Below are 222,307 nucleotides of genomic sequence, written 5' to 3'. Positions count from 1 at the left end.
AGCTGGCGGAGGAAGGCGAGCGGGTCGTGTTCAAGCGCCTGCGGGTCGTCGCCGGCACCGAAGGCCCGCAGACGGCCGAGATCGACCTGATCATCGGCGGGGAAGACAAGTTCGCCATCGCCCGCGGCAACGGCCCGGTCGACGCGGTCTTTAACGCGATCAAGGAACTCATCCCGCATGCCGGCCGTCTGGACCTCTACCAGGTTCACGCCGTAACCGGCGGAACGGATGCGCAGGCGACCGTGTCGGTGCGCCTCAACGATGCCGACGGCTTCATGGCGACGGGCCGGGCCTCCGACCCCGACACGCTGGTCGCCAGCGCCAAGGCGTACCTGCACGCGGTCAACAAGCTCGAAATCCGCAAGTCCAAGAGCAAGGCGGCCTGATCACTCCCTGTGCGGACAGGTGCCGGCGTTTGCGCGCCGGCGCCGTTCGCGCGCGCTGAACTCCATCGCGGGCGCCTTCCATGGAACTCTGGATACCGGTCACGATCGCCGCGGCTTTCCTGCAGAATCTGCGCAGCATGCTGCAGAAATCTCTCAAGGGGCGGCTCAGCACATGGGGCGCGACGGCGACACGGTTCATTTATGCCGCGCCGTTTGCGGTGCTCCTGTTCACAGGCATTGCAGCTGACAGGGGAGGGGTGCCGGCGGCGCCCGCGGAATTCTTCCTCTATGGCATGGCGGGCGGCCTTGCGCAGATCCTTGCGACCGCACTTCTGATCAGCCTGTTTTCCCGCACCAATTTCGCGGTCGCCACCGCCTTCACCAGGACCGAGCCCCTGCAGACGGCCGTTTTCGGGTTTGTCCTGCTGGGCGAGCATGTGTCGGCGGGCGCCGTCGCCGGCATCCTCGTCAGCCTGGTTGGCGTGATCCTGATTTCCGTGCCCGGACTGAATGTCCGGTCGCTCAGGCAGATGAATGTCAGCGTGTGGCGGGGCGTGGTTTCGGGTGGCCTGTTCGGCCTGTCGGCGATTGCCTATCGCTCGGCCTCGCTGTCGCTGCCGGGCGAGGATGTCCTCTTGCGGTCGAGCGCGACGCTGGCCTTCGTCACCGTGTTCCAGGCTGTGGCGATGCTCGCCTGGCTGACGGTGAAGGAGCGGGGCGAGGCGACGCGCGTCCTTGTCGCGTGGAAAGTTGCCATCTGGGTCGGGATCGCCGGCGTGCTCGGATCATTCGGCTGGTTCACGGCCTTCACGCTGGAGCGGGCCGCCTATGTGCGGGCCCTCGGCCAGGTCGAGGTGATCTTCACACTGATGGCAGCGATCCTGTTCTTCCGTGAGCGGCTGAACCTGCGGGAGATCGCCGGGGCGGTGCTGATCGCGGCCGGGGTCGTCGGCCTCCTCGTCCTGCGCTGACGCCGGGCATCGGGACGTCGGAAAAAAATCCCGACGAATCCGTGTGTTACAAAAAATTGGGCGACCTTTCTCAGAAAAGTAGAATTTCCCGGGAACGAAACTGCCGGTTCGCGTATAAGGCGAATAGATGCAAGGCAGGAACGGCCATGACTGCGGCGACGAACCAGAATTATGAACTTCGCAGCGATTCCCGTGTCGAGACGGAATTTTGCGCCTGGTTTATGCCCGGCGACAGCTCGATGGCGCAGAAGGTGAAGGTGCTGGACCTGTCGCAGGGCGGCGCGCGGCTGCAGTTCGAGAACTGGCCCGATCGCTCAAAGAAGTTCGATATCGTCCTGTCGCTTCCGGAGGGGCTCAACTCGTCCCGCATCGCCTGTGAGCGCCGCTGGATGATGAACAATGTCGTCGGCGCGAAATTCCTGAGCCCTCTGCCGTTTGACGTGCTGAGCCGGATCGTCGCCTTCTGCGATGGCACCAAGAATTGCGCGGGGCCGGCGCCGGACCCGTCCTGAGGTCACAAGGCAGCTCGTCCTTGCCGGCTGACCGCGACCTGCGGCTCAGCGCTCGATCCGCAGCCCGGCAGACTCGATGGATGTGCCCGAACCCGATCCGCCGGCATCGACGCCTGGTTCAAGTTCCCAGTTCACATTGTTCAGGATCAGTGAGTTGAACACCATGCTGATGGCGTTTGATGTGAGCTGCGCGCCGGAGTTCCAGGTCGTGCCGCGGCTGGGCAGCCAGATCAGGCCCTTGGTCTTGAAGCCCTTGCTGTCGTCGAGCACGAACTGCGAATTTGAAAGGCCCTTCTTCTCGAAGAAGATGAGATCCTTGTAGGTGCCGCTCGTCGGCGGATCGACGTTGAAATCGACGGCCGAGTTGAACTGGATCTTCGACGTGTCGGCATAGTAGAAGCTGACGCCCGTACCGCGCCACTTGCCGCCATTCACGTTCCAGCCGCCATTCTTGATGATGTAGAGGCCGGGATTGAATGTGATGGTGTTCGTGGAATTGGTGTTGAAGTTCACCCAGCCGCAATAGGTGCCCGGGTTCAGGGTCGTCGAGCCGCTGATATTGATGTTGCTGTAAGTGCAGGTGTTGGAGGTGGGCTGGGGGATGGTTGCGCCAAAGGGCTCCGGCTCGGCCGCGCAGCCGGTCTCCAACTGGTCGATCGGGCCGTAATTGTTCAGCACACTGTTGCTGGCAACGCAGATCGTGTCCGTGTCAAGCGTGATGCCGGAGTTGAAGACCGCGGCGTTCGAGGCCGTGGACGCCACATTGATCTTGCAGCCCGCTGCGACAATGTCGGCGCCGTTGTTGAGCAGCAGCGCCTGGCTCTTGTTCGAGGAGGTCAGCCAGATACACCCCTGTGATGCATCGCCCTTCGCGGCCGACACCTGGGATGACACCGTCACGGTGACCGATGGCCGGCCTATCAGGCCCTGAAAGGTCGTGGGCACGGTCGCGCTGGCCTGCCCATTATAGAGGATGCGCGTGCCGCTGTCGTCGTACGAGACGTTGACGGTCGGTCTGACGCTGTCGAGATCGTAGGTGTTGGTTTCGAAATAATCATCCGCACGCGCAGAAAAGCCGGGAAGGTCGCCGGGCGCAGCGGAGAGGAGGGTGAAGTCGAGTGCGTCCTGGAGGTCGCGCTTGCGGTTTTCGATCATCGACATGTCGAAGGCCATGCCGACGACGACGATAATCGGGAGGATCGCCAGACCTGTGGTGAGGGCGATATTGGCGCTGGTGTCGCGCTTCAGGCGGCCAATGAGGGAAAGCACCGGCGGGAGACTCCAATCTGGCTGGCGCTGCCGGACAATACGGTGCGCCCATCGCCATTCATGAGCTTTATACCGCTAACATATTTTGATGCGGTGTAGCCGATATTTGAAATTTCACGGAATTTCTGCGGCTCAGCCTTTGCGCTTCAGCTCGGCTTCGCGGATCTGCGCGATCAGCTGTTCCAGCCGTTCCGGAACCGGCTCGGTCAGCATGGATTCATAGGCTTTCTGCAATGCCTGGCTCAGCGCCAGCGACGTTCCGTCCCGATGGATACCGGGCAGGCCATCCGGCGTCTGATCATCGCCGGGCATGTCGTCGTCGTGTGCCATGATGCCTTTTTTCAGATTCCGCATGATCCGGTTCGGACACATGAGGCGCATCGGGACAATCTGATCTGATGCAGCGGCAACAACAATTATCCGGCCTTTCCCCTCGAGGCGAACGCATTTCTGTCGGGGACCAGTCCTGATTCGGATGGTCCGGGACAAGCGAATTTATGTGGGGTTCCGCTAACAATTCCCTACCGGTGCGTAAAGCTGGCAACGCACCGGGGAAGTATATCGATTGAAGTCAGACCGGATCAGGCGGAGAGCCGGAACCCGTCCATGGCAAATCGGGCAGTGTTCGTGCTGGCCTTGCAATCGGCCCGGCTGTCGAATGCGGCAACCAGGGAAGCGCGCCCGCGGGACGCGCGGCTCTTGATGGTGCCAGCCGGCACGCCGCAGACTTCGGCGGCTTCATCATAGGTAAAGCCGAGGCCAAGCACCAGCGAGACCGCATCGCGCAGGTCTTCCGGCAGCTCGCGGAGAAGGCCCAGCATCAGGCGTGCATCGGCGCGCGTGCCGTGAGATTCGTCTGTGTTCAGTTCGCGGTCGCAGATCGCGTCGGTCAGATCCATGCGCCGCCAGTTGCGCCGGGCGCCGCGCAGGAATTCATTGCGCAGGATACGGAACAGCCAGGGCCGGATCGGCCGCGACGTGTCGAAGGTGTGGAGATTCTCGAGGGCGCGCAGGAACGTGTCCTGAACCAGGTCGTCAGCGCAGCTGATATTGCCGCACAGGCCGCGGGCATAGGCACGCAGGGCCGGCAGGTTGGTTTCGAGCAGGCTGGCGAGGTCAGCGCCCGAAACCGGGGAAATTGGGGCCGTCATGATCTGGCCGCTCCATCTTGCAGGCGTGTCTGCGCTTCGTCCTGCTGCGCAACCGCCTTTGTTATCGTTGAAAATTCACCTTGTAGGAGAATTGCATACAGAGCGTTAACGGCGCCGGGGAGCTATTCAATTTTTTTGGAAGCCGGTTTCACCCCTGCCAAAATACCGTTCCTTGAAATTTCACGCATTCCTTCAACCGTAATTCCACCCGCTTGTGTCAAAACGGCGCGTAACGATGTGGGACGTCGCTGTCCCGCATTGCTCCAGTTTCAAGCGCCAGGGCGGGCGAGAAGATCCCCCGGCACAGCATGGGTGATAGATTTAATGGCCAAGACCGTTCTGGTGATTGACGACGATCCGACACAGCGCCGCCTGTTGCAGGCCGCCGTGGAAAAGGCCGGCTTTGCCTGCCGCACCGCGCCGGATGGCGAAGCGGGCCTCGCGCTCGCCGCCGATCCGAAGGATGGGATCGATGTGGTGCTGCTGGACCTCACGATGCCGGGCCTGTCCGGCATGGAGACGCTGGAGCGCCTTGCTGCGAAGCGTCCGGACCTGCCGGTGATCATGCTGACGGCAACCAGTGGCATCGACACGATCGTGCAATCCATGCGCGGCGGCGCGGTCGACTTCATCGTCAAGCCTGCCAATCCGGAGCGCGTGGTCGTCTCCATACGGAATGCCCTCAAGATGCAATCGCTGAGCGGCGAAGTGAAGCGCCTCGCCCGCAAGGCCGAAGGTGGTATGAGCTTTGACGACATGATCGCCTCGGCCGCGCCGATGCGCCAGGTCGTGCGCCTTGCCGAGCGCGGCGCCGTGTCTGACATCCCGGTCCTGATCCTCGGCGAGAGTGGTGTGGGTAAGGAAGTTGTTGCCCGTTGTATCCAGGGTGCCTCGGCCCGCGCCGGCAAGCCGTTCGTCACCGTGAACTGCGGTGCTATTCCGGAAAACCTCGTCGAGTCGATCCTGTTCGGCCATGAGAAGGGCGCCTTCACCGGCGCCGTGACGAAATCGCTCGGCAAGTTTGTCGAGGCCGATGGCGGCACGCTGTTCCTCGACGAAGTCGGCGAACTGCCGCTCGACGCACAGGTCAAACTGCTCCGTGCCCTGCAGGAAGGGGAGGTGGATGCCGTCGGCTCCCGCCGTCCGACCAAGGTGGATGTACGGATCATCTCCGCAACCAACCGCGACCTTGCCCAGCAAGTTGCCGAAGGCACGTTCCGCGAAGACCTGTTCTATCGCCTCAACGTGTTCCCGATCGACATGCCGAGCCTGCGCGAACGCCGCGAGGACATTCCGGCCCTGGTCGACCATTTCATCGGCCGCTTCAATGCAAGCGAAGGCACGAAGATCACCGCCGTCGCCGACGACACGATGAAGATGCTGTATGCCTTCGACTGGCCAGGCAACGTGCGCCAGCTGGAGAATGCGGTCTTCCGCGCCGTTGTCCTGTGTGAAGGCGACACGCTGCAGCCGCAGGATTTCCCGCAGATTTCCGGCCAGATGCCGGACCTCGACGCCCTGCCGTCCGCGCCGCGCATCGCGGCCCCGGCCGCTGCGTCGGCCGCCAATGACACGGCCCCGGTCTCCGCCGACGTGCCGGTGGCGATCAAGGATGCCGATGGCGAGTTGCGGGCGCTGCAGGATATCGAACGCGACATCCTTCAGTATGCGATTGAATTCTATAGCGGCCATATGAGCGAAGTATCCCGCCGTCTCGGCATCGGCCGCTCGACGCTGTATCGCAAGGTGCGGGAATACGATCTCGAAACCGGCGAGCGCGAAGCGAGCTGATCGCCGACACGTTTCTGGGGGGGAACGGGAAGGCCTCCCGGTGCGCGAGCGCCGGGGGGCCTTTTGGTTTCAGCCGGGCGCCGGCAGGGCGTAGGACATGGTGACGTCGCAGCGCTGGTAGCGGTGGCCATGGCGGGCCATGATGTCCGGGTCGTGCCGGAAGCCCACTTTTTCATAGAGGTGGATGGCGGCCTTGCATTTCGTATTCGTCAGCAGGAAGAGTTCCGTCATCTTCATGCGGCGGGCACGTTGCAGGATCTTCTTCATCAGGAAGTTCCCGGCATTCAGGCCCCGGGCGGCTTTCATGACGCCCATCTTGGTGAGTTCATAGCTGCCCCCGCCCATCGGCATCAGGGCGCAGGTGCCGACGATGCCGCGGGTTTCGTGTTCGACGAAGAGGATGATGCCGCCCTTGTCGATGATGCGGCGGCGGGGATTCTCGATGATGTCCACGTCTTCGGGTTCGAGGCGGAACATGTCTTCCACCCATTCGCGGCTGATCCGGTCGAAGTGCGGGGCGAGCGCGTCGGTGAACTCGACGATGCGGAGACGGGCGGCATCCGAGGCGTCTTCAATCCGCTGGTGAAGCGGGCGCTCATCGAGGCGCCCTTCGACCATGGCGACAAGGCCGAGCAGGTCGCCGTCCGGACTGGCGCAGAGCGCTTCAGCCGCCGCGCGCACATCCGGCCAGAAATGCGCGCGCATGTCGGCGACCAGGGCCTCGCCGGCCGGCGTGAAATAGATCTCGCGGTGGCGATTGTCGCCTTCGATGGTCCGTGTGCCGGTCAGTCCCATTTTCTGCAGGGCATTATGGATGCGCGTGATGGCGGGCTGGCTGACGCCCACGGCCGTCGCCGCTGCGCCGACGGCCATCGGCCCATTGGCGGCAAGGGCGGCGATCAACGGGAAATGCGTCGTCTGGATCGGATAGGCACGCGTGTCGAATGCCGCGACCGCATCGGCCTGTAGCCGGTCGGCGAGCCGCTTCAGCCGGCTGGCGAGGCCCAGATAGCCGACATCACTCAGAACGTCCTCACGCATTGGGGCCTCATATATAACGCACTATATAACGCGTTATGTAAATTATGGCGGACGGGGGGACAAGCGGAAATCCAGCACCAAGGCGGACCAGTACTCAGGCATAAAAGCTAAAGTTTTTACTTGACTGTTTCGTGCGAGCAAATAATAAAGCAAAAACTTTAGTAATGGAGGATTTCGCGATGGCCGCCCACACACTTGCACCCCGGACCGTCACGCATGGCAGCTTTTCGATCGACCGGGTGTTCCGGTCCTCGCCCGCCAGAGTGTTCGATGCCTTTTCGGATCCCGCAAAGAAGCGCCGCTGGTTTGCCGAAGGGCCGGGCTTCCATCTCGACTCTTTCGACATGGATTTCCGGGTCGGCGGGGAAGAGAAATCCCGCTTCCGATTTGTTGGCGAAAAGCCGATCGAGGAGGGCACGCCCTGCCATAACGACACGGTCTATATGGACATCATTCCCGGGAAGCGGATCGTGATTGCCTATTCCATGAGCTTCGGCGGCGCGCCGTTTTCCGCCTCACTGGCGACCATGGAATTCCTGCCGGAAGGGGAGGGCACGCGGCTGGTCTTCACCGAACAGGCGGCCTTTTTCGAAGGCGGGGACGGGGTTGAAATGCGCGAGCAGGGCACGCGGGAATTGCTGGGCCAGCTGGCCGCCGAACTCGGCGAATAGAAGGGTAGCCCCATGCAGGCGCAACAGGCGATGCCGGATGTCGATCTGGTCTTCCACGCGCTGGGGGATCCGACCCGGCGCGCCATTCTTGAGCGGCTGAGCCGGAGACCGGCGACGGTGTCCGACCTCGCCGTGCCGTTCGACATGTCGCTGGCGGCCATCGGCCAGCATGTTCAGGTGCTGGAACGCAGCCGGCTCGTCCGTACAGAGAAGGTGGGCCGCACGAGGACCTGCCAGATCGATCCGGAAGGCCTGTCGCTGGCCCGCCAGTGGATCGAGGAGCGCAAGCGGGTGTGGGAAGACCGGTTCGACCGGCTGGCGGAGTTCCTGGACGAGGACGACCCGGAATAGGCGGTCAGGCCGCGTCCGGGCTCGGCCGTTTGAGCGCCATTACCGCAAGGCCGGCCGCCGCGGCCAGCACCATCATCCAGTAGATCCGCGCCTGTGCTTCCACGCCGCCCGGCGAGAGCGCGTCATAGGCAAGGCCCGCAAGGAAACTCGACAAAGCGAGGATCGGGCCGAAGACCAGCGCGCCGTTGACGGCATAGGCGAGCGGCAGGCGCTCGTCCGGCAGGGCGGCCTGCAGGAAGCGCATCGTGCCGAGATGGGTGAGTGCGAAGGACGCGGCGTGCAGCGGCTGGAAGAGGGCGATGGCGGCCAGTGGCAGGGCGAAGCCGGCTGCCGTCCAGCGAATGATCGCACCGACGCCGCCGAGCCAGAGCAGGGTGACCGGACCGACGCGGCCGAGCAGGCGGGCCGAGAAGACCAGCAGTATGATTTCTGCCACGACGCCGATGGCCCAGAGCGCGCCGATGCCGGAGCCGGATATGCCCTGTGATACCCAGATCACGGAGGAAAATGAGTAGTAGGCGCCATGACTTGCCTGGATGAGGGCGGCGGCGAGGATGAAGGCAAAGACGGACGGGATGCGGTAAAGTGAGAAGCCTTCGCGGAACGTGCTGAGCACCGTGCGTTTCGGCAGCACCTGACGCGCGCCTTGCCTCGTGAACAGCGGCGCGAGCGTCGCAAGCGCGGCGGACACTGCGAGAAAACCCAGCGCACCATCCGGCCCGTATGCGGACAGGATGGCGCCGCCGGCAAGGTTCGCAGTGACGAACGCGGCGGAGGCGAGGGCCCGGCCCTGGCCATAGTCCGGGCGGGTGGCGCGCGTGCCATAGACCAGCACCGCTTCGAAAAGGGGGCCGGCCACATTCGCGGCGCTGTAGATCGTGACGCAGACGAGGAAGGCGGCGGCGTGCGGCAGCTGAGGGAAGAGGAGGGCATAGCCCGCAAGGCAGACCGCCATCACGCCCGCAAGCGTGGCGCGAAGGCCATGGCTTTGCGCGCGGCCAGCGGCGAGTGGCCCGGCGACGATGCGGATCAGCGCGGCCAGCGTGCCCGCGCCGGCAATCTCCGCGCCGGACATGCCGCCGACCTTATCCATCCAGACCGGCAGGTAGGGCAGGTTCGCGCCGACCACGAGGTTGACGGCCCCTGCCGCGATAGAGGCGCGCCAGGAATCGTTCAGGCCCATGCGTCAGGCCTGCAGCGGAAGGACGGGCCGGACAGCATCTGCGGGAATCCGTGGACTCAATCTGGGGAACGATTCCGCCTTACTCCGGATGCGGGGCGCCGGGTAGAGGGATTTTCCGGTTCTGGAAGATCAGTGTGGCGCGGTGGCGAGCTGGGCTTTCACGACTTCCGCGATCTTGCGGGCGTCGGCCTCGCGGGGGCTGCCGGCGCGCCAGGCCATGCCGATCTGGCGGCCGATGACGGGGCGCACGAATTCGCGCACCGCGACATCGCTGCCGACGAACAGGCCGTGGTCGACGGCCAGCTTCGGCAGCAGCGACACGCCGAGGCCGCCGGCAACCATGTTGACCAGCGTGCCGAGCGATGTGGCGGCGACCTGGTCCTTGCCGTCGCCCGTCCGCATGCGGCAGATCGACAGGGCATGGTCGCGCAGGCAGTGGCCGTCTTCCAGCAGCAGGAGGTCTTCGTCCTTCAGGTCTTCCGGCGCGAGCCCGTTCTTCTTTGCCAGCGGGTGGGCCGGTGGGGCGGCGAACAGGAATTCATCGTCATAGAGGGCCAGCGTCTCGATGCCCGGCGCATCCCAGGGCAGGGCGATAAGGGCCGCGTCCAGCGTGCGTGAGCGCAACTGGTCGATCAGGCGCCCTGTCCTGTCTTCGTGCAGGTAGAGTTTCAGCTCCGGATAGGTCGCGTGCAGCGCACGCACCGTCTGGGGCAGCACGAAGGGCGCGATCGTCGGGATGGCGCCAAGATGGAACGGACCGGTCAGCAGGGCGCCGGCGCTCTGCACTGTCTGGACCAAGGCGTGGGCATCGTTCAGCAGGGCGCTCGCGCGCTGCATCGCGAGTTCGCCGGCATGGGTGAGCCGGGCGCCGCGGGCTTCACGTTCGGCCAGTTTGATGCCGAGCAGGTCTTCGAGTTCCTTGATCCCGGCCGACAGGGTCGGCTGGGTGACGTGGCAGGCCTCGGCCGCCCGCGAGAACGAGCCGGTCTCGCCAAGGGCGACAAGGAATTGCAGCTGGCGGAGCGTCGGCAAGATCATAGGATTTATCTATATCTTTTGCTCCAATTATCAATTTTCCTTTTGGTCGCAGGCGTGGGATTCAAGGATTGTCAGCGGCAAAACCGGCCGCTGCAGAATCTGCGGAACCCTTCCGGGGTGTTGCGGATAGTACAGTAGAGCCGCCGGGCTGAGGGCACCTCCTCCCCACCCATCAGGGTGCCCTGGCCAAGCGGCACGAATTGGCCCGGCAGGCCGAAGATTGCGTCTCTCCCCCACAGCAGACGCAAGGCACCGTCCCCTTATGAGCCAGACGCCTGCCGGGTCACCTTCGTGCGAAGGGGCCTTTTGCTTCAGCCTTCGCCAAGTGTTCGTGAAGGACTCCGCCAGACGAATCGCAGGACTCGCCGGGGCGCAGAAAGTGAGGCTGCGCGATGTCTGGACACGTACTGTTAAAAGACAGTCATCTTCCACGAGTCTGTGGATGAATTTGTGGCACATCCCAGCAAACTGATTCAAAACAGAAAAATCAGGCCATCCCATGCTGGCCCAGCAGTGTGTTCCGGTTTGTTCCCTGCCTGTCCATAAGATGTTCCTGTATGGGCCTGTTGTGGATATTTCGATTCCCGCAAGCGGCCCATTGAGGCCCATGCTCTCCCATGATAATCCACGTTAATACATGGTTTACCCATGCGGGGTTTAGGCAAGAAGAACGGGCTGGCGGGTGTTTGTTTCCACCTATGAGAGCGCTATTGACGCAAAAGGGCGGGTGTCCATCCCTGCGCCCTTCCGCGCGGCGTTGGGTGGCGGTACGCGCATCTTCCTGTGGCCGGCCCTGGACGGCTCCGGCTGCCTTGAAGGCGGCGGCGAAGCGCTCATGGCCCTTTACCGCGCCATGCTGACCCGGCTCCCCCCGCAGTCGAAGGTTCGCAAGGCGCTCGTCACCCGCATCATCGCCGGCGCTGCCGATCTCAAGATGGACGATACCGGCCGTATCAAGCTGCCCGAGGAGCTGTGCAAGGCCGCGGGCCTGACCGACCGGATCACCTTTGCCGGCAATATGGACAGTTTCCAGATCTGGAATCCGGAACGCCATGCCACGTTCAATGCCGAAATGGAAAAGACCGCGGCCGAGCCTGAAACGCTCGATGCGCTGGGCGAGGCCTATGGGGAAGTGCTGCGCCAGCAGGAGCGCGGCGTCATGGCACCGCTGAAACTGGTCGAGGGAGGGGAGGGCTGATGCCGACGAAACCCCTGATCTCTCCGGGCCCGGCGGGCCACAAGCCGGTGATGCTCGACGAGGTGCTCCAATACCTCGCCCCGAAGGAGGGCGACATCATTGTCGACGGTACCTTCGGCGGCGGGGGCTATACCCGGGCGATCCTGACGGATGCGAAGTGTTCGGTCTTCGCCATCGACCGCGATCTCGACGCCATCGTCCGCGCCGAGGAACTGGCCGCCCAGACCAACCGGCTGACGCCGCTGCTTGGCCGGTTCGGCGAGATGGACGAACTGCTGGAAGCAGCGGGATGCCCCAAGGTCGACGGCGTCGTGCTGGATATCGGCGTGTCCTCCTTCCAGATCGACGAGGGCCATCGCGGCTTTTCCTTTGCCAAGGACGGCCCGCTGGACATGCGCATGGGCGCGGCCGGGCCGACCGCGGCGGATGTCGTCAACCAGATGGATGAGGGCGACCTCGCCAATGTCATCTTCCGCCTCGGCGAGGAAAAGCAGGCTCGCCGCATCGCCCGCCAGATCGTGCAGCGCCGCAAGGAACGGCCCTTCCGCACCACGCTGGACCTTGCCGATACGGTCGAGGCGGCGGTCGGCGGACGCAAGGGATCGCGCATCCACCCGGCGACGCTGACCTTCCAGGCCATCCGCATGTATGTGAACGACGAGCTGGGCGAGCTCGCCCGGGCGCTGGAGGCGGCAGAGAAACTGCTGCGGCCCGGCGGCCGTCTCGTCCTCGTCACCTTCCACTCGCTGGAAGACCGGATCGTGAAGCAATGGCTGCGCGACCGGGCCGGGCGCAATACCGGCGGATCGCGCCACTTGCCGATGATGGGCAAGGGCGCCGATCCGACGTTTGAACTGACACCGCAGAAGGCGGTCCTTCCACAGGATAAGGAAGTGGAAGGTAATCCGCGTGCACGCTCTGCGAAGTTGCGGGCGGCCGTCCGGACGGACGCCCCCGCACGGACCGGAGAGGCGGACGACGGCATGAACCTGCCGCCCCTCTCGAAACTGGAGGAGGCATCATGAGCCGCCGCGCATTCATCCTGGGACTCGTCATTGTCGGGCTGCTGGTTTTCAGCCTGTACCGCGCCAAATACGGCGCCAAGGACACCGCCGCCGAACTGATGTCGGTGGAGGCGCAGATCGAGGACGCCAAACGCGAGAAGGCGACGCTCGAAACCGAGCTGTCGCACATGAGCCGGCGCGAATGGATCGAGGAATATGCCCGCAACGAGCTGGGCATGGCCCCGCCGCAGCCCGAGCAGATGGCGAACGAGCACGATCTCGACGCGCTGGTCGGCGTGCCGGTCGATCCGGTTGCGGAAGATGTGCAGGACGTTTCCCAGAAGGGGGCGCCTGAATGACGGAAGCCTCGCGCAACCGGACCCGTCTGGTCGGCCTCGGCCTCAGCGCGCTGTTCGTCGTGCTGGCGGGCAAGGCGGGCTATCTCGCCCTGTCGCCGGAACGGGCGGTGGCGCACCGGTTTGCGGGCGACGCGAGCCAGCATGTGCGCGCCGACATTGTCGACCGCAATGGCGAGCTGCTCGCGACCTCGGTTACCGTCTATTCCCTGGTCGCCAATCCGAAACAGATCTGGGATCCACGCGAAATCGCGACCCGCATTGCCGGCGTGCTGCCGGACATCGACGTGGCGGAGCTGACGGCGCGCCTGTCGGACCAGAACCGGGAATTCGTCTGGGTGAAGCGCAGCCTGACGCCGCGCCAGCGCGAAGCCGTGTTCAATCTCGGCCTGGAAGGCCTGCGCTTCGAGGAAGAGCAGTCGCGGTCTTATCCGCGCGGCACGCTGGCAGGCCATGTGCTTGGCTTCACGAATGTCGACGGCAAGGGCGCGGGCGGCATCGAGTACAGCCTGAACGACCGGCTGGAAAACGGCGGCGAGCCGCTGCGCCTGACCATCGACAATGGCGTCCAGTCGGCGGTCGAGGCGGAGCTTGCCTCTTCGGCTGCGGCGGACGGGTTCAATGGCGCGGCCGTGATCCTCGTCGAAGCCCGCACCGGCGAAGTGCGGGCGCTGGCCAGCTGGCCGCCCTTCGATCCGAACCGGTCTTCCGAAACGCCGATGGACGACCCCTCGCGCCTCAACCGGGCGACGGGCGCCGTATACGAACTGGGCTCTGTGTTCAAGCCGCTGACCGTCGCCGCTGCGCTGGAAGCCGGCGCGATCGCGCCGGGCGACGTGTTCAATGTCCACGATCCGATCGAGCTGCGCGGCTATAGCATTTCCGACCTCCATTCGATCGGCCTGACGGCCGACGTCACGAAGATCATCACGGAAAGCTCGAACATCGGCACCGTGCACATTAATGAGAAGCTGGGCCCCCGGCGGCAGAAGGCATTTCTGGAGCTGGCCGGCCTGATGGATCGGGCGCCGGTGGAGCTTGCCGGCAGCGCCGCGCCGATCCTGCCCGAGCGCTTCGACGACCTGACCTCCGCCACCGCCTCCTATGGCCATGGCATCGCCGTCAGCCCGATGGCCTTCGCATCGGCCTTTGCCGCCTTCGCCAATGGCGGCGAGCGCGTGCCGCCGACGCTGATCTTCGACGAGACCCGCAAGCCGCAGCCGGTCCGGCTGATGTCGGCGCTGACGGCAAACATGGTCAATGCCATGATGCGCGAGGCGGTGCTGCGCGGGACGGGCCGCAATGCCGAGGTCGCCGGCTATCGCGTCGCGGGCAAGACCGGCACCGCCGAGAAGCCCGTTCCGGGCGGCTATGACGACGGCGCCAACATCTCCAGTTTCGCGGCGATTTTTCCCTATGACAGCCCGCAATATGCCTTGATTGTGACACTGGATGATCCGAAAGCCGGGGAGGGAGGCTCGGTCGCTTCCCAGAATGCGGCACCGACCGCAGGTCGTATCATAGAACGTGTTGCGCCGCTGCTCGGCCTCGCCCCACGCTTTGAGGATTTCCGCCCTGCCGGCGACCGGTACCGCTCACCATCGGATGAGAGGACATCGCTGTGACCCATACGCTCAACGACCTGTTTCCCGGCTGCGAAAACGGCGACACGGTCATCACCGGCATGACGGCCGACAGCCGCAAGGTAAAGCCGGGCTATCTGTTCGCGGCCCTCAAGGGCACGGTGACGGATGGCGGCAAGTTCGTTGCCGATGCCATCGAAAAGGGCGCCGCCGCGATCCTCTCCGATGCGAGCGTCACGGATGTCGGGATACCGCATGTTGTCGCCGAGGAGCCGCGCAGGGCGCTCGCGCTCGCCGCCAAGCATTTCTATGATTCCCAGCCGGCAACCGTCGTGGCCGTGACCGGCACCAATGGCAAATCCTCGACCGTCGATTTCTGTCGTCAGATCTGGGCGCGGGCAGGCCTCACTTCCGCGTCCATGGGCACGCTCGGCGCCATCGGGCCGAAGGGCAAGATCGATGTGGGCCATACGACGCCGGACCCGGTGACCATCCATGAGACGCTGGCGGAACTCGCCGCCCAGGGCGTCACGCATTGCGCGATGGAGGCCTCCAGCCATGGCCTCGAACAGCACCGCCTTGACGGTGTCGACCTCTCGGCCGTCGCCTTCCTGAACTTCACGCAGGACCATCTCGATTACCACTCGACGATGGAGGACTACCTCGCCGCCAAGCTCCGCCTGTTCCGCGATCTCGGCTATCAGGGCATGCCGGCTATCGTCAATGCCGACAGCGACCAGCGCGACGATTTCGAAGCCGCCGCCCTCGGCAAGCAGATGCCGATTGTCTCCTTCGGCTGGCGCGGCGAAGACCTGTGGATCGACGAGATCATGCCGCGTGCGACCGGGCAGGTGCTGAACCTCTACTGGCGCGACGTCGAACAGAAGCCGATCGAGCTGCCGCTGATCGGCGAGTTCCAGGCCCTGAATGCGCTGGCCGCCGCCGCGATCTGCCTGTCGCTGGGCATGGAGTTCCCGGCCGTGGCCGAGGGGCTTGCCCATCTCCAGCCGGTCAAGGGCCGGATGGAATTCATCGGCAAGTCGGCCGAGGGTGGCGCGGTGTTCGTCGACTATGCTCACACGCCGGACGGGCTCGACGTGCTGCTGCGCGCTGTGCGTCCGCACACGGCCGGGCGGCTGAAAGTCATCTTTGGCTGCGGCGGCGACCGCGATGCGCGCAAGCGCCCGATCATGGGCGAGATCGCCGCGCGCCAGGCCGACGACATCATCGTCACCGACGATAATCCGCGCACGGAAGACGCTGCATCCATCCGCAAGCAGGTGCTGGCCGGTTGCCCCGGCGCGCGCGAGATCGGCGATCGCGGCGAAGCGATCCGCACGGTCATCGCGGAGCTGAAAAAGGGCGACACGCTGGTCATCGCCGGCAAGGGCCACGAGACCGGCCAGATCATCGGCAAGGAGGTGCATCCCTTCTCCGACCAGGACGCTGCGCTGGCGGCACTGGAGGGGACGCCCGCATGACCCGCCCGCTGTGGACCTCCGACGACATGGAACTCGCCACCGGCGGGACCGCGACGGCGCCGTTCACGGTGACGGGCACGGTGTCCATCGACACGCGCACGCTGGAAGAGGGCGACCTGTTCGTCGCCCTGAAGGATGTGCGCGACGGGCATGACTTTGCCGAGGCGGCGTTCAAGGCCGGCGCGGCCGGGGCGCTCGTCTCCCGCAAGGTGGGCGACGGGCCGCAACTGGTCGTCGAGGATGTGCTGACGGCGCTGGAACAGCTGGGCATCGCCGCCCGCGCCCGCTGCGGGGCCCATCGGACCGCGATCACCGGCTCTGTCGGCAAGACCAGCGTCAAGGAAATGCTGGCGCGGATCTATCGCGCCCTCGGCCCGGCGCACTGGAGCCAGAAGAGCTTTAACAATCACTGGGGCGTGCCGCTGACGCTGGCGCGGATGCCGGAAGACACCGAACGCGCGGTGTTCGAGATCGGCATGTCGACCCCGGGCGAAATCGCCCCGCGCAGCCACATGGTCCGCCCGCATACGGGCATCATCACGCGCATCGCCGGCGCGCACCTTGAAGGCCTCGGCAGCCTCGAAGCGGTGGCGCGGGAAAAGGCCGACATCTTTGCCGGGCTGGAAGCGGGCGGCACCTTCATCCTGCCGGCCGATGACGATTTCTTCGACCTCCTGGCCGACCGGGCACGGGCCTATTGCCCGACCGGCAATCTTGAATCCTTCGGCCGCTCGCCCGAGGCAACGGCCCGCATCGTCGGCTATGAGACCGACGGCATGGTCAGCCGCATCCAGGTGGATGTGGTCGGCAAGCCGGTGCTGGTGGTCATCAAGGCAGTCGGCGAACACTGGGCGCAGAACGTCGCGGCCGCATTGCTCGCGGCGAGCCTGTCGGGTGCGTCGGTCGAGGACTGTGCCGAGGCGCTGAACGGCTATGCCCCGCCGCCGGGCCGCGGCACCAGCGAGACGCTGGCCCTGCCGGGCGGCGGCGAATTCACCCTGATCGACGACGCCTACAATGCCAATCCTGCCAGCATGCGCGCGGCGCTCGCCGCCCTGAAACAGCGCGGCTCCGGGCGCCGTCTCGTCGCCCTCGGCGAGATGCTGGAGATCGGCGATACGTCGGATGCGGAACATTCCGGGCTGGCTGTGCCTGTCGTAGAGTCAGGGGCCGCCGGGGCCTTCCTTGCGGGTGACAAAATGACTCACCTCGCCGAGGCGCTGCCGCCCGAGTTCCAGAAAGTCTGGGCCCCGAGAGCAGATGGCCTGTTCGAAGCGGTGGAAAACGCATTGCGCGATGGTGACGTGCTCTTGATCAAAGGCTCGAATGCCTCCGGGATGGGAAAACTCGCTGACCGGCTGCGCCAATGGAGCGCGCCGGCAAATATGGGCAAGATGGTTCGCAGTGCAGAAGGCGCTGCAGGGGTTGGCTGATGCTGTACGAATGGCTTGCCGCGGATCGCGGCATCTTCAATCTTCTGAACTACATTACCTTCCGCACCGGTGCGGCGGTCGTCACGGCATTTCTCGTGACAGTGTTGTTCGGAGATCACATCATTAATTTGCTCCGTGCCCGTCAGGGCAAGGGCCAGCCGATCCGCGACCTGTCGCTGGAGCAGCAGCTGCAAAAGCGCGGCACGCCTACGATGGGCGGCTTCCTCATCTGGCTGGGCCTGCTGGCCGGTGTGCTGCTCTGGGGTGACCTGAAGAATCCTTACATCTGGGTCACGCTGTTCGTGACGCTCTCCTATGCGCTGCTCGGCTTCTTCGACGATTACGCAAAAGTCACGAAGCAGACCGATGCGGGCGTGTCGGCCGGCATCCGCCTGTTTGCCGGCTTCGGCATCGCGGCGCTCGCCTGTGCCTTCATCATGGGCCTGCACGGCGCGCACACGCCGGCCGGTCATGCCGAATGGGGCGCGCTGAACCCGCTGGCCGAACAGATCGCCGCGCTGGCGCCGCGCACAAGCGTCACACCGGCGGACCCGGCCTTCTCGGGTGGCGTCGCAGTTCCGTTCGTGAACGACTATTTCTTCCCGCTCGGCATGTTCTTCATCCTGTTCGGCATGATCGTCGTCGTCGGCAGCGCCAATGCGGTGAACTTCACTGACGGGCTCGACGGCCTTGCCATCGTGCCGATGACCTTTGCCGCCGCTGCCTACGGCCTCATCGCCTACCTCACCGGCAACTTCGTCTTCGCAGATTATCTCGGCATCCAGTTCGCGCCGGGGGCAGGGGAGCTGACCGTGCTGCTGGGCGCCATGATCGGCGCGGGCATGGGCTTCCTCTGGTACAATGCCTACCCGGCCAAGGTGTTCATGGGCGACACCGGCTCGCTCGGCCTTGGCGGCATGCTGGGTGTGGTGGCTGTTTCCACCAAGCATGAGTTTGCGCTGGTCGTCATCGGCGGCCTGTTCGTGATCGAAGCCCTGTCGGTGATCCTGCAGGTCAGCTGGTTCAAGCTGACCCGCAAGCTGACCGGCGAGGGCAAGCGCATCTTCCTGATGGCGCCGCTGCACCATCACTTCCAGAAGCAGAACTGGCCGGAAACCCGCGTCGTGGTCCGCTTCTGGATCCTCTCCGTCCTGTTCGCCCTTGCGGGCCTTGCCACCCTGAAGCTGAGGTGATGTGAGGCCATGATCCCGATTACGGAATACGCAGGAAGGGATGTTGCGGTGTTCGGCCTCGGCCGCACCGGCCTTTCCGCTGCCCGGGCCCTGAAGGCCGGCGCGCGCGTGTCCATGCCTGGGATGACAATGAGGAAACCCGGAAAAAGGCCGAGGCCGCGGGGCTGACGCTTTCCGACATCAACAAGCGCGACTGGCAGACCTTTGCCGCGCTGGTCCTGTCGCCGGGCATTCCGTACAAATTCCCGCAGCCGCACCGCATCGTGCGCATGGCCGAGATGACCGGTGTGCCGGTCGTCGGCGACATGGAACTCTTCGCGCGCGCCGTGCAGGCGCTGCCGGAGCGCGGCCGTCCGAAGATCGTCGGCATCACCGGCACCAATGGCAAGTCGACGACGACCGCCCTGATCGGCCACATCCTGAAGCAGGCCGGGCGTGATGCGCGCATCGGCGGCAATATCGGCACCGGCGTGCTGGACCTTGCTGCGCTGCACGCCAATGCGATCTTCGTGCTTGAGCTGTCCTCCTACCAGCTCGACCTCGTGAAGAGCCTGCACTGCGATGTCGCCGTGCTGCTGAACATGAGCCCGGACCATCTCGACCGGCATGGCGGCATGGACGGCTACCAGGCCGCCAAGATGCGGATCTTCCTGAACCAGACGGAGAAGGACACCGCGGTCATCGGGTTCGACGATGTCATTACGCAGTCCATCGCCATCGGCCTCTCGGCGCGGGGCCCTGCGCGGGTGATGCAGGTTTCGTCCAGCTACACGCTCGGTCGCGGTGTCAGCTCTGCCGACGGCAAGCTGTATGACAGCCTGTCCGGCAATGCCACGCTGGTCGGCAAGCTGGCGGACTGCGTCGCGCTGCCGGGCAAGCACAACCACCAGAACGCCGCTGCCGCCTATGCGGCCTGTCGTGCCCTCGGCCTCGAACCGCAGGTTATCATGGAGGGGCTGCGCACCTTCCCTGGCCTCGCGCACCGCATGGAACGGGTCGGCGAAATCGACGGCGTGCGGTTCGTGAACGATTCCAAGGCGACCAATGCGCAGGCGGCCGAACAGGCGCTGAAATCCTACGACAACATCTACTGGATCGCGGGCGGCGTGCCGAAAGCCGAAGGCATCGTGCCGCTGGCGCCCTACTTCCCGCGCATCACCAAGGCCTACCTGATCGGCGATGCCGAAGAGGCCTTCGCCGCCACCCTCAAGGGCAAGGTCGCCAGCCAGACCTGCGGCACGCTGGACAAGGCCGTCGAGGCGGCGTTCCGCGATGCAAGAAATTCCGGAAGCGACAATCCGGTCATCCTTCTTTCACCAGCCTGTGCGAGCTTTGACCAGTTCCGCGATTTTGAGCACCGGGGCGATGCGTTCCGGTCGATCGTGGAGGCGATGATGCCCACAGAGCTGAGGGAAATGGCTTGAGCTACACTGCCACAGCGCCACTTCTTGCCAGGTCGGATACATCCTGGTTCATGGAATGGCGGCGAACGGTGGATTGGGGCCTGCTTGGCGGGGCCTTCTTCCTGATCGCCATCGGTCTTCTGATGTCGCTTGCTGCCGGCCCTTCGGCGGCGATGCGCTATGGCTACGACAATCCCTATTTCTTCCCCATGCGCCAGACCCTGTTTGCCGGGGCGGCTGTTGTGCTGATGCTGGGCGCCAGCATGCTGGACAAGACCTGGGCCCGGCGCGTCGCCGCCTTTGTCATGGTGCTGAGCCTTGCGCTGATGGTCTACATCCTTGTCGGCGGCGGGCATGAGGCAAAGGGCGCGCAACGCTGGATCCGGATTGCAGGCTTTTCCCTGCAGCCGAGCGAGGCGGTTAAGCCCGCCGTGATCGTCATGTCCGGCTGGCTGCTGGCGCAGCGCGAAGACTATCCGAACCGGATCTGGGAAGCGGTCGCCTTCATCTTCTACGCCGTGACGGTCGGCCTGATGCTGCTGCAGCCGGATGTCGGCCAGTCCTTCCTGCTGACGGTGGCCTTTGTCGTCACCTTCTTCGTCAGCGGCCTGCCGTGGAGATGGGCCGCGGCCTTTGCTGGCGGCGGCACGGCGCTTGCGGGCCTGCTCTATGCGCTGCTGCCGCATGTGCGCGCGCGCATCAACGGCTTCGTCGCGATGCAGGAAGGCGACCATTCGCAGATCGACCGCGCCGCGGAAGCCATCGCGCGCGGCGGCCTGTTCGGCACCGGGCCGGGTGAGGGGCTCGTCAAGGCGCGCCTGCCCGATGCGCATACGGATTTCATTTTCGCGGTGATGGCGGAGGAGTTCGGCCTGATCGCCGCGATCATGCTGCTGGCCGCGTTCGCGCTGCTGGTGCTGAGGGGGTTCCGTGCGGCGGCACATGTCCACGATGGCTACGCCAGGGCTGCAAGCGCCGGACTCTTCACGCTTTTTGGTCTTCAGGCGGCCATAAACCTGGCTGTTAATCTGGCCCTGATCCCGCCCAAGGGGATGACCCTGCCATTTGTGTCCTATGGCGGTTCGTCCATGCTGGGCACGGGATTGACACTGGGCCTCGCACTGGCACTTGTGCGCGGGCAAGGCACGCGCACAAGGGGCCGGTATGGCTGAAGGCACAACAGGCAAGCTCGTCATCATCGCAGCCGGGGGGACCGGCGGGCACATGTTCCCGGCCCGGGCCTTTGCCGATGAAATGATCTCGCGCGGCTGGACGGTCGGCCTGATGTCCGACAAGCGCGGCCTGCCCTATGCCAGCGATTTCCCGAGCAGCTGGAAGCATGAGGTCAATGCGGCCTCTCCGACTTTCCGCAAGCCATGGACGCTGCCGGGTGCCTTCCTGAAGATCCAGGCCGGCATCGGCGAGGCGCGCAAGATGATGCAGCGCACCCGGCCGGCCCTGGTGGCGGGCTTTGGCGGCTATCCGGCCTACCCGGCGCTGGCGGCTGCGCGCCGGCTGAAAGTGCCGATCATCATCCATGAGCAGAACTCGGTCCTTGGCCGGGTCAATCGCAGCATGGCGAAACATGCGAAATTCGTCGCCTCAGGTTTTGACCGGCTGGACCGCCTGCCGGCGGGGTGCGACCACCGGCCGGTGGGCAATCCTGTGCGCGCGCCCATCCTTGCCATGCGCGATCTCGACTATCCGTCAACAGACGGACCGCTCAATATCCTCGTCACCGGCGGCAGCCAGGGCTCCATGCTGATCGGCGACATGGTGCCGCTGGCGATTGCGAACCACCTGCCGGCGTCGCTGCGGGCGCGGCTGAAAGTCGTCATGCAGGTGCGCACCAACCAGGTCGACAAGGTGCAGGCGATCTATCGCAATGCCAATGTCGAAGCAGAAGTGTCGACCTTCTTTTCCGACATGCCGAAGCGGCTCGCCGAAGCGCATCTCGTCATCGCGCGCAGCGGGGCAGGGACGGTCAGCGAGATTGCCGCCGTCGGCCGCCCGTCCATCCTCATTCCGCTGGCCATCGCCATGGACGACCACCAGGCCGCGAATGCCGAGGCGCTGACGGATGTGGGTGCCGCCGACATGATCCTCGAAGCAAACCTTTATCCGAACCTTCTGGGCGAGCTGATCGCGGCGCGCCTCAACGATGCGCCGGGCCTGCGCCTGCGGGCGGCGGCCGCCAAGGCCTCGGCGCGGATAAACGCAGCCCGCGACCTTGCAGACCTCGCCGAAGCGGCGATGAATTAGATTTCCAGATTTCCGGAGCGATCCCCCATGACTGCCCCCACACCTTTCGATCTTGGCCCGGCCCATATTGTCGGCATTGGCGGCATCGGCATGTCCGGCATCGCCGATGTGATGCTGACCATGGGCTATGATGTTCAGGGGTCTGACATCCGGGATTCCGACAATCTCGAACGCCTGCGCCAGCGCGGCGTCAAAGTGTTCATCGGCCACAAGCCGGATAACGTCAAAGGTGCCGGGACGGTGATCATTTCCTCAGCCATCAAGGGCGACAATCCGGAGGTTGCCGCCGCCCGCGCTGCCGGCATCCCGGTTGTCCGCCGTGCCAACATGCTGGCTGAGATCACGCGCCTCAAATACACGGTCTGCGTTGCCGGGACGCATGGCAAGACGACGACGACCTCCATGGTCGCGGCGCTGCTTGACGGGGCCGGGATCGACCCGACCGTCATCAATGGCGGCATCATCCATGCCTATGGCTCGAACTACAAGGCGGGCGAGAGCGACTGGATGGTGGTGGAAAGCGACGAGAGCGACGGCACCTTCGCCAAGCTCCACCCGACCTGCGCCATCGTCACCAATATCGACCCCGAGCACATGGACCATTACGGCACCATGGAGAAACTGCGCGAGGCGTTCGACACCTTCGTCGAGAACCTGCCCTTCTATGGCTTTGCGGTTCTGTGCACGGACCATCCGGAAGTGCAGGCGCTGGCCGCCCGCGTGACGGACCGGCGCCGCATCACCTATGGTTTCAACCGCCAGGCCGATGTGCGGGCGGTGAACCTCAGGACCGATCTCAATGGCGCACATTATGGCGTGGCCCTGCGCCGGCCGGGCTCGGCCCAGCCGCGCATGATCGAAGACCTGACCCTGCCCATGGCGGGCGAGCACAATGTGCAGAACTCGCTGGCCGCCATTGCGGTGGCGCTGGAACTCGGCGCGACCGACGATCAGATCCGCTCGTCGCTCGCTGGGTTCGGCGGGGTCAAGCGCCGCTTCACGCCGGTCGGTGAATGGCTGCCGGAACAGGGCAAGCCGCCGGTGCGCATCATCGACGATTACGGCCACCACCCGGTGGAGATCGCCGCCGTGCTGAAGGCCGCCCGCGCCATGCAGGGGCAGGAACAGCTGATCGCCGTCTGCCAGCCGCACCGCTACACGCGCCTGCGCGACCTCTTCGAGGAATTCTCCCGCTGTTTCGACCAGGCTGACGAGGTCATCATCGCGCCGGTCTATGAGGCGGGCGAAACGCCAATCGAAGGCATAAATAACGAGGCTCTGGTCAATTCTATCCGCCGCCACGGTCACCGTTCGGTCATGGCACTGGACACGCTGGAGACGCTTCCGGCTGCAATCCGGGCGCGAATCCGGCCCGGCGGAATGGTCGTCTGCCTCGGCGCCGGCGACATCACGAAATATGCTGCGGACCTCGCCGGGAAACTCGCCTCCGGCGCATGACCCCGCGGCAGGCGCCGCAGCTTCTGCCTTCCCCTCCGGCCCGAGTTGGCGCAGGTTGCCCGAAAGGCATCCGGCAGAGATGCCGCATGCCTCAGGGAGTAATGCGCGTATGAGTGACACTCAGGTCGTCGGACCCGCCGTCGCGGCACCAGAATCCAGTGTTCACGCCGAGGGTGGCCCGTTCGGGATCAAGGGGCTCGCCTGGGCCATTTTCGAAGGCGCGCGCAACCCCTATTACAATCTCATCGTCATCTACATTTTCGCGCCCTATTTCGCCAAGGAACTGGCCGGGGGCGGGGGGAACGGGCTCAGCCTGTCCGGGCTGACCATCACGGTCGCCGGCATCGCCACCGCGCTGACGGCGCCCTTCCTGGGCGTGATCGCGGACAAGGCCGGGCGCCGCAAGCCGCCCATCGCCTTCTTCATGGCCCTGATGGTGATGTGTTCCCTCAGCCTGTGGTGGGCGCGGCCGGAAGGGCCGCTGACCATGTGGCCGACCATGCTGGTCCTGGCGGTCGCCTATTGCTGCTACGGTTATTCCGAAGTGCTGCACAATGCGATGCTGCCGAGCGCCGGGCGCCCGAGCGCGCTGCCCTACATCTCCGGCCTGGGCCTTTCGATGGGCAACATTCTGAGCGTCGGGATCCTGATTTTCTTTCTGTTCGGCCTGCTGCTGCCGGGATCAGGCTTCCCGCTCGCGCCGGAGCACCAGATCATTCCGCTGGACCGCGCCTCGCATGAGCCCGAACGGTTCTCCGGCCCGTTCGTCGCGGTCTGGATGTCGGTTCTGTTGATCCCGTTTTTCCTGTTCATGCCGGATGGCGTGAAGGGCGGGCTGTCTTGGAAGCAGGCCGCAGCTGACGTGTTCCGGGGAGAAGACCGCCATGAAGGCAAGGCGCAGAGCTTCGCCGAGCGGGTGCGCGTTCTCAAGGGATACCTGAAGGGCCTGTTTCGTGAGCATCCGCAGACCATGCGGTTTCTCATCGCCCGCACGATCTATGCCGATGCGATGTCGGCCCTGCTGACACTCGGTGCCGTGTTCGCCGGCACCTTCCTTGGCTGGAGCGGGGTGGAGATCCTTTTCTTCGGGATCACCGGCGTTTTGTTCGGGGCAGTCGGCGGATTTGTCGGCGGGTTCCTCGACCGGCTTCTTGGCCCGAAACTGGCGCTGTGCTGGGAGGTTGGCATACTGGTCGCGCTGCTGTTTGCCCAGCTGTCGATCACGCCCGATGCGCTGCTCTTCGGGCTCATCCCCGCCGCAACCCCTGTGTGGGACAGCCCGTTCTTCGACACCCTGTCGGACATCACCTATTTCCTGTTCATCATACCCATGGCGATCGTGGTCGTGGCGTCCATATCGTCCAGCCGGTACATGCTGGTGCACATCGCGCCGCGTGAGCGGATCGGGGAATTCTTCGGGCTTTATGCCATCGCCGGCACGGTGACGGTGTGGATGGGGCCGGGGGTTGTCAGCCTGCTGACCTGGATGACGGGCAACCAGCGCATAGGCATGAGCGGTATCGGCGTCATGTTCCTGATCGGCCTGATCATCCTGTGGCGTGTGCACGCGCCCAAGCGTGAGCACGCGGCTTGACCGGACATGAAAAAAGGCCGGCATCCTGAGGACACCGGCCTTTCCGAAATGCTCCTGGGAGGGAGAGAGGGGAATCAGCTCGTCGGGCCGAAGGGCGTGTCGCCATCGTCTGCCGTCGAGACGCGCGTAATCTTGTCCACACGGCGCGGGCGCAGGTAGAACTTATCGCTGATCGTCTTGGACGTCTGGATCACATAGCCGAACGAGCTGTCATAATCGTACTCGACCTCGGCCATCACGATCGAGCCGGGGGAGGGGATGATCCCCGCCGGCACAACGACCGTGGCGCCGGGCGTATAGGCATCCATGTTGTAGGCATCCGACCAGTCGACCTTGGGATTGCCGTCGCCATCGTCGACGATGCTGGTGATGCGCATGCGGGCATCCCCCGCATTGTAGGGCTGCATCATCACTTCGGCCGCCTGGAACATCTCGCCCATGTCATTGTCGGTGACAGTCGCGAGACGCGCGGTCAGGTCGCCGAGGCTGGCGGAGGTCGAGGTGACGCGGCGGTCGACGCGCATCAGCAGGCTGAGCTCGACGGCACCAAGATAAATCAGGATGAGGACCGGGGCGATCAGCGCGAATTCAAGCGCCGACACACCGTCTTCATTATAGCGGATGCCGCGGACACCGCGCCATTTCAGGCGGGGATTGAGGCGGGACAGGATCGAACGGCGGGCCATCGTATCAGTCTCCGAAAGGTTCGTTGCGGAAAACGGCATTGGCCTGGATCAGGTGCTTGGAGCCGTTCATGTTGGCGAGCGGGGCCGACATGATCGGGGTCAGCAGCGTCCATTCGTAGAAGACGCGCACCGCGACAACGTCATTGGCGCCGCCCGGATCGAAGCCGAAGCCGGCATCGTCGAAATTGCCATCGCCATCCAGCGGCAAATCGGACGAGGCCGAGCCGAAACCGGACAGCTTGCGCACGTCGATGTGGAGGTTGCTGCCGCAGTCCAGGAGGCCGAAAAGCTCGGAACAGATGGCATCGCGGAAATCCGATTCCGAGAAGCCGGCTTCCTGTGCCTGGCCGGTGCGGATTTCGCGGGAGGCCTCGGAAATCGAATGTTCGAGCACAGTCGACATAATGAACAGGAGGCAAACCTCCAGCAGGCCGAACACGATGAAGAAGAATGGAATGGCGATCAGTGCGAATTCCACCGCAACTGCGCCGCGACGCTCCTCCGCCCAGGCGAGAAACTTCTGGCGCAGGCGCGGAACAAGAATGCCCGGAGCATTTGAAAACATGCCGATCCCCTTCCGAGACAGGTTCAGCATTCCAAATAGCAGGCTTGGGTTGGTACCCCGTTTAGCCGACCTGTAAAATTTGATCGATCTGGCAGGGCCGCGGTAAACAACAAGGGCGCCAGTCTGAAACGGGCGCCCCTGAGCATTGTGTATAAGGAATCGTGCGCCGGGCTATTCGCCTTCGGTCAGCGACTGGGTGTCGCGCTGCTGTTTCATCAGCGAGTCGAAATATTCCATGTCGTCGCCATTGCTGAGGACGGAGCGGCAGTTCGGTGCACAGTCATAGGTAAAGTTCGAACCCGAACGGTTCACCGTGACGAGGTTGCTGGAATTCACCGTAACAACAACGTCGCTGGAATAGATCTGGTTCCCGGCCCGGTCGAACACCATGAGGTTGGTCGTGCCGAACGTCTTGCCGGTGACAAAGATAAGGTGATCGTTATGAACGGCGACATCGGCGATGTTCCGGTTACCGAGGACGACGCTGGCGGCGGCGCCCTTGAGCTTCACCGGAACGGTCTTGTTGGCTTCGACCGTAAGAGGGCCGGCCATAGCGGGCAGGACCGCAGACAGGCCCATCAGGGCAAGTGCGCAGGTGCGGGCAGAAAATTTCATGGCCGAAAACTCCGGTTCGGATTTTCCTCAATGTCGTCGAAGAAGGTTGAGCGAGTCCTAATCTCTTACAGGCTGGCGTGACTTCTGTATCAGGAGGGACAGGATCTTCGGAAACCCCCGTGAAATGGGCGTTTGAGCGGGTAAACAAATTGCTGATTCCGCTTCATGGATTTTCTGATTCGATAAACCGGGTGTGAAGGGTACTCGTGTAGTGTGCATCGTGTTCCGGCAGATAAAGAGACCGGGGCGCGAACAAATGCATGATGGGAGTTTCCAATGTTTGCACGTTTCCTGAAAGACGAGTCGGGCGCTACGGCTATCGAATACGGCCTGATCGCTGCTCTGATCGCAGTTGCTATCATCGGCGGTGTGACCGCTGTTGGTAACGCAACGAACGCGAAGTTCAACTACGTTGCTGGTAAGCTCGCCTAATCGAGCTTAGTCAGTAGACTTCGGAAGGCCGCCGGAATGGTTCCGGCGGCCTTTTTGATTCTGCGCAGCGCCGCAATTGCCGCGGCGATCAGGTTTCCTTAGGGATTGTCGGTCAGGGTCGGTCCGGATTTGTTGTTCCGGGATCGTACAATGATTTTGACCTTGCTCGGCGTCGTGTTCCTAGCGCTCTGCGTCTTCGCAGCCCTTCACGATATACATAGCCTGAAGATTCCGAACTGGCTGAACCTGACCCTTGCGGGCCTGTTTATCCCCGCTGCGGTCGTTTCCGGCCTGCCGCTGGAAGTTCTCGGTGGACACCTTCTGGTCGGACTTGCCGCATTCCTCGTCGCCTTCGGCCTGTTTGCCTTCAATATTTTCGGGGGAGGGGACGCCAAGATGATCCCGGCGGTCATGCTCTGGGTCGGCCCGGCCGCCTGGGTCGAGTTCGTGATGGGCATGGCGATTTCCGGCGGTATCCTTGCACTGATTGTCCTTATGGTGCGCAAGACCGTGCCTGCGGTCATGGTGCCGGGCGCCATCCGGGCGCCGTTTGAGGAGAAGGCGGGTGTTCCTTACGGCGTTGCGATCACCGCCGGCGTCTTTATCGCCGGTCCGGTGTCTCCAATTCTTTCCCAAGTCTTAAGAACATTCGGCATTTTCGGTTAACGTTGCTTTAGGCGAGCTGTGGGAATCTCCGCGCTGGATGGGAACAGCTCACGGCGATTTCCTGTATCTGCGTATCGTTTCTGAGGGGAGCAATCTTCCATGTCACCCATGCGACTCATCATTCTGCTCGGCGCCGCGGCTGCGGCGATTGCAGCGGCGTTCCTCGTGCGGGGCATCTCGAAGCCCCAGACGGTAACGCAGACCGTCGTCGAGTCGCAGACCGTTGTGGAGACACAGGAAGTCTCCGAAACGCATGTCCTCGTTGCCAAGCGCGATCTTGTCGTTGGCGACTTGCTCTCACCCGATGATTTCAAATGGTCGCCCTGGCCGGAAAAGAGCATCGTGCCGGGCTATCGCACCGAAGAAGACAGCCCGCAGGCCATTGACGAGCTGTCCGGCAGTGTCGTGAGGATCCAGATCTACGAAGACGAGCCGATCCTCCCGCAGAAGCTCGTCATGAAGGGCGAGACCGGCTTCATGGCCGCTCTGCTGAAGCCTGGCATGCGCGCCATCTCCGTCGAGATCTCCACGGAATCCGCATCCGGTGGCTTCATCCTTCCGGATGACCGGGTGGACGTCATCCTGACCTATGACGTTCAGGTGCAGACATCGGAATCGATCATGGAGCGTCCCGTCACCGAGACGATCCTGCAGAATGTCCGTGTGCTGGCCATCGACCAGGTGTTCGCCCAGGGCGAAAGCGGCTCGCCGTCACAGATCGGCAATACCGCGACGCTGGAAGTCAATCCGTCCGAGGCAGAACTGATCGCGCATGCCCAGCGCCTCGGCACACTTTCGCTTTCGCTGCGTCCCTGGGCCGACGCGCTTGACACCGGTTCGCGCGGTGCGCGCACGGATCTTCTGGTCGGCGGCAATGGCGGCGGCAACGGGGTCACCGTATTCCGCAACGGCCAGGCATCGGCCGGTATTGGGGGTAGCTGAGACATGAAACCCATCCTGACCGCACGAACGGCTGCCGTTCTCGCACTGTCAGCCCTGATTGGTCCGGCGGCCTTCGCCGGACCCAATGACATGGGGACGCGGATCACCGCACCAGGTGACGCCGACTATAGCCGGCACGTGACGCTCGGCCTCAACAAGTCGATGGTGGTCGAACTTGATACGGCCGCTGCCGATGTCGTGATCACCAATCCCGAAATCGCCGATGCCGTCGTGCAGACCTCGAAGCGGATCATTTTCCGCGGCGTGAATTATGGCCAGACCAATGCGTTCGTGTTCGACAAGGACGGCAACCAGTTGCTGAACCTCGAAATCGGCGTCGAAATGGACATGGCGAGCCTGCAGCAGCTGATTTCGCGCCATGTTCCGAATGCACGCGTGAAGATTGAAGGCCTCAACGGCAATGTTGTGGTCACAGGCACGGTCGACAGCCTCGCAGAGTCGGATGCGGTCCAGCGCCTCGTCGCAGCCTATATGGGCGCCGGCGAAGACATGCAGATCGTCAACATGATCAACATCGCTGCCAAAGACCAGGTGATGCTGGAAGTTCGCATCGTCGAGATGCAGCGCAACGCGATCAAGCAGCTGGGCATCAAGCTGACCGGCCAGCCGAGCTTCGGCGATCTCGGCAATCTCGTCGAGCGCCAGCTGTTCGCAGGCAATCCGCCACTGGCCCAGGATATCCTCACCCGGGAACCTGGTCTGCCGTTTGATATTTCCGGCGGATTTGAAGTTGCCAACGGCTTTCCGATCCAGGGGCGCACCCTGGGCGGCCTCGGCGCGAGCATGGGGTACACCAACTATGTCGGCACCGACCTGCAGTCCTCTGTCGGCTTCACGCTGAACGCTCTGGAGCGCATCGGTATCGTGCGCACGCTGGCAGAGCCGAACATTGTTGCCATGTCGGGCGAAAGCGCGAAGTTCCTCGCCGGTGGCGAGTTTCCTGTCCCGGTCGGGCAGGACCAGAACGGCCGTATAACGGTCGAGTTCAAGCCTTACGGTGTCGGCCTCGGCTTCACCCCGGTCGTGCTCTCGGAAGGGCGGATCTCGCTGAAAGTGTCTACCGAGGTTTCCGAGCTGACCTCTCAGGGCGCCTTTCAGGGCCAGGCTCGCACCGGCGTCGACAGCGAAGGCAACATCATCTCCATCGAAGGTATCACGCTGCCGGCATTGACCGTGCGTCGCGCTGAATCCGTGATCGAACTGCCTTCCGGCGGCTCGATGATGATGGCGGGTCTCATCCAGTCGAAGTCGCGTCAGAACATCGACCAGATCCCGGGCCTTAAGAAGTTGCCGATCCTCGGCGCGCTGTTCCAGTCCCGCGATTTCGTCGAGGAAGAGACCGAACTGGTCGTCATCGTGACGCCTTACCTGGTCGATCCGACCCAGAAGAACCAGCTTCGCACGCCCGCTGACGGCTATGCCAACGCATCGGATGCGAAGACCATCTTCTTCGGCAAACTGAATGAACAATACGGCCGTGACGGCGAACCCGTCGATGCTGCCGAGTATCGCGCCCCTGTGGGCTTCATCGAGGAATAGGGGACCAGAAGGTGACCAAGATTCTGAAACCTGCTGCATCGTTGCTTGCCGCCGGCCTCGGCCTGACCGTTCTTTCGGGCTGCAGCAGTGTCGCGCCGACATCGGTTCCGAAGAGCTATCTTGAGGGCACGGTCCTTGACCGGCACCCGATCCGTGTACAGAAGCGGACCGAATTCCTTGAGGTTGGCATCCATCCCGAGGCAAGCGAACTCAGCAATGCCGACAGATCCCGTATCGCGGGGTTCGTCGCGGCCTATCGCGACCATGGCCACGGGCCGCTGATCATGTCCCTGCCGGCATCGTCATCGAACCCGCAGCTCGCGGTCGAAGCCGTCGCTGAGGCGCGCGCGATCGCCTATGAAAACGGTGTGCAGTATGACGAGATCGCCGGAGGCAACCACGGCGCGCGCTCCGGCAAGTCCGAACCGATGATCCTGGCATTCCAGACTTATGATGCCATTGCACCTGACTGTGCATCGCAGGCGACCGTCGACTTCTCCGACATGAGTTCGAACAATGAACTGCCGACGCTGGGCTGCGCTGTCCGCGCGAACCAGGCGGCAATGATTGCGGATGCGGCAGACCTCCTCGGGACGCGTCCGCTGGAAGAAGGGGATGCGGTGCGCCGCGGCGTGATCCTGCAGAAATTCCGTGAAGGTGAATCCACCGGGTCGTCGCGGTCGGCTGAAGAGTCCGGCGCGATTTCCGAAGCGGTGAAAGAGTAGAGTTGAACGAAGAGGGACAAGCGAGCGATGTCTAAAGAGAATGCTCTTTTTGAAGACGATCTTGAGTCTGACTTCGAAGATGTCTTTGCTGACGATCCGCTGATGGAGAGCCTGACGCCGAAATCGGCAGTCGAGCAGGATCCGTTCGCGCCGGCGACAGAAACCGAGGTCATGGTGGATCTCGACGTGCCCCAGCGCGCGGTCGAATACGAACAGCCGATCTTCACCATGCCTGAGTCCGGGGGCGGCGACGCCATCCTGCCGGCGATTTCGATCAAGCTGTTCTATGAGCGCGAGGAAACGCGGCTTCTCATGGAAGTCTGCGCGAAGGATCGCCGCATGGGCCGCGCCACGATCGACATGGTGCCGGGCGGTATTCCGGCCGCAATCGATTTCATGCGCCAGAACCCGACGCCGAACCTTCTCCTGATCGAATCGACGGCCCGTTCCGCGCAGATGCTGAACGAAATCGACATGCTGGCCGAGTATTGCGACGAGAACGTCAAGGTCATGGTGGTTGGTGCGGTCAACGACATCATGCTGTACCGCCAGCTGGTGGCGCGGGGCGTGAGCGAATATATCGTGCCGCCGTTCCAGCCGGTTCAGGTGATGCGGTCCATCTCCGCACTTTTCGTCGATCCGGATGCTCCTTTTGTTGGCAAGCAGATTGCGATTGTCGGCGCCAAGGGCGGGGTAGGGGCCTCGACCATCGCGCACAACCTCGCCTGGGCGCTCGCCGAGAATGTGAAGGTCTCGACCACGCTGGTCGACCTCGATCTGTCCTTCGGTACGACGGCGCTCGACTTCAACCAGGAGCCGTCCCAGACCGTCGCGGATGCGCTGCTGCAGCCGGAGCGCGCGGATGACGCGGTGATCGAGCGGCTGCTGGCAAAGGCAACCGACCGCCTGTCGCTGTTCACGGCCCCGGCAACGATCAACCAGATCATGGACATTCCGGACGAGTCCTATGCGACCGTGATCGAGGGTGTGCGTCGCAACGTGCCGTACCTCGTGCTGGACATGCCGCATGTGTGGAGCCGCTGGGTGCAGCGCACACTGATCGCTTCGGATGAAGTGATCATCGTTTGCCAGCCGGACCTCGCTTCGCTGCGCAACGGCAAGAACTTCATCGACCAGCTGAAATCGGCGCGCCCGAACGACAATCCGCCGCGCCTGATCATCAACATGACGGGTGTGCCGAAGCGTCCGGAAATTCCGGTCAAGGATTTCGGCGCGGCAATCGGCCTTGAGCCGGAAATCGTCCTTCCGTTCGAACCCGAACTGTTCGGTACGGCAGCCAATAACGGGCAGATGATTTCGGAAACCGATGCGGCGGCAAAGTCGTCGCAGGCGATTGATCACCTGGCCTCGACCCTTACGGGCCGGGCGGTCGCCATTCAGCAGAAATCCCTGCTGAAGAAAATTCTCGGCAAGTAGGACACAGGGCGCGAGCGAGTAGATGGCATTCGGAAAAAGGTCTCCTTCGGCAGCCCCAGCAGCCCCGGCGCCCGCAGCAGCGGCTGCGGCTCCGGTCGCTCAGCCGCGTCCGCAGGCCCAGCGCCCGACGATGCCCGAACCTGTCGCTGTCAAAGGCGCGCCCAAACCCGCGCCGAAGCCGGACCCCAAGCCACAGGCCGTTGCCAAGCCGGAGCCAATCCGCCAGATCAATCAGCAGTCTGAGCAGTATTACCAGACCAAGACGACGATCTTCAACGCGCTGATCGACACGATCGACCTGTCGCAGCTCGCCCAGCTCGATTCGGAAAGCGCCCGCGAAGAGATCCGCGACATTGTCGTGGAAATCATCAGCATCAAAAATGTCGTGATGTCGATTTCCGAGCAGGAACAGCTGCTCGACGATATCTGTAACGACGTTCTGGGTTATGGCCCGCTGGAGCCCCTGCTTGCCCGCGACGACATCGCCGACATCATGGTGAACGGCGCGGACACAACCTATATCGAAGTCAATGGCAAGATCGAGCGGACCAATATCCGCTTCCGCGACAATGCCCAGCTCATGAACATCTGTCAGCGGATCGTGAGCCAGGTCGGCCGCCGGGTCGACGAAAGCTCGCCGATCTGTGACGCACGCCTCCTGGACGGCTCCCGTGTGAACGTCATCGCGCCGCCGCTGGCGATCGACGGGCCGACGCTGACCATTCGTAAGTTCAAGAAGGACAAGCTGAAGCTTCAGGATCTGGTAAATTTCGGCTCGATCAGCGAGCCGGGCGCCGAACTCCTGCGTATCATCGGCCGGTCCCGCTGCAACGTCCTGATCTCCGGGGGTACGGGTTCGGGCAAGACGACGCTGCTCAACTGTCTCACCGGCTTTATCGATCCCGGCGAGCGCGTCATCACCTGCGAAGACTCCGCCGAACTCCAGCTGCAGCAGCCGCACGTCGTGCGTCTCGAAACGCGCCCGCCGAACATCGAAGGCTCGGGCGAAGTGACGATGCGCGAACTGGTCAAGAACTGTCTGCGTATGCGTCCGGAACGGATCATTGTCGGCGAGGTTCGCGGACCGGAAGCTTTCGACCTTCTGCAGGCCATGAACACCGGTCACGATGGCTCGATGGGTACGCTGCACGCCAACAGCCCGCGCGAAGCGCTCTCGCGTGTCGAATCCATGATCACCATGGGCGGCTTTTCCCTGCCGGCAAAAACCATCCGTGAAATGATTGTCGGTTCGATCGATGTCGTGGTCCAGGCGTCCCGCCTCCGCGACGGTTCGCGCCGCATCATGAACGTGACCGAAGTTTTGGGCCTGGAAGGCGATACGATCGTGCTTCAGGACGTTCTGAAGTACGAAATCGAAGGTGAAGATGCGAACGGCAAGGTTGTCGGCACGCATCGCGGCACCGGTGTCGGCCGCCCCCGCTTCTGGGAACGCGCCTCCTATTACAACTTGGAGCGCGAGCTTGCCGCCGCGCTCGACGCCCTGGGAGCTTGAGGCATGGGCGCAGACCTGACCACATTCCTGATTGCAGGCCTTGCATTCCTCGCCGTCGTCGGCGTCGGTTTCGCGCTGGCCGGCGGGGAAGGGGAGGCAGCCAAGAAGCGCGCGCGCGCGATTGGTGCCGGCGCGACTCTGTCGGGCAAAGGCCGCAATGCCAAGGTCATGGACGACGCCGCCAAGCGCCGGGCGAAGACCCAGGAAATGCTGGATTCGCTGCGCAAGCAGGGCAAGGAACGCAAGAAGATCGACTCGGCGCAGACGATCAAGGCGAAACTCACCCAGGCCGGGATGAACGTGCCGGTGTCGACCTTCTGGATTTTTTCGCTGATTCTCGGCGTCGTGATTGGCGCGGTCGTTTTCATGTCGGGGGCGGACGGCCTTGTTGTTGCCGGTATGTCGCTCAAGAGCCGCCCGCTGCTGGTACTCGGCGCGTTTGCGGCAGGCGCTTTCGGCCTTCCGCGCTTCCTGCTGAATTCGCGCATCAAGGGCCGGCACAAGAAGATGCTGAACCAGTTTGCCGACGGCCTCGACATCATCGTGCGCGGTGTGAAATCCGGTCTGTCGCTGAACGAATGTATCCGCATCATTTCCAAGGAAAGCCCGGAGCCGCTGCGGTCGGAATTCGCGACGCTGGCGGACAACCTCTCCATGGGTGCAGGCACAGAGCGTTCGCTGAACAGCTTTTACAAGCGGATCCCGCTGCAGGAAGTCAACTTCTTCGTCATCGTGCTGCTGATCCAGTCCAAGGCAGGCGGCAACCTTTCCGAAGCGCTTGGAAACCTGTCGAGCGTCATCCGCTCACGGAAAATGATGCGTGAAAAGATCAAGGCGATGTCGTCGGAGGCCAAGGCCTCGGCAGGCATCATCGGCTCGCTGCCCTTCGTGGTCGGCCTCCTCGTCTTCCTGTCGACGCCCGGCTACATCATGGAACTCTTCATCACGGAGACGGGGCATGTCTGTCTGGCCTCAGGGGCGCTGCTGATGACAACCGGCATCCTGACGATGCGCAAAATGATCAATTTCGACATGTAGGTGCGGTGAGATGTACGAGATCCTTCTTGCCCTGACCAAGCCCGACACGCTGGCCTCGCTTATGGTGGCGCTGGCTGTTTTCGGCACGGCCGTGACCGTGTTCATGCCCTATCTTCAGGGCGACAAGCTGGAAACGCGCCTCAAAGCCGTTTCGACCCAGCGTGAAAAACTGCGCAAGCAGAGCCGCGCGGCGCTCGAAGCCAAGGCGCCGGGCCTGCGCCGCAAGGACGATTCTGCCATCGGCGAGATCAGCTCAAAGCTGAATCTGCAGAAGATGCTGGAAGACCCGAACGTTCAGCAGAACATGGCCAAAGCCGGCCTGCGCGGTCCCGGCCCGGTTTCTGCGTTCTATTTCGCACGCATGACGATGCCTTTCGCCGGGATCTTTCTGACCTTCATCTATGTGTTCTTGATCAACGATCACGGCATGAACACGATGATGAAGTACGGCTCGCTGCTGTTCGGGGCTGCGGCCGGCTTTTATGCGCCAAACATCTATGTCTCGAACCTTGCCGCCAAGCGGCAGAAGTCGATCATGCGGGCCTTCCCCGACGCGCTCGACATGCTGCTGATCTGCGTCGAATCCGGCATGTCGATCGAACTCGGCTTCCATAAGGTCAGCCAGGAAGTCGGTTCTGCGTCGCCGGAACTCGCCGAGGAATTCGGCCTGACGGTTGCCGAACTCGCTTACCTGCCAGACCGCCGGATGGCCTATGAGAACCTTGCCAAGCGGACGGGCCATGAAGGCGTCAAGGCAGTCTGTATGGCCCTCGGCCAGGCCGAGAAATACGGTACGCCGCTGGGCTATGCGCTGCGCGTGATGGCCAAGGAAAACCGCGACATGCGGATGGCCGAGGCCGAGAAGAAGGCAGCCGCTCTGCCGGCCAAGCTGACGGTGCCGATGATCCTGTTCTTCCTGCCCGTGTTGTTCCTGGTTGTGCTCGGCCCGGCTTATATCAAGTACCAGCGGATGCAGCAGAAGAACGAGTCCGCGCCGGACATCAAGGAAGGCCAGGAAGAGGGCCGCCGTGCGGATCTCGACCTCCTCATCCCCGTCGAGATCATCGACCGCCGTAACGCCTGATCGTCCGGACTCCGCCGGCATGTAATACGGTGGGTTCCGCCCGGGCGGCGGTCAGGCTAGACCGGCCCGCATGACACAGACCCTTTCCGATACTGCACGCGCCCTGCTCGGTGAGCTCGGCATTCCTGCAACCGCGCTTGGAGGCGGCGATTTGCCGGTTTGCACGCCGCTCACCGGCGAGGTGATCGCGCAGGTTCACACGTCCAGTGCAGCGGATGTCGACCGTACCCTGCAGGAGGCCAGCGACGCCTTCCGCGCCTGGCGCAGCGTGCCAGCGCCGCGACGCGGCGAACTCGTGCGCCTGTTCGGCGAGGAGCTGCGGACCAGCAAGTCGGCGCTCGCCGGGCTCGTCACGCTGGAGGCCGGCAAGATTCCCTCCGAAGGGGAGGGCGAAGTGCAGGAGATGATCGACATCTGCGACTTCGCCGTCGGACTGTCGCGCCAGCTGCACGGCCTGACGATCATGTCGGAACGCCCCGGCCATCGGATGATGGAGACGTGGCATCCGGCAGGGGTGGTTGGCGTGATTTCGGCCTTCAACTTTCCCGTCGCGGTCTGGTCTTGGAATGCCGCGCTGGCGCTGGTGTGCGGCGATCCGGTGGTGTGGAAACCGTCGGAGAAGACGCCGCTGACGGCGCTCGCGACCATGGCCATCTTTCGCCGCGCGCTGGCCCGCTTCGGCGATGCGCCGGACGGGCTCGCCGCCTGCCTCATCGGGGGGGCGGATGTGGGCGAAGCGCTGGCGCGCGATCCGCGTGTGGCGGTCGCGTCCGCAACAGGATCCACCCGAATGGGACGTGCAGTCGGCCCGGTTGTGGCGGCGCGCTTCGGCAAGTCGATCCTGGAACTCGGTGGCAACAATGCCGCGATTGTCTGTCCGTCGGCGGATCTCGACCTCGCGGTGCGCGCCATTGCGTTTTCCGCCATGGGCACGGCAGGACAGCGCTGCACCACGCTGCGGCGCCTGTTCGTGCATGAAAGCCTGTGGGACACGCTGATGCCCCGGCTGGAGGCTGTGTGGCAGTCTGTGAAAGTGGGCAATCCGCTGGACGGCGCTGTCCTGGTCGGACCCCTGATTGATTGCCGTGCGCATGAGGCAATGGAAGCGGCGATCCATGAGGCCGGCACGCTGGCGGCAGAGGTTATCGGGGGCGAACGCGTCGACACCGGCGCCCCGGACGCCTTCTATGTCCGCCCGGCCATCGTGAAGATGCCGGCGCAGGAAGGCCCGATGCTGCGCGAGACATTCGCGCCCATCCTGTATGCGCTGCGCTACACGACGCTTGAAGAGGCGATTGCCCTCAACAATGCCGCCAGCGCGGGCCTGTCTTCCTCGATCTTCACCACCGACCTGCGCGAGGCAGAAACATTCCTGTCAGCCACCGGCAGCGATTGCGGCATCGCCAATGTGAACATCGGCACGTCCGGCGCAGAAATCGGCGGGGCGTTTGGCGGGGAGAAGGAGACCGGCGGCGGGCGGGAATCCGGCTCCGATGCCTGGAAGGCCTATATGCGCCGGGCAACGAACACGGTGAATTATTCCCGCGACCTGCCGCTGGCCCAGGGCGTCAGCTTCGATCTTTAAGGATCAGGTGCCGGACCGGCGCAGGCGCAGGCCCGTTCCCGCGTCGACGTCCTGGGCCGTTTCGGCGTCAGCGATCGGCATGGGCTCATCCTCGACCGGCGTGCTGGCCGACGGGACCGGCTTTTCTTCCGGGGTGGGAAGGGCGGCCTGGGCGGGTGCGGAAGGATCGCGGCCGATCTCGGATGAGGCGGCCAGCGCGTCCCAGCTGCGCACGGGATGAATCATCTCCTGCAGCAGTTCGATGTTCTGCTCGATCACCTTTTCCGGGGCATAGGCGCCGGACAGGGATTTCATTTCGTCGAAGCGGCCCTGCAGGCCGAGCACGAGGGCGAGGTTCTCGCGTATGCGGATGTCGGTCGGGGCGATCGTGCTGGCCTTGCGCAGCTTTTCCTCCGCGCCGGTCAGGTCACCGGCAAGCGCCAGCGACAGGCCGAAATTGGCGAGCGTCGAGGCACGTTCCGGTTCGATGGTCAGGGCCTTGGCATACGCATTCTGCGCCGCGACCGAATTGTCGAGCTTGTCGAGCGCCGTGCCGAGTGCGGCCCATGCCTCGGCGCTGCCGGGATCGATCACCGTGGCCTGTTCGAAGGCGCGCGCGGCGCCCATCGGGTTGCCATGCGCGGCCAGCGCACGGCCAAGCGTCATCAGGACGCGCGGTTCGTGGGGGTGGACAACCAGAACCTGCGACAGCACTTCGATCGCGCGGTCGTTCGAGCCGATATTGCGCAACGCTTCGGCGAAGGTGAGGGCATTTTCCAGATTTTCCGGATCTTTGGCATGTTCCTTGGCCCAGAAATTCGCGCGGGTCAGCGGGTCGGCATTGTTCGCGGCGTCGATCTCTTCCTGGCTGGCCGGCTTCATGGCGTCTTCCACGGCCCGGGCCAGTTCGGCGTTGGCCTCTGCCTGTGGATCTGGCGTGCTGGCGCAGCCGGGAACGAGGGTCGCTGCAATAGCCAGTGCTGCCAGTGACGTTTTGGCTCTGGACATGGGGGCGCTCCGCGTTTGAATCAGGCCAGTTCCGGTGAGTCTGGACCGCAGTGCGTCAAGGATCAGTTAACGCCTGTGCCGGCTCCATTAACTTTTGCCGCCAAGAGGCTGATTTCATGCACAAGAGTTTCACCGCCCGCGCAGATGCGCCAGTCCAAGTCTGGCTTTACACATCGCAGGCGTTCAAGGCGCTGAAGGTCGATCCTTTCCCGAAGGCGCGGGCCCTGGCAGAGGCGCAGGACTTCACCGGCGCGGCAGGGCAGGTGCTGCTTGCCCATGGCGAGGACGGCGCGCTGGCGAACGTGTTGTTCGGCCTTGGCAAGGGAGATGATGCGCTGGCAGTCGCCGCACTCTCGGCGAAACTGCCTGCAGGCGCCTACAAGGTCGTCGAGGAAGGGGGCCTTTCGCCGGCCTCTGTCGCTGCCGGATGGGCCGATGGCGCCTATCGGTTCGACCGCTACCTCAAGGACAAGGCAAAGCCGCCAAAGCTCGTAATTCCAGGAGGCAAGGCAGGAGAGGCGCTGTCCCGCGAGGCGGACGCCATCGCCCTGCTCCGCGACCTGGTCAACACACCGGCTGGCGATCTCACGCCGGCGGCCGTTCATGCCGTGATATCGGACCTCGCGGAGGAATTCGGCGCCACTGTCAGCGTTGTGGTTGGCGACGATCTCATCGACCAGAACTACCCGATGATCCACGCCGTCGGCCGGGCGGCGAAGGCAAAGCCGCGCTTCGTCGAGCTGGAATGGGGCAATCCCAAGCATCCGAAACTGGCGTTGGTCGGCAAGGGTGTGACCTTCGATTCCGGCGGGCTGGACATCAAGCCTTCAAGCGGCATGCGGATCATGAAGAAGGACATGGGCGGCTCGGCGCACGTTATCGCCCTGTCGCGCCTTGTGATGGCATCCGGTCTGCCGGTGCATCTGAAGCTGTATGTACCGACAGTGGAAAACGCGATCAGCGGGGATTCCTTCCGGCCGGGAGACATTCTGTCGTCGCGCAAAGGCCTTACGGTGGAAATCGACAATACCGATGCAGAAGGCCGGCTGATCCTGGCCGACGCGCTGGCGCGGGCGTGCGAGTTCGAGCCGGATCTGCTGCTGGACTTTGCCACGCTGACCGGCGCGGCCCGGGTCGCGCTGGGCGCTGATCTGGCGCCCGTCTATTCCGATGACGAACAATTGGCGGCGGATGTGCTGGCAGGCGCAGCAGCGTCGGGCGACCCGGTCTGGCGCATGCCGCTCTGGGATCCGTACCTCTCCGAGCTGAAAAGCCCGATCGCGGACCTTGTCAACTCCGGCAGCGCGTTTGCCGGCTCGATCACGGCGGCGGTGTTCCTGAAACAGTTTGTTGATGCGAAAAGCTGGGCCCATTTCGATGTCTGGGCCTGGCGGAAGGGCAAGTATGGCCGGCCGGAAGGCGCCGCCGCCTGTGGCCTGCGCGCTGTCTGGCACATGCTCCAGGCGCGCTATGGCTGAGGCCTAGTTGCCGCTGATGCGCTCCAGCGGGCCGCCAGATTCGGCCTCGATGCGCTGGGCTTCGCGGACCTGACCGCGCAGGACCAGAACGTCGATGTTCTCCGGGTCGGCGGCCATCGCCGCGGTGACGTCGGCCATGGCCTTGTCGGGCTCGCCCTTGGCGAGCCAGGCCTGGCCACGCAGCTGGTAGGCATCGCCCATGTCCGGCATGCGGGAGAGGGCGTCGTCGAGATCGGCAATCGCCTTGTCGTAGTTGGCGAGCAGGAAATGGGCACTCGCCCGGTCGACCAGAAGTTCCGGCGCGTCGGGGGCTATTTTCAGGGCGCCGTCGAACGCTGCCAGAGCGTCATCTGCTGCACCGGCTTCGATGAAGGCGTTGCCGGCCTGCGAGAGATAGGCCGCGCGCTGTTCCAGCGTGCCGCCATCTGCGGCGTTTGCGAGGCTGACGAGGCGGCTTGCGCCTTCCTCGATATGGCCGAGGGCAATCAGGGCGAGGGCCGTGCACTGGCGTGCACCCGGCCGGTTGCCTTCGAAGGTCCAGGCGAGGCCGTCCTCATAGGCTTCCTCCGGCTCCGACTCGATGCGGGAGACGCAGGCGTCGAGGCGATCCTGTTCGGCCGCAGCGAGCTTTTCTCCGGCGCTCTGCAGCAGGACGAGCGAGACGGCGGCAGCGATAATGGGCATGGATCGGGGGCTCCGGAACCTGTAACGGGACCAATTGATAGATGAGAGCGGTCGCAGGCAAATGACAGTTCAGCCATCTCTGCTTTTTGTGGCGGGCCTTGGCTACAGCGCGCTGCAGCTGGCGCGGGCCTGGCCGGGGCCTGTGGCCGGAACGGTGCGCAGCGCGGCGAAGGCCGGAGCGCTGCGGGCCGAGGGCATCGACGCGCACGTGTGGGACGGCAAGGCACCGCTGGAGCTGCCGGAGGTGGGGACAGTGCTGGTCACTATCCCCCCAAATGAGGCCGGTTGCCCCGTCTTTTCCGCGACCGAAGTGTTGCCGCCGGGGGTGACAGCGGTGACTTACCTGTCGACGACGGGTGTCTATGGAGACCTCAAAGGTGGCTGGGCATTCGAGGACTCTGCCCTGGCGCCGGCCTCGGGCCGGGCGAGGGCGCGGGTGCTGGCCGAGACGCAGTGGCGGGAGCGGGCCGGCGGCCGGCTCAGCATCGTGCGCCTGCCGGGCATTTACGGGCCGGGCCGTTCGCCCTTCGACCGGCTGAGGGACGGCACGGCGCAGCGTGTGGTGAAGCCGGGACAGGTCTTCTCCCGCGTGCATGTGGAAGATATTGCGAGTGGCCTCGGCGCCCTGATGCACCGGCCGGGCGCATCAGGCGTGTTCCATCTGTGTGATGATGAACCGGCCCCGCCGCAGGATGTGACGGCCTATGCCGCCACGCTGCTCGGCCTCGATCCGCCGCCGGAAGTGGCGATCGGGGAGGCAGGCCTCAGCCCGATGGCGGCGAGCTTCTACGCCGAGTGCAAGCGCGTCTCCAATGCCCGCGCCAAGGCGGCGCTGGGCTGGCGGCCGAAGTACCGGACGTATCGGGAGGGCCTGACCGCAATCCTGGCCGCCGAGCGGGCGGCAGGGACCTGACGGATCAGCCGTGAACCTCCCGGCTGTCGTCCGGGGCCCCGGCACGGTCCGTCAGGCCATAATCGCGCACCACTTCAACCACGCGCAGGCGATAATCGCGGAACAGGCCCGCCCGGCCCCGCGCCTGCGCATTGCGGTGGGGGCCGAGATTGCGCCAGGCCCGCACGGCGGCCTCATCGCGCCAGAAGGACAGCGAGAGGTATTTCCCCGGCGTGGAGAGGCTTTCAAACCGCTCGATCGACACAAAGCCATCGATACCGTCCAGCAAGGGCCGAAGGGCAGCGGCCGTCTCGAAATAGGCGTCCGCCTTGCCGGGCAGGGGCTCAAGCTCGAACAGGACGGCGATCATGGCTGCACCAGTGCCGCATGCGGCGCCGAGGCGAGCTTCAGGAAGATCCGGTCCTCGCGATGAATGAACCGCTCGGCCCGCGCGAATTCATAATTCTCGCGGCCGATAGGGTCTGCGGCGAGTCGCTGCTTGTAGGCTTCATAGGCGGCCAGCGAGGGCAGGGTGTAGACGCCATAGGCCGTGGTGGCCGAGCCTTCGTGCGGGGCGAAATAGCCGATCAGGTCTGCGCCGCAGCGTGGAATGGCCTGGCCCCACTGGCGGGCATAATGTTCGAAGGCGTCTTTGCGGAACGGGTCTATCTCGTAGCGGATGAAGCAGGTGATCATGGGGGCTCCTTTCATTTGCCTGCCTGATAGCCGATTGTGCGGCGTGAATGGTTCGGTTACTGTCGAACCATGAAAGACGGCCCCGACATTTCCCGCATTGCCGCCCTGATCGGAGACCCGGCCCGCAGCAACATGCTGCTGAGCCTGATGGACGGGCGCGCCCTGACGGCGAGCGAACTGGCCGAGGCCGGCGGCATCACCAAGCAGACGGCGAGTTCGCATCTTTCCCGCCTGACGGAAGGCGGGCTGCTGGCGCGGGAGGTTCAGGGCCGGCATCATTATTACCGGCTGCGCGACGGCGATGTGGCCCACGCCATCGAGGCCCTGCTGCATGTGGCCGAACGCGGCCCGGGCAAGCGCACGCGGACGGGGCCGGCCGATCCGGCGCTGCGCAAGGCGCGCGTCTGTTATGACCATCTGGCCGGCGAACTGGGCGTGCACCTGTTCGACACGATGAAGCAGGGCGGCTGCCTGTCGGAGATGGACGGGCAGGTCGCGCTGACGCCGGCGGGCTGGGCCTTTCTGGAACAGGCGGGGGTCCGGGCGGACGGGCTGGCGAAATCGCGCCGGCCCATGTGCCGGGCGTGCCTGGACTGGAGCATGCGGCGCCATCACCTGGCCGGTCGGGCGGGCGCGGCCATCCTGACACGGATCATCGACCTCGGCTGGGCCCGCCGGCGCCCCGGCACGCGCATCATCGCCTTCACGAAGCCGGGAGAGGCGGCGTTTGAGGGCTGGCTGCGCGTTGCGCCGCGCGCCACTCCATGAGGCCGGCAAGGCACATGGCGAGGAAAATGGCGTAGAGGCCGGACGTGAGCCACAGGCCCTTCACCGCATAGAGCGGGATGTAGATCAGGTCCGCCGCGATCCACAGCCACCAGTTGGCGATCCATTTGCGCGACAGCATGAACTGCGCGACGAGGCTGAGCGCCGTGGTGATCGCGTCCCATCCGGCCACGGTGGAGCCGGTGAACCGGTGGAGGCCGTACTGGATGGCGAGGGCGATGACGACCACGGCGGCAAGGCAGGCGGCGAGCTGCGGCGCGGTGGGGTTATGCACCTTGAGGGCCGTATGGTCCTCCGCCCCGTAGAGCCAGGAATACCAGCCATAGAGCGCAAGGCCCGTATACACCACCTGCAGCCCGGCATCGGCATAAAGGCCCGAGCCGATGAACAGTACAAAGAAGAACGCGTAGTTCGCGATGCCGACCGGGAAGTTTCAGATATTCCGCTTCACGACGAGCCAGACGCAGACGGCGCCGGTGACGAAGCCTGCGATTTCAGTCCAGTCCACGTCGGCGCCCTCCTTGCCCTATCAAAACACTCCCATCTTCAGCCCCGCCCCCAGTGCGGCGCCCAACTCCCGGCATTTCTCAAGCTCTGCTTCCGGAATGGTCTTTTCCGCGAGGATGTCCTCCGGGGTCTGAGCGTCTGTGTTGACGATCAGGGGTGGCTGGACTTCGCGGAGGCGCCAGCCGGTGGCGATGCGGGCGGCCTGGCGGGCGGCGCCGGTGCCGTCGCTGCCGGCTGAGATCATCAGGGCGTAGGGGCGTCCCTCGATCCGTCCGAGGACGGGATAATAGCAGCGGTCGAAAAATTCCTTCATCTCGCCGGAGAGGGCGGCGAGGTTTTCCGGGCCGGCGAAAAGATAGCCCGAGGCGGCGAGCAGATCGTCCGGCGTCGCCTCGGCGGCGCGTTTGAGAACGGTCTCGGTTTCCGCCTGCGCGGCGTCGAAGGCGGCCTCGGCCATCTGTCGCGTGCCGCCGGTGCGGGAATGATAAACGATCAATAATTTGGTCATGGCGGCCGCCATGTTAGACTGCCAGCCATAAAAAGAAATCTGCCGGCACCGCAGGGGCGGTGGCGCAGTCAAATGGAGGAATTCCCATGTCGACGCCAACCCCAGTCGAGATCGAGCTTGATGGCAAGACCTATGCCGGCACCTGGAGCGCGGACGGACACCTGCTGACCACGCGCTATCGCGACCGCGCGCTGACGGACGAAGTGCGCACGACCGCGCCGGCCATCGCCGCGCGCAGCATGCTGCAACGCCTTGTGCGGCTGGCGCATGAGCAGCACGAACAGGCCGGCGGCTAGGCGGCGCTGGCCGCCAGTTCGGCGCAGGTCGCCAGCAGGCGGTCGATGTCCTGATCGCGGGAGAGGCGATGGTCGCCATCCTTGATGAGGGTGAAGACGAGGTCTTTCGTGCTCATCGCGTCGACAAGGCGGAAGGCGTGGGCCCATGGCACGTCCGGATCCTCCGCGCCCTGAAGGATGCGGACGGGGCATTCAAGGTCGATCGGGGCGTCGAGCAGCTGCCAGCTGCGCCCATCCTCGATCAGGGCGCGTGTGATGGGGTAGGGGTCGCCATAGTCGGAGGGGCGGAGAGTCTTACCGGTGGAAAGTATCTCTTCCTGCTGGCGGGGCGTGAATTCCGGCCACATGAGTTTTTCGGTGAAGTCCGGCGCGGGCGCAATCAGCACCATGCCGGCGATCCGCTCGCGCCGGGCGAGGCCGGCGAGCAGGGCCATCCAGCCGCCCATGCTGGAGCCGACCAGCACGAGCGGGCCGTCAGTCAGCGCGTCGATGGCGTCCAGCGCGTCCTGCCGCCATTCGGAAATCGTGCCGTCCTCGAAGGCGCCGGAAGAGTCGCCATGGCCGGAATAGTCGAAGGCGAGGAAGCCGTGGCCTTCCTCCTTCGCCCAGGATTCGAGGCGCAGCACCTTGGTGCCGGAAATGTCGGACTTGAAGCCGCACAGCCAGACAAAGGTCAGGTCGGACCGCGACGGAGCGAAGCGGCGATGGGCAAGGCGCCTTCCGCCGGGAGATGTGAAATGCTCGGTTGTCATTCCCTTTCCGTTCCGTCATCTGTTTCCCCTGTCAAGCGAGCGGGTGGCGAAGCGCCTTGGAACCTTTCCCTGATCTGAGCGGGCACACGATCCTGCAGGTCGCCCCGGAACTGTCTGCGGGCGGGGTCGAGCGCACGGTGCTGGAAGTCACCGAGGCGATCGTCGAGGCCGGCGGCCGGGCGCTGCTGGCCAGCAAGGGGGGGCGGCTGGAGGCGGAGTTCAAGCGCCTCGGCGGCGAGCTGTTCCGCATGGATGCGAAATCCAAGAACCCGCTGGTGCTCAAGGCCAATGAAGGCAAGCTGAAGCGGATCATTGCGGACGAACGCGTGAGCCTTGTCCATGCCCGGTCCCGTGCGCCGGCCTGGAGCGCCTGGGCGGCGGCGAAAGCGGCAGGCATTCCCTTTGTCACGACCTATCACGGCGCCTATTCGGGCACGACGGGCCTGAAACTGAAATACAATTCGGTGATGGTGAAGGGCGATCTCGTGATCGCCAATTCGCAGTGGATCGCCGACCATGTGCACAAGGTCCATGGTGTTCCGTGGGACCGGATCGTGACGATCCCGCGCGGCGTGGACCTCAAAGTCTTCGATCCGGTGATGATCCAGCCCTCCCGCATCGACAAGGTGAAGGAACGCTGGGGCCTGAAGAGCGATCCCCGGCTGGTCCTGCTGCTGCCGGGCCGGCTGACCGAATGGAAAGGGCAGCTGGTGGCGGTCGAGGCGATGGGCTTGCTGGCGCCCGAGGAGCGGGCCGGGCTGGTTCTGGTGCTGATGGGCGATGCGCAGGGGCGCGATGCCTACCAGACGAAGATCGAGGATGCGGTCGTCGCGGGGCATCTCGACGGCCAGGTCATCATCGCCCCGCACGAGGCCGATATGCCGGCGGCATTCCTCGCCTCGGAAATCGTGCTGGCGCCGTCATCCCGCCCGGAAGCGTTCGGCCGGGTCGCGGCCGAAGCCTCGGCCATGGGGCGGCCGGTGATCGTGACCGATCATGGCGGGGGCCGCGAAACCGTGATCGAGGGCGTCACCGGAACCCGGGTCGAGCCGGGCGATCCGCAGGCGCTGGCCGGGGCGATCCGGGCCCTCATGACCATCGGGCAGAGCGCCCGGGCGGGGATGGGCAAGGCCGGGCAGGCGCATGTGCGTGAGCATTTCTCCAAGCGGGGGCTTCAGGCCGCGACGCTCGGCGTCTATAAGCGCCTGATCGCTTAGGGGTTCTGAAGAGGTAGGCATGGCGAAACCCGCAAAGCTGGCGAGCCCGGTTAATCCCGGCGCCAGCGCGAAGGAAGTTCTTGTCATCAAGCTGAGCGCGCTCGGCGACTTCGTGCTGGCGCTCGGAGCGATGAAAGCCGTGCGCGAGTTCCATCCGTCCGCCCGTATCACCCTGCTGACGACGCCGCCCTTCGAAGACTTTGCCAGCCATTGCCCGTATTTCGACCGGGTCGAGACCGATGGCCGCCCGGCGACCATGAAGGCGACGACGGCGCTGCTCTCGCGCCTGCGCAAGGCGAATTACGACATCGTCTACGATTTCCAGACCAGCGGCCGCACGAAAAACTACTTCACGGCGCTCAGCAAGACGGGGAAGGGGCCGCTCTGGTCCGGCCATCATGAGAAGGCGGCCTTCTTCCACGACAATCCGGACCGGGGCACGATGCACTCCATCGACCGGCTGGCCGAACAGCTGGCCGTGGCCGGGGTAGCGCCGGACGGGCGCTGGAACGTCGTCAATTTCCCGAAGCCGGATCTTAGCTGGGTGCGGCCGAAGCTGCGCAATGCGCCGCGCCTGCAGCCGGCCTATTTCGGGTTGGAAGAGCCCTATATGCTCCTGATCCCCGGCGCGTCGGAACACCGTGAAGCCAAGCGCTGGCCGGTCGAGAATTATGCCGAACTGGCCCGCCGGATCGCCGATGCGGGCGCGACGCCGGCGATCATCGGCTCGAAAGCCGAAGGCCAGCTGGCGCTGGAGATCATGAAGCGGGAGAAGCGGGTCAAAAGCCTCGTGACCCGGACGGACCTGTTCCAGATCGTCACACTGGCGGAGAAGGCGGCCTTCGTGGTGGGCAACGATACCGGCCCGATGCACATGGCCGCGATTGCCGGCGCGCCGGGCGTTGCCCTGTTTGCCACCAATGAGAGCAATCCCGACCATGCCGCCCCGCGCGGCCCGAGCCCGGTGATCATCAATTCGGCCCCGACGCTGGCCGAGCTCGAAGTTGACACGGTGTGGCGTTCCGTCCTGGCGCTGGGTGTGCTTCCGGCTTGACCGGGAATGAAAATTTGCCCACTGCGCCGTGCCTTGAAGAAGCCCGCAACTACGGGCATATTCAGCCATCCTGCAAACAGCCACGAAGGAGATCGGCCATAGCTCGCAGACCAGAAACAGACGCACCCCAGAAAGACAAGGGGCCGCGCACCAATGAGGACATCCGGGCCGCAAAGGTCTTGTTGATCGATGAGAGCGGCGAGAAGCAGGGCGTGATGCCGCTGGCTGCCGCGCTCGACGCTGCCCGTGAAGCGGGCATGGACCTTGTCGAGGTCTCGCCGAACCAGGAAGTCCCCGTCGTCAAGATTCTGGACTATGGCAAGCTGCGCTTCGAAGAGCGGAAGAAGAAAGCCGCTGCGAAGAAGAAGCAGAAGTCTTCCGAACTCAAAGAAATCAAGATGCGCCCGAACATCGACACCCATGACTATGAGGTGAAGAAACGGGCCATGCAGCGCTTCTTCGAGGATGGCGACAAGGTGAAGGTCACCCTGCGCTTCCGCGGCCGCGAAATGGCGCACCAGCATCTCGGCATGCAACTGCTTGAGCGGGTGAAGGTGGATTTCGAGGAGAGCACCAAAGTGGAGCTCGAGCCGAAGCTCGAAGGCCGCCAGATGACCATGGTGTTGGCGCCGCGGTGATCAGAGGGGCCGCCATCCTGGCCGGTCTGGCCTTACTGGCGGCCTGTGCCGCCCCTGCGAACGATGTGACGCCCGGACCGGATGCCGAGGCTCAGGCCCCGGCCGGTGGCGGCGACAGGGTCGCACAGCCTGAATGGGATGTGCTGGACCGCGTCGACGATACCTGCGGTCTTGAGGCGCTTAAGCCCTGGCTCGGCAAGCCTTCGGGCGACCTGCCCGAAGGCACGCTGAAGGCGCGGGACCGCATTCTCAGCCCGGATTCCCAGGCGACGATGGACTATGCGCCCGACCGGCTGAACGTGCTGACCAATGACGATGGCATCATCATCGGCCTGAAGTGCGGCTGAGCCGCCGGAAATTTTCCTTGCGTTTGATGTCCTACGGGTCTTGTTGAATTTCAATAAGGACTCAGAGGGCGCAGCATGAACGAGATTTTTCCCCATTTCGATGTCCAGCAGGCGATCGATGCCTATCTGGGCGCGGTGTCCGGTGCCGTCCGCGCGCGCTCGGACGCCTATGATGAGGGCGAGGCGCTGTGGGGCATTGTCGCCTTCTTCGTCAGCCTCGCCGTCACCGTCGGCCTTTACCAGACCGGCTTCTTCCGCCGCGTGCGCGACGGCGCGGAGAAGCGCCTGCCGCGCTGGGCGGCGGTGTTCCCGTTCTTTGCGGTCTATTCGCTGGCGACGGCGATCATTACTTTTCCGCTCGACGTCTGGACCGGCCATTTCCGCGAAGTGAAATTCGGCAACTCGACCCAGAGTTTCGGGGCCTGGTTCGGCGAATACCTGATGAGCATGGGCATCGGCCTCGTGATCGGCGGCATTCTGGTGACGCTGCTGTATCTCGTCATCCGCGCCCTCAAGCGCACCTGGTGGCTCTGGGGTGCCGGGCTGATGACTGCGATGATGGCGCTGATGATGCTGCTCGGGCCGGTTTTCATTTCGCCGCTGTTCAACGACTACACGCCGATGGAGCAGGGGGCGCTCAAGCAGGACATCCTGACGCTGGCGCAGGCCGCGGGCGTGCCGGCGGACGATGTCTACGTCTATGACCGTTCGCGCCAGACCAACACGATCAGCGCCAATGTGTCCGGCATCTTCGGCACGACCCGGATCAGCCTCGGCGACACCCTGATCAAGGATGCGACCCCGGCCGAGGTGAGGGCGGTGATGGCCCACGAGATCGGGCACTATGTGCTCAATCACGTCTATGAGATGCTGTTGGCGATGGCGGTGATCATCGCGCTCGGCTTTGCCTTCGTGAACGGCATGTTCGGGGTTGTCGCCCGCTGGGGCGGGGAACGCTGGGGCGTCGGCGACATTGGCGATGTCGGCGGGATGCCGCTCCTGTTTGCGCTGTTCAGCGTCTTCATGTTCTTCATGACGCCGGTCACCAATACGATGATCCGCACCAATGAGACCGAGGCGGATGCCTATGGCCTCGCCCTCGCGCGGGAGCCGGACGGGTTTGCCGCTGTGTCGATGAAGCTGGGCGCCTATCGCAAGCTGGATCCCGGCCCGGTCGAACGCTTCGTTTTCCACGACCATCCGACCGGCCGCGACCGCGTCACCATGTCGATGGATTTCAAGGGCGCCGAACTTGCCGCCGGCGCCACGGATATCGACCCCGCGATGGCGCCGCTGGTGCCGGAAGTGGAGCGCTATGTCGCTGAACGCGAGGCAGCGCACCAGGAGAAGGCGGGAGAGTAGGGCGATAGACGCGCTTTTCCTTCTAAACTGGGCGCTGGAGGCGCTGATCAGGGCGTCCTGTGAGGATATCCGCCAACGACGGCAAGCGGGCTGAATTACCTGCATTTCCAGCAGCTTCGCCCCCTTGATTCCGCTTCCGCAATCCGTCATAAGCCGCCACTTCCGAGCGATGCGGGCGAACGGCATGCCCCTCTGCTCATAATGACCGGGCCGCCCGAAAGGGTGCGAGCTCCACCCAAAAGGAGAATGAAATGCCGAAGATGAAGACCAAGAAGGCCGCTGCAAAGCGCTTCAAGATCACCGCAACAGGCAAGCTGAAGCACGGCGTCGCCGGCAAGCGTCACCGCCTGATCAGCCACAACGCGAAGTACATCCGCCAGAACCGCGGCACGTCCGTCGGCGCCAAGGCTGATGAAGCCCGCGTGAAAAAGTACCTGCCGTACGGCCTCTGAGCCGTCGCCGCTGCACTCAACGATCTTGAAACAAGGAGGCTCAGATGCCCCGTTCCCGCGCTAAAGTACCCGCCCACGCCCGCCACAAGAAAATCCTGAAGCAGGCCAAAGGCTTCCGCAACCGCCGCAAGAATACCTTCCGCATCGCGCACCAGTCCGTCTGGGAAGCCGGCCAGTACGCCTATGTCGGCCGTAAGGTGAAGAAGCGGAAATTCCGCTCGCTCTGGATCCAGCGCATCAACGCCGCTGTCCGCATCCACGACGAGAACATGAACTACTCGACCTTCATCAACGGCCTGACCAAGGCCGGCATCGAAGTCGACCGGAAAGTCATGTCCGACATCGCGATCAAAGATCCGGCAGCCTTCGGCGCGCTCGTCGCCCAGGCCAAAGCCGCGCTCGCCTAAGCCCTAAAGACCAGACAGGAACGATCCGATGTCGAAGTCCCCGAACTCCGTCCTGCACCCGGCCAAGAAGCCGCGCGTCAAGCGCCGCAACGCGACCTGGAAGGCCAATCTCGGCAAGCGCGCGAAAGTCCGCGTGTTTGGCAACACCAAGCGTGCGCGTACCGCCCGCAAGAAGGCTGCCGGCAAGTAATTCTGCGCTTATCGCAAATGTTGAGAGCCCGGCGCTTGCGCCGGGCTTTCTTTTTTGGTCACTCGATTGAACCAAGCGTGGTGTGTGCATTGCGGAGCAGGGGATGACCATGAGCGACGACGATCCGCCAATTGAGGAGTCGTTGCTGGACCTGTTCCCGTTTCCGGTGGAAGTCCTTCCGGGAGCGTCCATCCTGCCGGCCATGTCGGCCAGCCTTGCCCGGTTCCCGAATTCCTGCCCGGTCATCCTCGGAAACGAGTTCAGTGTGAGCCGATTGGCGGAAGAATTCGAAGACGGCGCCCCGCGGTGGTCGCCCGAGATCATACTTGAACGCGCTGCCCGGGTTTCAGTGGATGGCTTCCTTGCTGAAAGGCTGGCAGAGCTGGCTGAGCAGAATGCCGAAAGTGAGCCCCCCGCCGGCCCCACGTCTGTTCATACAGAGGCCGGCCCGGAAGGCGTCATCATGGAAGCGCGAGTGAATGCCCGCTTCGGGGTGGATGGCATACAGTTTGTTGACGGCCTTCCACGCGGTCCCTGGCCTGAGGATGCCGGCAGCAAACAGACCGAACCCGGTGGTTTTCTCGACATTCTTACCGGCCAGCCGTTTCGCGAATGCGCCCTGGCTCACATTCCGGTTGCTCAGACCCGCCCTTGGGAGGTGTTCGCGCATTTGTGCTTCGGTGCGTGGAACGAATGCCCGGAACCGGCCATCCACGTCGCCCTTGCAAAAGACTGGCACGAAAGGTTCGGAGCCCGGATCGTTACGGCGCACTTCGACACAGTTGAGTTCAAGGTAGACCGGCCTGTCAGCACCCGCGAGGAGGCAATGGAACTGGCAAAGCAATTTTATGCGTATTGCCCGGACATCGTCGACCAGGGCACAGGAACAATCGATTCGCTTGCCGCAACGATGCTTGGCGCGAAGGTCTGGTTCTTCTGGTGGGACTAGCCAGCAGGCAGGCGGCAAAGACGGCGTTATCACTCATCGGGTTGGCGGGCGCCACAGACGGAGCTAAAGAGCCGCCTTGGATTCCAGAGTGAGGCAAGACCTTGTCCGATATCAAGCAGATAGAAGCTGAAGCCCTCGCCGCCGTGGCCGGAGCTGCTGACCTTGAGGCGCTGGACGCTGTGCGGGTTGCCGAACTGGGCAAGAAGGGGCGGATTTCCGGCCTGATGGGTGCCCTTGGCAAGATGAGCCCGGAAGAGCGCAAGGAGAACGGCCCGAAGCTGAACGCGCTGAAGAACCTCGTCGACGAGGCGATCCGCGCCCGCAAGACCGAGCTTGAGGCCGCCGCGCTGGAGAGACAGCTGGCCAGCGAAAAGCTGGACCTGACCCTCCCGGCGGCGCCCGGCCCGAAGGCCGGCGCGCTGCATCCGGTGATGCAGGTGTTCGAGGAAGTCGCGGCAATCTTCGGCGACATGGGCTTCACCGTGGCCGAAGGCCCGGACGTGGAAGACGACTGGCACAATTTCACCGCGCTGAACTTCCCGGAAGGCCACCCGGCGCGCGAGACGCACGACACCTTCTTCATGAAGGCGCAGGAAGGCGACACGCCCAAGGTTCTGCGCACCCACACCTCGCCCGTGCAGATCCGCACCATGATGAAGCAGAAACCGCCGATCCGCATTCTGGTGCCGGGCCGGGTCTACCGCAACGACTGGGACGCAACGCACACGCCAATGTTCCACCAGGTCGAAGGCCTCGTCATCGAGAAGGGCATCCATATGGGGCACCTGAAGGGCTGCCTCATCGATTTCGTGAAAGCGTTTTTCGAGGTGGATAATGTGGAAGCGCGCTTCCGCCCGCACTTCTTTCCGTTCACGGAGCCTTCGGCCGAGATGGACGTCAAGTACACCCGCAAGGGCGAAGCGATCGAGATCGGCGCCGGCGACAGATGGATGGAGATTCTCGGTTGCGGCATGGTGCATCCGAATGTGCTGCGCAATTGCGGGATCGATCCGGCCGAGCATCAGGGCTTTGCCTTCGGCATGGGCGTCGACCGCCTCGCCATGCTGAAATACGGCATGCCGGACCTGCGACCCTATTTCGAGGCCGATCCGCAATGGACACGCCATTATGGCTTTGCACCGTGGTCGACGCCGAGCGTCAGCGGCGGACTGAGCTGAGGACGCAGCGATGGGCAATGGCAACAAGGCCGAAATGCTGATTGCGGTCTGCGCGGTGATGACCAGCGTGATCGCGCTGTTCGTCGCCTGGGACCAGGGCCGCGTGATGCGCGCCCAGCAGCATGGCGCCGTGTATCCGGTGATCCAGATGGACGGCTTCGTTTCGACATCGGTGGACCGCGCTTCGCTCGGCATCCGGATCAGCAATAGCGGTGTCGGCCCGGCCATTATCGAGTCGGTCCGGATGCTGAAGGACGGCAAGGCCGTCGAGGGGCTGTCGACCTACCGGGATCAGCTGCCGGCGAATTATGACCTGTCCTGGGCCGGCCTGACCGGACGCGCGCTGGCGCCCGGCGACGAAATCACGCCCATCGATATTTCCTGGAAGCGCGAAGACATCACCTCGGCGCAGCTTGCAGCCGTCGCTGAAGAATGGGGCGGGCTGGTCATGGAGATCTGCTATTGCTCCGTGTTCGATCGTTGCTGGCGCGCCCGGGATCTCGGAACGGCGCGCGCCGAACGTGTCCCGCGCTGCGAGCGCGGCACGACCGACATTTTCGAAGAGCTGCGGACTGCGCCGCGGCTGCCTGAACCTGAGATGCCCGAAGGGGACACACCATGAAGTTCACCCTGTCCTGGCTGAACGACCACCTCGTCACCAAGGCGACGCTTGACGAGATTCTCGGCCATATGCTGAAGGCCGGTCTCGAAGTCGAGGAGGTCCACGATCCGCGCGACGCGCTGAAGGCGTTTACCGTCTGCAAGGTGATCGAGGCGGAACCTCATCCGGATGCGGACAAGCTGCGCGTGTGCAAAGTCGAGACGGTCGATGGCCTGAAGCAGATCGTATGTGGCGCGCCGAATGCGCGCGCCGGCATGACCGCGATCTATGCGCCGCTTGGCGCCTTCATTCCGGGGCTGGATTTCGCGCTGGACAAGAAGCCTCGCGCCATTCGCGGCGTCGAGAGCCATGGCATGATGTGTTCCACCAAGGAACTCGAGGCGGGCGACGACCATGACGGGATCGCCGATCTCGACGCGTCGATCCCGCTGGGCACGCCGGCGGCCGAGGCCCTCGGACTTGCCGATCCGGTAATCGATTTCGAAGTGACGCCGAACCGGCCGGACTGGCTGGGCGTGCAGGGCATTGCGCGTGACCTCGCCGCCGGCGGGGCGGGGCGCTTCATCCAGGCAGACGTGAAAAAGGTCTCCGGCAGCTTCGACTGCCCGGTCGAAATCAGGCTCGAGGCGAAAGAGGCGTGCCCGATGTTTGCCGGCGCTCTGGTGCGCGGGGTGAAGAACGGTCCGTCTCCGGACTGGATGCAGCAGCGCCTGAAAGCGGTCGGCCTGCAGCCGAAATCCCTTCTGGTCGATGTGACCAACTATATTTCGCTCGACCGTGCGCGGCCGCTGCACGTCTATGATGCGGCAAAGCTGCGGGGCGCCGTCGTGGCGCGTCTTGGCCGCAAGGGCGAAAAGCTCGAAGCGCTCGACGGCAAGACGTATCAGATCGGCGAAGACATGTGCGTGATTGCCGATGACAGCGGCGCCATCGGCCTCGGCGGCGTGATGGGCGGACAGTCCACGGCGGTTTCGGACGAAACGGTCGATGTCTTCATCGAAAGCGCCTGGTTCGACCCGCTGCGCACGGCCCGCACCGGCCGCGCCACCGGCATCCATTCTGATGCCCGCTACCGGTTCGAACGCGGGGTCGATCCGCAGAGCTGTGTCGACGGGCTCAATCTCGCCCTCGGACTGATCCTTGAATATGGCGGCGGCACGGCCTCCAAAGCCAATATTGCAGGCTCCATCGCGGCGCGGATCGAGAAGGTGACTTTCTACCCGGCGGATGTCGAACGCCTCACTGGACTCGTCGTCAAAAGCACGGAAATGCGCCGTATCCTGAAGGATCTGGGGTTCGGCATCGAGGATGCGGGCGATGCCTGGTACCTGATGCCGCCGAGCCACCGGTTCGACATGGAACAGTCGGCCGACATCGTGGAAGAGATCGCGCGCCTCATCGGCTACGACCAGTTGCCGACGACGTCGCTGCCGGAGCCGGCTGGCGGTGTGCGTGCCATCACGACGCCGCTGCAGCAGCGGGTGCGCACGGCGCGGCGCGTACTGGCGGCGCGCGGCTTCCTTGAGGCCGTCACCTGGAGCTTCATGTCGAAGGAGCATGCGCGCCTGTTCGGCAAGACGCCGGATAGCCTGACGGTCGCGAACCCGGTGGCGAGCGAGCTCAACCAGATGCGCCCCTCGATCCTCGCAAATCTGGCCGTCGCTGCGCAACGCGCAGCCAATCGCGGCGAGCCCGGCATGCGCTTTTTCGAAGCGGGCCCGGTCTATCTCGGCGATGGCCCGGATGACCAGCGGACCATGGTGGCGGCGCTCGTGCGTCCGGCTGCGGTGCGGCACTGGCAGGGGGCGCCTCAGGCTTATGACTCCTACGCCGCCAAAGCGGACCTGCTGGCCGTGCTCGACGCGCTGGGCCAGCCGGCCGACCGGTTCCAGGTCGCCGCGCCGACCCAGCCGCACTGGCATCCGGGCCAGGCGGCGAGCCTCCGGCTCGGCCCGAAAGTGACGGTTGCGCATTTCGGGGCGCTGCACCCCGGCGTGCTGAAACAGCTCGACGTAGAAGGCCCGGCCTTCGGCTTCGAACTGAACCTCAACGCCTTGCCGGTGATGAAGATGAAGGCGACGAAGACCAAGCCGGTACTGGAACGGTCGGACCTGACGCCGATCCGCCGCGACCTTGCTTTCCTGGTCGATGATGCCGTTTCCGCAGGCGAGATGGTGCGCCACGCTCAGGGCGCCGACAAGCAGCTGATCCACTCAGTCGACGTGTTCGATGTCTACCAGGGCACGGGCGTTCCGGAAGGCAAGAAGTCGGTCGCCTTCGAGGTGACGATCCAGCCGAAGGAAAAGCTGAAGGATGAGGACATCCAGGCCCTGATGGACCGCATCGTTGCGGCCGTCGCCAAAGGGTCCGGCGGCGTGCTAAGGGGATAATCAGGCAAGCGCGGGTGAGGGAAGGATGGCGGTCCAGCAGCTGATGGTGCAGCAGGGACTGCGCTACAGACTCTACATGCAGCTGGTGCCGGAAGCGCGCTTCCGGGGCATTTCGGCGACGAACCTTCTGGTCGTCGGGCTGGTCCTGCTGAGCTTCCTCTTCCTGGCGCTGGAAACCGAGCCGACCCTGAACACCCAGCCCGGCTGGCAGCAGGCCTTCGCCATCTTCAACGTCTTCGTCGTTGCGGCATTCGCCGTGGAATACGTGCTGCGCGTCTTTATCGCCGGGCTGGACCCGGAATATCGCGGCCTTGTCGGGCGCCTCAAATACATGACGCGGTTCTATTCGATCGCGGACCTGCTCGCATTTTTTCCGGAACTGGTCGTGATGTCGCTGGGTCTTGGCGTGCCGCTGATCGGTTTGCGGGTGCTGCGCCTGTTCCGGCTGATCAAGATTGCGCGCTTTGTGCCGGCCTTCAATATTTTCGGGGCAGCGGTGCGCCGGGCGGGGACGCAGCTCCTCACCGCGCTCGCGATGGCGCTGGTGCTGGTCTATGTGTCAGCCGTTGCGCTCTATTTCATTGAAGGCGTCGGCGGTGAGCACCAGGAGAGTTTTGCCTCCATCCCGCGGGCGATCTGGTGGGCGATCGCGACACTGACCACGGTCGGCTATGGCGATGTCTATCCGGTCACGCCGCTCGGGCGGGTGTTTGCTTCGGTCATCGCGATTGCGGGGATCGGTGTTGTGGCCTTGCCGGCCGGCGTTTTCGCCAGCGCGTTCTCCGACGAACTGCGTGAGCGCCAGGACGCAAAACTGTCAGAGCGGGTGCACGACTATACGGCGCAGGCCGAGCAGCGGCCGGCTGACCCGCCGCCGGTGGACTAGTCCTCAATCCCCGCGCGGGCGTGTGGTGACGAACAGGGCCCCGGCGCCTATGATCGACAGACCGATGCCGAGGGGCAGGGGCCGTTTCCAGAACAGGCCGCCAAGGATGAGGGCCGCAAGCCCCATGCCGCCCAGCGCGGCGGTCTTGGCGGCGCGGCTGAGCGCGCCTGTCTCGACAAAGGTGCGGATCGGCGGGCCGATCTTTGGGCGGGTGTAGATCCATTCCGCCCAGGCCGGGTTCGAGCGGGCGAAGGCCAGCGCGGCGACGATCCAGAACACGGTGGTAGGCCAGATGGGAATGAACAGGCCGATCGCGCCAAAGGCGAAAGCGACTGCTCCAAGGATGCGCCAGCTCCACATGAGACAGCATGTGGCCCGGCCGGGTGCCGCTGGCAAGCATGGCGAGTGACGCGGGCAATCGCGAAAATCGTTGAATAATGTCCGAATTGTCCAATTCGCGCCCTGTTCGTGCCTACGCGAAGATGTGTAAGAGTGTTCATGATGTCTGAAGGAGAGGGTTTATGACGCACTTCAATCCGGGCCGGAGGGGATATGCGAAGGCCGTTGCCGCGGCACTACTCGTGGGTCTGCTCGCGGCATGCGGCGGAGGCGGCAAGAAGGAGAAGGGCGGCGAAGGCAGTGAAGCCGGCGCCGTCGTCCAACTCTCTCCCGCAGACAGCGTGGCCGCCAAGCAGCGCGAAAAGCGGCGCCAGGCGGCCATCGAGGCACGGGAACAGGAGTTCACCTATTTCCGCTACCGGATCGACACCAAGGGCGACGACCCGCTCGCCTGTTTTGTGTTTTCCGCCGCTCTCGATCCGGAAGAGGACTACTCTCCTTATGTGGAATTCCGCCCGGCCTTCAAGCCGGCGCTGAGCGTTGAGGGCCGCGAACTGTGCGTCGGCGGCCTCAGTTTCGGGTCCGAACGCACGGCGACGCTGCTGTCCGGCCTGCCATCGGCGGACGGGCGCACGCTGAAGAACACCGAAGAAGTGCCGATCGATTTCGCTGACCGGCCGCCTTATGTCGGCTTCAAGGGCACAGGCGTCATCCTGCCGCGGGAAGACGCTGACGGTCTGCCGATTGAGACGGTCAATGTCGACAAGGTCGAGATCACCGTTTCGCGCATCAATGACCGGGCGCTCGTGTTCAAGCGCGTCGGCGAAGGCGAGACGACCGCGCAGGGCCGCTATTCCTGGACCTGGGGCGAGGACGACCCGGACGATGTGAAGGAAGAATTGTTCAAGGGCACGATCGATATTGCGCGTCAGCAGAATGCGCCGGTTGTGTCGGTTTTCCCGCTCGAAGCAGCCATCGGCACGCTGAAGCCCGGCGCCTATTTCGTGACGGTGAAGGATGCGGCGGACCTCGACGCGTCTGTCGGCCCGCCGGCCTCGTCGAGCCGCTGGATCATGCTGACCGATCTCGCCATCACGGCCTATGAAGGCGAGAACGGCCTCGATGTAACGCTCCGTTCCCTGAAGGATGGCAAACCGATCTCGGATACGGCGGTCCAGCTGATCGCGCGCAACAATGACGTCCTGTCGGAAGGAAAATCCGACCAGCAGGGACGGGTCGTGTTTCCGGTGGAACTCACCAAGGGGCAGGGAAACCTTGCGCCAAAGCTGATCCTTGCGGTCAGCGCCAAGGGTGAACTCGCTGCACTGGACCTCACCCGTGCGCCGGTGGACCTGTCCGACGAGGAAGTTGGCGGGCGCGACACGCCTGAACTGATTGACGCCTATCTCTACACCGACCGGGGTATCTACCGGCCCGGCGAAAGCGTGCGGCTGACCGCCATGCTGCGCGACCGGACCGGCGAAGCCATCGACGGGCGTTCGGGCAATCTCGTTCTGTATCGTCCGAATGGTCTGGTTGCCGAAAAGGTGCGGTTCGAGGATCCGGAATCGGCCGCTGTACAGCATACTTTCCTGCTGCCGAAAGGCGCCTCACGTGGCGAATGGCGCGTACAGGCCGAGATGGACGGCCTGTCGGGCTCGTCCGGCACGGTGCGGTTCGCGGTCGAGGATTTTGTGCCGCAGCGTATCGCTGTGGACCTGAAGACGGATGAGGCCACGCCGGTCAAGCTGGGTGGAACGCGGGAGGTCGAAATCGCCTCGCGCTTCCTCTACGGCGCGCCGGGTGCGGGCCTGACGGTGAAGACCGAGGCGCGCGTCGAGCCGGAACCCAATCCGTTTCCGGACTATCAGGGTTTCCGCTTCGGACGCCACGACACGACTTTCCAGCAGCGCATCCTCGAATTCGCCGACGTCACGACGGATGGCGCCGGCAATGCGGTCGTGCGGCTGGAACCGGGCAATGCGGGCAGCAATGCCGGCCTGCCGCTGCGCCTCAATACGGTGGTCAGCGTGCTGGAACCGGGCGGCCGCGCCGTCGCTGAAAGCGTGCGGGTGCCCTACCGGCCGGAGCCGCTCTATATCGGCCTGAAGCCGGGCTTCGACTATTCGGTGGAGCAGGGGGGCGATGCCGTGTTCGAAGTTGTCGCCATGAGCGATGACGGCAAGGCCATTTCGCGTCCGCTCAAGTGGAAGATGTTGGCGATCGACTGGCATTATGACTGGTACAATGACGGCGATTCCTGGCGCTGGCGCCGGTCGCGCACGGTCACCAAGGTAAACGAAGGTGTCCTGACGACACCGGCAAATGGCGCAGGCGAGATCCGGGTGTCCGGCCTCGACTGGGGCAGCCATGAGCTGGTTGTCGAGGGCACGGGCGGCGACTCGAGCGCGGCGGCCAGCGACGATTTCTATGTCGGCTGGGGCGGCTACGTCTCCGATGACGGCACTGAAGCGCCGGACCGTGTGAAGGTGACGGGCCCGGTCAAGTCGCCGGAAAGCGGCCAGACTGCGGAAATCACCATTGTGCCGCCCTATGACGGCCAGGCCCAGCTTGTTGTGGCAACGGACAAGGTGCTCTCGGTGCAGAACATCGCCGTGACCGAAGGTGGCACGCGCGTGACCCTGCCAGTGAACGACGAATGGGGCGAAGGTGCCTATGTCATGGTCACGGTCTATACCGAGCGTGACCCCGTGCTGCGGGCGAAGCCGCGGCGCGCTGTCGGTGTCACCTATGTGCCGGTCAACATGGACGCCCGCACCTTCGACGTCGCCATCAGCGCGCCGACAGTCGCCCGTCCGCGTGGGGAACAGGTGATCGAGGTCGACATCTCGAACGGCCCGAAAGAGCCGGTCTATCTGACGCTGGCGGCCGTGGACGAAGGCATCCTGCGTCTCACCAAGTTCAAGAGCCCGGACCCGGTGTCGTATTATTACGGCAAGAAGGCCCTCGGCGTGGAACTCTATGACGACTATGGCCGCCTGCTCGATCCGAACATGGGCCTGCCGGCGGAAGTCCGCACCGGTGGTGACCAGCTCGGAGGCGAAGGCCTGACCGTGGTGCCCGTGGAATCGGTCGCCCTGTTCTCCGGAATGGTCGATGTCGGCCGGTCCGGCAAGGCCAAGATCCGGTTCGACCTGCCGCAGTTCAATGGCGAGTTGCGGCTGATGGCGGTTGCCTGGTCGAAGTCGGGCGTCGGGTCGGCCGAGTCGAAAATGGTGGTGCGGGACCAGGCCCCGGCTGACCTGATCATGCCGCGCTTCCTGGCGCCGGGCGACGAAGCCGTGCTGACCGCCAGCATCGACAATGTCGAACTGGGCAATGGTGAGTTCTCGACGCTCATCAGCGGAACGGACGGCGTGTCCGTGGCAGATGGCAAGCTGACAAAGACCCTGCAAAAGGGCCAGCGCGCTGACCTGCCGGTCCGCATCGAGGCGGGCGAGGAAGGGATCTCCCGTGTGCGGATGAGTGTGGAAGGCCCGGAGCGCTATGCGGTCGACCGGTCCTATCCGATCCAGACCCGCTCGCCTTACCTGCCGGTGACGCGCGCGACCACCAAGCTGATGCAGCCGGGCGAGTCTTTCCAGATCACGAAAGACCTTCTGGCAGACCTCGTGCCGGGGTCGGGCGCGGTGTCGGTCGGTTTCTCGAGCATTCCGGTGGATGCCGGCACGCTCTACGCCTCGCTCGACCGCTACCCGTATGGCTGCACCGAGCAGACGACCAGCCGCGCGCTGCCGCTGCTCTACTCCGAACAGCTGATCGCCATGGGCGCCAAGGGCGCGAATGACGATCCGAAAATGCGCATACAGGTGGCGGTGAACACATTGCTGAACCGTCAGGGCGGCGATGGTGCCTTCGGCCTGTGGCGGGAAGGGGATGGCTATGCCTCGCCCTGGCTCGGCGCCTATGCGACCGACTTCATCTATCGCGCGAAGGAAGCCGGCTATTCCGTGCCGGACGAAGCGCTCGACCGGGCCTTCGGCGCCCTGCGCAGCGTGTCCACCGGCGATGCCTGGCGGGTCTACGGCTACTCGACGGATGTGTATGAGAGCCGCTATTCGAACGACACGCAGGACCAGCTGATGAAGCGGTCGGCAGCCTATGCACTCTATGTGCTGGCCAAGGCTGGCAAGGCGGACATTTCCCGCCTGCGTTACCTGCATGACCGCGAACTCGGTTCCATCGACAGCCCGCTCGCCCGCGCGCATATCGGGGCGGCCCTCGCCCTGATGGGCGACCAGGCCCGTGCGAACTCGGCCTTCAAGGCGGCGGAGGAAAAGCTCGGCTACAACAACACCGGCGACTATTATCAGACGCCGCTGCGCGATGAGGCCGCTATCATAGCACTCGCCGCCGAAGCTGACCAGGCGGGGACGCTGGAACGCCTCGCCGAACGTCTCGGCAAGGAATCGCCGGACCCGAGTGCCCTGACGACCCAGGAAAAGTCGTTCCTGCTGCTGGCCGTGAACGACCTCAACAAGGGCGGTGACGGTTTCCGCGTCGATGTCCAGGGCCTTGGCGCCGGTAATGAAAATGACCGGCAATATGCGCTCAGCGAAGATCAGGCCACGGACGGTGTCACCTTCAAGCTGGGTGGTAAGGCGCCAATGTTCCGCACGGTGCTGGTCAGCGGCTCTCCGACGGCGCCGCCGCCGCCGGCTGCCTCGAAGCTGAAGGCCGACAAGTCCTTCTACACGCTGACCGGCGGACGGGTGGATCTTGCCCGCGTCGCACAAGGCGACCGGCTTGTCGTCAAGCTGACCGTCTCGCCGGAAGAGCGCCGGCTCAATCCGGTGATCGTCGCAGACCTTCTGCCGGCGGGCTTCGAGATCGAGACTGTGCTGCGTCCGTCCGACGGCCGCAACGAGTACAGCACATCGGGTGCCTTCGCCTTCCTCGGCCAGATTGATGAGGCCCAGACGACGCAGGCACAGGACGACCGTTTCGTCGCCGCCATCGACGTGTACGGAAAATCGATCACGCTGGCCTATGTCGTGCGGGCCGTCACGCCGGGCGACTTCGCCATCCCCGGCGTCGTTGCCGAGGACATGTACCGGCCGCAGGTCTTCGCCCGGTCGCGTGCCGGCCGTGTGACCGTCACGCCGGCCCTGTCAACGGCCGAAGGAGGCCGCTGAGGCAATGCTCACACCACGCCGGCTGGTCGCGGGATTTTTCGCGCTCTTCCTGGCGGTGGTCATAGTCGACCATGTCTTCCCTCCGCCCCTCGACAGGGCGGGGGGGCTTTCGGCCCTCGTCACCGACCGGCACGGGAAGCCACTGCGCGCGTTCGCGACGCCGGATGGCCGCTGGCGATTTTCCGGCGACCTCGACAAGATCGATCCTGAATTCGTCGAGGCACTGCTGCGCGTTGAAGACAAGCGCTTCTACGATCATCGCGGAACGGACTGGACCGGGCTGATGCGGGCGCTCGTCGACTCGGCGGCAGCCGGGCGGGTGGTGTCAGGCGGTTCGACGATCACGATGCAGACGGCGCGGATGCTGGAGCCGCGTGACCGCAATGCAGGCTCCAAGCTGGTCGAGATCTTCCGGGCCTGGCAGCTGGAGCGGCGTCTGTCGAAAGACGAAATCCTCGCACTCTACCTCTCGCTGACGCCTTATGGCGGCAATCTCGAAGGGGTCCGTGCGGCCAGCTGGTCCTATTTCGGGCATGAGGCCGACCGGCTGTCGCAGGATGAAATCGCGCTGCTGATCGCCTTGCCGCAATCGCCGGAAGCGCGCCGGCCGGACAGGCATCCCGCCGCGGCGGCCCGTGCGCGCGACTGGGTGGCCGAAAAGCTGCGCCGGTACGGCGCTTTCTCTGCAGAAGATGCGGCCGAAGTCGCCGCTTCCTCCGTCCCCGGACGGCGCCGCGACTTCCCCGATCGTGCATGGCATGGCGCGGAAAAAGCCCTCGCAGAAGGCCCGCGTGAAGATGTGGTGTCGACGCTCGACGCCGCGCTGCAGGCCGAAGTGGAGCGTATCGCGGCCGAACGCGCCGAGGACGAAGGGGCGGAGGTGCAGGTCGCCGCGCTGGTCGTCCATATCCCGACACGGGCGGTGCGGGCGATTGCAGGCTCCGCCTCGCGTGACCGGCCCGGCGGCTGGCTGGACTTGACGGCGCAGGCCCGCTCGCCCGGCTCGACGCTGAAGCCGTTTATCTATGCCATGGCATTTGACGATGGCGCAGCGGCGCCCGACACGCGTGTGGCTGACCTGCCGACACGGTTTGCGTCCTACCAGCCGGAAAATTTCGACCGCATGTTCCGGGGCGATGTGCGGGTCTCCGATGCGTTGCAGCACTCGCTGAACATTCCCGCCGTGCTGATGCTCGACAAGGTCGGGCCGGAACGGTTCGCGGCGCAGCTGGCACTGGCCGGCGCGCGCCCGCGCATCAGCGGCGGGGCCGATCATGACGCAGGCCTTGCCATCGCGCTTGGCGGCGCGGGCCTCACAGCGCGGGAACTGGCGGTGCTCTATGCGGCGCTGGGCGATGGCGGCGTGGCCAAGCCGCTCATCTGGCGCGCGGATGAGGAGGGCGCGAGCTTCGAGAGTGCCGGCAACCGGCTCGTCAGCGCCGAAAGCTCGGCCGAAATCCTCGATATCCTGCGCCGGGCGCCGACGCCGGAAGGAAGGATGCCCGGCTCGCTTACAGCCAACGCACCGCAGATCGCGTTCAAGACGGGCACCTCCTATGGCTTCCGGGATTCCTGGGCGGCGGCCGTGTCGGGCCAGCATGCGATCATTGTCTGGGTCGGCCGGGCGGATGGTGCGCCGCGGCCGGGCGTCACCGGACGCGAGGCGGCGCTGCCGATCCTGTTCGAGATTGCCGACCGCACGGCCCATCATCTGCGCGACGAGGGCGAGGCGACGATGCGGCTGACCTCCGAGCGGCGCCTGCGTTCGCATGGGGCGCTCCGCTCGCTGGCGGAGGCCGGGCCGCCACAGATCCTGTTCCCGCCGCGCGATGCGGAACTCTGGGCGGGGTCCGTGAACGGACGGGCGCCGCGTCCGTTTGTTTTCTCAGGGCGCGGGGACGGAAATCTCAGCTGGTATGTGGATGGGCGGGCCTGCGATCTCGACGATGCCGGCGCCCCCGTCTGGCAGCCGGAACAGCCAGGATTTTATACGGTTACAGCCGTCGATCCCGAGGGCCGGTCCAGCCGTGTTCGTGTACGGGTGATTACAGGGCCTGCCTAAAACCGCGGCACTGCCACATTTCCGCCGCCGTGCAACAACACGGGCTCAACACAAAGCCGTTAGGGGTGTGTTTACGGTCTTTCCCTGGGGCGGGTCTTTCCCATATCACCGGTGTCCACGGAAAGTGTATGTCCCGCCCTTCGACGAGTTGTGAAAATGCGTACCCGTTCTCCCCAGTCGATCGCCCTTATCGCCGGCCTGGCCTCCATGGCGATCGGATTTGTGTCCAGCGCCGGCGCGCAGGATCAGGTGACAACCCCTGATGCCAAGCGCCTGTCGACGGCTGTTTTTGCCGGCGGCTGTTTCTGGTGCGTGGAGAGTGATTTCGACAAGGTGGACGGCGTCGTCTCGACGATTTCCGGCTATACCGGCGGGCGGATCGACAATCCGACCTACAAGCAGGTCTCGCACGAAGACACCGGCCACTATGAGGCAGTGAAAGTCACCTATGACCCGGACAAGGTCTCGTATGAGGAACTCGTCCATTATTACTTCCGCCACGTCGATCCGACCGACGCGGACGGGCAGTTCTGCGACCGAGGCGAAAGCTATCGCACAGCGGTGTTCGTGTCGGGCGACACGGAACGCGACATCGCCGAAGCCGAAGCGGCCGATGCGGCGGAGGCCCTTGGCCAGCCGGTCGTTACCAGCATCGCCGACGCGGCCACGTTCTGGCCCGCTGAGACCTACCATCAGGACTATTACAAGAAGAACCCGCTGAAATACCGCTACTACCGCTCGGCCTGCGGCCGGGACGCTCGGGTGAAGAGCCTGTGGGGCGCCGAAGCGGCCGGCCACTAGGCCTCATCACTCAGTCCCGCGCAGGGCAGGGCGCCGGCGCGAATTCCTTTTGTCCTTCGAAGCGGGCTTCCCATTCCGCCGTGTGCGGTTCGGGATGGAAGCCCGATGCGATGTAAAGCTGGAAGGTGCGGCTGATCGGACAGCCGTTCGGGCGGCGGCCCAGCGGAATGGACACTTCACCTGCCGGTTCGAACTGGTCGAATTCGCTACGCATCCGCGGGCGCATGCCGGGATGGATCGAGGCGACCAGGACGCGGGTGTCCTGCGGCGCTTCCAGCGGCTGCGTTTCGGAAAAGCTCTTCGGCACGCCGTAGCGGCGCCAGGAAATCAGGGGAATGGCGCGTCCGTCGCCATAATAGTCGAGCCCGTGCCAGGCCTCGCGCTCGTCCACCAGGACGGCGGTCGCGCCGGCCGCTTCTGCAATCGAGAAGACTTCCTTGGCCGCCTGGTCCCAGCCGCGCGTGCGCTTCAGGGCATTGTCGATGCCGAGCGCCGTCGTGGTCTGCAGCGGCAACAGCGACAGGATCGCGAAGCTGAGGGCCAGAACGCCGTGCAGGCCGATGCTGAACCAGAGGAGGCCCGACGGGCGGAACTTCATCCGTAACGCCCAGGCAAGCAGCAAGCCAGCAACCACAGCGCCCCCGACAAGCTTCCCCCAGACCGGCACATCCGGCACGAATTGCAGGGCAAGGAAGGTGAAGCCAGCCACCGCATACCAGAGGTTCCGGTTCCGCCGCGCGCGCGTCAGCCAGGCGGCGACCAGAACGCTGGCGGCCGGGTAGGCGGTTGCGGTCCAGTTCGCATTGGCACGCGACAGCACGGCCTGGAACAGGATGAAGCCCAGCACCGGCAGGATGAAGCAGAGCAGCCAGCGGTCGCGGCCCATGAGGCCATGGTCCTGCGAGCGCACGACGAAGAGGCCGAAGACGAGCGCCAGGAACGTGACCGGCCCGAAAACGCCCAGCTGGTCGACGAAGAAGGTCAGCGCGTTTTCCGGATTGAACAGCTTTCCGCCAAGGTTTGCATTGTCCACCGTGTGGCTGACAGTCTTGAAATCATTGGCCGCATTCCAGACCACGTGCGGCGCGAAGATCAGGGCCGCAATGGCGAGCGCGGCCAGCCCTTTCGGCGAAATCAGCGCCTTGCGGCTGTCGCGATCCAACACGAGTGTCAGCGCGATGCCGATGAGGAAATACATCATGGCGTATTTCGACAGGAGGCCGCAGCCGATGCCGAGGCCGAGGGCAAAGGCGCTGGCCCAGGCGCCTGTACCGCTGCGCAGCCGCCAGAAGGCGTAGAGCGCCAGGCACCAGAACGGCATTAGGACGCCATCTGTAGAAATCACGGCAGATGACAGGATCACCGCCGGCATCAGCGCATAGCCGAGCGCCGCCAGCATGCCCACCCGGCCGCCATACATGTCGCGGCCCAGCAGGAACAGCAGCATGGCTCCTGCCGTGTGCAGGAAAGGGGCGGGCAGGCGGATCGCCCATTCGGCATTTCCGAAGAGGCCGGTGACGGCATGGATCAGCCAGGCGATCATCGGCGGTTTGGAGTAGTAGCCCCAGGCCAGATGCTCGCCCCAGCGCCAGTATTGCGCTTCATCCGCATAGAGATTGAGCGGCGTCACCACCAACAGGAGAACCCTTGCCGCAAGCAGGATCGCCAGGAGCATGAAGGTGATGCGTTGCCAGTCCGGCTGCGAATCGGGCGGCGTCGCTGCCATCTCATCCGACCTCTTTGTGAAACCGGGCCTGTTTATGCGATGGCGGCCCGCAAGAATACACCTCGAAATGCACGGTTTCGGAAACTTCGTTTCTTGCAACCGTGTCATTTTTGCATCGCAGCAAAAGCTTCAGCAGGATTCCGGGTGCCATGTGTCAAACCTTCGGATTCCTGTCTTTTATCTGTCACATGGACTCGTTATGCGGCTTTCAAACCGGGGCGGCAAAAAGTGTTCCGGTCGTAGCCCGCAGCGTAGATCGCGTCTCAGTTCATCTTGAGGATAACGACACATGAATATCCGTTCTTTACTTTACACCACGAGCCTGACGGCCGTCTGCCTGTCCACTGCGGGCACGGCATTCGCGCAGTCTTCCGGTACCCAGGCCTTCGAAGATCCGATGGTCATGTCGACCGTCGTGGTTTCCGGCGTGGCTGAGGAGACCGATGTTCTCTCGCTCGATGAAGCCGCAAAAGCCCGCGCTTCCATCACCGAAGCCTACATTGAAACCCAGCAGCCAGGTCAGACGGTTTTTGAATCGCTGAACCTGCTTCCGGGTGTGACTTTCTCCAACAACGACGCCTACGGCTCTTCCGGCGGTGACCTGAACATCCGCGGCTTCGACGGCAGCCGTATCTCTGCCACGTTCGACGGTATCCCGCTGAACGACACCGGCAACTACGCCCTCTACACCAACCAGATGCTCGACCCCGAGCTGATCACCCGCGCGACCGTCAACTTCGGTGCAACGGACGTCGACAGCCCGACGGCTTCGGCAACCGGCGGTACGGTCAACTATGTGACCAAATCCCCGGAAGACGAAATGAGCGTTTCGTCCGTCTTCTCGTTCGGTGATGACGACTACCGCCGTTACTATGTCCGCCTCGACAGCGGCGAAATCGGCCCCTACGGCACCAAAGCGTTCGTGACCTACTCGAACACCGGCTACAACTACTTCATCGAAGGCAAGTCGAAGATCGACAAGGAGCAGTTCAACGCTCAGATCTTCCAGCCGATCGGCGACAATGGCGACTATGTCCGCCTGATGGCTCACTACAACCAGAACCGTAACAACTTCACCTATTTCTACACGGTTTCGGAAGCTGAGTTCGATGCCGGGTTCCGCGACTCGATCGACCAGTACACGCTGAACTACGCCATCAACCCGTCCGACACCGGCAACATCCGGATGCAGGGCAAGTTCACGCTCAGCCCGAAACTGGTCCTCACGGTTGACCCGTCGGTCCAGTATGTCCGCGCGAACGGCGGTGGTTCGTCCAACACGTCCGAGACGGATGTCCGTTTCGGCACCATCGGCGTGGATCTCAATGGCGACAATGACACGGACGACTCCGTGAGACTCTACTCGCCGTCGAACACCAACACGATCCGCTACGCTCTGGTCAGCTCGCTCATCTACAACATGACCGACAACCAGCGCTTCCGTATTGCCTACACCTTCGACCAGGGCCGTCACCGTCAGACCGGCGACTACTCCTTCCTCGACACGGACGGTTCGCCGTTCAACGTCTTTGGTGGTGTCGACGACTACGGCCCGGCCATCTACCTGTCGAATGGCGACAAGTTCCAGAAGCGTAACCGCCTCTCGATCGCCCGCCTGAACCAGCTGTCGCTCGAATATCGCGGCGACTTCATGGATGACAAGCTCGGCCTGACCGCCGGCCTGCGTATTCCGTACTTCGAGCGCGAGCTCGACCAGCGCTGCTACGCGCGTAAGGGCAACGGTTCTTCCACGCAGTACTGCACGCTGGAAACCCCGATCCCGGTGATCGGCACCAACAACCAGCCGACCGGCTTCGTGACCTTCGGCACGGGCACGCAGGAATACGCTCCGCCGTTCCAGGCCGACGTCAAGTATGACGACGTGCTGCCGAACGTCGGTGTCACCTTCCGTCCTTCGGACGCGCACCAGTTCTTCGTGAGCTTCGCTGAAACGATCTCTGCACCGCGGACCGATGATCTGTACGCAGGTATCCTCGTGAAGCAGCTGGACACGGTTCAGCCGGAAAACTCCAAAGCCTACGACCTCGGCTACCGCTATCGCGGCGACCGGATCGAAGCGTCTGCGACCGTCTGGTTCAACCAGTTCTCGAACCGCATCGAACGCGCTCCCGATCCGCTCGATCCGTCGGTCTTCCTGTCGCGTAACGTCGGCGATGTGGACCTGAAGGGCTTCGAAGCCACGTTCGGCATGGAAATCCTCGAAGGCCTGACCTTCTTCTCCTCGGCTTCCTTCACGGACAGCGAAGTGAAGAACACCGGTCTTGAGCTGGTCAAAACGCCGGACATGACGCTTGCAGCCCGTATCGACTATGAAGTCGGTCCGTACGAGTTCGGCCTCCAGGGCCGCCGCGTCGGCGAGCGTTGGTCTGACGATGCGAACCAGTTCGATGCACCTGCCTACACGGTGTTCAACTTCGACGCTGGCTACGACCTCGGCAACTTCCTGGAGTCTGCCAAATCGGCCAAGCTTCGCCTGAACGTGCAGAACCTGTTCGACGAAGAGTACCTGAACAACATCAACGGCACCAACTCCTACTACTACGGCGCGCCGCGGACCATTTCGGTCTCGCTCGCAACCACGTTCTGAGGCAGTTGGATCTTTGATCTGATCTGAATGGAAGGGGCCGCGTTTTTGACGCGGCCCCTTTTGCTTGCGGCATCCGCCCGGCCTCTTGCGGGGCCGGCCTTTTCCTTTGGGCCAAGCTGTGGCATGGCGCGCCGATGCCTCTCTCCAAACCCTTCCTCGCCCCCGAATGGGCCCCGCATTCCGCCCTCTGGTGCGGCTGGCCGCGTCTTGTCGAAGAATGGGGCGGCAGCCTTGCTGGACCGCGCGATCAGATTGCCGGCTTCATCCGGGCGGCGGCTCAGCATGTGCCGGTCAAAGTCGCCGCAGGCTCGGACGAGGCGCGGGACACGGCCGTGGCAGCGGTCGGCGATGTCGCCGAGATCGTCGAGGTCCCGACCGGCGATATCTGGTTGCGGGATACGGGCCCCATCGTGACCGGTCAGGGCACGACGCGCGTTGCCCAGGCATTCCGCTTCAATGGATGGGGCGGCAAATACCTGATGCCGGGCGACACCGAGACCGCCAATGCCATCGCGGCCAGGGAGGGCCTCGCGGCCGAACAGCACCAGCTGATCCTTGAGGGCGGCGCGATCGACGTCGACGGTGAGGGCCGGCTGCTGACCACGCGCCAGTGCCTGCTGAACCCGAACCGCAATCCTGACCTGACGGGTGATGAGATCGAAGCGCGGATCAAGTCGGCGCTCGGGATCGACGAGATGATCTGGCTCGGTGACGGCCTCGCCAACGACCACACTGACGGGCATGTCGACAATATCGCGCGGTTCATCGCACCGGGGCATGCGCTCTGCCAGCATCCGTCCGGCAATGACGATCCGAATGCGCAGGTGCTGATGGATATTGAGGACACGCTACGCCGCGCCGGGCTGCAGGTCACGACGATCCCTTCGCCGGGTCTTGTACGCGACGCTGACGGTGAGCCGGTGCCGGCAAGCCACATGAATTTCACGATCACCAACGGCGCTGTGCTGGTGCCGGTATATGAAGATCATTTCAGCCTTGTGGCGCTTGCCGAACTGCGCGTCCTGTTTCCGGGGCGCACCGTGATTGGTCTTCCGGCAGGACACATCCTGGCCGGGGGCGGCAGTTTCCATTGCATGACCCGCGAAATTCCCGCCTGATCCCCCCGCCTGACCCCAAGGAGGTCGAGAGATGAGCCGAACCCTGACCCTTGCCGGCATCCAGTTCACGCCGAGCGACGACATGCAGGACAATATCGACCGCGTGAGCGCCCATGTGCGCGACGCGGCAGGGCAGGGCGCGGAAGTCATCCTGCCGCCGGAACTCTTCTGCGGCTATTATTTCTGCAAGACGCAGGAAGAGCACCATTTTTCCCGCGCCATTCCGTGGACGGAGCACCCGGCCGTTGAGCAGATGTCGGCGCTCGCCGCGGAGCTGGGCGTCGTCATCCCGGTCTCGATCTATGAGAAAGACGGCCCGCACTATTACAATTCGCTTGTCATGCTGGATGCGGACGGTGCGCCGCTCGGCGTCTATCGCAAGAGCCACATTCCCGACGGGCCGGGCTATCAGGAAAAGTATTATTTCCGCCCCGGCGATACCGGATTCCGCGTCTGGCAGACGATGAAGGGCAATATCGGCGTCGGCATCTGCTGGGACCAGTGGTTTCCGGAAGCGGCCCGCGCCATGGCCCTGATGGGGGCGGACGTGCTGCTCTATCCGACGGCCATTGGCGCAGAGCCGCACGATGCGAGCCTCGACACGGCGGCACGCTGGCGCCGGGTGATGCAGGGGCATTCCGTGGCGAATGTCATGCCGGTCGTCGCGGCGAACCGGGTGGGCGACGAAGAAGGACAGGTCTTCTACGGCACCAGCTTCATCACCGACCATGTCGGCGAGGTCGTTACCGATTTCGGACGCACGGAAGAGGGCGTGCTGGTGGCCAGCTTCGATCTCGATGTCATCGAACGGGACCGGGCCGCCTGGGGCTTCTTCCGTGACCGGCGGACGGACCTTTACGACGTCCTGCTATAAGCCGCCGCCGACGGGACGGTCTGCCCGGGCGCGCGCGAATTCTGGCCGTTCCTTCAGCTCCCGCTTCGGCGCCTTTGCCCTGAGGTCGGCGACGAGGATGTCGCCGCTCGCCGGATCGGCATAGTGCGCGGCGAGTTCGGCGACCACCGCCTCGAACTCTTCCGGGGTCACTGTGCGGTCCAGGTTCGGGTCGAAGCGAACCGGGTTTGCCAGCGTGTCGTCGCGGGTCGGCAGGCTTTCGGCCCAGCCCATCTGTTCGAAGGCCGTCAGGCTGCCATCTTCATTGGCATCCGCCTCAAGGAACGCGGCCCGCACGCCTGTTTCGATCTCTTCCGCCGTGATCCGGCCGTCTTCATTGGTGTCGAAGCTGAGGAACAGGCCACCACCCGGCACCAGCCGCTCGGGCGTGCCCCGCAGCTTCCTGGCTTCCGGCTTGGTCAGGCCCTGTCCCGGCAGGCGCACCAGCTCGTCGCCGGTTTCCTGGGCGGTGGCGGGCACGCTGACTGCGGCACAGGCAAGGGAAACCAGGGCAAGAAGGCGAAAACGCATCGGAAAACTCCAGTTCAGGCAGGGCAGACTAGGCGGGTGTGGTCTTTTTGCAACATAACGTTTCAGTTACCTTGCCTGCGGACTCCGGCGGTCTTAGCACTCTGTTAACGCGCCCTTAACGCTGAGGGCGCATTTCGTTAACCGTTTCTGCTGCCCTGTTGGCGGCCGATTCGGGCTTTTGGATGACACGCTATGGCACTTACTGCGGATCAGGTCCCAATCATCATGTCGGCCGGTGCGACGGCCCTGGGCCTCGCCGCGCTGCTGTGGGCATTGCGGGTTTCCGATGGCGCAAGGGGCGCGGCCCGCAAGTACCGGGACCGTTCTTCCGAGCTTGAAACCGACATTGCCGGCATCCGCTCCATCCTCGGCGCCCATCCGGGCGTGATCCTCGTCTGGCAGGGCGACGCACTGGAGGCCGAAGGCGACGAAATTATTGCTCCGGAGTTGCACGGTTCACCCGTTGCCCTCGCTGGATTGCTCAGTTTTACCGACGATGCTATCTCTCCGGACCCGGCCGTGCGCATCGTGGAAGGCCTCGCCGACCTTGAAGCGCGCGACAGTTCCGGCGTCGATACGACACTGCGCATCCGCCTGCGCGAACTGCGTGAGACCGGCCAGGCCTTCTCGCTCACCATTATCGGACCCTCCGGCCGCTTCCTTGAAGCAGATGGCCGCACCGCCGGCGCCCGCGCGGTCGTCTGGATCACCGATGCGACCATCAAGGGCCTCGAGGAAAGCTCCGCCCGCGGCAAGCTGGAAGAGGCGCGGCAGGTTATTGCGCGCGACCCGACGGCTTTCCTTGACATGCTGGGCAAGGCGCCGTTCCCGGCCTGGCGCATGTCGGGCATGGGCAAGCTGCAATGGGTCAACCCGGCCTATATCGAGGCTGTCGACGGCACCAATCTCGACCGCGTGCTCGACCGCCAGCTGATGCTGGACCAGGCGACGGCCGAACAGGCCCGCAAGACGATCACCGAAGGCGTCGACATCGACGAGACGCGCCACATGGTCATCAATGGCCAGCGCCGGGCGATGCGTGTGCTGGCCGACCTTCCCGCTGTCCGGCGGGCAGGGCGATGGCGCTTGATGTGACGGCGCAGGAAGATGCGCGCGAAGAACTGAACCGCCATGTCCGCGCCCATGACGAGACGCTGAACCATGTCGCCGACGCCGTCGCGATTTTCGGCTCCGATCGAAAGCTGACCTTCTACAACAAGGCCTTCCGCGATATGTGGGATCTCGATGAGGAGCTTCCTGCTCGACCGGCCGGGCCATGGCCAGCTGCTCGACCGGCTGCGCGAGCGCCGCAAGCTTCCGGCGCGCGCGAACTACGCAGAATGGCGCGCGGAAGAGCTTTCCTATTATCTCGATATCGACGGAGTGAAGGAAGACACCTGGTCGCTGCCGGATGGCTCGACCCTGTCGGTCACGCGCCAGCGCCACCCGATGGGCGGCCTGCTTCTTCTGTTCAAGGACATTACCGGCGAGCTGGAACTGCAGACCAAGTTCAACGCCATCATGAAGACGCAGGGCTCGACGCTCGACAATCTGCATGAAGGCGTGGTCGTGTTCGGCGGCGATGGCCGCCTGAAACTCCACAACAGCGCATTCGAGCGGCTCTGGAATCTGTCGGATGAGAAGCTTCGCGATCATCCGGATTACGACGCCGTTGCGGCCGAGTGCATCCCGCTGTTCCACGACGCCGAGATCTGGGACGCGATCAAGGGCCACATCACCGACCCGTCCGCGAAGGCGCGCCAGTCGACGACCGGCGAGATGCGCCGCTCCGACGGCTCGATCCTGACCTATGTGACCCAGCCGCTGCCTGATGGAAACACGCTGATTGCCTTTGCCGACGTCACTGCGACGCGTCGCGTGGAATCGGCCCTGCGTGAACGCGCCGAAGCTTTCGAGGCAGCCGACCGCCTGAAGACGGAATTTGTGCGCAACGTTTCCTACCAGCTGCGCTCGCCACTCACCGTCATCTTCGGTTATGCCGAGCTGCTGGAAACGCAGAAGAATGGTCAGCTGACGGAGCGCCAGCAGGACTATGTCGGCTCGATCCTCTCGGCATCGGACCACCTCTCGAAGCTGATCGAGAACATTCTCGACCTCGCCATGATCGAGGCGGGTCGCATGGATCTGGACCTCGAAGACGTCGACCTTGCCAAGGTGATCGAGGAAAGCATCGAGATGGTCGTCACCAAGGCGGAGGACACGGAGATCTCGGTACGCGCCGAGATCGAGGGCAAGCTCGGCATGATCCGCGCTGACGAACGCCGCATCCGCCAGATCCTGTTCAATCTCGTGTCCAACTCGCTCCGCTTCACCGATGCGGGCGGCGAAATCGTCGTGTCGGCCCAGCGCATGGGCGACATGGTCACCTTCTCGGTGCGCGACAATGGCCGGGGCCTGGAAGCGGAAAAGCGTGCGACCAGCTTCGACAGTTTCGTCTCGGGCGACCAGCGCGGTGCCGGGCTCGGCCTCGCGCTCGTCAAGCACTTCGTCGACCTGCATGGCGGCACGGTCGGCATGAAGCCGGTCGAGGGCGGCGGTCTGGAAGTGACCTGCTGGCTGCCGGCTCAGGCGTTGCGCACGGCCGCTGCCCAGCGCGAATTGCTGCTGACGGATTCCGTGTCGGCCTGACCGCTTACCAGTTGTTGCGGCCTTCCCAGGTCAGGAGACCCTGACGGGCGGATGTTCCGACGGTCGCGGATGCTTTAAAGCGGAGCGGATCCTGGACGGCGGTTTCTGCCGCGAGGCGCACCGGCACCGGGGGGGCTGTGTCATAGCGGAGCACCGGACCGGCAGTTTTCACGATAACGGGCTCCATCTGAAGCGGAGCGGGCATCGCTTCCGCCTCGACGATATCGACGGCGCCGCCAGCCAGTTCGTCGCTGAAGTTGCCCGGCAGGGGATCGGATACCGCGCCGCGCAACTCCGGAGCCGCCTGAGCGAAGGCGACAGACGGTGCGGCAAGGGCGATCAGGGCAAGGCAGGTGTGACGGATGGCAGACATGGAACCCTCAGGTGCGATGAGATACTCGCCCCTGAGGATGCATGTCGCGTGCCAGTGCGCCCTATTTGGTGAATTTGAGCAGGAAGCGGTCTGTCTTCCGCCGCACCGACGGGTCGAACACGTTAACTGCCAGGTCGTCTTCCGGATTGGCGAGGATGTCGCTTTCGGCGACCAGGGTGAGGCCGGCTTTCTCAGCCATGTCGATGATGATGGCCTTGTCGATCCGGTGTGTGTCACCGCCCGTCGTGGCGGGAGAGCCGGCGGGTGCCATATGGTCCAGGACGACGAATGAGCCGCCGGGCTTCAGCACGCGGGCGATTTCGGGGAACGTCCGGTCCGGATCGCCGAGGCTGAAGGCTTCGGCGCCCTCGGGCGTGTACCAGAGTTCATGGGGCCCCAGGAACCATGTGACCAGATCGGCCTCTTCAACGCCGATTTCGGAGAGGTTGTCGAAACCGCTCTCGACCGTCTGCACGTTCGCAAGGCGACCATCGACGCGTTTCGACACCGAATCTCCGAGGAAGGCCGCAAACGAAGCCGGGTTCTGCATGTAGACCGTGCCTTCGGGTCCGGCGACTTTCGAGAATAGCTCCGTATAGAAACCATTTCCCGCTTCCATCTCCACCACGGTCATGCCCGGCATGATCCCGGTGAAGGCCAGTACTTCGGCGGACTTGCGGGCGGGGTACATCTCATAGTCCTGCTCGGGCCGGTCATCCAGTCCGAACACGGATTCATAGTCGAACCCGCCGGGGGCGACCTTGGCGGAAGGGGGCTCCGACATTGAAGAGGCCGGGGCAGGGGTGGTGCAGGCTGCGAGCAGCATGCCTGCCAGTGCAAGTCCAAAATAGGGTTTCATCTCGTCATTCCTTCCGATCATGGCAGCGCGCTCAGGCGTCTGCGAGCAGCTTCTCGCTGATTTCCCAGAGCCGTTCGGCCCGCTCATCGTCGCACGCCCAGGCGCGCACATGTTCCCAGCGCTGGCTGGCATCCGTCGCCAGCGGCGCGATGTCGCAATCCTCGCAGTACACCCCGCCGCGATCGGCAAGGCGGGGATCGGTCGCGCACCAGACCGAGGTCGAGGCGCCCTGTTCGGGCGTCTTGAACATGGCCTGAACCTGCGGCGGGATGGTGCCGTCCGGGTTTTTCCAGCCGAGCGCCGCCATTTCCTCGTCGGTCAGGTGCCGTTGCAGCGGTGTGAAGATGCCGCCGGGGTGTACGGAGTAAGCGCGGATGCCGATGTCGCGCCCGCGCCGGTCGACGCCCAGCGCAAACAGGGCGTCCGCGGTCTTTGCCTGTCCATAGGCTTCCCATTTGTCATAGGGGCGCGTGTTGAAATTCGGGTCATCCCAGATGATGTCGGAGCGTGCATGGCCAATGGAGGAGAGCGCGACGAGGCGGGCGCCGTCGGTGCGCTGCATGGCCGGCGCCAGCGCAAGGCTCATTGCCATATGGCCAAGGTGATTGATGCCGAACTGGCTTTCCCAGCCGGGACCGACACGGGCAAGCGGGCAGGCCATGATGCCCGCATTGTTGATGAGAATGTCGAGGCCGCGGCCGGTCTCGTCGTATTCGCGCGTGAATTTTTCGACGCTGCGAAGGTCGGCAAGGTCCATTGCGGCGACTTCGATGTCGCCGGCCACTGCGGCCAGTGCTTCTGCGGCCATGTCGGGGCGGCGGGCCGGAACCGTGACGCGCGCGCCGGCACCTGCCAGCGCCCGGACGGTTTCGAGTCCGATGCCGGAATATCCACCGGTGACAATGGCATTCTTGCCGGAAAGGTCCGTGCCGGCGACGATTTCGGCCGCCGTGGACTTTCCGTGAAAGCCTGAGCCTATCGGAACCTGGTCTGTTGCTGCCATGTGTCCTGTCCTCCGGCTGTCTTTCGATTGGTGGGGATACTGCCCCGGCCCGGTGGGGGCGGCAAGGCAGGTTAAGAAAGCTTAAGCAGGCGCCTGCATGGACGCTGGGCGTGCCGGGTCTTATATCGGCTCAAGACCTGACTGATCGAAGGAGCCCTCCCATGCGCCGCCAGATCCTTGTTTCCCTTGCTGTTGCTGCCGTTGCGGCCATCCTGCCGGCAGCAGCGCAATCCTCGCGCGTCGAGCGCTCTCAGGCGGAAATCGCGTTTGAAAAAGCCGAAGTGAATTTCGCGGCAAAGCGGGATGCCCGGAAAGCGGCGGCGACGGCCTGCGCGGCAAAGGATTATGAGGCCTGCGTCAGCCAGGGCGACCTTTACCGGAAGGGCGAGGGCGGCGTGCAGGACTATGACCTTGCTGCGAAGGCCTACAATCGCGCCTGTGCGGGCGGGAATGGCGAAGGCTGCGCCTCGCTTGCCTATCTCACGTCACTCGGGCGCGGGGTCGAAACCAACCAGACCGAAGCACGCCGGCTTTACAAACTGTCCTGCGACTACGGCGAGACAAGCGGCTGTGCGGGCTATGGCAACATGGTGTTTACCGGCACGGGCGGTCCGAAAAATACGGCCGAGGGCGGCGAAGCGCTGCGCCAGTCCTGCGTCCAGGGCTACAAATGGGCCTGCACGCGGCTTCAGGAACTCGGCGGGTTCGATCCGAATGTCCCGTTTTCGGAACAGATGATGCGGCTTCGCGACCGCTGATCAGCCGGCGACCGGAGCAGGCTGGGCCGGTGCCGGCGCGGCCTGTGCAGGGTCGAGGCTTGCAGGCAGGTCAGCGGAGATCGACAGGTCCGCGGTCAGCTTCGCACCCTGGTCAACCCGGACCGACCGCGCCTTGACGGCGCCGGCCACCACGGCGCCGGTGCAGATTTCAAGGAACTCCGTCGCGAGGATGGTGCCGTCGAGTTCGCCATAAACCACGATCGTCGGCGCCTGCACGCGGCCTTCCACACGGCCACCAAGCTCGATGAACAGGGTATTCTGGCAGGTAATCTCCCCCGAGATACGGCCGGAAACGACGGTCTGCGCCGCAAAGTTCAGCTTCCCGTCGAGGTGTGTGCCTTTGAGGATCAGGTTCGCAGCGTCCCCTGACGCTGCGCGAACGGCGCCGGAGCGCCCCTTGTCAGTGTTACCCATCGCCCTCACTGCCCTTTGGCTGTTTTTCTGGCAGACTAATGCAGGGATCATGCCCGGGGAAGAGCGCGTGGTGAATTCGGACGAGCAAGACATGCCTGCCCCGGTTCCGCCGGACACTGGCCGCAAGCCTGCCGCCAGCGATTGGCAAGGTCGGGGAATGAGACATCGCGCCCCGATCCTTGCCGCCTGCCTTGCGCTCGCCGCCGCTTGCGGCGCGCCGGCACCGGAAAGCGAGGCGGTCGCCAGCCTGCTGGAGCCGGGCGCCGAAGGCATCGATATTTCCCATCACAATGGCCGGATCGACTGGGATCTGCTGGATACGGCCCCCATCGACTTCATTTACCTGAAAGCGACCGAAGGCGGCGACTGGAAGGATCCGGACTTCCAGCAGAACTGGCGGCAAGCCACCGGCCGCGGCTGGCTGGCGGGCGCTTATCATTTCTACCTCCTTTGCCGGGACGGCGAGACGCAGGCGGCGAATTTCATCCAGTCGGTCGAGGTGCGCGATGGCACGCTGCCTCCGGCAGTCGATCTCGAATACGCTCACAACTGCGCGCCTTCAGGCTCCAAAGATGCGGCGCGGGCGGAATTGCGGGTCTTCCTGGCCCGGCTGGAAGCGGAATACGGGCAGCGCCCCGTGCTCTACACCACGCCGGATTTCCATGCCGACTGGCTGGCCGGGGCGTTTGCGGACTACCCGGTCTGGATGCGCAGCCTGTCCGGGCCGCCGGAAGAGGGCGTCTTGATCTGGCAGTATTCGATGAAGGGAAGGGTGGCCGGAATAGAAGGCCCCGTAGACCTCAATCTCGTGCCCGTTCCCTGAAACGAAAATTGGGGCAGTCGGCAAAATCTCACCGATCGCTCTAAAGGAATGGAAAACCATATGTGCCAGAGTGGCTGTCATGATTGGGTGGTGGGACGTCCAGAAATGGCGCCGGATGGCGCTGGCAATCCTCTTGGGGATTGTCGGGGTGGCTTTGCCGGCCGCCGCGAAGGACAATGACCCGTTCCAGATCGGCCCGCGCCTGTGCGAACTGAGCGGGCGCGGCGACCTCGCGCCTGAGGAGGTGCTTGGCCTGTCCGGCAGCTTCCGGTGCGGCGATGAAGCCTTCCGTCAGGGATCGGATCATATCTGGCTGATCGCGGACATATCGGATCTGACAGGCGCGATGTCGAAGCCGGTCCTGCGCACGCGCCTTGGCCATCATGGCGACATCACGATCCATGTGGTGCTGGAAGACGGCACGACACGCACCCACACCTACAGCGGGCAGGACATCACGCAATACTGGCGAGCGCCCTCCAGCGTTGCGTTCCCGATTGACGAGCGTGGTTCCGCGCGGCCGGTGAAGGTCGTGATTGGCATCGACGCGCCATGGGACCTGCTGAATTTCACCGACATTGCAGTCCTCGATTCCTCTGTTGACCAGGCCCGGCATACTCATGCCGTGGTGTTGGCGGCCTTTTTCTGCGGCCTCTTGTTTGCGCCGCTGATCCTCAACGTGTTTTTCTACACGTTCCTGCGGCGCAAATTCATCCTGTATTATATCGGCATGATCGCCATGCTGCTGGTCTATTCCGTCCTCTGGTCGGGGCTTGTGTTTATGATGATGCCGGGCTTCGGCATCCTCACGCGCTCGGTCGTCGACCATCTGTTGCTGGGTGGGATCGTCTTCTCGGCCTGCCTGCTGGTCAGGGATCTCTGCGAGCCGGAAAAGCTGGGCCCGCGCTGGCGCACGGCCCTCATCATATCCGGCGCAATCCCGTTCTGCCTTGGCGTCTTCTTCATGGCGATGGCGCCGCGCTGGCCGTTTACAGCGTCCTACATCTATCACGGCGTCTTCATCCTGCCGTTCCTGTCCATGATCGGCGCCCTGTTGACGGCCTCGCTGCGGGGCAGCCGGTTTGCGCTGGCGCAGCTGATCGGCTGGACGCCCGCCTTCATCGTGATCGCCGGGCGCATCGCGCGCGGGCTTGGTCTCATCGGCAATATGGAATTCTTCGACACCGGCTTTTTCCCCTCCATCATGATAGATGTGGCGTTGACAGCGATCCTGGTGACAATCCGGGTGCGGATGCTCTGGCGGGAGAAGGACAGGGCGCTGGCCGACCAGGTCATGCTGCGCGAACTCGCCACCACCGACTCCCTGACCGGCCTGCTCAACCGCCGCGCATTCGAGGAGCATTTTGCCCAGGCCGCCGCTGTCAGTCTCGGCAAGGAGCAAGGGCTCTACCTGCTTGTCATCGACGTGGATTTCTTCAAGAGCGTCAACGACACCCATGGCCATGCAGTAGGCGACCGCGTGCTGGTCGAACTGGCGGGCGTGCTGCAGGCCTGTCGCGGCAGCCGTCAGACCGTGTCCCGTTTCGGCGGGGAAGAGTTCTGCATGCTGATCGAAGCCCGCTCGATCGAGGCTGCGCGCCAGGTCGCCGATGGCCTGCGCACCTGCGTCGCGGCCCACGACTTCGCCGAAGTCGGCCAGATTACGGTGTCGATCGGACTGATCCGGATCCAGCCTGAAAACCCCGCAGGGTTCCCGTCCTATTACAAGGCGGCGGATGCAGCCCTTTATGCTGCCAAGGCATCGGGCCGCAACAAATTGTGCGTGTCCGGCTGGATGCCTGCGGCAGTCCAGCTCAGCCACGCCAGATTGGCTGAAGGGGAAGAATGGGTGGTCAGGCAGAAGCGCGCCTGACCCTCCGCTGTTCCTAGTTGCGCGACTTGTCGACCAGACGGTCGTTCTGCGCCCAGTGCATCATGCCGCGCAGCTTCTCACCGACTTCTTCGATCGGGTGATTGTTCATGCGCTGGCGCATGGCGTGGAAGCCCGGTGCGCCGGCCTGGTTCTCGAGAACCCAGTTGCGCGCGAAGGTGCCGTTCTGGATGTCTTCCAGAACCTTCTTCATTTCCGCTTTCGTGGCGCTGTTTACGACGCGGGGGCCGGTGACGTATTCGCCGTACTCGGCGGTGTTGGAAATCGAGTAGTTCATGTTGGCGATGCCGCCCTCATAGATGAGGTCGACGATCAGCTTGGTCTCGTGCAGGCATTCGAAATAGGCCATTTCCGGCGCGTAGCCGGCCTCGACGAGGGTCTCGAAGCCTGCCTTGATCAGCTCGACGATGCCGCCGCACAGGACGGCCTGTTCGCCGAACAGGTCGGTCTCGGTCTCTTCACGGAAGCTGGTCTCGATGACGCCGGCGCGCGTGTTGCCGATGGCCTTGGAGTAGGAGAGGGCGACATCGCGCGCAGTGCCGGTGGCGTCCTGGTGGATGGCAACGAGGCCCGGCAGGCCGAAGCCCATCTGGTATTGCGCGCGCAGCGTGTGGCCAGGGCCTTTCGGGGCGGACAGCGACACGTCGACATCCGCGCGCGGACGGATGAGGCTGTAATGGATGTTGAAGCCGTGGCCGAACATGATGTGCTGGCCGGCACGCAGGTGCGGCTCGATTTCGTTGGCGTACAGCACGGCCTGCTTCTCGTCCGGGACGAGGATCATCAGCACGTCGGCCCATTTGGCGGCTTCGGCCGGCGTTACGACTTCAAGGCCCTGGGCTTCGGCTTTCTTGCGGCTGGACGAGCCTTCCTGCAGGGCGACCTTCACGTTCTTCACGCCGCTGTCGCGCATGTTCAGCACATGGGCGTGGCCCTGGCTGCCATAGCCGACAACTGCGACTTTCTTCTTCTGGATAAGGGAAAGATCTGCGTCCTGTTCGTAGTAGACTTTCATGGGCTTCTTTCGGCTCCGGCAAATGTTGGTTGTAGCGGGAAAAGGAGGGATCAGTCGGAGAGGCAGGACCAGCCGTCGCTGATATTGGCCACGCCGATAATCGTCTGGTTCAGCGTCCCGATCCGGTCGGTCTGGGCCGCATTGCGGGAGAAGGCGCGTTCGCCGTCCGCAGTCTGGACCGTCGTGACGACGTCGTGGGAATCGATCAGCAGCACGGAGCGGCGCGATCCGTCGGGATTGACCACCACTTCGACGCGCTCGGCATAGCCCGGCACGTCGGGCGAGGCGGCTTCGAGCAGGGCGATCGAAATGCGGCTTGTTACCTGATCGGACAGCATTATGCGCAGGCGGCAGACCGGCACGCGGTTCGCGCTGGCCATGTCGGCAGGCACCGAGCGCGCGTCCAGCATCATGACGCCATCGGTTTCGGTGACATCATAGACATAGACCGCACCGCTCAGCGATACGCCTGTGTCGACGATGCGCACGAGCGGCTCGTCATTGAAGTTGAACAGCGCCTGCGACCGGTTTGCGTAGATCGCCGCCCGGTCGATGTCGCACTGCAGCTGCGCACTGTCGGCTTCATCCGCGAGGGCAAGTGCCACGCCGGCAATCTTCGGCTTGCAGCTGTCCGGAATTTCCTGGGCCGCCGCCGGAAGGGCGAGCAGGGCCGCCAGACCTGTCAGGAGAACGAGATGCCTCATCCCTTTTCCTTTCCACGCTTGATCGACAATACGCCCGTCCGGCTGACTTCGACCAGTCCGAGGGGGCGCATCAGCTCGACGAACTGGCTGATCTTGTCGGAAGCACCGGTGAGCTCGAAGATGAAGCTCTCATTCGTCGTGTCGATCACATTCGCCCGGAATATCTGGGCGATGCGCAGCGCCTCGACGCGCTTCTCGCCGCTGCCGGCCACTTTCACCAGGGCAAGCTCACGCTCGATGCCGCGCTTGGAATTGGTGATGTCGATGACTTCGCCGACGGGCACGAGGCGCAGCAGCTGGGCCTCGATCTGCTCCAGGATGTGCGGCGTGCCCTGTGTGACGATGGTGATGCGCGACTGGTGCGAGCTGGAATCCACCTCGGCGACGGTCAGGCTGTCGATATTGTAGCCGCGGCCGGAAAACAGGCCGACCACGCGCGCCAGAACGCCCGGCTCGTTGTCGACCAGCACGGCCAGCGTGCGGCGCTCAACCTCCTCATCCTGATGGGAGAGGAAGTAGGCCGACTTCGGGCCGGCGGGTGCGGAAGGGGCCGAACCGTCGCTCATGATGCAGTTTCCGTTCGTTCCTCGTAAGGGGTGTGGTTCTCGATGGAGATGCCGGGACGGCGAGTCAAGAGTTGCTGGCGAAGCTCGCCGGAGCGCTGGCGGGCCTGGCTCTGATGGGTGCGCGTCTGCCCGGTATAGCGCCCGACAACCTGGTTCAGGCGCCGTGGATCGAGATGCGCCTGCAGTTCGGACACGATCAGGCGGCGGCAGTCGTCGATGAAGGCGGCGCTGTTCTCGCCTGTCGGCCCGCCATCGCGGGTCAGAGCGTTGATTTCGCAATGGACCCAGACCATCGCGTCGAGGATGGGCGGGCGCGAGCCGCGATAGGCGCCGTCCTTTTCGAGGCCTTTCTTGGTCTCGTCGACATTGGGGAAGAACATGCGGCCCCGGTCGATCAGCGTGGTCAGCGCGATCAGCGTCCCGGCCCGGGCGGTCTGGAAGGAGCCTTCATTGCCGTGCAGGTGGCGTGTGCGGGCCAGCATCGCAGCGCGCGCCAACACCTCGATGGCCGAAGCGCCCCAGTCAAGGCTGGCCGCATCGATGCTCTGGCGCAGCTGTTCGGTGCGCAGCTGGCGCTGCTTCTTCGTTTCCGCACTGGTCACGAAAGCGCCGATGACGGCCGCGATCGCCGACAGGACGGCAATGATCGTCCCGACGTTCTCTATCGCAAGCTGGACAAGGCCGTTGCCGGACATGCCGCTCCCCATCTTCCCGTACCTCGCTGGCCTGTCCGCCGGTCGTCAGACCAGCTTACGGCCGCTCTCTCCGATCTCGTTACCAGTTATCCGGCCGAGGATCATCTCGTTATGCGCAGAGCCCGACGGAATCATAGGCAGGCAGTTCTCGGTCCGCTCGACCCGGCAGTCGAACAGGACCGGCCCGTCATGATCAATCATTTCAAGGATCTTCGCGTCGAGTTCCTTCGGATCGTCGCAGCGGATGCCGTGGCCGCCCATGGCCTCGGCGAGCTTCACGAAATCCGGCAGGCTGGCCGAATAGGAGTGGGAATAGCGCTCGCCATGCAGCAATTCCTGCCACTGGCGGACCATGCCCATCCATTCATTGTTGAGGATCAAGACCTTGACCGGCAGGCGGTGCTGCACCGCGGTCGAGAGCTCCTGCAGCATCATCTGGATCGAGGCTTCGCCGGCGATGTCGATGACGAGCGCGTCCGGATGGGCGCACTGCACGCCGACCGCGGCCGGCAGGCCATAGCCCATGGTGCCGAGCCCGCCGGACGTCATCCAGTGGTTCGGCTGGTCGAAATGGAAGAACTGGGCCGCCCACATCTGGTGCTGGCCGACTTCCGTCGTGATGAAGACCTCGCGATCCTTCGTCAGCTCATACAGGCGCTCGATGGCGTATTGCGGCTTGATGACCTCGTCCGAAGCCTCATAGCCAAAGCAGTTGCGCGCCCGCCAGCCGTCGATCTCGGCCTTCCAGGCCTTGAGGTCGGGCTTCTTCGCGGCGCGGGTCTTCAGTGCCACCAGAAGGGCGTCGAGCGCGGCGGCGCAGTCGGCAACGATCGGCACATCGACGCGCACGATCTTGTTGATCGAGGAGGGGTCGATGTCGATGTGGATCTTCTTCGACACCGGCGAGAAGGCATCGACGCGGCCTGTCACCCGGTCGTCGAAGCGCGCGCCGACGCAGATCATCAGGTCGCAATCATGCATCGCATTGTTGGCTTCGAAGCTCCCATGCATGCCCACCATGCCCAACCAGTCCCTGTGGGAGGCAGGGAAGGCGCCGAGACCCATCAGGGTCGAGGTGACCGGGATGCCGGTCTCGGCCTGCAGCTTGCGCAGCAGTTCCGAGGCGCGCGGGCCGGAATTGACGACCCCGCCGCCGGTGTAGAGCACCGGGCGCTTCGCCTTGGAGATGAGGTCCGCCGCGGCTGCGATGGCTTCGGGCTGGGGCTGGATGCGGGGCGAATAGGTCGGCTTGTGGACGCCGTCCTTGCCGACATAGGTGCCGGTGGCGAACTGGACGTCTTTCGGAATGTCGATCACGACCGGGCCGGGGCGGCCGGACGTCGCGATGTGGAAGGCCTCATGGATGGTGCGGGCGAGCTGGTTCACATCCGTCACGAGGTAGTTGTGCTTGGCGCAGCTGCGGGTAATGCCGGTCGTGTCGGCTTCCTGGAAGGCGTCGGTGCCGATCAGGTGCGTCGGCACCTGGCCGGTGATGACGACTATGGGGATGGAATCCATCAGCGCGTCAGTGATCGGGGTGACCATATTGGTCGCGCCGGGACCGGACGTGACGAGGGCGACGCCGCATTTGCCCGTGGAGCGGGCATATCCCTCCGCTGCATGGCCTGCGCCCTGTTCGTGGCGCACCAGCACGTGCTGCAGCTCGGGCGCGCCGTGCAGGGCGTCATAGATCGGCAGGACCGCCCCGCCGGGATAGCCGAAGAGTACGTCGACGCCCTGTTCCCGGAGGGCTTCGATCACCATTTCGGCGCCGGTCATCGTGCGGGTCTGGGTCTTCGCTTTGGTCTTGACGGTCATCTGTCTTGCTCTGGCGTGTTTCAGTCTATTGTCGGCGTATTGCTGGAAAAGAAAAAGGGTCTCCGGAGAGACCCTTCTGTGCGCACACCCGTAACCGGCCCTGGTGCTTCCGGCTACGAGTGTCTTGTTACAAGTACCTCTGGCATGCGCACGCGCGTTTCCTCCAACGACAAGGATCAGGAATAATCTGCCTCCATCTCCCTGTCAATCTCCTTGTAGAGGGCAAGAATCACCCTGAGACGATCGGGCAATTCTGTTCCCGGAATCCGGGGCCAGAAGGGAAATTGTCTCCCGATCCAGGTGAATTGGCGTTTGGCATACCTTCTGGTGTCGCGTTTGGCGTTTTCCGCGGCCAGCTCGGCGCTGATTTCGCCGCGGGCAAACGCAGCAAGCCAGGGCATTCCGTGTGCCTTCATGGCGGGCAGTTCGGGGTCGAGGTCGCGCTCGATCAGGGCCCGCGCCTCGGCCATGGCGCCCTGCATCAGCATGCCTTCAAAGCGCCGGTCGATCTTGGAATAGAGCTTCGCCCGCGGCGGGGTGAGGGCAAAGCCCATCCATTCCTTGTCGAGGAGGACCGGCGGTTGGCGCTCGGTCTGGAAGTCCGAAATCGAGCGCCCGGTGGTCAGCCAGACCTCGTAAGCGCGCGCGAGGCGTTGCTTGTCGCCGGTGCCGAGGCGCTCGGCGGTTTCCGGATCGACCGGTTCCAGCCGCGCGCGCAGGCCCTCTGCGCCTTCGGCATCGGTGAGGTCACGGACCTCGGCGCGGATGTCCTCGGGGATCGGCGGGATGGACGAAAGGCCCTGCGTCAGCGCCAGCAGGTAGAGCCCCGTGCCGCCGACAAGGACCGCCGGCTTGTTCTTCTTCTGCAGGGCGCGGATGCGGCTGCGCGCTTCTTCCAGCCACTGGCCGGTGGAATAGCGCTCGGCGGCGTCGACATGGCCGAACAGGTGATGCGGCACGCCGCTCATCTCTTCTTCCGAGGGACGGGCCGAAATCACGGCGAGGTCACGATAGACCTGCATGGAGTCGGCATTGATGACCTCGCCGCCGACGCGCTTGGCAACGGCAATGGCGAGGGCGGTCTTGCCGCTGGCTGTGGGCCCGTGAATCAGGATCGCTGGGTGCATTCCCCTAGACGTAAGGGCTTGTCAGGCAAACGGAAACCCGTGAAGAGGCGTGAAACCATGGGAAAGCCGAGATGAGCCTCAGGATTGTCGCCGTCGCCGCGATGGATGCCGGAAAACTGGAAGGCGCGCTGGCGCCGGAACTGGGACAGGTTCCGCCGGCACAGGGGCTGGGCTCGGTCGATGGCCTTGTCGCGCTCGAATGGACGCTGCCGGGCAATGCGGAAACGGCTGCCCGCATCCGGGCCGGGATTGCGCGCAAGGGCGTCGCGGCGGATGTCGCCGTCCTGCCGCTTTCGGCAGGCAAGAAGCGCCTCCTGATCTCCGACATGGATTCCACCATTATCGGGCAGGAATGCCTTGACGAACTTGCCGATTTTGCGGGCCTGAAGGCCGAGGTTTCCGCCATTACCGAGCGCGCCATGCGCGGCGAACTCGATTTCGAGGGCGCGTTGACGACGCGGGTCGGCATGCTGAAAGGCCTCGGCCTCGATGCGCTGGAAAAAGCCTATCAGGAACGGATCACGCTGACGCCGGGCGCAAGAACGCTGGTCGAGACCATGAAAGCGGGGGGCGCCGAGACGGTTCTCGTTTCGGGCGGGTTTACCTTCTTCACGTCCAGAGTTGCTGCGGCTGCAGGCTTTGCCGCGCATCGCGGCAACACGCTGATCGACGACGGCGCAGCGCTGACGGGCGAGGTCGGCCGGCCGATCCTTGGCCGGGAAGCGAAACTCGCCGCGCTGGACGAGTTCGCCGCCGCCGCGGGCCTGACGCGGGCCGACGCGATTGCGATGGGCGACGGGGCGAACGACCTGGCCATGATCACGGCGGCAGGGCTCGGCATTGCCTATCGTGCCAAGCCGATCGTTGCCGCCGAGGCGCATGCCGCCATCGACCATACAGACCTGCGTGCAGCCCTCTTTTTCCAGGGGTACAGAGCGGACGAATTTGTAGGATAAGTCCGGCGCTCGCGCTCCGGAAAATCCTACGCAGAGGCTACGGGAAGGCTCCGGCCAGCGAAATTGTGGGAAAAATGGGGTAGGTGCGCCGGGTTATTCAACCCGCCTGAGTTGATGCCGGGTGCTGTCGGTGGCATCTTCCAGTTACACATTAGCATAGGTTGGGGCGATGCGAGGCAGGGTTCGTCGAGCAGCTTGATCAGCATATTTACCGCTGACGCCCGTGCTCGATGTTCTGTTCATTCTGGCGATTATCTTGCTGTGTTCGTGGTCTTTCGCACCACGAGAACAGGTAATCGGTCTCGAAGCAGATATGACGGAATGCTTGTGGGGTACGACTTGTGAGCGGATTACCGTGAGAATTAGTCAGGGCGACGAAATTTCGATGAATGGAGTGCGCGTTGACTCGAAGTCGCTCAAGACGTCCTTCGGAATGATCCGGACAGAGAATGCCGACCTGCCGATTTACATTGAAGCCGACCCGAAGGTGAAGACAGGCGCAATCATTCGGGTCAGAGATGCGCTCTACGACGCTGGGTATGCTAGGTACGAGGCCAATCTCGCTTTGGCGCCTTTTGGGGGTATCCTGTCCTGCCTTGTTTTGGATCGGCGAAAGTTCAAAGGAGCATTCCGCTTTGCCCGGCACTAATTGTTCGCGTGAGGATGGTGAGACATGCGTGTGTGGGCCGTGGCTGTAATCGCGACCGAAAGTCTAGCCTGGCTGGACTGCCAAGCGATTTAGCCCTCCACACTCAGGGCTCAATCACTGCTTCCGGCTCCGGGATCGGGATACCAACTTCCTTGAGGATCTCGCAGAACTCGACAAGCGGCCCATCCGCTTCCGGCTCGCAGCCGCCCGGCAGAGGGTGGCCGCGAGCGCGCAGCCAGTCGCAGGACTCGCCATTCTGAAAGAAGCAGCCAACCTGATACATGGACATCACCGCCTCATTGCGACCTTCGATATCATCGCTGCCGTCAGCCTTCTTGAAATCGTCGTCACCATGGCCCCGCCGGATCAGATCGCCCGCGCGCGGGCAGGCTTTGCCGAGGCCGGATGTGCAGGTCATGAAATAGAGCAGGGTTGCTGAATCGCTCTCGTCGCGCCGCTCAGCCGTTTCAGCGGCATGGAAGATGGCGTCCAGAAGCGCCGGCGGACCCACGAGCATATCCTGGTTCATGTATTTTTTCGCGGTCTTGTCGTCCGCGTAGAAGAGTTTGACGATCGCTTCCTGCGATGCCGGCACGAAACTGCTGTCCGGATAGGTCTCGATGAATTCGAGATAGGCATCGACCGTGTTGAGGCGCGAGGTTCTGAGATAATCGGCGTCTTCGCTGGGCAGGGACGGGCCGCTGGCGGGCGGGGCATCGCAGCCGGCAAAGCAGATGTCTTCTGTCAGGCCGTCGGCCGTGAAGGGCAGGGCGTTGCCGGGCCGGGCCGCTGACACTTCGCGCAAGGCAAGGGTAAACGCGCGGTCTGCCGAGAGGCCTTTCTGGCCGAGCCGTTTCGACAGCGCCCGCGAGAACAGGCCGTCATCGGGCGTCGTCGCGCCATCGGCCGTGGCAAAGGCGATGTAGAGGCCGCGCTTGCGGGGGATGCGCACCATGCCCTTGTCTGCGCTGCCGCCCTTTGACGAGGTGAAGGGCAGCGTGTTGCGGCAGGCGTCCGACACGATGAACACGGCTTTCGCATCGCTGGCGGCGAGCGCGTCGACGACGGCATTCACCGGCACGCCGAGGATGGGCAGCTGTTCCGCGCCGGTTACAGGCGTTTTCGCGGGGATGAGGTAATTCGCGCGCTGGCCGGACGATTCCGCCGATCCGCCATGGCCGGAATAATAGAAGAAGCCGACGGCTTCCGGGCCCGCGGCGCGCAGGTCCGAGGCGAGCCTGGCGACGGCGAGATTGATGTCCGTCTGGGTCGCATCGAGCACGACGCGGATATGTTCGGGTGCGAAGCCGGCCTGCACCAGGCCGTCGCGCATGTTCTGGACATCCTCATGCGGCAAGGCGAGGGGGCCGACTTCCGGTGGATAGTCCTCATTCCCGATCAGCAGGGCATAGCGCTCCTGCGCCCGCGCCATCAGGCTGAGGCAGGCGGCAAGGATCAGGCAGGCCAGGGCGCGCGGGAACATGGGATCCACCCTCCGGGTCTCAGGTCTCGCAGCCAGCCTAACCGCGTGAGGGGCAAACGCCAACAACTCCCCGCGGCCCCGTTTTGTTCCGGCCCTGAGGGAAAGTGGTTAATGGCGTCTTAATTGCAATTTCGCCTCCGAGGCGTGCGCCGCACGCATTTTGTATGTCGCAAGGTGAAACAGATGTCGAAAATTCGCGCGTTCCGGGAAACCCCGCAGAAAGCATGGTCGAATGACGAAACCGGCGCGGTCGCGGCGATTTACGCGGTTGCCATTGTTGCCCTGTTCGCCCTGGTGGGCATGACACTCGACTTTTCCCGCTCGGTCACCGAGCGCCAGGCGCTGCGCAATGCGCTCGACAGCGCCGCGCTGCTGGGCGCGAAGATGATGGAAGACGCCGGCAACAGCGACGCCGAGATCATCGCGGCGGCCTCGGCCCTGTTCGCCGAGAACCTTGCCGGCGCCCAGCCGGACCTGTCCTGCGCGGCCCCGGCCGTGAACGTGAACCGCACGACCTATCGCGTGGACGTGACGGCGAGCTGTGACCTGCCGACGAATTTCGCCGCACTGATCGGCACTGAAGAGGTGACGCTGGGCGCAAGCTCCGGCGCGCTGGCCAACATGACCCGTCTCGACGTGTCGCTGATGCTGGACGTCTCGGGCTCGATGGGCGGGGCGAAGCTTGCCGCTCTCAAATCGGCCGCCAAGGACGCCGCCGACATCCTGATCACGCCGTCCAGCGGCGGGCGCGTGCGCATGGCGTTCAACACCTATTCCACCTCGGTCAATGCCGGCCCCTATGCCGCAGCCGTCAAAGGGCCGTCCTATGTGCCGGGCCAGACGTGCGTGTCGGAACGCACCGGCGCGGCCGCGTTCAAGGACAAGGCGCCCGCGCCCGGCCGGTGGCTCGGCCATGACGCCTCGGCCTGCCCGGCAAGCTCCATCCTGCCGCTGACCGCCGACAAGGCCACGTTCAAGTCGGGTATCGACAGCCTCGTCGCGGGCGGCTCGACGGCGGGCCATCTGGGCGTCGCCTGGGCGTGGTACCTCATCGCGCCGGAATGGGACGCGATCTGGCCGGCCGCCTCGAAGCCGATGGCCTATGACGAACCGGAAGGCATCAAGGCCGTGATCCTGATGACCGACGGCCAGTTCAACATCCAGTATGAGAATGCGCAGGGTAATTCCGCGACGCAGGCGAAGAAAATGTGCCGCAAGATGCGCGATGAGGGCGTGGCCGTGTATGCGGTGGCCTTCCAGGCGCCGGGCTCCGCCAAGGCCGTGCTGAAGGACTGCACCGGCAATGACGACACGCGCTTCTTCGATGCGGCCGATGGCGACGAGCTGAAGCAGGCCTATGCCGACATCGCCAGCCAGCTGACGAACCTGCGCCTCGCCCAGTAGGGCCTATTTCAGGTCGATACTGAGGAACTGGTCGAACCAGCCGCTTTCGCCGCGGCGCTTGACGCGCAGGAGGGCGGGCTGGCCGGGATTGGCGCGGGCGGCTTTGACGAGGTCCAGCGTTTCGGTGACGGTCGAGACCTGTTCGAAATTGACCTCCACGATCACGTCGCCGCGCTGCAGGACGCCGAAGCCCGGCCCCCGGGCCGAGACGGACGTGACGACCACGCCCGAGACATCCTTCGGCACGCCGTAACGGCGGCGCAGGTCATCGTCGAGGCCGGAAAGGTCGGCGCCGAGGTCATTGTTCGTGGACGGCAGGTCCGGCAGGCTGGAGGCGGCATCGCCGCCCTCGTCTTCCTTCAGTTCGCCCATGGTGACGGTGAAGGTGCGCGTCTTGCCGTCGCGGATGAGGCTGACCGGCACCTGCTTGCCGATGGGCGTGTCGGTGATGACATGGGTCAGCTCGCGCACGCTGGTCACGGCCTTGCCGTCGAAGGAAAGGACGAGGTCGCCGACTTCCAGCTTCGCCTTGTCGGCCGGGCCGTCATCGGTGATGCGGGTGATGATGACACCGCCCTTGGCGCGCCCGCCATAAGCCTTGACGAGGTTTTCGTCCGCATCCTGAACGTTGACGCCGAACCATGAGCGGCGGATGCGGCCGGACTTGATCAGTTCACCCGAGATGCGGCGGACCAGGTTCGACGGCACCGAAAAGCCGATTCCGACCGAACCGCCGGTGGGCGAGATGATGGCGGTGTTCACGCCGACGACTTCGCCGCCGAGATTGAACAGCGGGCCGCCGGAATTGCCGCGGTTGATGGCGGCGTCGGTCTGGATGAAATCGTCGGAGCGCCCGGCATTGAGGTCTCTGTTCCGGGCCGAGATGATGCCGGCCGAGACCGATCCGCCGAAGCCGAACGGGTTGCCGATGGCGATGACCCAGTCGCCAACCTCGGCCCGGTCGCTGTCCGCGAAGCTGACAAAGGGCAGGGCGTTGGGCGATTTGACCTTCAGGACGGCCAGGTCGGTGTCGCGGTCGCGCCCGACCAGCACGGCGTCCAGCACGCGCCCGTCGGAGAAGTTGACCTCGATCTCGTCGGCATCCTCGATCACGTGATTGTTGGTGACGATGTAGCCGTCGGAACTGATGACGAAGCCGGAGCCGAGCGAGCCCTCGCGGCGGAAGCCGTCATCGTCGCGGCCGAAGAAATCGTTGAAGCGCTCCATGGGCGAGCCTTCGGGGAAGGTCGGCATGCCGTCGGGGGCGATCGTGTGCGAGGTGGAAATGTTCACCACGGCCGGCATCAGGCGCTTGGAAAGATCCCGGAAGCTCTGCGGCTGGGCTTTCTGGTCGATCCCCTCGACCGGGCGCGACAGGCTCTGCTGGGCGGCGGCCGGCAGGGCCGGAGCGGTCAGGGCCAGAATAAGGGCGGCAAGAGCCGTAAAACGCATGGGGACGCACTTCCTCTGCGGGCGGACAATGGCTTCAGTTTCGTAACAAACTAAGGCGCTTTGCAGGCAGGGCGCAACTGCTTCAGGCAAGCTGAACTGCAAGCCACAGGATACCAAGACCGACCGCCGCGCCGATCAGGCCCGCCATGGTCAGCTCGCGGGTCGACATCTGGGTCAGCAGCGCCGCCATGCGGCGCATGGCATCGGGGGCGATCGCGTAGACCGCCCCCTCTATCAAAAGCCACATGCCGAGACCGGCAAGCAGGATAAGGCCGAGGCTCATGGCCGGCGGCCTGTCTTACCTGCCACTGGTCTTGGCCGCGTCGATGAACTCGTCGCAAAGGCCCAGCTGGCTCGGGCTGACCACGATCTGCGTCTTCGTCGACAGCGAGCCTTCGCAGGCGATCAGGGCGCGCTGGAAGCGGAAGAATTCCGGATCCCGGCCATAAGCCGCCGCGTAGATCTCGTTGCGCTTGGCATCGCCTTCACCCCGGATTTCCTCCGATTTCTGGTTCGCCTCAGCGAGGATCACGGTGCGGTCGCGGTCGGCCTTGGCGCGGATGGCCTGGGCCTGCTTGTCACCATTGGCGCGGATCAGCTCGGCTTCCTGGTTCCGGGCCGCTTCCATGCGGCGGAACACCCGCTCCGACACGTCCTGCGGCAGGTCGGCCCGGCGGATGCGCACATCGATGATGTCGATGCCGCGTCCAGCAATGGATTCCGACAGGTTCTCGCGGATCGTATCCATCAGCACCGCCCGCTGGCCGGAGATGATCTCTTCGGGCAGCTTGTTGGCGAGCGCGTTCCGGATCGCCGTGTTGGTGAACTGCGAGAGCTGGTTCTCTGCCGTGCGCTGCGTCTGCAGGCGCTGGTAGAAGGCCAGCGGATCGGAGATCTGGTAGCGCACGAAGGCGTCCACGATCAGCTGTTCCTGGTTCGAGGCCAGCACTTCGATGTTCGGAATGTCGAGACCGATATTCCGCCGGTCATACTTGATGACGTTCTGCACGAAGGGCAGCTTCATCTTCAGGCCGGCCTCATTGGTGCCGGGTTCGTTATAGGCTTCCTTCGCCGCACCGACCTGCAGGACAAGCGCCTGTTCGGTCTGGTTGACGATGAAAAAGCTCTGCATGCCTGTGATAACCAGCGCGGCCACCACGATCAGGCCAAAGACTCCTAATCCCTTCATGGTCATTGTCCCTGTTGTCTGGTGGTGCTGCGCTGGGTGTCGAGCGGCAGGTAAGGCACCGCGCCGGAATTGGAATCCAGCACGATCTTGTCGGTGCTGCCGAGCACTTTCTGCATCGTTTCGAGATACATCCGCTCACGCGTCACCTGCGGGGCCTTGCGGTATTCGTCGAGAATGGCGTTGAAGCGCGAGGCTTCACCGGTTGCGTTCGCAACCACCTGTTCCCGGTAGGCTTCCGCGTTTTGGATCACCTGCTGGGCCTGGCCTTCGGCACGCGGGATGATGTCGTTCGCGTACTTGTTGGCTTCCTGGATGGTCTTTTCGGCGTCCTGGCCGGCATTGACCACGTCGATAAAGGCCTGGCGCACCTGCGCCGGGGCCGCCGCTTCCTGGATCTCCACGTTCTGCACCTGGATGCCGGCGCGATAGTCCGCCATCAGGGCCTGCAGCTGGGTCTTCACCTGGTCGGCGATCGTGCCCCGTCCCGTGGTGATGACATCGTCGAGCTTCGACTTGCCGACCACTTCGCGCATCACGCTCTCGGACGAGGCCTTCAGCAGTTCGGCGCCGTCATCCACGTTGAGGATGAAGTTTTCCGGATTGGACGGATCGTAGAACCAGAAGACCCGGAAGCGGACATCGACGATGTTCTCGTCGCCGGTCAGCATGAGGCCGTCGCCGGACCCGCCGCCGATTTCGGTCTGTTGCTGCTTCTCGGACGGCATGACGACATGCGTCTCGATCGGGGCGGGCAGGTGGAAATGCAGGCCGGGCGTGAAATTGGTCTGCCACTGGCCGAAGCGGAACACAGCGGCGCGCGAGCCTTCGTCAACGACCACGACACCGGTCGCCAGCCAGGCGAGCAGGGCGATGCCGCCCAGCACGAAAATGCCCAACGGGCCAAAATTCGGGCTGCCGCCGCCGCGGCGCCGGCCATTGCCGCCACCGCCGCCCGAGCGCTGGCGAAAGCGCTCCTGCATGCGTTTCATCTGTTCTTCGAGGTCTTTTCCGGCATTGCTGCCGCCGGACGGGCGTTTCCAGGGCGAATTTCCGTCCCCGTTTCCGTCGCCGCCGCCTCCGCCGCCCCAAGGGCCGCTACCTTTTGTCTTGTCATCCCAGGGCATGGCCCCTCCTGTTGCGAGTGTTCGCATCCATATAGGTGCTCTGCTAGATAAGTGCATGCCCTTTGCTGGGCTTCAAGGGAAAGAGGGTCGCGCCCATGTTCGGATCGAAGTCGAAAAACCGCCAGAAGCTGGCCGAAGCGGTCGATGCCGCGCTCGGATCGCCGGACTGGGTCGATTCGGTCAGCGTGGACGACAATGGCCGGGTGATCCTCGTGATTCGCGCCGATCCGGGCGATCCGGCGGCGGCCGAGGCCCTGCGGGTGTCGGCGGAAGGCAAGGTCGGGCTGGTCGACGGGGTGAAATCGGTGACGGCCGTGCTGACCGCGGAACGGGCGCCGGGGCAGGGCGGGGGCCATGCGCATTCCCATGCCCACGGGCACGCCCATGCGCACGATCATGCGCATGGCCATGACCACGGCCATGGCGGCAACCTCAGCCTCTCGCCCTCGCCGCCGCGGGGGGCTGCCGGCAAGGGCGGCCCGCGCGTGTCGGATGCGGCCCAGCAGCAGGGCGCGCCGCAGCGCCAGGAGGCCCGCATCCCGAAAGTGCCGGGTGTGTCCCGCATCCTGGTGGTGGCGAGCGGCAAGGGCGGGGTCGGCAAATCCACGGTCTCGGTCAATCTCGCCGTGGCGCTCGCCAAGACCGGCATGAAGGTCGGCCTGATGGATGCCGACATTTTCGGGCCCTCCATCCCCACCATGCTGGGCACCGTGGGCCAGGTGCCGGCGGCATCGCCGCGCAACAAGCTGGTGCCGCTCGAAGCGCACGGGCTGAAGAGCGTTTCCATCGGCAATCTGTCTGACCCCGACGCGCCGATGATCTGGCGCGGGCCGATCGTGATGTCGGCGATCACGCAGCTGCTGAACGATGCCGAATGGGGCACCGAGAAAGACCCGCTCGACATTCTCATCATCGACACGCCGCCCGGCACGGGCGACGCCCAGCTCACCATCGCCCAGCGCGTGCCGGTGACAGCGGCGATCATCGTGACGACGCCGCAGGAAGTGGCGCTGGCGGATGTGCGCCGCGGCGCGGCCATGTTCCACAAGACGGCGGTGCCGGTGATCGGCGTGGTCGAGACGATGAGCTATTTCACCGACCCGGCCGGCAACAAGCATTTCCTGATGGGCGAAGGCGGCGGCAAGCGCACGGCCGAGGCGCTGGGCCTGCCGCTGCTGGCGGAGATCCCGATGATCCAGGCGATCCGCGAAGGCGGCGATGCGGGCACGCCCGCCGCGATCAGCGACAAGGCGGTCGGCGAGGTGTTCCACGAGCTGGCCCACCGCGTGGCCATGGCCCTCGACGGGCTTGCCACCAAGGCACCGCCGGAAGTCGTGTTCGCGGACTAATCCAGCCGCGTGCGGTCGATCTTGTCGCTGCCGGCGGGGAGTTCGAACACCATGCCGTCCTCGCCGAGCACGATGGGGCCTTTATAGGCAGCGCCCGTGCCTTTCAGGAAGACCGGGTACAGCGCCCGGCTCGGCACGGCAGGAACGAGGTGGGAGAAGACCAGCATCTTCGCACCGGACTCCGTGGCGACTTCCGCGGCCGCGACCGGCGTCGTGTGATAGGAGGGGATGTCGTCCATGATCTGGGCGAGACGCGGCTGGCCGATTTCCTTGAGGCGTGCGCCGATCGTGGCAACCATTTCCTCGTTCAGGGCTTCGTGGACGAGAAGGTCCGTGCCCTGAGCGAGCGTCGTGAGCTTGGCATCCTTTGTGGTATCACCCGACAGCGTGACGGAGCGGCCCTTATAGTCGAAGCGGTAGCCGACGGCGGGCTCGACCGGCTCATGGCTGACCGGCACGGCGGTGACGGTGAGGCCGTCCTTCTCATAGACTTTCATGGCGCTGGTGCCGGTGTCGAAGGAGAAGGGCTTTGCGCCGGACCCTTCGGGCGGCACGACCGTCGGCCCGTGATGGGCGAGGCGGTAGGACGCGTCCCAGGCATAGGCCTGGTTGAACCCGTCCGCGACGAGGTCGACGCCTCTCGGGCCATAAAGGGCGAGCGGCTCTTGCGCGCCTCCGGCCGCCCAGTGCTGCAGCATGACTTCGCCGAGGCCGTCGATATGGTCGGAATGGAAATGCGTCAGGAACGCCGCCTCCACCTTGCCCCAGGGCAGGCCGAACTCGCCGAAGCGACGGCCGCTGCCTGCGCCCGCATCGACGATGAAGAGGCGGTCGCCCGCCGCCACGACGGTCATCGGTCCCGCGCGCATGGGGTCGGGCACCGGCGATCCGGTGCCCACCAGGATGACGGTCAACCCGTCAGGGAAGCCTTCGGTCACATCGCGGCCGACCTGCTTGGTCACGGCGGCCTTGAACAGGGCCCCGCCGATCTGTTCGGCAAACAGGGTGCGGACGATCACGCCGCCCAGCAGCAGGATCGCGATCAGGACGATAACAGGTTTCAGGATGCGCATGGGGGACGTCTCCGGTGATCAGGCGTTGAAGTTGAGTTTCAGGCCCGGTTCCGGCCAGCGGCATTTCACGAGATTTCCGGTGCCGGACAGCGTCACCCAGGCATCGCACATATCGTCGCCGCCGAAGGCAATATTGGTGACAAGCAGGTCGGGGAAGGCGATGTGGCTGTGCGCGCCTTCCGGCGTGATCGTGGTGATGCCGCCATTGAGAATGGTTGCCACACAGACATTCCCGGCCGCCGTCATGGCGAGGCTGTCGAAATATTGCAGACCCGGCATGGTGGCAACGACACGCCCGCCATTGAAGGGCGTTGCCGGCTTGATGACGCCGGGGCTTTCCAGGTCGAAGGCCCACATCTTTCCCGGCATCGTGTCGGCCATGTAGACGGTCTTCTCGTCGGGCGAGAGGCCGACGCCATTCGGGCTCGCATAATGGAAATCGAGTTCCTTCGCCGTGGTTGAGCCTTTGGCGAGGAAATACAGCCCGCCGAAATCGCGCTGGCGCGGATAGGTCTTGCCATGGTCGGTGAAGTAGAGGTTGCCGGCCTTGTCGAAGACGAGATCGTTGGGGCCTTTCAGCGGATTGCCGTCCACCGTGTCGAGCACGCGCTCGACCTTGTAGGTCGAGAGGTCCACCCGCTCGATGCGCCCGCCATCATAGTCGTCCGGGCAGTTGCCGGGGATCAGCAGGCCGTCGACTTCATGATACTGGAAGCCGCCATTGTTGCAGACCCAGAGCGCGCCGTCCGGCCCGATGGCAAGGCCGTTCGGGCCGCCGCCGGGCGTCGCGATGACTTCGGTCTTGTTGTCACCCCAGCAGCGCGTGATGCATTTCTTCTCGATCTCGACGACGATGACCGAGCCGTCGGCCATGACGACGGGGCCTTCCGGAAAGCGGAGACCGCTGGCGACTGTCTCGAATTGCATGTGTGTCCTCCCATTTTTTGCGATCACCCTAGGCATGGCCGCCGGGGCTTGCAACAGAGAGGCAGGGGGTCACGCTAGGTGAGGGCGGGGGTCCGGTCCATCTGCACGATGGTGAAGGCGTGGTCGTTGCCATCGCCGGCTTCGTGCGCTTCCAGCGTGGTCGTGGCCCAGTCCGCCGGTCTGACTTCCGGGAAACGCACGTCGCCCTCCGGAGCGGCATCGACTTCGGTCATGTAGATCCGGTCGGCATAGGACATGGCGGCATCGTAGATCGTCGCCCCGCCGATCACGAACACCTTGTCGGCGCCCTGGCGCTGGGCGATGGCGCGGGCGGTGTTGATGGCGGCGGCAAAGCTGGAATAGACGCGGGCGCCCGGCGCGGCATAGGTCCAGTCGCGGGTCAGCACGATGTTCTCGCGGCCCTTCAGCGGGCGGAAGGGCAGGCTTTCCCAGGTCTTGCGGCCCATCACGATCGGGCAGCCGAGCGTCGTCTTCTTGAAGAAGGCGAGATCGTCCTTCAGCCGCCAGGGAAGGTCGCCTTCACGGCCGATCACGTGGTTGCGGCCACGTGCGGCGATGAGGCAAACTTTGACGGTGTCTGGCATGGCGGATCGGACCTTCTGCGTAATTCCTGTTGCGATGAGCGCGCCGGCGCCCTTTAGTCTCCCCGATCCAGACATTTACCACGCCGTAATGCAAGGATTGCGAGTCGCTCGCATTACACTTTTAGCAGCCGTGTCAGGAAGTTCCGTGATAGATACGCTCATCTCCGTGCTGACCAACGGCCATGCCGAACAGATTTTGCCCGCACTCGTTGCATTGGCGCTGACTTTCGCGGCGATCTGGATGCTGCAGGGGCGCGGCTGGGCGCTGATCTATGTCGCACTGATTCCCTTCCTCAACTGGAGCTTCGGCGTCATTCCGGAATTCGAGGTGCTGGCCCCCGGCACGCCGGGCCTCTTCTCGCATGGCGTGTCGCTGCACCCGATGACAATTGTCACGGGCATGGTGTTTGTCGTGCGCGATTTCGTGCAGCGGGAAATGCACCACCGGGTGCTGGTCGTGATGGCGCTCGCGGTGGCCTGGTCGTTCTACTACGCCTGGCCGGTGATCGCGCTGGCGAGCGGTATTGCCTTCGCGATCTCCGAAGGCGTCGACTGGCTGATGTTCACCTTCACGAAGTACCGGCTGTCGACGCGCATCCTCTTGTCCAGCGCCTTTGCCGCGCCAGTGGATACGACCGTGTTCCTCTATGGCGCAGACCTCGCCAAGCAGATCGAGTTCGGGGCCGATCCCGGCAACTCGCTGCACATGTGGAACTGGATCGTGTTCGTCATCGGCAAGATGATCGGCGCACTTGTGGTGTCCGCCGTCATCCGCCGACGCGAAGACCTCGGCCTGACGAATCCGGCCGAGCTCTGAAGATCGCCTAGTCGTTCTTGACGGTCAGATCCTGCTTCGCGAGGAAGCCTGCGATACCGGCGCCGATCAGCGGCGCGACAAGGAACAGCCAGAGCTGGCCAAGCGCCTGCCCGCCGACAAACACGGCCGGGCCGAAGCTGCGCGCCGGGTTCACCGACACGCCGGTCACCTGGATGCCGACAATGTGGATCATCACCAGCGTCATGCCGATGGAGAGACCGGCAAAGCCCGCCGGGGCGCCCTTGGAGGTCGAGCCGAGGATGACGACGAGGAAGATGAAGGTCGCCACGACTTCGAACACAAAGGCGGCGGTCAGGCCGTATTCGCCGAGATAGCCATCTCCCCAGCCATTCTGGCCAAGGCCGTTGGTGGCAAGGTCATAGCCGGCTTTTCCGGACGCGATGAAGTAGAGAATGCCGGCCGCGACGAGGGCGCCGAGGAATTGCGCCGCCCAATAGGTCAGCATGTCCTTTGGTGTCATGCGTCCGGCAACAAAGGCGCCGAAGCTGACCGCCGGGTTGATGTGACAGCCGGAAATCGGCCCGATGCCATAGGCCATGGCCACGATGGACAGGCCGAAAGCGAAGGAAATGCCGAGCTGGCCGACGTCCCCGCCCGCCAGCACGGCAGAGCCGCAGCCGAACAGGACCAGCGTCAGCGTTCCGATGAATTCCGCGATAAAAACTTTCATGATGTACCTTCCCTGATAGGGGTTGCCGGATCTTGCGCCCGGTTGATGACGGGAGCGTGATGGAATTCTGCCCCTGCGGCAATGGCATTCGCGGTCTGGGTGAAAGGCGGCGTGAAAGCCCCGTCAGGCCTCTTCGATGAGCTGGCGGCCCTGGTTTCGGACATTTCCCACGGCCGGCCCGACCGGCCAGGCGTGCATCGCGTCCGTGGGGAAGGGCTCAAACAGGTCATGCACCTGTTTCGATGGCGCCATCAGCCAGCGGTCATAGTCTTTCGGGTCGAGGATCACCGGCATGCGCGTGTGCAGCCCGGCCATCAGGTCGTTCGGTTTCGTGGTGAGGATGGTGAAACTGTCCAGTTCCGATCCGTCGATCATCGCCCGGTCCCAGAGGCCGGCAAAGCAGAACCAGCGCCGGTTTCTGAGGCCGATGGCGTAGGGCGTCTTGCGCCCGGCGGGGCCGGTCCATTCATAGAAGCCGCTGGCCGGCACGAGGCAGCGCCGGTGGCGGAAAGCGCCGCGGAACGTGTTGGACTCCTCCAGTCCCTCGGCGCGGGCGTTGAAGGTGGAGAACTTCTTTTCCTTGAGCGGCTTGTGCCACCAGCTGGGCACGAGGCCCCACATGGCCGGGGCGAATTCCCGCGTCCCGGCCGGCACCGCCTCGCCTTCGGGCGCGAGCCTGACGATCGGGACATATTGGGTCGGGGCGATGTTATAGGCCGCCTCCGGCGGGCCGACCCCTTCTATGATATAGGTCGACAGGGCTGCATGGTATTCAGCCCAGGAGACTTCTTCCCTGAAAAAACGTCCGCACATGGGCGGAGACTAGGCGGGCGCGCCCGCCCTGCCAATCGGTGGCCCGTTTTGCCGCAAGCACGGGACTCTGCAAACCTAGGCGAACCCCTTATTGCTGCGGTGCAGGGCCGGTCCCAATCCGGCCAGCAGACAGATCACAGGAGCCGCCATGAGCATGGGTACCAAAGACTACGCCGCCATCACCTCGAACGTGAACAAGGGCATCAACGGCCTTTGCGAGACGGGGGTCAACAAGACCGTCGCCAATTTCAACGCGATGGCCAAAGGCGCGCTGGAAGACGGGGCCCTGTCGAAGAAGACCAAGGAGCTGATCGCCCTCGCCATCGGCGCGGCGAAACAGTGCGATGCCTGTATCGGCTTCCACACCAAGGCGCTGAAGCGGCTGGGCGCGACGGACGAGGAAGTCGCCGAAGCGCTCGGCATGGTCGTCTATATGGGCGGCGGACCGGGCCTGATGTACGCCGCAGACGCCTGGACGGCCTGGATGGCGTTGAAGGACTAAACCGCCGCCTTCTTATACAGCGACTGGCGCCTTGATATGGGCGTGGGCCTGATAGTTCTCGACCTTGAAGTCCTCATACTCCCAGCCGAACAGGTCAGTCTTGTCGGGGTTGAGGGTAATGGTCGGCAGGGGCAGGGGATCGCGCGAGAGCTGCAGCTTCGCCTGCTCGACATGGTTCAGGTAGAGATGCGCGTCGCCGAATGTGTGCACGAATTCGCCCGGCTTCAGCCCCGTCGCCCGCGCCATCATCAGGGTGAGCAGGGCATAGGACGCGATGTTGAAGGGCACGCCGAGGAAGATGTCGGCCGAGCGCTGGTATAGCTGGCAGTTCAGCTTCCCGTCCATGACATTGAACTGGAACAGGCAGTGGCAGGGCGGCAGGGCCATCTCGTTGACGTCGGCCGGGTTCCAGGCCGACACAATCAGGCGGCGCGAATTGGGATTTGTCCTGATTTCGTCCAGCACCCACTGGATCTGGTCGATCGTGCGCCCGTCCGGAGCGGCCCAGCTGCGCCATTGCTTGCCGTAGACCGGGCCAAGGTCGCCGTTCTCGTCGGCCCACTCGTCCCAGATGGAAACGCCGCGCTCTTTCAGCCAGGCGATATTGGTGTCGCCCCGCAGGAACCAGAGCAATTCGACGATAATCGACCTTAAGTGCAGCTTCTTGGTCGTAACCAGCGGAAACCCGTCCTCCAGGTTGAATCGGAGCTGTCTTCCGAACACGGCGCGCGTTCCCGTTCCGGTGCGGTCGGCGCGTTCGAAGCCGTTTTCGAGGGCGTCCTGCAAGAGGCACAGATATTGCTTCATGAAATTCTCGACGTTTCGATTCGGGTCAGGGACTCATACCACAGAGTGCCGGGCCGGGGCCAAGCAAAGGTCTCAGTTACCATCGAAACGACGCAAAATCAGGCGCACTGCGCCGGGGCCGGGGGGCCTTGTTAAGTATCCGGGCACCGATTGGTGAACCCGGCATTTCCCGATTCGGTCGACCTCGATCGAAAGCTGAAACGAGCCGTAAAAATTTCCTCCGCAAATGTCACCAGCGCCGGGCGATTTGTTCATACCCGGCCCAACAATGGGTGGTGCGTTTTATGGCGGACTTTAGGAAGAAGATCATCCGGCAGAAGGCCGGTTTCGCTCGCAACCAACGGGGCAATGTGACCATCATTTCGGCGGTCTCCATGTTCCCGATCCTCGCGATTTCGGGATTTGCCCTGGATTTCCGGACAACCCAGAACCGCAAGGACGATGTCCAGGCGGCGCTCGATGCGTCCGTGCTGGCAGCCGCCCGCGCGCTTCAGCAGGGCGAGAAGATCGAGGATGTGATCCAGGACGTCGCGGACGTCATGACCAAGATCACGAACGACCAGCAGATGGGCCTGACCTGCCGCGCAGACGGCGTGGTGATCCCCAACACCAAGGCGAGCGTGTTCGCCCGCTATGAATGCCAGCAGGACACCAGCCTGTCCGGCATGATGGGGGTCGAGGAGATGAGCTTCCATGTGGAGGCACGGGCCGTGTACGGAACCATCACCGATGGCTGTATCCTCGCCCTCGGGCCGGTGGCGCCGGAAGGCATCCGCGTGTCGGGCTCGGCCGACGTGAACACCGATGGCTGCAGCGTCGTCTCCAACGTGCGCGGGCCGTACAGCGTCACGGTGAGCGGCTCCGGCAAGCTCGAAGCCAGCTGTGTGCATGCGGCCGGCGACATTGGCGACCTCGGCGCGATCACCACCACGGTGTGCCCCTCGCCAGTGCCGAATGACGGACGCATCCGCGATCCCTATGAGGACATTGAAGTCACTGCGAACGTCTCTGCGATGCCATGCCAGAAGGCCGAGAAGATCAACAAGACGACGTATCGCCTGCCGGCCGGCCGCTATTGCGGCACCGACGTCAAGATGAACGATACGGTCCTGCTGGACGATGGCGGCGTCTACTATTTCGACGGGGTCGACATCGACCTGCATTCCAGCGGCGCCTCGCTGACCGGCACGAATGTCACCCTGGTCTTCATGAATGGCGGCGAGTTTTCCAACGCCAATGGCGGCACGGTGAACCTGTCGGCGCCGACGGAAGGCTATTGGACAGGTATCCTCATGTATGGCGACCGCGATACGACGCCGCCCTTCGCCGACATGAAAATTTCCGGCAATATCGCCTCGACCCTGACCGGCGCGCTGTATTTCCCGGAAACCGACATCGAGTTCCGCGGCACGTCCGACGCGACCGACGGCTGCACGCAGATCGTCGCCCGCTCGGTCGATTTCGGCGGCGACTCGAATTTGCGTTCGAAGTGCGAGTTCACCGGTGTGCGCGCCTTCGGTCCGAACAAGAATATCTATCTCGAGCTCTGATCGTCCCCCACGGTCAGGCCAGGGCAGGAAGCCCCTGGTTAAGGCGGCCTTTCCGGCTGGGTAAGAATTTCGAACCTGCCGGGAAGGCCGCATCAATGTTCAGGGTGGAAAATGGGCACGGGTTGGATAGGTGGCCGGTTAGACGGATGGCACGCGCGCTGTTCAGGCAAATCGCAAAGACGGTTCCGGCGCTGGCAAGGCGCTGGAGCGTGCAGACCCACGCCAACATTTCCGTTCTGATGGCCTTTGTCGTGACCGCGGTGCTCGGTCTTGCCGGGGTCGCGCTCGATCTCGAATTCACGATCCGCCAGAAGAACAAGGTCCAGTTCGCGCTCGACTCCGCCGTGCTCGCCGGCGCGCTCGACCGCCAGAAGGGCAGCCCCGACGAAGCCGTCATCCAGGAAGTGCGCGCCTATGCGAGTTCCCTGATCGACACGGCCGGCGGCGACCTTGCCTGCGGCGAGATCGGCGTGCAGTTCGACGAGGCGAGCGAAGACCTCCGCGCGTCGGTCAGCTGCGTCCAGCCGACTTTCATCACCTCGCTGATCGGGCATGACGACCTGACGTTCTCGGTCGCGTCGACCTCGACCTATTCCATCGGCAAGGTGGACGTGGCGTTCGTGTTCGACGTGTCGGGATCGATGAATTCCTATAATCGTCTCGGCCTCCTCAAGACGGCGGCCGGCGCGGCCTTTGACGAATTGCTGCCGGATGGCGAGGCGGGCATCGACAGCGCGCTGCGCGTCGCCGTCACCACCTACAACAATGCCGTCAACGCCGGGCCGTATACGAATGCCGTGACCGATGCCGTCACGCTCGCGGCGGAGTCGACCAATTCGGACGCGCAGGCCAACTACAACGCCTATAATGGCAAGCGGATGTACGACTCCGCCACGGGTGAGCGCTTCTTCTACTACCAGACCGGCACCTGCCTCGACAGCGGCACCTGCGACCGCCGCTCGAACTGGGACTGGGATCCGGCCCGGCGCGCATTCGATGATGTCAGCGTCGACCAGACCTGCGTCTATGAGCGCACGGGCGCGCAGGCCTCGACCGATGCGGCGCCGGGCTCTCTCGCCTGGATCGGCATGGGCAATCCGGACTGGAATTTCGGAACGAGCGACCGCAACAAGTATGATGGCTGGATGGAAGTCGCCTATGGCGGCGCGGACGCCACATCCAAGGGCGCGTTCAGAAATGATTTTGCGCGCTGCGAATCTTCGAGCCCTGTTCCGCTCACGGACAACAAGGCCGAACTGAAAGCCTATGTGAACAGCCTCACTGCCAGCGGCGGGACGGCGGGTCATCTCGGCATCGCCTGGGGCTGGTACCTTATTTCGCCGAGCTGGTCGTCGATCTGGCCGGAAGCCTCGACGCCCTGGAACTATGACGAGCCGAACTCGATGAAGGTCGTCGTGCTGATGACCGATGGCGATTTCAACTCGTCCCATCCCGATGCGCTGAAGGGGTCGTTCGGACAGGCCATGGACCTCTGCGATGCGATGAAGGCGGCGCCCTCGAATGTCGAGGTCTACACGGTCGGCTTCCAGGTTCCGGACAGCGTGCAGCGCACCGGCGACGGCCGGACCATCCTCGAATACTGCGCGACCGATGCGAGCCATGCCTTCGCGGCGGCGGATGGCGACCAGCTGCTCGACGTCTATAAGGAAATCGCGCACCGGATCTCCCTGCTTCGCATCAAGGATTAAGGCTCAGTCCCCGGACGAAATCGTCCCGCCATCGACCCTGAGGCATTGCGCCCGGTCGCCGAAGGCCTCGAACAGGAATTTCTCCGTCCCCGTCAGCCAGGCCTGTCCGCCAAGGGCTGCCAGCTCGTCGAACAGCGCTGCCCTTCGGTCGGGGTCGAGATGCGCGGCGGCTTCGTCCAGCAGGAGCAGGGGCGGCGGCCCGTCGCGCTCGGCTTTCAGCGCTGTCGCAGACGCGAGGATGAGGCCGATCAGCAGCGCCTTCTGCTGGCCCGTCGAGGCGTCTTTCGCGGGCGCGCCGGTCGGGCGGTGGATGACGGCAAGGTCGGAGCGGTGGGGCCCGTCAATGGTGCGCCCGGCCGCCATGTCGCGCCGGCGCGTGGTGCGGTAGGTCTCGACCAGCAGGTCGAAGATATGGCGGAAATCCTCACCCTTTACGGCCGCAGATTCGGCAGCCCCTTCCAATGAAACGTCCGCCTTCGGAAAATGACCTTCCGGACGCGCCTCGATGGCCGCCTGCAGCAACTCGATCACCTGCGCGCGGTTGATCGCGATTTCGGCGCCGCTTTCGGCGAGCTTCACTTCGATGGAGTCGGCCCAGGCCGGGTCAACATGGCCGCGCTCCAGCAGGGCATTGCGTTCCCGCATCGCGCGCTCATAGCGGCTTGAGGCGGTCGCGTGCGACGGGATGTGGGCGAGGACCAGCCGGTCGAAGAAGCGCCGCCGGTCGCTGGCGCTGCCGCGGAACACGCCATCCATGTTCGGCGTCAGCCAGACGATGCGGATGAGATCGGCAAGGTCGGTCGCCGTGGCCGGTGCCCCGTCGATGCGCACGACGCGCTTGGCACTGCCGCCGGACGTGTCGAGCGTGACGCCCACCTTGCGCTCATCGGCGAGCGTCGCGGCGACCGTCCAGCCTGTGCTCGTGCCTGTGCGCGACATTTCCGGAAGGGTGGATGAGCGAAGCCCGCGTCCTGGCCCGAGCTGGCTGACGGCTTCCAGCAGATTGGTCTTGCCCGCACCATTGGCGCCATAGAGGCAGACATGCCGGCCATCCAGCGGCAACACCAGCGACGCATAATTGCGGAAGTCGGTGAGCGACAGTCTCGTAAGCGCGGTCATGTCGTCCTGCGGGTCGCCCCGCCTTCGGTTACACCCGGAGCGGCATCAGCACGTAGCGGGCGGAGTCGTCCGACGGGTCCAGCACGAGGGCGGGGGAGGCGGGGTCGTTGAACATGAACTCCGCATCCGGCGCTTCGATCTGGGCGGCGATGTCGAGCAGGTATTTGGCGTTGAAGCCGATCTCCATCGGGTCGGCGCCATACTCGGCCTCCAGCTCTTCATTGCCGACGCCGGTTTCGGCATGGTTCACCGCAAGCGTCAGCTTGCCCTCGCCGAGCGACAGTTTCACCGAGCGCGAACGTTCCGCCGACACGGTGGCGACGCGGTCGACAGCGGCCTCGAAGGCCTTGTTGTCGATGGTCAGCTTCTTGTCGTTCCCTTTCGGGATGACGCGGCCATAGTCCGGGAACGAGCCGTCGATCAGCTTGGAGGTCAGCGTGGCGCGGCCGGCGCGCACGACGATCTTGGTGTCGGAGACTTCCACGTCGACCGGGCCATCCAGCCCGTCGACCAGGCGGCGGGCTTCGCCGACAGCCTTGCGCGGCACGATGACGCCGGGCAGGTCTTCCGCGCCTTTCGGGGCCTTCACCTCGGCCAGGGCGAGGCGGTGTCCGTCGGTCGCGACGGCGCGCAGCACCGGCTTGCCGTCGTCATTCGTCGTGCCGTGCAGGTAGACGCCGTTCAGGTAATAGCGGGTCTCTTCGGTCGAGATGGCAAAGCGCGTCTTGTCGATCAGGCGTGCGAAATCCTTGGCGTCGAGCGTGAAGCTGGTCGCGCCATCGTCGACCGCCATGGTCTGGAAGTCGGACGCGGGCAGGGTCGGCAGTTCGAAATGCGAGCGCCCGGCGGTGATGGAGAGCCGCTGGTTCTCGGGCTGCAGTTCCAGCTCGACCTCGGCACCTGCGGGGAGCTTGCGCACCACGTCGAACAGCGTGCCCGCCGGGGCGGTCACGGCGCCTTCGCGGGAGACTTTCGCCGCCGCGCTGTCCACGGCCTCGATGTCGAGGTCGGTCGCGGTCAGGCGCAACTCGCCCTTTTTGGCTTGAAGCAGGACGTTTGACAGGATCGGGATGGTGTTCCGCCGCTCGACCACGTTCTGCACATGGGACAGTGCGTTGAGCAGGTCGCCGCGTTCAATCGTCAGTTTCATCTTCGTCTGGTCCATCCATCCCGGCCGGTGATGCCCCCGGCCGCTCAATCTTGTCCTGTTTCCGGCTGGTTCCCGATGGAGGCCCCACCGGAAGAATCAGCCCACTTCCTTGCGGAAGCGGGCTGCAGACACTTAAACATCCGCGCGCAAAAGCCAAGCTCTGATCGCGGCGACCCTTGTTGGCCAGGCCTTAATGATTGCCCGTAGCGAGCAATTCCTGGATCGCGCAGGAGACTTTCGCGATGTCCGTCACCAGTTCGGCGTCTTTCTGCATCTCCCGGGCGATTTTCCGGTGGGCGTACAGGATCGTGGTGTGATCGCGGCGGCCGAAGGCGCGCCCGATCTGGGGCAGGGATTTGCGGGTCTGTTCCCGGCACAGATACATGGCGATCTGGCGCGGATAGACCACGGCGCGTGCCTTGGACGGGCTTTCGAGGTCAGCCTTGGAGACGTTAAACACCTTCATGGCGGCTTTCTTGACGAGTTCGATCGAAGGCACGCGGATTTCTCCTTCCATGCGGCGGATCACACGGTCCACCATGTCGGCCGTGGGGACGAGTTCGCCGAAGCCGGCTTCGGTAAACAGGTTCCACACGGCGCCGGTCAGTTCGCGGCCGGGGCCGCGGATTCCGGTCTGGATGCGGTCGACCAGCGCCTCGTCCAGCACGAAGCCCGGATTGTCGACTTCGATGTGCGCGGCGAGGCGGCGCACGATTTCCCGGCGCATGTCCTGCTCCGGCAGCTCCACCTCGGCGACGGTCGCGCCTTTCAGCTCGCTCATCATCCGGGCCGAGAAGCCGGCGAGTTCGCCGGGCGTCTTGTCGGCGGCCAGGACAACGTTGCCGCCCTTGGTGATGACTTCGCGGATGTTCTGGAACAGCTCCGTCTCCGTGCCGGGCTTGCCGGCGATGCGGTGCAGGTCGTCGATCAGCAGAATGTCGGCGGCGCGCAGGCGGCGCTTCAGGGCGCTCGTGTCCTTCGCCTTCACGCCGTCGGTATAAGCGGAGAGGAATTCCTCAGCCGTCAGGTAGACGATCGTGGCGCCGGAATTGTTGAGCGCGGCGCGGTGGCGCAGGGCATGCAGGATGTGCGTCTTGCCCGTGCCCTGAAGGCCCGCGATCAGGTGCATCTGCGTGCCCACCGGCAGGCCGTCGGCGACGCGCTTGGCGAGCGTCACGGCGATACGGTTGGACTCGCCGGTGACCAGCGTGTCGAAGCTCATCTCCGGAGCGCCGGATGCGACGCCTGTCGTCGTGCCGCCGCTATTGTTGCCGCCATCGCCGGCGCCGGCCGCTGCAGGGGCGGGTGCAACGTCTTCTGCGGTCTCCGACCACGGATCGACGTCGAGGTCGCGCAGCAGCGGATCGCCGGCGCGATCCTTCCAGCAGACGAGCTGGATGCTGCGGCGCGCATCATCATGCTCGCGCCAGACGCGCTGGATGGCGTGCCGGTGGTCGGCAGCGACGCGGTCATAGGACAGCTTGTCGCGCGCGGCGATGACGATGCGGCCATCGATTTCAGCCACCAGCTTCAGGTCTTCGATCCAGCGGGCGAAGTCAGCGGCGCTGACGATGCCCTGAAGATGCCCGCGCACCTCGGTCCAGATGTCCTGGCCGGGCCGCTTTGCGATCTTCTTGCTGGTGCCTGACTCTACGGTTTCTGGAGTGTCAAAGAGTGTCTTTCGGTCCATGCCGAGCCCCATTTTTTTGTTATGTCGTACAGTCAGCCAATCGGCACGCAACGTCCCACCCAGTCACCCGAACTGGCCCCGTAAATACTCCGCACAGGGACGTTATCTCTTGGCTGAGTTCAAATTACCGGGACGGTGTTTTTTACACAAGTGCATCTTTTTTCTGACAGCCGTGAATGGGCGGTTGACTCTTCCTTAACCATGCCCGCCCGGTGCGTAAGCGTTTGAAATCTACGCCAAAAAAAATATGCAGAAGAGGTGTGAGTGAGTCATTCGACACAAATGTTCACATCTGTTCTGTCAACAAGGAATCTACGAAATTGGCTGTGAAATTCGGCCAAATTCCTGCCATGCGACACTGTGTGTATACCACAAGACACGCAGCCTGCCTATTCGCACATAAAGCGAAAACGCTGCCTTGCAGATTCGCAGTTCTGGAGGTTTTCGCGATGCTTGCGTGACAATTTTTTGGGCGCCGTCAACGTGCGGCCAAAGTCGCGCGGCGCCGTGTCGCGCGACATCCTGACGGGGCAATGACGGGCCATTTCCGGGCATCAAAAAACCCGCCTGGCGTCGGCCGGGCGGGTCTTTGATTTTGTGCCTGTGACCGGGCTGGCCGGAGGCTTATGCCATCGCCTTCACGCGGGCGGCCAGACGCGAAACCTTGCGGGCCGACGTGTTCTTGTGGATCACGCCCTTGGTGGCTGCACGCATGATTTCCGGCTGGGCGGCCTTGAGGGCGTCGGCAGCGGCCGACTTGTCGCCCGAAGCGATGGCTTCCTCGACCTTGCGGACGAAGGTACGCATGCGCGACCGGCGGGCCTTGTTGACCTCGGTGCGGCGCTCGATCTTGCGAACCATCTTCTTGGCAGAACGGGTATTAGCCATGTCAAACTCCTGATGCCCGAGGGAGGCCCCTCAGGCTGAAGGCGCGGGAATACATAAAGGCCGTAGGGGCGTCAACCGGAGAGTCCCGCTGGAAACCGGAAAAATGCACCTTGCTCCGCGCCGGTCCTAACGGTCGCGGAAATGGGCGGCCCGCTTTTCGATATAGGCCGCCATGCCCTCTTTCTGGTCTTCGGTCGAGAACAGGGACTGGAACATGCGCCGTTCGAACTGGATGCCCTGCGACAGCGGGGTTTCGAAGGCATAATTGACCGCTTCCTTGGTCATCATGGCGCCGGCCATGGGCATGGAGGCGATGGTGCGGGCCAGCTCCCGGGCTTCGGTCATCAGGTCGTCGGCCTTGACCACGCGGGAAACGAGCCCGCTGCGCTCGGCCTCGACGGCGTCCATCATGCGGCCGGTCAGGCAGAGTTCCATGGCCTTGGACTTGCCGATGGCGCGGGCCAGGCGCTGGGTGCCGCCGGCGCCGGGCATCACGCCAAGGCGCACTTCCGGCTGGCCGAAGCGGGCGGTGTCGGCCGCCAGGATAATGTCGCACATCAGGGCGAGCTCACAGCCGCCGCCGACAGCATAGCCCGAAACGGCCGCGATGATCGGCTTGCGCAGGCGGGCCGCGCGCTCCCAGTTGCGGGAGATGAAGTCTTCATAATAGGATTCCGGGAAGGTCTTATCCCTGATTTCCTTGACGTCGGCGCCGCCGGAAAAGGCCTTCTTGCCGCCGGTCAGGATCACGCAGCCGATCTTGTCATCGGCTTCGCAGCGGTCGAGCGCGTCGGTCAGGTCGTTCATCATCGCCTCGCACAGCGCATTCAGCGCGTCCGGGCGGTTCATCTGGATCACGGCAACGCCGGTATCCTCGTCGAATTCTGTGAGCAGGGTGGCGTAGGACATTGGAAGGGGAACCTTTCGGATGCCGCCGCGCGCCGGATCGGGCTCGCAAGGCGGACAGTGTCGGGTCTTATGGTTAAGGGGATGTTTGCGGGACGCGGCCGGGATCTGATTGGGGCGCGGTGTTAACCTTTGATGACACGAACGTCATGTTCGTCTCGAGGCGCGCGCTATACGCCCGCGGGCAAGTCTTGTCACTATGTTGAGTCAGGGCGGTCATGCGGCCGTTAACTGCATGCCCTGTGGCGGACCGGACTCTGCCTCTATATGGAAGGGCGATGAGCGATACGTCCTTCCCCCCGCAAGACCCCGAACGCAACCGGCTGACCGGGCGGCTGGCCCGCACGGCGAAGGTAGGGGCGAACCTCTCCGGCGCGGGCCTGACCTTTGCGGCGCAGAGCCTGTTCGGCGGTGAGCAGGGGGACGAAAAGATTGCCCGCGCGCTCGCGGCAGCGCTCGGCAAGTCCAAGGGGCCGCTGATGAAGGTGGCGCAGATGCTGTCCACCGTGCCGGACCTGTTGCCTGCCGAATACGCGGCCGAGTTCGCCCAGCTGCAGGCCGAGGCGCCGGCGATGGGCTGGCCCTTTGTCCGCCGCCGCATGCGGGCGGAGCTGGGCGCGGACTGGCAGGGCAAGTTTGCGGAATTCGGTCACGAGGCCTCCCATGCCGCCTCGCTGGGGCAGGTGCATGCCGCGACGCTTCACGATGGGCGCAGGGTCGCCTGCAAGCTGCAATATCCGGACATGGCAAGCGCGGTGGAATCCGATGTCGGCCAGCTGAAGACCGTGCTCGGCCTGTTCAAGCGCATGGACGGCTCGATCGACCCGACCGCCATGGTGGAGGAAATCGCCGACCGCCTGCGCGAGGAACTCGACTATGCCCGCGAGGGCAAGCACATGCGCCTCTACCGGGACATGCTGTCAGGCTATGATTTCGTGCAGGTGCCGGACCTGATCGAAGACCTCTCCACCGACCGGCTGCTAACCATGAGCTGGCTCAGCGGCGCGCGCCTCACCGCCTTCGAGGACGCCCCGCAGGAGACCCGCAACCGGATCGCCGAAATGCTGTTCTGGACCTGGTGGGGCCCGTTCAACTCCCACGCGGTCATCCATGGCGACCCGCATCTCGGCAACTATCAGGTCACCGGCGAGGGGACAGGCCTCAACCTGCTCGACTTCGGCTGCATCCGCATCTTCCCGCCGGGCTTTGTCGAAGGCGTGGTGGATCTCTACCGCGCCATCCTCGCCGACGATTTCGATGCGAGTTTTGCCGCGTATGAGAAATGGGGCTTCGTGGGCCTCTCGAAGGAACTGGTCGAAGTGCTGAACATCTGGGCGCGCTTCATCTATGGCCCGCTGCTGGATGACCGCGTGCGCAGCGTCGCCGACGGCGTGACGCCCGGCGAATATGGCCGCAAGGAAGCCATGTCCGTCCGCAAGCTGCTGCGCGAAAAGGGGCCGGTGAAGGTCCCCCGCGAATTCGTCTTCATGGACCGCGCCGCCATCGGCCTCGGCGCCGCCTATCTCCGCCTGCATGCGGAGCTGAACTTCTACAAGCTGTTCAATGAGAGCCTTGAGGGCTTCTCGGTGGAGGCGGTGGCGAAGCGGCAGGCGGACGCGCTGGAGAGGGTAGGGCTGGGATAAGCCCTCTCCTCCCACGCGCCCCTTGACCCCTCTCCCTTCAGGGAGAGGAGGGGCCCGCCGCCGAAGGCGGTGGGAGGTGAGGGCTTTTAATTCATCTTGAATTTTATCGGGATCGACTTCGGCCCGCTCACGAAATTCGCCTGCACGCGCGTCGGCGTGCCCGCAAGCTCCACCGACTGGAGCCGCGGCAGCAGCTCTTCCCAAAGCACGCGCATTTCCATCCGTCCCAGATGCTGGCCAAGGCAGACATGCGCGCCATAGCCGAAGGCGACATGCTTGTTGGGAGAGCGGTCCACCTTGAACGTGTACGGATCGTCGAACACGTCCTCGTCGCGGTTACCTGACGGGTAGGAGAGGAACAGCCAGTCGTTCTTCTTTATCTGCTTGCCGGCAACTTCCGTGTCGGCCGTCGCGGTGCGCATGAAGTGCTTCACCGGCGTTTCCCAGCGGATGGATTCCTCCACCATGGACGGGATCAGTGACAGGTCGTCCTTCACCTTGCGGAACTGGTCGGGGTTCTCGGCGAGCGCCCAGAGCGCGCCGGCCGTGGTGTTTGACGTCGTGTCATGCCCGGCCGTCGCCGCGATGATGTAATAGGACATCGCTTCGAGATGGCCGAGCGGCTGGCCGTAGACGGCGCCATTGGCGATCACGCTCGCAAGATCCTCGCGCGGGTTCTTGCGGCGGTCTTCGGTCATCGCGTTGAAATAGGTCATGAAGTCCGTGACCGTCGCCATGATGTTCGAGATGCCGACATCGGTGTCGCCGACGCTCTCGCCCGTCCGGTTCACCTCCGGATCCTGTGCGCCGAACAGTTCCTGCGTCAGCTTCAGCATGCGCGGCTCGTCCACCTCCGGCACGCCCATCACTTCCATGATGACGTGCAGCGGATAGAGGAACGCCACATCGCGGGCGAAGTCGCACTCGGTGCCATGGTCGGCCATCTTGTCGATGAAGCCGCGGGCGATCTCGCGGATCCGGTCTTCCAGCTTGCGCAGGTTCTGCGGCATGAACCAGGCCTGCGTCAGGCGCCGGTACTGCATATGGTCCGGATTATCCATCTGCACGAGGGAGCGCAGCAAATTGGGCGAGCCGCCCATCATCGCGCGCACTTTCTGGTCTGCCTCGATCGTGGTCAGCGTCGCGGAGCGGTCTTCATTGTGGAAGAGGTCGTTCTGCCGCTCGACGGTGAGAATGTCGGCATGTTTCGAGACCACCCAGAACGGGTCGTAGCCTTCCACTTCGGCCACATCGAGCGGCGCGTTCTTCCGCAACCAGGCGAAGGCTTCGTGGGACTTGTCCCAGTCGGCATAGGCTTTCGGGTCGACAACGGCTTCGGCGATATGGGTGGGTATGGACATGCGTTCCTCCGGGTGCGGGCCCGCTTGGCGGGATCTTGGGTGCGTGCCTAACATATACTTGCTATACAGCCAACAAATATGTTAGGCCGCCCCATGGCTGACGTTGCGACTCCCTCCCGATCTTCCTCACCGCGCCTGACACAGGCCGAGCGCCGGGACCGGTCCGAACGCGAACTGCTGGAGGCGACCCTGCGTGTCGTGTCGGAGCAGGGGGTTTCGGCCGCCACGTTCGAAACCATCGGCAAGGAAGCCGGCTATTCCCGCGGCCTCGTCAGCCAGCGCTTCGGCTCCAAGGACGGCCTCATCCGCGCGCTGATCGCCCATCTGCACGACTGGCAGGCCGAGGCGCTCGACCGCGACCAGATCGCCCGCATGGATGGCCTGACTGCCCTGTGCGCATTCGTGCACCTGCATTGCGACACGCTGGACGAGCATGACGAGGCCAAGGCCTATTACATGCTACTGGCCGCGGCCGTGGCCGACCGGCTGGACACGCAGGCGGCCTTCGCGGAGTCGCATGAAATCGAGCGCGTCCTGATCCGCGCCATCATCGAACGCGGGCAGGCGGGCGGCGACATCCGTCCTGATGTGGACGCCGACGCGACCGCGCTGATGACCGGCTGCGCGCTGATGGGAATCAGGATGCAGAACCTGATCGATCCGGCTACGGATGTTGTGGCGATCCGCGATGCACTTGTGGCGTCGCTGCGGGCACGGTTGTCGCCGGATAGCTGAAGAGGAGGGGGATATGAGCACAGAGGCTTACAAGGTCTGGCAGTGCCGCACCTGTGGTTACATCTACGAAGAGGAACACGGCGATCCCGGCGAAGGCCTCGCCCCCGGCACCCGCTGGGCCGACATTCCGGCCGACTGGATCTGCCCCCTCTGCGGCACGCCGAAATCCGACTTCGACATGATCGAGCTCTGAGGGCGGCCTGGCAGCTTCCGGGCTTTGTCTTGTGCCTTCACAGGGATCATTGGGCGCCGCCGCGGTTCCGTGCGGCGTCTATTGGCTTCCATGGGCCGAACTTGTGCTGGTCCTGCGAGAAATTGTCAGCATAAGGCGGGAACGGGGCATCGACCGGTTTGCGCGTCCGGTCGGGATAGTCCCGGTCAAGTCCGGTCATTTCAGGCCGCGACTGGACATTGATAAAGGCGGCGATGTCAAAGGCTTCCTCTTCCGTCAGGACCGGCGCCTCAAAGCTGACGCCAAACGGCATGTTGGCGCGAATGAAGCTGGCCGACTTGAGAATTCGATGCATCCCGGCGCCGGTATTGAAACTGTCCCGGCCCCAGAGCGGCGGATACGCATAGCCTGCTGCGCCATCGTCCTTTGGTTTGCCCTGGCCGTCTGCGCCATGGCAGGAGGCACACTTTGTGAGATAGAGTTCGGCGCCGCGCACCGGATCGGCGGCCCGGTCCATAAAGCCGAGCGCCGGTGCGCCGCGTCCATCCAGGCCAGCCGGCGCCTGTTCGCTGAGAAATCCGATATAGGCGATGATCGCTTGCATCTCCGCCGATTCTTCGGGCAGGGCCCGGCCGTTCATGCTGCGCTCGAAACAGCCATTGATCCGCTGTGCGAGAGTCTGGTCGCTGTTCTCGCGGGCCATGTCGCGTGGATAGGCACCGGCGACGCCTACGAAGGACAGTCCGTAGCGCTTGCGGCCGGCATCAAGATGACACGAGCCGCAGGCAAGTCCGTTTCCCGCATAGCGCATGTCAGGATCGGCAACGTCCGGACCCAGATAGGCATACGTCTCCGTCACCAGGTTCCTGCCATAAAGCACCTGCTGCTTCGACGGTCCGTCTGCCAGCATTTCAGGCTCGGGATGTGGCCATTCTTCTGGCGCAACCAGCGTCACTTCCTTCCCGGACGGGTCAATGTCCGCGGCCGGGCCCTGCCTCATGCAAGCCGGTGCGACAGCCAATAGCAACATTACGATCAGTAGCCGGATTGGCGGCTGATACGCCGGGAGAGGGATCCTGCGCGCCTGCTGCCGGGGTGAACATCGCATGCTTCGGAAACTCATGGCTCCGCATGGCGGCATTCGCCGCTGGCCTTGTCGCATTCGAGTCGGTCGAGGGGGATGAGATCGCCGAACGGGGTGAGCCGGTCCGGGTCATCCACCAGCAGCGTCACCGCATAGGCCGGGCCGACCGAGTCCCAGCTCGCCCAGGGCGCATGATCCGTGTCCAGACAGACCTTTTTCGTCTTGCCGGGATTGAGCACGACCTTGCCGAGGTCCGGCTCGGTGTCCACCCAGTGACCCTTCGCGTCGTGCAGCACGAGCAGGTACTGCAGCTGCCGGTCGGACGTGTTGGCCACATCGGTGCACACGCTGAGCTCATCGCTGCCATCCGGTTCGGCAAGGCGCGTCTGCAGGCTGTTCAGCATCTCCCCGCCCGTATGCCCGCCGGGATACAGCATCGCGCCGAAGCGGGAATTCACCGCCGTATAATAGATCGCCGCGCCGACCCGGCAGGTGGCGTGGATCAACGGCTTTTCATAGGGGTCGAATGTCGCGTCGCAGGCCTCGCGCATACGGTCGAGAAACAGCGTATCGCAGGTGCCCTGGTCCAGCGCGCCGGACCGGTAACAGGAATCGTGCAGCTTGCAGGCCTGGAGGAAGATTCCGTCCGGCACGGCGACATCCAGCAGGTCTTCCCCGCCACAGGCATCCATCGGCAGGCTTGCGGCGTTCAGGGCGGCGGCGACGGCCGGCGAGTCGAGCGGGGAGGCGGGGTCGGCGCCCGCAGGCATTGTGGCGAGGCCCGCAAGGCTGCCAAGAACCAGATGCCGCATCATGGAACGACCCTCCCACTGAATCGGCCCAACCAAACAATCGCGTGTGGCAAAAAAAGGGCCGGGCCGGCCTCACGGCTTGGCAGGCCGGGGCGCTGGCGCTAAGCCGCAGGCATGACTGATGACCTGACAAGAAACCAGACCTTCGACCTGCCCCCCGGCTATCAGATGCTGCCCTGGCATCGCGGCTTCGGGCGCCAGGTGGGGCCGCTCTTCGAGAAGCGCGACGAAAACGGCCTTACCCGGGCTTTCCGCGTCGAGGAACACCACACCAACGGCATGATGAACGCCCATGGCGGCATGCTGATGACCTTTGCGGACATGGCCTGGGGTTCCGCGGTGGAAAAGGATGACGACACCTGGTGGGTCACCGTCCGCCTGATGTGCGATTTCCTCTCCGGCGCGCCGCTGCATAGCTTCATCGAGGGCCGCGGACAGGTGATCGGCCGGCAGGACGACATCTTCACCGTCGAGGGCAAGATCTGGACTGGCGACAAGCTGCTGATGCGCGGCACCGGAATTTTCAAGGTGATCGAGCGCCGCGACGGCGCAGAAAAGCCGTTCAAACGGGCCGAGCCGGCCTAGAGCAGCTGGATCAGTCCCGCCGCGCCGCAGGCCAGCACCACGGCGACCACATTCACGCGGTACCGGATCAGCGCCACGGCCGCTGCGGCGGCGATCACCATGGCGAGCAGGTTCGCCGAGGCAAGATCCGGCAGGTGCAGGCTGTGGCCCCAGGGCAGGGCGGCGTCCGCCTGGCGGTCGAACAGGACATTCACGCTGAACAGCACCGCCAGCGTCGCGATCACGCCCAGCACGGCCGAGGTGATGGCGCCGAGCGCGCCTTTCGCCCGCACGCTGTGGCGCAGGCGCTCGGCAAAGGGTGCCCCGGCGAAGATCCACACAAATGAAGGCGCGAAGGTGCACCAGGCGGCCATGGCCGCCGTCGCCAGCGCAAAGCCGAGCCCACCGCCCTCGGCATTCCATCCCGCCATGAAGCCCACGAATTCATTGACCAGCACCAGCGGTCCCGGCGTCGTCTCAGCGAGGCCGAGCCCGTCGATCATCTGTCCGGCAGAGAGCCAGCCTTCGGCATTCACCGCCTGCTGCTGGAGGTAGGCGAGCACGGCATAGGCGCCGCCAAAGGTGACGACCGCCAGCTTGGAAAACAGGAGGCCGACGCGGGTCAGCACATGGTCCGGCCCCAGCAGGACAAAGCTCGCCGCCAGCGGCGCGAGCCAGAGCGTGCCCCAGAGGGTGGCAGCCCTGAAAGCCTTGCCGGCGTCGAATCGGCCCTGCGGCGCCGGGCGTTCAGCCGCGCCGCCGGAGACCAGGATCCCGACCATCCCCGCGCCGAGGATTACCAGCGGGAAGGGCAGGTTGAACAGGTAGAGCGCCAGAAAGGCCGCCCCGGCGACCAGCAGGTCCAGCGGGTCTTTCAGGGTGCGCCGGCCGATCCGCACCAGCGCGTCCAGCACGAAGGCGACCACCGCTGCCTTCACCCCCAGGAACAGCGCCGCCACCAGCGGCACCTCACCCAGCGCCGCGTACAGCCAGGCCAGCGCAAACACCAGAAGCGCCCCCGGCGCCACGAACAGGAGGCCCGCAATCATGCCGCCCGCGACGCCGCGCAGGCGCCAGCCGGCATAGGTTGCCAGCTGCTGCGCCTCCGGTCCCGGCAGCAGCATGCAGTAATTCAGGGCGTGGAGGTAATCCTCGTTCGCGATCCACTTCTTCTCCTCCACGAAGACGCGGTGCATCAGCGCGATCTGCCCGGCCGGGCCGCCAAAGCCGAGGCAGCCGACCTTGAAGCTTGCGGCGGTCAGCTCCGCGAGGCTGGGCGCAGGGGCAGGGACGATGGTGTCGGTCATATCCGCTCGCAGGTAGCCGAAATTGACGCATGCGCAAGCCGGGCATTCCGGTTGACTTCCAGCCCCGGCCCCCGTATCGGCGAGCGCAATGAACACTGCACCGCACCACCATCACCATTCGTGACGCGCCGGAGAGGCGCGAACCGGTCCGGCTGCGCCTCCTGAACAGTGTTCCCCCAGAGAACCGACCCAGACGAGGCAGGCCGGCAAGGTCCGCGCCCCATCGACGTGCTGCCTTCCCAATCCCGCCGCTACCGACTATTCGGGGGCGCAAACAGGACCAGACGAGCACATGAGCGACAAAGCCCCCCAGCCTCTTTCCGGCCAAGGTCTTTCCGGCAAGGATCTCGCCCGCAAGCCGCGCGGCTTTCCCGACAAGCGGGAAGCGCTCATTCACGCGCAGGCGCAGCTCGTGGAGACGGTCACGGGCGTTTACCGGCAGTGGGGCTTCGAAGCGCTCGACACCGGCGCCTTCGAATATGCCGACGCGCTCGGCAAGTTCCTGCCGGATGCCGACCGGCCGAATGCCGGCGTCTTTTCCCTGCAGGACGATGACGAGCAGTGGATTTCGCTCCGCTATGACCTGACCGCCCCGCTCGCCCGCTTCGTGGCAGAGGCCGGTCAGGGCCTCGGCCGTCCGTTCCGCCGCTATGCCGCGGGGCCGGTCTGGCGCAACGAGAAGCCGGGGCCGGGACGCTTCCGCGAGTTCTGGCAGTGCGATGCCGACACGGTCGGCGCGCCGGGCTTTCACGCAGACGCCGAGATGATCGCTATGGGCGCCGAAGCGCTGCGGGCCGTGGGCATGGAGACCGGCGAGTTCGTGATCCGCGTCAACACCCGCCGCCTGCTGAACGGCGTCCTGGACGGGGTAGGGGCGACAAGCGCAGAGACCCGCCTCGCCATCCTGAGGGCGCTGGACAAGCTGGATCGCCTCGGCGCCGCCGGCGTCGCGGACCTGCTGGGCAAGGGCCGCATGGATGAGAGCGGCGACTTCACCAAGGGTGCGGGGCTTGGGCCGGACGAAGTGAAAACCGTGCTCGCCTTCGCCGAAGCCGGCGCGAAGACGCGGGCCGAAACGCTGGCGAACCTGTCGAAAGCCACGGGCTCGACGGAAGAAGGCAAGGCCGGTCTTGCCGAGCTCGAAGCCATCGCCCTCGCCCTCGACGCCCTCGGCGCGCCGGAAGGCGATGTCGTGATCGACCCCTCGGTCGTGCGCGGCCTCGAATACTATACCGGCCCCGTCTACGAGGCCGAACTGCTGCGCGAGGTGACCGGCGAGGACGGCAAGACCTACCGCATCGGCTCCATCGGCGGCGGCGGGCGCTATGACGACCTCGTTGCGCGCTTCACGGGTGAGACGGTTCCGGCGACGGGCTTTTCCATTGGCATTTCGCGCCTCGCCTCCGCGCTGCAGATCATGGGCGAGACGGCGAAGCTGGACGGCCCGGTCGTCGTGCTGAACCTCGACAAGGAAAATCCGTCCACGGCGTTGTCCATCGCCGCCGAGCTGCGTCGCGCAGGCATCCGGGCGGAGGCTTATATGGGCGCCTCCGGCATGCGCCCGCAGATGAAATATGCCGACCGGCGCAATTCGCCCGCCGTTGTCATCGTCGGTGAGGACGAGGCCGCGAAAGGCACCGTCACCATCAAGGATCTCGAGATGGGTGCCCTGAAAGCCAAGGCGATCCAATCGAACGAGGAATACCGCGAGGCCCGCCCCGGCCAGGTGGAAGTGCCGCGCGCCGACATGGTCGCCACCATTCGTGCCATCGTCGAGGCGCAGGCATGACCGAAGCCGCCATCGCTGACGCCGCGCGCAGCGTGTTCGTGGCCTCCGGCGCACGGCCGGTGGACCCGGCCTATATCATGCGCTCCGATATTCCGCTGGAACTCTCCGGCGAGGCGGTGCGCGCGCGCCTCTGTGTGTTCACGGACAATCGCGGCAACGAGATGGTCATGCGGCCGGACCTGACCCTGCCGGTCGCCGGCATGGAGGCTGAGCGCCTTGCCGCTGGCGGTAGCGGGCCGGCGGCCTATTGCTATGCCGCCGAAGCCTTCCGCCTGCCGGCGGCACCGGACGATCCGATGGAATTCACCCAGGCCGGCTTCGAGCGGTTCGGCCTGAATTCGACGCCCTATGAGGATGCCGAGGCCTTCGCCCTCGTGCATGAGGCCGTCGCCGCCTGCGATGTGAAGCCCATGTCCATCGCGACGGGCGACCTTGCCGTCTTCCCGGCCTTTGTCGATGCGCTCGGCCTGCCGCGCGTGACGGCGGACCTGTTGAAGCGTGCCTTCCGGCAGGAGGGGGGCGTGCGTGCCCTGCTTGAGACCGCGCCGCTGCCCATAGAGGACGATTTCGTGCCGGTGCTTGAGGCGGCCTCGCCGGAGGCGGCGGAGACCGCGTTTCAGGCCGCTCTCAATGCGCGGGGTATTCCGCTGATCGGCACACGGAGCGTTTCAGAGATCGTCTCCGGTCTGCGCGCCCGCGCTGCGGCGCAGGCCGCCGGCGGCGTCCCGGACGCGGTGCGCAGCGTCATTGGTGCGCTCGCAGCGGTGAACTGCAGCGCGGGTGAGGCCGCCGACCAGCTCGACGCCATCGCGGTGCGCTTCCGCCTGTCGAAGGCGAGCCCGGCTATCGACCGCGTGGCGCGGCGGATGGAGCTGATCCGCGACATGCTGCCGGACCTGAAAGCCATCTGCCAGTTCCGTTCCGGCTTCGGGCGGCGCTTTACCTATTATGACGGCTTCCTGTTCGAGACGCTGGGCGCGAACCTCACCGATCGCCAGCCCATTGCCTCCGGCGGGCGCTATGACGGCCTTGTCGCAGGCCTCTCGAACGGGCGCGCCAACGCCACGGCCATCGGCGGCATCATCCGGCCGGACCGTGTGCTGCGCGCGAAGGGGAGGGGCGCATGACCCGTCTGTCTCTGGCCATCCCGTCCAAGGGCCGTCTCAAGGAACAATCCGAGGCATGGCTCGCCGGTGCCGGCTTCCCGGTTTCCCAGATCGGGGGCGAGCGCGGCTACCAGGCCTTGATCGAAGGGCTCGGCGATGTCGAGATGCGGCTCCTGTCGGCGCGCGAGATCGCGCAGGGCCTGATCGATGGCAGCCTGCATGCCGGCGTCACCGGCGAAGACCTGCTGCATGATCTCGCCGCCGATCCGGAGGGCGATTTCCGTGTGCTGCACCGGCTGGGCTTTGGCGGGGCCGACGTGATCGTCGCCGTGCCGCAGGCCTGGGTCGATGTCGATACAATGGCGGAGCTGGAAGCGGCTGGCGCTGCCTTCCGCAAGGCGCACGGCCGGCGCCTGCGGGTCGCCACCAAGTACCTTCAGCTGACCCGCCGCTTTTTTGCCGCCAGATCGGTCGGCGAATACCGCCTCGTGGAGAGCGCCGGGGCGACCGAAGCGGCGCCGACGACGGGCTCGGCCGATGTCATCGTTGACATCACCTCGACCGGGGCGACCCTCAAGGCCAACGGCCTCAAGATTCTTTCCGACGGACTCATCCTGAAGAGCGAAGCCGTGTTCGCAATTTCCCGGAATGCGGTGTGGGACGCGCCGGCCAGTACCAGTCTGGAATGTTTGCTTTCTGGTGCAGGCATTACAGATCAGGAATGATCACAATTTTTTTGGTCACAATCTTGACACAACTCTGAAACCGTTGCCTTATGCACTGGCAAGTTTCTGGGAGGAAACGCTGCAAACGGTGGAGAGGCGCGGTGCCCAGGGGGGCGCCGCGCCTCTTTTTCATCTGGAGATGCTTGGTGGGGGCCAAGTTGAGGCCGGGTCAACCGGAGCAACGGCTCAGGTGAGGTAGGGGGCGTTTTGGACATCACGTCCGGCCAACCCGGCTTCATGAATAACAATATGCACTTATCGATAAACGTCAAGAACTTTTATCGTTTTTCGCTTAATTCTTTGTAATGGTCACTAACACCGGCGGCTTGCCATTGCCGGGGTCTATCCGGATCATGCGGGTGGTGCCGTCCGGCGTGGCGGTATCGCTGATCGCCGTGCCGGTCGCGCGGAGGGTGAGTTCCTGCATCCCGTCCGGCAGCGTTTCCAGATCGACCTCGAAGACAGGAGCTGCCGTTTCCGGCCGGGCGGGTGTGGGCGTTGTCAGGAACTGGACCATGCCGTCCTCGCGGATCACCATGGCCGGCCGGTCGGACACACCTGCCAGGCCCGGCGCTTCGGTTTCAGCAGGCTCATCTGCCGCCGGCAGCGTGTTGAGCGGCAGGCGCAACTCCAGGTCAGCAGCCTGCGCAAGCGCGGCCTGAGGCATCAGGTACAGCGTGGCGGCCAGGGCAATTGCGGGTTTCATCAGCGCCTCCTTCAGGAATCTCCCGCGCCCAGTTAAGCGCGAATTGGCGGTCCTGTCACATGTGCGGGGCGCGGTGTTGACTTCCGCGCGGCCCCCCGCCATGCGTGGCCCCAGAAACGAAATTCCCGCGACATCGGAAGGGCAACAGATGAGCGACCCCCGCCAGCATATCATGCCGGTTTACCGGCCTCCCGAAGAAGTCTTCGTGAAAGGAGAAGGCCCCTACCTCTTCACCGAGGACGACACGCGCTATCTGGACTTTATCGCCGGCATCGCGGTCAACGCCCTCGGCCACGCCCACCCGGCCATGGTGGCGGCCCTGCAGGAACAGGCCGGCAAGCTGTGGCACACGTCCAATATGTTCCGTGTACGGGCAGGCGAGGAACTGGCCGACAAGATCTGCCGCGACACGTTTGCGGATCGCGTCTTCTTTACCAATTCCGGCACCGAGGCGATCGAATGCGCCCTCAAGACCGCGCGCAAGTATCACTGGGCGAACGGCAATGAGGAACGCATCGACATCATCACCTTCACGGGCGCCTTCCATGGCCGCTCGATCGGCGCCATCAATGCCGGCGGCAATCCGAAATACCTTGAAGGCTTCGGGCCCGCGCTGCCGGGCTTCGTGCATCTCGAATGGGGTGACCATGACGCCCTGAAGGAAGCCATGGCCCGGCCCACCGCGGCGGCCGTCCTGGTCGAACCCGTACAGGGCGAAGGCGGCGTGCGCGCCATGCCGGAACAGTGCCTCAAGGGCCTGCGCGAGCTGTGCGACGAGCATGGCGTGCTGATGATCCTCGACGAGGTCCAGTGCGGCATGGGCCGCACGGGCAAGCTGTTCGCCTATCAATGGGCCGACGGCGTCACGCCGGACATTCTGTGTTCGGCAAAAGGCATCGGCGGCGGCTTCCCCTTCGGCGCCTGCCTCACCACCGAGGCCTGCGGCGAGCATATGCAGCCGGGCAGCCATGGCTCCACCTATGGCGGCAACCCGCTGGCCATGGCGGTCGGCAATGTCGTCTGGGACATCATCTCCGACGAGACATTCCTCGCCGAAGTCCGCCGCGTCTCCGGCACCCTCGCGCAGAACCTCAAGGGCCTTGCCGACTCCCACCCCGACAAGGTGGTGGAAGTCACCGGCAAGGGCCTCTTGACCGGGCTCAAGATGAATGCCGATCCGAAAGGGCTGCAGGGCCTCTGCCGCGACCGCAACCTGCTGACCGGCGTTGCCGGCGCAAACGTGCTGCGCCTCGCCCCGCCGCTCAACATCACGGACGCGCATGTCCGCGAAGCCACCGGCATCATCGACGAGGCGATCTCTGCGTGGGATCCGGCCTGACCGTATCCCGTTCTGTCGACATGAAGCGGCCGGCTCCGGAAGGGGCCGGCCGTTTTGCCTCTGGGCCTGCGCGGGTCAGTCGGGGCGGCGCTTGCGGCCTGTCACCATGGCGCGGGCGAGGTTTTCCTTGTGCACCAGGCTGGACGCGACGACGCCGGCCAGGTGCAGCCCCACCAGCGCAAGCGTGATGTAGACGAACGCCTTGTGGACGCCTTCCAGCAATTCCTCGGCGCCGGACTCCTCATGACCGCCGTCCTCCTCCTCGCCGAACGCGCCCGCGATCGGGGCAAAGGTTTGTTCCGTGACGATCCCGGCCAGCGGGCCGGCATTGTCTTCCACGGCATACAGCGCCATGCCGCTGGAAGTCGTCACCAGCAGGCTGAACAGTAGCGCCACCACCATGGCCCCGCCGGCCGGATTGTGCCCGGCATAGTCTTTTGCCTTGCCGGTCGTGAGGCCCCGCAGGTAGCCGAACACCGCGCCCGGTCCCCGGACAAAGCCGGCAAAGCGCGCATGCTTTGTCCCGACGAAGCCCCAGACAATACGGATCAGCACATAGGCGGCGACCACATAGCCCGCCCATTTGTGGATGCTGAAATAATCGTCGCCAGACAGGTAGGCCGTGAAGAAACCGATCACCAGGGTCCAGTGACCCACACGGATCAGGGGGTCCCACACAGCTTGGAAATGTGTTTTGGGTGTGTCCATGTTCGTTGCTCCACGTCTGCCTGCTGGCCTGGTGTGAAGCTGGCGCGCTGGCGGCGCCCGCACCATCCGCCAAATGACGCATTTCCAATCCCGCACGATCTGGCAAAGAGGGCTTATGTCAGATGACGTATCCGGACGCAGGGGTATTCTCGGGGTCGCCGTGCTGTTCGGCGCCATTGCGGTGTTCATCGGCATCGACCTGCTGACCGACAGCGGAGACGGGGCAGGGGCCGGCCACCTGCTGGCGGAGCTGACGGTTCTGGTAGTTGCCGCGTTCGGCTTCGGCGCGATGGTCTGGCGCCTGCGGCGGCTCCACCGCGCGCTGGCCGATGCCCGTCAGGATGCCGGCCGCTGGCGCGACGAGAACCGTGAGCTTGTGCAGGGGCTCGGCGTTGCCATCGCCCGGCAGTTTTCTGCCTGGGGCCTGACTGACGCAGAATCCGATGTCGGGCTCCTCCTGCTGAAGGGCCTGTCGCTTCAGGAAATCGCCGACCTGCGCGAAACCAGCGAGCGCACGGTGCGGGAGCAGGCCCGGGCGGTCTATCGCAAGAGCAGCCTCGCCGGGCGCAATGCTCTGTCGGCCTATTTCCTCGAAGACCTCTTGCCGGGTACAAGCGGCTGAGACTCGCCAATTCCAGGAAGCAGGTTCCGAATGAAATTTTCCCTGAAGCTTGCCGTCGCCCTCACCCTGGGCCTCGGCGCCTGTGCCTCACAGCCCGTACCGCAACCGGAGACCGTACAGCCGGCCGTCTCCGAACCCGCCAGCCCTGAGCTGACGCCGGAACAAGAGAAGGTGGCGGCCGATGCGGCACAGCTCTGCACCCTGGTGCCGGAACATTATGTCTTCTTTGCCGGCAAGGAAAACGCCTGGGCGACAGCGTGCGCAGCCGCGCCTGCGGCCATCGCAGGCGTAGAGACGAAATCCGCCCAGCTGCGCGTGCTCGAAGACCTGCTGGATGTGCTCTATGATCCGCATGTGAGCTTCGGGGCCAATTCCGCCGCCTCGCCGCGCCTTGTGCCGAGCGGCAATGATTACTGGCTGGAAAACGGCATCGTCACCGGCGTGCGGCCGGGCGGCATGGCGGCGCTTGCCGGCCTCAATTTCGGCGACGAAGTGGTTGCGGTCGACGGCCAGCCGCTGGAAGACGCGATTGCCGAACGCATCCGCCCGGAAGGCGCAGAGCCAGCCGCGGCGCAAATCGCCTGGGCGGAGCACGCCGCCGCAGCCGGCTATCGCGACCGCCTCCACTCCGTCACGGTGCGCCGGGGCGGGCAGGATGTGACCCTCCTGCTGGATGGCGCCCTTCCGGATACGGATTATGAACCGGTGACAGCCAGCATGCTGCCCGGCGGCATCGGCTATATCCGGTTCAATAATTCCCTCGGCGACGGCAACACCGTTCCGGCCTTCGATGCAGCCATGGAGACCCTGAAAGGCGCCCGCGCCTGGGTTCTGGACCTGCGCGACACGCCGGGTGGCGGCAGCACGGATATTGCCGAGCCTGTCATGGGTCGCTTCATCGACGAAGCAGGCGGCTACCAGCTTATCCGTCCGCCGGGAGAGCCGGAATGGGTGAAGACGGTCTCGCCGCACGGTGTGACCGCCGAAGGCCCGCTGGCCGTGCTTGTCGGCCACTGGACCGGCAGCATGGGTGAGGGCATGGCCGTCGGTCTCGATGGCCTGCGCCGGGCGGACGTGTTCGGCAACGACATGGCCGGCCTCGCCGGCGGCGTCGACACATTCATCCTCGATGCGACCGGCCTCGCGGTGAACCTGCCGACCTATGACCTTGCCCATATTGACGGCACGCCGCGCTATGCCTGGAATCCGCCGCATCCGGTGATCGCCGACAATGGCGCCGGGCCGGATCTTGCGCTGAAGGCTGCGACGGACTGGATCCGTTCGTTTGAGGATTGACGGGCAGGCAGGCGAATGCGCTGGATAGGCTCATGACCACGCTCACCGCCGCCTGTATCCAGATGCGCTCCGGCACGGAGGTGGCGCCGAATGTTGCGGCGGCCTCCGCCCTCATCCGCGAAGCGGCGGGGCAGGGCGCGACCTTCATCGCGACGCCCGAAATGACGAATTTGCTGGACATCCGCCCCGGCATGGCGCGGCCGAAGATTGTGGCGGAGGCAGACGACGTAACGCTGAAATCCCTGCGCGCGCTGACTGCGGAGCTGGGCGTCACGTTGCTGATCGGTTCGCTCGCCGTGGCGCTGCCGGATGAGGAGCGCTTCGCCAACCGCTCCTTCCTGATCGGGCCGGATGGCAACATTCTTGCCCGCTACGACAAGATTCACATGTTCGATGTCGAAGTCGGCGACGGGCAGTCCTATCGCGAAAGCCGCGCCTATCGTCCGGGGACGGAAGCTGTGCTGGCCACCGCGCCGTTCGGAAAAGTGGGCGTGACCATCTGCTACGATGTCCGCTTCCCGCACCTCTATCGCCGCCTTGCGCAGGCGGGTGCGGACATTCTCATCGTGCCGGCGGCCTTCACGCGCGTCACCGGGGAGGCGCACTGGCATGTCCTGCTCCGCGCCCGCGCCATCGAGACCGGCTGTTTCGTCGTCGCCCCGGCGCAGGGCGGCAGGCATGAGGACGGGCGCGAGACCTTCGGCCACTCGCTGATCGTCTCGCCCTGGGGCGAGGTGCTGGCCGAGGCGGCGCATGCCGAGCCGGGCATCATTCTGGCGGAGCTGGACCTTGACGCCGTGACGAAGGCGCGGGGGCGGATCCCCTCGCTCGGCAACGACCGGGAGTTTCCGGTGGCGAAGTCCTAGCGCCCCAGCCGCCGGCGGAATTCCTCGTATCCGAAATCGGAAATCTGCTCGACGCGGCCGTCTTCCCAGCGGATGGCGAGATTTGCCAGCGGCGTGCCGTTGAACGTGTTCGTCTTGACGAAACTGTAGTGCATCTGGTCGGTGAACTGCAGCCGGTCGCCGGGCGCCAGCGGCTTGTGGAAGGAATAATCGCCGATCACGTCGCCGGTCATGCAGGTCTTGCCGCCGAGCCGGTAGGTGTGCGGCTTCTCGCCCGGCAGGCCGGCATCCACGATGTCGGGCCGGTAGGGCACTTCCAGCACGTCCGGCATATGCGTCGAGGCCGAGGCGTCGAGGATGGCGAGGTCCATCTCGTTCCAGTGCAGCGCCAGCACCGTCGCATGCAGCTCGCCCGTATTGACGACAAGGCCCGCGCCCGGCTCCAGGATCACCTCGACGCCGAAGCGCGCCTTGAAGCGGCGGATCGCATCGATCAGCACGCTGACATCATAGCCGGGCTTGTTGAGGAAATGCCCGCCGCCGAAATTCACGGCGCTGACCTGTTCGATATATTGCCCGAAATTCCCGGCCACATGATCGATGAGGCCGGCGGAGCCCTCGTGCAGGCTCTCGCAGAGGGCGTGGACGTGAAAAATGTCGACGCCGGACCAGTCGATACTGTCCAGCTTCGCCGGCACTTCGCCGAACCGGCTCATCGGTGCGGTGGGGTTGTAGAGGTCCCCGCCCAGCGTCGCATTGGAATAGCCGGGATTGACCCGCAGGCCGACATGGGCGCCCGCATTGCGCGCGATGTCGCCGAAGCGGGCGAGCTGTTCGGCGGAATTGAAATAGATGTGCTGGGCCACATCCGTCAGCCGGCGGACTTCGTCTTCCGTATAGGCCGGCGAATAGACATGCACTTCCTTGCCGAAGCTCTCATGGCCCATGATGGCCTCATGCTCGCCGCTGGCCGTCGTGCCGTCGAGATAGTCCCGCATCATCGGGAACGCCGCCGGCATGGCGAACGCCTTGGTCGCCAGCAGGATCTTGCAGCCGGCTTCCTCCCGCACACGCTTTGCCGTCCCCAGATTTTTCCGGAGGCGGGCGACGTCAAGGACGAAGCAGGGGGTGGGGAGGTCAGTGGGCAGCGGCGGAAAGCTCATGCGTCCAGTCTTTCAAGTTCCAGTGTGTCGGCGCGGGCGCCGCTTTCAGTCCAGAGGTGGCGGTGACTTTCCCGTTCGGGGTCCGCGAGGAAAGCTTCCCGCGCCACCGCGTCAGGGAAGGTCAACAAATGCACTTCTCGGCGTCCATCCGGTGAGCGCATGCGCATGCCGAGCTGGCCGCCATGGGCTTCGAGGCGGGACAGAACCCGGTCCTCGTAGGCGTTGAAAGCGTCGAGGCCCTGTGCTGGTATGTCGATGGATACCAGCAGGTGCATGGCCTTAGGTCTCCACCGCGAACAGCTCGTCCTGGTCGCCCGCTTCGATGTCGATGATCGTCGTCGGCAGGCCGCGCGTTGCCACGTCGTCGAGGAAGGGCTTCGACGGGAACTGTTCCACGTTGAACACGCCCGCGCCTTTCCAGATGCCCTTGAAGAACATCGCCGCGCCGGAGACCGGCGGCACGCCCGTCGTGTAGGAGACGGCCTGCGCGGAGACTTCCTTGTTGGTCTCGGCATGGTCGCAGACATTGTAGAGCATCTTGGCGAGCGGCTTGCCATCCTTCCGCCCCCGGACGATCACGCCGATCGAGGTCTTGCCGGAATAGCCTTCCGCGAGGGAGGAGGGCGCCGGCAGCAGGTCGCGCAGGAATTCCATCGGAATGATGTCCATGCCCTTGTGCTTGATCGGCTCGAGGCTGATCAGGCCGATGGATTTGAAGACTTCGAGGTGCTTGATATAGGCCTCGCCAAAGGTCATCCAGAAGCGGATCTGCTTCAGGCCCTTGATGTTCTTCACAAGGCTTTCCTCTTCCTCGTGATAGATGAGGTAGGAGGCGCGCGGGCCGACCTGCGGATAGTCCACCATCGTCTTGATGCTGAGCGCCGGGATCTCGATCCACTCGCCATTCTTCCAGTATTTGCCGTCCTGCGTCACTTCGCGGAGGTTGATCTCCGGATTGAAGTTCGTGGCGAAGGTCTTGCCATGGTCGCCGGCATTGCAGTCGACGATGTCGATGAAGTCGATCTCGTCGAACAGGTGTTCCTGCGCATAGGCGCACCATATGTTCGAGACGCCGGGGTCGAAGCCGCAGCCGAGAATGGCGGTGATGCCCTTCTCCCTGAAGCGCTCCTGATAGGCCCATTGCCAGGAGTATTCGAACTTCGCCACGTCGCGCGGCTCATAGTTCGCGGTGTCCATGTAGTTGCAGCCGGTCTCGAGGCACGCATCCATGATCGGCAGGTCCTGATAGGGCAGGGCCATGTTGATCAGGAGGTCCGGCTTCACTTTCTGGATGAGCGCGACGACCTCGGCCACGTTATCGGCATCGACCTGCGCGATCTCGATCGGCGTCTTGCAGAGCGCGGCCACCTTCTCGCAACTCTCGATGCGGCGGGAGGCGAGGGTAATGTGCTTGAAGGTATCGCGGTCCATCGCGCATTTCTGGGCGACGACCGAGCCGGCAGCGCCGGCACCGATGATAAGAACGCGGTCCATGTCTGTGAGAACTCCAGGCAAGGGTGGAAGGATTGCCTGTCACATAGGGCAATCTGACGGGGTTCGCCAGTGGCGTTTCCCGGTGGCGATCAGTCCGGTTTCAGCGGCTCACCCAGCTCCGCCTTCAGGGACTCGACGAGCGCGTCCACGCGCGACTTGTTCTTGCCGAAATCGGACTTTCCGACGCGTGAGCGGGAATAGATTGCGATCTCCGCCGTATATTCGCTGTCCGCATGGACCAGCACATCCACATCGTCCCGGAAGCGCGCAATCGGCGTTACGGCCACGTATTTCAGCTGGTAGTCGCCATTATCCAGCTGGCGCTGGACGGCTGAGGGTTCAAGACCGGCGACAACAGAGGCCACATGGTCTGCCGGGAAACTGAAGCGCAATGCCTCGCCGGGTTCGCCCGCCGCCGGGCATACGGCCGGTCCGCACAGAAGGTACTGGTTGCCGGCGGCCACAGGCGCCAGCCCTGAAAAATCGACCCATTCGTCCGGAGGAACCGGGCTGGACGTGCAGGCCGCCATCATGGTCAGGGCGGCGAGGGCAGAAAGCGGTCTCATCATGTCTGGTCCTCCCTTGGTGCCGGCCGGAGGCGCTTGCGGCCTGATCCGGCACATATCTCAACGTACACGGGATCGCGCTCCGGCGCCCGCCCTTTCTTTGAATGAACGCGTTCGATCGCCGGACCCGTGCCGGAGTCCCGGCGTTGACTCAGCTCAATTGTGACATTTGCCGGCTGTTGCGGCCGCTGCGATTCCCGGCGGAGTCTACGGTTCCGGCGGGTCGCGCAGCCACGCCGCCGCCTCATTCCTGTCGGGATGGAGTGGTCTCTGGCGCCCATAACCACAAGACGCGGCGGCCGCTCCGGTCCATCCGCGCATACGCAAGGAGACACCCTATGACTCTTGAGAGCCTCGTGATTTTCCTCCTCATCGGTGCCGTCGCCGGCTGGCTGTCCGGCGTCATCGTGAAAGGCTACGGCTTCGGCATCCTCGGCAACATTGTTGTCGGTATTCTCGGTGCCTTCGTCGCCGGTTTCGTTTTCCCGGCCCTGCATATCAGCCTCGGGGCCGGCCTTGTCGGCGCCATCATCCACTCGACCATTGGCGCCGTGATCCTCCTCCTTCTGGTCCGGGTCCTGAAACGGGCCTGACCGCCGGCGCAGGAATTCCCTGCACGCTCTGGTTTCGCGGGCCATTATGCGCTATGGCCCGCGCTTCCTTTTGAGGGGGACCAGCCATGGCCGGACGTCACTTCCTGGATATCTGGCATCTCGACCATGTCGAGCTGCGCGAAATTCTCGACATGGCCCATGCCATGAAGAAGGCCCGTGCCGGCTGGCCCAAGGGCCGTATCGACGATGGTGCGCCGCTGGAGGGCCACACGCTGGCCATGCTGTTCGAGAAGTCGTCCACCCGCACGCGCTTTTCCTTCGACATGGCGATGCGCCAGCTGGGCGGCACCTCGATCACGGCCAATGCCAGTGACATGCAGCTCGGCCGCGGCGAGACCATCGAGGACACGGCCCGCGTTCTCTCCCGCTATGTCGATGCGGTGATGATCCGCGCCAACGACCATTCCGATGTCGAGGCCTTTGCGGAGTTTTCCTCCGTCCCCGTCATCAATGGCCTGACCGACCGCTCGCATCCCTGCCAGATCATGGCGGACCTTCAGACGCTGGAAGAGCATGGGGTCACCCTGCGCGGCGCGCGCCTTGCCTGGGTCGGCGACGGCAACAATGTCTGCGCCAGCTTCATGCATGCGGCCGGCAAGTTCGGTTTCACCCTCGCCGTCGGCACGCCGCCGCGCTTTGCCCCCGACGATGAAGACCTCGACATCGCCCGCGAAATGCAGGGCCGGATCGAGCTCTACGAAACCGCCGAGGAGGCTGTCGCCGGCGCCGACGTGGTGATCGCGGACACGTTCGTCTCAATGGGCGATCAGGATGCCGAACGCCGCCTCGAAATCCTTGATCCCTACGCCGTGACCGGGGAGCTGATGGACCTTGCAAATGGCAAGGCCTTCTTCCTGCACTGCCTGCCGGCCCACCGGGGCGAGGAAGTTGACGCCGACGTCATCGACGGCCCGCAAAGCCTCGTCTTCGACGAAGCCGAAAACCGCCTCCACGCGCAGAAAGCGGTGCTGCGCTGGTGCCTCGAGAAATAGCAACCCGTACCTCTTTTCGAGGCTTGCGCACGGCAGTGGCGCTTGTAACCATCCCGTCACGACGAGAAGGGGAAGGCTCATGATCATCTTCGGAACCAAAGCGACGCGTAAACTGCTCGACAAGGGCAGCTTCGACTGCCCGCAGTGCAACCAGACGACCAATTTCGAAAAGCGCCGCGCGCGCAAATGGTTCCACCTCTATTTCATTCCCGTCATCCCGCTCGAAACCTTCCCGGCCTATGTGGAGTGCAAGGGCTGCAAGGGAACGTTTGTGGAAGGCGTCCTCAACGGCAATACCGGCGCGACCTCCGACAATATCCGGGCCGAATTCGAGAAGACCGCGCTCGCCATCCTCGTCCGCATGGCCTGGGCCGACGGCAAGATCGAGCCGGAAGAGGTCGACGCCATCGAGCAGGTCGTCAACATGATGTGCGCGCGCGATTTTACCCGCGCCGAGGTCGAGGCCGAGATCGCCGCCGCAAAGGACTCGCTTGACGATGCGCTTTCCGTCGCCACCCGCGCCGGCCACATGCTGAACGATGAAGGCAAGGAGATGATCCTTTCTGCCGTGTTCCAGATTGCCGCCGCCGACGGGAACTTCGCCCGCGAAGAAGAAGAGGCGATGCTGGAAATCGGCGCCGGGCTCGGCCTCAGGCCCGCCCATGTGCGCGGCATGGTGCGCGATCTGGTCGAACAGGCAACGCATACCGCGGGGCAGGCAACGCACTGATCACGCTTGCGTCACTGCCGCGCGAGGCGCTGGCGCCGCGCCGCGTGTGCGGCTAGCCATACGCCATGCCAGACTCGCTGCCGCCCACCGCCAAATTTGCCCATCCCGACGTCACCGCGAAGGGGGAAACCCGCGCCAGTGTCGGCTGGGCGGGCCTCAAGACGCTGTGGTTCAACACCGGCACGCTCTGCAATATCGAATGCAGGAACTGCTACATCCTCTCGTCCCCGAAGAATGACCGGCTCGTCTACCTGACCCTCGCGGACGTCGTGCCTTACCTCGATGAGATCGAGGGCGAAGTCGAAATAGGCATCACCGGTGGCGAGCCCTTCATGTGCCCGGAAATCCTGCCCATCACGCGGGAAATCCTCGCCCGCGGGCACAGCCTCCTCTTCCTCACCAACGCCATGCGCCCGATGATGCGCCCGCGCATCCAGGAGGGCCTCCGCCAGCTCCGCGAGGATGGCCTTGGCCAACGCCTCACCCTCCGCGTCTCGCTCGACAGCCACGATCCCGCCCTCCACGATGCCGAGCGCGGGGAGGGAGCCTTTGCCGAGGCCTGTGAGGGCCTCCGCTGGCTCACCGCCGAAGGCTTCACCGTCGCCCTCGCCGGGCGCCAGTCCCTGCACGAGGACGAAGCTGCCGCCCGCGCCGCCTATGGCGCCCTCGCCGCCAGCCTCGGCCTCGCCCTCGACCCGGCAGACCCCAAACAGCTCGTCCTCTTCCCGGAAATGATCCCGCGCGACGACCCGCCGGAAATCACCACGGCCTGCTGGGGCATCCTGAACAAGTCGCCGGACAGCATCATGTGCGCCAACCAGCGCATGGTGATCCGCCGCAAAGGCTCTGTCCGGGCAAGTGTCACCGCCTGCACCCTTCTGGTCGACGACCCGGCCTTTGAACTCGGCGCCACGCTGGCCGAGGCAACGGCCGCGCCGGTCAAGCTGAACCATCCCTGGTGCGCCAGTTTCTGCGTGCTGGGCGGCGGTTCCTGCTCGGCCTGATCGCACAGGCGGTACTTGAAGCAGGCGGCCGGGCCTGCCACATGGGGGCCCTCAAAAGGACACCGCTCCCATGCCCCGCGCTCCCCTGACCGCCAGCGATTTCGTCGCGAATTTCCAGATCGACCAGCGGCCCGTGCGCGGCCGGGCTGTGCGCATGGGCCCGCAGAGCGTGTCACCCATCCTCCACCGCCACGACTACCCGATAAACCTCGCCCGCATCCTGGGTGAGGCGGTGACGCTGGCGGCCCTTGTCGGCTCGTCGCTGAAATTCGACGGGCGCCTGCTGGTGCAGGCTGAAGGCGACGGCCCGGTGAAGATGCTGGTCGGCGAATACCGGTCTGATGGCGGCGTGCGCGGCTATGCCCGCTTCGATGCCGAGGCGTGGGAGCATCTCGACAAGGTGAACCGGGGCGCCGTCCCGCACATGCCGCAGCTGTTCGGCCCGGCCGGCCGGCTCGCGCTCATCATCATCCAGGACAATCCCGCCATCCAGCCCTATCAGGGCATCGTGCCGCTCATGAAAGGCACGCTGGCCGAATGCGCCGAGGATTATTTCGCCCAGTCCGAACAGGTGCCGACGCGCATCGCGCTCTCCGTTGCGGAGTTCGAAACGCCGGGCGATCCGACGCTCTGGGTCTCCGGCGGCATGATGATCCAGCGCATCGCAGCGGACGATTTCCGGGGCGACACGGAAGAAGCCTGGAACGAGGCGCAGGCCCTGTTCGCCACGGTTTCCGATGGCGAACTCGCGGATCCGGAACTGCCGATGGAACAGCTGCTCTACCGCCTGTTCCACGAGCAGGGCGTGCGGCTGGAACCGCCGGTCGAGCTTGACGACCGCTGCACCTGCAATGAGGACCGCCTGATCGCCACCCTCAGCCAGATGCCGGACGAGTCCCTGCGCGAAATGACCGAGCCCGACGGCACATTGTCCGTCGACTGCCAGTTCTGCGCCCGCCACTACTCGATCCCGATCGAAGCGGTAACCGGCAGCACGCACTAGAGCAGGCCCTCACCTCCCACCAGCTTTGCTGGCGGGCCCCTCCTCTCCCGCAAGCGGGAGAGGGGTGGACCCGGCGCCATCGAGACTGCGTTTGCGGTGTTCGAGGCTTTCGAGGATTGTATCGAGAATCCCGTCGATGTTTTCGAGAAGGTGGATGTTCCAGAAGCGGATGATGTCCCAGCCTTCTTCCTGAAGAAACGCGGTTCGGATGTTGTCGTGAGCCCGTTGGCTATCTGTGCCGTGACTGTCGCCATCCAGTTCGACGATCAATTTTACTTCAAGGCAGGCAAAGTCCGCAAAATAAGGCCCGACAGGATGTTGTCGCCGGAACTTCCATCCGCCCAGCTGACGATTGCGGAGTTTCGACCAGAGAAGGCGCTCGGGAAACGATGAGTCCCGTCTCAGTCCGCGCGCACGTTTCGTCGTCTTCCCACCCATGCGGATAGTTCAATTTCTGCGAAGGCGCCGGGTCAACCCCTCTCCCTTCAGGGAGAGGAGGGGCCCATCGCGCCCGCGATGGGAGGTGAGGGCCCGTTTCCGCTATTCGTGATTGCGCCACCGCCCCCGCACTGGCACACCGCGCCCATGAACCTCAAATGGCTCCCCAATGCGCTCACCCTTGCGCGCTGCGTCTTCGCACTGCTCTGCTTCTGGGGCGTGATCCGCGCGCTCGGCGCACAGGACGCGATCGATCTCGGCCTGACGCAGGACATCCCGGCCGATGAACAGGCCCGCCGCGTTGCGATCCAGCAGCTATGGTACCAATTCGCCCTGTTCGCCTTCCTCGCCGGCGCGCTGACGGATTTCCTCGACGGCTGGCTGGCCCGCAAGCTCGATGCGCATTCGCGGTTCGGTGTCTGGCTGGACCCGATTGCCGACAAGCTGCTGGTCGGCCTCGCACTGCTCGGCCTCGCCATGATCTTCAAGACCTGGCTGGTCTACATTCCCGCCGCGGCGATCATCGCGCGCGACATCTTCATGACCTGGCTGCGCACCACGCCGAAAGGCAAGGCGGTGGTCGACCCGTCGAACCTCGCCAAGTGGAAGACCGGTTTTGAAATGGCCGCCATTATCGGCCTCATGCTGCCGCTGGCCGTGATCCCGCAAACGGCCGTGTCACAGCATGCGGCGCAGACAAATATGGCCGAACTGCTGGCGGTCCTGCTGGTGGGCATGCTCTGGATTGCGGCGATCCTGTCGGTGTGGACCGGCTGGCGCTACATGAAGGCGGCGGCGCGCTCGAACCCCTGAAACGGAAAACGCCGGCTCTGCTGGGAAGAGCCGGCGTCCTCGAGCTGGCGGCGACCGGGACAAGGGGAAGAAAACCCGTCGCCATTCCGGAGGTTAGGTCCATGGCAGGTAAGGGGATAAACCTGCCATGGATTAAAGCGTCTCACCGGCATCTTAACGCCGTCTTAACGTACGGGGCCAAAATGGGGCGGCCCGGCGCGAAACTTCCCCGAAAGCGCCTTGATCCCGGCCCTTGGGCAGCCGCAATTCCGGTTAACCACTGGGCGCATGAAATACCGGCGCCGTTCCTCATCTCCCTGGAAACTCACCGCGGTTGCCGGTGCGGCGCTCGCCTTCATGTGCCTGCCGGCCGTGCTTGCGGTCGCCGGCGTCAATGACGTGCCGTCCAGCCAGCGCTCGCGCGCGGCAATCGCGCGCCAGGTGCCGGCCCTGACCGAAACGCTGGCGGAGGAGGGGCTCACCCTCGGCGCACCCGTTTACCTTCGCCTTACCAAGGAACCTGCGGTGATGACGGCCTATGTCCGCAATGCGGATGGGGTGTACGAGGCGTTCCGCTCATGGCCGGTCTGCTCCTTTTCCGGCAAGCTCGGCCCGAAACAGGCGGAAGGCGACCTGCAGGCACCGGAGGGCTTCTACGCCGTCGCGCCCGGCCAGATGAACCCGTCCTCGTCCTTTCACCTGTCCTTCGATCTCGGCTATCCGAACGCCTTTGACCGGGCGCAGGGCCGCACCGGCAGCTATCTCATGGTCCACGGCGACTGTGTCTCCATCGGCTGCTACGCCATGACCGACGAGGCGATCGAGGAAATCTGGACCCTGATGGAAGCCGCCTTCGCGCAGGGCCAGACCAGCGTGCCGGTGCACATCTTCCCGTTCCCGATGACCGCTGCGAACCTGCAGAAACACGCCGGCGACCCCAACGCCCCCTTCTGGCGCACGCTCGCGCCGGCCTGGCAGGCGTTTGAGGATACGTCCGAAGTGCCTGCCGTGCGCGTGGCGGATGGTGCCTATCAGCTGGGCGGCGCCCAGTAAGGCGTCGGCGGCGCGCCGCCATAGAGTTCTGCCAGTTTCAGCCTTGTGCCGGGCGTCGTTCCGTCCGGCGGGTCCAGCGGATCCGCCCAGACGGTTTCGGCGATCTCGCCGCGCGATGTTGCCTCGCCGGCCGCCCAATGCCCGGCCGGGACGCGGTAGAGCAGGACATGATCGTTCGGGAACACGAAATGGTTGGAATAGATGCCGACGAGGTGCGGCGCGCCGGTCAGCCTGAACCCGCCTTCTTCTTCCAGCTCGCGGGTCAGGGCAGTCAGCGTGGTTTCACCTTTTTCCACACCGCCCCCCGGCAGGAACCAGCCCGGTGTATAGGTGTGGCGTACGAGGAAAACGCGCCCGTTTTCATCCTCCACCGCCCCGCGCACGCCAAGCGTCAGCGGGCGGGAGATACGGAACCAGGCCTGGAAAACGCGCGAACGGAAGGACAGCATGGGGATTCCTAGCCCGATTTCCCCGGAAATCGACAGATAAGACTTTAGAATATACTGATTTACGCCACGGAAATATGAGCTTGGGGCTCGCCATTGCGAACGGGTCACGCTATGGACACTGCAAAGAATCCTCTGCAAGACGCACAGAACAGAGCGAGAGAGAAAGCCCATGATCCACCCGTCGCTGCTTGCCATTGCCGCCATCGTGGTCGTGTTCGGCATCCTGAATCTCATCGAATTCAAGCGCCTCGACTAATCTTCCGGGTCTCCCCATGCCGGATTTAGTGTTGATTGCCTCCCTGTTCGGGGGGCTTCTTGTCATGGTCCTGGCGGGAAATTTCCTCGTCAGCGGATCGGTCTCGATCGCGGAACGGCTTGGCGTTTCCCCGCTTGTTGCAGGAATTTTCATTGTCGGGTTCGGCACTTCCGCGCCCGAGATGATCGTCTCGGTCGACGCTGCGCTCGAGGGCCGGCCCGGCCTCGCGCTCGGCAATATCGTCGGCTCCAACATCGCCAATGTCTTCCTCGTGCTCAGCCTTCCGGCGCTGATCGCGCCGGTGACCGCCGGCGGCATCGGGGAAGGGCGGGCGCTCGTCACCATGCTGCTCGCCACGGCCCTGTGGATCGGCATCACGACGCTGATGCCGCTCTCGCCGCTGGTCGGCATCTGTTTCCTGCTGCTGGTCGTCGCCTATTCGGGCATCACCTTCATCCAGGCCCGGCGCGCCGTCGCCGCCGGCCGCGATCCGGGCGTGACGCCGGAAGAAGACCCGCATGTGCCGATGTGGCGGGCACTCATCTATGTGCCGCTCGGCATTGTGGGCCTCTTCCTCGGCGCGCATTTCGTCATCGAAGGCGGCGTCGGCATCGCGCATGTCTATCAGGTGCCGGAGGAATATATCGGGCTCAGCCTGCTCGCCATCGGCACCTCGCTGCCGGAAGTCGGCGCGGGCGTCGTTGCGGCCTTCCGCCGGCAGGGCGAAGTGCTGATCGGCAATGTGCTCGGCTCCAACATCTTTAATCTTCTGGGCGCCGGCGGCATCGTCGCTCTGTTCGGCCCGGTCCAGGTCGCACCGACCTTCCAGCAATATGACCATTGGGCCATGGGTCTTGCGGCGCTGATCCTTGCGCTGATCATCCTGACAAAGGCGCGCATCGGCCGTCTGGCCGGCCTGCTCCTGCTGCTCGTTTATGCGGTCTACATCTACGGCCTGATTTCCGGCTTCAACCTGCTGGGCCTGTTCCAGCCCTCGGCGGCATGACGCCCGGCGTCGCCCTCGTCACCGGGGCCGGCGCCCGGCTCGGCCGCGCCATGGCGCTCGCGCTGGGCGAGGGCGGCTGGAAGGTGGCGGTGCATTACCGCGCCTCTGCCAAGGGCGCGGACGAGACCTGTGAGATGATCCGCGCGGCCGGCGGTACGGCCGAACCCGTGCGCGCAGACCTTGCCTCGGAATCCGACCGGGAGGGCCTCGTCGCCCGCGCGGCCGGGGCGCTCGGCGGCCCGGTCAGCCTGCTGGTCAATTCCGCCTCCACCTTCACCGACGATTCCGCGGCCGGGCACAGCCGCAAGGATTGGGACTTCCATATGGAGCCCAATCTCCGCGCGCCGATCCACCTTGCGCAGCAACTGGCCGCCGGCCTGCCGGACGGCGAGAAAGCCCTGATCGTCAACCTGATCGACCAGCGTGTCTGGAAGCTCAATCCGCAATTCTTCACCTACACGCTCTCCAAGGCCGCACTGTGGCAGGCAACGCAGACGCTGGCGCAGGCGTTCGCGCCGCACATCCGGGTTAACGCCATCGGCCCGGGCCCCGTGCTGGTCGCCGCTCATCAGAGCGATGAAGACTTCGCCGCAGAACAGGCCGCCACCCTGACGGGGGAGGGCTCGAGCCCTGACGAGATCGTCCGTGCCCTGCGTTATTTCATCTCCGCATCCAGCGTGACCGGCCAGATGATCGCCAGCGATGGCGGCCAGCACCTGATGTGGCAAACCCCCGACGTGAAACTATGATGAACTTTGCTTCCGATACTTCCGCGCCCGCCCATCCCCGCGTGCTCGAGGCGCTGGCCGATGCCAATTGCGGCATGGAGGCGAGTTATGGCGGCGACAGCGTCACCGCCTCGCTGCGGCCGCTGCTGGAAGCGGCCTTTGAAACAGCTGATTTCGACTACTGGATGACCGCCTCTGGCACCGCGTCGAATGCGCTGGCGCTCGCCTGCCTGTGTCCGTCCACCGGCGCCGTCCTCTGCCATGAGGAAGCGCATATCGAGCGCGACGAGCGCGGTGCGCCGGAATTCTTCTCCGGCGGTGGAAAGCTCCGTCTGCTGAAAGGCTTTGGCGCCCGCATCGACCGTGAAGCGCTGGAGGCCGCACTCGCCGCAAACAATCCGGCTTTCGTGCATGAAACGCCGGCACATGCGCTGTCCCTTACCAATCTTACCGAGTGCGGCACCGCCTATCGCGCCGCCGATGTCGCGCTCTATGCCCGGCTTGCGAAAGAGAAGGGGCTTTGGGTTCATCTGGACGGCGCGCGCCTCGGCAATGCCCTCCTGTCGACCCGGTCGTCAGCGGCGGACATGACATGGAGGGCCGGTGTCGATGTGCTCAGCTTCGGCCTGACCAAGACCGGCGCCTTCGGCTGCGAACTCATCCTCCTGTTCGGCCGTGCAAGGACGAAATTCGCCGAACTGAAAGTCCGCGCCAAGCGCTCCGGCCATATGCCGGCCAAGATGCGCTTCATCGCGGCACAGGCCCGCGCCATGCTGGAAGACGGCTTGTGGCTGGAGCTTGCGGCCGAAGCGAACGCCCGCTCAGGAGAACTTGCCGACGCCTTTATCGGGGCCGGCTTCGAGCTTGCCTATCCCGTGGACGGCAATGAAGTGTTCGCCTACCTGCCGGAAGAGGTCGCGGCGCGGCTGCAGGCGGCCGGCGCAAAATTCTATCCCTGGCCGGGCGGCTGCTATCGTTTCGTCTGTTCGTGGAACACGCCCGCCGCGGACATCGAGGCGCTTGCCGCCGCGCTTTAGCCTGCGCCGCTGCCGAGGCTTCCATTCGTCATCGCATCGCTCAGCCAGTCTTCGAGATGGCCGGTCACGATCTTGCCGTCGATAGGCGTCAATTCGTCCCCGCCGAGCAGGTCCTGGTGCAGGCAGAGCACGAGCAGGGGGGAAAGCACGGCCAGCGCGGCCGCCTGCAGCTTGTCTTCGGTGCGCGGCCCGCCGGACGCAGCCGACAGTTTCTGGCGCACCGCTTTCAGGGCGGGCTCCAGGATGTGCGTGATATAGGCCTGGCCCACTTGCGGGTCGGCAACGCCTTCGATGATGCCGAACGCATGCACACGGATGAAGCCGCCCTGCCGCATCCCGTCTTCCAGCATCCGGAAGCATTCGCGCAGGGTCTCCTGCGGCGGGGCATGGGGCGCGCCAGGGACCATCCAGCTGAAGGGCTCGCGCTGGCCGATATGGCCGAGAATGGCGACGATCACGCCCTGCCGGTCGGTGAAATAGTGGCGCAGCGTCGGCTCCGAGGTTTCCACCGCGGCCGCCATCTGGCGCAGCGACGGCCGGCTGAGGTCCGATCCGAGCGCAAACGCCACGAGCCGGTCGAGCAGCGCGCCGCGCTTCTCGTCGAAATTATGATTTCGGACACCCTGAGGCCGTGCCATTTTCCCGCTTATCCCCGCCGCAAGACATGTGCAGGCCTCGGAAAGAGGCCTGCACTAGGGTTAAACTGTCTTTAGAGAAGTTCCAACCGCGAGGCGCAGGTGCCGCGTCAGCCCTTGCCCCAGAGCTTCTGCCACCAGCTGCGCTTCGGTTTCGGCGTATCGATCTCGATGCCTTTGATCGCGGCGGCGGAATAGCCAAGACTCGCCATTTTCGTGCGAATCTCGTTGACATCCCGCCCGGTCAGCTTCGCCAGGGCGACGGCCTCATCGTCCCACCGTTTGACGAGCGTATTGGCATAGTCGCCGGCCGCCTTGCACTCGGTATAGTCGCCCCGCCAGGCATGGCGCAGCACATAGCGTCCCTGGTAATTCGTCCGGTCGCCCGTGGTCTGGAATTCGAGGTCTTCCGGAAACGTCTTCGCATCATAGCGAAGGTGCAGGCGCGTCACGAACACGTCCACCGGCTGCGGGCCGAAATAGCGCTCGTCGTCCTGCGGGCCTTCGTCCAGCCACATGACGCCGAGTTCGCGCAGTTCCGAGCGCGACAGCGGTTCGGCTGCACACGGATCGCACCAGCCCATGTCCCAGGCGTACTCCATGAACACGGCCTTGCCGTCTTCCTTCTTCACCTGGTGGCTGAACATGTCCTTATAGAAGTCGCCGAACTCGTCCTTGATATAGATGGGCACATCCATGTCGGAGGGCAGTTTCACGGTGCGGTAATTCTTGGTCTCCACCCGGCCGGTGCGGCTCATGGCGAACACGAACAATTCCTGCTTTCCGGTCGAGTTTACGGTGCCGAGACGGATCGGCAGCATGAAATCCTCGTCCTCATACGCGACCTGGATCGGGCGCAGCATGTCGGAGCCGTCATGCCGGTCGAGGTTCACCTTGGCGACAAAGAATTTCATGTCGCGCTTCAGGTAGGCGCCGACCGTTTCTTCCGCCCCGTCGGGAATCTTGTAGCCGTTCTGGTTCAGCCAGGTGATGAGGCCGTTCGATTCCTCCGCAGACAGAATGAGGATGTCGTATTCGCCGACTTCATACTGCGCCTCGATGGTGACGCCGAGTTCCTCGGCCTCTTCCATGGCCTGTTCCGGGAGGGGCGGCGCCGACATCACCATGTCCTTCATCATCCGTTGGCGGCGCTCCGCCTCGCACGGGTTTTCGTCATAGTATTCGACAAGGCGCGGCGCGGTGTAGGCGTCGATATGGTCCATCAGCGCCGGATTGGCGACATGGATCTGGTCTTCTTCCGGCACGTGCGGCACCGGCACCACCATGGCGAACTCCGAGACCTCGCCCTGGAAATCCGACGCCATGGTGACGACCGTGCGCTCGCCGTCGCGCGCGATCGCCACTTTCGAGGCTTCGTTGAACAGGTCCGTATCCGCCTTGGCGACATAGAAGCCGCAGAAAGCATGGGCCGGGGCGGCAATGCCCCAGGAACAGGCCGCCGCTGCCAGCCCGCCCAGAAGGTGTTTCAGTTGCATGTTACGCTCCTCTTGTTCCCCACAATCCCTAGTCGTCTGTCTCGTGCGCCATGAGGTCGGGGAAAGCTGATCCCCACCAGAAATAGCGGTCATAGATGCTGCGCGCGGCCGCCTTGTTGACGGAGTCGTCGTCAGGTTCCGTGCGCGGTGGCTTCGGCTTCAGCGTGAAGGGATAGTCGCCATTCGCTGTCGCGCGGGCTTTCACATCGTCCCGCTTCCAGCCGGTCATCTTGACCACATTGGAGAATTCCTCCGACTGGCGTTTCGCCACCTCGGCCACATAGTCCTTCACCGCCGGGCATTCGGCCTCGCCGCGCCAGGGCACATTGATGACATACCGGCCCTGGAAATACTCCGTGTCCCCTGTTTCGATGAATTTCAGGTCTTCGGGGAAGCGCTTGGCGTCATAGCGGATGTGCAGGCGCGTGAGGTAGAGGTCGTCGCCCCAATAGGTCTCCTCGCGCAGCTCCTCTTCCATATAGCGCGTCTCGCCGATGTCCTCGCCGGATTCCTGCCAGACGGTCTCGAAATCGGGCAGGGGGTCGTCGCCGCCGAAATCCTCCATCCAGAACACGCCGAGTTCCAGCAGGTCGGCGATGGAGGGCGGCTCGCCGGCGCATGGATCGCACGATCCGATATCCCAGAAATATTCGAGGAAGACACCGGTGCCGCCGGCCTTCTTCACCTGGTGAGCGAACAGCGCCTTGTAGAACGCGCCGAAACTGTCCTTCTCCTCTTTCAGGAAGAGGGGCACGTTCTTGTCGGTCGGGATCTTGCGCGTCTGGTAGTTCGAGGTTTCCACCCGGCCTTCGGACGAGATCATGAAGGCGATGAGATCCTGCGTCCCGTCGGCATTCAGCGTGCCGAGCCGGATGGGCAGCGCGAAATCCTCGTCTTCATAGGCAATCGAAATCGGGCTGAGGTATTCGCTGCCCGTATCGGCCTTCCGGTCAAGGTTCACCTTGGCCAGGAAGAACTTCATGTCCGATTTGATGTAGGAATTGAGGATCTTTTCGGCGCCGCCCGGCAGCTTGTAGCCATTGTCGTTCAGCCATTCGATCAGGCCGTTGCCGCGCTCGGCCGAGAGGATGACGATGTCATATTCCCCGGCGCTGTAGCTGTCCTCGATGAAGACGCCATAATCGGCCTCCCGCTTGCGGGAGCCGGTGACGACGATCATGTCCATGGCAGCGTCGTCCTCCGCCATGTAAGCGACCGGCGGTGGAGCGCAGGGGTTGTCGTCATAATACTCCGCAAGGCGCGGCGCACTGAACGCGTCCAGCTTGAGCAGCGGCGTCGGGTCGGCAATGTGCACCTGCTCGCGGCTGATCACCTCCGGCACGGGAATCACGATGGCGAACTCCGACAGGTCGCCTTCATAGTCATTTGCCATGGTGATGACCGTCCGTTCGCCCTTGCGGGCCAGGGCCACCTTCGAAGCCTTGTTGAACAGGTCGCCATCGGCCTGCGCGACGTAGAAGCCGCAAAATGCACTTGCCTCAAGCGCTGGCGCGCAAAGGCTCAGCGCTGCGATCAGCAGCCATCTGAACATGGAGTGTCCCCTCCCTTGGAGTTTTCCGTGTGGTGTTCCATTCAAACTTTTTCGCCGGCATCAGCCAGTCGATCACCGGCGTTGCCCATGCCAGCGCCGCCAGCGCCATCAGCGGCGCGCCGCGCTGGTTCGGCCCGATGATGAACCAGGCCGCGAGCGCCGCCACCGCAAAGGCGAACAGGATGCGCCCCAGCCGGCTGTCCGGCGTCGAGCGGGGATCGGTGATCATGAAGAAGGCGAAGATCAGGAGCGCACCGGACGACATCTGGTGCAGCGGGATGGCCATCGGATCGCCGAGCCACGCCGCGCGCGCAAACAGGATTGCGGCGAACCCGCCAAGGAAGCCGATCGCAATGTCCAGCCGCTTCGCGCTCGACAGCGTCAGCGCCGCCAGCGCCAGCGCATAGCCCGCCACCAGCGGGGCCTGTCCCCACTGGCCGGGCGATACCCACGCGTCCCGCCCCAGCAGCAGCATCATCGCCACAATGCCGATACAGCCCGGATTGAACACATGCTTGCCATTCACCCGCACGAGGAATTTGAGGGCAACGCCCGTAAACGTTGCCGCGGCCCAGATCCACGGGTCCGCCGCGCGCAGCAATATCGTCACGCCTAGGCCGGTGATCGCGGCGGATTTCCATTCCAGCCCGGCCATCAGCGGCTTGCCCCGCCGCCAGTTGAGAAAGGCCGTACCGATCAGCTGCGCCGCGAACGCACCTGTACAGGCGGCAGCAAGGCTGAGGCCCGTCACGCCGAAATCGCTGGTCAGGTAAGACAGGGTGAACAGGCCGCCGAGCGCAAGAATCTGCCAGTTGCGTGCGTCGGCAGACAACTGGCGGCAGAGGACAAGGGGAAGGCGGGCCACTGCGTCCATCCGGCTCACATGCACAACGAATTGCGATCACATTACGGCAGGTTCATGAAACCTTTTCGGGTGGCAAGAGGGAAGTTGACCTGGTGCATCTGGACGTGCGGGGCGGCGCACGGCAGGAAGGGGCTACCTGATTATCTGGAAGGGGACCGGACTCATGACCAAGACCGCCATTCGCGCCGCCATGCTCGCCGCCGCGCTTGCCACCACCACGCTTTCCGGCTGTGCCACCGCCTATTACGGCGCCATGGAACAGTTCGGATACGAGAAGCGCGACCTGCTGGTCGCCCGCGTCATGGATGTCGCGACCGCCCAGGAAGACGCCAAGGAAGAGTTCGCCGATGCGCTGGAGGCCTTCCGCTCCGTCGTCGCCGTCGATGGCGGCGACCTGGAGAAGGAATATGACAAGCTGTCGAATTCCTATGACGATGCCAATGCCAAGGCCGAAAAGGTGCGCGGCCGCATCAAGGACATGAAGAATGTCTCGCGCGACCTGTTCACGGAATGGCAGAAGGAACTCGACCAGTATTCCGATCCGAAACTGCGCCGTGCCTCCGAAGACCAGCTCGAAGCCACCAAGGACCGCTACAAGGTACTGGTGCAGAAGATGGATACCGCCGCCGAGTCCATGGACCCGGTGCTTGCGGTCTTCCATGACCGCGTCCTGTTCCTGAAGCACAACCTCAACGCCCGCGCCATCGCCTCGCTGGGCGGCGAGACCGACACGATCGAGTCCGATGTCGCCGACCTCATCGCCGAGATGGAACGCTCCATCGCCGAGGCCGATGCCTTCATCCAGGAAATGCAGGGCGGCGCGCCGGTCGCCTGATTTGCGCCCGGCCGGGGGCTGGACCTTGGCGACCTCCCGCGCAAATGTGCGGCCGGGAGGACATCGCATGACGAACGTGCAGGCCCTGGGCATGCCGGCCGCGCTCGCCGCAGCGGCGTTGCTTGTTGCCTGCCAGTCCGCGCCTGCCGCTTCCTGCGCCGGCAGTTTCTGCGATGGCTTTGAAGATGCCGATGCAGGCACAGTGCCGGACGGGCCGTGGCAGGTCGGCCTCGCCAATGCGACGCTCGTCGTGGATGACACGCGGGCGGCCTCCGGCGACAAGTCCATCCGCATCGACCTTGCCGGAAAGGGCACCGGCTTCCTCATCGGGCCCGCCGCGCGGACCGGCCGGATGAAGGTCTTTCTCGAGGCCGCGCCTGAAGGCGATGTTCACTGGACACTGATCGAACTCAGCGGACCCCGGCCCAGCGACGGGCGCATTGCCGAGCTTCGCATCGGCGGCCAGCACCCCGTCGCGAACGGCAGCCGCCTGATGGCGAATTACGAGACGCCCGAAGGCTACACCGACGAGACCGCGCCGCTGTCCGATTGCTGGCACCATGCAGAGGAAACGGATGTCATGCCCACCGGCCGCTGGACGGAATTTGCCTGGGCCGCCGGCGCCGATGGCAAGACGCTTGAGGTCAGCATCGACGGCGTCCCGATTCCCGCGCTCACGGTCGAGGGTCATGGCCAGGGCTGCCTTCATCAGCCGGCGGACTATGCCTGGGAACTTCCGGACGTCACCGAAACCCATCTTGGCTGGGAAAGCTACCAGCCGGACGGCCCCCGCCATCTCTGGATAGACGATGTCGTCCTCGGGGAGGGGGATTGATGCCTGCCGTGCACGGATATTCCGGCAAGCCGCTCTGGCAAAAGCTCGGCCTGAAGCCGGGGCTCACTTGCCTGCCCGTCAATCCGCCGGACCATTTCGACGCGCTGATGGAGGGCGCCGAGGGTGTCACCTTCCTGAAACGCAAGGCCCCCGCCGATGTCGCGCATCTCTTCTGCCTCAGCCGTGCGGCGCTGGAAAAGCAGGTGCCCGCCATCCTCGAACGCATAAAGCCGGGCGGCATGCTCTGGGTCTCGTGGCCCAAGAAGTCCTCGCCCCTCTACAAAGACCTGACCGAAGACGACCTCCGCACGATCATCCTGCCCACCGGCTGGGTGGACGTGAAAGTCTGCGCCGTCGATGGCGACTGGTCCGGCCTCAAATTTCTCAAACGGAAAACCTGACATGACCCGCTCCGTCTTCACCGCGTCAAAAAATGTTTGCGCTCTCATTTTCCTCGCCGCCTGCGCGGCGCCTCAGCAATTGCCGGAACGAGGCATTGAGTCGATCACGCTTGAAGGCGGCGGCGCCTCCGTCACGCTCACGCCTGCCTTCGGCGGACGGGTCATCAGCTTCGGCCTCGACGGCCATCGCAGCGTGGTGAAATTCGATGAGGCCTTCGCAGCGGCGCAGCCTGCCCCGCCCGTCGATCCGGCTCATTCCGCTGCGCCCTATATGGGCGCCACCGTCTGGGCCGGGCCGCAGAGCGACTGGTGGAACCACCAGTCCGTCTGGCCGGACCTTGCCGGTCAGGGCTGGCCGCCGGATCCCTTTGTCTCGCTCACCGAATTCTCAGCCACGGTCGACGGCACGCGCGTCACGCTGGATGGCCCGGAAAGCCCGGTCACAGGCCTCGAACTACGCAAGGACTTCTCCCTGTCCGATACCGGCTGTCTCACCGTCACCGCCGAAGCGAAGAACATCCGCAGCGAGCCGGTGTCCTGGGATCTCTGGCACGTCATCCGTGTACAGCCGGCCGCCTGGGTCTTCGCACCGGTCAGCGGGGAAGGGGATGTGCGCTACACGCCGCCCAACAGCCCCGAATTCCAGCCGCCGCAGCTCGGCGTCGAAAACGGCCTTGCCTATGCCGACCCGTCCCTCAAGGGCGTCACGGCCCCCCGCCGCGAAGGCAAGGCCTTCCTCACGCCATCGGACGGCTGGATGGCCGGCTTCGTCGACGGGCAGGTCTTCCTCGTCACCTTCGATCTCCTGCCTACCGAAACCATCCATCCGGAACAGGGACAGGTCGAGTTCTATTTCACGCAGGCCCCCGGCGACCCCGCCACCAGCGTCATCGAAATGGAAACCCACGGCGCCTTCCGCACCCTTGCCCCCGGCGAGACGATGACCGCCACGCAATACTGGTCCGCCGCCCCCTATGACGGCGCCCTCACCGCTGACGCCATCGCTGGCTTCATTCATGACGGGATGATGCAGTCGAATGCCTGCAAGGGGATGACGAAATAAATTCTGACCAGACGGCCTGTAAGCCGGGTTCTGTTCGCCGTGTTGCCACGGTCTGGCAGCCATTCCTCTGGGAGGGCCATTGCTGGCCCCCTCACGCGACACACCCGGGGCACGGGCGGGAAGCGGCCCATGTGTGCCCCCTATTCGGTCTTGCTCCGGGCGGGGTTTACCGTGCCGGTCCTGTCGCCAGTCCCGCGGTGGGCTCTTACCCCACCCTTTCACCCTTACCGTCTGGCCGAAGCCGCGCGGCGGTTTGCTTTCTGTGGCACTTTCCCTCGGCTCACGCCGGGCGGCCGTTAGCCGTCGCCCTGTTTCCCTGGAGCCCGGACTTTCCTCCAGTACGCAGTTACCCGCGCACCAGCGGCTGCCCGGCCGTCTGGTCAGGCGCGCTATATAGGGCAGGGCGGGGCGCGGAGCAATCTTCCCTCACCTCCCGCGCCCCCTAACCCCTCTCCCTCTGGGAGAGGAGGGGCCCATCGCGTCAGCGATGGGAGGTGAGGGCCTTACTCCGCCGCAAAGATCAGCGGCCCGGCCTTCTGCTCGAACAGTTCCACAAGCTCATCGTCCATGAAGGCATAATCGTCCGGAATATCCAGCACGTGCAGCTCCTTGTGCGAGACGTCCTGGCGGAACTCCGCGCGGATGCGGCTCGCATGCTTGTCTTCCATGACGAGGATCAGGTCTGCCCAGCGGATGTCGGCCAGCGACAGTTTCCGCTTCGCGTCCCGCGCCGTCCCGGCCGAGCGCACGGCGACGCCCGCCATGTTGCGGAACACGGCCTCGCCCGTGGGGCTGCGCCACTGGTTGCGGCTGCACACGAACAGCACTTTCAGCGGCGTGGCATCGGCCATCAGCTTCTCCCATTCGCGGCGCGGCCAGATCTTCCCGATCTGCCGGGCCCGGTGCAGCTTGTTATGCCGCAGATAGACCAGTTTCCAGTTTTTCTCTGCATAGCCGCGATAGGTTGGCGTTCCCTTACGGTCGCCATTATGGATGCGGGCGGCCACGCGGCGCGCGGCCCGCGTTGCGGGGTGTGACATTGGCTGTTCCTCATGTTGTCGGGTTCAGCAGCCGCGGCAACACGAAGGGTAGGGGGCATCTAAGGTGCGCGCCCGCCCGGCGCAAGGGAAAATCAGTCCTGCCAGGCCTTCCAATAGGCCGCGACCCGCCGCGCGAACGCCTCCGCATCTTCCGCGAACAGGCGGCGCCCCCGCTTCAGGCAGCGCCGCGAAAGCCGCTGCTCCTCAGCGAGAATCAAGCTGTCCAGCACTTCGAACGCCCGTGCATCGGCGGCCTTGAGGCCCTCCAGCCGCTCCGTGCGCAGCACATGCAGGTCATGATGCTCGCCAAGGTCTTTGGTCAGCCGCTCGGTCTCGTCCACCCGCGCCAGCATCATTTTCGGCCACATCCGCTTCATCAGCCGCATATGGTACCAGTGATACTTCACCCGCTTGCGCCATTCATGGAAGTCGGCCGCCGCGCCGGTCTCCTCGGCCAGCGCCATCGCGTCCACCGCTGCGGCATAGTTCTTTGCAACGCCCTTCGACAGCACTTTCGGCGTCTTGCCCGTCACCTCCCAGGCTGCCGCCCGGGCCAGTGCCTCTTCCAGCGTCCGGCGCGTCATCGCGATCTGCTTGCGGGCCGGCTTCTGGCCGGGCGTTCCCGCGGGCAGGGCGATGTGGCCGCGCACCGTCACGAAAAACTCCGTACCCAGCGTTTCCGCGAACCGCTGTTCCAGCATGTCCAGCACTTCCACCCCCGCCGCCGCATCGCGCAGGCCCGACAGGCTGCGCGCAAGGTCGCGGAAGGTCTCGTTCTCTTCGGCGTATCCCGCAAAACCCGGCCGGACGAGCCGCACCAGCCCCCGCAGTTTCTTGCAGCGCTTGCGGATCTGGTGCACCCGCACCACCTCGTCGAGCGCCGGATCGTCCAGCTCCGCCAGCGCCGTCGCGATCTGCCCCGCCGCCACGCGGCGCACGGCCTCTGTCAATGAAGCGTCCGATTTTTTGAAGGAATAGGTCACTGGCGGCCTCTTGAACGTGGGACTGCAGGCTAGTCTATCCCACCCCCGCCAGCAAAACCCTGCACCTGTCGGGGGAAAAGGCCAATGAGGGTTCGGCCGGGCGCCAGACCGCAATAAAAGTTTCAATTTTCGCGAGCAGCCAAATTCTGTATCCGAATCCGAATGGCGGCTTCGGCGGCGGATACCTTGTTTTTCAGGACACAGCAGTGACATCGGAGACCCGCGAAAAAATCAAGAGCTGGGCATTCGGCGCGCTGGTTGTGTACGTGATCGTGTCGGTCATTCTTGGCGGCATCGGCTTCATGATCGATCGCCAGGACTATGGAAATAGATACGCCCGGATGCTGATGTGGCCCGCTCTCCCCCTTGGGATCGCGTTCATGGCCTACACGTTCTATAGCTGGCTAGCTGCGATCTACGATATCGTCTTCCGGAAAAAAGATCAGGGAATTCTGACATTTGGCCTGTGCGCCCTTTCCGCCATGGGCCTCTTCATGTTCAGCTGGATCGCAATTTTCGCCGGTGCCTTCATGGACTTTGGCTTTCCACGCCGCAACGATCTGCCGGTCATGATCTTCCTGGAGTGGTTTTCCCGGGGCGCGTTCTTCGATCTGGTCGAGTCCTATGATCTGGTGACGGTGGAGTTGGAACCGCAGCGGCACAAGTTCCTGTACGACACCGTCGAATTCTCGTTCAGGACATTGTGGGGGGCCTGGGCGGGTTTCCTGTTCGCCACCCTGGCGTCGAAAATGTTGGATCTGCTCTGGTTCTTCAAGGCGCGCCGTTGAGGCACCCGGCGGTCAACCTGCCGGGTGTATGCGTCAGACAAAGAACTTGCCGACTTTCCAGAACAGCCACATCAGGATCGCGCACACCGCCGCGCCGCCAAGCGACGCGCCGAGTTTCGTCATCAGGCCAAGCTCTGTCGAGTCGAGCACGGTCCACACCAGCCATCCGCCGAAGCCGGCGGCAACCACCACGAAGCCCAGCTCGATAACGCGATCGAGCAGACGGTCGGCCTTGCCCAGCAGGCGGAAGATGCGGTCGAGGTCCATCCCGGACATATAAGGTGGTCAGGCTTAAGGCCCGCTTTATTCATGGCGTCGCGCTTTGAAACGCGCATTAGGGATTCATTCACCGAGGACAGCAGTTCGCCCTCAGAGCGTCAGAGATGCGTCCCATGATTCATCCTGTTCCCCTCAAAACCTGGGCGCCGCCGGGCCGCCTGATGAAAAATCTATCCGCCGCATTCGGCGTGGGTCCATCTTGCCCGCATGAGCCTGCCGGACGATTTCCTTGCCCATGCGCTGCGTGTCCTTGGCGATGCGCTGGTGGCGATTATTGGCCGGGCGGAGCTGCACCTGAGGCCGGATTTCATGGCGCGGGGCGTTGCCCGGCGCGCGGCCCGGCAGATGCGGGCACTCGCCGTGATGATCCGCCGCCTGATCTTCCTGATGGCGCTGGAGGTCGAACTGGCCCCCGCCGCACCGCGCGCTGCCGGTGACGCGCCGCGGACGGCCGTCCGCAGGCCCCGCGCCACCTTTCGCCTCGTTCCGGAGCCCTCCGGAGCCTTGCCGGAGTGTTTCCGGAGTTTTACCGGAGCCCGCGCGACCGGCCCGGTGCCGGCCGAGCGCCTGTTCCGGCGCTGGGTCGAACTCACCCGTGTGCTGAACAGTCCGGACGTTTACGCAAAGCGCCTCGCCCGCACGATCCGCCGCTGGCAGGCGGCCGGAGAGCCGAAGCCGCATGTCGCGCCACTCGACGGGCGCCATCGCCTGCCGGTCGACCTCGGCCTCATCGCCACGGCCCTGACAGGCCTGCTGAACAAGGCGCTCGGCGACTGGCCGGACACGGGCTGACGCTGCGAACAATCGGGAATTTTGCCGGAGCGCGACAGCGTTTCCGGGCGCACGTGCTGGCGGTGCGTCAGGCCGAATAGAAATCAAACACCGCGCCGATGCGGCGCAGCGTCTGGATGTCGGCGATGCCGCTCACCCGGTCCGGCAGCCAGCGCCGCTGGAAGGCCCGGACCACCGCTTCCGTAGGCGGATCATAAGACCCGTTGCAGTCGAGGGCATAGCCGATACCGGCCAGGAATTCCTGCATCCGGCGCACGCTCGCCCCGGTCTCGCCCGGTGAGAGGCTCTTGCCGTCGACGTCAGGATCGTTCGTGCCCTCGACCTCCGGCCAGAAGCCGATCCCGGCCTGCGCAAGCATTTGCCACGGAAAATGCTCGCCCGGATCCTGCTTGCGGTCCGGTGCAATATCGGAATGGCCGACAATCCGGGTCGCCGGAATGTCGTGATCGGCAAGGATCTTGCGGATCAGCGCGATCAGCGCCTGGATCTGGGGCAGGGGAAAGGGCGGCAGGCTTCCGTCCGCCAGCGGAAAATCGTGTCCGCCATTGACGATCTCGATCCCGATGGAGCGGGAATTGAGATCCTGGTCGCCCTGCCAGCGTGAAACGCCCGCATGCCAAGCGCGCCGGTCTTCGGCCACCAGCTGGTCGATCCGCCCGTCTTCCCAGACCATGTAATGGGAGGAGACTTTCGCCTCCGGGTCGCACATCCGGTCCAGCGCCGCGTGCCCGGATTCCATTCCCGTATAATGAAGCACCAGCATATTGACCGGGTACTGCCGAAAGTCGAAATTGGGGCTCGGCGAGGCGATAATTTCCATCAGCTGTCTCCCGCGCCATACTTCTTGCCGAGGGCTGCTTCCGGCAGGCGACGGTTCTGGCGCACCGCGATGATGAAAACCCCCGCCAGCGCCATCGTCGCCCCGATCGCCAGTCGCGGCGAAATCGGCTCGTTCAGCAGCACGATGCCGAACACGACGCCCCAGATCGGCGTCATCAGGGTCAGCGGAGACAGCAGCGAAACATCATACTTCTTGATCAGCGTATAGAAACCGCCATGCCCGAAAATCGACACGCCCAGAATGGCAAACAGGCTCGCCGCCCAAACCCGCCAGCCGCCGTGTATATAAGCCTCGACCTGGCCATGTTCCCAGAGGCCCGAGACCGCAAACAGCGGCGCAAAGCTGAACAGGCCCACCCAGGCCTGGACCTGCAGCCCGGTCAGCGGCGGCATCTGCTTCATCAGGATCCCGCCATAGGAACCGATAAAGGCGCAGGCGATGACATAGAGGAGGCCCGTCGAAATCTGGAAACTTGCCGGGTCGAACGCAATCATCATGACGCCCGCAAAGGACAGCATGATGCCGAGCCCGCGGCGCCAGCCGACGACCTCTCCGAGAAAGGCCATGCTCATGAGGGTCGAAATCGGCACGCCCAACTGGCCTGTGACCGCCACCGCGGACGCCTCGGCATTCTGCAGGCCGATAAACAGGAGTGCAAAGTTCAGGGAACCGATCAGGACCGAGATCAGCAGCAGCGTGCCCAGCTTCTTCGGCACGGGCCGCAGGAAGGGGATCAGGAACACGGCAACCCCGGCAAAGCGCACGGCCGCAAAGAACAGCGGCGGAACCTGCAGATCCGTTACGACCCAGCGTGTCAGCACCAGGTTCAGGCCCCAGGCCAGACAGATGAAAAACAGGAGCATGAAGTCACGGAATGACATGATTGCCCCGTATCAGGGTTTTGATAGCATGGGCAGGGGTGACGGAGCGCCAAGCTGCTCCGCACACTCAACAGAGTGGATGCGGGTGGTATAAAAGGGAATAACCGGCCAGCCGGCAAACTGAAGGGGAATGGTGTGATGTCTCTTATCTGGTGGATTCTGCCAGCCATAGCGGCGGTGATTGGCCTGATGTTGCTGTTTGCCGGGTTCGGCAAGCTGGCGAAGCTGAAGCCCGCGAGCGGCGGGATGCGGCTCCTGTTCGGGGTCGGGTTCCTCGGCCTTGCGGGCATTGTCGCCTTTGCGGGCCTCAACCTGCAGACCTACAAGCGCCTGACCAAGGAGCGCTATGCCGCGACGGTCAAGTTCACGGCGGTCGAAGACCAGCCGGATGCCTATTATGTCGACCTCACCCTTTCGGATGGCTCGAAGAAGCTGGAAGAAAGCGGCGCCCAGCCCATCCTGCATGGCAACCAGTTTGAAATCGGCGCGCAGGTCATCAAGTTCAAACCCATGGCCAACATGCTGGGCTATGACTCGATCTACCGCCTCGATTTCATCGAGGGCCGGGAGGCGCGCCGCTATTCCACCGAAGCGGTGAAGCAGGCGACCAGCCATGGCATCGCCCTCGCGGCAAATCCGGGCCTCGACGTTCACGCCATGGCGGCCAAGCAAGGCGGCCGGTTCGGCGTCGATGCCGAATACGGCTCGGCCAGCTACCAGCCGATGGGTGATGGCTATGAGTATGTCGTCAACATCACGCAGGATGCCCTCGTCGCCCGGCCGACCGAAGCAACGCGCCTGAAGATCGAGAAGGCGGCCTATCCCGGTTACGAGACCGGCAAGGAGACCACGCAGTGAGCCTTTGGGAGCGCTATGTCGTTTCCAATCTCGTCGCTTGCGCCTGTGCGACCAAGCCGATCCGCAAGCAGCGGGAAAAAGTCGTTCCGCTGGCTGAAGGACGCGTGCTGGAGCTTGGCTGCGGGGCGGGGGACAATTTCTCCTATTACGACCCGGATAAGGTCGAGCGCCTGTTCGCGCTAGAACCGTCCGAAGCCATGCTGCAAAAGGCGCGTCATGCGGCAGGTGCCCTCGGCTATGGCAACCGGATCGACTTCCTGCAGGCCGGTGCCGAGGCGATGCCGCTGGACGACAAGTCGGTCGATACCGCCGTCATTACGTTTGTGCTCTGCACGATCCCCGACTGGAAAGGCGCGCTGACCGAAGTGCGCCGTGTCCTGAAGCCGGGCGGGAAGGTTCTCTTTTCCGAACATGGCCTGGCCCCCGATGAAGGCGTCGCGAAATGGCAACGCCGGATCGAGCCGGTCTGGAAGACCTTTGCAGGCGGCTGCCACCTGACCCGGGACACCGGCGCCATGTTCCGCGAGTGTGGGTTCGAGCTGAAAGACGCCGAGACCATGTACCTGCCCTCGACGCCGAAGATTGCGGGCTTTGTGTCCTGGGGCGCGGCCGTCCCGGCCTGACCTGCATGCGCCGCCCGCCTCATCTGCCGTTCCTTGAAGGGCCGGCCAGCCTGTCGCCGGGCCTGAAGCCGATTCCCGCCGATCGCCTCATTGCGCCCGACACGGAAGCGGCCGCCTGGTTGCCGGAAAAGCGCCGGATCATGCAGGACCATCGCGACGAGGTCTTTGCCTCGCAATTGCCTCAGGCGGTACTTGAAGAGGCGGCAACCCTTGTCACGTCTCATCTTCCGCCGTCGGAGGAATCCTGGCCGACCCCGCTGGAGCGCGCCGCCGCCCTTGTCTCGGATGATCTCTGCCTGCTGCAGCGGGGAGGGGACGGCCTTTGGCGCCTCGAAGCGGCAAGCCTTGTGGCACCGACCTTCTGGCTGCTGTCCGAAAAGCTCGGTCAGCCGCTCGCCGGCCTGCATGGGCCGGTGCCCGGCGCCAATCCGGAACTTGTCGTCCGCATCGCGCGGATGTTCGACGCGATCCGCCCGGGGCAGGTGCTGGAACGCTTCAACTGGACCGTTCAGGCCGGCGATGCACGCTTCACGCCGAACTCGGCACCGCTGAAGGCACTCGCCGCTGAAGTGCCGGACGACGCCGCGCTCGATGTGCTCCACCTTCGTGTCGAGCGACAGACGATTTCCAAGCTGCCGGACTCGGGCCTTCTCCTCTTCACCATCCGGATCGTCATCGACCCGCTGAAGGCTGCACTCGAGACGTCAGAACTTGTTTCGGCCTTCCGGGAGGCATGGAACAAGACCGATCCGGCGCTCGCCACTTACAAGGGCTGGCCGCACTATGAGCGTCTCGTGAACGCGGCACTCCGGCGCCTTTCCTGAGCAGGCCATCCGCGCTAAAGCTTGCCCCGCGCCGGAAAGAAAAGGACACGAGCCATGGACTTCGCGACAATTTTTGCTGACCTCCAGAAGCAGGCCAAGCAGACCGCCAAGGAACTCGAACTCGAGCAGGCGATGCAGCGCGGCAAGGATCTGTCGAAAGAGGCGCTCGAAAAGCTGAAGACTGACCGCAACACGCAGATTGCCGCGACCGGCGCAGGCGCGCTCCTGCTCGCCGCCATGCTGGGCACGAAAGGCGGCCGGCGCTTCATCGGCGGCGCGGCAAAGACGGGTGCTGTCGCAGGTCTCGGCGCGCTCGCCTACAAGGCCTGGCTCGACCGGCAGGGCAAGCGCGCAACCGGCGACATCGATCCCGGCAAGCTCGGCTTTGTCACCGACAAGAAGATGGACCCGGAATTCGCCGAGGCGCTCGTGCGCACGATGGTCGCTGCGGCCTGGGCCGATGGCGCGCTGAGCGAGCCGGAGAAAACCTCGCTTGCCGAGGCCCTGAAGGAATCCGGCACTGGCAAACGTGACCGCGACCTCCTGACCAATGAGCGGCCGGAAGCCGAAACGCTGAAGAAGATTGCCGCCGCCGCGAAAACGCCGAACCACGCGGCGCAGATCTACGCCGCCGCCTGCCTTGTCACCGGCGACCCCACCCGTGCCGAGCGCGGCTTCCTGGCCCGCCTTGCGCATACGCTCGGGATTGAGGAAGCTCATGCCGAAGCCATCCGCGCCAAGGCGGTCTAGGCGGCATGAAGTATTGGCTGATAAAGTCCGAGCCGGATGCGTGGAGCTGGGACCAGCAGGTTGCCAAGGGCGAAGAAGGCGAGGAGTGGAGCGGCATCCGCAACTACACCGCGCGCAACAATATGCGCGAGATGAAACTCGGCGACCGCCTGTTCTTCTACCACTCCAACCAGGGGCTGGAGGTCGTTGGGATTGTCGAAGTGTGCAAGGAAAGCACGCCCGATTCGACCACGGACGATGAGCGCTGGGATTGCGTCTGGGTGAAGGCGCTGGCGCCGATGCCGAAGCCGGTTTCGTTGAAGGATGTGAAGGCCAATCCGAAGCTGAAAGATATGAGCCTCGTCACCTCCTTCCGTCTCTCGGTTCAGCCGGTGACGGCGTCCGAGTGGAAAGAGGTCTGCCGGATGGGCGGCATCGACCCGAAGACGCTGGAGCCGGTCTAACCCCGGTTGCCGTCCTCGAAACCGGCGAGGGTCCATTCGGCAAAGGTCGCAAGATTGCCGCCGGTAAAGAGGAATCCGGCGATGCCGGCGGCTTTCGCTGCCTCCATGTCGGCTTCCTTGTCACCAATCATCATGCTCTGCTCACGTTTCACCGGGAAGTCGCTCATCGCGCGCAGCAGCATGCCGGGCTTCGGCTTGCGGTCGAAACTGTCCTTCCGGTAGGCGGCGTTTTCGCCTTCCTGATGGAACGGGCAGTAATAGATCCGGTCTATCTGCGCGCCGGCCCTGGCAAGTTCCACCTGCATCCAGTCGTGCAGGGCGTGCATGTCCGCCTCGGTGTAATAGTTCCGGGCAATACCTGACTGGTTGGTGACGACGAAGACATACCAGCCACGTTGGTTGAAGGCAGCGATGGTCTCGGCCACGCCGTCCACCCATTCGAAATCCTCGATCCGGCTGACATAGCCCTTGTCGACGTTGATCACGCCGTCGCGGTCGAGGAACAGGGCAGGGCGGGAGGTTACCATTGCTCCGCTGTTTGCCTGCATCGGTTGCGCATGGCAACCTGTCAGGCATCATGAGGCGCGCGCAGGCGTGGACGCGCCTGACGCGGGCTCAACGTTTGGAGGTTTGGCTGTGGGTGTCCTTGTCTCGATCCTGTCGGACCCGTTTTTCCAGTCCGTCCTGCTCGCCTCTGTGGGCGGGGTCGTGGCCGGTCTCGCGATTGCGCGGCTGAGCGCGGGAAACATGACAGGCGCACTGCTGGGAGGAATGATCGGGGGCCTTGCGGCACATTTCGGTCTTGCCGAGGCTGGGCTCGATGCGGCGGCCCTGACAGGGATGGCGCTGCGCTGTCTGCGCAGCCTGCTGGAAGGTGCGGCGGGCGGTGCGGCCCTCGGATGGGCGGCGGGCTTCCTCATGAAGCCGAAGGGCTAATATCTATCCGGCCGTGGCCGGCAGGACATCGCGGTTCGCCGCGACACCTTTCAGGAATGGCAGCATGGACAGCGCGGTCAGCACGGCCGCGAGCAGGAAGGCTGCGCCGGCGAAATGCACGGCGGCTCCATCCCGGGTGAAGCTGTACAGGACGGTATTCATGGTCAGCGGCCCGATAATCATGGCCATGGCATTGAGGCTGGAGTTCGCGCCCTGAAGTTCGCCCTGTGCATTCGCGGGCGTGACGCTCGACATCAGCGAATTGACCGCCGGCGCAGCCACCCCGCCCAGCGAGCTGAAAGGTATGATCAGATAGGCGATCAGGGGATGGATCGCGAAGGCGAAGGCCATGAGGCTGAGCACGTTCACCATCTGGCCGAAGAGGGCGGTGCGTACTGTGCCGAGCCGTTTCAGGATCGCGCCCATGAGGCCTGCCTGCACGACCGCTGCGCCGATGCCGACGAGGCCCAGCGAGAAGCCGATTTCCCTTGGCGACCAGTCATAACGGATCTCGCCATAGACGTTCCAGGTCGACGGGAAGACCGTGTGTGCCAGCATGAAGATGCCGGCGCCCACCAGGAACCAGCGCACTTTCGGCAGTTTCGAGAAATGTCGCGCAGCGCCCAGCGGATTGGCCCGGCTGAGGTTGAAGGCCCGCCGGTTTTCCGGTGCATGCGATTCCGGCAGAACGAACAGGCCATAGAGAAAGTTGAGCAGCGCGAGGCCGGCGCCCGCAAAGAAAGGCGCGCGCGGATCGACTTCACCGAGGAAGCCGCCGATCACCGGACCGAACACGAAGCCGAAGCCGAAAGCGGCGCCAATCATGCCGAAGGCGCGCCCGCGTTCCTCCGGCGTCGTGACATCGGCGATATAAGCGTTTGCAGTGGAATAGGTGGCGCCTGAAATGCCTGACAGCGCCCGTCCGATGAACAGCAGCCAGATATTGTGGGCAAGGCCCATGACGAGGAAGTCGATCACCAGGGTCGCGACGGAGGCGAGCAGGACCGGACGACGGCCGAACCGGTCCGACAAGGCGCCCATCACCGGGCCGAACAGGAAGTTCATCACGGCATAGGTCGCCGCCAGAGGCCCGAGCCAGAGCGTTGCCTCCTCGGAGGACACATGGGTCAGCTCGCGGATCAGCGCCGGGACCACCGGAATGATCAGGCCGAAGGCCAGCATGTCCAGCGCCACGGTGACGATCACGAAAAAGAAGGCGTTTTTGCCATGGGCCCGGCCGGGCGAGGGGGAAACGGTGGCGTCGTTCATCCGCGCTGGTTTGGACGCGGCCGCGGGTCCGGTCAATCGGCTTTGACGCCGGGTGACGGATTGAGCAGGGCGGACCCTTGCCGCATCCTGCCGGAATGGCAGAGGGCATCCCTGTTACCCGCCGCGCCGTTCCGGCGGCAGAGGCAGACGCGATCCGCGAGGCTGTGCGCCGGGCGGAGCGGATGTCCGAGTCGCGGCTTGCCCGGCCGGAGGATGCTGCGGCCCTGCTCGCGCTGCTTTCCGATCCCGCCGTTCATGCGCCGATTTATTCCCTGCCCCGGCCGCTGACCGAAGACAGCGTGCGCGCCTTCATTGAAGACCATCAGCGCCAGCAGGCGGAAGGAACCGGCCTTCTCTTCGTGAACGATCCGGGCACCGGCGACATTCTCGGCTATTCGGACATCCAGGTCTGGCCGGACTGGGCAGCCGGCGAGATCGGCGGCGCAATCCATCCCTCCCTGCATGGCAAGGGTACGGGAACTTCCGGCGCCGCGCGGACATTCAGCTGGATGTTCGAGATGCTAGGCCTCGACCTGATATGCGAGACGGCGAGCCTCGAGAATGTCATCACGCAGCGCCTGCTGGACGGTCTCGGCTTCCGCCGGATGGGGCAGGTGACCAGCACACGGCCGGATGGCACGACGCGCGATTCGCTGGTCTGGGAGGTCACGGCCGCGGAATGGCAGAGGCTTTGCGAGCGGCCCTGATTTTCCTTAACAGGGGCGCGAATGCCCGATATGCAGGTCATCCTGTCATGGAGGATCTGGCCCGTGCTGCAACTGTTCTTTCTGGGCGGTCTTGCCCTCGTCGCTGTTGGACTGGTCATCACCTATAACGGCCTCGTCCAGAAATCGCAGATGGCGAACAATGGCTGGTCGGACATTGACGTCCAGCTGAAGCGCCGCGCCAATCTGATCCCGCAGCTCGTCAGCACCATTCAGGGCTACGCCGCCCATGAGAAGGGCCTGTTCACCGAAGTGGCCGAGAAGCGCGCCGCGGCGATGGCGGCCGGTGACGATCCGGCCGGACGCGCGGCGGCCGAGACAGCGCTCTCCCGGCCGGTTGCCAGGATGATGGCAGTTGCGGAAGACTATCCCGACATGAAAGCCAGCCAGAACTTTCTCGAATTGCAGCGGGAACTTTCCGACACCGAGGACAAGATCGAAATGGCGCGCCGCTTCTACAATGGCGCGGTGCGCGAATTGAACACGATGGTGGAGAGTTTTCCGGCAAACCTGTTCGCCGGCATGTTCGGCTTCCGGACGCGCACCTTTTTCGAGATAGAGATGCCCGACCGGGCCCTGCCGAAAGTGGACCTTGGGGGTGCGGGCTGATGGTCCGGTCGCTGCTGCTCGTCCTCGCCGCGTGCCTGTTTGCGCTGGCCGGCGCGGCGGAAGAGACAATCAAACGGTTCGATGTCGCCATCGAGGTGCAGGCAGACGGTGACATTCTCGTCACCGAAACCATCGACGTCACCTCCGAAGGCTACCAGATCCGCCGCGGCATCTTTCGCGAATTTCCCCGCTTCTATGCCGACGACGCGCGGGAAGGGGACAAGCTGCCCTATCAGTACGACATCCGCCGCATCCGCCGCGACGGCCACAAGGAACCCTACAGTACCGAGGTCGACGGCAATGCCTTCCGGATCCGGATCGGCGATGCCGATGTGTTCATCGAAAACGGCGACCATGTGTACGAGATCCAATACCTGGTGAAAAACCAGATCCGGTATTTCGAGGATCGTGACGAACTCTACTGGAACGTCACCGGCAATTACTGGCTGTTCCCGATCGAGGAAGCGTCTGCCCGCATCACCCTGCCGGATGGTGCGATCATGACCGGACAGAGCGGCTATACAGGCGGCTATGGCGATGAAGGGCATGACTATACTTACCGGCAGGACGGCGCGGTCCATGTATTCGAGGCCAGCCGCCCGCTCGATGTCCAGCAGGGGCTGACGATCTCGCTGGACATGGCGAAGGGGGCAATCGCGCCGCCCTCGCTCGGCGACAAGGGCATGCTCTGGTGGTTCCGCCATGGCGCACTTGCTGCGCTCATCGCCTCCTTCTGCGGTGTCTTCTGGTTCCTCGTTTCAAGCTTCCAGAAAGTAGGGGAAGATCCGCCGAAACCGCCGCTGTTCCCGCGCTATGAGCCGCCCGAAGGCTATTCCCCGGCCGCGGCGCATTATATCTATTATCGAGGCCTGCGCGGGCATCAGGCACTGATCGCCACGCTGATCGGGCTTGGCGTCAAGGGCCTCGTCGAGATCGATGCGTCGGACAAGAAAACCACCACGCTGACGCGCAAGCCGGCTGCGGAAGGAACAACGCTCTTTCTGGAAGAAGCTTCGCTCAATGGCAGCCTTCTGGGCGGGTCCGGCCAGCGCGTACTTGGCAAGAAATACGATGCGGGATTTACGTCGGCCTATGAATCGTTCCGCAGGTCGCTGGCGGGCCGGTATGGCAGTGCGTATTTCCGATGGAATATCGGCTACACGATCGCAGCGGCGCTGATGACGGTTGCGGCGGTGGTGTTTGCCGTGTGGCAGGCTGTGAACTGGACCGGCTGGCACACGCTGGTGGTCCTCGCCTTTGCCGGGCTCAACGGCCTCTTCATGTACCTGATGCCGGCGCCCACGCCGAAGGGGCAGAAAGTGCGAAGCGAGGTCGCAGGTTTCAAGCTCTATCTCGAAACCGCCGAAAAGCTGCAGATGAATTCGGTCAAGGTCGGCAGCGATGCGCCCCCGCCGATGAGCCTTGAGCGCTACGAGAAATTCCTGCCCTATGCTGTCGCGCTCAATGTCGAAAAGCCGTGGACGCAATATTTTGAGCGCCAGCTTCCCGATGTGGCAAAGGCATACTCACCCGCCTGGGGCCAGTTCGGCGACCGTTCGTTCCGCAATATCGGCGGCATGAATGACGCCATCATGTCCAGCATGAATACAGGCGTGTCGAGTTCCTTGCCACAAAGCTCCGGCTCGTCCGGCAGCGGCGGTGGCGGCTTTTCCGGTGGCGGCGGTGGCGGCGGTGGTGGCGGCGGCTGGTAAGCCGTCAGTCGAAATGCCCGTTGCGTCCTTTGCCGCCGGCAAACTTCGAGGCGCCGCCGGTTGCACTGCCGGTCCGGATCGTATCTCGGCCGAGCTGGCTTTCGACATGCAGGGCCTCTGCCTCGCTGAGGCTCCATTGCTTCAGGGCTGACATCCGGTCGTTGCGCATGCAGACCTGAGGGAAGCCGGCAATCTGACCGGCGAGTTCGATGGCGCGGGGCAGGGCGGTTTCGTCCGGGGTCGCATAATTCGCAAGCCCCATCTGCAGCGCCTCGGCGGCGTCGACTTCCCGGCCGGTGAGGATCATGTCCATCGCCCGCGACTGGCCGATGAGGCGGGGCAGGCGCACGGTCCCTCCATCGATCAGCGGCACGCCGAAGCGCCGGCAGAACACGCCGAACTTCGCCGAAGGCGAAACGACGCGCAGGTCGCACCAGATCGCCAGTTCCAGCCCGCCCGCCACGGCATAGCCGTCGACGGCGGCAATCACGGGTTTCGACAGTTCGAGCCGGGTTGGCCCCATCGGGCCGTAATCGCCGTCGACGCTGAACCGGTTGGGATGGCCCGTCGATATCGCCTTGAGGTCAGCACCGGCGCAGAAATTCCCGCCCGCCCCGGTCAGGATCGCGACGCTGAGGGCGCCATCGGCATTGAAGCCCTTGAACACTTCATAAAGCGCGTCAGCGGTGTGGGCATTGACGGCATTGCGCGCAGCGGGGCGCTCAATGGTGACGATAAGTAGCTCGTCATGCTGGCCCGCCCGCCGGGTGGAAACGGTCTCTTCCAAACTGCGTCCTCCTCAAGGCCTGAGCAGCCATTTGAATGCCCGGTGAAGATAAGCCTCCCCGCCGGATCTGATCCAGTCGCCATGTGCCATGATCACGCGCTGCGGACGGGTTTCAAGGATCCGCTCAAGAGCCTTTCGCGCCGGCGCCCGGTCCAGCCAGCTGAGGCGGAGTTCGAGCGGAGCATAGCCTTTGCCCACCACAATGCCCCAGACTTTCGCAATCGATCGCTGCCATGGCTTCCAGTGATGGCAGAGGAAGTCGTCGGAAAAATTCTCTGACAGGTCCGCGAAAATCACCGTGCCGGACGGGCGGTGCACGAAGGCGACTTCCTCGAACAGGGGCGAGCCACGGAACAGGGCCTGTTCGAAAACGCCTTGCCACGCCTCGGGCGGCGTGTTTTCCAGTGCTGCCTCGAAGGTCAGGTCGTTCCGCTTGCGGAGGGTCGACTTCGGCCCCCACAGCTTCGCGTCTGGCCAGTCAGCATGCCAGTCAGGCAGGAAGAGGTGGTGGATCTTGTTGGGGCTGACCAGATGCGCCACCGGGCCCAGCGCCTGCACTTCGGCTCTCAGTTCATCGCTGAGTGCGATGGGCGACCAGATCCAGAGCTTTCCATCCGGCAGGCGGACGATGACTGAGCGCGTTGGGTAGGGGAAACCGTAGAAGTCGACGACGCCGCCTTCGGCGATCCAGATATCTGTGTCGACCGGCTCCAGGGTCAGCGGCTCAGCTCCTTCATGGCTTCGTCGAGCCCGCCAAGGGTCAGCTCGAACATGCGGTGTCCGCCGATCAGTTCACGGATGAGCTTGATCGAACCGGTGAATTCCCACGCGCCTTCCTTGACCGGGTTCAGCCAGACGAGGTGCGGATAGCGCTGCACGAAGCGCTGGATCCAGATGCCGCCGGCTTCCTCGTTCCAGTGCTCGACCGATCCGCCGGCATAGGTGATCTCATAGGGGCTCATCGTGGCGTCGCCGACGATGATGACCTTGTAGTCGGACGGATACTTGTTCAGCACGTCCCAGGTCGGGATTCGATTGTTCATGCGCCGGCGGTTGTCCTTCCACAGGCCTTCATAGGGGCAGTTGTGGAAGTAATAGTATTCGAGGTTCTTGATCTCGGACTTCGCGGCCGAGAACAGCTCCTCCATGATCCGCACATAAGGGTCCATCGAGCCGCCGACGTCCAGCAGCAGAAGCACGGAGACCGTGTTGCGCTTTTCCGGGCGCATCTCGATATCGAGATAGCCCTTGCGTGCCGTATTGCGGATGGTCTGGTCGAGGTCCAGTTCGTCCGGCGCGCCCTTGCGGGCCCATTTGCGCAGCCGCTTCATGGCGACCTTGATGTTCCGTGTGCCGAGTTCGACATTGTCGTCGTAATTCTTGAACTCGCGCTTGTCCCACACTTTTACGGCGCGGCGGTGGCGGGATTTTTCCTGTCCGATGCGCACGCCTTCCGGATTGTAGCCATTGGCCCCGAAGGGCGAGGTGCCGCCGGTACCGATCCACTTGTTGCCGCCTTCATGGCGCTTCTTCTGTTCCTCAAGCCGCTGCTTGAGGGTCTCCATGAGCTTCTCGAAGCCGCCCATGGCCTCGATCTGGTCCATCTCTTCCTTGGTCAGGAATTTCTCGGACATTTTGCGCAGCCACTCTTCCGGCAGATCCTGCACATCGACGGCGTCCGCCATCGAATCGAGGCCCTTGAAGACGTGGCTGAAGACCTTGTCGAACTTGTCGATGTTCTTTTCGTCCTTCACCAGCGCGGCGCGGGAAAGGTAGTAGAAGTCCTCGACATCCATATCGATGATCTGTTTGTCCATCGCCTCCATCAGCATCAGGTATTCCTTCAGCGTCACGGGCACCTGCGCCTGGCGCAGCTCGTTGAAGAAATTGAGGAACATGGGGCGAGGCTCCTGAATGGCAGTTTGAAAGTGTAACCCGGTGGGGCGTCGGTGTCCAAGCTGACGCAGCGCGAACCTGCCGCTCATCCTGCGTTCAGGTTCCGCGCCGTATGCGGGTTTGCATGAGGATTTGGGCTGGTCTGGCTTTCCTGGTGTCGTTGCTGGCGGCGCCTCCGGCGTTCGCGGGCGTCGCCTGCGACCGTTCCGGGGAGCCTGCCTGCATGCTTCAGGCGATCTGGGAGGCCGCAGCGAGCTTTCCGGCAGACCGGAGGGACAGGCTGAAGCCCATTTTCCTGGATATGGTTGCGCTGAGTGGGGACGACGCGCTGCTGTCAGACTGGCAGCACCGGCTCGGGAGCGTGGCAGCGCCCCGGCCGGCCTATCCGGATTATTCCGAGGCGCGCGCCAAAGAGGTGATCGCCTCAGCCGGCTGGGACGGGTTTCTCAGCCGGGCCCGCGCGGGCACCGCGCCGTTCAATATGGGCCGGCCGGAAATCATGGCTGCCGGCGCCCGGCTCGCGCCGGACGCTGCGACCCGGAACCGACTGGTCTCCGCCATGTTCGAGCTGGCCGGCGAGGCCGGACCGGCCCGTCCGGGCGGCGATTTCGAGCGGGGCGACTTCGGCCATGTGCTTGCGGAACTGGCCATGGAAAGCTGCGATCTTGCGGCTTTCGACCGGGCCGCGGCCCTGACGGTCGAGCCGGACGGCCTGCGCTATGCCTATTGGCGGGCGCGCATCACGGGCAATTCCGGGGCGCTGGCGGAGCGGATCCGCCGCGAAGGGGCCGGGGACGACACACGCTTCGTGCGCGCGGCGATGGAAGGCTATGGTGCCATCCTGACGCGCGGCTATTGCGGCGAATGATCATCCGATCGTGAAGGTCCGGGCCTAGGCGCCGCCGTCAAACGGCGCAATAGTGGACCCGACATGACAGAACTTGACGAAGAATTCGAAACCAATCTGGCGTCCGACCCGGACGGGGATCCACCCACCTCCATTTGCGGCAGCAAGGAAGTGGGCGCCATCGCGCATCTCTACCGGGCAGAAGTCTATCGCTCGACGGTCTGGCGCCAGCGGCTCGACCAGACCACCAATTGGGCGGTGATTTCCACCGGCATCGGCCTGTCGGCGGCCTTTGCGACGGAGCGTTCGTCACCGTTCCCCATCGTGCTGGTCGGGGCGCTCTGCGTCATGTTCCTGATGCTGGAGGCGCGGCGGTACCGTTTCTTCTATGTCTGGAGGTTCCGGGCGCGGGTGCTGGAGATTGCGTTCTATGTGCCGATGCTGCGCGGGGAGGGGGCCAAGATCCCGCTCGACCGCGGCACCGCCCTTTCGGACGACTACGAGAAGCCGCAATACCGGATCCCGATGATCCGGGCGATCGGACGGCGGCTGCGCCGCAATTATGGCTGGATCTTCGCCATTCAGGGCGCGGCCTATTACGCCAAGATCGCCATGCATCCGACCGATGTGGACAATTTCGCCCATTTCATGCGCCGGGCGCATATCGGGCCGATCCCCGGCTGGCTCGCACTTGCCGCCGGCCTCGCCTTCCATGCCGGCTGGATGTACCTCGCCTGGAAGACCTGGGCAGACGAGCGCACGGACAAGACCAAGATGGCCGACTTCCTGCGCAGCCGCGAGGACGTGAATTTCCGCCCTCCGGTAAAAGGCGTGACGCCCGTCAGCGATGGGGATTAGGCAGACCGGAGAGCCCCTAGGTTTCGCTTTGCGCTGGTGCTGAGCCCTCTCGGCTTGGGCGCAGCAGTCGCTCAATATTTATCGCGGGTTTGCCAGCCATCCACGCTGCCTCCTGCTGCATGGTTTCTGTCATGCGCGATATGACATCAGCGATGTCGCCGTCTCCCGCCTTCCGGGTGATACGGACTTTCAGATGCCATGGGCCAATCTTGTCCGTCGCCACGGCTGCAACTCCGTAGTTTACGCGGAACAGCAGGCACGGAGTTTTACCGACTGTGATCGTTGTATTCTCCTGGCTGTTCCCGTCGAGCATGCCGCCGAGACCGCTCATCAGGTCAATTGCCGTAGTGCAGGCGGAGCTGTCGTCTTCCAGATATTCCGCTTCCGGGAAGCGCTGGACGATGGCATCCCCCGCTTCCTGCGCGGCCGCCGCGGCTGTTGGGACACGGTCCAGCAGGTAGAAGTAGACGGTCAAGTGGCCGCCATCTTGGTCCGATGCGTACTGGCAGCCGACATCCGTCCCATCCGGCTTGAAAAGAGTCGGCTCAGCAAAATCGAAGCCCGCAAGTTCTTCGGGGCATTGCCCCTTGCTTGCCGGATGCCAGATGCCTCCGCTTTCAAGTGGGCTGAAGTCTGAGCCTGCGACGACTTCGGGCCCCGCAATTGCTGCTGCCGGACTGACCGGACCCGTTGATGCGCATGCTGCCAGCGCCAGGCTGCTTGCCGCGGCCAGCCATTTTGATCCCTGCCACATATTCCCCTCCACTTTGGCGGGAACTTACACATGGCTTCTTTGGGCTTGTCGAGGGATTCTGACGTGCGTCTTCGGGGCGCGTTCAGTGCAGCTCCGCGAACGCCTCTGCGGCGGCGTCCTTGCATTCCTGCGGGGCGCTGTTGAACGTGTCGTACTGGAACCGGCTGAACTGGTATTCCCGGTCTTCTTCCATCCCTTTGATCCAGCGATGGTCGGGCGCCAGTTCCTGCATCTTCATGTAGTCGACAACCGCGCATTGCGGATAGGCCCAGACATCGTCGCGCACATAGTTCCCGCGCAGGAAGCCGCGCTCGTAATAGGCCTCGGCGCGCTGGCGGTCTGTAATGTCGTCCCGTGAGATGAGGGCGGTCAGCGCCGCTTCGCGCGCCGGCTGGGTCTTCTCGCTTTGGGCCGCCTTGCTGAGCGCGGTGAACGCCTCATCGCTGAGCGTGACGGGGGCAGGTGCCTCCGGTTCCGGCGCAGACGCGCAGGCGGCAATGCCCGCTGCCAGCAGCAGGGCTGCAAGTGTCGATCTGATCTTCATTCTGTCCCCCAATTGATGAACTTAGCCGCCGGACGGACCCCGGCGTTGCGGGCCGTCCTGCCGGCGGGCGAGGAAGGCGAGGCGTTCGAAGAGGGCGATGTCCTGCTCGTTCTTCAGCAGCGCACCGTGCAGCGGCGGCGTCAGACGGTCCGGATCCTTCTCCTTGAGGGTCTCAAGGTCGATATCCTCGTTCATCAGCAGCTTCAGCCAGTCCAGCAGCTCGCTGGTCGACGGCTTCTTCTTCACGCCCGGCAGTTCGCGCATGGCGTAGAATGTGGTCAACGCGTCGGCGACCAGCTTCTTCTTGATGCCCGGATAGTGAACGTCGATGATGTCCTGCATCGTCTCCTCGTCCGGGAACTTGATGAAGTGGAAGAAGCAGCGGCGCAGGAACGCGTCCGGCAATTCCTTCTCATTGTTCGAGGTGATGATCACGATGGGGCGCTGTTTCGCCTTCACCGTCTCGTCCGTCTCGTAGACATAGAACTCCATCCGGTCGAGCTCCTGCAGGAGGTCGTTCGGGAATTCGATGTCGGCCTTGTCGATCTCGTCGATCAGCAGCACGGGGCGCTTCGCCGCGGTGAAGGCCTCCCACAGCTTGCCTTTCTTGATGTAGTTGCGCACGTCCTTGGCACGCTCCTCACCCATCTGGCCATCGCGCAGGCGCGAGACGGCGTCATATTCGTAGAGGCCCTGGGCAGCTTTCGTGGTCGATTTGATGTGCCACTCGATCAGCTCGCAGCCGAGCGCCTTGGCAACCTCGATGGCCAGCACCGTCTTGCCGGTGCCGGGCTCGCCCTTCACCAGCAGCGGGCGCTCCAGCGCGATGGCGGCGTTGACGGCCACGCGCAGATCGTCTGTTGCAACATAATCTTCGGTGCCTTCGAAACGCATGGGGCTTCCCGTCCTTACTCTGCCGTTTGCCTCACAATAGGGAAGGGCGGAGAAGGGGCAAGCGCTGACGTGGCGGGAAGGCCACCTTGCAGCGCAGCACGGGTTTCGTTTTTCCGCAGATCCGCTCTGTGCTAAACAGGAGGGGCCATGCGCGCCGCCGCGGAGCCTCAAGCTTCAGCTCAGCGCCGCACCGGTCCATCCCCTGTCTGGCCAGGCTGGCAGGGACGCGGGATGGCCCGATGCAGGCCTTATGATCCAAGGGTTCTGTCCGGAACCGGGCGCATGGCACATTATTCCCTGAAAAAGCAGGCTTTCACGCTTCCGGAAAGTTAGCGGGACGGCAATCATGCGTTAACGCCTTGCTGCAATCCTCTGCAAAATTCGCCGCATTGGGTTTACTGCCATGCCCCTGAAACTGTCGTTGAAGCCGGGAGAGACGTTCGTTGTGAACGGCGCTGTCGTGCGCAATGGCGACCGGAGGGGTGTGCTGCTGCTGGAAAACCACGCCCGCATCCTGCGCGAGAAGGACATCCTCCATCCGCAGGACGCAACGACGCCGGCCGCACGGGCTTATTTCTGCGTCATGCAGATGTACCTGCTCGGCGAATCGGATGGGCCCGCTTATGCGCAGGCCGCCGAATCCCTCGCCGCCCTCATGGCCAGTTGCGAAGGCAAGGACGACCGCGACGCCGTGCTCGAAATCTCGGCCGATGTCGCGAGCGCCAATCTTTACCGCGCGCTCAGCCGCTGCCGGCGCCTGCTCGATGCGAGCAGCCTGGATGCTGCATGATGGCGGACGGCTCGGTCATGCGCACCCAACCCACTCCTGAAGCCCGCCCCCTGGCGCTGGACGATGCCATCCGCCTGCTGGAATCCGGCAGCGGGGACGGCGTGACGGTCGATCTTGGCGATGGCAGGCTGGCGCGTGCCGATGGTCCGCGGGGTAATGACGGCCTGCTGCAACGGCTGCGCGGCCACAAGATGATGGTCGCACTGGCTTCGGGCGCTGCGGATCTGTCGCATTTCTCGTCCGGGCCGCGCTCGCTGGTGATTGCACCTGCAGTGCAGGAAATCCTCGACGTCACCACGCACAGAGGATAGAGCGCCGCGCATGAGCGCAGACCTCCTTTCCCTCTTTACGGCCAGCTTCGTCACCTTCTTCGTGCTGATCGACGCTCTTGGCGTGGCCCCTGTCTTTGCGACCCTGACGGCGCGGGGCAATCCGGCCTATCGCCGGAACATGGCAGTGAAGTCGACCTTCGTGGCGACGATCATCATGTTCTCGTTCGCGTTTGGCGGCGCGTGGCTGATGGACGCCATGCATATTTCCATCGACGCCTTCCGGGCGGCAGGTGGCGCGCTCCTCTTCCTGATCGCACTCGACATGGTGTTCGAAAAGCGTACCGAGCGCCGCGAGCACCGCGCAGAGGAACATATCGGCAGCCACAAGGCTGATCCGGAGCCAGACGATATTTCCGTGTTCCCGATCGGCATTCCGATGATCGCCGGTCCCGGCTCCATTGCGACAGCGATGTTCTATATGTCGGATGCGGACAATTGGGCGGAGAAGGGGGTCATCCTTCTGTCCATCGGCCTCAACCTGCTTCTGACGCTGCTGATCTTCGTCGCCGCTGGCCCGCTGGTGCGGATGCTGGGCGCGAGCGTGGCCGGTGCGATGACCCGGATCTTCGGCGTGATCCTCGCCGCCCTGTCAGTGCAGTTGCTGATTGATGGAATCAAGGGCGCCTTTGCGCTCTGACCTGGCGTCGCACTCAGTTCGGCAAAGGGCCGTGGGCGCGTTTGCGCAGGCGGATGTTCCGCTTCAGCGTCGACCAGGTGACAAACAGCATCGCCATGGCGGACAGCGTCATCCCCATGACCTGAAGCACCATGTGCATGGTCCAGCGGATTCCGGTATCGGCGACCCGCAGCGCCGCATTTCCGGATTGCTTCACCAGCGCGACGGCCCGGTCGCCGCCGGCTTCGGCGACAAGACGGATGCGGCGCAGGTCGGAACTGTCTTCGGCCTGCTGGAGCAGGGTGATCGTGGCGCGCGGGCTGGTCAGGCCGCCGATGCGGTCGATCTGTTCGAGGTCCGATTCCAGTCTTTGCAGGCCGCGCGGATCGATGGCGCCGATATACGCCGCCTTGACCCGTTCCGTGCGCACTTCCGTTGTGGCAAGGCCGCCAAGCGCCGTGGTGAGCGCGGGGCGCAGGACATTGTCGGGCAGGGCGGCATTGACGCGCGCTGTAAGGTAATCCTTGAAATCATCGGTCATGCGCCGGGAGCGGAGCGCCGATTTCAGGATCGACGCGGCGCGGATATTGGCGTCCGACAGGCCGTCGGTGCTTTCCGCTTCGATGAGGCCGATCGCGGTGATCTTCAGCGCAATGGCGTCGACCCGGTCGCCATGCAGCCAGCGTTCGGAATTTTCCGCGAGGTCTTCAAACGTGCCGAGCAGGCGGAAGCGCGTCTCGTCCGACCGGTCCGGCCCGGCGATATCCACTTCCGGTCCGCCGATCCCGGTTTCCGGCGCGTCCGGATTTTCAGTGAGTTCCGCTTCCGGCGTCTCGGGCGCTTCGGATTGCGTATCGAGCACCCGGGCGGAGACCTGCGCCTGCTCGTATTTCAGGCTGATTTCGGTCGGCAGCTTGCGCAGCGCCGCAGCGGCGAGGCGTTCATCGGCGCGATTGAACCGCTCGGCATCTGCCGCGGCCATCAGCTCCCGCACATCCTTCTTGTCCAGCATCTGCGGCGCGGCCAGGAGGAAACCGTGAGCCGCGGCGACGTCCTGTTCGCTCAGCTCGCGGTCGACGAGATCATACCAGAATTGGGCCCGGTCGCCCGAATTGCGCGGGGCGAAGGACGTAAAGGCGTCGTCGATGTTGCGGCGGGTCTGGTCAATCGCTTCGATGCCCGGAGAGTCGGAAAATGCGGCCCCGGAAAAGGCCGACCCGATCACCTGCGCGCCGACAACCGGCAACAGGATCAGGAGGGAATTGAACACGACCGCCTGCATCCAGCCGGACGTCTTGTCGGTTCTTTTACGGCGTCGGGCCATGAACGCTCAAACCGCTGTAATTGCTGTGTGCCGGGCGAGTTTTCATAGAGCGCGCGCAGGCCTCAAAGATCAAGTCCCGGCCTGCAAATTGCACTGCATTGTGCGCTTCGGATGGAGCCGGAGCGATCACAATGACATGATTTTTGCCGGATTTGGCCCCAATTGCCTGAAACTATTGGTGAAATTATCACAGTTCAGACAATTGCGGGGAATCGATTGGGGCTCTATATCCCGGCCAAGTTCACATGAGGTGTCCTGCGATGAGCGTAGATATTGCAGATGACTATCGCCCCTCGGAAGACGAGGAGTTCATGAACGCTAAGCAGCTGGTGTATTTCCGCCGGCTGCTCGAGAACTGGAAAGCCGAAATCCTGAGCGGCGCCAAGCAGACCATCAACAACCTTCAGGACGAGTCCGGTTCGCTGCCGGACATTGTGGACCGCGCCTCCGCGGAAAGCGACAAGGCCCTGGAACTGCGCACCCGCGACCGCCAGCGCAAGCTGATTTCCAAGATCGAAGCCGCCCTGCGCCGCATCGACGACGGCACTTACGGTTATTGCGAAGTGACCGGTGACCCGATCGGCATCCGCCGCCTGGAAGCCCGCCCGACGGCGACGATGAGCCTCGAAGCCCAGGAACGCCACGAGCGCAAGGAACGCACGCTGCGCGACGACTGAGCGCGTCCATACAGCTGGAATTGAAAAGGCGGCGCCCCCGATATGGTGGCGCCGCCGCTTTTTTTCATCATCCCCAACGCCACGGCGCTCCGGTACTCAGGAGGCTTGCTGCGTCAGGGACCACAATGCCAGCAAGGTCCAAACGATGTCTTACGCCTTGGTAATCAGGGTCTTAAGACTGATCCCTCATGTTTAACGTAGGGCGCTGGTTTGTTAGTCTGGCGGCGAATCGCACAGTCCGGACCGTCCGGAGTGCAGGCGCCTCCGGAAAGTCCTAACCGCCCGTTAACCTTCTCCGGCCCAGAAAGGACAGAATACGGATCCGCACGCGCATGAAGCCTGATCTCCCTTTCCCCGCCGAAGACGGGTGGGACATGTCGCCTCGTCGCGAGACGGAGGTCATGATCGACATGCCCACCACCTTCGAGCCCCTGACACCCGACAGGCCCCTGCCGTCGGCACGCGGGCTGTTGAGCGCGGCTGAGATCGAAGCACTGTTGCGACCAGACCTGTCGGACATTCCGGCGGAACCGGAACCTGCCGCGATCGAGGAAAAACGCCTGCCGGACGTTGAGACGAAACCGGCATCGCGGCCTGCTTCAAAACCGTCATCGGATATTCCCGAAGCGGCCCGCCGGATGGCGTCGCGCCTGTCGCTGGCCCTTCGCAAGGGATGCGGCCTCAAGGCGGCGGCCGTTGCCCGCACGGTTCAGACCGGTGATTTCGAGGCCGGGCTGGAAACGGAAATTGCCGGACGCGGCGCCGCCATCGCCTGTTTCGCGACGGGGGAGGGCGAAGTGGACGCCATGCTCGTCCTGTCGCCGCAACTCGCGAACACGCTGATCGAGACTGCCTGTGGCGGCCGCCAGGGCCCCTGGAGCCCGCGCCATCTGACGCCGCTCGACAGCGCGCTTCTGGAAGGCCTTGTCCGCCCGATCGGTGCCGCCATCGGGCCGGGCTTCGGCTTTGCCGGGGTCGAGATCGATGCCGAATTCGCCGCGGCGCTGGCCCGGCCGGGCAGCGCAGAGATTATCGACTTCGATGTGCGTGTGGAGTCCGGCACCTTTGCCGCCCGCCTGATCCTTGCCGGCGACGGACTGTTCGAGGATCCGCCTGAAGCCGGGGCGGCTGCCCTGGCCGCACCTATGCCTGCACCGGCAGCTGCACAAGGCGGCCTGACAGTCGTGATGACGGCACGGGTGGCGAGCCTCGCCGTACCGCTGTCTCGCCTGTCGGACCTGACACCAGGCTCGACGCTGCTCCTCGGTGTTCCTGCGGATCAGCCGGTGGAGCTCCTCTCCGGCGGTCGGGACGGCCCGGTCATCGCCGAAGGCCAGATCGGCCGCAAAGGCAATCGGATGGCCCTGCGCATTACCCGCCGCAAGCCGGGCTTCTGATCCCGGCTACTGCTTCAACAGTTCCGCTTCGATCTCGATGCGGACGTCGTCCGTCACAAGACCTGAAAACGCGTCGAGGCCGAAGGCCGAGCGGCTGATCGTCGTTTCCGCGCTGAATCCCGCCACATCCGTGCCCCGGAGCCGGTCATAGGCGGTCCCGTTCAGGGTGACGTGCAGGGTCACCGGCTGGGCCTTGCCTTTAAGTGTCAGTTCGCCGGCAACATCTGCCGTGTTTTCTCCGGTTGGCGTGACGCTGACCGTGGTGAAGGCTGCCTGCGGATACCGGGCCGCATCGAACCAGCGCGCGCCTTTGAGGTCTTCGGCAAAGCTGTCATTGCCCATGTCGAGCGAGGCAATGTCGATCAGGGCGCTCACCCGCGCCTCGTCCGGCCGGGTTCCGTCGCCGGTCAGCGAGACCTCGAACCGGTCGAACCGGCCGATCAGGTCGGAATAGCCGAGATGGTCGATCCGGAAGATCAGGGCGGCATGGTCAGGATCGAGTTTCCAGTCGCCGGCTTCCAGGGAGACGGCGGTTGTCTGGAGGTCGGGCTTGAACAGAGCGGCTGTCAGGGAGCTGCACGCAGCCAGCGAAAAACAGAGAAAAAGGGCGCCGAAAGCCTGTCTCATGGGGGGGTCCGATATCGCAGATTCTGTAAATTCAGCTGCAAGTCTTAACGCTTTTTTTGCTTTCGTTAACCTTTGCTGCCTTATCCTCGCTAGACTAGGATTCTGTATGGCTGAGTCGGCTTGCCGGCGCGGCCAATTGTTATTGCCCGGCGCGGTTTCGCGAGGGCCGCCGGGAGTAAGGTAGCCACATGGACAGTCTGAACCGGAACAATGAGGACCAGGACGACGCAATCGATGCCGGCGAGGAATTGCTGAGCACGCCGCGCCAGCGGGTTGACGTGATGCAGCTCCTGTTCTGGGGCTGTCTCCTGATTTCGATTGCTGCCGCCAGCGTCGCGCTGGCTTGGCCGCGGGCGTCCGGCGCACCGGGCCCGATCCTGTTGATCGCGATGGCTTCGGGCGGGCTTGTTTTCCTGCTGTGGACTGTTCGCGGCGCTGGCCGCATGCTGGGCCTGTTCCCGGAACGCGGCTCCGCGATCCGTGCGGCACAGGCAAGCCAGCCGCGCTTTGGCTGGATCGAGGCGCTGGATGAGTGCGTGCTGATCGCGGATCAGGGCGGCGCCCCGGTGGCAGCGAATAATGCGTACAAGGATCTTACGCGCCTTGCCCTGATGGTAGGCGGGAGCAATGACAGCGCCCCTGTGACCGTCGATCGCCTGTTCGGCGCGAGCCCCGGCCTTGCGGCGCCGGTCTATCGCTTGTCGAAGGATGCGAAGGTCGGCCTGTCCCGCCGCGAGATCCTGCCTCCGATCACGATCGGCCCGGAGCAGGTGCCGGCGCAGTACGAGATTTCCGTATCGCCGCTGCCGCGCGGCAAGGTGCTCTGGCGCATTCGCCCGATTGCCGGCGAGCGTGAGGCAACCGGCGCAGCGGACCTGAAATCGCTCTATGTCGAAGATGCGCCGATGGGCTTCTTCGCGGCGCGTCCGGACGGCACGATCACCTATGCAAACTCTTGGCTGCGCGACACGCTGGGTCTGCCGGAGACGGCGCGCAATATCCGTATCGACGACATCATGCGCCCGGAATTCGTGAAGATGCTGGGCCGAGACCGCAAGACAGGCCTGCCGGGCCGGGCGGACATCCAGCTGCGCGGCCGCGACGGCATCGAGATCCCGGTTCAGGCGATCACCACATGGTCCGGACGCGGAGCAGAGGCCTCCGGCCGTACCATCCTGCTCGCCAGCGCGCAGGTGATGAATGGTGGCGAAGAGCGCTTCGCCCTTTCCAGCTCGCGTCCGCCGCGCGTCGATGGCGATCCGATGTTCGACGATGCGCCGTTCGGCGCGGTGCGTCTTCAGGGCGACAGCGTTCAGGGCGCGGTGATCCTCGATGCGAACCGTGCACTGATGGAGATGACGGATGGCCAGGCGGCACCGGGCCAGAAATTCTCCGGCCTGTTCCAGGCCGAGGATGGCGAGGACACGCTCAGCAAGGCGCTGGTCGATGCGATCGACAAGCCGGTCGGCCTGCGTATTGCCGGCAAGAACCCGCGCCACGTCAACGTGTTTGTTGCCCTCGATGGCAGCGGCCGGCCTTCGGTGGCTTATGTCATGGACATCACCGAGCAGCGCCAGCTGGAAATCCGCCTCGCCCATGGCGAGAAGATGCAGGCCATCGGCCAGCTGGCCGGGGGCGTCGCGCACGATTTCAACAATGTACTGCAGGGGATCATTCTCAACAATGAACAGCTGATGGTGCGCCATCCGCTGGGCGATCCTTCGTATGCCAACCTTCAGTCGATCCATGAATTCTCGATGCGCGCGAAGGAACTGGTGAAGATGCTGCTGGCCTATGCGCGCCAGCAAACCTTCAAGCGGGAAGTCTTCGCCGTCACCGACTGGATGACGGAATTTTCCATTCTCCTGCGGCAGCTGCTGGACGAGCGGATCGAGATGGACGTCAAGCATGGCCGCGATGTGCCTTACATCAAGGCAGACAAGAACCAGCTCGAAAACGCGCTGTTCAACCTCGCCACCAATGCGCGCGATGCGATGCTGAGCCACAAGAATGGCGGCAAGCTGACGATCCGCACGGCGCGGGCGACCGGCAAGGATGCCCATGCCAAGGGCTTCGGCTTTGTCGAGGATGGCGACTATATGCTGATCGAGGTGGAAGACACCGGGCATGGCATGACGAAAGATGTCATGGACAAGATCTTCCAGCCCTTCTTCACGACCAAGGAAGCCGGCGTCGGTACGGGCCTTGGGCTTGCGACCGTTTACGGCATCATCAAGCAGTCGGGCGGCTATATCTGCACGACGTCGGGCATTGGCAAGGGCACGACTTTCCACATCTACCTGCCGGCCCTGAAGGCGGAAGACATCCCGGCCCCGGTCGAGACCATTGCGACGGAGAAGACGGCGGCGCGGCCGATGGATATCTCCGGACGCGGACGGATCCTGCTGATCGAGGACGAGGATGGCGTGCGCGGCATCGCGGCCTCTCTGCTGCGCTCGCGCGGCTATGAGGTGGAAGAAGCCTGCGACGGCGAAGAAGCCATGGACATCCTTGAGGACCAGCCGGGCTCGTTCGACCTCGTCATTTCCGATGTCGTCATGCCGGGCAAGGACGGGCCGACCCTGATCCGCGAGGCCAAGGAGCTGCTTGGCCATGCACGCGTTATCTTCATTTCCGGCTATGCCGAGCGGGATATTGCCCAGCAGCTCGACGATGACCGCGCTGTTTCCTTTCTGCCAAAGCCCTTCACAGTTCGTCAGCTGGCTGAACGCGTGAAGCAGGAACTCGGCACGCCGGGCAAGGAAGCCGCCTGAACGGCTACAGGCGCGCCTGCAGCTGCGACGCCCGTGAAGGCGCTTTGCGGGGACATCTGATTACGGAGCGGTGCGCCGGGTCAGGTTTCGGGCAGGGGTAAACCCCTCTCCCTTGGGAGAGGGGCAGGGGTGAGGGGACATGCCGGTGCTTCTCCGCACATCAATACGCGAAACGAGGGTCTGCTACCCCTCATCCCCAACCCCTTCTCCCAAGGGAGAAGGGGCTGAAGCGACGCCATCAGCAATCTGTTTCTGTAAGGCGATGGCACCAGCCAGTCCGGCGGCGATTTGCAGGCAGGATCGATGCTTGTGATGTAAGCCCGCCCGCACAGGGTGACGCTCCAGTGATAGGGCGTACCCGGACCATAGGTGGCGCGCACATAAGCGCGCAGCACCAGCACCTGCAGCCAGATCAGCGGCCACATGGCCACAAGATGCACCGGGAATCCGGGAGGCGGGCAGAGGAACGACATCCGCCAAGAATACGCCCGGTTCCGGGGGTGTTGGATGGATTTATTTTCGGCGCCGCAAGTGCTGCAGGTTCGGGCGAACTGGGCGGGGAGAGGCCCCCTCCGTCAGCCGGCTGCGCCGCCTGCCACCTCCCCCGCAAGCGGGGGAGGATGAGTCCGGTCCATGCGACACGATTTTCCTCCCCCGTTTACGGGGGAGGTGGCCGCGAAGCGGTCGGAGGGGGGAGGTTCAGATCAGCCCTTCGCCCACAGCGTCTTCAGAACACCGGCGAATTCGTCGGCGCGTTCGGCGCAGGCCCAGTGGCCGGCGCCTTTGGCGACGTGGAGGGGGACGTTGTGTTGCTTCGCGAAGCGTTCGGCGACGGAAAGGTCCACGAAGGGGTCCGTCTCGCCCCAGAAGAGCTGGCCGGGCGAAGGCAGGCGGGCAAGGTCGCTGACCCAGGGCCCTGAAAAGCGCAGGCCGATGGCGGAGCGGTAGAGTTTCAGGATCGACTGCCTCATGGTGCGGTCGATGTGCGGCACTTCCTCTCTTGCGAGATCGGCCGGCATGCCGCCCTGGACAAGGCCGGCTTCGAGCCGCGCCTGATTGCGCATGTTCAGCATCACGAACTCGCCGAGCAGGGGCGTTGCCCACATGCGGGCGGTGCGGTGGCCGCGATAGTCCGGATCGATCACGGCATTGGTGACGCACCAGGTGCGGATCAGGTCCGGCCGGAGGCTGGCGACGCGCTGGGCGATGAGGGCACCCCAGTCATGGCCGACGAGATCAATCTTCGTACCGATGCGTTCGATATGCGCCACCATATAGTCGGCATAGGCATCCTTGGTGCAGGCAAAGCCGGGCGGAAGCGGGGCACTGAAGCCGGGCAGGGCCGGCGCCGAATAGTCCGACGGCTGAAGACCGAGTGCATCGACGAGCGGACCCCAGAGGCGCGGCGTATCGGGAACGCCATGGATGAAGACGATCACGGGAGACTACTCCGTCGCGGGCGGTGCCCAATCGGTTTCCGGCGGGAAGACGTCATCCATCGTGCCGGCAATGGAAGGGCCATAGAGCGGGTTCGGCAGGATGAACCAGCCATTGCCCCACATCTGGTCGAAGGCCGGCGCATTGGTCAGCGCCTTGCGGGCGGGTGGGGTGAGAGACTTGTCGTTGAAGATGTCGGAAATGTCGCCCAGCTGGTCGCCGGCGAGGGCGATGATGCAGTAATTCGCGGAAATCATCGCGCGGCGGCCATCCTTGCCGGAGCCGTCCGGTGCATCGCCGCGGAGGTAAAGCGTGCTGCCATGAGCGAACTCGCCAAGGCCAGCGGCTTTCAGCGTGTCGGCGGTGCCGGCATAATTTTCGTTCGAGCGGTTGGTGTTGACGATGATCTCGACGCCCGCGGCGCGGATGCGTTTGAAGGCGTCCTTCACGCCGGGAATGGCTACGGCCTTGCCGGCGCCGGTCTTTTCCCACTGGTCCCAGATGGCGGGATCGAAGCCGATGCCGGTGCGCGCGAAATAGCCCATGGAACCCATGTTCCAGATCAGGGTTTCGTCGGCATCGAAGACGGCGGCCATCGGCCGGTCGCCGCAGGCGAGGAAGGCGGGCGCGTCAGCCGTGGCGCGGGAGGCGAGCACGACGCTGGCGTTCGGGCGGGCGTCGGCCTTCGCCTCGACATAGGCGGCGATGGCATTCCAGTCCTGACGCAGGGCGACCGAGGCCTCTGCCGAGCCGAACAGCCATTGTTCGCCGGAAGACGGCTTCGCCGCAGGCGGGGCAGGTTCCGCGACGGGCGGCGCCTCGGCGACCGGCGGCCGGGGGCGCGGAAGGGTGCTGCAGGCAGCGATCAGGGCGAGGGCGGAGAGGGGAATGAGCGCTTTCATGGCTGCGGTTTTCCATCATCCGGGCGCCCCTGTCCATCGAAGCTTTGCGACAGGCTTCCCTACCTTGAAGCTTGCAGGTGAGGCCCGCTTGCCGCATGGATGCGGGACAGAAAACTGAGCAGAGGAGTGCGCGCGCCATGAAAACCAAGATCACCGAAATGCTCGGCATCCAGCACCCCATCGTGCAGGGCGGCATGCATTATGTGGGCTTTGCCGAAATGGCGGCAGCGGTGTCGAATGCCGGCGGCCTCGGCATCATCACCGCGCTGACGCAGAAGACGCCGAAGGATCTCGCCAATGAGATCGCCCGCTGCCGGGACATGACGGACAAGCCGTTCGGGGTGAACATCACCTTCCTGCCGTCGACCAATCCGCCGGATTATCCGGGCATCGTGAAGGCCGTGATCGATGGCGGCGTGAAAGTGGTGGAGACGGCCGGCAACAATCCGTCCTCGGTGCTGCCCTACCTCAAGGATGCGGGCATCAAGGTGATCCACAAATGTACCGCGGTGCGCCATGCGCTGAAGGCGCAGGCGATCGGCTGCGATGCGGTGTCGGTCGACGGCTTCGAGTGCGGCGGGCATCCGGGTGAAGACGATGTGCCGAACTTCATCCTTTTGCCGCGCGCGGCGGACGAGCTGGAGATCCCGTTCATATCCTCCGGCGGCATGGCGGACGGGCGTTCGCTGGTTGCCTCGCTCGCCATGGGCGCGCAGGGCATGAACATGGGCACGCGCTTCATCGCCACGAAAGAGGCGCCGGTGCATGAGAATGTGAAACAGGCGATCGTCGCGGCGACGGAACTCGACACGCGCCTCGTCATGCGGCCGCTGCGCAATACCGAGCGTGTGCTGAACAATGCCGGTGTCGAGCGCCTGCTGCAGAAGGAAAAGGAACTCGGCAGCAGCATCAAGTTCGAGGACATCATCGCGGAAGTCGCCGGTGTCTATCCGAAGATCATGGTGGAGGGCGAAATGGATGCCGGGGCGTGGAGCTGTGGCATGGTGGCCGGTCTCATCCACGACATTCCAACCGTCAAGGAACTGATCGACCGGATCATGAAGGAAGCCGAGGACATCATCGCGAACCAGCTGGCCGGCATGCTGGCCGGTAAAGTGCCGGCATGATGCGCGCTGCGGGCCTGCTGGCCGGACTGTTGCTTGCAGCCTGCGCCGGTACGCCTCCTGCGGTTGTGCCAAAGGATCCGGTGGCGGCGTGTCATGCGCTGTTCGATGGTGACGCCGAGATGGCTGCCGAACTGGCGCGTGCCGGTGCGGATGGGGATGATCTTTGCACCTGCTTCGCCCGCGAATATGCGGGCCTCGATGCAGCCGGGCAGGCCGACATGCTGGCGCTCACGGAAACGCTGGTGAAGGTGCGTGATGCGAACGGCTTTACCACCGCGGAAGAGGCGGTTGAGCTGATGGAAGAAGATCGTGACGGCGCGGCCTATGGCTTTGAAGAAAAGCGCTTCAAGGCGACGGGCGAGGTGATCGAGGAAGCGATCCTGCGGGCGCGGCGCGATCCTGCGGGCTGCACGGCACCCTAGACCACGCTGACACTGGCCGGGCCTGCTTCGACGCGGCCGATGAGGGCGGCGCCGGCGTGGCCATGGACCGCGAACAGGGCGAGCACCTTGTCTGCCGCGTCAGGCGCGCAGGAGACAAGCAGGCCGCCGCTGGTCTGCGGGTCGCAGAGGAGGTCGCGCTCGGCATCGGTCATGTCGCCGGTGACCATGTGTTTCACCGAGTCCCAGTTGCGGCCCGACGCGCCGGTCTTGATACCCTGATGGGCGAGGGCGCGGGCGCCGTCGAAGACCGGCACCTTGTCTTTTTCGATGACGAGGCGGACGCCGGCGCCGCGGGCCATTTCGCTGCCATGGCCGATCAGGCCGAAGCCGGTGACATCGGTGGCGGCATGGACGCCGGGAAGGCCCGAAAGCTCCGTGCCCGGCGTGTTGAGCCGCGTGGTGGAGGCGATCATCTCGTCATAGTTCTGCGGCGAGAGAATTTCCTTCTTGAGGGCGGCGGAATAGATGCCGGTGCCAAGCGGCTTACCGAGGATGAGGACATCGCCCGGTTTCGCGTTCGAGTTCAGGAGCAGCCTGTCCGGATGGCCGAGGCCGAGGGCGACGAGGCCATAGATCGGCTCGGCGACGTCGATGGAATGGCCGCCAGCAATCGGCGCGCCGGCCGCTTCGGCGACAGACTGGCCACCAGCCAGGATGGCGCGGATCGTCTCGGGCGGCAGCTTGTTCACCGGCATGCCGACGATGGCGAGGGAGAAGATCGGTTTCGCGCCCATGGCAAAGATGTCGGAGAGGGCGTTGGTGGCGGCGATCTGGCCGAACGTGTACGGATCGTCGACGATGGGCGTGAAGAAGTCGGTCGTGGCGACAAGGGCGGTCGTGTCGTTGATGCGGTAGACGGCCGCGTCATCGCTGGTGCCGGCATCGACGATCAGGTCTTTCGAGCCCAGCGCCAGGGGCATTTCGGAGAGAATGTCCGCGAGCACGTTCGGCGCGAGCTTGCAGCCACAGCCGCCGCCATGTGCGAGCGAGGTGAGGCGCGGGGCGATGAGCGTGTCGGGCATGGGGCTCTCCTTTACGGCCCAAGGGATACAGCGCGGCCGGCTGGCGAGGCAAATAAAACCTGCTAAGGCACTGTCATGCCCTATCTGGAAACCGTCTCCGATCTCAGCCCGGCAAGCCTTGCGCGCTTCGATGACATCATCGATGTGCGCTCGCCTGCGGAGTTTGCGGACGACCATCTGCCGGGTGCGATCAGCCTGCCGGTGCTGTCGAATGCGGAGCGGGCGGAGGTCGGCACGATCTACAAGCAGGAAAGCCCGTTCCGGGCGAACCGGGTGGGCGGCGCCATCGTGGCGCGGAACATTGCCCGCCATCTGGAAACGGCGCTGGCCGACAAGCCGAAAACCTGGCGGCCGCTCGTCTATTGTTGGCGGGGCGGCATGCGCTCGAACGCGATGGGCACGATCCTGTCCTCGGTCGGCTGGCCGGTGGGCGTGGTGAAGGGCGGCTACAAGAGCTGGCGCCGGGAAGTTGTGGACGGACTGGAGCATGACGAGGCGCTGCTGCCGGTGCGCCTGGTCGACGGCCAGACGGGCACGGGCAAGACGGCGCTGCTGCACGCGCTCGCGGAGGCGGGCGGGCAGGTGATCGACCTTGAAGGGCTGGCGAACCATCGGGGCTCGGCCTTCGGCGATTTCGGTGACAGTGCGCAACCGGCCCAGCGCCTGTTCGAAACGGAAATCTGGACCCGCCTCAGGGCGTTCGATCTTTCCAGGCCGGTTTTCGTCGAGGCAGAGTCGGCGCTTGTCGGCCGGCGGCGCGTGCCGCGGCGGCTGTGGCAGTCGATGCTGGCGGCGCCGCGTGTGGAAGTGCATGCGCCGGTGGCGGCGCGGGCGGCGTTTCTGCAGCGCGCCTATGGCGACGTGATTTCCGATCCGCACCGGCTGAATGCCTCGCTCGACAAACTGGTCGCCCTGCAATCGAAAGAGACTGTGGCAGCGTGGAAGGCGTTGGCGTCTGCCGGGCGTTATGGCGAACTTGCGGCCGAGCTGATCGAACAGCATTACGACCCGCTTTATGCGCGCAGCCGCAAGCGGCGCGAGGACAAGCCGGTTCAGGTGGTCGAGGTGGATGAAATCAGTGAGGCGACGCTGGCCAGCGCGGCACAGGATCTTCTCGGTTCATGAGGCTGCCGCTTGAGCCCGCGCTCGTGCGTCGACTTCGCTCAGCATGAGCACTTCAGTGGACCGGACTCATCCTGAACGAAGTCGAAGGATGAACGCTTGCACAAGGCCAGTTTCTAACGGTTCTCTTCCGTACCGAGACGGGCAAGCTCGTCAGCCCGCTCGTTGCCGGGGTCGCCGTCATGGCCTTTGACCCACTTCCAGGTGATGTCGTGACGGGCGCAGGCCTCGTCCATCGCCATCCAGAGATCCTGGTTCTTGACCGGCTTCTTCGCGGCGGTCTTCCAGCCATTGCGCTTCCAGCCATGGATCCATTTGGTCAGGCCGTCCTTCACATAGGTGGAGTCGACATGGAGCGTGATCTTTGACGGCTTTTTCAGCGCGTTCAGGGCCTCGATCACCGCCTGCATTTCCATGCGGTTGTTGGTGGTGGCCTTGTCGCCGCCATACAGCTCTTTCTCGTGGCCGTTCCAGCGCATCAGCGCGCCCCAGCCGCCGGGGCCGGGATTGCCGCTGCAGGCGCCATCGGTCCAGATTTCGATGAGATCGGTCATGCGCTTTCAGGTGTGCGGCTTCGCGCGCGGCGTCAAGCGTCAGAAGATGCTGACATCGACATCCGCCTGCTGCTCCTGCGGCCGCACGATGCGGTGGAAGAGGAGGCCGCAGAGCGCCCCGGCGGTGGTGCCGATCGCGAGGCCGGCGATCAGCGAACCGATGGCGGCGGCCACGGCGCTGCCGGTGGCGGCTGTTTCGAAGGCGAATCCGTTGGAGCTGATAAGGGCGCCGAAGATGCCCGTGGTGCCGCCGACGAGGATGGCGCCCCAGATGGCGCCCCATCTGAGATAGGGCTGTATCCGGACGATATTGCGATAGGGCATCCGCCCGATGGAGAAGCCGAGGGCGAGCCAGGCGGCAGGCACCGTGATGAAGAAGAGAATGAAATTATAGGTCGCCATCTGGAAGCCGATCATCAGGCCGCTCATGAAGCCGCGGCCGCTGAGCAGCGTGTAGCCGGACCCTGAGCCCAGGATGCCGACCATCATCTGCAACGCGCCGCCGGCCAGCAGGCCTAATAGCGTGACGCCGAAGCAGGCGGCCAGCGACGAGAGGAACAGGCCGAGCTTGATGCGCTTGAAGCGGCGGCGCCCGGCCGGGCCGGCATAGGAGGGCAGAGTGTCGGACGGCCCCATGGAAATTACTTCACCATTTGGGCCGAACTCCGTCACGCGCCATACCCTTCCGCCGTCTCCACCTTGCGATGAAAGGCGAGGCGGTTGGCATATTCGAGGGGGTTTTTGGGCTTTACGAGGGCACCGGCGGGCGTCGACGACCAGTCGATGAGCCGTGTGAGGAAGAAGCGCACCGCTGCGCCGCGGCAGAGGATGGGCAGGGCCTCGCGCTCAGTCGGCTCCAGCGGCCGGACGCTTTCATAGCCGGCGATAAGGGCCGCGCCCTTTGAGAAATTGTAGTCGATGGAGTCGCGCCCGCCATCCTCGAAGGCCCAGGAATTGAGGCAGACGGCGAGATCGTAGGCGAGGGCGTCGGTGCAGGCGAAGTAGAAGTCGATGACGCCGGAGAAACTGTCGCCGAGGAAGAAGGCATTGTCGGGGAAAAGGTCTGCGTGGACCGTGCCGCGCGGGATGGCGAAGGATTGGGGCTTTGCGGCGGCGATGGCGGCGAGGTCTTCGGCGATGAGGGCAGAAAGGCCCGGCTGCAGCGCGTCGGCATCGGCTTCATGGCCGGCCCAGAGCCGGGGCCAGGAGGCGGGGCCGAGGCTGTTCTCGCGGGTCATCGCAAAATCTGCGAGGGCAAGGTGCATGCGCGCCATGCCGGCGCCAAGTTCGCGGCACTGGGTGACGTTCGGCTTGCGCGGCGAGAGGCCTTCGAGGAAGGAGACGATCACCGCCGGGCGGCCTTCCAGCGTGCGGAGGGACGCGCCGTCGCGGCCATGGATGGGTTCCGGGCAGGGGAAGCCCTTGGCCGCGAGGTGCTGTTTCAGGCCGATGAAATAGGGCAGGTCCGCCGCGTTCACGCGCTTTTCGAACAGGGTGAGGATGAACCGTCCGGTCGAGGTTTCGAGATAATAGTTGGAATTCTCGACGCCCTCGGCGATGCCCTTGAAGGAGAGGGGCGTGCCGAGATCGTACTCTTTGAGGAACGCCTCAAGCGCCTCGTCGGAAACCTGCGTGTAGACTGCCATACTGGCTTGCTAGAAGATTTCTTGCCGCCAGCCTAGGCCGTTTCCGCCCCGCCCTCGTGTTTCCATTCGTCACGCCGGAACGTGCGGCCCAGCAGGAGGAAGTGGACGGCAGCCCAGAGGAAGAAGAGGGCGCCGACGCTGATGCCGACCCGGACGCCCGTGGCGCGCGCCGGGGCGCAATAGGCCGGGACGTTCGCAGCGGCCTCCGCCAGCGCCGCCTCGTCCAGGCCGTGCGCCTTGCCCGACTTGACGGCCTTCAGTGCCATTTCGCCAGCGCTGCATTCCGCGATGCTGATTGGAGCGTCCATCTGGCTGAGATGCCATTTGGTGCCCTGGTCTGAGAACCAGCCGACGATCGGCGGGCCGAGGCCGAGGCCGATGAGATTGTTGACGAAGAGCATCAGCGCGGCGGCCGTTGCCCGCATGCTGGGCGGCACGATCCGCTGCGGCACCGAGAACAGCGACGACAGGTATGAATAGCGGATGCAGGTGCCGATCATCATCAGGGGCAGGGAGGCTGCGATGATCGCAACGCCGGTGCCGAGCAGGCTGAGATTGTAGCCGACCAGATAGAAGGGCACGGCGCAGGCCAGCCCGAGCGCCGGCAGCCAGCTGTCGGAATTCGGGTGTTTCGGGCGCAGCTTGTCGGCGAGATAGCCGGAAAAGAAGGTTCCGAAACTTGCCGCGATGCCCAGCACAAGGCCGTAAATCAGCGCTGCTTCCATGAGGTTGAGGCCGAACACCCGCAGCCAATAGGGCGCGATGAACTGTCCAATGCCATATCCCGCCAGCGAGGCAAGCCCGCCGCCGACCGACACATGCCAGAAACTGGCATTCCGGCTGAGCTTGCCGAACACGGCGAAAGGCGAAGGCTTCTTGCGGCTCGCTTCCGCAGCAGCGCCGCCGGGGTCGGAGTAGCCGCGCGGTGGCTCCTTGACCGTCAGCCGGAATACAAGCGCCAGTGCCACGCCCGGCAGGCCGAGATAGATGAAGGCATCGCGCCAGTCGAGCCCTTCCCGGGTTGCAATCCAGGCACCGCCGACAGAGGCGATCATGGCGCCGATGGGAATGCCCAGCGCGTAGATGGAAAGCGCCGTGGACCGTTTGTGCTGAGGGAAATAATCCGAAATCAGCGAATGGGACGGTGGCGAACAGCCGGCCTCTCCGACGCCGACCCCGATGCGTGCAAGGGTGAACTGAAACGTGTTCTGCGCCATGCCGCAGGCCGCGGTCATCAGGCTCCAGAAGGCCATTGCCGCGGCGATGATCGTGGTGCGTCTGCGCCGCTCAGCCAGCATCGCGAACGGGATGCCGAGAAAGGTGTAGAGAACCGCGAAGGCAAGCCCGGAAAGGAGGCCGATCTGCGTATCGGACAGGCCAAAGGTTTCCCGGATGGGCTCGCCGAGCACGCTCAGCAATGACCGGTCGATAAAGTTGAAGATATAAACGACCAGCAGCGCGAAAAGCACATAGGCGCGGTAGGCGGGTGTGCCGTATCCGGTTTCGTGGCCGGGGCGCTCCGTCGGGGCGGCTGAGGCGGCGTCGGTCATGGGCGTCTCCTGTCAGTCTGCCTGATTGTCCGGGTCGTTTCTATACGGATGACGTACCGGGATTGTAGCGGTCTCGCTGGAAGGTGCGGCCGGCGAGGAAATAGCAGAGCGCGGCGATGAAGAAAATCATCACCGTCGCCACCATCGATTGGCGCAGGCCCTCGGCATAGGCCGAGCAGAGGGCCGGGCCGGCATCGCCGAGCTGTGCCACATTGGCGCCGCAGAGCTTCGGCTCGAAGGTTGCGAACTGGTCGGCGAGGCCCTGCTTGGTCAGGCTGGAGATCATGAAGTGCTTGCTCATCCAGCCGGTGAAGAGCGGGCCGATGCCGTTGCCGATGAGGGCGACGACCAGCAACAGGACTGAGATCGTGGTTGCGCGCGAGCGCGGGCTGACAATGGCTGTGCCGACCGTGTACTGAGCGCCGAGATAGGCATAGTGCGCAATCGCCGCGACCACCCAGAGCGCGAAGGCGACGCTGAGCGAGTTTGTCAGGAATGCACCCGAATAGGCCGGAATCGCAATCAGCAGGCCGACGGCTGGCAGCCAGGCAGCAACACTGGGGAAGCGGTCAGCGAGCTTTTCCGACAGGAAGCCGCCGAGGAATGTGCCGAAGGCGGCAACGGCAGCGAGCGGGGCGCCATAATTGACGGCGGCTTCATGCAGGCTGACGCCGTGCACGCGCATCAGGAAGGGCGCCTGGAAGGTGATGAGGCCATAGCCGACAAAGGCGACGAAGGCGGCGCCGAGCGACAGCGTCCAGAAGGTGGGCTTGCGGCCGAATTCGGCGAAGGCTTCGAAGAAGCCGGCCTTTTCGACATGCGCCGAAGGCGGGTCAGAATAGCCGCGGGGCGGTTCCTTGGCGGTGAACCAGAGAATCAGGGCGATCAGCACACCGGGCAGGCCGATGACGACGAAGGCGATGCGCCAGCCTTCCACGCCTTCCCAGTTGACGCCGCTGAACAGGCCGCCAAGGCCGATGGAGCTGAGCCAGCCGCCCATGGCGGGCCCCTTGATCGAGGCGATGGTGCCGCCAAACAATTGAGCCAGGACGCCCCCGAGCGTCACGCCCATGGAATAGATGCCGAGCGCATTGGCGCGGCTTTTAGGCGGGAAATAATCGGTGACGAGCGAATTGGCCGGCGGCGTGCAGCCGGCCTCGCCAATGGCAACCCCGATGCGGAAGAGGAGCAGCCAGACGAAACTCGCCGCAAGGCCGCAGAGGGCGGTCATGACCGACCAGATGATGATGCAAAGGCCGATGATGAAGACGCGGTTGCCCCGGTCTGCCCACATCGCGATCGGAATGCCCATCAGGGCGTAGAACATGGCAAAGGGCGGGCCGTTCAGCAGGCCCCATTGCGCATCGTCGAGGCCGAACGTGTTGATGATCGGCTGGGCGACCACGGTCAGGACCGTGCGGTCGATGAAATTGAGCGTGTAGACCATCATCAGCGACAGGAGGACGTACATCCTGTAGCCCTTCGAGCCGAAGCCGGTGATATGGCCAGGCTGGGCCGCCTGGCCAGCGATGGTGTCGGTCATTCAGCTCTCCTCCGTGGGCGGCGCCGCGCAACTCTGCCGGGCGCTGGCTGCCGTCGGTGCTACGGTAGCCGGGCGGGCGAGCGCTGCAAGTCTTATCGTCAGGGAAGGCTAGATGAGGCCGGCCGTGCGGAAGCTGGTCAGGCCCTGCGTGCCGACGATCAGATGGTCGTGCACCTCGATCTCGAAGGCCATCAGCGCGTCGATGATTTCCCGCGTCATCGAGATGTCGGCGCGCGAGGGGGTGGTATCGCCGGAGGGGTGGTTGTGCACCAGAATCAGGCTGGAGGCCGAGAGCTCCAGCGCCCGGCGGGCGATTTCGCGGGGATAGACGGGCGCATGGTCGATCGTGCCGCGGCTCATGATCTCGTCGGCGATGAGCTGGTTCTTCCGGTCGAGGAAGAGGACGCGGAACTGTTCGCGCGTTTCGTGCTGCATTTCGCGGCGGACATAGGCCGTCAGCGCCGACCAGGAGGAAATGACCTCCCGCCGCTTGATTTCCTGCAGCGAGGCGCGCGATTGCAGTTCCGCGACGGCCTTGAGATAGGCGGCGACGGTTGCGCCGATGCCATCCACTTTCACGAGGTCCGCAGCCGGAGCGGCAAGGATGCCGGAGAGACCGCCGAATTTCGCTTCCAGCGCCTTGGCAATGGGTTTGACGTCGCGCCGCGGGATGAACGCCATCAGCAGAACTTCGAGGATCTCGTAATCGTCGAGCGCCGAGGCGCCGCGCGCAAGCAGTTTGGTGCGCAGCCGTTCCCGGTGCCCTTGCCAGTGGGGTTTGTCGGCATCCCCGCTCATGGGCCGGGGCCTATTCCGGCATCGCCGCGGCATGCAGGCGCTTCAGTTCCTCGATCACGAGGCGCCTGTCATAGCCATGGTAGTTGCCGAGGGTCTTTTTCTGGATCTTCACGTAGGGGTGGTTCAGCTTGGCGGCGAACTGCCCGTCCGGGCCGACGGCAAAGATCGTCGGATAGTATTCCTGGAAATAGTCACTGGCGCCGGTCGCCATGATGACTTCATCCGCACCCGGCGCAAAATCGTCCTCGATATGGACGACGACGAAATTCGCGCCGACATAGTCCACGAGGTCGAGGGCGCCCTGGCTGACATCGCCGCGCTTCTTCCGGTTGATATATGTGTAGGGCTCGGTCGCGCCCTTCAGCGTCGCATCGAAGACGTGGCACCAGATGCACCATTCCGCGCCGATGATGATGAGCAGTGCCTTGTGCTCATCCTGTGCGCGGGCCAGCGCCGCGGTGTAGAGATCCATCTGGTTCGAGCACTGATCGTAGGCCTTTGCCCGTCCGTCGCGGCAGGCAGGGTCCAGCGACAGGGGATAGGTGACGACGCGGGCGGCGGCTGCGTCAATCTCGTCCTGCGGCACGGCGCGCTCGCCCGCCTCACTCGAACAGGCGGCCAGGATCAGCAATGCAGCAGCAACAGCCCCCCACAGGCGCATCAGGGCTTGACCTTGAACGGCTCGTGCCAGCCTTTCGGGGAGGCCGTGAAGATTTCGACGCCGGTTTCCGTCACGCCGACGGAGTGTTCGAACTGGGCCGAGAGCTGGCGGTCGCGGGTCACGGCGGTCCAGCCGTCCGGCAGGATGGCGGCGTCCTTGCGGCCGAGGTTCAGCATCGGCTCGACCGTGAAGAACATGCCGGGCTTCAGTTCCGGGCCGGTCTTGTAGTCGGAGGAGTGGATCACGTTCGGCTCGTCATGGAAGAGGCGGCCGAGGCCGTGGCCGCAGAAATCCTCGACCACCGACATACGGTTCTTGCGGGCGATTTCAGAAATCGCGCCGCCGATGTCGCCGAAGCGGTTTCCAGGCTTCACCTGCGCGATGCCGGCCATCAGGGCCTCATAGGTGACCTCCATCAGGCGCTCGGCCTTCCGCTTCACCTCGCCGACGCCGTACATGCGCGAATGGTCGCCATGCCAGCCGTCGATGATGAGCGTCACGTCGATATTGGCGATGTCGCCATCCTTGAGCGGCTTTGCACCCGGAATGCCGTGACAGATGACATGGTTGACCGAAATGCACGAGGCGTGGCGGTAGCCGCGATAGCCGATCGTGGCGGACGTCGCGCCATGGTCCAGCACGAAGTCGCGGACGAGGTTGTCGAGATGTTCGGTGGTCACGCCGGGTTTCACCTCCGGCACCAGCATGTCGAGGCATTCCGCCACGAGCTTGCCGGCGCGGCGCATGCCTTCGAAGCCTTCGGCGTCGTGGATGCGGATTTCGCCCGTGCGCATGGGCAGAAGGAGGTTGGTGTCGGTCATCGGCGGAAACTTTCTGTCGTCTGCCGGCAATGTGGCAGCAAAGCGTGGATTTTTCCACCCCGCAGGCGCTGTTTCGCCTGTCTCAGAGGCCGGCGGCAATCATGCTGGGCCGGGCGAACTGGTGGGCGCGTTCGGGATAGTCCGGCACCGCGGCGCCCGTCTCCGCCGCAATCACGTCCAGCAGCGACCGGCCGGAATTGAGGGCCACGGGCTGGGTGTCGAACAGCGGGTCTTCGAGCGCGGTGTCGGCGGCCGAGAAATGCCAGCCGTTGCGGGCCAGCGCATCGAGGACGTTTCCGAGGAAAAGCCCGTTCAGGATGTTGTGGTGCACCAGCAGCGTATGGCGCGTTCCGGCAAGGCCGAGGGCGGTGGCGACCGCGTCATAATGCTCGGCCAGCGCGACGACATGTTCCACATAGAAGGCGCCATAGGCTTCGATATCGGCCTCAGGGTCTTCGGTGAGGCGGGCTTCCAGCCGTTCGGTGATGGCCCAGTCCTGGCTGTCGATGGTGACGGCGGCATTGCGATAGCCCTGTTGCGCCAGCCAGGCGCGGATCTCGTCGCGCATCGCTTCCGTGTTGCCTTCGTCGAGATAGGGGAAGCGAAACAGCTTCCGGTAGGCCTTGCGGCCCGACAGGAACGCCTCGTTCCGGGCAATGTCCTCGCAGAAGGCCGCCGCGCCGATGGCGCTGGCATGGGGATGGCTCCAGCAATGGTTTCCGATGACGTGCCCTGCCTTTTCCCATCGGTCGAGGACGGTCTTTCCGAGGTCGCTGTCGACATTGGCACCGGTAACGAAGCCGGCCGCCCGGATTGCCCGCCGGGAGAAGGCTTCGAGAATGGCGAGGTCGCGCTCGTCCGGCGACAGGTGCTGCGAGAAGCCGAGCCGGAAATCGTCCATCGTGATGGCGATGCGCTTCGTCGGGCCAGCCCCGCCCGAGCAGGCCGCAAGCCCGCCCATGGCAACGCCCGTCCCGGCAATCCGGCCCAGCAACTGGCGGCGGTTCATCATCTGGCTTGTCCCCTCGCAACCGGGGCGGATCGTCAGCTGCGGCGCTGGCTTTGTCAAAGCCCGGTTACAGGCCGGGCCTGCCGCTACGTTCCGGCTTGGCGCAGCGGCCGGGGCGTGCCATGTCCTGATCCATGCCGAAGACCCAGCCCACCGCTGCTGTCCTGCTGATCGGGGATGAACTCCTCTCCGGCCGCACGCGCGACATCAACCTGCAGCAGATCGCCACCTATCTCGCCCCGCTGGGCATCCCGGTGCGCGAAGCCCGCACGGTTCCGGACGTGGAAGACGAGATCGTCGCGGCCGTGAACGCGCTGCGGGCGAAGTACACGTACGTCTTCACCACGGGCGGTATCGGCCCGACGCATGACGACATTACCGCCGATGCGATTGCAAAGGCCTTCGGGGTGGGCATTTCGGAACATCCCGAAACGACCGCCATGCTGGCCGAGCGCTACAAGGCGATGAACACGGAATACACGCCCGCCCGCCGCCGCATGGCGCGCCTGCCGCATGGCGCGACGCCGGTTGCCAATCCGGTGTCCGGCGCACCGGGCTTCCAGACCGGCAACGTCTTCACGCTGGCCGGCGTGCCGCAGGTCGCCCGCGCCATGCTGGAAGACATCGGCCCGCGCCTCGAAACGGGGGCGGTGGTGCACAAGGTGACGATCCGGGGCGTTGGCCTCAGGGAAGGGGACATTGCCGAGCCGCTGGGCGCGCTTGCGAAGGACATGCCGGACGTGGCGTTCGGCTCCTATCCCTGGTTTCGCTCCCTTGGCGACAATGGTGTGCACCTTGTGGCATCGACGATAAGAGAAGACCTTGTGGAGGAGGTGGCCGCGAAACTCGAGGCCATCATCGCGGAAACGGGCGTAAGACCCGAACGGCTGGAGGACGCAAATACATGAAGTGGCTGACACGCACCCCGACCCTGATTGCCCTGTTTATATTGCAGGCGCTGATTTTCCTTGGCTTCGGCCCGTTTGCGGACGGTGTCGGCGGCACCTTTCTCGACACGCTGATGAATGGCGAGGAAAGCCGCGCCGCGATGGCCGCGATGAGCGACAGCCAGCGCTGGACCCATTTCTGGGTGACGGTCCTGCTGGATACGCTGTTCCCCATCGCCTATGGCGCCTTCTTCGTCGGCATGGCGCTGCGGTTCTTCGGCAAGCTCGGAAAGCTCGCCGCGCTGCCGGCCTTTGCGGCGGCGATTGTCGATCTCACGGAGAATACCGTGCAGGCGCTGGCCCTCTCCGGCGCAGCGGACGTGCTGGACGCGAAGGACTGGCTGACGCCGCTCAAGTTCGGCCTGTTCGGCCTCGCGGGTGTGATTGCGGTGCTCGGCTTCCTGATCGGCGTCGCGCACATGTTCACGAACCAGAAGGCGTCGTCCCCGATCGCCCAGTAAGACAGAAAGGCCAGCCATGGCTGATGACATCATTCTCGTTGAGCGGGACGGACCCGTCGCGCTCGTCACGCTCAACCGGCCGGATGCGCTGAACGCGCTGAGCCGCGCCCTGCGTGCGGAGATCGTCCGTGTGTTCACGGAGCTGAAGGACGATCCCGACATCCGCGCAGTGGTGCTGACCGGGGCAGGGCGCGCCTTCACCGCCGGAGTCGACCTCAAGGAAGCCGGCGAGACAGGCTTTGCGCTCGGCGCGGATGAAGATTCGAAGGCCATCAACATCCTCGCCGCGATGCAGGCCTATCCCTGGCCGATCATCGGGGCGATCAACGGCTTCGCCATCACCGGCGGTTTCGAACTCGCCCTGATGTGCGATGTGCTGCTGGCGTCAGAAAATGCGCGCTTTGCGGATACCCATGCCCGCGTCGGCATCATGCCGGGCTGGGGCCTGTCTCAGAAACTCTCGCGTCTCATCGGCATCAGCCGGGCAAAGGAACTGTCCTTCAGCGGCAACTTCCTCGATGCGGAAACCGCTGAGCGCTGGGGCCTCGTCAATCGCGTCTACAAGGCTGACGAACTTGTGCCCGCCGCGATGAAGCTCGCGCAGGAAATGTGCTCGACCCAGCCGGACCTGCTGCGCCAGTACAAGGCGGTGATCGATGACGGCTTCGGCATGAATTTCGCCGACGGCATGAAGACCGAAGTGACGCGTTCCATCGACCATGCAAAATCGGTCTCCGCGAGCGCTGTCGAGGAAGCACGCAAACAGGTCACGGCGCGGGGCCGCGACCAGCAGGGATAAGCCGATGAGAGATGTCGTTATCTGTGAACCTGTCCGCACCGCCGTTGGCGGCTTCGGCGGCAGTTTCAAGACTGAGCACGCGCACGACCTGGCGGCGCATGTCATCCGTGGGCTGATGGCGCAGACCGGCGTGCCGGCCGAAGCGGTGGAAGACTGTATTTTCGCGCAATGCTATCCCAGCATGGAGGCGCCGGCGCTTGGCCGCATGGTGGCGCTCGATGCGGGCCTGACGACGGGTACGGGCGGCTACCAGATCGACCGGCGCTGCGGCTCCGGCCTGCAGGCGGTGATCAATGCCGTGATGCAGGTGGCGACCGGCGCGAATGACCTCGTCATTGCGGGCGGGGCGGAAAGCATGTCGAATGCGCCATTCTTCTCCATCGAAATGCGCTGGGGCATGAAGGGCGACGGCCTGACGCTGCATGACGGCCTGTCGCGCGGGCGCTACACCGCTGGCGGCAAGTTCCATCCGGTGCCGGGCGGCATGATCGAGACGGCGGAAAATCTTCGCCGCGACTATCAGATCACCCGCGCCGCACAGGATGAGTTCGCCTACAATTCGCACATGAAGGCGGCGGCCGCTCAGGCCTCAGGCAAGTTTGCCGAGGAGATTCTTCCGTACACCGTCAAGGGGCGGAAGGGCGACGTGGTGGTCGATGCCGATGAGCATATCCGCGCCGACTCGACACTGGAGAAGCTTTCTTCGCTAAAGCCGATCCGCGGCAAGATGGATCCGGAGTCCACTGTCACCGCGGGCAATGCCTCCGGCCAGAATGATGGCGCGGCGGCCTGCATCGTCTGCACACGGGAAGCGGCGGAGAAGTACGGCCTCAAGCCGCTCGGGCGGCTCGTCTCCTGGTCGGTCGCGGGCGTCGGCCCCGAAGTCATGGGCATCGGCCCGGTGCCGTCGACGCAGAAGGCGCTGAGGCTGGCGGGCCTTGAGCTGAAGGATCTCGATCTCATCGAGCTCAACGAGGCGTTCGCCTCGCAGGTGCTCGCCTGTACCAAGGCGCTGGGCATGGACGATGACGACATGGCGCGGCTGAACGTCAACGGATCCGGCATTTCGCTGGGCCACCCTGTGGGCTGTACGGGCGTCCGTATCCTGACGAACCTGCTGCGCGAGATGGAGCGGCGCGAGGCACGCTACGGCGTCGAGACCATGTGTATCGGCGGCGGGCAGGGGCTCGCCGCGATTTTCGAGCGGGTCAGCTGAGATGCAAAAAGCCCGGAGCCTTGGCTCCGGGCTTTTCATTCAGCGAGCCGGATCAGGCTTTCTCGAGGTCTTTCTTCGAGAAGTACCAGTCGGTGTATTCATAGCCTTCGCCTTCGCGGGCGGCGGCGGCATCGGTCGTCTGCGGCGGCGGCACGATGATCTTGTCGCCCGGCTGCCAGTTCTCAGGCGTTGCCACCTTGTTGGCGTCGGACGTCTGCAGCGCCGTCACGAGGCGCAGGAACTCATCGATCGAGCGGCCGTTGGACATCGGGTAATAGACCATGGCGCGCAGGATGCCGTCCGGGTCGATGATGAAGGTGGCACGCACGGCGGAGGTATCGTCCGCACCCGGCATGATCATGCCATACGCATTGGCGACCTTCATGGAGAGGTCTTCGATAATCGGGAACTTCACCTCGACGCCGAAATTCTCCTTGATCGAGCGGACCCAGGCGATGTGGGCATACTTGCTGTCGATGGAGAGGCCGAGCAGGTCGGTGTTCAGCGCGGCGAACTTGTCGTGCGCGCGGGCGAAGGCCATGAATTCGGTCGTGCAGACCGGCGTGAAGTCGGCCGGGTGGGAGAAGAGGATCAGCCACTTGCCCTTGTAGTCGGCCAGCGTGCGGCGGCCGTGCGTGGTGACAGCGTCGAAGGCCGGTGCCGGCTCGTTGAGGCGCGGCATGGAATGCTGGACGTAAGTGACCTGGGAGGAATCGGTCATGGTGTGCTCCTGTTTCGGTATCCGCCACGGGAGTGTTGCGGTTGCATTTTAAATAATGAGCAAATGCTAATATTGGAATGGTTCCAATCGCCGCAGGAATTTGTCTATGGCTGCTATTGGCATTTTCTATGGGCGTGCGGCAGGTGGCCTAGAACACATCCTCAGGCCGCTCGTGGCGGGTGTTCAGGGCAACGATCAGCGCAAGGATGAAGACGATGCCGGAGAGAACGTTCGCAAGGCCCGCTGCGGTGTAGGCGAGGCCCATGGTGGAATAATCCGTCGTGCCGGTTCCGGCGAGCATCCGGTTGCGGAAGAGGTCGCCTGCCGCCTGCGAGAAACGTGCGGCGGTCGCCAGGAACAGGTGGCTGTAACCGATGATCGCGACCGACAGGGACGGGCGCATGCGCAGGATGAAGAGATAGACCAGCGCCACGCCCACCGCAGCGATCGCTCCGCCAAGGGCGACGGTCGCGGAACTGAAGACGGAATAGACATTGCCGGCATCGGCGGTCGCCCCGCTGACCACGAGCTGTGCGGCGGCACCCAGGGCGGCGAGCAGGAACCAGAGAAGGGGCAGGAGGCGCATGGGAAATCCTTGCTCGACACGTTGCAGCCAACGCTGTGTAGCATCCCCCGACAAAACCCGCTAAGTCCACCCCAAGGTGCGGGCGTGGCGAAATTGGTATACGCAAGGGACTTAAAATCCCTCGGCCGCAAGGCCTTGCCGGTTCAAGCCCGGCCGCCCGCACCATTCATTTCCGGCGGCGCAAAGCGCCGGAAATCGATCGAGGATGGATTTCAGGAAATGAATGCTCGAAGCGAAAGCGAGAGCTCATCCGCGTCAAAAAAATCCATCCATAGGGCCGAGTTTAACAATCGACGGACTCGTTGAAGTTCACCGCGGCACTCGCCCTGAAAGCGATTTCGGCCTCTAATTCTGCCGCCAATACAACAGGAAGCAGAAATCTGGCCTGTTTTCCCGGAAACTCGCCCGTTGCGCGAATGCAACGCGGTTTAGGAATCGTTAACGGGTATCCAAGGCTTCACATGCGCCGGGCGCATGGCTGGTATACATTCTCGTGGGATCATTGCGGGGGTTGGCACCCTATTTGAAGGGGCCTTTTGACCTGAAGAGGACCACTCCGATGTTCCGCCCGCTCTTCGCCGCCGCCCTGTTTGCCGCCCTGCCGCTCGCCGCACATGCCGGGCCCGAAGCCGAGGCCGTGATCGAACAAGCCGCCCGGGATATATTCGATCCGGTGGACGGGGAAAAAGCCTTCACCGGCACGATCGACGTGCCAACGGTGGCGCGCTTTTCCCTCGGCAAGCATGCCCGGCGGATCAGTGCGGACGAGGAGGCCCGCTTCACCGATGCTTTCCGCCACTACCTCGCCAACACGTATCGCAGCAATGTCGACAAGTTCGACAATGTCGACGTGATCGTGGTCGGCTCGATCGACCGTAGCCCGACAGATTCCATCGTCGAGACGCGCATCCGGCCTGAAGGCAAGGAAGCCATGACCGTGCGCTGGCGCGTGATTGCGCGCGACGGGGAGTGGCGCGTGGTGGATGTCGAATTCCTGGGTCTGTGGCTGGCCATCGAACAGCGCGCCCAGATCGCGGCGATCCTCGACCGCCCCCGGGCCACGATCGAGGATGCTATCGCGGCGCTGCAGTCCTGACTGCAGCGCCATGATCCGGCGGCGGGGGGGACCCCTGACCCCGCCACCGGTTTCAGGCCCTAGTCGAGCGGCGCACCATAGATGTCGAGCTCGACCAGCTTGCCGCCGGCAAAATTGTTCACCGCATCGAACTGGGTCGCCTTGTCGCCGACGACCACATAGGTGAGCTCCGGCTCCTGCAGGTACGCCGCGGTGACCGTTTTGAAATCGTCCAGCGTCATCGACAGGAGTTCAGCCTGTTCCTGTTCGACATAGTCGGCTGGCTTCCCGAATTTCGAGACCTTTTGCAGGATGCCGAGCTTGGCGTTGAGGCTTTCATAGGTGCGGGTGTTGTTCTTCACCACCTTGTCCTTCGTCATCTGGACATCGGCCTCGGTGAAGTCCGGCCCGTAGCTGGCAATCATCTCACGGATGATGTCGAGCGAGGCCTCGGTCGCATTCGCCCGCACGCTGGTGATGGCGCGGAAGGGCTGGATCGCGCGGCCATCCGAGATCAGCGAGACGGCACCATAGGTGTAGCCCTTCTCGATACGGAGCACCTGGGCGAGGTCGCCGCTGATGCCGCCGCCGAGTTTCTCATTGGCAAAGCTCAGCCGCGCTGCATCGGGATCGGTCGAGGCGAGCGCCAGCTTGCCCGCGAAGATCACGCTCTGCTTGCTGTCCGGCACGTCGATGAAGAACACCTTGCCGGCATTCACCTGCTCCGGAACCGGATAATCGGGCAGGGACGTATCGGGCGTGCGGAGCAGGCCGGCCAGCCCGCCGAATGCCGCCGCGGCGCGTTCCTGGCTGACATCGCCGGCAACATGGATGCGCATGCCTGTGCCCTTGATGACATCATAGAAGGCCTGCACATCGTCGAGGCTGACCGTCCCGACGGTGTCCGCCGTACCGCTGTTCGCGGTGCCCTGCGGGTGCTCTGTTCCGTAGAGCAGCCGGTTCAGCGCCAGCGAGGCGATGGCATTCGGGTCTGCATCCCGGCCTTCGATGGCGGTGAGGGCCGCAGATTTCACGCGCTCGAAATCTTCCGCCTCAAAGCGCGGGGAGGCGAGGATTTCCTGCACCAGTGCCACCGTCTCCTCGAAATTGCGGGAGAGCGCGGTCGCGCTGATCGTGATTTCGTCGGTGCCTGCATCCACCGTAATCCCGGAGCCGAGCAGGCCGATGGCCTGTTCCATATCGGCCGGGGTGCGGGTGGCAGTGCCTTCGTTCATCAGTGCGGCCAGAAGATTGGCCGTGCCGGCCGGGTCTAGCCAGGCGCCGCCCTCCAGCGTGATGTTGAAGGTGACGAGCGGGGTTTCGCTCGTCTCGATGCCCAGCATCCGCACGCCATGGTCGAGGCTCGCTTCCCAGATGTCCGGTGTCGTGAACATGGGCAGGTCGCCAAAGGGCGGCTCGGAACGGTCATGCGTGCTGGGCGTGCGCTCATAGGTGGCGAGGGCGCCCTGGGAGACTTCTTCAGCAGCGACGTCGCTGCGTACTTCCTCGATCCAGACTGTGGCGAGGGAGGAGCCTTCCAGGGCGAGGTCCACGCTGCCCTTCGGCACGAAGCTGGTCAGGATCGCCGGCTTGTCCTTCACATAGGTCTTGTAGACGCGCATCACGTCTTCAGCCGTCACGGCACGGAGCTTTTCGGCAGCCTTGATGGCATAGGCCGGGTCGCCCGCGAAGACATCGTCCTGCGACATCTGGATTGCCTTGCCCAGGACAGTCGAGAGTTGGGAATAGAGGATGGTTTCCTGCTCGGCCTTGATACGTTCAAGGTCTTTCGCATCGACGCCATCGGTTTCAAACCGGACAAAGCCATCATGGATGGCGGCATGGACGTCGTCGAGATCCGTTCCCGCATTGGCGCGCACCTGGAAGACGAACTCTCCGGCGAGTTCCATACTGTTGTTGTAGCTCGTCACATCCGGCGCGAGCTTTCCTTCATCGACGACCGCGCGATAGACCGGCGAATTCTTGGTGCCGGCGAGCAGGCGGGCGAGCACGCTCAGGGCAGGTTCGTCGGCATTGTAGGATTCGACGCTCGGGAAGGTGATGCGCAGTTCCGGCAGCGTGGCGAAACTGTCTTCGAAATAGAGCGACTTCGTTTCGGTGAGGCCTGCGGGCAGGGGCTTCAGCGGTTCGACATCCGGCCCCCGGCGGATTTCCCCGAACCAGCGCTCGACCTTCTCGCGCGTTTCGGTAAGGTCGATATCGCCGGCGATGACCAGGGTGGCATTCGCGGCGCCGTAATACTGGTCGTAAAACTCTTTCACATCGCTGAGCGTTGCGGCCTGCAGGTCCGGCAATTGTCCGATCACGGTCCAGTTGTAGGGGTGGCCTTCGGGATAGAGCGCGGTGCGGATGACTTCCTGCGTGTAGCCATAGGGCGCATTGTCGACACGCTGGCGCTTCTCATTCTTGACGACCTGCTTCTCGCGCTCCAGCGCGTCGGTCGTTACCGTGTTGATCATGTAGCCGAGGCGGTCGCTATCGATCCACAGGATCTTGTCGAAGGCGTCCTTCGGCACGACTTCGTAATAGATCGTGCCGTCGCTCCAGGTGCCGCCATTGCGGTTGCCGCCCCATTCGGGGATGGCCTTGCGGTTCCAGCCGCGCGGCACGTTTTCGGAGTCGTTGAACGACATGTGCTCGAAGAAGTGCGCAAAGCCGGTGCGGCCGGGCTTTTCGCGGTTCGAGCCGACTTCCACAACGGTGGAAAAGGCAACGATCGGGTCGGAATGGTCCTCGTGCAGCACCACATCCAGACCATTCGCCAGGGTAAACTTTTCATAAGGCAGGTCGAATGTGCCGGCCTCTGCGTCATCCTTGCCCGGTTTTTCCGTACCCGGATTGGAACACGCCGCCAGCGCGCCCGCCGCAACGCCGGCCAGAATCCATCTCATCTGCGTCATGGCAGACCCCTTCTTCAAAAATGCCCCGGTTCCTCAATAGCCGTCATGACATGGCCGGGCAGGGGCCGTCACCCCCTAAAGCGGCCCCGATATGCGCAAACCGGCGTTCAGATGCGGGCGGCGCGCCAGGCAGCACGAGGCAAGATGCACGCGGCCATCATGTGCGGCGCCGGAACGCTGTCCTTCTAGGCCTTCAGCCAGGCGGGACGGACATAATCATCGCCAAGGTCGCGCGCGACCGCTTCGTGTGCGATCTTTCCGGCGTCCACCGTCAGGCCGTTGGCGAGATGCGGGTTCGCATTGATCGCCTCGCGCGCGCCCATGTTCGCAATCTGCATCACGAAGGGCAGGGTGGCGTTGTTCAGGGCATAGGTCGACGTGCGTGGTACGGCGCCGGGCATGTTGGCGACGCAATAGTGCAGCACGCCGTCGACCTCATAGATCGGGTCTTCATGCGTGGTGGCGTGGCTGGTCTCGAAGCACCCTCCCTGATCGATGGCGATGTCGACCAGCACGGCGCCGGGCTTCATCGTCTTCAGCTGCTCGCGGCTGATCAGCTTGGGCGCGGCCGCGCCGGGGATCAGGACGGCGCCAATCACGAGGTCAGCATCCTTGATCGCTTCGGCGAGCGAGGCGGCCGTCGAATACATCGTCTTCAGGCTGCCGCGGAATTCCGAGTCGAGTTCGTCGAGGCGGCGGTTCGAGCGGTCGAACACGGTCACATCGGCCCGCATGCCGACGGCGATCTCGGCCGCATGGGTGCCGGAGACGCCGCCGCCGATGATGACAACCTTGGACGGCGCAACGCCCGGCACGCCGCCCAGCAGGATGCCGCGGCCGCGCTTGGTGCGCATCAGGGCCCAGGCGGCGACCTGCATCGACATACGGCCGGCCACCTGGCTCATTGGGCGCAGCAGGGGCAGGCCGCCCTGGTCGTCGGTCACGGTTTCGTAGGCAATGGCAAGGCAGCCCGATTTCTTGAGGCCCTCGGCCTGAACCGGATCGGGCGCGAGGTGGAGATAGGTGAAGAGGGTGTGGTCCGGCGTCAGGCGCGCGGTCTCGCTCGGCTGCGGCTCCTTCACCTTCACGATCAGTTCGGCGGCTTTGAAGACAGCATCGGCGTCCGGCAGGATTTTCGCGCCAACAGACGTGTAGGCCGTGTCTGCGAAGCCAGAACCGAGGCCGGCGCCCGCCTGGACACTCACCTCATGGCCTGCGCGGACGAGCTCGCCGACGCTTTCCGGTGTCAGGCCGACACGGGATTCCTGCTTCTTGATCTCGGTTGGAACGCCAATGCGCATATCTGCTCTCCTTGGGGAAGGCGATGCCTATAGACCCCATCTGGCGCAATTTCCAGCCCCGATCAGGCGGCTTCCTCGATATCTTTTCCCACGACGGGCAGGTCATCGTCCTCATCTTCTGTAATGGCTTCGCCAATCGTGAAGAGGTCGACCTCGCGGTTGATCCACTCGCGCACGCTGTCTTCGGTGACGCCAAGGCTACGCAGCATGTCGATCACCATTTCGATGCCACGCGGTTCGCCGATGGAAATATGCGTGCGGATGCCGAGCTCGGAGAAGCGATCGAAATCCTCGTCGGTATCGACGGTGATGAAGCGCTTGAGGTCGGGAAAGCGTCGCTGCACGGTCTGCGTCACCGCGCGGGACACTTCATAGCGCGGGAATCCGAGAACCATGGCGCGGGCATTGTTGCCGCCAATCGCCTCGACCAGTTTCATGTTCGAGGCGTCGCCGAACGAGACCTTGTAGCCGTCCGCGACCGCAGACAGCATCCGCTCCGGGTCGAACTCCGTTGCGATGAAGGGAATGTCGTGATCCTGCAGGGCGTCGACGGCGAGGCGACCGGACTGGGTCATGCCGACGACGATCACGGGCCGGTCGAGTGCCGGGGAAGGGGCGGCGGGTGCACCTTCCTGGCTGCGGCGGACGAGTTCGCGGGAAATCCGTACACCAACGAAAGACCAGGCGGGCGCAAGCGCAAGTGACAGAACGACTGCGGCGACGATCGAGCCGAGCAGGCCGGATGGCAGTCCGCCCGAAATGGCGCCGATGGAGAGGATCACGAGGGAAAACTCCGACCCCTGCGCCAGCAGGAAGCCGAGCTGGGTCGCGCCGGGCGCCTTCCAGCCATTCAGCCGAGCCGCGGCGAAGCCAAGGCCTGATTTCACCGCAAGCAGCGCAGCCGCACCGAACAGGACAAGCGGCAGGTGTCGCAGGACCGCGCCGATGTCTATCGACAGGCCCACGCTGATGAAGAAGAACGACAACAACAGGCCGCGGAAGGGCGTCATTTCCGTCTGCACTTCATGACGGAAGGGGGTGCCGGAAACGGCAAGGCCGGCGAGGAAGGCGCCCAGCGTGAGCGATAGGCCGGTCATCGCCGTGGCGCACGCCGCCGTCAGCACAAAGAGCAGGGTGAAGGCCGTGAAGGCTTCCTCATTGCGGGTCGAGGCGAGAATGCGGAAAACCGGACTGACGAGATACTTGCCGGCATAAACGGCTGCGGCGAAGGCAAGGCAGGCCTGGAGAAGCGCCAGCAACAGGTACAGCAGCAACGGCAGGTCTGCGCCGCCCATCAGCCGGTTTGAGATGACGCCGGCAAGGCCTTCGGCGCCCATCTCGCCGCTGCCGAGCGAGGTGGCGAAGATCATGAGGAAGATCGCCGCCATGTCCTGGAAAATCAGGATATGCGTGGCGGTGCGGCCGATGGGGCAGGAATTCTGTTCCCGCTCGGTCAGGATGCGCGCGACGACCGCGGTCGACGAGAGGCCGAGCGCGAGCCCCACGGCAATCGCGATCGGCCAGTCGACCCCGAGCAGGGCAAGCGCGCTTGCGCTTACAAGGCCCGTCATGAGGAGGTGCGCCGGGGCAAGGCCAAGGAGGTCGCGCCGGCTTTCCTTCAGCTCCCTCAGCGAGACATGCATGCCGATGTCGAACAGGAGGAAGACGACGCCGAGCTCAGCCAGGAGGTGGGTTGCACCGCTTTCCTCGATCAGGCCGAGGGCGTGCGGGCCGATCAGTATGCCGACGATCAGATAGCCGACAATTGGGCTGAGCCGGGCGGCTTTCGAGAGGAGGGCCGCCGCAGCACCGAACCCGAGGAGCGTGATGGCTGGGACCAGCGCATCGACGGCTTCCACGGGGGTGAACTCGGTAGCCAAGCGGCGGGATCCTTCAGTCGGGCGGGTGAACCCTGAACATAAGGGCGCAATGAGAAAAAACAAAGGCCGCCAGCTCCAAGCGGAAACCAGCGGCCTTCACCATGCTGCACGAGGAGGAGGGCATTGTCCCCGTGCAGGTTGGGAGGAGCACTCCGTGCTTACATCGACTTCGAGATCGAGAAGACGACGCGGTCTTCAGCGATGGAAAGGGCGTCGATATCGGTGTCGTAGTAACGCAGGCCGAGGTCGATGCCAGCCGAGGTCGCGAAGGTGCCGCCAACCGACCAGGTCGTGTAGTCGCCACCGGCATCGAAGCTGTAGTTGCCGAGGGTCGCGTCAACCGAGAATGCGTCGGTGAAGGCATACCCCGCAGAGCCTTCGATATAGACGTTCTGGTTATCCGGATCCCAGGAAACCGTACCGCCGACCGACACGCCGGTCGCGAATTCGTAACCGAGGCCGCCATAGATTTCGACGAAGTCATAGTCGGCCGTGTCGGCATCCGGGTAAGCGTAGTAGATCACGCCGACATCCCAGCTTACGCCGTTTGCGAACTCGCTTGCGAGGCCGCCGTAGAAATCCACTTCCATATTCGTGTCTTCCGGCTCGTCGCTGAAGTCGACATTCGAGGCCCAGGTGCCGGCATAGAAGATGCCGTTGGCATAGTCGAAGCCGCCGGAAATGGCCGGATCTTCATTGGACTGAGAGATGCCGCGCCAGACATAGTCAGAGCTGAGTGCGACGTTGGCCGACCATTCGCCTTCCGCATAAGCTGCACCAGCGACGGTCGTCAGTGCGGCAAGGGCTACCCCGGCCCGAGAGAGTTTGGAAACCATGATTGAACTTCCCCGTTCTTGAATCAAACGCTTCATGAGCGCCGGGTTCAGATTGGCGCGGCTTGCGCCCGGCGAAGACTTAAAAAAAGTTTGATATTGGTCCCGGTGGATCGAACGCCGCCCTTTTGAGCAGCGGAAGCGGGTCATGCCTCAGCTTTGTGCGCTGCAATATTCCTAACGGGCCACGAGAGGCGCATATCCGAGGTGCATACCGGCATCCACAAGCAGCGTTTCGCCGGTCACATGCCGACTCGCATCGGAGCAGAAGAAAACGGCCGAATCTGCAATGTCGTCGGGGCCGCTGGCCACGTGAAGGGGCACCGACGCGGCGACGCCTGCTTCCATCTTCCTGTACTGTTCGGCGCCCATCTGGTCCTTGAACCAGCGCGTGCCGATGAAACCGGGGCAGATCGCATTTACCCTGATGGCCGGGGCGAGGGCGCGGGCGAGCGACAGGGTCATCGTGTTGAACGCGCCCTTTGAGGCGGCATAGGCGACCGAGGATCCGACGCCGGTTACGCCGGCGATCGATGAGACGTTCAGCACCGCCGCTGCCCGGCCGGTTTCCTCATGCGATTTGACCAGGAGTGGCTTGCAGGCCTGCATCATCAGGAAGGGGCCGGCGACATTGACCGCATAGATGTCGAGAAAATCCTGCCGGGACAGGGCGTCGAGGTCGGCATGATCGCGGGCATGGCGGGTGATGCCGGCATTATTGACGAGGATGTCGAGGCGGCCCCAGAGACCGGCCGCCTCGGCGAGCGTCCGGCAGCCCTCTTCGGTCGAGACGTCGGCCTGGACCAGCCGCGCCTGCGCACCGAGGGCCTGGGCGTCGGCAACGGTCTGTTCTGCGTCGGTCACCGATTTCGTGCAGTTGATGATGACGTCCGCGCCGCGTTCGGCGAGCTTCAGTGCGATCGACCGCCCGAGACCTGTCGCCGAGCCGGTGACGAGCGCCTTGCGTCCGGCGAGATCCTTGAGGTCAGCCATGTCCCATCCTCCCGGGTTATATCGATGCGCTCTTGTGAGGGCCGATTTGAGAGGCGTCAACGAAAGCGCAATGCCTGCCTGTTAGGCAGGCATGCCTTTGGGAGTTGCCGGGGATGTTTGTGCTTCTCAACCTGCTCGTCGCAAGTGTGATGGTCGCGGTGACGTTTTCCGTCCATTTTGCCGGCCTTGTCGGCCTCACGGCCCTGTTGCGGCATCCGCGGGTACATCCCGGCAAGCATTCCTCAACCCTGATGCAGGGGGTTTCCATCCTGGCCGTTGTGTTCAGCCTGTTCGCGCTGCATTCGGTCCAGATCTGGCTATATGCCTTCGTCTACATGGCTCTGGGCGAGCTGCACCAGGTCGAAACCGCGCTCTATTTCTCGACCTCCACGTTCACCACGGTGGGCTTTGGCGACGTCGTGCTGAGCCACGAATGGCGCCTGCTGGGTGTCGCGGAATCGATCAACGGGTTCCTGCTCATCAGCTGGTCGACGGCGTTCCTTGTCTCGCTGACCGCGCGGGTGCGCGCCTTCGAGGAGAAGATCGAAGGCAACGACGCCTAGGCCGTCGTCACTTCCCGTTTCAGGAAGCGCACGCCCAGTACCGCAAGGCCGATGAGGGCGAAGCCGCCGACGAGCAGGGTTTCCGGCTCGGCCCCAAAAGTCTCGAAATACTGCGTGTAAGCGTGGATGGCGAGGAACACGGTGGCCGTGACCGACAGGAAGCCGCCGCGCCGTGCCTTCAGCATCACGCCGAGCAGAAGGATAGGCCAGCCGATCGAGAACGCGGCTTCGGGAATGTGCGTGGTCGCGGCGCGCCAGTCTTCCCAGCTCTGGCCCTCGCTGTAGCGGTAGCGTTCGCCGAGGTCGTCGCCCCAGAGCGAGCCGACCCAGAAGCCGAAATTGGCGAGAAAGAAAGCCGTGCGGGCGGCAATCGTGGCAAGACCCGCCCAGGCCGCCGCAACCCGCTCGCGGGCCGCATACAGCGCCGCTGCGAGGGCGCCGAATACGCCGATCGTGATGGCCGGCTGCTCCACGAACAGGCCATAGCAGGCATGCCAGTAGCCGGTGCCAGTGCCGAACACGGCGCCGAGCGCAAGGACGGCCATCGCGGTGAGGAAGCCCGACCGGAACCAGCCGGCGCCCGCACCCAGGATCATCGTGATGAGCAGGGCAGGCATCGTCGCCTCGTCCATGTCCCGGTATTCCCAGCCGACCCAGCCGGCGAGGCCGAGAACACCCATCAGGGCAAGGCCCGCCGAAAGAACTTTCAGCGATGCACCGGGTGCCATGCGCCGCAACCCTTCGGCAAGGCCGATGGCGACTAACGCAAGGACAAGGCCGGTCGTCGCGTTCGGAACCAGCGCAATCGCCCCGGTCGCGACGGCGAGGGCGCCCAGGATAAGGGCGAGGTTCACGAACAGGCCGGACCTGCCATCCGGCTGTGCCCGCTGGGCAATCAGGCGGGCAAGGTCCGGCCCGATCAGGCCTTCCTGCTCTAACTGGTCTATGTCGATCCGCACCACGGCCATTCCGGCCTCCATCTTTTATAAGTGAGCAATCACTTACATAAATGTGCGACCAAAGTCAAGCCCATTTGCCGCTATGTCATCTGTGGACAAGCCGCAGCACCCGGCGTAACTCCGCGAAGCTGAAACATTTACAGGGGCTGCCGCGACACATGTTCAAGAAGATCCTGATTGCCAACCGGGGCGAAATCGCTGTCCGCGTCATCAAGACCTGCCGCCGTATGGGCGTGCAAACGGTGGTCGTCTATTCCGACGCCGATGCCGGGTCGATGGCGGTGGAGATGGCGGATGAGGCGGTGCATATCGGGCCTTCGCCGGCGGCACAGTCTTACCTCATGGCGGACAAGATCATCGCCGCCGTGAAAGCGACCGGCGCCGAGGCGATCCATCCGGGCTTCGGCTTCCTGTCGGAGAATCCGGGCTTTGCAAAAAGACTGGAAGAAGAGGGGATCGGCTGGATCGGCCCCAACGCCTTCGCCATCGACGCGATGGGCGACAAGATCAGCTCCAAGAAGCTCGCCGCCGAGGCGGGCGTCTCCACGGTGCCGGGCCATATGGGCCTGATCGAGGATACGGCGGAAGCGGTGAAGATCTCGAAGGAGATCGGCTATCCGGTGATGATCAAGGCCTCGGCCGGCGGCAGCGGCTGGGCTGATCGCGTCGCCTATAATGACAAGGAGACGTTCAGGAAGGCTTCCCGGCCGTGAAGGCGGAAGCGAAAAGCTCCTTCGGCGACGACCGCGTCTTCATCGAGAAGTTCATTCTTGAGCCGCGCCATCGAGATCCGGGTGCTGGGCGACAAGCACGGTAACTGCATTTACCTGAACGAGCGTGAGTGCTCGATCCAGCGCCGCAACCAGAAGGTCATCGAGGAAGCGCCCTGCTGCTCGATCCGGAAACCCGCAAGAAGATGGGCGAACAGGCCGTCGCGCTGGCCAAGGCCGTCAATTATGACAGCGCCGGCACGGTGGAGTTCGTCGTGTCCGGCAAGGACAAGGGCTTCTACTTCCTTGAAATGAACACCCGCCTGCAGGTGGAGCACCCGGTGACCGAAATGATCACCGGCGTCGACCTGGTCGAGCAGATGCTGCGCGTCGCGGCCGGCGAGAAGCTGAAGATCAAGCAGTCGGATATCGGCATCAATGGCTGGGCCGTGGAAAGCCGTGTGTACGCGGAAGACCCGTACCGCAACTTCCTGCCGTCCATCGGGCGCCTGAAGCGCTTCCATCCGCCGGCGGAAGGCAAGCTGGGAAAGGGCGAAGTGCGCATGGATTCGGGCGTCCGCGAGGGCGACGAAATCTCCATGTTCTACGACCCGATGATCGCCAAGCTGATCACGCACGGCAAGGACCGCAACACCGCGCTCGACGTGCATGGCGAGGCGCTGGACCGGTTCCACATCGAAGGCATCCAGGACAATATTCCCTTCATCGCCGCGGTGATGGACGAAAAGCGCTTCCGCTCCGGCAACATCACGACGGCCTATATCAAGGACGAATTCCCTGAGGGCTTCCATGGCGTGGCGCCGACCAAGCTGCAGGAAACCCAGCTGATCTGTGCGGCGGCTTATGTGCACGGGCTGTTCTCGCGCCGGGCGGCAATGACGTCCGGACGGATGACCCCGCTGCCGGAAGCGCGCCGCGACTGGATCGTCATCCTTGGCGATGGCCAGCACCCGGTCACGCTCGACCTCGGAGACGACGGAACTGCCGAAATCACCATCAATGGCGGCAAGCCGCACAGTCTCGAGACCGACTGGCATCCCGGCCAGCATCTCGTGGAAGGCACGCTCGACGGCAAGCCGTTCGCGGTGAAGTTCGCCGACCGGACGGAAGGCTATGTGTTCCGCCACCGCGGCGTTGCCCTGCGCGCGCTGGTCTGCACGCCGCAGGTCGCCGATTTCCATGCCCGCCTGCCGGAGAAACCGAAGCCGGACACGTCTAAGTTGATTATCTCTCCAATGCCTGGTCTGGTTGTGTCCGTCGATGTGACGCTCGGCCAGGAAGTGCAGGAAGGCGAAGCCGTCTGTGTCGTCGAAGCCATGAAAATGCAGAACATTATCAGGGCTGAAGCAACCGGAACGGTAAAATCGATCAATGTCAGCGCGGGCGATAGCGTGGCAGCCGACGAAATCATGGTCGAGTTCGCCTGAGGGCTGAATTAACCTACCGATAACCAAATTGCTGCGCTATCCTGCCGCAGGGAACCGGGTGTGCGGGCGGGTCGCCAGTCATCCGGGTGCCACTGAGGGGCGGCATACTCTGCCCGTCGAATGGCTCATCGTGAGGGAGAGACTGCCATGGAACTTTATTTGAGCCCGAACGGGCGGATCAATCAGCCCACGTTCTGGCGGGGTGCGATCACGCTCTTCGTGGTCGGGGCGGTGCTGTCGGCCGTGGCGGCCTATGTGTCGCCGTTCATCGGTTTCGCCGGCATCCTGCTTCTCTGGCCATGGATCGCCATTTTCGTGAAGCGTTTCCATGATGCTGGAAAGACCGGCTGGCTGACGCTGGCAATGGTCGTCCTGTTCATCATCGTGTCCATGGTGGTGAGCATGCTGCTGCTGGGCGTCTTCGGCATCAATTCCGCCGAGATGCAGGAACAGATGATGAGCGAAATGGAAGACCTCCAGTCTTCCGGCGATGCAGGGGCGATCATGGCCTATGCCATGGAGCAGTCCAAGAAGATGGCCCAGGCCCAGCTGATCCCGAACATCCTGTCGAATGCCATCGTTACCGGCATCATGGGCTTCGTGATGAGCCTGTTCAAATCAGACCCGAACGACAACCAGTACGGGCCGGCAACGGCCTGATTTCTGAAATGCAATTCCGGGCGGCAAGGGAGTGCCGCCTCTCATTCTCAAGGAGCCATTCATGGTCAGCTTTCCCGAAGCCGTAAAAATGTTCTTCAAACGCTACACCGACTTCCAGGGCCGTTCGCGGCGCTCGGAATACTGGTGGGTTGCCCTGTTCAACATCATCATCACCGCCATCTGGGCCGTTCTCTTCTTCGGCCTCGGCGGCATGAACATGCAGACTGAGGAAGTCTCTCCGATCGGCATGGTGCTTATCGGTGTCATCGCCATCTATGGCCTTGCCGTGGTCATCCCCAGCATCGCCTTGTTCGTGCGCCGCCTGCATGACATCAACCAGACCGGCTGGATCTATCTCGGCCTGTTCATCGCCAGCCTGATCCCGGTGATCGGCATGCTCGCTTCGATCGCCCAGATCGTGATTGCCTGCATCCCCGGCACCAAGGGCCCGAACAAGTACGGTCCCGATCCGCTGGATCCGGGCGCCGGCGCTGCTGACGTGTTTGCCTGACGGCAGACGCCCTTTCAGGGCAGGAAGGAGAGCCGGGGCTGCACGTCCCGGCTCTTTTTTCTTGCGTGAATTTATCGTTTATTGATAAGACGCAGCCAAAGCGTCTGTTAAGACCCGGAGATCGTCGCCCATGGACATCGCTTATGTCCTCTTCAGCCCGAAAGGCCGTATCGGCCCGCGCGACTTCCTGCGCGGCCTGATCCTGCTGACGGGCGCCTCGATCATCGTGCAGGTCGCTGCGACGTTCCTGTCGCCCACCTTCAACTTCGTGCAGCCTTTCCTCGCCTGGGCCTATGTCTGCGTGATCGGCAAGCGCCTGCACGATGCCGGGCTGACCGCCTGGCTGGTCCTCGTGATCTGGCTGGTCTCGGTGGTGGTCGGCTCGGTGGTGATCAATCTGCTGATTCCGGTGCTCGCCCCGAAGGCCTACGAGACCATCACCCAAATCCAGGGTATCGCCATATCCGGCGATTTCGAGGGCATGATGAAGGCGCTGGAAGTGCATGGCCCCGAAGTCGAGCGCCAGTCGGCCCTGCCGAAACTGATCAGCCTGCTCGTCAATGCCGGCCTGTTCGCCCTGATCGGCGGCAAGCTGAAATCCGATCCGAACCCGAATACGCACGGGCCCGCAACGGGTCCGGGCAAGCTGTCCTGACCCCCCTGAAAGGCACCCCTGATGCATCACGCCCCCCTCGACCCGACGGCCATTGATCCGCACCGCCCGTGGATCCGCGATGCCCGCGACAATCCGCACGAGATGAACTGGATGCAGGTGCTGTTCAATCCGCTCGGGTCCAGCCCGAAGCTGCATTTCACCCGCGCCTGGACCTTCATGTTCCTTGGCCGGGTTCTGCTGTTCATCGTGCCGGTGTTTGCGGTTTTCCTTGCCTCGCTGGCCGGGGCCGACCTTGGCGGCCTGTGGAAGCCGGTGAAAGCGCTGGCGCTGCCGGTTCCGGAACTGCTGCTGCCCTTCTTCGTCTTCACCATTGTAACCGAGGTGACGTCCTGGATCGCGCATGTGCGGCGCTTCAACGAGGCGAACAAGTCGCCGCTCTGGGCGATGATCGTGCTGATCCCGCTGACACTAGCCTTGGTCGGTTTCATCCTTGGGGCGCAGGGTGGCATCAAGCAGTACGAAGCCATGCACGCGCCGAAGCCTGCGGTCACGCAACAGGTGGAAACGCCGGAAGCCACCGCGGACGGTGCCGCCGCCGCTGACTCCAAGGACGCCGAGGCAAAGGAAACCAAGGACGCCAAAGCCAAGCAGGCCAGGAAAGGCCCGCCGCAACAGCGCCGCCAGGGGCCGCCGCCCAGCGAACGGGAAATGGCGGCCGGCGCCGGCTTCGGCCTCGCCACGCCGATCTGGGCAATCTGCTCACTTTTCGTGATGTTCTGGACGCTGCTCTACGTTGCCCGCATCCCGAATGGCGGCGTCGGCAAGTTCAAGACCGGCAGCGACGTCGCGCAGGGCGAAGAAGACTTGCCGCCCGGTTACGCCGTCAGCTGAAGCGGGCAGGGGACGGGCACCAGCGTGCTGGCAAACGTCTCCTCGAACGCCTCCCGCAGGGCGATGTCCGCATCCGCCATGGAGGCGGGAATGCCGAGATCGGCGAGGCTGGTGACGCCATAGCGCGGGTCGGCAATGCCGCAGGGCGTAATGCCTGAGAAGTGCTCCAGGTCCGGCTCCACGTTGAAGCTGATGCCGTGGAAACTCACCCAGCGCTTCAGGCGCACGCCGATGGCGGCGATCTTGTCCTCGCGCAGCGGCCCGCCGGCTCGCGTCCGGTCCACCCAGACGCCGACCCGGCCCTCGCGCGGCCCGCCCTCGATGTTGAAACTGGCAAGGGCGCGGATGATCCAGGCCTCGAGGTTCTGAACGAAAGCGCGGACGTCGCGGCCGCGGGCGCCGACGTCCAGCATCACATAAGCCACCCGCTGGCCGGGGCCGTGATAGGTGTATTGGCCGCCGCGCCCGGCATCGAAGACGGGGAAGCGCGCGGGATCGCGCAGGTCTTCCGCCTTGGCCGATGTGCCGGAGGTGTAAAGCGGCGGATGCTCCAGGAACCACACCAGTTCCGGCGCCCCCTCCTCGCGGATCGCGCGGGCCCGCGCCTCCATGAATTGCACGGCCGCTTCATAGGGAACAAGGCCATCCGAAACGGCCCATTCGACGGAGAAAGGCATGTCTGTCATCGCAGCGCATATAGGATGCATTCGGGACTTCACAAAGCGCCAGCCGGGCCTTATACGGCGCGTCTGCCTCGAATGAGATACGTGCGGTCGTGGCGGAATTGGTAGACGCGCAGCGTTGAGGTCGCTGTGGGGCAACCCGTGGAGGTTCGAGTCCTCTCGACCGCACCATTCGATTGCGGTGGCGCTCTGCGCCAAAAATCGATCCAGTGGATCGATTTTAGCAATCGAATGAATCCTTGATGTTTCCCACTCACTGCGTTCGCGATGAAACAGGCTCAGGGCTGCTCACTTGCAGTGGCGCTCTGCGCCAAAAATCGATCCAGTGGATCGATTTTAGCAATCGAATGAATCCTTGATGTTTCCCGCTCACTGCGTTCGCGATGAAACAGGCTCAGGGCTGCTCACTCCGCTTCGTGTCTCAGGCATTCTCCCTTCCGTTGTAGGCCGCCCCCTTGCCCCCGCAGGGCAACCCCGGCAAGACAGGCGCCATGAGCGAGACGGACTTTCAGCCCTCCCATCCGGCGCAGGAAGCGCCGAATGTCGATCCGGCCCTGCTGGATGACCTCATCGACGCCGTCGATGAGAAGGATACGCGCTGGCTGGCGCGCACGCTGCAGCGGATGCACCCGGCCGATGCGGCTGACCTGCTGGAAGCCCTGTCGTTCGACACCTTCTCCGAAGCGGTCGAGCTGCTGGGCGGGGAACTGCCGCCCGACATCCTGATCGAGCTGCGCGACTCCTACCGGGAAGAGGCCGTCGACGTCCTGCCGGACACGGCCGTTGCGATGGCTCTCGATGAACTCGATTCCGACGATGCCACGGTCATCCTGGAAGACCTTGAGGATGACCGCCGCGAGCGCATCCTCGAAGACCTCGAACCCTTCGACCGGGCCCAGCTGGAGCGCGGCCTCGCCTATGAAGAGGAATCGGCCGGCCGTCTCATGCAGACGGAATTCGTGGCCGTGCCGGAATACTGGACCGTCGGCCACACGATCGACCATGCACGAAGCCTCGGCGAGGAGCTGCCGGAGATCTTCTACGAGATCTATGTGATCGACCCGGCCCACCGGCTCATGGGCGTCGTCCAGCTGGCCACACTGCTTCGCACGCCGCGCGACGTGCAGCTCGCCGACATCATGACAGATCCCCTGTCGGACATCCGAACGGACATGGACCAGGAAGAGGTCGCCTTCCAGTTCCAGAAATACTCGCTGGCCTCCGCGCCGGTGAAAGATGGGGCAGGGCGCCTCGTCGGCATGATTACGGTCGACGACATGGTCGACGTCATGCAGGAAGAGGCCGCCGAAGACCTGCTCTCGCTGCTCAACGTGACCTCGGCCGACGGGTCGGACACGGTTTGGGATTCCGTGCGGGCGCGGGCGCCATGGCTGGCGGTCAACCTGCTGACCGCTTTCATCGCGTCGGCCATCATTTCCCTCTTCGAAAATACCATCGACACGATCGTCGCGTTAGCCATCCTGATGCCCGTCGTTGCTGCGCTGGGCGGCAATGCCGGCAGCCAGGGACTGGTGGTCGCGGTGCGCGCCATCGCTGAGCGGCAGCTGGACGGCGCCGCGGCCCGGCGGGCGATCCTGCGCGAAGTGCTGACCGGGGTCGTGAACGGGGTTTTGTTCGCCATCGGGGTCGGCGTGATCGCCATGCTCTGGTTCCACGATGTGAAACTCTCGCTGGTGATTGCGACCGCGATGCTGGTGACGTTCCTCTGGGCCGGTCTCTCTGGTATCCTGGTGCCGCTCGGGCTGAAGAAGCTTGGTGCGGACCCGGCAGTGGCCTCGTCAGTCTTCGTGCTGACTCTGACCGACGTGATGGCGTTCTTCAGTTTTCTCGGGCTGGCGACGCTCATCCTCTTGTAAATCCGCCAGATTTCAGCGGATTCTCGCGTGCAGGGTGAATGGGCGCGCCATTTGCAGCTTGCAGGCCTAGGTAATTGTTAACTGTCTCATTACGGGAGCCATCCGCTTGGCCCTCAGCATGCGAACTTCGGACGCCGGGCTCGGACTCATCAGGAGTTTCGAAGGCTTCCGCGCGCGTGCTGCAAAGCTGCCGAACGGAAAATGGATCATCGGCTACGGCCACACGGACAGTGCCCGCGCCGGTCTCAGGATTTCGCGCGCCGATGCAGACCTGCTGCTGCGCCATCATGACCTGCGCAAGGTGGAAGCGCTGATTGCCGCGCGCGTGCTGGCGCCTCTGTCGCAAAACGAATTCGATGCGCTTGTCTCCTTCGCCTTCAATCTGGGGGAAGAGGCGTTCCTCGGCTCCAGCGTGTTCGCGCTGCTGAACAGTGGAGAGCGCCTGCAGGCGGCCGACGCGATGTCAGCCTGGCGCAAGGGCCGGGTCGATGGCGAAGTCCGCGTGGTCGATGCGCTGGTGCGCCGTCGGGCCGCGGAAAAGGCGCTGTTCCTTGAGCATCCGTCGGGCCGTGTCGCTGTGCCGGGGGCCATGCTGCGGCCGGAATTTGATCCGCATGCGGCCTGGATGATTTCGCCGGAACGCCCGGTCGTAATCGAGGCCCGGACCGATGGCGACCTGACCCGGCCCTCCCGCGCCGACCAGGGCGAATCCGCGCCGCAGGCGGCGGCCCGTGCTGTGTCCGAGCGGATTTCAAGAATCCTTCAGGAAGACGAGGCCGCCGGACCGGTGACCGCACCTTCCGACGAGCCAACAGTCGACGAGATCACCAAGGCGGTTTCCGCGCTGGCCGAACCCGAGACGGCCGACGACACCGCCGCTGAAGAGCCGCCGGCCTATGACCGCCGCCGGACCGCCCGCGTGACGCCGCCCCTTCCGGCGGAACCGCTGGAACTGACCGAGCCGGTGCTGCCGCCGGCAGGATCGATCTGGGACGACCTCGAGCCGGCCGACGAAGACGCCGAATTCGATGAGCCCTCGCTCGGCGTGGTGCGCTGGCTGCCCTACGCATTGCTGGCCGGCCTCGGCTCCTGGGGCATCATCCACGGCGTTCGCCGCTGGATGGCGACGCCGGCAGCAAGCGAACTCGCCCGCCCGGAACAGGCCTATGTCGGCCCGCTTCTCGCCTTCGGTTCGGCGATGCTGTGCGTGGTGGCGGTCTACTATCTCTACCGGGCGATCAATAGCCGGGATTGATGGCTGACAGGCCGGGCCGGGCCTGCTAGTCAGGCCCGATGATCCCGAACGCATATCCCACCCTGAACTTCGATCTCGGCGAAACCGCCGACATGATCCGCGAAACCGTGGCAAGTTTTGCCCAGAACGAAATCGCGCCCCGCGCCGCAGAAATTGACCGCACCGACAAGTTTCCCCGCGACCTCTTGCCCAAGATGGGTGAGCTTGGCCTGCTGGGCATCACGGTCGAAGAGGAGTGGGGCGGCACCGGCCTCGGCTATCTCGAACATGTCGTGGCGATGGAAGAAATCTCCCGCGCCTCTGCCTCGGTGGGCCTGTCTTATGGCGCGCACTCAAACCTTTGCGTCAACCAGATCCGCCGCTGGGCGAGCGATGCGCAGAAGACGCGCTACCTGCCCAAACTGATGAGCGGCGAACATCTCGGCTCGCTCGCCATGAGCGAGAGCGGGGCGGGCTCCGATGTCGTCTCCATGAAGCTTCGCGCCGAGAAAAAGGGCGATCGCTATGTACTGAACGGCACCAAGATGTGGATCACCAATGCGCCGGATGCGGACGTTCTGGTTGTCTATGCCAAGACCGAGCCGGAAGCAGGCTCCAAGGGCATCACCGCCTTCCTGATCGAGCGCGGCATGAAAGGTTTTTCCGTCGCCCAGAAACTCGACAAGCTCGGCATGCGCGGCTCGGAAACGGGCGAACTCGTGTTCGAGGATTGCGAGGTTCCGGAAGAGAACATCATGGGCCCGCTGAATGGCGGTGTCCGTGTGCTGATGAGCGGGCTCGATTATGAGCGCGCCGTGCTCTCGGCCGGGCCGACCGGCATCATGCAGGCCTGTATGGATGTCGTGATCCCCTATATCCACGACCGCAAGCAATTCGGCCAGTCGATCGGCGGGTTCCAGCTGATCCAGGGCAAGATCGCGGACATGTACGTCCAGATGAATGCCGCCAAGGCCTATGTCTATGCCGTCGCCAAGTCCTGCGACCGGGGCGAGACGACCCGCAAGGATGCCGCTGGCGCCATCCTCTATGCAGCGGAAACCGCGACGAAACTTGCGCTCGATGCCATCCAGATCCTCGGCGGCAACGGCTATATCAGCGAATACCCGACCGGCCGCCTGCTCCGCGATGCGAAGCTCTACGAGATCGGGGCAGGGACGTCCGAAATCCGCCGCTGGCTGATTGGCCGGGAACTCTTCGGCGAGACGGCCTAGGCGCGGCGGCGCCGGTCCTCCACGACCAGTGGCAGGCTCAGCACCTGCCCGATGACCGTGACCATGGAGCGCTCGTCGATCGGCTTGGAAATATAGCCGTCGAAGCCCTTGGCCATGAATTTCTCACGGTCGCCGCGCATCGAGTCCGCCGTCAGCGCGATCACCGGGGTCATCCTGTTCGGGCCGTCCATATCGCGCAGGCGCTGGAAGGCCTCGACACCGTCGAGCCGCGGCATGTGGACATCCATCAGCACAAGGTCGAATTTTTCCTGTGCCAGCGCCTCGAGCGCCTCGAATCCGTCGCAGGCCTCTGAAATCACAAGGCCGTAATGCTGCAGGAAGGATCGGGCGACACGGCGGTTGATGCCATTGTCATCGACCACGAGCGCCCGTGTGCCTGACAGGCTCTTCCGTTCCTCCCGCCGCGGAGCGGCAGGTGCTGCAGCCGGCAGCGTGACCGGGTTGTCGGTAACAGTCCATTCCGTGTCCGACGTGTCGGCAACGAGCTTCAGCGTAAAGACAGACCCGCGCCCGACCTCGCTCGCCACGGTCACATCGCCACCCATCATCCGGGCCAGCTTGCGCGTGATCGGCAGGCCAAGTCCCGTGCCGCCATACTGGCGCGTCGTCGAACCGTCGGCCTGGACGAAGGTTTCAAAGATCCGCTCAAGCTTGTCCTTCGGGATGCCGCAGCCGGAATCGGAAATATGGATGATAAGGCGCTTCGAGCCTTCATCGACCGGCTCGCACGTCACCACGACGAGGACATCGCCTTCGTGCGTGAACTTGATCGCGTTCGACACGAGATTGTCCACGCACTGGCGCAGGCGCACCGGGTCGACCATCAGGCGCGAGGGTACGCTCGGATCGACAAACATCTGCAGGCGGATACCCCGCTCGTTCGCGATGGCTTGGTGCAGCTTGATCATCCGGCTCAGCTTGTGGCGCAGGTCGGTATTCACCGGCGTCACTTCGAGGCGTCCGGCTTCGATCTTCGACAGGTCCAGAATGTCGTTCAGGATCGACATGAGCGTCTTGCCGGAATCGAGGATCGTGCCGACCTGTTCGGTCTGGGCCGGGGTGAGGGCGCTGTTCGCCAGAACCTGGGCCATGCCCAGCACGCCGTTCAGCGGTGTACGGATTTCATGGCTCATATTGGCCAGGAATTCCGATTTCAGGCGTGTCGCCTGTTCCGCGCGGTGCAGCGCATCGCGCAATTCGTGCGCGCGCTGGCGTTCTTCCTTTATGTCCCGGACATAGGAAATGTAGACCGGCGCGCCGTTCTCGCCCCAATTGGTGCTCGAGAGAGAAATCTCGACACGGTTCTTGCCCCCGTTCTTACGGGGTGTTTCCGCTTCGTGGACATGGCGAATCTTTTCGCCCGCGGCCATCTGCCGGGCAAGCTCCGGGTCTGGACGATACGATTTTTGCCCGGTCAGAATGCCGATATTCTTACCGATCAGTTCTTCCTCGGCATATTCCGAGAGGTCGCACAAGGCCTTGTTGACGTACAGGATACTGCCGGTCGCGTCGCTCACGACGATCCCCAGCATGGACTCATCGCACGCGGCCTTGGCGAGCTGGTAGAGACGCTGGGCTTCATCGCGTTCTATCGCCAGGTCGGTCACTTCATGCGAGAGTGATACGGCGCCGCGGGGCGAGGGGACAACCGTAGTCTTCATCACCTTGCCGAGATGGCGCGCGGCGCGGCCTTCGCTGGTGATGAAAGAAATAGCCTGTCCTTTGCGCAGGACGTCCTTGATCACCCGGACCATTTCCGAGTTCTCATAGTTGGGGTCGAACTCGAAGATCCGCATCCCGACCACGCTGCCTCCCCCCGGAAGGATGGTCTCGTTCATGAGCCGGTTCGCCGCGACCCATTCAAGATCGATAATGTCCCCTGTTTCGTTCTTCACAGGCGCGATCTCGCAGATCACGACCGGCAGAACATCCAACAGGCCGATGTCCATGAAAGTTGCCCTCCAATGCCTTACGGCACAGCCGGCAGGAGTCGCAGAACATACTTAACACTGTATTGAAATTTACAGGTTCAGCCTATTTCTCTGTCGTTGTGAACTGCAATTTCTGGTTGGCTGCATCCAGGGCGGTCAGGGTCGCCTCATATCCGGCCCGGACCGTCTCATCATAGGCCTCCCAGTCGCGCAGCTGGGTTTCGGCGAGTTCCGGCAGGACCAGAACGTCCGTCATGTCCCGTCCGAACTGGCGGTCCGCCCGGATTGTCGCCACGCGCATCAGCACGCCCGCGATTGGCGGCGCATTGGAAAAGCCGTGCCGGGTGACCCATTTGAAGAAGCCGGCCGGCTTTTCGAACTCCGCGATATTGAGGCCTTCGGGCTGGCGGGTGACGTCCGAGCCGATGATATAGCCGCGATGCATTTCGCGCATCACATCGACCGGGAAATTGTTGAGCACCGCTCCGTCGACCAGCAGGTCATTGCCGGAAACCACCGGCGGCAGGATGCCGGGCAGGGAGATGGTCGCCCGCAGAACTTCGCGCAGCTTGCCGGTGCGGTGGATGCGTTGCGACCCGCTCATCAGATTGGTCGAGGTGGCGAAGAAAGGGATCGGCAGGTCGCCGATTTCGGCCTCACCGAAATGCTCGCGCAGCCGCGCGTCGACGCGCAGGCCCTTGACCAGCCCTACCACCGGCAGGGTGTAGTCGCCCAGCGGATTGCTCTCCACGAAGGCCTTGCGGATGCGCATGTCGATCTCGGCATCGTCCCAGCCGAGCGCCACACAGGCGGCAATGACCGCGCCCATGGACGCGCCGCCGACAAAGTCGATCGGCACACCCCGCTCGCGCAGGGCCTTCACGACGCCGATATGCGAATAGGCGCGGGCCCCGCCGCCCGACATCACAAGGCCCACCGAGACGCCGGCCATGACGCGGGCCAGCCGGTCGCATTCGCTGCCTTCCATGCCCTGCCAGTGGAAAAGGCGCGTCGCGCCGGCCGCTTCCAGCCATTCCATCGGGCGGCTTGCCTGC

223 protein-coding genes, 2 tRNA genes, 1 other RNA gene and 2 pseudogenes (2 of these 228 only partly in view) are annotated in these 222,307 nt (G+C 64.2%); 128 read left to right on the top strand and 100 right to left on the bottom strand.

Annotation, left to right across the window (positions count from 1 at the left end; translation table 11 throughout):
• From R3C13_RS03575 to R3C13_RS03565, 3 genes are all read left to right on the top strand, one after another.
• Positions 1-386 carry the final stretch of a 2-isopropylmalate synthase gene (locus R3C13_RS03575; protein WP_371309419.1) on the top strand. 1,150 nt of this gene lie to the left of the window's left edge, so the window shows 386 of its 1,536 coding nt (coding positions 1,151-1,536); its start codon lies off the left edge, out of view; the stop codon is at positions 384-386.
• A gap of 80 nt (positions 387-466) precedes the next feature.
• On the top strand, positions 467-1,357 hold the full coding sequence (locus R3C13_RS03570; RefSeq protein WP_371309418.1) for a DMT family transporter: 891 nt from the start codon (positions 467-469) through the stop codon (positions 1,355-1,357).
• A gap of 146 nt (positions 1,358-1,503) precedes the next feature.
• Positions 1,504-1,869 (top strand): PilZ domain-containing protein, encoded by a 366-nt coding sequence (locus R3C13_RS03565; RefSeq protein WP_371309417.1) that lies wholly within the window; start codon positions 1,504-1,506, stop codon positions 1,867-1,869.
• A 45-nt stretch (positions 1,870-1,914) separates the two neighbouring features.
• On the opposite strand, the gene R3C13_RS03560 is transcribed toward R3C13_RS03565, so the two are convergent.
• From R3C13_RS03560 to R3C13_RS03550, 3 genes are all read right to left on the bottom strand, one after another.
• Positions 1,915-3,138, bottom strand: a complete 1,224-nt coding sequence (locus R3C13_RS03560; protein ID WP_371309416.1) for a Tad domain-containing protein — start codon at positions 3,136-3,138, stop codon at positions 1,915-1,917.
• Between the two features lie 132 nt (positions 3,139-3,270).
• Positions 3,271-3,468, bottom strand: a complete 198-nt coding sequence (locus R3C13_RS03555) for a NepR family anti-sigma factor (protein ID WP_371309415.1) — start codon at positions 3,466-3,468, stop codon at positions 3,271-3,273.
• Positions 3,469-3,719: 251 nt separating this feature from the next.
• A complete protein-coding gene (locus tag R3C13_RS03550; protein ID WP_371309414.1) occupies positions 3,720-4,289 on the bottom strand; it encodes an RNA polymerase sigma factor in 570 nt (189 codons plus the stop codon).
• A gap of 324 nt (positions 4,290-4,613) precedes the next feature.
• Between R3C13_RS03550 and R3C13_RS03545 the strand changes: the two genes are divergently transcribed.
• Positions 4,614-6,080: a sigma-54-dependent transcriptional regulator gene (locus R3C13_RS03545; RefSeq protein WP_371309413.1), complete on the top strand. Its 1,467-nt coding sequence runs from the start codon at positions 4,614-4,616 to the stop codon at positions 6,078-6,080.
• Between the two features lie 69 nt (positions 6,081-6,149).
• Here the strand turns inward: R3C13_RS03545 and R3C13_RS03540 are convergent, their stop codons facing one another.
• A complete protein-coding gene (locus R3C13_RS03540) occupies positions 6,150-7,121 on the bottom strand; it encodes a GNAT family N-acetyltransferase (protein ID WP_371309412.1) in 972 nt (323 codons plus the stop codon).
• 179 nt (positions 7,122-7,300) lie between these two features.
• Here R3C13_RS03540 and R3C13_RS03535 point away from each other — a divergent pair, with 179 nt between their 5' ends.
• A complete protein-coding gene (locus R3C13_RS03535) occupies positions 7,301-7,792 on the top strand; it encodes an SRPBCC family protein (protein ID WP_371309411.1) in 492 nt (163 codons plus the stop codon).
• Between the two features lie 12 nt (positions 7,793-7,804).
• The gene (locus R3C13_RS03530; protein ID WP_371309410.1) at positions 7,805-8,143 is read left to right on the top strand and encodes an ArsR/SmtB family transcription factor; all 339 of its coding nucleotides are present in this window, start codon (positions 7,805-7,807) and stop codon (positions 8,141-8,143) included.
• Positions 8,144-8,147: 4 nt separating this feature from the next.
• On the opposite strand, the gene R3C13_RS03525 is transcribed toward R3C13_RS03530, so the two are convergent.
• Together R3C13_RS03525 and R3C13_RS03520 are read right to left on the bottom strand one after the other, a co-directional pair.
• Positions 8,148-9,326 carry an MFS transporter gene (locus R3C13_RS03525; RefSeq protein ID WP_371309409.1) on the bottom strand — a complete coding sequence of 393 codons (1,179 nt, stop codon included), beginning with the start codon at positions 9,324-9,326 and terminating at the stop codon, positions 8,148-8,150.
• A gap of 129 nt (positions 9,327-9,455) precedes the next feature.
• Complete coding sequence (locus tag R3C13_RS03520) at positions 9,456-10,364, bottom strand: hydrogen peroxide-inducible genes activator (protein WP_371309408.1); 909 nt, start codon at positions 10,362-10,364, stop codon at positions 9,456-9,458.
• A gap of 682 nt (positions 10,365-11,046) precedes the next feature.
• On the opposite strand from R3C13_RS03520, the gene R3C13_RS03515 reads away from it, so the two are divergent.
• From R3C13_RS03515 to R3C13_RS03460, 12 genes and pseudogenes are all read left to right on the top strand, one after another.
• On the top strand, positions 11,047-11,562 hold the full coding sequence (locus R3C13_RS03515; RefSeq protein ID WP_371309407.1) for a division/cell wall cluster transcriptional repressor MraZ: 516 nt from the start codon (positions 11,047-11,049) through the stop codon (positions 11,560-11,562).
• Positions 11,562-12,587: a 16S rRNA (cytosine(1402)-N(4))-methyltransferase RsmH gene (gene rsmH, locus R3C13_RS03510; protein ID WP_371309406.1), complete on the top strand. Its 1,026-nt coding sequence runs from the start codon at positions 11,562-11,564 to the stop codon at positions 12,585-12,587. Before R3C13_RS03515 ends, rsmH begins: the two co-directional genes overlap by 1 nt.
• A complete protein-coding gene (locus tag R3C13_RS03505; protein ID WP_371309405.1) occupies positions 12,584-12,925 on the top strand; it encodes a septum formation initiator family protein in 342 nt (113 codons plus the stop codon). Before rsmH ends, R3C13_RS03505 begins: the two co-directional genes overlap by 4 nt.
• Positions 12,922-14,547, top strand: coding sequence for a peptidoglycan D,D-transpeptidase FtsI family protein (locus tag R3C13_RS03500; RefSeq protein ID WP_371309404.1), 1,626 nt, complete (start codon positions 12,922-12,924; stop codon positions 14,545-14,547). The genes R3C13_RS03505 and R3C13_RS03500 overlap by 4 nt, the downstream gene beginning before the upstream one ends.
• Positions 14,544-15,986, top strand: a complete 1,443-nt coding sequence (locus tag R3C13_RS03495; RefSeq protein WP_371309403.1) for a UDP-N-acetylmuramoyl-L-alanyl-D-glutamate--2,6-diaminopimelate ligase — start codon at positions 14,544-14,546, stop codon at positions 15,984-15,986. Before R3C13_RS03500 ends, R3C13_RS03495 begins: the two co-directional genes overlap by 4 nt.
• Positions 15,983-17,419 carry a UDP-N-acetylmuramoyl-tripeptide--D-alanyl-D-alanine ligase gene (gene murF / locus R3C13_RS03490; protein ID WP_371309402.1) on the top strand — a complete coding sequence of 479 codons (1,437 nt, stop codon included), beginning with the start codon at positions 15,983-15,985 and terminating at the stop codon, positions 17,417-17,419. The genes R3C13_RS03495 and murF overlap by 4 nt, the downstream gene beginning before the upstream one ends.
• The gene (mraY, locus tag R3C13_RS03485) at positions 17,419-18,612 is read left to right on the top strand and encodes a phospho-N-acetylmuramoyl-pentapeptide-transferase (RefSeq protein WP_371309401.1); all 1,194 of its coding nucleotides are present in this window, start codon (positions 17,419-17,421) and stop codon (positions 18,610-18,612) included. The genes murF and mraY overlap by 1 nt, the downstream gene beginning before the upstream one ends.
• A 9-nt stretch (positions 18,613-18,621) precedes the next feature.
• Positions 18,622-20,036 (top strand): annotated as a pseudogene (gene murD / locus R3C13_RS03480) (UDP-N-acetylmuramoyl-L-alanine--D-glutamate ligase).
• Positions 20,033-21,187 (top strand): FtsW/RodA/SpoVE family cell cycle protein, encoded by a 1,155-nt coding sequence (locus R3C13_RS03475; RefSeq protein ID WP_371309400.1) that lies wholly within the window; start codon positions 20,033-20,035, stop codon positions 21,185-21,187. The pseudogene murD and the gene R3C13_RS03475 overlap by 4 nt, the downstream one beginning before the upstream one ends.
• Entirely contained in the window at positions 21,180-22,277 is a 1,098-nt protein-coding gene (gene murG, locus R3C13_RS03470; protein WP_371309399.1) for an undecaprenyldiphospho-muramoylpentapeptide beta-N-acetylglucosaminyltransferase, read from the top strand. Before R3C13_RS03475 ends, murG begins: the two co-directional genes overlap by 8 nt.
• Positions 22,278-22,304: 27 nt before the next feature.
• Positions 22,305-23,735 carry a UDP-N-acetylmuramate--L-alanine ligase gene (murC, locus tag R3C13_RS03465; RefSeq protein ID WP_371309398.1) on the top strand — a complete coding sequence of 477 codons (1,431 nt, stop codon included), beginning with the start codon at positions 22,305-22,307 and terminating at the stop codon, positions 23,733-23,735.
• A 109-nt stretch (positions 23,736-23,844) separates the two neighbouring features.
• Positions 23,845-25,329, top strand: coding sequence for an MFS transporter (locus R3C13_RS03460; protein WP_371309397.1), 1,485 nt, complete (start codon positions 23,845-23,847; stop codon positions 25,327-25,329).
• Between the two features lie 74 nt (positions 25,330-25,403).
• On the opposite strand, the gene R3C13_RS03455 is transcribed toward R3C13_RS03460, so the two are convergent.
• The 3 genes from R3C13_RS03455 to R3C13_RS03445 all read right to left on the bottom strand — a co-directional run bounded on the left by R3C13_RS03455 (position 25,404) and on the right by R3C13_RS03445 (position 27,195).
• Positions 25,404-26,015, bottom strand: coding sequence for a TadE/TadG family type IV pilus assembly protein (locus tag R3C13_RS03455; protein WP_371309396.1), 612 nt, complete (start codon positions 26,013-26,015; stop codon positions 25,404-25,406).
• A 4-nt stretch (positions 26,016-26,019) separates the two neighbouring features.
• Positions 26,020-26,580: a TadE/TadG family type IV pilus assembly protein gene (locus R3C13_RS03450; RefSeq protein ID WP_371309395.1), complete on the bottom strand. Its 561-nt coding sequence runs from the start codon at positions 26,578-26,580 to the stop codon at positions 26,020-26,022.
• Positions 26,581-26,751: 171 nt separating this feature from the next.
• Positions 26,752-27,195, bottom strand: coding sequence for a pilus assembly protein N-terminal domain-containing protein (locus R3C13_RS03445; protein WP_371309394.1), 444 nt, complete (start codon positions 27,193-27,195; stop codon positions 26,752-26,754).
• 276 nt (positions 27,196-27,471) lie between these two features.
• Between R3C13_RS03445 and R3C13_RS03440 the strand changes: the two genes are divergently transcribed.
• The 10 genes from R3C13_RS03440 to R3C13_RS03395 all read left to right on the top strand — a co-directional run bounded on the left by R3C13_RS03440 (position 27,472) and on the right by R3C13_RS03395 (position 38,177).
• Positions 27,472-27,627: a Flp family type IVb pilin gene (locus tag R3C13_RS03440; RefSeq protein ID WP_371309393.1), complete on the top strand. Its 156-nt coding sequence runs from the start codon at positions 27,472-27,474 to the stop codon at positions 27,625-27,627.
• 150 nt (positions 27,628-27,777) lie between these two features.
• Positions 27,778-28,293: a prepilin peptidase gene (locus R3C13_RS03435; protein WP_371309392.1), complete on the top strand. Its 516-nt coding sequence runs from the start codon at positions 27,778-27,780 to the stop codon at positions 28,291-28,293.
• 99 nt (positions 28,294-28,392) lie between these two features.
• Positions 28,393-29,235 carry a Flp pilus assembly protein CpaB gene (gene cpaB / locus R3C13_RS03430; protein WP_371309391.1) on the top strand — a complete coding sequence of 281 codons (843 nt, stop codon included), beginning with the start codon at positions 28,393-28,395 and terminating at the stop codon, positions 29,233-29,235.
• 3 nt (positions 29,236-29,238) lie between these two features.
• The gene (locus tag R3C13_RS03425) at positions 29,239-30,795 is read left to right on the top strand and encodes a type II and III secretion system protein family protein (protein ID WP_371309390.1); all 1,557 of its coding nucleotides are present in this window, start codon (positions 29,239-29,241) and stop codon (positions 30,793-30,795) included.
• Positions 30,796-30,806: 11 nt separating this feature from the next.
• Complete coding sequence (locus R3C13_RS03420) at positions 30,807-31,520, top strand: CpaD family pilus assembly protein (RefSeq protein WP_371309389.1); 714 nt, start codon at positions 30,807-30,809, stop codon at positions 31,518-31,520.
• A gap of 27 nt (positions 31,521-31,547) precedes the next feature.
• A complete protein-coding gene (locus R3C13_RS03415) occupies positions 31,548-32,957 on the top strand; it encodes a CpaE family protein (protein WP_371309388.1) in 1,410 nt (469 codons plus the stop codon).
• Between the two features lie 22 nt (positions 32,958-32,979).
• Complete coding sequence (locus R3C13_RS03410; protein WP_371309387.1) at positions 32,980-34,470, top strand: CpaF family protein; 1,491 nt, start codon at positions 32,980-32,982, stop codon at positions 34,468-34,470.
• 3 nt (positions 34,471-34,473) lie between these two features.
• Positions 34,474-35,508: a type II secretion system F family protein gene (locus tag R3C13_RS03405; RefSeq protein WP_371309386.1), complete on the top strand. Its 1,035-nt coding sequence runs from the start codon at positions 34,474-34,476 to the stop codon at positions 35,506-35,508.
• Between the two features lie 10 nt (positions 35,509-35,518).
• A complete protein-coding gene (locus tag R3C13_RS03400) occupies positions 35,519-36,592 on the top strand; it encodes a type II secretion system F family protein (protein WP_371309385.1) in 1,074 nt (357 codons plus the stop codon).
• 70 nt (positions 36,593-36,662) lie between these two features.
• Positions 36,663-38,177: an aldehyde dehydrogenase family protein gene (locus tag R3C13_RS03395; protein ID WP_371309384.1), complete on the top strand. Its 1,515-nt coding sequence runs from the start codon at positions 36,663-36,665 to the stop codon at positions 38,175-38,177.
• A gap of 3 nt (positions 38,178-38,180) precedes the next feature.
• On the opposite strand, the gene R3C13_RS03390 is transcribed toward R3C13_RS03395, so the two are convergent.
• Positions 38,181-39,164: a tetratricopeptide repeat protein gene (locus R3C13_RS03390; RefSeq protein WP_371309383.1), complete on the bottom strand. Its 984-nt coding sequence runs from the start codon at positions 39,162-39,164 to the stop codon at positions 38,181-38,183.
• A 116-nt stretch (positions 39,165-39,280) separates the two neighbouring features.
• On the opposite strand from R3C13_RS03390, the gene R3C13_RS03385 reads away from it, so the two are divergent.
• A complete protein-coding gene (locus R3C13_RS03385; protein WP_371309382.1) occupies positions 39,281-40,642 on the top strand; it encodes a M17 family metallopeptidase in 1,362 nt (453 codons plus the stop codon).
• A 3-nt stretch (positions 40,643-40,645) separates the two neighbouring features.
• Here R3C13_RS03385 and R3C13_RS03380 read toward each other — a convergent pair whose 3' ends face one another.
• Positions 40,646-41,326: a tetratricopeptide repeat protein gene (locus R3C13_RS03380; RefSeq protein WP_371309381.1), complete on the bottom strand. Its 681-nt coding sequence runs from the start codon at positions 41,324-41,326 to the stop codon at positions 40,646-40,648.
• Between the two features lie 61 nt (positions 41,327-41,387).
• On the opposite strand from R3C13_RS03380, the gene R3C13_RS03375 reads away from it, so the two are divergent.
• Positions 41,388-42,239, top strand: coding sequence for an SDR family NAD(P)-dependent oxidoreductase (locus R3C13_RS03375; RefSeq protein ID WP_371309380.1), 852 nt, complete (start codon positions 41,388-41,390; stop codon positions 42,237-42,239).
• Between the two features lie 4 nt (positions 42,240-42,243).
• Here the strand turns inward: R3C13_RS03375 and R3C13_RS03370 are convergent, their stop codons facing one another.
• Positions 42,244-42,588 (bottom strand): antibiotic biosynthesis monooxygenase, encoded by a 345-nt coding sequence (locus R3C13_RS03370; RefSeq protein ID WP_371309379.1) that lies wholly within the window; start codon positions 42,586-42,588, stop codon positions 42,244-42,246.
• Entirely contained in the window at positions 42,585-42,914 is a 330-nt protein-coding gene (locus R3C13_RS03365) for an NIPSNAP family protein (protein WP_371309378.1), read from the bottom strand. Before R3C13_RS03365 ends, R3C13_RS03370 begins: the two co-directional genes overlap by 4 nt.
• Positions 42,915-42,983: 69 nt before the next feature.
• Here R3C13_RS03365 and R3C13_RS03360 point away from each other — a divergent pair, with 69 nt between their 5' ends.
• Positions 42,984-43,682 (top strand): ArsR/SmtB family transcription factor, encoded by a 699-nt coding sequence (locus R3C13_RS03360; protein ID WP_371309377.1) that lies wholly within the window; start codon positions 42,984-42,986, stop codon positions 43,680-43,682.
• Here R3C13_RS03360 and pnuC read toward each other — a convergent pair.
• Positions 43,618-44,085 carry a nicotinamide riboside transporter PnuC gene (gene pnuC, locus R3C13_RS03355; RefSeq protein WP_371309641.1) on the bottom strand — a complete coding sequence of 156 codons (468 nt, stop codon included), beginning with the start codon at positions 44,083-44,085 and terminating at the stop codon, positions 43,618-43,620. The genes R3C13_RS03360 and pnuC overlap by 65 nt on opposite strands.
• A 144-nt stretch (positions 44,086-44,229) precedes the next feature.
• On the bottom strand, positions 44,230-44,715 hold the full coding sequence (locus R3C13_RS03350) for a flavodoxin family protein (protein WP_371309376.1): 486 nt from the start codon (positions 44,713-44,715) through the stop codon (positions 44,230-44,232).
• 86 nt (positions 44,716-44,801) lie between these two features.
• On the opposite strand from R3C13_RS03350, the gene R3C13_RS03345 reads away from it, so the two are divergent.
• On the top strand, positions 44,802-45,011 hold the full coding sequence (locus R3C13_RS03345; RefSeq protein ID WP_371309375.1) for a hypothetical protein: 210 nt from the start codon (positions 44,802-44,804) through the stop codon (positions 45,009-45,011).
• On the opposite strand, the gene R3C13_RS03340 is transcribed toward R3C13_RS03345, so the two are convergent.
• Entirely contained in the window at positions 45,008-45,763 is a 756-nt protein-coding gene (locus R3C13_RS03340) for an alpha/beta hydrolase (protein ID WP_371309374.1), read from the bottom strand. The genes R3C13_RS03345 and R3C13_RS03340 overlap by 4 nt on opposite strands.
• 56 nt (positions 45,764-45,819) lie before the next feature.
• Between R3C13_RS03340 and R3C13_RS03335 the strand changes: the two genes are divergently transcribed.
• The 13 genes from R3C13_RS03335 (at position 45,820) to R3C13_RS03275 (ending at position 57,455) form a co-directional block, all read left to right on the top strand.
• A complete protein-coding gene (locus R3C13_RS03335) occupies positions 45,820-46,980 on the top strand; it encodes a glycosyltransferase family 4 protein (RefSeq protein ID WP_371309373.1) in 1,161 nt (386 codons plus the stop codon).
• Positions 46,981-46,999: 19 nt separating this feature from the next.
• A complete protein-coding gene (locus tag R3C13_RS03330) occupies positions 47,000-48,034 on the top strand; it encodes a glycosyltransferase family 9 protein (protein ID WP_371309372.1) in 1,035 nt (344 codons plus the stop codon).
• A 98-nt stretch (positions 48,035-48,132) separates the two neighbouring features.
• The gene (gene infC, locus R3C13_RS03325; protein ID WP_371309640.1) at positions 48,133-48,672 is read left to right on the top strand and encodes a translation initiation factor IF-3; all 540 of its coding nucleotides are present in this window, start codon (positions 48,133-48,135) and stop codon (positions 48,670-48,672) included.
• Entirely contained in the window at positions 48,669-49,019 is a 351-nt protein-coding gene (locus tag R3C13_RS03320) for an I78 family peptidase inhibitor (protein ID WP_371309371.1), read from the top strand. The genes infC and R3C13_RS03320 overlap by 4 nt, the downstream gene beginning before the upstream one ends.
• A gap of 75 nt (positions 49,020-49,094) precedes the next feature.
• On the top strand, positions 49,095-50,381 hold the full coding sequence (locus R3C13_RS03315; RefSeq protein WP_371309370.1) for a M48 family metallopeptidase: 1,287 nt from the start codon (positions 49,095-49,097) through the stop codon (positions 50,379-50,381).
• Positions 50,382-50,632: 251 nt separating this feature from the next.
• Positions 50,633-50,833 carry a 50S ribosomal protein L35 gene (rpmI, locus tag R3C13_RS03310; RefSeq protein WP_371309369.1) on the top strand — a complete coding sequence of 67 codons (201 nt, stop codon included), beginning with the start codon at positions 50,633-50,635 and terminating at the stop codon, positions 50,831-50,833.
• A gap of 44 nt (positions 50,834-50,877) precedes the next feature.
• Complete coding sequence (rplT, locus tag R3C13_RS03305) at positions 50,878-51,240, top strand: 50S ribosomal protein L20 (protein ID WP_371309368.1); 363 nt, start codon at positions 50,878-50,880, stop codon at positions 51,238-51,240.
• A 28-nt stretch (positions 51,241-51,268) separates the two neighbouring features.
• Entirely contained in the window at positions 51,269-51,430 is a 162-nt protein-coding gene (locus R3C13_RS03300) for a hypothetical protein (RefSeq protein WP_371309367.1), read from the top strand.
• A 109-nt stretch (positions 51,431-51,539) separates the two neighbouring features.
• A complete protein-coding gene (locus R3C13_RS03295) occupies positions 51,540-52,379 on the top strand; it encodes a DUF4253 domain-containing protein (RefSeq protein WP_371309366.1) in 840 nt (279 codons plus the stop codon).
• A 101-nt stretch (positions 52,380-52,480) separates the two neighbouring features.
• Positions 52,481-53,557: a phenylalanine--tRNA ligase subunit alpha gene (pheS, locus tag R3C13_RS03290; RefSeq protein ID WP_371309365.1), complete on the top strand. Its 1,077-nt coding sequence runs from the start codon at positions 52,481-52,483 to the stop codon at positions 53,555-53,557.
• Between the two features lie 10 nt (positions 53,558-53,567).
• The gene (locus R3C13_RS03285; protein ID WP_371309364.1) at positions 53,568-54,179 is read left to right on the top strand and encodes a hypothetical protein; all 612 of its coding nucleotides are present in this window, start codon (positions 53,568-53,570) and stop codon (positions 54,177-54,179) included.
• Positions 54,176-56,569 (top strand): phenylalanine--tRNA ligase subunit beta, encoded by a 2,394-nt coding sequence (pheT, locus tag R3C13_RS03280; RefSeq protein WP_371309363.1) that lies wholly within the window; start codon positions 54,176-54,178, stop codon positions 56,567-56,569. The genes R3C13_RS03285 and pheT overlap by 4 nt, the downstream gene beginning before the upstream one ends.
• A 25-nt stretch (positions 56,570-56,594) precedes the next feature.
• Complete coding sequence (locus R3C13_RS03275; protein WP_371309362.1) at positions 56,595-57,455, top strand: ion transporter; 861 nt, start codon at positions 56,595-56,597, stop codon at positions 57,453-57,455.
• A gap of 3 nt (positions 57,456-57,458) precedes the next feature.
• Here the strand turns inward: R3C13_RS03275 and R3C13_RS03270 are convergent, their stop codons facing one another.
• A complete protein-coding gene (locus tag R3C13_RS03270; protein ID WP_371309361.1) occupies positions 57,459-57,815 on the bottom strand; it encodes a YbaN family protein in 357 nt (118 codons plus the stop codon).
• Positions 57,816-57,976: 161 nt separating this feature from the next.
• Between R3C13_RS03270 and R3C13_RS03265 the strand changes: the two genes are divergently transcribed.
• From R3C13_RS03265 to msrA, 3 genes are all read left to right on the top strand, one after another.
• The gene (locus R3C13_RS03265; RefSeq protein WP_371309360.1) at positions 57,977-62,950 is read left to right on the top strand and encodes an alpha-2-macroglobulin; all 4,974 of its coding nucleotides are present in this window, start codon (positions 57,977-57,979) and stop codon (positions 62,948-62,950) included.
• A 4-nt stretch (positions 62,951-62,954) separates the two neighbouring features.
• Positions 62,955-65,012, top strand: coding sequence for a penicillin-binding protein 1C (gene pbpC, locus R3C13_RS03260; RefSeq protein ID WP_371309359.1), 2,058 nt, complete (start codon positions 62,955-62,957; stop codon positions 65,010-65,012).
• A gap of 156 nt (positions 65,013-65,168) precedes the next feature.
• The gene (gene msrA, locus R3C13_RS03255; RefSeq protein ID WP_371309358.1) at positions 65,169-65,813 is read left to right on the top strand and encodes a peptide-methionine (S)-S-oxide reductase MsrA; all 645 of its coding nucleotides are present in this window, start codon (positions 65,169-65,171) and stop codon (positions 65,811-65,813) included.
• Between the two features lie 10 nt (positions 65,814-65,823).
• On the opposite strand, the gene R3C13_RS03250 is transcribed toward msrA, so the two are convergent.
• Positions 65,824-67,539, bottom strand: coding sequence for an ArnT family glycosyltransferase (locus tag R3C13_RS03250; protein WP_371309357.1), 1,716 nt, complete (start codon positions 67,537-67,539; stop codon positions 65,824-65,826).
• A gap of 289 nt (positions 67,540-67,828) precedes the next feature.
• Between R3C13_RS03250 and R3C13_RS03245 the strand changes: the two genes are divergently transcribed.
• From R3C13_RS03245 to aguB, 3 genes are all read left to right on the top strand, one after another.
• Positions 67,829-70,147 carry a TonB-dependent receptor gene (locus R3C13_RS03245; RefSeq protein ID WP_371309356.1) on the top strand — a complete coding sequence of 773 codons (2,319 nt, stop codon included), beginning with the start codon at positions 67,829-67,831 and terminating at the stop codon, positions 70,145-70,147.
• 134 nt (positions 70,148-70,281) lie between these two features.
• Complete coding sequence (locus R3C13_RS03240) at positions 70,282-71,265, top strand: agmatine deiminase family protein (RefSeq protein WP_371309355.1); 984 nt, start codon at positions 70,282-70,284, stop codon at positions 71,263-71,265.
• A 31-nt stretch (positions 71,266-71,296) separates the two neighbouring features.
• Positions 71,297-72,139, top strand: coding sequence for an N-carbamoylputrescine amidase (gene aguB / locus R3C13_RS03235; protein ID WP_371309354.1), 843 nt, complete (start codon positions 71,297-71,299; stop codon positions 72,137-72,139).
• Here aguB and R3C13_RS03230 read toward each other — a convergent pair.
• Complete coding sequence (locus R3C13_RS03230; RefSeq protein ID WP_371309353.1) at positions 72,134-72,688, bottom strand: hypothetical protein; 555 nt, start codon at positions 72,686-72,688, stop codon at positions 72,134-72,136. The two genes, aguB and R3C13_RS03230, sit on opposite strands and share 6 nt — an antisense overlap.
• 192 nt (positions 72,689-72,880) lie before the next feature.
• On the opposite strand from R3C13_RS03230, the gene R3C13_RS03225 reads away from it, so the two are divergent.
• A complete protein-coding gene (locus R3C13_RS03225) occupies positions 72,881-73,783 on the top strand; it encodes a hypothetical protein (protein ID WP_371309352.1) in 903 nt (300 codons plus the stop codon).
• 150 nt (positions 73,784-73,933) lie between these two features.
• Positions 73,934-75,337, top strand: coding sequence for an ATP-binding protein (locus R3C13_RS03220; RefSeq protein ID WP_371309351.1), 1,404 nt, complete (start codon positions 73,934-73,936; stop codon positions 75,335-75,337).
• A gap of 4 nt (positions 75,338-75,341) precedes the next feature.
• Here the strand turns inward: R3C13_RS03220 and R3C13_RS03215 are convergent, their stop codons facing one another.
• The 3 genes from R3C13_RS03215 to R3C13_RS03205 all read right to left on the bottom strand — a co-directional run bounded on the left by R3C13_RS03215 (position 75,342) and on the right by R3C13_RS03205 (position 77,572).
• The gene (locus R3C13_RS03215; protein ID WP_371309350.1) at positions 75,342-75,710 is read right to left on the bottom strand and encodes a hypothetical protein; all 369 of its coding nucleotides are present in this window, start codon (positions 75,708-75,710) and stop codon (positions 75,342-75,344) included.
• A gap of 61 nt (positions 75,711-75,771) precedes the next feature.
• The gene (locus R3C13_RS03210) at positions 75,772-76,569 is read right to left on the bottom strand and encodes a class I SAM-dependent methyltransferase (RefSeq protein ID WP_371309349.1); all 798 of its coding nucleotides are present in this window, start codon (positions 76,567-76,569) and stop codon (positions 75,772-75,774) included.
• Positions 76,570-76,600: 31 nt separating this feature from the next.
• Positions 76,601-77,572, bottom strand: coding sequence for an oxidoreductase (locus tag R3C13_RS03205; RefSeq protein WP_371309348.1), 972 nt, complete (start codon positions 77,570-77,572; stop codon positions 76,601-76,603).
• Positions 77,573-77,733: 161 nt separating this feature from the next.
• Between R3C13_RS03205 and R3C13_RS03200 the strand changes: the two genes are divergently transcribed.
• A complete protein-coding gene (locus R3C13_RS03200; RefSeq protein ID WP_371309347.1) occupies positions 77,734-78,330 on the top strand; it encodes a tetratricopeptide repeat protein in 597 nt (198 codons plus the stop codon).
• Here the strand turns inward: R3C13_RS03200 and R3C13_RS03195 are convergent, their stop codons facing one another.
• Positions 78,331-78,765 (bottom strand): polymer-forming cytoskeletal protein, encoded by a 435-nt coding sequence (locus tag R3C13_RS03195; protein WP_371309346.1) that lies wholly within the window; start codon positions 78,763-78,765, stop codon positions 78,331-78,333.
• A gap of 157 nt (positions 78,766-78,922) precedes the next feature.
• Between R3C13_RS03195 and R3C13_RS03190 the strand changes: the two genes are divergently transcribed.
• Together R3C13_RS03190 and R3C13_RS03185 are read left to right on the top strand one after the other, a co-directional pair.
• Entirely contained in the window at positions 78,923-79,588 is a 666-nt protein-coding gene (locus R3C13_RS03190; protein ID WP_371309345.1) for a GH25 family lysozyme, read from the top strand.
• 79 nt (positions 79,589-79,667) lie between these two features.
• Complete coding sequence (locus R3C13_RS03185) at positions 79,668-81,461, top strand: diguanylate cyclase (RefSeq protein ID WP_371309344.1); 1,794 nt, start codon at positions 79,668-79,670, stop codon at positions 81,459-81,461.
• Between the two features lie 13 nt (positions 81,462-81,474).
• Here R3C13_RS03185 and ilvC read toward each other — a convergent pair whose 3' ends face one another.
• From ilvC to miaA, 6 genes are all read right to left on the bottom strand, one after another.
• Positions 81,475-82,494, bottom strand: coding sequence for a ketol-acid reductoisomerase (gene ilvC / locus R3C13_RS03180; protein WP_371309343.1), 1,020 nt, complete (start codon positions 82,492-82,494; stop codon positions 81,475-81,477).
• A gap of 50 nt (positions 82,495-82,544) precedes the next feature.
• Positions 82,545-83,198: a hypothetical protein gene (locus R3C13_RS03175; RefSeq protein ID WP_371309342.1), complete on the bottom strand. Its 654-nt coding sequence runs from the start codon at positions 83,196-83,198 to the stop codon at positions 82,545-82,547.
• Positions 83,195-83,764 carry an acetolactate synthase small subunit gene (gene ilvN, locus R3C13_RS03170; RefSeq protein ID WP_371309341.1) on the bottom strand — a complete coding sequence of 190 codons (570 nt, stop codon included), beginning with the start codon at positions 83,762-83,764 and terminating at the stop codon, positions 83,195-83,197. Before ilvN ends, R3C13_RS03175 begins: the two co-directional genes overlap by 4 nt.
• The gene (locus R3C13_RS03165) at positions 83,761-84,459 is read right to left on the bottom strand and encodes a hypothetical protein (protein WP_371309340.1); all 699 of its coding nucleotides are present in this window, start codon (positions 84,457-84,459) and stop codon (positions 83,761-83,763) included. The genes ilvN and R3C13_RS03165 overlap by 4 nt, the downstream gene beginning before the upstream one ends.
• Before the next feature lie 45 nt (positions 84,460-84,504).
• Positions 84,505-86,277, bottom strand: a complete 1,773-nt coding sequence (locus R3C13_RS03160) for an acetolactate synthase 3 large subunit (protein WP_371309339.1) — start codon at positions 86,275-86,277, stop codon at positions 84,505-84,507.
• Between the two features lie 176 nt (positions 86,278-86,453).
• Positions 86,454-87,404, bottom strand: a complete 951-nt coding sequence (gene miaA, locus R3C13_RS03155) for a tRNA (adenosine(37)-N6)-dimethylallyltransferase MiaA (RefSeq protein ID WP_371309338.1) — start codon at positions 87,402-87,404, stop codon at positions 86,454-86,456.
• Between the two features lie 71 nt (positions 87,405-87,475).
• Between miaA and serB the strand changes: the two genes are divergently transcribed.
• Complete coding sequence (gene serB, locus R3C13_RS03150) at positions 87,476-88,360, top strand: phosphoserine phosphatase SerB (protein ID WP_371309337.1); 885 nt, start codon at positions 87,476-87,478, stop codon at positions 88,358-88,360.
• Positions 88,361-88,574: 214 nt separating this feature from the next.
• Positions 88,575-89,009 (top strand): ExbD/TolR family protein, encoded by a 435-nt coding sequence (locus R3C13_RS03145; protein WP_371309639.1) that lies wholly within the window; start codon positions 88,575-88,577, stop codon positions 89,007-89,009.
• A 103-nt stretch (positions 89,010-89,112) separates the two neighbouring features.
• On the opposite strand, the gene R3C13_RS03140 is transcribed toward R3C13_RS03145, so the two are convergent.
• Positions 89,113-90,492: a caspase domain-containing protein gene (locus R3C13_RS03140; RefSeq protein ID WP_371309336.1), complete on the bottom strand. Its 1,380-nt coding sequence runs from the start codon at positions 90,490-90,492 to the stop codon at positions 89,113-89,115.
• A gap of 183 nt (positions 90,493-90,675) precedes the next feature.
• On the opposite strand from R3C13_RS03140, the gene R3C13_RS03135 reads away from it, so the two are divergent.
• Positions 90,676-91,896 carry a pilus assembly protein TadG-related protein gene (locus tag R3C13_RS03135; protein WP_371309335.1) on the top strand — a complete coding sequence of 407 codons (1,221 nt, stop codon included), beginning with the start codon at positions 90,676-90,678 and terminating at the stop codon, positions 91,894-91,896.
• 3 nt (positions 91,897-91,899) lie between these two features.
• Here R3C13_RS03135 and R3C13_RS03130 read toward each other — a convergent pair whose 3' ends face one another.
• From R3C13_RS03130 to hflK, 4 genes are all read right to left on the bottom strand, one after another.
• The gene (locus R3C13_RS03130; RefSeq protein WP_371309334.1) at positions 91,900-93,348 is read right to left on the bottom strand and encodes a Do family serine endopeptidase; all 1,449 of its coding nucleotides are present in this window, start codon (positions 93,346-93,348) and stop codon (positions 91,900-91,902) included.
• An 82-nt stretch (positions 93,349-93,430) separates the two neighbouring features.
• Positions 93,431-93,631: a DUF2065 family protein gene (locus R3C13_RS03125; RefSeq protein WP_371309333.1), complete on the bottom strand. Its 201-nt coding sequence runs from the start codon at positions 93,629-93,631 to the stop codon at positions 93,431-93,433.
• Between the two features lie 15 nt (positions 93,632-93,646).
• Positions 93,647-94,537, bottom strand: a complete 891-nt coding sequence (gene hflC, locus R3C13_RS03120; RefSeq protein WP_371309332.1) for a protease modulator HflC — start codon at positions 94,535-94,537, stop codon at positions 93,647-93,649.
• A gap of 2 nt (positions 94,538-94,539) precedes the next feature.
• Complete coding sequence (gene hflK, locus R3C13_RS03115) at positions 94,540-95,661, bottom strand: FtsH protease activity modulator HflK (RefSeq protein WP_371309331.1); 1,122 nt, start codon at positions 95,659-95,661, stop codon at positions 94,540-94,542.
• Between the two features lie 95 nt (positions 95,662-95,756).
• Here hflK and R3C13_RS03110 point away from each other — a divergent pair, with 95 nt between their 5' ends.
• Positions 95,757-97,010 (top strand): Mrp/NBP35 family ATP-binding protein, encoded by a 1,254-nt coding sequence (locus R3C13_RS03110; protein ID WP_371309330.1) that lies wholly within the window; start codon positions 95,757-95,759, stop codon positions 97,008-97,010.
• Here R3C13_RS03110 and R3C13_RS03105 read toward each other — a convergent pair.
• The 3 genes from R3C13_RS03105 to R3C13_RS03095 all read right to left on the bottom strand — a co-directional run bounded on the left by R3C13_RS03105 (position 97,007) and on the right by R3C13_RS03095 (position 99,615).
• Positions 97,007-98,083 (bottom strand): MBL fold metallo-hydrolase, encoded by a 1,077-nt coding sequence (locus R3C13_RS03105; RefSeq protein ID WP_371309329.1) that lies wholly within the window; start codon positions 98,081-98,083, stop codon positions 97,007-97,009. The two genes, R3C13_RS03110 and R3C13_RS03105, sit on opposite strands and share 4 nt — an antisense overlap.
• Before the next feature lie 18 nt (positions 98,084-98,101).
• Positions 98,102-99,010: an SMP-30/gluconolactonase/LRE family protein gene (locus tag R3C13_RS03100; protein WP_371309328.1), complete on the bottom strand. Its 909-nt coding sequence runs from the start codon at positions 99,008-99,010 to the stop codon at positions 98,102-98,104.
• A gap of 74 nt (positions 99,011-99,084) precedes the next feature.
• A complete protein-coding gene (locus R3C13_RS03095) occupies positions 99,085-99,615 on the bottom strand; it encodes a dihydrofolate reductase (RefSeq protein WP_371309327.1) in 531 nt (176 codons plus the stop codon).
• Positions 99,616-99,760: 145 nt separating this feature from the next.
• Here R3C13_RS03095 and R3C13_RS03090 point away from each other — a divergent pair, with 145 nt between their 5' ends.
• Positions 99,761-100,432: a hypothetical protein gene (locus tag R3C13_RS03090; protein WP_371309326.1), complete on the top strand. Its 672-nt coding sequence runs from the start codon at positions 99,761-99,763 to the stop codon at positions 100,430-100,432.
• 7 nt (positions 100,433-100,439) lie between these two features.
• On the opposite strand, the gene aqpZ is transcribed toward R3C13_RS03090, so the two are convergent.
• Complete coding sequence (gene aqpZ, locus R3C13_RS03085; protein ID WP_371309325.1) at positions 100,440-101,123, bottom strand: aquaporin Z; 684 nt, start codon at positions 101,121-101,123, stop codon at positions 100,440-100,442.
• A gap of 123 nt (positions 101,124-101,246) precedes the next feature.
• A complete protein-coding gene (locus tag R3C13_RS03080; RefSeq protein WP_371309324.1) occupies positions 101,247-101,936 on the bottom strand; it encodes an SOS response-associated peptidase in 690 nt (229 codons plus the stop codon).
• 154 nt (positions 101,937-102,090) lie between these two features.
• On the opposite strand from R3C13_RS03080, the gene R3C13_RS03075 reads away from it, so the two are divergent.
• A complete protein-coding gene (locus R3C13_RS03075; protein ID WP_371309323.1) occupies positions 102,091-102,438 on the top strand; it encodes a carboxymuconolactone decarboxylase family protein in 348 nt (115 codons plus the stop codon).
• 12 nt (positions 102,439-102,450) lie between these two features.
• On the opposite strand, the gene R3C13_RS03070 is transcribed toward R3C13_RS03075, so the two are convergent.
• Positions 102,451-103,245, bottom strand: a complete 795-nt coding sequence (locus R3C13_RS03070) for a thymidylate synthase (RefSeq protein WP_371309322.1) — start codon at positions 103,243-103,245, stop codon at positions 102,451-102,453.
• A gap of 284 nt (positions 103,246-103,529) precedes the next feature.
• On the opposite strand from R3C13_RS03070, the gene R3C13_RS03065 reads away from it, so the two are divergent.
• Positions 103,530-104,795: a TadE/TadG family type IV pilus assembly protein gene (locus R3C13_RS03065; RefSeq protein ID WP_371309321.1), complete on the top strand. Its 1,266-nt coding sequence runs from the start codon at positions 103,530-103,532 to the stop codon at positions 104,793-104,795.
• Positions 104,796-104,941: 146 nt separating this feature from the next.
• The gene (locus tag R3C13_RS03060; RefSeq protein WP_371309320.1) at positions 104,942-106,504 is read left to right on the top strand and encodes a hypothetical protein; all 1,563 of its coding nucleotides are present in this window, start codon (positions 104,942-104,944) and stop codon (positions 106,502-106,504) included.
• A gap of 3 nt (positions 106,505-106,507) precedes the next feature.
• Here the strand turns inward: R3C13_RS03060 and recF are convergent, their stop codons facing one another.
• The 5 genes from recF to R3C13_RS03035 form a co-directional block, all read right to left on the bottom strand.
• Entirely contained in the window at positions 106,508-107,623 is a 1,116-nt protein-coding gene (gene recF, locus R3C13_RS03055; RefSeq protein ID WP_371309319.1) for a DNA replication/repair protein RecF, read from the bottom strand.
• 28 nt (positions 107,624-107,651) lie between these two features.
• Positions 107,652-108,773 carry a DNA polymerase III subunit beta gene (gene dnaN, locus R3C13_RS03050; protein WP_371309318.1) on the bottom strand — a complete coding sequence of 374 codons (1,122 nt, stop codon included), beginning with the start codon at positions 108,771-108,773 and terminating at the stop codon, positions 107,652-107,654.
• Positions 108,774-108,963: 190 nt separating this feature from the next.
• Complete coding sequence (locus R3C13_RS03045; protein WP_371309317.1) at positions 108,964-110,463, bottom strand: DnaA ATPase domain-containing protein; 1,500 nt, start codon at positions 110,461-110,463, stop codon at positions 108,964-108,966.
• 624 nt (positions 110,464-111,087) lie between these two features.
• Positions 111,088-111,351, bottom strand: coding sequence for a 30S ribosomal protein S20 (gene rpsT / locus R3C13_RS03040; protein WP_371309316.1), 264 nt, complete (start codon positions 111,349-111,351; stop codon positions 111,088-111,090).
• A gap of 126 nt (positions 111,352-111,477) precedes the next feature.
• Positions 111,478-112,260 (bottom strand): enoyl-CoA hydratase, encoded by a 783-nt coding sequence (locus R3C13_RS03035; RefSeq protein WP_371309315.1) that lies wholly within the window; start codon positions 112,258-112,260, stop codon positions 111,478-111,480.
• 275 nt (positions 112,261-112,535) lie between these two features.
• On the opposite strand from R3C13_RS03035, the gene R3C13_RS03030 reads away from it, so the two are divergent.
• Positions 112,536-113,900 carry an ABC1 kinase family protein gene (locus R3C13_RS03030; RefSeq protein WP_371309314.1) on the top strand — a complete coding sequence of 455 codons (1,365 nt, stop codon included), beginning with the start codon at positions 112,536-112,538 and terminating at the stop codon, positions 113,898-113,900.
• Between the two features lie 86 nt (positions 113,901-113,986).
• Here R3C13_RS03030 and R3C13_RS03025 read toward each other — a convergent pair whose 3' ends face one another.
• Positions 113,987-115,261: a cytochrome P450 gene (locus tag R3C13_RS03025; RefSeq protein WP_371309313.1), complete on the bottom strand. Its 1,275-nt coding sequence runs from the start codon at positions 115,259-115,261 to the stop codon at positions 113,987-113,989.
• A 93-nt stretch (positions 115,262-115,354) separates the two neighbouring features.
• Between R3C13_RS03025 and R3C13_RS03020 the strand changes: the two genes are divergently transcribed.
• A complete protein-coding gene (locus R3C13_RS03020) occupies positions 115,355-115,996 on the top strand; it encodes a TetR/AcrR family transcriptional regulator (RefSeq protein WP_371309312.1) in 642 nt (213 codons plus the stop codon).
• Positions 115,997-116,009: 13 nt separating this feature from the next.
• The gene (locus tag R3C13_RS03015; protein ID WP_371309311.1) at positions 116,010-116,189 is read left to right on the top strand and encodes a rubredoxin; all 180 of its coding nucleotides are present in this window, start codon (positions 116,010-116,012) and stop codon (positions 116,187-116,189) included.
• Between the two features lie 46 nt (positions 116,190-116,235).
• On the opposite strand, the gene R3C13_RS03010 is transcribed toward R3C13_RS03015, so the two are convergent.
• Entirely contained in the window at positions 116,236-117,168 is a 933-nt protein-coding gene (locus R3C13_RS03010; protein WP_371309310.1) for a c-type cytochrome, read from the bottom strand.
• Positions 117,169-117,287: 119 nt separating this feature from the next.
• Positions 117,288-118,067 carry a hypothetical protein gene (locus R3C13_RS03005; protein WP_371309309.1) on the bottom strand — a complete coding sequence of 260 codons (780 nt, stop codon included), beginning with the start codon at positions 118,065-118,067 and terminating at the stop codon, positions 117,288-117,290.
• Positions 118,068-118,178: 111 nt separating this feature from the next.
• On the opposite strand from R3C13_RS03005, the gene R3C13_RS03000 reads away from it, so the two are divergent.
• Entirely contained in the window at positions 118,179-118,649 is a 471-nt protein-coding gene (locus R3C13_RS03000) for a PaaI family thioesterase (RefSeq protein WP_371309308.1), read from the top strand.
• Here R3C13_RS03000 and chrA read toward each other — a convergent pair.
• The gene (gene chrA, locus R3C13_RS02995) at positions 118,646-119,935 is read right to left on the bottom strand and encodes a chromate efflux transporter (protein ID WP_371309307.1); all 1,290 of its coding nucleotides are present in this window, start codon (positions 119,933-119,935) and stop codon (positions 118,646-118,648) included. The genes R3C13_RS03000 and chrA overlap by 4 nt on opposite strands.
• A gap of 292 nt (positions 119,936-120,227) precedes the next feature.
• Here chrA and hisS point away from each other — a divergent pair, with 292 nt between their 5' ends.
• The 3 genes from hisS to hisG are packed head-to-tail and all read left to right on the top strand — an operon-like array spanning position 120,228 to position 123,555.
• Positions 120,228-121,724 (top strand): histidine--tRNA ligase, encoded by a 1,497-nt coding sequence (hisS, locus tag R3C13_RS02990; RefSeq protein ID WP_371309306.1) that lies wholly within the window; start codon positions 120,228-120,230, stop codon positions 121,722-121,724.
• Entirely contained in the window at positions 121,721-122,851 is a 1,131-nt protein-coding gene (locus R3C13_RS02985) for an ATP phosphoribosyltransferase regulatory subunit (protein ID WP_371309305.1), read from the top strand. Before hisS ends, R3C13_RS02985 begins: the two co-directional genes overlap by 4 nt.
• Positions 122,848-123,555, top strand: coding sequence for an ATP phosphoribosyltransferase (gene hisG / locus R3C13_RS02980; RefSeq protein ID WP_371309304.1), 708 nt, complete (start codon positions 122,848-122,850; stop codon positions 123,553-123,555). The genes R3C13_RS02985 and hisG overlap by 4 nt, the downstream gene beginning before the upstream one ends.
• A gap of 292 nt (positions 123,556-123,847) precedes the next feature.
• On the opposite strand, the gene R3C13_RS02975 is transcribed toward hisG, so the two are convergent.
• Entirely contained in the window at positions 123,848-124,261 is a 414-nt protein-coding gene (locus R3C13_RS02975; RefSeq protein WP_371309303.1) for a hypothetical protein, read from the bottom strand.
• A 148-nt stretch (positions 124,262-124,409) separates the two neighbouring features.
• On the opposite strand from R3C13_RS02975, the gene R3C13_RS02970 reads away from it, so the two are divergent.
• The gene (locus R3C13_RS02970; RefSeq protein ID WP_371309302.1) at positions 124,410-125,600 is read left to right on the top strand and encodes an aspartate aminotransferase family protein; all 1,191 of its coding nucleotides are present in this window, start codon (positions 124,410-124,412) and stop codon (positions 125,598-125,600) included.
• 75 nt (positions 125,601-125,675) lie between these two features.
• On the opposite strand, the gene R3C13_RS02965 is transcribed toward R3C13_RS02970, so the two are convergent.
• Positions 125,676-126,308 (bottom strand): cytochrome b/b6 domain-containing protein, encoded by a 633-nt coding sequence (locus tag R3C13_RS02965; RefSeq protein WP_371309301.1) that lies wholly within the window; start codon positions 126,306-126,308, stop codon positions 125,676-125,678.
• Between the two features lie 115 nt (positions 126,309-126,423).
• Between R3C13_RS02965 and R3C13_RS02960 the strand changes: the two genes are divergently transcribed.
• The 3 genes from R3C13_RS02960 to R3C13_RS02950 are packed head-to-tail and all read left to right on the top strand — an operon-like array spanning position 126,424 to position 129,092.
• Complete coding sequence (locus tag R3C13_RS02960) at positions 126,424-126,930, top strand: helix-turn-helix transcriptional regulator (RefSeq protein WP_371309300.1); 507 nt, start codon at positions 126,424-126,426, stop codon at positions 126,928-126,930.
• Between the two features lie 30 nt (positions 126,931-126,960).
• Entirely contained in the window at positions 126,961-128,226 is a 1,266-nt protein-coding gene (locus R3C13_RS02955; protein WP_371309299.1) for a S41 family peptidase, read from the top strand.
• A gap of 32 nt (positions 128,227-128,258) precedes the next feature.
• Positions 128,259-129,092, top strand: a complete 834-nt coding sequence (locus tag R3C13_RS02950; protein WP_371309298.1) for a carbon-nitrogen hydrolase family protein — start codon at positions 128,259-128,261, stop codon at positions 129,090-129,092.
• On the opposite strand, the gene nspC is transcribed toward R3C13_RS02950, so the two are convergent.
• From nspC to R3C13_RS02930, 4 genes are all read right to left on the bottom strand, one after another.
• Positions 129,089-130,234: a carboxynorspermidine decarboxylase gene (gene nspC / locus R3C13_RS02945; protein WP_371309297.1), complete on the bottom strand. Its 1,146-nt coding sequence runs from the start codon at positions 130,232-130,234 to the stop codon at positions 129,089-129,091. The genes R3C13_RS02950 and nspC overlap by 4 nt on opposite strands.
• Positions 130,231-130,509 (bottom strand): hypothetical protein, encoded by a 279-nt coding sequence (locus R3C13_RS02940; protein WP_371309296.1) that lies wholly within the window; start codon positions 130,507-130,509, stop codon positions 130,231-130,233. The genes nspC and R3C13_RS02940 overlap by 4 nt, the downstream gene beginning before the upstream one ends.
• A gap of 4 nt (positions 130,510-130,513) precedes the next feature.
• Entirely contained in the window at positions 130,514-131,728 is a 1,215-nt protein-coding gene (locus tag R3C13_RS02935) for a saccharopine dehydrogenase family protein (RefSeq protein WP_371309295.1), read from the bottom strand.
• An 89-nt stretch (positions 131,729-131,817) separates the two neighbouring features.
• Entirely contained in the window at positions 131,818-132,297 is a 480-nt protein-coding gene (locus R3C13_RS02930; RefSeq protein WP_371309294.1) for a DUF1499 domain-containing protein, read from the bottom strand.
• A 335-nt stretch (positions 132,298-132,632) separates the two neighbouring features.
• Here R3C13_RS02930 and R3C13_RS02925 point away from each other — a divergent pair, with 335 nt between their 5' ends.
• The 5 genes from R3C13_RS02925 to R3C13_RS02905 all read left to right on the top strand — a co-directional run bounded on the left by R3C13_RS02925 (position 132,633) and on the right by R3C13_RS02905 (position 136,637).
• Positions 132,633-132,887, top strand: a complete 255-nt coding sequence (locus tag R3C13_RS02925; RefSeq protein ID WP_371309293.1) for a GlsB/YeaQ/YmgE family stress response membrane protein — start codon at positions 132,633-132,635, stop codon at positions 132,885-132,887.
• Between the two features lie 86 nt (positions 132,888-132,973).
• Positions 132,974-133,900: an ornithine carbamoyltransferase gene (argF, locus tag R3C13_RS02920; RefSeq protein ID WP_371309292.1), complete on the top strand. Its 927-nt coding sequence runs from the start codon at positions 132,974-132,976 to the stop codon at positions 133,898-133,900.
• A gap of 79 nt (positions 133,901-133,979) precedes the next feature.
• Positions 133,980-134,630, top strand: coding sequence for a TerB family tellurite resistance protein (locus R3C13_RS02915; protein WP_371309291.1), 651 nt, complete (start codon positions 133,980-133,982; stop codon positions 134,628-134,630).
• Between the two features lie 65 nt (positions 134,631-134,695).
• Positions 134,696-135,634: a radical SAM protein gene (locus R3C13_RS02910; protein ID WP_371309290.1), complete on the top strand. Its 939-nt coding sequence runs from the start codon at positions 134,696-134,698 to the stop codon at positions 135,632-135,634.
• Between the two features lie 70 nt (positions 135,635-135,704).
• On the top strand, positions 135,705-136,637 hold the full coding sequence (locus R3C13_RS02905; protein WP_371309289.1) for an Hsp33 family molecular chaperone HslO: 933 nt from the start codon (positions 135,705-135,707) through the stop codon (positions 136,635-136,637).
• A 9-nt stretch (positions 136,638-136,646) separates the two neighbouring features.
• Here R3C13_RS02905 and R3C13_RS02900 read toward each other — a convergent pair whose 3' ends face one another.
• Positions 136,647-137,075 (bottom strand): endonuclease domain-containing protein, encoded by a 429-nt coding sequence (locus R3C13_RS02900; protein WP_371309288.1) that lies wholly within the window; start codon positions 137,073-137,075, stop codon positions 136,647-136,649.
• Positions 137,076-137,222: 147 nt separating this feature from the next.
• Here R3C13_RS02900 and R3C13_RS02895 point away from each other — a divergent pair, with 147 nt between their 5' ends.
• Positions 137,223-137,888, top strand: a complete 666-nt coding sequence (locus R3C13_RS02895) for a CDP-alcohol phosphatidyltransferase family protein (protein WP_371309287.1) — start codon at positions 137,223-137,225, stop codon at positions 137,886-137,888.
• A gap of 267 nt (positions 137,889-138,155) precedes the next feature.
• Entirely contained in the window at positions 138,156-138,920 is a 765-nt protein-coding gene (locus R3C13_RS02890; protein WP_371309286.1) for a murein L,D-transpeptidase family protein, read from the top strand.
• Here R3C13_RS02890 and R3C13_RS02885 read toward each other — a convergent pair.
• Positions 138,899-139,369 carry an NUDIX domain-containing protein gene (locus tag R3C13_RS02885; protein WP_371309285.1) on the bottom strand — a complete coding sequence of 157 codons (471 nt, stop codon included), beginning with the start codon at positions 139,367-139,369 and terminating at the stop codon, positions 138,899-138,901. The genes R3C13_RS02890 and R3C13_RS02885 overlap by 22 nt on opposite strands.
• Positions 139,370-139,641: 272 nt before the next feature.
• Between R3C13_RS02885 and R3C13_RS02880 the strand changes: the two genes are divergently transcribed.
• From R3C13_RS02880 to R3C13_RS02870, 3 genes are read left to right on the top strand one after another with little or no spacing between them, the layout of a single operon-like run.
• Positions 139,642-140,631 (top strand): calcium/sodium antiporter, encoded by a 990-nt coding sequence (locus R3C13_RS02880; RefSeq protein WP_371309284.1) that lies wholly within the window; start codon positions 139,642-139,644, stop codon positions 140,629-140,631.
• A complete protein-coding gene (locus R3C13_RS02875) occupies positions 140,628-141,380 on the top strand; it encodes an SDR family oxidoreductase (RefSeq protein WP_371309283.1) in 753 nt (250 codons plus the stop codon). The genes R3C13_RS02880 and R3C13_RS02875 overlap by 4 nt, the downstream gene beginning before the upstream one ends.
• Entirely contained in the window at positions 141,380-142,396 is a 1,017-nt protein-coding gene (locus tag R3C13_RS02870) for a low specificity L-threonine aldolase (protein ID WP_371309282.1), read from the top strand. Before R3C13_RS02875 ends, R3C13_RS02870 begins: the two co-directional genes overlap by 1 nt.
• Here the strand turns inward: R3C13_RS02870 and R3C13_RS02865 are convergent.
• The 4 genes from R3C13_RS02865 to R3C13_RS02850 all read right to left on the bottom strand — a co-directional run bounded on the left by R3C13_RS02865 (position 142,393) and on the right by R3C13_RS02850 (position 146,944).
• Positions 142,393-143,034 carry a TetR/AcrR family transcriptional regulator gene (locus tag R3C13_RS02865; RefSeq protein ID WP_371309281.1) on the bottom strand — a complete coding sequence of 214 codons (642 nt, stop codon included), beginning with the start codon at positions 143,032-143,034 and terminating at the stop codon, positions 142,393-142,395. The two genes, R3C13_RS02870 and R3C13_RS02865, sit on opposite strands and share 4 nt — an antisense overlap.
• A gap of 107 nt (positions 143,035-143,141) precedes the next feature.
• Positions 143,142-144,527: a DUF2330 domain-containing protein gene (locus R3C13_RS02860; protein WP_371309280.1), complete on the bottom strand. Its 1,386-nt coding sequence runs from the start codon at positions 144,525-144,527 to the stop codon at positions 143,142-143,144.
• Between the two features lie 28 nt (positions 144,528-144,555).
• Positions 144,556-146,079 (bottom strand): DUF2330 domain-containing protein, encoded by a 1,524-nt coding sequence (locus tag R3C13_RS02855; RefSeq protein WP_371309279.1) that lies wholly within the window; start codon positions 146,077-146,079, stop codon positions 144,556-144,558.
• Entirely contained in the window at positions 146,027-146,944 is a 918-nt protein-coding gene (locus R3C13_RS02850) for an RnfABCDGE type electron transport complex subunit D (protein WP_371309278.1), read from the bottom strand. The genes R3C13_RS02855 and R3C13_RS02850 overlap by 53 nt, the downstream gene beginning before the upstream one ends.
• Before the next feature lie 163 nt (positions 146,945-147,107).
• Between R3C13_RS02850 and R3C13_RS02845 the strand changes: the two genes are divergently transcribed.
• The 4 genes from R3C13_RS02845 (at position 147,108) to R3C13_RS02830 (ending at position 150,078) form a co-directional block, all read left to right on the top strand.
• Positions 147,108-147,779 carry a DUF2959 domain-containing protein gene (locus tag R3C13_RS02845; RefSeq protein WP_371309277.1) on the top strand — a complete coding sequence of 224 codons (672 nt, stop codon included), beginning with the start codon at positions 147,108-147,110 and terminating at the stop codon, positions 147,777-147,779.
• Between the two features lie 67 nt (positions 147,780-147,846).
• Positions 147,847-148,614, top strand: a complete 768-nt coding sequence (locus R3C13_RS02840; protein ID WP_371309276.1) for a hypothetical protein — start codon at positions 147,847-147,849, stop codon at positions 148,612-148,614.
• Positions 148,614-149,015 carry a hypothetical protein gene (locus R3C13_RS02835; protein WP_371309275.1) on the top strand — a complete coding sequence of 134 codons (402 nt, stop codon included), beginning with the start codon at positions 148,614-148,616 and terminating at the stop codon, positions 149,013-149,015. Before R3C13_RS02840 ends, R3C13_RS02835 begins: the two co-directional genes overlap by 1 nt.
• Position 149,016: 1 nt before the next feature.
• A complete protein-coding gene (locus R3C13_RS02830) occupies positions 149,017-150,078 on the top strand; it encodes a DUF4380 domain-containing protein (RefSeq protein ID WP_371309274.1) in 1,062 nt (353 codons plus the stop codon).
• Positions 150,079-150,081: 3 nt separating this feature from the next.
• Here the strand turns inward: R3C13_RS02830 and rnpB are convergent.
• From rnpB to R3C13_RS02815, 3 genes are all read right to left on the bottom strand, one after another.
• An RNA gene (gene rnpB / locus R3C13_RS02825) (RNase P RNA component class A) lies at positions 150,082-150,458 on the bottom strand.
• Positions 150,459-150,581: 123 nt separating this feature from the next.
• On the bottom strand, positions 150,582-150,929 hold the full coding sequence (locus R3C13_RS02820; RefSeq protein WP_371309638.1) for a low molecular weight protein tyrosine phosphatase family protein: 348 nt from the start codon (positions 150,927-150,929) through the stop codon (positions 150,582-150,584).
• A 281-nt stretch (positions 150,930-151,210) separates the two neighbouring features.
• Positions 151,211-152,101, bottom strand: a complete 891-nt coding sequence (locus tag R3C13_RS02815; protein ID WP_371309273.1) for a CHAD domain-containing protein — start codon at positions 152,099-152,101, stop codon at positions 151,211-151,213.
• 206 nt (positions 152,102-152,307) lie between these two features.
• On the opposite strand from R3C13_RS02815, the gene R3C13_RS02810 reads away from it, so the two are divergent.
• A complete protein-coding gene (locus tag R3C13_RS02810; protein WP_371309272.1) occupies positions 152,308-152,889 on the top strand; it encodes a hypothetical protein in 582 nt (193 codons plus the stop codon).
• A 33-nt stretch (positions 152,890-152,922) separates the two neighbouring features.
• On the opposite strand, the gene R3C13_RS02805 is transcribed toward R3C13_RS02810, so the two are convergent.
• Positions 152,923-153,165: a hypothetical protein gene (locus R3C13_RS02805; RefSeq protein ID WP_371309271.1), complete on the bottom strand. Its 243-nt coding sequence runs from the start codon at positions 153,163-153,165 to the stop codon at positions 152,923-152,925.
• A gap of 210 nt (positions 153,166-153,375) precedes the next feature.
• Between R3C13_RS02805 and R3C13_RS02800 the strand changes: the two genes are divergently transcribed.
• Positions 153,376-153,960, top strand: coding sequence for a hypothetical protein (locus R3C13_RS02800; RefSeq protein WP_371309270.1), 585 nt, complete (start codon positions 153,376-153,378; stop codon positions 153,958-153,960).
• A 67-nt stretch (positions 153,961-154,027) separates the two neighbouring features.
• On the opposite strand, the gene R3C13_RS02795 is transcribed toward R3C13_RS02800, so the two are convergent.
• Together R3C13_RS02795 and R3C13_RS02790 are read right to left on the bottom strand one after the other, a co-directional pair.
• The gene (locus R3C13_RS02795; RefSeq protein ID WP_371309269.1) at positions 154,028-154,780 is read right to left on the bottom strand and encodes an N-acetylmuramoyl-L-alanine amidase; all 753 of its coding nucleotides are present in this window, start codon (positions 154,778-154,780) and stop codon (positions 154,028-154,030) included.
• A complete protein-coding gene (locus tag R3C13_RS02790; protein WP_371309268.1) occupies positions 154,780-155,682 on the bottom strand; it encodes a DMT family transporter in 903 nt (300 codons plus the stop codon). Before R3C13_RS02790 ends, R3C13_RS02795 begins: the two co-directional genes overlap by 1 nt.
• Before the next feature lie 138 nt (positions 155,683-155,820).
• Here R3C13_RS02790 and R3C13_RS02785 point away from each other — a divergent pair, with 138 nt between their 5' ends.
• Genes R3C13_RS02785 through R3C13_RS02765 form a run of 5 tightly spaced genes read left to right on the top strand, consistent with a single transcriptional unit; the run spans position 155,821 to position 159,180 of the window.
• Positions 155,821-156,540: a hypothetical protein gene (locus tag R3C13_RS02785; RefSeq protein ID WP_371309267.1), complete on the top strand. Its 720-nt coding sequence runs from the start codon at positions 155,821-155,823 to the stop codon at positions 156,538-156,540.
• Positions 156,537-157,163 carry a class I SAM-dependent methyltransferase gene (locus R3C13_RS02780; protein WP_371309266.1) on the top strand — a complete coding sequence of 209 codons (627 nt, stop codon included), beginning with the start codon at positions 156,537-156,539 and terminating at the stop codon, positions 157,161-157,163. The genes R3C13_RS02785 and R3C13_RS02780 overlap by 4 nt, the downstream gene beginning before the upstream one ends.
• A 5-nt stretch (positions 157,164-157,168) precedes the next feature.
• Positions 157,169-157,987: a DUF3445 domain-containing protein gene (locus R3C13_RS02775; RefSeq protein ID WP_371309265.1), complete on the top strand. Its 819-nt coding sequence runs from the start codon at positions 157,169-157,171 to the stop codon at positions 157,985-157,987.
• A gap of 54 nt (positions 157,988-158,041) precedes the next feature.
• A complete protein-coding gene (locus R3C13_RS02770; RefSeq protein WP_371309264.1) occupies positions 158,042-158,737 on the top strand; it encodes a tellurite resistance TerB family protein in 696 nt (231 codons plus the stop codon).
• Positions 158,738-158,742: 5 nt separating this feature from the next.
• Positions 158,743-159,180, top strand: a complete 438-nt coding sequence (locus R3C13_RS02765) for an EVE domain-containing protein (RefSeq protein WP_371309263.1) — start codon at positions 158,743-158,745, stop codon at positions 159,178-159,180.
• On the opposite strand, the gene R3C13_RS02760 is transcribed toward R3C13_RS02765, so the two are convergent.
• A complete protein-coding gene (locus tag R3C13_RS02760) occupies positions 159,177-159,707 on the bottom strand; it encodes a D-glycero-alpha-D-manno-heptose-1,7-bisphosphate 7-phosphatase (protein WP_371309262.1) in 531 nt (176 codons plus the stop codon). The two genes, R3C13_RS02765 and R3C13_RS02760, sit on opposite strands and share 4 nt — an antisense overlap.
• A 109-nt stretch (positions 159,708-159,816) precedes the next feature.
• Between R3C13_RS02760 and R3C13_RS02755 the strand changes: the two genes are divergently transcribed.
• On the top strand, positions 159,817-160,116 hold the full coding sequence (locus tag R3C13_RS02755; RefSeq protein WP_371309261.1) for a hypothetical protein: 300 nt from the start codon (positions 159,817-159,819) through the stop codon (positions 160,114-160,116).
• Positions 160,117-160,119: 3 nt separating this feature from the next.
• Here the strand turns inward: R3C13_RS02755 and R3C13_RS02750 are convergent, their stop codons facing one another.
• Positions 160,120-161,385, bottom strand: coding sequence for a TCR/Tet family MFS transporter (locus R3C13_RS02750; RefSeq protein WP_371309260.1), 1,266 nt, complete (start codon positions 161,383-161,385; stop codon positions 160,120-160,122).
• A gap of 95 nt (positions 161,386-161,480) precedes the next feature.
• Here R3C13_RS02750 and R3C13_RS02745 point away from each other — a divergent pair, with 95 nt between their 5' ends.
• The 3 genes from R3C13_RS02745 to R3C13_RS02735 are packed head-to-tail and all read left to right on the top strand — an operon-like array spanning position 161,481 to position 164,431.
• The gene (locus tag R3C13_RS02745; RefSeq protein ID WP_371309259.1) at positions 161,481-162,092 is read left to right on the top strand and encodes a GNAT family N-acetyltransferase; all 612 of its coding nucleotides are present in this window, start codon (positions 161,481-161,483) and stop codon (positions 162,090-162,092) included.
• Between the two features lie 30 nt (positions 162,093-162,122).
• Complete coding sequence (locus R3C13_RS02740; RefSeq protein WP_371309637.1) at positions 162,123-162,719, top strand: LemA family protein; 597 nt, start codon at positions 162,123-162,125, stop codon at positions 162,717-162,719.
• Positions 162,719-164,431 (top strand): DUF2207 domain-containing protein, encoded by a 1,713-nt coding sequence (locus R3C13_RS02735; RefSeq protein WP_371309258.1) that lies wholly within the window; start codon positions 162,719-162,721, stop codon positions 164,429-164,431. The genes R3C13_RS02740 and R3C13_RS02735 overlap by 1 nt, the downstream gene beginning before the upstream one ends.
• A 4-nt stretch (positions 164,432-164,435) precedes the next feature.
• On the opposite strand, the gene R3C13_RS02730 is transcribed toward R3C13_RS02735, so the two are convergent.
• From R3C13_RS02730 to R3C13_RS02720, 3 genes are read right to left on the bottom strand one after another with little or no spacing between them, the layout of a single operon-like run.
• Positions 164,436-165,218 (bottom strand): crotonase/enoyl-CoA hydratase family protein, encoded by a 783-nt coding sequence (locus R3C13_RS02730; protein WP_371309257.1) that lies wholly within the window; start codon positions 165,216-165,218, stop codon positions 164,436-164,438.
• Between the two features lie 12 nt (positions 165,219-165,230).
• Entirely contained in the window at positions 165,231-165,905 is a 675-nt protein-coding gene (locus R3C13_RS02725; protein ID WP_371309636.1) for a DUF4336 domain-containing protein, read from the bottom strand.
• Between the two features lie 29 nt (positions 165,906-165,934).
• Positions 165,935-167,116: a VWA domain-containing protein gene (locus tag R3C13_RS02720; protein ID WP_371309256.1), complete on the bottom strand. Its 1,182-nt coding sequence runs from the start codon at positions 167,114-167,116 to the stop codon at positions 165,935-165,937.
• A 221-nt stretch (positions 167,117-167,337) separates the two neighbouring features.
• On the opposite strand from R3C13_RS02720, the gene R3C13_RS02715 reads away from it, so the two are divergent.
• Positions 167,338-167,982 (top strand): hypothetical protein, encoded by a 645-nt coding sequence (locus R3C13_RS02715; protein ID WP_371309255.1) that lies wholly within the window; start codon positions 167,338-167,340, stop codon positions 167,980-167,982.
• A gap of 63 nt (positions 167,983-168,045) precedes the next feature.
• The gene (locus tag R3C13_RS02710; RefSeq protein ID WP_371309254.1) at positions 168,046-168,819 is read left to right on the top strand and encodes a DUF2270 domain-containing protein; all 774 of its coding nucleotides are present in this window, start codon (positions 168,046-168,048) and stop codon (positions 168,817-168,819) included.
• Between the two features lie 16 nt (positions 168,820-168,835).
• On the opposite strand, the gene R3C13_RS02705 is transcribed toward R3C13_RS02710, so the two are convergent.
• The 3 genes from R3C13_RS02705 to R3C13_RS02695 all read right to left on the bottom strand — a co-directional run bounded on the left by R3C13_RS02705 (position 168,836) and on the right by R3C13_RS02695 (position 171,011).
• Positions 168,836-169,573 carry a hypothetical protein gene (locus R3C13_RS02705; RefSeq protein WP_371309253.1) on the bottom strand — a complete coding sequence of 246 codons (738 nt, stop codon included), beginning with the start codon at positions 169,571-169,573 and terminating at the stop codon, positions 168,836-168,838.
• An 82-nt stretch (positions 169,574-169,655) separates the two neighbouring features.
• A complete protein-coding gene (locus R3C13_RS02700; RefSeq protein WP_371309252.1) occupies positions 169,656-170,117 on the bottom strand; it encodes a hypothetical protein in 462 nt (153 codons plus the stop codon).
• Positions 170,118-170,138: 21 nt separating this feature from the next.
• Entirely contained in the window at positions 170,139-171,011 is an 873-nt protein-coding gene (locus tag R3C13_RS02695) for an AAA family ATPase (RefSeq protein ID WP_371309251.1), read from the bottom strand.
• Between the two features lie 403 nt (positions 171,012-171,414).
• Between R3C13_RS02695 and flbT the strand changes: the two genes are divergently transcribed.
• From flbT to R3C13_RS02680, 3 genes are read left to right on the top strand one after another with little or no spacing between them, the layout of a single operon-like run.
• Positions 171,415-171,801 (top strand): flagellar biosynthesis repressor FlbT, encoded by a 387-nt coding sequence (gene flbT, locus R3C13_RS02690; protein WP_371309250.1) that lies wholly within the window; start codon positions 171,415-171,417, stop codon positions 171,799-171,801.
• Entirely contained in the window at positions 171,798-172,112 is a 315-nt protein-coding gene (locus tag R3C13_RS02685) for a hypothetical protein (RefSeq protein ID WP_371309249.1), read from the top strand. Before flbT ends, R3C13_RS02685 begins: the two co-directional genes overlap by 4 nt.
• A 10-nt stretch (positions 172,113-172,122) precedes the next feature.
• Complete coding sequence (locus R3C13_RS02680; protein WP_371309248.1) at positions 172,123-172,770, top strand: MarC family protein; 648 nt, start codon at positions 172,123-172,125, stop codon at positions 172,768-172,770.
• A 13-nt stretch (positions 172,771-172,783) separates the two neighbouring features.
• On the opposite strand, the gene R3C13_RS02675 is transcribed toward R3C13_RS02680, so the two are convergent.
• On the bottom strand, positions 172,784-174,073 hold the full coding sequence (locus R3C13_RS02675) for a hypothetical protein (protein WP_371309247.1): 1,290 nt from the start codon (positions 174,071-174,073) through the stop codon (positions 172,784-172,786).
• Positions 174,074-174,333: 260 nt separating this feature from the next.
• On the opposite strand from R3C13_RS02675, the gene dksA reads away from it, so the two are divergent.
• On the top strand, positions 174,334-174,750 hold the full coding sequence (gene dksA / locus R3C13_RS02670) for an RNA polymerase-binding protein DksA (protein ID WP_371309246.1): 417 nt from the start codon (positions 174,334-174,336) through the stop codon (positions 174,748-174,750).
• Between the two features lie 332 nt (positions 174,751-175,082).
• Positions 175,083-176,147, top strand: a complete 1,065-nt coding sequence (locus tag R3C13_RS02665) for a FliM/FliN family flagellar motor switch protein (RefSeq protein ID WP_371309245.1) — start codon at positions 175,083-175,085, stop codon at positions 176,145-176,147.
• Positions 176,148-176,153: 6 nt separating this feature from the next.
• Here R3C13_RS02665 and R3C13_RS02660 read toward each other — a convergent pair whose 3' ends face one another.
• Positions 176,154-176,774, bottom strand: a complete 621-nt coding sequence (locus R3C13_RS02660) for a YceI family protein (protein WP_371309244.1) — start codon at positions 176,772-176,774, stop codon at positions 176,154-176,156.
• Positions 176,775-176,962: 188 nt separating this feature from the next.
• On the opposite strand from R3C13_RS02660, the gene R3C13_RS02655 reads away from it, so the two are divergent.
• The gene (locus R3C13_RS02655) at positions 176,963-179,548 is read left to right on the top strand and encodes a response regulator (RefSeq protein WP_371309243.1); all 2,586 of its coding nucleotides are present in this window, start codon (positions 176,963-176,965) and stop codon (positions 179,546-179,548) included.
• A 704-nt stretch (positions 179,549-180,252) separates the two neighbouring features.
• On the opposite strand, the gene R3C13_RS02650 is transcribed toward R3C13_RS02655, so the two are convergent.
• Together R3C13_RS02650 and R3C13_RS02645 are read right to left on the bottom strand one after the other, a co-directional pair.
• Positions 180,253-180,987, bottom strand: coding sequence for an alpha/beta fold hydrolase (locus R3C13_RS02650; protein ID WP_371309242.1), 735 nt, complete (start codon positions 180,985-180,987; stop codon positions 180,253-180,255).
• Between the two features lie 6 nt (positions 180,988-180,993).
• A complete protein-coding gene (locus R3C13_RS02645) occupies positions 180,994-181,887 on the bottom strand; it encodes a 5'-nucleotidase, lipoprotein e(P4) family (protein WP_371309241.1) in 894 nt (297 codons plus the stop codon).
• A 137-nt stretch (positions 181,888-182,024) separates the two neighbouring features.
• Between R3C13_RS02645 and R3C13_RS02640 the strand changes: the two genes are divergently transcribed.
• Positions 182,025-183,014 (top strand): NAD(P)H-dependent flavin oxidoreductase, encoded by a 990-nt coding sequence (locus tag R3C13_RS02640; protein WP_371309240.1) that lies wholly within the window; start codon positions 182,025-182,027, stop codon positions 183,012-183,014.
• Positions 183,011-183,436, top strand: a complete 426-nt coding sequence (locus R3C13_RS02635) for a hypothetical protein (protein WP_371309239.1) — start codon at positions 183,011-183,013, stop codon at positions 183,434-183,436. Before R3C13_RS02640 ends, R3C13_RS02635 begins: the two co-directional genes overlap by 4 nt.
• Here the strand turns inward: R3C13_RS02635 and selD are convergent.
• Positions 183,433-184,479, bottom strand: coding sequence for a selenide, water dikinase SelD (gene selD, locus R3C13_RS02630; protein WP_371309238.1), 1,047 nt, complete (start codon positions 184,477-184,479; stop codon positions 183,433-183,435). The two genes, R3C13_RS02635 and selD, sit on opposite strands and share 4 nt — an antisense overlap.
• Before the next feature lie 75 nt (positions 184,480-184,554).
• Here selD and mnmH point away from each other — a divergent pair, with 75 nt between their 5' ends.
• A complete protein-coding gene (gene mnmH, locus R3C13_RS02625; protein ID WP_371309237.1) occupies positions 184,555-185,604 on the top strand; it encodes a tRNA 2-selenouridine(34) synthase MnmH in 1,050 nt (349 codons plus the stop codon).
• Positions 185,605-185,717: 113 nt separating this feature from the next.
• Here mnmH and rnhA read toward each other — a convergent pair whose 3' ends face one another.
• The 9 genes from rnhA to R3C13_RS02580 form a co-directional block, all read right to left on the bottom strand.
• Positions 185,718-186,155 (bottom strand): ribonuclease HI, encoded by a 438-nt coding sequence (gene rnhA, locus R3C13_RS02620; RefSeq protein ID WP_371309236.1) that lies wholly within the window; start codon positions 186,153-186,155, stop codon positions 185,718-185,720.
• 39 nt (positions 186,156-186,194) lie between these two features.
• The gene (locus R3C13_RS02615; protein WP_371309235.1) at positions 186,195-186,791 is read right to left on the bottom strand and encodes a hypothetical protein; all 597 of its coding nucleotides are present in this window, start codon (positions 186,789-186,791) and stop codon (positions 186,195-186,197) included.
• 32 nt (positions 186,792-186,823) lie between these two features.
• Positions 186,824-187,801, bottom strand: coding sequence for a homoserine kinase (gene thrB, locus R3C13_RS02610; protein ID WP_371309234.1), 978 nt, complete (start codon positions 187,799-187,801; stop codon positions 186,824-186,826).
• 32 nt (positions 187,802-187,833) lie between these two features.
• Positions 187,834-189,351, bottom strand: coding sequence for a spinster family MFS transporter (locus R3C13_RS02605; RefSeq protein ID WP_371309233.1), 1,518 nt, complete (start codon positions 189,349-189,351; stop codon positions 187,834-187,836).
• A 40-nt stretch (positions 189,352-189,391) separates the two neighbouring features.
• The gene (locus tag R3C13_RS02600) at positions 189,392-190,894 is read right to left on the bottom strand and encodes a spinster family MFS transporter (RefSeq protein WP_371309232.1); all 1,503 of its coding nucleotides are present in this window, start codon (positions 190,892-190,894) and stop codon (positions 189,392-189,394) included.
• A 108-nt stretch (positions 190,895-191,002) separates the two neighbouring features.
• Positions 191,003-191,692 carry a DNA repair protein RadC gene (gene radC, locus R3C13_RS02595; RefSeq protein ID WP_371309231.1) on the bottom strand — a complete coding sequence of 230 codons (690 nt, stop codon included), beginning with the start codon at positions 191,690-191,692 and terminating at the stop codon, positions 191,003-191,005.
• Between the two features lie 10 nt (positions 191,693-191,702).
• Positions 191,703-192,353, bottom strand: coding sequence for a hypothetical protein (locus R3C13_RS02590; protein ID WP_371309230.1), 651 nt, complete (start codon positions 192,351-192,353; stop codon positions 191,703-191,705).
• Complete coding sequence (gene map / locus R3C13_RS02585) at positions 192,353-193,174, bottom strand: type I methionyl aminopeptidase (RefSeq protein WP_371309229.1); 822 nt, start codon at positions 193,172-193,174, stop codon at positions 192,353-192,355. Before map ends, R3C13_RS02590 begins: the two co-directional genes overlap by 1 nt.
• An 82-nt stretch (positions 193,175-193,256) precedes the next feature.
• The gene (locus tag R3C13_RS02580) at positions 193,257-194,186 is read right to left on the bottom strand and encodes a polysaccharide deacetylase family protein (protein ID WP_371309228.1); all 930 of its coding nucleotides are present in this window, start codon (positions 194,184-194,186) and stop codon (positions 193,257-193,259) included.
• A gap of 131 nt (positions 194,187-194,317) precedes the next feature.
• Between R3C13_RS02580 and R3C13_RS02575 the strand changes: the two genes are divergently transcribed.
• The 4 genes from R3C13_RS02575 to R3C13_RS02560 are packed head-to-tail and all read left to right on the top strand — an operon-like array spanning position 194,318 to position 197,606.
• Entirely contained in the window at positions 194,318-195,091 is a 774-nt protein-coding gene (locus tag R3C13_RS02575) for a competence/damage-inducible protein A (protein ID WP_371309227.1), read from the top strand.
• The gene (locus R3C13_RS02570; RefSeq protein ID WP_371309226.1) at positions 195,088-195,591 is read left to right on the top strand and encodes a hypothetical protein; all 504 of its coding nucleotides are present in this window, start codon (positions 195,088-195,090) and stop codon (positions 195,589-195,591) included. Before R3C13_RS02575 ends, R3C13_RS02570 begins: the two co-directional genes overlap by 4 nt.
• Before the next feature lie 16 nt (positions 195,592-195,607).
• The gene (locus R3C13_RS02565; protein ID WP_371309225.1) at positions 195,608-196,390 is read left to right on the top strand and encodes an enoyl-CoA hydratase; all 783 of its coding nucleotides are present in this window, start codon (positions 195,608-195,610) and stop codon (positions 196,388-196,390) included.
• A 4-nt stretch (positions 196,391-196,394) separates the two neighbouring features.
• The gene (locus R3C13_RS02560; protein ID WP_371309224.1) at positions 196,395-197,606 is read left to right on the top strand and encodes an acetyl-CoA C-acetyltransferase; all 1,212 of its coding nucleotides are present in this window, start codon (positions 196,395-196,397) and stop codon (positions 197,604-197,606) included.
• Between the two features lie 52 nt (positions 197,607-197,658).
• Here R3C13_RS02560 and R3C13_RS02555 read toward each other — a convergent pair whose 3' ends face one another.
• Positions 197,659-198,327, bottom strand: coding sequence for a peroxiredoxin (locus R3C13_RS02555; protein WP_371309223.1), 669 nt, complete (start codon positions 198,325-198,327; stop codon positions 197,659-197,661).
• A gap of 148 nt (positions 198,328-198,475) precedes the next feature.
• Positions 198,476-198,913 (bottom strand): hypothetical protein, encoded by a 438-nt coding sequence (locus R3C13_RS02550; RefSeq protein ID WP_371309222.1) that lies wholly within the window; start codon positions 198,911-198,913, stop codon positions 198,476-198,478.
• Between the two features lie 78 nt (positions 198,914-198,991).
• On the opposite strand from R3C13_RS02550, the gene R3C13_RS02545 reads away from it, so the two are divergent.
• Together R3C13_RS02545 and R3C13_RS02540 are read left to right on the top strand one after the other, a co-directional pair.
• Positions 198,992-199,078 (top strand) — tRNA-Leu (locus R3C13_RS02545).
• Between the two features lie 394 nt (positions 199,079-199,472).
• A complete protein-coding gene (locus R3C13_RS02540) occupies positions 199,473-200,009 on the top strand; it encodes a phospholipid-binding protein MlaC (protein ID WP_371309221.1) in 537 nt (178 codons plus the stop codon).
• A gap of 59 nt (positions 200,010-200,068) precedes the next feature.
• Here R3C13_RS02540 and R3C13_RS02535 read toward each other — a convergent pair whose 3' ends face one another.
• The 5 genes from R3C13_RS02535 to R3C13_RS02515 form a co-directional block, all read right to left on the bottom strand.
• Positions 200,069-202,909 (bottom strand): M16 family metallopeptidase, encoded by a 2,841-nt coding sequence (locus R3C13_RS02535; protein WP_371309220.1) that lies wholly within the window; start codon positions 202,907-202,909, stop codon positions 200,069-200,071.
• Positions 202,910-203,094: 185 nt separating this feature from the next.
• Positions 203,095-204,210: an alanine dehydrogenase gene (gene ald, locus R3C13_RS02530; RefSeq protein ID WP_371309219.1), complete on the bottom strand. Its 1,116-nt coding sequence runs from the start codon at positions 204,208-204,210 to the stop codon at positions 203,095-203,097.
• 62 nt (positions 204,211-204,272) lie between these two features.
• A complete protein-coding gene (locus R3C13_RS02525; RefSeq protein ID WP_371309218.1) occupies positions 204,273-206,090 on the bottom strand; it encodes a cation:proton antiporter in 1,818 nt (605 codons plus the stop codon).
• A gap of 158 nt (positions 206,091-206,248) precedes the next feature.
• Positions 206,249-206,926: a TorF family putative porin gene (locus tag R3C13_RS02520; RefSeq protein ID WP_371309217.1), complete on the bottom strand. Its 678-nt coding sequence runs from the start codon at positions 206,924-206,926 to the stop codon at positions 206,249-206,251.
• 174 nt (positions 206,927-207,100) lie between these two features.
• Positions 207,101-207,916, bottom strand: a complete 816-nt coding sequence (locus R3C13_RS02515; protein WP_371309216.1) for an SDR family NAD(P)-dependent oxidoreductase — start codon at positions 207,914-207,916, stop codon at positions 207,101-207,103.
• A 113-nt stretch (positions 207,917-208,029) separates the two neighbouring features.
• On the opposite strand from R3C13_RS02515, the gene R3C13_RS02510 reads away from it, so the two are divergent.
• The gene (locus tag R3C13_RS02510) at positions 208,030-208,479 is read left to right on the top strand and encodes an ion channel (RefSeq protein ID WP_371309215.1); all 450 of its coding nucleotides are present in this window, start codon (positions 208,030-208,032) and stop codon (positions 208,477-208,479) included.
• Here R3C13_RS02510 and R3C13_RS02505 read toward each other — a convergent pair.
• Positions 208,476-209,447, bottom strand: coding sequence for a hypothetical protein (locus tag R3C13_RS02505; RefSeq protein ID WP_371309214.1), 972 nt, complete (start codon positions 209,445-209,447; stop codon positions 208,476-208,478). The genes R3C13_RS02510 and R3C13_RS02505 overlap by 4 nt on opposite strands.
• Before the next feature lie 41 nt (positions 209,448-209,488).
• On the opposite strand from R3C13_RS02505, the pseudogene R3C13_RS02500 reads away from it, so the two are divergent.
• From R3C13_RS02500 to R3C13_RS02475, 6 genes and pseudogenes are all read left to right on the top strand, one after another.
• Positions 209,489-210,504, top strand: a pseudogene (locus R3C13_RS02500) (biotin carboxylase N-terminal domain-containing protein); the annotation flags it as partial.
• Positions 210,499-211,596 (top strand): biotin/lipoyl-containing protein, encoded by a 1,098-nt coding sequence (locus R3C13_RS02495; RefSeq protein ID WP_371309635.1) that lies wholly within the window; start codon positions 210,499-210,501, stop codon positions 211,594-211,596. The pseudogene R3C13_RS02500 and the gene R3C13_RS02495, both read left to right, overlap by 6 nt.
• A 147-nt stretch (positions 211,597-211,743) precedes the next feature.
• Positions 211,744-212,256, top strand: coding sequence for a DUF805 domain-containing protein (locus tag R3C13_RS02490; protein ID WP_371309213.1), 513 nt, complete (start codon positions 211,744-211,746; stop codon positions 212,254-212,256).
• Between the two features lie 61 nt (positions 212,257-212,317).
• Positions 212,318-212,767 carry a DUF805 domain-containing protein gene (locus R3C13_RS02485; RefSeq protein WP_371309212.1) on the top strand — a complete coding sequence of 150 codons (450 nt, stop codon included), beginning with the start codon at positions 212,318-212,320 and terminating at the stop codon, positions 212,765-212,767.
• A gap of 130 nt (positions 212,768-212,897) precedes the next feature.
• Positions 212,898-213,422, top strand: a complete 525-nt coding sequence (locus tag R3C13_RS02480; protein ID WP_371309211.1) for a hypothetical protein — start codon at positions 212,898-212,900, stop codon at positions 213,420-213,422.
• Positions 213,423-213,443: 21 nt separating this feature from the next.
• On the top strand, positions 213,444-214,274 hold the full coding sequence (locus R3C13_RS02475) for a hypothetical protein (protein WP_371309210.1): 831 nt from the start codon (positions 213,444-213,446) through the stop codon (positions 214,272-214,274).
• Here R3C13_RS02475 and lipB read toward each other — a convergent pair.
• Entirely contained in the window at positions 214,259-214,960 is a 702-nt protein-coding gene (gene lipB, locus R3C13_RS02470) for a lipoyl(octanoyl) transferase LipB (protein WP_371309209.1), read from the bottom strand. The genes R3C13_RS02475 and lipB overlap by 16 nt on opposite strands.
• Before the next feature lie 83 nt (positions 214,961-215,043).
• Between lipB and R3C13_RS02465 the strand changes: the two genes are divergently transcribed.
• The 4 genes from R3C13_RS02465 to R3C13_RS02450 all read left to right on the top strand — a co-directional run bounded on the left by R3C13_RS02465 (position 215,044) and on the right by R3C13_RS02450 (position 219,300).
• Positions 215,044-215,128 (top strand) — tRNA-Leu (locus R3C13_RS02465).
• Positions 215,129-215,448: 320 nt separating this feature from the next.
• Entirely contained in the window at positions 215,449-216,834 is a 1,386-nt protein-coding gene (mgtE, locus tag R3C13_RS02460; RefSeq protein WP_371309208.1) for a magnesium transporter, read from the top strand.
• Positions 216,835-216,940: 106 nt separating this feature from the next.
• Entirely contained in the window at positions 216,941-218,089 is a 1,149-nt protein-coding gene (locus R3C13_RS02455) for a glycoside hydrolase family protein (RefSeq protein ID WP_371309207.1), read from the top strand.
• Between the two features lie 38 nt (positions 218,090-218,127).
• Positions 218,128-219,300 carry an isovaleryl-CoA dehydrogenase gene (locus R3C13_RS02450; protein WP_371309206.1) on the top strand — a complete coding sequence of 391 codons (1,173 nt, stop codon included), beginning with the start codon at positions 218,128-218,130 and terminating at the stop codon, positions 219,298-219,300.
• Here the strand turns inward: R3C13_RS02450 and R3C13_RS02445 are convergent.
• Positions 219,297-221,270 (bottom strand): ATP-binding protein, encoded by a 1,974-nt coding sequence (locus tag R3C13_RS02445; protein WP_371309205.1) that lies wholly within the window; start codon positions 221,268-221,270, stop codon positions 219,297-219,299. The genes R3C13_RS02450 and R3C13_RS02445 overlap by 4 nt on opposite strands.
• A gap of 85 nt (positions 221,271-221,355) precedes the next feature.
• Positions 221,356-222,307 carry the 3' portion of a patatin-like phospholipase family protein gene (locus tag R3C13_RS02440; RefSeq protein ID WP_371309204.1) on the bottom strand. 851 nt of this gene lie beyond the right edge of the window, so 952 of the gene's 1,803 nt are visible here — the last part of the coding sequence; its start codon lies beyond the right edge, outside the window — the gene reads right to left on this strand; it ends in the stop codon at positions 221,356-221,358.

This window comes from Hyphomonas sp., assembly GCF_041398385.1.
Lineage (GTDB): Bacteria > Pseudomonadota > Alphaproteobacteria > Caulobacterales > Hyphomonadaceae > Hyphomonas.
The sequence above is the reverse complement of the archived record's forward strand: the minus strand, read 5'-3'. Positions and strand labels throughout refer to the sequence as shown.

Bases quoted from the DNA above. Each gene is read 5' to 3' on its own strand.
- R3C13_RS03570 (WP_371309418.1), top strand. From the start codon at position 467: ATGGAACTCTGGATACCGGTCACGATCGCCGCGGCTTTCCTGCAGAAT.
- R3C13_RS03565 (WP_371309417.1), top strand. From the start codon at position 1,504: ATGACTGCGGCGACGAACCAGAATTATGAACTTCGCAGCGATTCCCGT.
- R3C13_RS03555 (WP_371309415.1), bottom strand. From the start codon at position 3,468: ATGGCACACGACGACGACATGCCCGGCGATGATCAGACGCCGGATGGC.
- R3C13_RS03550 (WP_371309414.1), bottom strand. From the start codon at position 4,289: ATGACGGCCCCAATTTCCCCGGTTTCGGGCGCTGACCTCGCCAGCCTG.
- R3C13_RS03545 (WP_371309413.1), top strand. From the start codon at position 4,614: ATGGCCAAGACCGTTCTGGTGATTGACGACGATCCGACACAGCGCCGC.
- R3C13_RS03540 (WP_371309412.1), bottom strand. From the start codon at position 7,121: ATGCGTGAGGACGTTCTGAGTGATGTCGGCTATCTGGGCCTCGCCAGC.
- R3C13_RS03535 (WP_371309411.1), top strand. From the start codon at position 7,301: ATGGCCGCCCACACACTTGCACCCCGGACCGTCACGCATGGCAGCTTT.
- R3C13_RS03530 (WP_371309410.1), top strand. From the start codon at position 7,805: ATGCAGGCGCAACAGGCGATGCCGGATGTCGATCTGGTCTTCCACGCG.
- R3C13_RS03525 (WP_371309409.1), bottom strand. From the start codon at position 9,326: ATGGGCCTGAACGATTCCTGGCGCGCCTCTATCGCGGCAGGGGCCGTC.
- R3C13_RS03520 (WP_371309408.1), bottom strand. From the start codon at position 10,364: ATGATCTTGCCGACGCTCCGCCAGCTGCAATTCCTTGTCGCCCTTGGC.
- rsmH (WP_371309406.1), top strand. From the start codon at position 11,562: ATGCCGACGAAACCCCTGATCTCTCCGGGCCCGGCGGGCCACAAGCCG.
- R3C13_RS03505 (WP_371309405.1), top strand. From the start codon at position 12,584: ATGAGCCGCCGCGCATTCATCCTGGGACTCGTCATTGTCGGGCTGCTG.
- R3C13_RS03500 (WP_371309404.1), top strand. From the start codon at position 12,922: ATGACGGAAGCCTCGCGCAACCGGACCCGTCTGGTCGGCCTCGGCCTC.
- murF (WP_371309402.1), top strand. From the start codon at position 15,983: ATGACCCGCCCGCTGTGGACCTCCGACGACATGGAACTCGCCACCGGC.
- mraY (WP_371309401.1), top strand. From the start codon at position 17,419: ATGCTGTACGAATGGCTTGCCGCGGATCGCGGCATCTTCAATCTTCTG.
- murG (WP_371309399.1), top strand. From the start codon at position 21,180: ATGGCTGAAGGCACAACAGGCAAGCTCGTCATCATCGCAGCCGGGGGG.
- murC (WP_371309398.1), top strand. From the start codon at position 22,305: ATGACTGCCCCCACACCTTTCGATCTTGGCCCGGCCCATATTGTCGGC.
- R3C13_RS03460 (WP_371309397.1), top strand. From the start codon at position 23,845: ATGAGTGACACTCAGGTCGTCGGACCCGCCGTCGCGGCACCAGAATCC.
- R3C13_RS03455 (WP_371309396.1), bottom strand. From the start codon at position 26,015: ATGGCCCGCCGTTCGATCCTGTCCCGCCTCAATCCCCGCCTGAAATGG.
- R3C13_RS03450 (WP_371309395.1), bottom strand. From the start codon at position 26,580: ATGTTTTCAAATGCTCCGGGCATTCTTGTTCCGCGCCTGCGCCAGAAG.
- R3C13_RS03445 (WP_371309394.1), bottom strand. From the start codon at position 27,195: ATGAAATTTTCTGCCCGCACCTGCGCACTTGCCCTGATGGGCCTGTCT.
- R3C13_RS03440 (WP_371309393.1), top strand. From the start codon at position 27,472: ATGTTTGCACGTTTCCTGAAAGACGAGTCGGGCGCTACGGCTATCGAA.
- R3C13_RS03435 (WP_371309392.1), top strand. From the start codon at position 27,778: ATGATTTTGACCTTGCTCGGCGTCGTGTTCCTAGCGCTCTGCGTCTTC.
- cpaB (WP_371309391.1), top strand. From the start codon at position 28,393: ATGTCACCCATGCGACTCATCATTCTGCTCGGCGCCGCGGCTGCGGCG.
- R3C13_RS03425 (WP_371309390.1), top strand. From the start codon at position 29,239: ATGAAACCCATCCTGACCGCACGAACGGCTGCCGTTCTCGCACTGTCA.
- R3C13_RS03415 (WP_371309388.1), top strand. From the start codon at position 31,548: ATGTCTAAAGAGAATGCTCTTTTTGAAGACGATCTTGAGTCTGACTTC.
- R3C13_RS03410 (WP_371309387.1), top strand. From the start codon at position 32,980: ATGGCATTCGGAAAAAGGTCTCCTTCGGCAGCCCCAGCAGCCCCGGCG.
- R3C13_RS03405 (WP_371309386.1), top strand. From the start codon at position 34,474: ATGGGCGCAGACCTGACCACATTCCTGATTGCAGGCCTTGCATTCCTC.
- R3C13_RS03400 (WP_371309385.1), top strand. From the start codon at position 35,519: ATGTACGAGATCCTTCTTGCCCTGACCAAGCCCGACACGCTGGCCTCG.
- R3C13_RS03395 (WP_371309384.1), top strand. From the start codon at position 36,663: ATGACACAGACCCTTTCCGATACTGCACGCGCCCTGCTCGGTGAGCTC.
- R3C13_RS03390 (WP_371309383.1), bottom strand. From the start codon at position 39,164: ATGTCCAGAGCCAAAACGTCACTGGCAGCACTGGCTATTGCAGCGACC.
- R3C13_RS03385 (WP_371309382.1), top strand. From the start codon at position 39,281: ATGCACAAGAGTTTCACCGCCCGCGCAGATGCGCCAGTCCAAGTCTGG.
- R3C13_RS03380 (WP_371309381.1), bottom strand. From the start codon at position 41,326: ATGCCCATTATCGCTGCCGCCGTCTCGCTCGTCCTGCTGCAGAGCGCC.
- R3C13_RS03375 (WP_371309380.1), top strand. From the start codon at position 41,388: ATGACAGTTCAGCCATCTCTGCTTTTTGTGGCGGGCCTTGGCTACAGC.
- R3C13_RS03370 (WP_371309379.1), bottom strand. From the start codon at position 42,588: ATGATCGCCGTCCTGTTCGAGCTTGAGCCCCTGCCCGGCAAGGCGGAC.
- R3C13_RS03365 (WP_371309378.1), bottom strand. From the start codon at position 42,914: ATGATCACCTGCTTCATCCGCTACGAGATAGACCCGTTCCGCAAAGAC.
- R3C13_RS03360 (WP_371309377.1), top strand. From the start codon at position 42,984: ATGAAAGACGGCCCCGACATTTCCCGCATTGCCGCCCTGATCGGAGAC.
- R3C13_RS03350 (WP_371309376.1), bottom strand. From the start codon at position 44,715: ATGACCAAATTATTGATCGTTTATCATTCCCGCACCGGCGGCACGCGA.
- R3C13_RS03345 (WP_371309375.1), top strand. From the start codon at position 44,802: ATGTCGACGCCAACCCCAGTCGAGATCGAGCTTGATGGCAAGACCTAT.
- R3C13_RS03340 (WP_371309374.1), bottom strand. From the start codon at position 45,763: ATGACAACCGAGCATTTCACATCTCCCGGCGGAAGGCGCCTTGCCCAT.
- R3C13_RS03330 (WP_371309372.1), top strand. From the start codon at position 47,000: ATGGCGAAACCCGCAAAGCTGGCGAGCCCGGTTAATCCCGGCGCCAGC.
- R3C13_RS03315 (WP_371309370.1), top strand. From the start codon at position 49,095: ATGAACGAGATTTTTCCCCATTTCGATGTCCAGCAGGCGATCGATGCC.
- rpmI (WP_371309369.1), top strand. From the start codon at position 50,633: ATGCCGAAGATGAAGACCAAGAAGGCCGCTGCAAAGCGCTTCAAGATC.
- rplT (WP_371309368.1), top strand. From the start codon at position 50,878: ATGCCCCGTTCCCGCGCTAAAGTACCCGCCCACGCCCGCCACAAGAAA.
- R3C13_RS03300 (WP_371309367.1), top strand. From the start codon at position 51,269: ATGTCGAAGTCCCCGAACTCCGTCCTGCACCCGGCCAAGAAGCCGCGC.
- R3C13_RS03295 (WP_371309366.1), top strand. From the start codon at position 51,540: ATGAGCGACGACGATCCGCCAATTGAGGAGTCGTTGCTGGACCTGTTC.
- R3C13_RS03285 (WP_371309364.1), top strand. From the start codon at position 53,568: ATGGGCAATGGCAACAAGGCCGAAATGCTGATTGCGGTCTGCGCGGTG.
- pheT (WP_371309363.1), top strand. From the start codon at position 54,176: ATGAAGTTCACCCTGTCCTGGCTGAACGACCACCTCGTCACCAAGGCG.
- R3C13_RS03275 (WP_371309362.1), top strand. From the start codon at position 56,595: ATGGCGGTCCAGCAGCTGATGGTGCAGCAGGGACTGCGCTACAGACTC.
- R3C13_RS03270 (WP_371309361.1), bottom strand. From the start codon at position 57,815: ATGTGGAGCTGGCGCATCCTTGGAGCAGTCGCTTTCGCCTTTGGCGCG.
- R3C13_RS03265 (WP_371309360.1), top strand. From the start codon at position 57,977: ATGACGCACTTCAATCCGGGCCGGAGGGGATATGCGAAGGCCGTTGCC.
- pbpC (WP_371309359.1), top strand. From the start codon at position 62,955: ATGCTCACACCACGCCGGCTGGTCGCGGGATTTTTCGCGCTCTTCCTG.
- msrA (WP_371309358.1), top strand. From the start codon at position 65,169: ATGCGTACCCGTTCTCCCCAGTCGATCGCCCTTATCGCCGGCCTGGCC.
- R3C13_RS03250 (WP_371309357.1), bottom strand. From the start codon at position 67,539: ATGGCAGCGACGCCGCCCGATTCGCAGCCGGACTGGCAACGCATCACC.
- R3C13_RS03245 (WP_371309356.1), top strand. From the start codon at position 67,829: ATGAATATCCGTTCTTTACTTTACACCACGAGCCTGACGGCCGTCTGC.
- R3C13_RS03240 (WP_371309355.1), top strand. From the start codon at position 70,282: ATGCCTCTCTCCAAACCCTTCCTCGCCCCCGAATGGGCCCCGCATTCC.
- aguB (WP_371309354.1), top strand. From the start codon at position 71,297: ATGAGCCGAACCCTGACCCTTGCCGGCATCCAGTTCACGCCGAGCGAC.
- R3C13_RS03230 (WP_371309353.1), bottom strand. From the start codon at position 72,688: ATGCGTTTTCGCCTTCTTGCCCTGGTTTCCCTTGCCTGTGCCGCAGTC.
- R3C13_RS03225 (WP_371309352.1), top strand. From the start codon at position 72,881: ATGGCACTTACTGCGGATCAGGTCCCAATCATCATGTCGGCCGGTGCG.
- R3C13_RS03220 (WP_371309351.1), top strand. From the start codon at position 73,934: ATGAGGAGCTTCCTGCTCGACCGGCCGGGCCATGGCCAGCTGCTCGAC.
- R3C13_RS03215 (WP_371309350.1), bottom strand. From the start codon at position 75,710: ATGTCTGCCATCCGTCACACCTGCCTTGCCCTGATCGCCCTTGCCGCA.
- R3C13_RS03210 (WP_371309349.1), bottom strand. From the start codon at position 76,569: ATGAAACCCTATTTTGGACTTGCACTGGCAGGCATGCTGCTCGCAGCC.
- R3C13_RS03205 (WP_371309348.1), bottom strand. From the start codon at position 77,572: ATGGCAGCAACAGACCAGGTTCCGATAGGCTCAGGCTTTCACGGAAAG.
- R3C13_RS03200 (WP_371309347.1), top strand. From the start codon at position 77,734: ATGCGCCGCCAGATCCTTGTTTCCCTTGCTGTTGCTGCCGTTGCGGCC.
- R3C13_RS03195 (WP_371309346.1), bottom strand. From the start codon at position 78,765: ATGGGTAACACTGACAAGGGGCGCTCCGGCGCCGTTCGCGCAGCGTCA.
- R3C13_RS03190 (WP_371309345.1), top strand. From the start codon at position 78,923: ATGAGACATCGCGCCCCGATCCTTGCCGCCTGCCTTGCGCTCGCCGCC.
- R3C13_RS03185 (WP_371309344.1), top strand. From the start codon at position 79,668: ATGATTGGGTGGTGGGACGTCCAGAAATGGCGCCGGATGGCGCTGGCA.
- ilvC (WP_371309343.1), bottom strand. From the start codon at position 82,494: ATGAAAGTCTACTACGAACAGGACGCAGATCTTTCCCTTATCCAGAAG.
- R3C13_RS03175 (WP_371309342.1), bottom strand. From the start codon at position 83,198: ATGAGGCATCTCGTTCTCCTGACAGGTCTGGCGGCCCTGCTCGCCCTT.
- ilvN (WP_371309341.1), bottom strand. From the start codon at position 83,764: ATGAGCGACGGTTCGGCCCCTTCCGCACCCGCCGGCCCGAAGTCGGCC.
- R3C13_RS03165 (WP_371309340.1), bottom strand. From the start codon at position 84,459: ATGTCCGGCAACGGCCTTGTCCAGCTTGCGATAGAGAACGTCGGGACG.
- R3C13_RS03160 (WP_371309339.1), bottom strand. From the start codon at position 86,277: ATGACCGTCAAGACCAAAGCGAAGACCCAGACCCGCACGATGACCGGC.
- miaA (WP_371309338.1), bottom strand. From the start codon at position 87,404: ATGCACCCAGCGATCCTGATTCACGGGCCCACAGCCAGCGGCAAGACC.
- serB (WP_371309337.1), top strand. From the start codon at position 87,476: ATGAGCCTCAGGATTGTCGCCGTCGCCGCGATGGATGCCGGAAAACTG.
- R3C13_RS03140 (WP_371309336.1), bottom strand. From the start codon at position 90,492: ATGTTCCCGCGCGCCCTGGCCTGCCTGATCCTTGCCGCCTGCCTCAGC.
- R3C13_RS03135 (WP_371309335.1), top strand. From the start codon at position 90,676: ATGTCGAAAATTCGCGCGTTCCGGGAAACCCCGCAGAAAGCATGGTCG.
- R3C13_RS03130 (WP_371309334.1), bottom strand. From the start codon at position 93,348: ATGCGTTTTACGGCTCTTGCCGCCCTTATTCTGGCCCTGACCGCTCCG.
- R3C13_RS03125 (WP_371309333.1), bottom strand. From the start codon at position 93,631: ATGAGCCTCGGCCTTATCCTGCTTGCCGGTCTCGGCATGTGGCTTTTG.
- hflC (WP_371309332.1), bottom strand. From the start codon at position 94,537: ATGAAGGGATTAGGAGTCTTTGGCCTGATCGTGGTGGCCGCGCTGGTT.
- hflK (WP_371309331.1), bottom strand. From the start codon at position 95,661: ATGCCCTGGGATGACAAGACAAAAGGTAGCGGCCCTTGGGGCGGCGGA.
- R3C13_RS03110 (WP_371309330.1), top strand. From the start codon at position 95,757: ATGTTCGGATCGAAGTCGAAAAACCGCCAGAAGCTGGCCGAAGCGGTC.
- R3C13_RS03105 (WP_371309329.1), bottom strand. From the start codon at position 98,083: ATGCGCATCCTGAAACCTGTTATCGTCCTGATCGCGATCCTGCTGCTG.
- R3C13_RS03100 (WP_371309328.1), bottom strand. From the start codon at position 99,010: ATGCAATTCGAGACAGTCGCCAGCGGTCTCCGCTTTCCGGAAGGCCCC.
- R3C13_RS03095 (WP_371309327.1), bottom strand. From the start codon at position 99,615: ATGCCAGACACCGTCAAAGTTTGCCTCATCGCCGCACGTGGCCGCAAC.
- aqpZ (WP_371309325.1), bottom strand. From the start codon at position 101,123: ATGAAAGTTTTTATCGCGGAATTCATCGGAACGCTGACGCTGGTCCTG.
- R3C13_RS03080 (WP_371309324.1), bottom strand. From the start codon at position 101,936: ATGTGCGGACGTTTTTTCAGGGAAGAAGTCTCCTGGGCTGAATACCAT.
- R3C13_RS03075 (WP_371309323.1), top strand. From the start codon at position 102,091: ATGGGTACCAAAGACTACGCCGCCATCACCTCGAACGTGAACAAGGGC.
- R3C13_RS03070 (WP_371309322.1), bottom strand. From the start codon at position 103,245: ATGAAGCAATATCTGTGCCTCTTGCAGGACGCCCTCGAAAACGGCTTC.
- R3C13_RS03065 (WP_371309321.1), top strand. From the start codon at position 103,530: ATGGCGGACTTTAGGAAGAAGATCATCCGGCAGAAGGCCGGTTTCGCT.
- R3C13_RS03060 (WP_371309320.1), top strand. From the start codon at position 104,942: ATGGCACGCGCGCTGTTCAGGCAAATCGCAAAGACGGTTCCGGCGCTG.
- recF (WP_371309319.1), bottom strand. From the start codon at position 107,623: ATGACCGCGCTTACGAGACTGTCGCTCACCGACTTCCGCAATTATGCG.
- dnaN (WP_371309318.1), bottom strand. From the start codon at position 108,773: ATGAAACTGACGATTGAACGCGGCGACCTGCTCAACGCACTGTCCCAT.
- R3C13_RS03045 (WP_371309317.1), bottom strand. From the start codon at position 110,463: ATGGACCGAAAGACACTCTTTGACACTCCAGAAACCGTAGAGTCAGGC.
- rpsT (WP_371309316.1), bottom strand. From the start codon at position 111,351: ATGGCTAATACCCGTTCTGCCAAGAAGATGGTTCGCAAGATCGAGCGC.
- R3C13_RS03035 (WP_371309315.1), bottom strand. From the start codon at position 112,260: ATGTCCTACGCCACCCTGCTCACAGAATTCGACGAGGATACCGGCGTT.
- R3C13_RS03030 (WP_371309314.1), top strand. From the start codon at position 112,536: ATGAGCGATACGTCCTTCCCCCCGCAAGACCCCGAACGCAACCGGCTG.
- R3C13_RS03025 (WP_371309313.1), bottom strand. From the start codon at position 115,261: ATGTCCATACCCACCCATATCGCCGAAGCCGTTGTCGACCCGAAAGCC.
- R3C13_RS03020 (WP_371309312.1), top strand. From the start codon at position 115,355: ATGGCTGACGTTGCGACTCCCTCCCGATCTTCCTCACCGCGCCTGACA.
- R3C13_RS03015 (WP_371309311.1), top strand. From the start codon at position 116,010: ATGAGCACAGAGGCTTACAAGGTCTGGCAGTGCCGCACCTGTGGTTAC.
- R3C13_RS03010 (WP_371309310.1), bottom strand. From the start codon at position 117,168: ATGAGGCAGGGCCCGGCCGCGGACATTGACCCGTCCGGGAAGGAAGTG.
- R3C13_RS03005 (WP_371309309.1), bottom strand. From the start codon at position 118,067: ATGATGCGGCATCTGGTTCTTGGCAGCCTTGCGGGCCTCGCCACAATG.
- R3C13_RS03000 (WP_371309308.1), top strand. From the start codon at position 118,179: ATGACTGATGACCTGACAAGAAACCAGACCTTCGACCTGCCCCCCGGC.
- chrA (WP_371309307.1), bottom strand. From the start codon at position 119,935: ATGACCGACACCATCGTCCCTGCCCCTGCGCCCAGCCTCGCGGAGCTG.
- hisS (WP_371309306.1), top strand. From the start codon at position 120,228: ATGAGCGACAAAGCCCCCCAGCCTCTTTCCGGCCAAGGTCTTTCCGGC.
- R3C13_RS02985 (WP_371309305.1), top strand. From the start codon at position 121,721: ATGACCGAAGCCGCCATCGCTGACGCCGCGCGCAGCGTGTTCGTGGCC.
- hisG (WP_371309304.1), top strand. From the start codon at position 122,848: ATGACCCGTCTGTCTCTGGCCATCCCGTCCAAGGGCCGTCTCAAGGAA.
- R3C13_RS02975 (WP_371309303.1), bottom strand. From the start codon at position 124,261: ATGAAACCCGCAATTGCCCTGGCCGCCACGCTGTACCTGATGCCTCAG.
- R3C13_RS02970 (WP_371309302.1), top strand. From the start codon at position 124,410: ATGAGCGACCCCCGCCAGCATATCATGCCGGTTTACCGGCCTCCCGAA.
- R3C13_RS02965 (WP_371309301.1), bottom strand. From the start codon at position 126,308: ATGGACACACCCAAAACACATTTCCAAGCTGTGTGGGACCCCCTGATC.
- R3C13_RS02960 (WP_371309300.1), top strand. From the start codon at position 126,424: ATGTCAGATGACGTATCCGGACGCAGGGGTATTCTCGGGGTCGCCGTG.
- R3C13_RS02955 (WP_371309299.1), top strand. From the start codon at position 126,961: ATGAAATTTTCCCTGAAGCTTGCCGTCGCCCTCACCCTGGGCCTCGGC.
- R3C13_RS02950 (WP_371309298.1), top strand. From the start codon at position 128,259: ATGACCACGCTCACCGCCGCCTGTATCCAGATGCGCTCCGGCACGGAG.
- nspC (WP_371309297.1), bottom strand. From the start codon at position 130,234: ATGAGCTTTCCGCCGCTGCCCACTGACCTCCCCACCCCCTGCTTCGTC.
- R3C13_RS02940 (WP_371309296.1), bottom strand. From the start codon at position 130,509: ATGCACCTGCTGGTATCCATCGACATACCAGCACAGGGCCTCGACGCT.
- R3C13_RS02935 (WP_371309295.1), bottom strand. From the start codon at position 131,728: ATGGACCGCGTTCTTATCATCGGTGCCGGCGCTGCCGGCTCGGTCGTC.
- R3C13_RS02930 (WP_371309294.1), bottom strand. From the start codon at position 132,297: ATGATGAGACCGCTTTCTGCCCTCGCCGCCCTGACCATGATGGCGGCC.
- R3C13_RS02925 (WP_371309293.1), top strand. From the start codon at position 132,633: ATGACTCTTGAGAGCCTCGTGATTTTCCTCCTCATCGGTGCCGTCGCC.
- argF (WP_371309292.1), top strand. From the start codon at position 132,974: ATGGCCGGACGTCACTTCCTGGATATCTGGCATCTCGACCATGTCGAG.
- R3C13_RS02915 (WP_371309291.1), top strand. From the start codon at position 133,980: ATGATCATCTTCGGAACCAAAGCGACGCGTAAACTGCTCGACAAGGGC.
- R3C13_RS02910 (WP_371309290.1), top strand. From the start codon at position 134,696: ATGCCAGACTCGCTGCCGCCCACCGCCAAATTTGCCCATCCCGACGTC.
- R3C13_RS02905 (WP_371309289.1), top strand. From the start codon at position 135,705: ATGCCCCGCGCTCCCCTGACCGCCAGCGATTTCGTCGCGAATTTCCAG.
- R3C13_RS02900 (WP_371309288.1), bottom strand. From the start codon at position 137,075: ATGGGTGGGAAGACGACGAAACGTGCGCGCGGACTGAGACGGGACTCA.
- R3C13_RS02895 (WP_371309287.1), top strand. From the start codon at position 137,223: ATGAACCTCAAATGGCTCCCCAATGCGCTCACCCTTGCGCGCTGCGTC.
- R3C13_RS02890 (WP_371309286.1), top strand. From the start codon at position 138,156: ATGAAATACCGGCGCCGTTCCTCATCTCCCTGGAAACTCACCGCGGTT.
- R3C13_RS02885 (WP_371309285.1), bottom strand. From the start codon at position 139,369: ATGCTGTCCTTCCGTTCGCGCGTTTTCCAGGCCTGGTTCCGTATCTCC.
- R3C13_RS02880 (WP_371309284.1), top strand. From the start codon at position 139,642: ATGCCGGATTTAGTGTTGATTGCCTCCCTGTTCGGGGGGCTTCTTGTC.
- R3C13_RS02875 (WP_371309283.1), top strand. From the start codon at position 140,628: ATGACGCCCGGCGTCGCCCTCGTCACCGGGGCCGGCGCCCGGCTCGGC.
- R3C13_RS02870 (WP_371309282.1), top strand. From the start codon at position 141,380: ATGAACTTTGCTTCCGATACTTCCGCGCCCGCCCATCCCCGCGTGCTC.
- R3C13_RS02865 (WP_371309281.1), bottom strand. From the start codon at position 143,034: ATGGCACGGCCTCAGGGTGTCCGAAATCATAATTTCGACGAGAAGCGC.
- R3C13_RS02860 (WP_371309280.1), bottom strand. From the start codon at position 144,527: ATGCAACTGAAACACCTTCTGGGCGGGCTGGCAGCGGCGGCCTGTTCC.
- R3C13_RS02855 (WP_371309279.1), bottom strand. From the start codon at position 146,079: ATGTTCAGATGGCTGCTGATCGCAGCGCTGAGCCTTTGCGCGCCAGCG.
- R3C13_RS02845 (WP_371309277.1), top strand. From the start codon at position 147,108: ATGACCAAGACCGCCATTCGCGCCGCCATGCTCGCCGCCGCGCTTGCC.
- R3C13_RS02840 (WP_371309276.1), top strand. From the start codon at position 147,847: ATGACGAACGTGCAGGCCCTGGGCATGCCGGCCGCGCTCGCCGCAGCG.
- R3C13_RS02835 (WP_371309275.1), top strand. From the start codon at position 148,614: ATGCCTGCCGTGCACGGATATTCCGGCAAGCCGCTCTGGCAAAAGCTC.
- R3C13_RS02830 (WP_371309274.1), top strand. From the start codon at position 149,017: ATGACCCGCTCCGTCTTCACCGCGTCAAAAAATGTTTGCGCTCTCATT.
- R3C13_RS02820 (WP_371309638.1), bottom strand. From the start codon at position 150,929: ATGGCCGATGCCACGCCGCTGAAAGTGCTGTTCGTGTGCAGCCGCAAC.
- R3C13_RS02805 (WP_371309271.1), bottom strand. From the start codon at position 153,165: ATGTCCGGGATGGACCTCGACCGCATCTTCCGCCTGCTGGGCAAGGCC.
- R3C13_RS02800 (WP_371309270.1), top strand. From the start codon at position 153,376: ATGAGCCTGCCGGACGATTTCCTTGCCCATGCGCTGCGTGTCCTTGGC.
- R3C13_RS02795 (WP_371309269.1), bottom strand. From the start codon at position 154,780: ATGGAAATTATCGCCTCGCCGAGCCCCAATTTCGACTTTCGGCAGTAC.
- R3C13_RS02790 (WP_371309268.1), bottom strand. From the start codon at position 155,682: ATGTCATTCCGTGACTTCATGCTCCTGTTTTTCATCTGTCTGGCCTGG.
- R3C13_RS02785 (WP_371309267.1), top strand. From the start codon at position 155,821: ATGTCTCTTATCTGGTGGATTCTGCCAGCCATAGCGGCGGTGATTGGC.
- R3C13_RS02775 (WP_371309265.1), top strand. From the start codon at position 157,169: ATGCGCCGCCCGCCTCATCTGCCGTTCCTTGAAGGGCCGGCCAGCCTG.
- R3C13_RS02770 (WP_371309264.1), top strand. From the start codon at position 158,042: ATGGACTTCGCGACAATTTTTGCTGACCTCCAGAAGCAGGCCAAGCAG.
- R3C13_RS02765 (WP_371309263.1), top strand. From the start codon at position 158,743: ATGAAGTATTGGCTGATAAAGTCCGAGCCGGATGCGTGGAGCTGGGAC.
- R3C13_RS02760 (WP_371309262.1), bottom strand. From the start codon at position 159,707: ATGGTAACCTCCCGCCCTGCCCTGTTCCTCGACCGCGACGGCGTGATC.
- R3C13_RS02750 (WP_371309260.1), bottom strand. From the start codon at position 161,385: ATGAACGACGCCACCGTTTCCCCCTCGCCCGGCCGGGCCCATGGCAAA.
- R3C13_RS02745 (WP_371309259.1), top strand. From the start codon at position 161,481: ATGGCAGAGGGCATCCCTGTTACCCGCCGCGCCGTTCCGGCGGCAGAG.
- R3C13_RS02740 (WP_371309637.1), top strand. From the start codon at position 162,123: ATGCAGGTCATCCTGTCATGGAGGATCTGGCCCGTGCTGCAACTGTTC.
- R3C13_RS02735 (WP_371309258.1), top strand. From the start codon at position 162,719: ATGGTCCGGTCGCTGCTGCTCGTCCTCGCCGCGTGCCTGTTTGCGCTG.
- R3C13_RS02720 (WP_371309256.1), bottom strand. From the start codon at position 167,116: ATGTTCCTCAATTTCTTCAACGAGCTGCGCCAGGCGCAGGTGCCCGTG.
- R3C13_RS02715 (WP_371309255.1), top strand. From the start codon at position 167,338: ATGCTTCAGGCGATCTGGGAGGCCGCAGCGAGCTTTCCGGCAGACCGG.
- R3C13_RS02710 (WP_371309254.1), top strand. From the start codon at position 168,046: ATGACAGAACTTGACGAAGAATTCGAAACCAATCTGGCGTCCGACCCG.
- R3C13_RS02705 (WP_371309253.1), bottom strand. From the start codon at position 169,573: ATGTGGCAGGGATCAAAATGGCTGGCCGCGGCAAGCAGCCTGGCGCTG.
- R3C13_RS02700 (WP_371309252.1), bottom strand. From the start codon at position 170,117: ATGAAGATCAGATCGACACTTGCAGCCCTGCTGCTGGCAGCGGGCATT.
- R3C13_RS02695 (WP_371309251.1), bottom strand. From the start codon at position 171,011: ATGCGTTTCGAAGGCACCGAAGATTATGTTGCAACAGACGATCTGCGC.
- flbT (WP_371309250.1), top strand. From the start codon at position 171,415: ATGCCCCTGAAACTGTCGTTGAAGCCGGGAGAGACGTTCGTTGTGAAC.
- R3C13_RS02685 (WP_371309249.1), top strand. From the start codon at position 171,798: ATGATGGCGGACGGCTCGGTCATGCGCACCCAACCCACTCCTGAAGCC.
- R3C13_RS02680 (WP_371309248.1), top strand. From the start codon at position 172,123: ATGAGCGCAGACCTCCTTTCCCTCTTTACGGCCAGCTTCGTCACCTTC.
- R3C13_RS02675 (WP_371309247.1), bottom strand. From the start codon at position 174,073: ATGGCCCGACGCCGTAAAAGAACCGACAAGACGTCCGGCTGGATGCAG.
- dksA (WP_371309246.1), top strand. From the start codon at position 174,334: ATGAGCGTAGATATTGCAGATGACTATCGCCCCTCGGAAGACGAGGAG.
- R3C13_RS02665 (WP_371309245.1), top strand. From the start codon at position 175,083: ATGAAGCCTGATCTCCCTTTCCCCGCCGAAGACGGGTGGGACATGTCG.
- R3C13_RS02660 (WP_371309244.1), bottom strand. From the start codon at position 176,774: ATGAGACAGGCTTTCGGCGCCCTTTTTCTCTGTTTTTCGCTGGCTGCG.
- R3C13_RS02655 (WP_371309243.1), top strand. From the start codon at position 176,963: ATGGACAGTCTGAACCGGAACAATGAGGACCAGGACGACGCAATCGAT.
- R3C13_RS02645 (WP_371309241.1), bottom strand. From the start codon at position 181,887: ATGAAAGCGCTCATTCCCCTCTCCGCCCTCGCCCTGATCGCTGCCTGC.
- R3C13_RS02640 (WP_371309240.1), top strand. From the start codon at position 182,025: ATGAAAACCAAGATCACCGAAATGCTCGGCATCCAGCACCCCATCGTG.
- R3C13_RS02635 (WP_371309239.1), top strand. From the start codon at position 183,011: ATGATGCGCGCTGCGGGCCTGCTGGCCGGACTGTTGCTTGCAGCCTGC.
- selD (WP_371309238.1), bottom strand. From the start codon at position 184,479: ATGCCCGACACGCTCATCGCCCCGCGCCTCACCTCGCTCGCACATGGC.
- mnmH (WP_371309237.1), top strand. From the start codon at position 184,555: ATGCCCTATCTGGAAACCGTCTCCGATCTCAGCCCGGCAAGCCTTGCG.
- rnhA (WP_371309236.1), bottom strand. From the start codon at position 186,155: ATGACCGATCTCATCGAAATCTGGACCGATGGCGCCTGCAGCGGCAAT.
- R3C13_RS02615 (WP_371309235.1), bottom strand. From the start codon at position 186,791: ATGGGGCCGTCCGACACTCTGCCCTCCTATGCCGGCCCGGCCGGGCGC.
- thrB (WP_371309234.1), bottom strand. From the start codon at position 187,801: ATGGCAGTCTACACGCAGGTTTCCGACGAGGCGCTTGAGGCGTTCCTC.
- R3C13_RS02605 (WP_371309233.1), bottom strand. From the start codon at position 189,351: ATGACCGACGCCGCCTCAGCCGCCCCGACGGAGCGCCCCGGCCACGAA.
- R3C13_RS02600 (WP_371309232.1), bottom strand. From the start codon at position 190,894: ATGACCGACACCATCGCTGGCCAGGCGGCCCAGCCTGGCCATATCACC.
- radC (WP_371309231.1), bottom strand. From the start codon at position 191,692: ATGAGCGGGGATGCCGACAAACCCCACTGGCAAGGGCACCGGGAACGG.
- R3C13_RS02590 (WP_371309230.1), bottom strand. From the start codon at position 192,353: ATGCGCCTGTGGGGGGCTGTTGCTGCTGCATTGCTGATCCTGGCCGCC.
- map (WP_371309229.1), bottom strand. From the start codon at position 193,174: ATGACCGACACCAACCTCCTTCTGCCCATGCGCACGGGCGAAATCCGC.
- R3C13_RS02580 (WP_371309228.1), bottom strand. From the start codon at position 194,186: ATGATGAACCGCCGCCAGTTGCTGGGCCGGATTGCCGGGACGGGCGTT.
- R3C13_RS02575 (WP_371309227.1), top strand. From the start codon at position 194,318: ATGCCGAAGACCCAGCCCACCGCTGCTGTCCTGCTGATCGGGGATGAA.
- R3C13_RS02570 (WP_371309226.1), top strand. From the start codon at position 195,088: ATGAAGTGGCTGACACGCACCCCGACCCTGATTGCCCTGTTTATATTG.
- R3C13_RS02565 (WP_371309225.1), top strand. From the start codon at position 195,608: ATGGCTGATGACATCATTCTCGTTGAGCGGGACGGACCCGTCGCGCTC.
- R3C13_RS02560 (WP_371309224.1), top strand. From the start codon at position 196,395: ATGAGAGATGTCGTTATCTGTGAACCTGTCCGCACCGCCGTTGGCGGC.
- R3C13_RS02555 (WP_371309223.1), bottom strand. From the start codon at position 198,327: ATGACCGATTCCTCCCAGGTCACTTACGTCCAGCATTCCATGCCGCGC.
- R3C13_RS02550 (WP_371309222.1), bottom strand. From the start codon at position 198,913: ATGCGCCTCCTGCCCCTTCTCTGGTTCCTGCTCGCCGCCCTGGGTGCC.
- R3C13_RS02540 (WP_371309221.1), top strand. From the start codon at position 199,473: ATGTTCCGCCCGCTCTTCGCCGCCGCCCTGTTTGCCGCCCTGCCGCTC.
- R3C13_RS02535 (WP_371309220.1), bottom strand. From the start codon at position 202,909: ATGACGCAGATGAGATGGATTCTGGCCGGCGTTGCGGCGGGCGCGCTG.
- ald (WP_371309219.1), bottom strand. From the start codon at position 204,210: ATGCGCATTGGCGTTCCAACCGAGATCAAGAAGCAGGAATCCCGTGTC.
- R3C13_RS02520 (WP_371309217.1), bottom strand. From the start codon at position 206,926: ATGGTTTCCAAACTCTCTCGGGCCGGGGTAGCCCTTGCCGCACTGACG.
- R3C13_RS02515 (WP_371309216.1), bottom strand. From the start codon at position 207,916: ATGGCTGACCTCAAGGATCTCGCCGGACGCAAGGCGCTCGTCACCGGC.
- R3C13_RS02510 (WP_371309215.1), top strand. From the start codon at position 208,030: ATGTTTGTGCTTCTCAACCTGCTCGTCGCAAGTGTGATGGTCGCGGTG.
- R3C13_RS02505 (WP_371309214.1), bottom strand. From the start codon at position 209,447: ATGGCCGTGGTGCGGATCGACATAGACCAGTTAGAGCAGGAAGGCCTG.
- R3C13_RS02495 (WP_371309635.1), top strand. From the start codon at position 210,499: ATGATCACCGGCGTCGACCTGGTCGAGCAGATGCTGCGCGTCGCGGCC.
- R3C13_RS02490 (WP_371309213.1), top strand. From the start codon at position 211,744: ATGGAACTTTATTTGAGCCCGAACGGGCGGATCAATCAGCCCACGTTC.
- R3C13_RS02485 (WP_371309212.1), top strand. From the start codon at position 212,318: ATGGTCAGCTTTCCCGAAGCCGTAAAAATGTTCTTCAAACGCTACACC.
- R3C13_RS02480 (WP_371309211.1), top strand. From the start codon at position 212,898: ATGGACATCGCTTATGTCCTCTTCAGCCCGAAAGGCCGTATCGGCCCG.
- R3C13_RS02475 (WP_371309210.1), top strand. From the start codon at position 213,444: ATGCATCACGCCCCCCTCGACCCGACGGCCATTGATCCGCACCGCCCG.
- lipB (WP_371309209.1), bottom strand. From the start codon at position 214,960: ATGACAGACATGCCTTTCTCCGTCGAATGGGCCGTTTCGGATGGCCTT.
- mgtE (WP_371309208.1), top strand. From the start codon at position 215,449: ATGAGCGAGACGGACTTTCAGCCCTCCCATCCGGCGCAGGAAGCGCCG.
- R3C13_RS02450 (WP_371309206.1), top strand. From the start codon at position 218,128: ATGATCCCGAACGCATATCCCACCCTGAACTTCGATCTCGGCGAAACC.
- R3C13_RS02445 (WP_371309205.1), bottom strand. From the start codon at position 221,270: ATGGACATCGGCCTGTTGGATGTTCTGCCGGTCGTGATCTGCGAGATC.